207 protein-coding genes, 8 pseudogenes and 1 riboswitch (1 of these 216 only partly in view) are annotated in these 223,362 nt (G+C 72.0%); of the genes and pseudogenes, 105 read left to right on the forward strand and 110 right to left on the reverse strand.

Annotation, left to right across the window (positions count from 1 at the left end):
* The first annotated feature begins 411 nt into the window (after positions 1-411).
* The 4 genes from ACZ7P3_RS10185 (at position 412) to ACZ7P3_RS10200 (ending at position 4,377) form a co-directional block, all read left to right on the forward strand.
* On the forward strand, positions 412-996 hold the full coding sequence (locus ACZ7P3_RS10185; RefSeq protein WP_472080420.1) for an Rv1733c family protein: 585 nt from the start codon (positions 412-414) through the stop codon (positions 994-996).
* Between the two features lie 270 nt (positions 997-1,266).
* On the forward strand, positions 1,267-2,235 hold the full coding sequence (locus ACZ7P3_RS10190; protein ID WP_472080422.1) for an acetylxylan esterase: 969 nt from the start codon (positions 1,267-1,269) through the stop codon (positions 2,233-2,235).
* A gap of 101 nt (positions 2,236-2,336) precedes the next feature.
* The gene (locus tag ACZ7P3_RS10195) at positions 2,337-3,503 is read left to right on the forward strand and encodes a serine hydrolase domain-containing protein (protein WP_472080424.1); all 1,167 of its coding nucleotides are present in this window, start codon (positions 2,337-2,339) and stop codon (positions 3,501-3,503) included.
* Positions 3,504-3,633: 130 nt separating this feature from the next.
* On the forward strand, positions 3,634-4,377 hold the full coding sequence (locus ACZ7P3_RS10200; protein WP_472080426.1) for a GntR family transcriptional regulator: 744 nt from the start codon (positions 3,634-3,636) through the stop codon (positions 4,375-4,377).
* On the opposite strand, the gene ACZ7P3_RS10205 is transcribed toward ACZ7P3_RS10200, so the two are convergent.
* Positions 4,355-5,131 (reverse strand): class I SAM-dependent methyltransferase, encoded by a 777-nt coding sequence (locus tag ACZ7P3_RS10205; protein ID WP_472080428.1) that lies wholly within the window; start codon positions 5,129-5,131, stop codon positions 4,355-4,357. The genes ACZ7P3_RS10200 and ACZ7P3_RS10205 overlap by 23 nt on opposite strands.
* Before the next feature lie 4 nt (positions 5,132-5,135).
* A complete protein-coding gene (locus ACZ7P3_RS10210; protein WP_472080430.1) occupies positions 5,136-5,699 on the reverse strand; it encodes a PadR family transcriptional regulator in 564 nt (187 codons plus the stop codon).
* Between the two features lie 72 nt (positions 5,700-5,771).
* Between ACZ7P3_RS10210 and ACZ7P3_RS10215 the strand changes: the two genes are divergently transcribed.
* Positions 5,772-6,188 carry a nuclear transport factor 2 family protein gene (locus ACZ7P3_RS10215; protein ID WP_472080432.1) on the forward strand — a complete coding sequence of 139 codons (417 nt, stop codon included), beginning with the start codon at positions 5,772-5,774 and terminating at the stop codon, positions 6,186-6,188.
* Here the strand turns inward: ACZ7P3_RS10215 and ACZ7P3_RS10220 are convergent.
* The gene (locus ACZ7P3_RS10220; RefSeq protein WP_472080434.1) at positions 6,178-7,080 is read right to left on the reverse strand and encodes a hypothetical protein; all 903 of its coding nucleotides are present in this window, start codon (positions 7,078-7,080) and stop codon (positions 6,178-6,180) included. The genes ACZ7P3_RS10215 and ACZ7P3_RS10220 overlap by 11 nt on opposite strands.
* A gap of 52 nt (positions 7,081-7,132) precedes the next feature.
* Entirely contained in the window at positions 7,133-8,389 is a 1,257-nt protein-coding gene (locus ACZ7P3_RS10225) for a cytochrome P450 family protein (RefSeq protein WP_472081038.1), read from the reverse strand.
* 727 nt (positions 8,390-9,116) lie between these two features.
* Here ACZ7P3_RS10225 and rho point away from each other — a divergent pair.
* Both rho and ACZ7P3_RS10235 read left to right on the forward strand, forming a co-directional pair.
* Positions 9,117-10,265, forward strand: a complete 1,149-nt coding sequence (rho, locus tag ACZ7P3_RS10230) for a transcription termination factor Rho (RefSeq protein WP_472080436.1) — start codon at positions 9,117-9,119, stop codon at positions 10,263-10,265.
* A 101-nt stretch (positions 10,266-10,366) separates the two neighbouring features.
* Positions 10,367-11,200 (forward strand): annotated as a pseudogene (locus tag ACZ7P3_RS10235) (D-alanyl-D-alanine carboxypeptidase family protein); the annotation flags it as partial.
* 83 nt (positions 11,201-11,283) lie between these two features.
* On the opposite strand, the gene ACZ7P3_RS10240 reads toward ACZ7P3_RS10235, so the two are convergent.
* From ACZ7P3_RS10240 to ACZ7P3_RS10250, 3 genes are all read right to left on the reverse strand, one after another.
* A complete protein-coding gene (locus ACZ7P3_RS10240; RefSeq protein ID WP_472080438.1) occupies positions 11,284-12,651 on the reverse strand; it encodes a glycosyltransferase family 87 protein in 1,368 nt (455 codons plus the stop codon).
* Entirely contained in the window at positions 12,648-14,042 is a 1,395-nt protein-coding gene (gene mptB / locus ACZ7P3_RS10245; protein WP_472080440.1) for a polyprenol phosphomannose-dependent alpha 1,6 mannosyltransferase MptB, read from the reverse strand. The genes ACZ7P3_RS10240 and mptB overlap by 4 nt, the downstream gene beginning before the upstream one ends.
* Positions 14,043-14,346: 304 nt before the next feature.
* Positions 14,347-15,276: a glutaminase gene (locus ACZ7P3_RS10250; RefSeq protein ID WP_472080442.1), complete on the reverse strand. Its 930-nt coding sequence runs from the start codon at positions 15,274-15,276 to the stop codon at positions 14,347-14,349.
* A 296-nt stretch (positions 15,277-15,572) separates the two neighbouring features.
* Between ACZ7P3_RS10250 and ACZ7P3_RS10255 the strand changes: the two genes are divergently transcribed.
* The gene (locus ACZ7P3_RS10255) at positions 15,573-17,285 is read left to right on the forward strand and encodes a right-handed parallel beta-helix repeat-containing protein (RefSeq protein ID WP_472080444.1); all 1,713 of its coding nucleotides are present in this window, start codon (positions 15,573-15,575) and stop codon (positions 17,283-17,285) included.
* Here ACZ7P3_RS10255 and galE read toward each other — a convergent pair.
* The 14 genes and pseudogenes from galE to ACZ7P3_RS10325 form a co-directional block, all read right to left on the reverse strand.
* On the reverse strand, positions 17,180-18,295 hold the full coding sequence (galE, locus tag ACZ7P3_RS10260) for a UDP-glucose 4-epimerase GalE (RefSeq protein WP_472080446.1): 1,116 nt from the start codon (positions 18,293-18,295) through the stop codon (positions 17,180-17,182). The genes ACZ7P3_RS10255 and galE overlap by 106 nt on opposite strands.
* 33 nt (positions 18,296-18,328) lie before the next feature.
* Positions 18,329-20,194 carry a glycosyltransferase gene (locus tag ACZ7P3_RS10265; protein WP_472080448.1) on the reverse strand — a complete coding sequence of 622 codons (1,866 nt, stop codon included), beginning with the start codon at positions 20,192-20,194 and terminating at the stop codon, positions 18,329-18,331.
* Positions 20,191-21,219, reverse strand: coding sequence for a UDP-glucuronic acid decarboxylase family protein (locus tag ACZ7P3_RS10270; RefSeq protein ID WP_472080450.1), 1,029 nt, complete (start codon positions 21,217-21,219; stop codon positions 20,191-20,193). The genes ACZ7P3_RS10265 and ACZ7P3_RS10270 overlap by 4 nt, the downstream gene beginning before the upstream one ends.
* A 397-nt stretch (positions 21,220-21,616) precedes the next feature.
* Positions 21,617-23,029, reverse strand: coding sequence for an aspartate ammonia-lyase (aspA, locus tag ACZ7P3_RS10275; protein ID WP_472080452.1), 1,413 nt, complete (start codon positions 23,027-23,029; stop codon positions 21,617-21,619).
* A 116-nt stretch (positions 23,030-23,145) separates the two neighbouring features.
* Positions 23,146-24,162, reverse strand: a complete 1,017-nt coding sequence (locus ACZ7P3_RS10280; RefSeq protein WP_472081039.1) for an asparaginase — start codon at positions 24,160-24,162, stop codon at positions 23,146-23,148.
* 32 nt (positions 24,163-24,194) lie between these two features.
* Complete coding sequence (locus tag ACZ7P3_RS10285) at positions 24,195-25,637, reverse strand: amino acid permease (RefSeq protein WP_472080454.1); 1,443 nt, start codon at positions 25,635-25,637, stop codon at positions 24,195-24,197.
* Positions 25,634-26,311 carry a FadR/GntR family transcriptional regulator gene (locus ACZ7P3_RS10290; protein ID WP_472081040.1) on the reverse strand — a complete coding sequence of 226 codons (678 nt, stop codon included), beginning with the start codon at positions 26,309-26,311 and terminating at the stop codon, positions 25,634-25,636. The genes ACZ7P3_RS10285 and ACZ7P3_RS10290 overlap by 4 nt, the downstream gene beginning before the upstream one ends.
* Positions 26,312-26,481: 170 nt before the next feature.
* The gene (locus ACZ7P3_RS10295) at positions 26,482-27,318 is read right to left on the reverse strand and encodes an undecaprenyl-diphosphate phosphatase (RefSeq protein ID WP_472080456.1); all 837 of its coding nucleotides are present in this window, start codon (positions 27,316-27,318) and stop codon (positions 26,482-26,484) included.
* Positions 27,319-27,393: 75 nt separating this feature from the next.
* Positions 27,394-27,768, reverse strand: coding sequence for a fluoride efflux transporter CrcB (gene crcB, locus ACZ7P3_RS10300; RefSeq protein ID WP_472080458.1), 375 nt, complete (start codon positions 27,766-27,768; stop codon positions 27,394-27,396).
* Positions 27,765-28,145: a DUF190 domain-containing protein gene (locus ACZ7P3_RS10305; protein WP_472080460.1), complete on the reverse strand. Its 381-nt coding sequence runs from the start codon at positions 28,143-28,145 to the stop codon at positions 27,765-27,767. Before ACZ7P3_RS10305 ends, crcB (ACZ7P3_RS10300) begins: the two co-directional genes overlap by 4 nt.
* Positions 28,142-28,603 carry a fluoride efflux transporter CrcB gene (gene crcB / locus ACZ7P3_RS10310; RefSeq protein ID WP_472080462.1) on the reverse strand — a complete coding sequence of 154 codons (462 nt, stop codon included), beginning with the start codon at positions 28,601-28,603 and terminating at the stop codon, positions 28,142-28,144. Before crcB (ACZ7P3_RS10310) ends, ACZ7P3_RS10305 begins: the two co-directional genes overlap by 4 nt.
* A gap of 464 nt (positions 28,604-29,067) precedes the next feature.
* On the reverse strand, positions 29,068-29,358 hold the full coding sequence (locus tag ACZ7P3_RS10315) for a helix-turn-helix domain-containing protein (RefSeq protein WP_472080464.1): 291 nt from the start codon (positions 29,356-29,358) through the stop codon (positions 29,068-29,070).
* Between the two features lie 181 nt (positions 29,359-29,539).
* Positions 29,540-31,102 carry a glycosyl hydrolase 53 family protein gene (locus ACZ7P3_RS10320; protein WP_472080466.1) on the reverse strand — a complete coding sequence of 521 codons (1,563 nt, stop codon included), beginning with the start codon at positions 31,100-31,102 and terminating at the stop codon, positions 29,540-29,542.
* Positions 31,103-31,138: 36 nt separating this feature from the next.
* A pseudogene (locus ACZ7P3_RS10325) lies at positions 31,139-31,906 on the reverse strand (beta-galactosidase trimerization domain-containing protein); the annotation flags it as partial.
* Here ACZ7P3_RS10325 and ACZ7P3_RS10330 point away from each other — a divergent pair.
* The 6 genes and pseudogenes from ACZ7P3_RS10330 to ACZ7P3_RS10355 form a co-directional block, all read left to right on the forward strand.
* A pseudogene (locus ACZ7P3_RS10330) lies at positions 31,898-32,620 on the forward strand (type 2 periplasmic-binding domain-containing protein); the annotation flags it as partial. The pseudogenes ACZ7P3_RS10325 and ACZ7P3_RS10330 sit on opposite strands and share 9 nt — an antisense overlap.
* A 104-nt stretch (positions 32,621-32,724) precedes the next feature.
* Positions 32,725-33,594: a carbohydrate ABC transporter permease gene (locus ACZ7P3_RS10335; protein WP_472081041.1), complete on the forward strand. Its 870-nt coding sequence runs from the start codon at positions 32,725-32,727 to the stop codon at positions 33,592-33,594.
* Entirely contained in the window at positions 33,591-34,496 is a 906-nt protein-coding gene (locus tag ACZ7P3_RS10340; RefSeq protein ID WP_472080468.1) for a carbohydrate ABC transporter permease, read from the forward strand. Before ACZ7P3_RS10335 ends, ACZ7P3_RS10340 begins: the two co-directional genes overlap by 4 nt.
* On the forward strand, positions 34,493-35,524 hold the full coding sequence (locus ACZ7P3_RS10345) for a LacI family DNA-binding transcriptional regulator (RefSeq protein ID WP_472080470.1): 1,032 nt from the start codon (positions 34,493-34,495) through the stop codon (positions 35,522-35,524). The genes ACZ7P3_RS10340 and ACZ7P3_RS10345 overlap by 4 nt, the downstream gene beginning before the upstream one ends.
* 236 nt (positions 35,525-35,760) lie before the next feature.
* Positions 35,761-36,111 (forward strand): VOC family protein, encoded by a 351-nt coding sequence (locus ACZ7P3_RS10350; RefSeq protein WP_472080472.1) that lies wholly within the window; start codon positions 35,761-35,763, stop codon positions 36,109-36,111.
* Positions 36,112-36,184: 73 nt separating this feature from the next.
* On the forward strand, positions 36,185-36,583 hold the full coding sequence (locus tag ACZ7P3_RS10355; RefSeq protein ID WP_472080473.1) for a MarR family winged helix-turn-helix transcriptional regulator: 399 nt from the start codon (positions 36,185-36,187) through the stop codon (positions 36,581-36,583).
* Here ACZ7P3_RS10355 and pqqB read toward each other — a convergent pair.
* From pqqB to ACZ7P3_RS10375, 4 genes are all read right to left on the reverse strand, one after another.
* Positions 36,580-37,476, reverse strand: a complete 897-nt coding sequence (gene pqqB / locus ACZ7P3_RS10360; protein WP_472080474.1) for a pyrroloquinoline quinone biosynthesis protein PqqB — start codon at positions 37,474-37,476, stop codon at positions 36,580-36,582. The genes ACZ7P3_RS10355 and pqqB overlap by 4 nt on opposite strands.
* 110 nt (positions 37,477-37,586) lie before the next feature.
* A complete protein-coding gene (locus ACZ7P3_RS10365; RefSeq protein WP_472080475.1) occupies positions 37,587-38,699 on the reverse strand; it encodes a hypothetical protein in 1,113 nt (370 codons plus the stop codon).
* A gap of 109 nt (positions 38,700-38,808) precedes the next feature.
* Positions 38,809-39,210 (reverse strand): SseB family protein, encoded by a 402-nt coding sequence (locus tag ACZ7P3_RS10370; protein WP_472080476.1) that lies wholly within the window; start codon positions 39,208-39,210, stop codon positions 38,809-38,811.
* Between the two features lie 477 nt (positions 39,211-39,687).
* Positions 39,688-40,656: a pyridoxal-phosphate dependent enzyme gene (locus ACZ7P3_RS10375; RefSeq protein WP_472080477.1), complete on the reverse strand. Its 969-nt coding sequence runs from the start codon at positions 40,654-40,656 to the stop codon at positions 39,688-39,690.
* Positions 40,657-40,811: 155 nt separating this feature from the next.
* Here ACZ7P3_RS10375 and ACZ7P3_RS10380 point away from each other — a divergent pair, with 155 nt between their 5' ends.
* The gene (locus tag ACZ7P3_RS10380; RefSeq protein ID WP_472081042.1) at positions 40,812-41,510 is read left to right on the forward strand and encodes a helix-turn-helix transcriptional regulator; all 699 of its coding nucleotides are present in this window, start codon (positions 40,812-40,814) and stop codon (positions 41,508-41,510) included.
* A gap of 152 nt (positions 41,511-41,662) precedes the next feature.
* Here ACZ7P3_RS10380 and ACZ7P3_RS10385 read toward each other — a convergent pair whose 3' ends face one another.
* Positions 41,663-42,280: a phosphotransferase-like protein gene (locus tag ACZ7P3_RS10385; RefSeq protein ID WP_472080478.1), complete on the reverse strand. Its 618-nt coding sequence runs from the start codon at positions 42,278-42,280 to the stop codon at positions 41,663-41,665.
* Positions 42,281-42,513: 233 nt separating this feature from the next.
* Between ACZ7P3_RS10385 and ACZ7P3_RS10390 the strand changes: the two genes are divergently transcribed.
* From ACZ7P3_RS10390 to ACZ7P3_RS10410, 5 genes are all read left to right on the forward strand, one after another.
* The gene (locus tag ACZ7P3_RS10390; RefSeq protein WP_472080479.1) at positions 42,514-43,278 is read left to right on the forward strand and encodes an NPP1 family protein; all 765 of its coding nucleotides are present in this window, start codon (positions 42,514-42,516) and stop codon (positions 43,276-43,278) included.
* 440 nt (positions 43,279-43,718) lie between these two features.
* Positions 43,719-44,219, forward strand: a complete 501-nt coding sequence (locus ACZ7P3_RS10395) for a winged helix-turn-helix transcriptional regulator (RefSeq protein ID WP_472080481.1) — start codon at positions 43,719-43,721, stop codon at positions 44,217-44,219.
* 90 nt (positions 44,220-44,309) lie between these two features.
* On the forward strand, positions 44,310-44,816 hold the full coding sequence (locus ACZ7P3_RS10400; RefSeq protein ID WP_472080482.1) for an SRPBCC family protein: 507 nt from the start codon (positions 44,310-44,312) through the stop codon (positions 44,814-44,816).
* Positions 44,816-45,874 carry an LLM class flavin-dependent oxidoreductase gene (locus tag ACZ7P3_RS10405; protein ID WP_472081043.1) on the forward strand — a complete coding sequence of 353 codons (1,059 nt, stop codon included), beginning with the start codon at positions 44,816-44,818 and terminating at the stop codon, positions 45,872-45,874. Before ACZ7P3_RS10400 ends, ACZ7P3_RS10405 begins: the two co-directional genes overlap by 1 nt.
* 472 nt (positions 45,875-46,346) lie before the next feature.
* Positions 46,347-47,237: a glycoside hydrolase family 19 protein gene (locus ACZ7P3_RS10410; protein WP_472080483.1), complete on the forward strand. Its 891-nt coding sequence runs from the start codon at positions 46,347-46,349 to the stop codon at positions 47,235-47,237.
* Positions 47,238-47,344: 107 nt separating this feature from the next.
* On the opposite strand, the gene ACZ7P3_RS10415 is transcribed toward ACZ7P3_RS10410, so the two are convergent.
* A complete protein-coding gene (locus tag ACZ7P3_RS10415) occupies positions 47,345-48,328 on the reverse strand; it encodes an aldo/keto reductase (RefSeq protein WP_472080484.1) in 984 nt (327 codons plus the stop codon).
* Positions 48,329-48,428: 100 nt separating this feature from the next.
* Here ACZ7P3_RS10415 and ACZ7P3_RS10420 point away from each other — a divergent pair, with 100 nt between their 5' ends.
* Together ACZ7P3_RS10420 and ACZ7P3_RS10425 are read left to right on the forward strand one after the other, a co-directional pair.
* Positions 48,429-49,016, forward strand: a complete 588-nt coding sequence (locus ACZ7P3_RS10420) for a TetR/AcrR family transcriptional regulator (protein ID WP_472080485.1) — start codon at positions 48,429-48,431, stop codon at positions 49,014-49,016.
* A gap of 330 nt (positions 49,017-49,346) precedes the next feature.
* Positions 49,347-49,697 carry a hypothetical protein gene (locus ACZ7P3_RS10425; protein ID WP_472080486.1) on the forward strand — a complete coding sequence of 117 codons (351 nt, stop codon included), beginning with the start codon at positions 49,347-49,349 and terminating at the stop codon, positions 49,695-49,697.
* 191 nt (positions 49,698-49,888) lie between these two features.
* On the opposite strand, the gene ACZ7P3_RS10430 is transcribed toward ACZ7P3_RS10425, so the two are convergent.
* Positions 49,889-51,388, reverse strand: coding sequence for a sensor histidine kinase (locus ACZ7P3_RS10430; RefSeq protein ID WP_472080487.1), 1,500 nt, complete (start codon positions 51,386-51,388; stop codon positions 49,889-49,891).
* A 231-nt stretch (positions 51,389-51,619) separates the two neighbouring features.
* Between ACZ7P3_RS10430 and ACZ7P3_RS10435 the strand changes: the two genes are divergently transcribed.
* On the forward strand, positions 51,620-52,273 hold the full coding sequence (locus ACZ7P3_RS10435) for a response regulator (RefSeq protein WP_472080488.1): 654 nt from the start codon (positions 51,620-51,622) through the stop codon (positions 52,271-52,273).
* 30 nt (positions 52,274-52,303) lie between these two features.
* Here ACZ7P3_RS10435 and ACZ7P3_RS10440 read toward each other — a convergent pair whose 3' ends face one another.
* Together ACZ7P3_RS10440 and ACZ7P3_RS10445 are read right to left on the reverse strand one after the other, a co-directional pair.
* Positions 52,304-52,723 (reverse strand): response regulator transcription factor, encoded by a 420-nt coding sequence (locus ACZ7P3_RS10440; RefSeq protein ID WP_472080489.1) that lies wholly within the window; start codon positions 52,721-52,723, stop codon positions 52,304-52,306.
* 76 nt (positions 52,724-52,799) lie between these two features.
* Entirely contained in the window at positions 52,800-53,438 is a 639-nt protein-coding gene (locus ACZ7P3_RS10445; RefSeq protein WP_472080490.1) for an oxidoreductase C-terminal domain-containing protein, read from the reverse strand.
* Positions 53,439-53,624: 186 nt separating this feature from the next.
* On the opposite strand from ACZ7P3_RS10445, the gene ACZ7P3_RS10450 reads away from it, so the two are divergent.
* Positions 53,625-54,083 (forward strand): Crp/Fnr family transcriptional regulator, encoded by a 459-nt coding sequence (locus tag ACZ7P3_RS10450; RefSeq protein ID WP_472080492.1) that lies wholly within the window; start codon positions 53,625-53,627, stop codon positions 54,081-54,083.
* A 37-nt stretch (positions 54,084-54,120) separates the two neighbouring features.
* Here ACZ7P3_RS10450 and ACZ7P3_RS10455 read toward each other — a convergent pair whose 3' ends face one another.
* Together ACZ7P3_RS10455 and ACZ7P3_RS10460 are read right to left on the reverse strand one after the other, a co-directional pair.
* Positions 54,121-55,839: a sensor histidine kinase gene (locus ACZ7P3_RS10455; RefSeq protein ID WP_472081044.1), complete on the reverse strand. Its 1,719-nt coding sequence runs from the start codon at positions 55,837-55,839 to the stop codon at positions 54,121-54,123.
* Between the two features lie 133 nt (positions 55,840-55,972).
* Positions 55,973-56,653, reverse strand: coding sequence for a helix-turn-helix domain-containing protein (locus ACZ7P3_RS10460; protein ID WP_472080494.1), 681 nt, complete (start codon positions 56,651-56,653; stop codon positions 55,973-55,975).
* 454 nt (positions 56,654-57,107) lie between these two features.
* On the opposite strand from ACZ7P3_RS10460, the gene ACZ7P3_RS10465 reads away from it, so the two are divergent.
* Positions 57,108-57,449: an STAS domain-containing protein gene (locus tag ACZ7P3_RS10465; RefSeq protein ID WP_472080495.1), complete on the forward strand. Its 342-nt coding sequence runs from the start codon at positions 57,108-57,110 to the stop codon at positions 57,447-57,449.
* A gap of 116 nt (positions 57,450-57,565) precedes the next feature.
* Here the strand turns inward: ACZ7P3_RS10465 and ACZ7P3_RS10470 are convergent, their stop codons facing one another.
* On the reverse strand, positions 57,566-59,983 hold the full coding sequence (locus ACZ7P3_RS10470; protein WP_472080497.1) for a phosphoketolase family protein: 2,418 nt from the start codon (positions 59,981-59,983) through the stop codon (positions 57,566-57,568).
* Between the two features lie 223 nt (positions 59,984-60,206).
* On the reverse strand, positions 60,207-61,112 hold the full coding sequence (locus ACZ7P3_RS10475; RefSeq protein ID WP_472080498.1) for a universal stress protein: 906 nt from the start codon (positions 61,110-61,112) through the stop codon (positions 60,207-60,209).
* 347 nt (positions 61,113-61,459) lie between these two features.
* On the opposite strand from ACZ7P3_RS10475, the gene ACZ7P3_RS10480 reads away from it, so the two are divergent.
* The gene (locus tag ACZ7P3_RS10480; RefSeq protein ID WP_472080499.1) at positions 61,460-62,161 is read left to right on the forward strand and encodes a response regulator; all 702 of its coding nucleotides are present in this window, start codon (positions 61,460-61,462) and stop codon (positions 62,159-62,161) included.
* 154 nt (positions 62,162-62,315) lie between these two features.
* Here the strand turns inward: ACZ7P3_RS10480 and ACZ7P3_RS10485 are convergent, their stop codons facing one another.
* The 4 genes from ACZ7P3_RS10485 to ACZ7P3_RS10500 form a co-directional block, all read right to left on the reverse strand.
* Entirely contained in the window at positions 62,316-63,422 is a 1,107-nt protein-coding gene (locus tag ACZ7P3_RS10485; protein ID WP_472081045.1) for a hypothetical protein, read from the reverse strand.
* Between the two features lie 172 nt (positions 63,423-63,594).
* Positions 63,595-64,377 (reverse strand): maleylpyruvate isomerase family mycothiol-dependent enzyme, encoded by a 783-nt coding sequence (locus ACZ7P3_RS10490; RefSeq protein ID WP_472080500.1) that lies wholly within the window; start codon positions 64,375-64,377, stop codon positions 63,595-63,597.
* Positions 64,378-64,397: 20 nt separating this feature from the next.
* A riboswitch (ZMP/ZTP riboswitch) is annotated at positions 64,398-64,489 on the reverse strand.
* A 555-nt stretch (positions 64,490-65,044) separates the two neighbouring features.
* Positions 65,045-65,893 (reverse strand): NAD(P)H-binding protein, encoded by an 849-nt coding sequence (locus tag ACZ7P3_RS10495; RefSeq protein ID WP_472080501.1) that lies wholly within the window; start codon positions 65,891-65,893, stop codon positions 65,045-65,047.
* Entirely contained in the window at positions 65,890-66,315 is a 426-nt protein-coding gene (locus ACZ7P3_RS10500; RefSeq protein WP_472080502.1) for a nuclear transport factor 2 family protein, read from the reverse strand. The genes ACZ7P3_RS10495 and ACZ7P3_RS10500 overlap by 4 nt, the downstream gene beginning before the upstream one ends.
* An 86-nt stretch (positions 66,316-66,401) precedes the next feature.
* Between ACZ7P3_RS10500 and ACZ7P3_RS10505 the strand changes: the two genes are divergently transcribed.
* The gene (locus ACZ7P3_RS10505; RefSeq protein ID WP_472080503.1) at positions 66,402-67,010 is read left to right on the forward strand and encodes a TetR/AcrR family transcriptional regulator; all 609 of its coding nucleotides are present in this window, start codon (positions 66,402-66,404) and stop codon (positions 67,008-67,010) included.
* A 348-nt stretch (positions 67,011-67,358) separates the two neighbouring features.
* Here ACZ7P3_RS10505 and ACZ7P3_RS10510 read toward each other — a convergent pair whose 3' ends face one another.
* Positions 67,359-68,519: a S1 family peptidase gene (locus ACZ7P3_RS10510; RefSeq protein WP_472080504.1), complete on the reverse strand. Its 1,161-nt coding sequence runs from the start codon at positions 68,517-68,519 to the stop codon at positions 67,359-67,361.
* Positions 68,520-68,806: 287 nt separating this feature from the next.
* Entirely contained in the window at positions 68,807-69,322 is a 516-nt protein-coding gene (locus ACZ7P3_RS10515; RefSeq protein ID WP_472080505.1) for a MarR family winged helix-turn-helix transcriptional regulator, read from the reverse strand.
* A 121-nt stretch (positions 69,323-69,443) separates the two neighbouring features.
* On the opposite strand from ACZ7P3_RS10515, the gene ACZ7P3_RS10520 reads away from it, so the two are divergent.
* From ACZ7P3_RS10520 to ACZ7P3_RS10530, 3 genes are all read left to right on the forward strand, one after another.
* Complete coding sequence (locus tag ACZ7P3_RS10520; protein ID WP_472080506.1) at positions 69,444-70,400, forward strand: alpha/beta fold hydrolase; 957 nt, start codon at positions 69,444-69,446, stop codon at positions 70,398-70,400.
* 83 nt (positions 70,401-70,483) lie between these two features.
* Positions 70,484-71,473, forward strand: a complete 990-nt coding sequence (locus ACZ7P3_RS10525; protein ID WP_472080507.1) for an NAD-dependent epimerase/dehydratase family protein — start codon at positions 70,484-70,486, stop codon at positions 71,471-71,473.
* A 179-nt stretch (positions 71,474-71,652) separates the two neighbouring features.
* Positions 71,653-72,498 (forward strand): hypothetical protein, encoded by an 846-nt coding sequence (locus ACZ7P3_RS10530; protein WP_472080508.1) that lies wholly within the window; start codon positions 71,653-71,655, stop codon positions 72,496-72,498.
* A 22-nt stretch (positions 72,499-72,520) separates the two neighbouring features.
* Here the strand turns inward: ACZ7P3_RS10530 and ACZ7P3_RS10535 are convergent, their stop codons facing one another.
* Positions 72,521-72,961, reverse strand: a complete 441-nt coding sequence (locus ACZ7P3_RS10535) for a hypothetical protein (RefSeq protein ID WP_472080509.1) — start codon at positions 72,959-72,961, stop codon at positions 72,521-72,523.
* Positions 72,962-73,303: 342 nt separating this feature from the next.
* Between ACZ7P3_RS10535 and ACZ7P3_RS10540 the strand changes: the two genes are divergently transcribed.
* Positions 73,304-74,557, forward strand: coding sequence for an FUSC family protein (locus ACZ7P3_RS10540; protein ID WP_472080510.1), 1,254 nt, complete (start codon positions 73,304-73,306; stop codon positions 74,555-74,557).
* Here the strand turns inward: ACZ7P3_RS10540 and ACZ7P3_RS10545 are convergent.
* Positions 74,529-75,326 (reverse strand): carbon-nitrogen family hydrolase, encoded by a 798-nt coding sequence (locus ACZ7P3_RS10545; protein ID WP_472080511.1) that lies wholly within the window; start codon positions 75,324-75,326, stop codon positions 74,529-74,531. The genes ACZ7P3_RS10540 and ACZ7P3_RS10545 overlap by 29 nt on opposite strands.
* Before the next feature lie 317 nt (positions 75,327-75,643).
* Between ACZ7P3_RS10545 and ACZ7P3_RS10550 the strand changes: the two genes are divergently transcribed.
* From ACZ7P3_RS10550 to ACZ7P3_RS10565, 4 genes and pseudogenes are all read left to right on the forward strand, one after another.
* Positions 75,644-77,113 carry a multicopper oxidase family protein gene (locus ACZ7P3_RS10550; RefSeq protein WP_472080512.1) on the forward strand — a complete coding sequence of 490 codons (1,470 nt, stop codon included), beginning with the start codon at positions 75,644-75,646 and terminating at the stop codon, positions 77,111-77,113.
* 91 nt (positions 77,114-77,204) lie between these two features.
* Positions 77,205-78,239 (forward strand): Gfo/Idh/MocA family protein, encoded by a 1,035-nt coding sequence (locus ACZ7P3_RS10555; protein WP_472080513.1) that lies wholly within the window; start codon positions 77,205-77,207, stop codon positions 78,237-78,239.
* The gene (locus ACZ7P3_RS10560) at positions 78,236-78,421 is read left to right on the forward strand and encodes a hypothetical protein (RefSeq protein ID WP_472080514.1); all 186 of its coding nucleotides are present in this window, start codon (positions 78,236-78,238) and stop codon (positions 78,419-78,421) included. The genes ACZ7P3_RS10555 and ACZ7P3_RS10560 overlap by 4 nt, the downstream gene beginning before the upstream one ends.
* A 79-nt stretch (positions 78,422-78,500) precedes the next feature.
* Positions 78,501-78,719: pseudogene (locus ACZ7P3_RS10565) on the forward strand (TetR/AcrR family transcriptional regulator); the annotation flags it as partial.
* Positions 78,720-78,885: 166 nt separating this feature from the next.
* On the opposite strand, the gene ACZ7P3_RS10570 reads toward ACZ7P3_RS10565, so the two are convergent.
* From ACZ7P3_RS10570 to ACZ7P3_RS10580, 3 genes are all read right to left on the reverse strand, one after another.
* Complete coding sequence (locus ACZ7P3_RS10570) at positions 78,886-79,494, reverse strand: DJ-1/PfpI family protein (protein ID WP_472080515.1); 609 nt, start codon at positions 79,492-79,494, stop codon at positions 78,886-78,888.
* 736 nt (positions 79,495-80,230) lie between these two features.
* Complete coding sequence (locus ACZ7P3_RS10575; RefSeq protein ID WP_472080516.1) at positions 80,231-81,034, reverse strand: IclR family transcriptional regulator domain-containing protein; 804 nt, start codon at positions 81,032-81,034, stop codon at positions 80,231-80,233.
* A gap of 94 nt (positions 81,035-81,128) precedes the next feature.
* Positions 81,129-82,079, reverse strand: coding sequence for a quinone oxidoreductase family protein (locus tag ACZ7P3_RS10580; RefSeq protein ID WP_472080517.1), 951 nt, complete (start codon positions 82,077-82,079; stop codon positions 81,129-81,131).
* 1,354 nt (positions 82,080-83,433) lie between these two features.
* Between ACZ7P3_RS10580 and ACZ7P3_RS10585 the strand changes: the two genes are divergently transcribed.
* A complete protein-coding gene (locus ACZ7P3_RS10585; protein WP_472080518.1) occupies positions 83,434-84,696 on the forward strand; it encodes a hypothetical protein in 1,263 nt (420 codons plus the stop codon).
* 122 nt (positions 84,697-84,818) lie between these two features.
* On the opposite strand, the gene ACZ7P3_RS10590 is transcribed toward ACZ7P3_RS10585, so the two are convergent.
* The 3 genes from ACZ7P3_RS10590 to ACZ7P3_RS10600 all read right to left on the reverse strand — a co-directional run bounded on the left by ACZ7P3_RS10590 (position 84,819) and on the right by ACZ7P3_RS10600 (position 87,838).
* Complete coding sequence (locus tag ACZ7P3_RS10590; protein WP_472080519.1) at positions 84,819-85,010, reverse strand: hypothetical protein; 192 nt, start codon at positions 85,008-85,010, stop codon at positions 84,819-84,821.
* Between the two features lie 148 nt (positions 85,011-85,158).
* Positions 85,159-86,844 carry a tetratricopeptide repeat protein gene (locus tag ACZ7P3_RS10595; protein ID WP_472080520.1) on the reverse strand — a complete coding sequence of 562 codons (1,686 nt, stop codon included), beginning with the start codon at positions 86,842-86,844 and terminating at the stop codon, positions 85,159-85,161.
* A gap of 181 nt (positions 86,845-87,025) precedes the next feature.
* Positions 87,026-87,838, reverse strand: a complete 813-nt coding sequence (locus tag ACZ7P3_RS10600) for a TetR/AcrR family transcriptional regulator (protein WP_472080521.1) — start codon at positions 87,836-87,838, stop codon at positions 87,026-87,028.
* 391 nt (positions 87,839-88,229) lie between these two features.
* On the opposite strand from ACZ7P3_RS10600, the gene ACZ7P3_RS10605 reads away from it, so the two are divergent.
* Complete coding sequence (locus ACZ7P3_RS10605) at positions 88,230-89,942, forward strand: MFS transporter (protein ID WP_472080522.1); 1,713 nt, start codon at positions 88,230-88,232, stop codon at positions 89,940-89,942.
* A 345-nt stretch (positions 89,943-90,287) separates the two neighbouring features.
* Here the strand turns inward: ACZ7P3_RS10605 and ACZ7P3_RS10610 are convergent, their stop codons facing one another.
* From ACZ7P3_RS10610 to ACZ7P3_RS10635, 6 genes are all read right to left on the reverse strand, one after another.
* A complete protein-coding gene (locus ACZ7P3_RS10610) occupies positions 90,288-91,157 on the reverse strand; it encodes a carbohydrate ABC transporter permease (RefSeq protein WP_472080523.1) in 870 nt (289 codons plus the stop codon).
* On the reverse strand, positions 91,154-92,113 hold the full coding sequence (locus ACZ7P3_RS10615; RefSeq protein ID WP_472080524.1) for a carbohydrate ABC transporter permease: 960 nt from the start codon (positions 92,111-92,113) through the stop codon (positions 91,154-91,156). The genes ACZ7P3_RS10610 and ACZ7P3_RS10615 overlap by 4 nt, the downstream gene beginning before the upstream one ends.
* Complete coding sequence (locus tag ACZ7P3_RS10620) at positions 92,107-93,591, reverse strand: ABC transporter substrate-binding protein (RefSeq protein WP_472080525.1); 1,485 nt, start codon at positions 93,589-93,591, stop codon at positions 92,107-92,109. The genes ACZ7P3_RS10615 and ACZ7P3_RS10620 overlap by 7 nt, the downstream gene beginning before the upstream one ends.
* On the reverse strand, positions 93,588-94,568 hold the full coding sequence (locus tag ACZ7P3_RS10625) for a GNAT family N-acetyltransferase (protein ID WP_472080526.1): 981 nt from the start codon (positions 94,566-94,568) through the stop codon (positions 93,588-93,590). The genes ACZ7P3_RS10620 and ACZ7P3_RS10625 overlap by 4 nt, the downstream gene beginning before the upstream one ends.
* A 266-nt stretch (positions 94,569-94,834) precedes the next feature.
* Positions 94,835-96,157: an exo-beta-N-acetylmuramidase NamZ family protein gene (locus tag ACZ7P3_RS10630; RefSeq protein WP_472080527.1), complete on the reverse strand. Its 1,323-nt coding sequence runs from the start codon at positions 96,155-96,157 to the stop codon at positions 94,835-94,837.
* A gap of 387 nt (positions 96,158-96,544) precedes the next feature.
* The gene (locus ACZ7P3_RS10635) at positions 96,545-97,579 is read right to left on the reverse strand and encodes a PucR family transcriptional regulator (protein WP_472080528.1); all 1,035 of its coding nucleotides are present in this window, start codon (positions 97,577-97,579) and stop codon (positions 96,545-96,547) included.
* Positions 97,580-97,697: 118 nt separating this feature from the next.
* Here ACZ7P3_RS10635 and ACZ7P3_RS10640 point away from each other — a divergent pair, with 118 nt between their 5' ends.
* Complete coding sequence (locus tag ACZ7P3_RS10640) at positions 97,698-98,594, forward strand: alpha/beta hydrolase (protein WP_472080529.1); 897 nt, start codon at positions 97,698-97,700, stop codon at positions 98,592-98,594.
* A 207-nt stretch (positions 98,595-98,801) separates the two neighbouring features.
* Positions 98,802-100,886 carry an NAD-dependent DNA ligase LigA gene (gene ligA, locus ACZ7P3_RS10645; RefSeq protein ID WP_472080530.1) on the forward strand — a complete coding sequence of 695 codons (2,085 nt, stop codon included), beginning with the start codon at positions 98,802-98,804 and terminating at the stop codon, positions 100,884-100,886.
* A 179-nt stretch (positions 100,887-101,065) separates the two neighbouring features.
* Here the strand turns inward: ligA and ACZ7P3_RS10650 are convergent, their stop codons facing one another.
* Entirely contained in the window at positions 101,066-101,728 is a 663-nt protein-coding gene (locus ACZ7P3_RS10650; protein WP_472080531.1) for a VC0807 family protein, read from the reverse strand.
* Between the two features lie 239 nt (positions 101,729-101,967).
* Positions 101,968-102,393: a hypothetical protein gene (locus ACZ7P3_RS10655; RefSeq protein WP_472080532.1), complete on the reverse strand. Its 426-nt coding sequence runs from the start codon at positions 102,391-102,393 to the stop codon at positions 101,968-101,970.
* A gap of 177 nt (positions 102,394-102,570) precedes the next feature.
* Here ACZ7P3_RS10655 and ACZ7P3_RS10660 point away from each other — a divergent pair, with 177 nt between their 5' ends.
* Together ACZ7P3_RS10660 and ACZ7P3_RS10665 are read left to right on the forward strand one after the other, a co-directional pair.
* Positions 102,571-102,927 carry a hypothetical protein gene (locus tag ACZ7P3_RS10660; RefSeq protein ID WP_472080533.1) on the forward strand — a complete coding sequence of 119 codons (357 nt, stop codon included), beginning with the start codon at positions 102,571-102,573 and terminating at the stop codon, positions 102,925-102,927.
* Positions 102,927-103,550 carry a hypothetical protein gene (locus ACZ7P3_RS10665; RefSeq protein WP_472080534.1) on the forward strand — a complete coding sequence of 208 codons (624 nt, stop codon included), beginning with the start codon at positions 102,927-102,929 and terminating at the stop codon, positions 103,548-103,550. Before ACZ7P3_RS10660 ends, ACZ7P3_RS10665 begins: the two co-directional genes overlap by 1 nt.
* A 222-nt stretch (positions 103,551-103,772) precedes the next feature.
* Here ACZ7P3_RS10665 and ACZ7P3_RS10670 read toward each other — a convergent pair whose 3' ends face one another.
* From ACZ7P3_RS10670 to lnt, 6 genes are all read right to left on the reverse strand, one after another.
* Positions 103,773-104,621 (reverse strand): class I SAM-dependent methyltransferase, encoded by an 849-nt coding sequence (locus ACZ7P3_RS10670; RefSeq protein ID WP_472080535.1) that lies wholly within the window; start codon positions 104,619-104,621, stop codon positions 103,773-103,775.
* Between the two features lie 123 nt (positions 104,622-104,744).
* Entirely contained in the window at positions 104,745-105,908 is a 1,164-nt protein-coding gene (locus tag ACZ7P3_RS10675; RefSeq protein WP_472080536.1) for a M48 family metalloprotease, read from the reverse strand.
* A gap of 70 nt (positions 105,909-105,978) precedes the next feature.
* Positions 105,979-106,917 carry a hypothetical protein gene (locus ACZ7P3_RS10680; protein WP_472080537.1) on the reverse strand — a complete coding sequence of 313 codons (939 nt, stop codon included), beginning with the start codon at positions 106,915-106,917 and terminating at the stop codon, positions 105,979-105,981.
* Between the two features lie 246 nt (positions 106,918-107,163).
* The gene (locus ACZ7P3_RS10685) at positions 107,164-108,657 is read right to left on the reverse strand and encodes a S1 RNA-binding domain-containing protein (RefSeq protein WP_472080538.1); all 1,494 of its coding nucleotides are present in this window, start codon (positions 108,655-108,657) and stop codon (positions 107,164-107,166) included.
* Positions 108,658-108,775: 118 nt separating this feature from the next.
* Positions 108,776-109,255: an NUDIX hydrolase gene (locus ACZ7P3_RS10690; protein ID WP_472080539.1), complete on the reverse strand. Its 480-nt coding sequence runs from the start codon at positions 109,253-109,255 to the stop codon at positions 108,776-108,778.
* A gap of 89 nt (positions 109,256-109,344) precedes the next feature.
* A complete protein-coding gene (gene lnt / locus ACZ7P3_RS10695; RefSeq protein WP_472080540.1) occupies positions 109,345-110,955 on the reverse strand; it encodes an apolipoprotein N-acyltransferase in 1,611 nt (536 codons plus the stop codon).
* Between the two features lie 305 nt (positions 110,956-111,260).
* Here lnt and ACZ7P3_RS10700 point away from each other — a divergent pair, with 305 nt between their 5' ends.
* Positions 111,261-112,223 carry an O-antigen ligase family protein gene (locus tag ACZ7P3_RS10700; RefSeq protein ID WP_472080541.1) on the forward strand — a complete coding sequence of 321 codons (963 nt, stop codon included), beginning with the start codon at positions 111,261-111,263 and terminating at the stop codon, positions 112,221-112,223.
* A gap of 265 nt (positions 112,224-112,488) precedes the next feature.
* On the opposite strand, the gene ACZ7P3_RS10705 is transcribed toward ACZ7P3_RS10700, so the two are convergent.
* Together ACZ7P3_RS10705 and ACZ7P3_RS10710 are read right to left on the reverse strand one after the other, a co-directional pair.
* Entirely contained in the window at positions 112,489-113,034 is a 546-nt protein-coding gene (locus ACZ7P3_RS10705; RefSeq protein ID WP_472080542.1) for a hypothetical protein, read from the reverse strand.
* A 118-nt stretch (positions 113,035-113,152) separates the two neighbouring features.
* Positions 113,153-113,950, reverse strand: coding sequence for a glutamate racemase (locus tag ACZ7P3_RS10710; RefSeq protein ID WP_472080543.1), 798 nt, complete (start codon positions 113,948-113,950; stop codon positions 113,153-113,155).
* Between the two features lie 57 nt (positions 113,951-114,007).
* Between ACZ7P3_RS10710 and ACZ7P3_RS10715 the strand changes: the two genes are divergently transcribed.
* Positions 114,008-115,183 (forward strand): glycosyltransferase, encoded by a 1,176-nt coding sequence (locus tag ACZ7P3_RS10715; RefSeq protein ID WP_472080544.1) that lies wholly within the window; start codon positions 114,008-114,010, stop codon positions 115,181-115,183.
* 6 nt (positions 115,184-115,189) lie between these two features.
* Here the strand turns inward: ACZ7P3_RS10715 and ACZ7P3_RS10720 are convergent, their stop codons facing one another.
* Positions 115,190-116,527, reverse strand: a complete 1,338-nt coding sequence (locus ACZ7P3_RS10720) for a TerD family protein (protein WP_472081046.1) — start codon at positions 116,525-116,527, stop codon at positions 115,190-115,192.
* 297 nt (positions 116,528-116,824) lie between these two features.
* On the opposite strand from ACZ7P3_RS10720, the gene ACZ7P3_RS10725 reads away from it, so the two are divergent.
* From ACZ7P3_RS10725 to ACZ7P3_RS10735, 3 genes are all read left to right on the forward strand, one after another.
* Positions 116,825-117,262: a DUF6643 family protein gene (locus ACZ7P3_RS10725; protein WP_472080545.1), complete on the forward strand. Its 438-nt coding sequence runs from the start codon at positions 116,825-116,827 to the stop codon at positions 117,260-117,262.
* A gap of 799 nt (positions 117,263-118,061) precedes the next feature.
* A complete protein-coding gene (locus ACZ7P3_RS10730; RefSeq protein ID WP_472080546.1) occupies positions 118,062-118,667 on the forward strand; it encodes an Rv1733c family protein in 606 nt (201 codons plus the stop codon).
* A gap of 112 nt (positions 118,668-118,779) precedes the next feature.
* The gene (locus tag ACZ7P3_RS10735; RefSeq protein WP_472080547.1) at positions 118,780-121,218 is read left to right on the forward strand and encodes a right-handed parallel beta-helix repeat-containing protein; all 2,439 of its coding nucleotides are present in this window, start codon (positions 118,780-118,782) and stop codon (positions 121,216-121,218) included.
* Positions 121,219-121,375: 157 nt separating this feature from the next.
* Here ACZ7P3_RS10735 and ACZ7P3_RS10740 read toward each other — a convergent pair whose 3' ends face one another.
* Positions 121,376-123,862 carry a hypothetical protein gene (locus tag ACZ7P3_RS10740; RefSeq protein WP_472080548.1) on the reverse strand — a complete coding sequence of 829 codons (2,487 nt, stop codon included), beginning with the start codon at positions 123,860-123,862 and terminating at the stop codon, positions 121,376-121,378.
* 306 nt (positions 123,863-124,168) lie between these two features.
* Between ACZ7P3_RS10740 and ACZ7P3_RS10745 the strand changes: the two genes are divergently transcribed.
* Entirely contained in the window at positions 124,169-124,999 is an 831-nt protein-coding gene (locus tag ACZ7P3_RS10745) for a DeoR/GlpR family DNA-binding transcription regulator (RefSeq protein ID WP_472080549.1), read from the forward strand.
* Between the two features lie 71 nt (positions 125,000-125,070).
* The gene (locus tag ACZ7P3_RS10750) at positions 125,071-125,535 is read left to right on the forward strand and encodes an SRPBCC family protein (RefSeq protein ID WP_472080550.1); all 465 of its coding nucleotides are present in this window, start codon (positions 125,071-125,073) and stop codon (positions 125,533-125,535) included.
* Positions 125,536-125,562: 27 nt separating this feature from the next.
* Here ACZ7P3_RS10750 and cds1 read toward each other — a convergent pair whose 3' ends face one another.
* Positions 125,563-126,687 (reverse strand): L-cysteine desulfhydrase Cds1, encoded by a 1,125-nt coding sequence (cds1, locus tag ACZ7P3_RS10755; RefSeq protein ID WP_472080551.1) that lies wholly within the window; start codon positions 126,685-126,687, stop codon positions 125,563-125,565.
* A gap of 423 nt (positions 126,688-127,110) precedes the next feature.
* Between cds1 and ACZ7P3_RS10760 the strand changes: the two genes are divergently transcribed.
* A complete protein-coding gene (locus ACZ7P3_RS10760; protein ID WP_472080552.1) occupies positions 127,111-127,434 on the forward strand; it encodes a hypothetical protein in 324 nt (107 codons plus the stop codon).
* A 205-nt stretch (positions 127,435-127,639) separates the two neighbouring features.
* Positions 127,640-128,227 (forward strand): ATP-binding protein, encoded by a 588-nt coding sequence (locus ACZ7P3_RS10765; RefSeq protein WP_472080553.1) that lies wholly within the window; start codon positions 127,640-127,642, stop codon positions 128,225-128,227.
* A 48-nt stretch (positions 128,228-128,275) separates the two neighbouring features.
* Here ACZ7P3_RS10765 and ACZ7P3_RS10770 read toward each other — a convergent pair whose 3' ends face one another.
* Genes ACZ7P3_RS10770 through ACZ7P3_RS10780 form a run of 3 tightly spaced genes read right to left on the reverse strand, consistent with a single transcriptional unit; the run spans position 128,276 to position 131,870 of the window.
* Complete coding sequence (locus tag ACZ7P3_RS10770) at positions 128,276-130,837, reverse strand: ABC transporter permease (RefSeq protein WP_472080554.1); 2,562 nt, start codon at positions 130,835-130,837, stop codon at positions 128,276-128,278.
* On the reverse strand, positions 130,834-131,583 hold the full coding sequence (locus tag ACZ7P3_RS10775) for an ABC transporter ATP-binding protein (protein ID WP_472080555.1): 750 nt from the start codon (positions 131,581-131,583) through the stop codon (positions 130,834-130,836). Before ACZ7P3_RS10775 ends, ACZ7P3_RS10770 begins: the two co-directional genes overlap by 4 nt.
* The gene (locus ACZ7P3_RS10780) at positions 131,580-131,870 is read right to left on the reverse strand and encodes an SHOCT domain-containing protein (protein ID WP_472080556.1); all 291 of its coding nucleotides are present in this window, start codon (positions 131,868-131,870) and stop codon (positions 131,580-131,582) included. The genes ACZ7P3_RS10775 and ACZ7P3_RS10780 overlap by 4 nt, the downstream gene beginning before the upstream one ends.
* Before the next feature lie 269 nt (positions 131,871-132,139).
* Between ACZ7P3_RS10780 and ACZ7P3_RS10785 the strand changes: the two genes are divergently transcribed.
* The 6 genes from ACZ7P3_RS10785 to ACZ7P3_RS10810 all read left to right on the forward strand — a co-directional run bounded on the left by ACZ7P3_RS10785 (position 132,140) and on the right by ACZ7P3_RS10810 (position 135,517).
* Positions 132,140-132,718 (forward strand): TetR/AcrR family transcriptional regulator, encoded by a 579-nt coding sequence (locus tag ACZ7P3_RS10785; RefSeq protein ID WP_472080557.1) that lies wholly within the window; start codon positions 132,140-132,142, stop codon positions 132,716-132,718.
* Positions 132,719-132,735: 17 nt separating this feature from the next.
* Complete coding sequence (locus ACZ7P3_RS10790) at positions 132,736-133,125, forward strand: (R)-mandelonitrile lyase (protein ID WP_472080558.1); 390 nt, start codon at positions 132,736-132,738, stop codon at positions 133,123-133,125.
* Between the two features lie 14 nt (positions 133,126-133,139).
* Complete coding sequence (locus ACZ7P3_RS10795) at positions 133,140-133,724, forward strand: DUF4865 family protein (protein ID WP_472080559.1); 585 nt, start codon at positions 133,140-133,142, stop codon at positions 133,722-133,724.
* Positions 133,721-134,629 (forward strand): phosphotriesterase family protein, encoded by a 909-nt coding sequence (locus ACZ7P3_RS10800; protein WP_472080560.1) that lies wholly within the window; start codon positions 133,721-133,723, stop codon positions 134,627-134,629. The genes ACZ7P3_RS10795 and ACZ7P3_RS10800 overlap by 4 nt, the downstream gene beginning before the upstream one ends.
* 120 nt (positions 134,630-134,749) lie before the next feature.
* The gene (locus tag ACZ7P3_RS10805; RefSeq protein ID WP_472080561.1) at positions 134,750-134,977 is read left to right on the forward strand and encodes a DUF1272 domain-containing protein; all 228 of its coding nucleotides are present in this window, start codon (positions 134,750-134,752) and stop codon (positions 134,975-134,977) included.
* Positions 134,978-134,986: 9 nt separating this feature from the next.
* Positions 134,987-135,517 (forward strand): SMI1/KNR4 family protein, encoded by a 531-nt coding sequence (locus ACZ7P3_RS10810; protein WP_472080562.1) that lies wholly within the window; start codon positions 134,987-134,989, stop codon positions 135,515-135,517.
* Between the two features lie 156 nt (positions 135,518-135,673).
* On the opposite strand, the gene ACZ7P3_RS10815 is transcribed toward ACZ7P3_RS10810, so the two are convergent.
* Together ACZ7P3_RS10815 and ACZ7P3_RS10820 are read right to left on the reverse strand one after the other, a co-directional pair.
* Complete coding sequence (locus ACZ7P3_RS10815; protein ID WP_472080563.1) at positions 135,674-136,912, reverse strand: ROK family protein; 1,239 nt, start codon at positions 136,910-136,912, stop codon at positions 135,674-135,676.
* A 186-nt stretch (positions 136,913-137,098) separates the two neighbouring features.
* Complete coding sequence (locus tag ACZ7P3_RS10820) at positions 137,099-137,821, reverse strand: alpha-ketoglutarate-dependent dioxygenase AlkB family protein (RefSeq protein WP_472080564.1); 723 nt, start codon at positions 137,819-137,821, stop codon at positions 137,099-137,101.
* A gap of 78 nt (positions 137,822-137,899) precedes the next feature.
* Between ACZ7P3_RS10820 and ACZ7P3_RS10825 the strand changes: the two genes are divergently transcribed.
* The gene (locus ACZ7P3_RS10825) at positions 137,900-139,036 is read left to right on the forward strand and encodes a methyltransferase (RefSeq protein ID WP_472081047.1); all 1,137 of its coding nucleotides are present in this window, start codon (positions 137,900-137,902) and stop codon (positions 139,034-139,036) included.
* Here the strand turns inward: ACZ7P3_RS10825 and ACZ7P3_RS10830 are convergent.
* Together ACZ7P3_RS10830 and ACZ7P3_RS10835 are read right to left on the reverse strand one after the other, a co-directional pair.
* Positions 139,033-139,899 (reverse strand): class II fructose-bisphosphate aldolase, encoded by an 867-nt coding sequence (locus ACZ7P3_RS10830; RefSeq protein ID WP_472080565.1) that lies wholly within the window; start codon positions 139,897-139,899, stop codon positions 139,033-139,035. The two genes, ACZ7P3_RS10825 and ACZ7P3_RS10830, sit on opposite strands and share 4 nt — an antisense overlap.
* Positions 139,900-139,925: 26 nt before the next feature.
* Positions 139,926-140,807: an SIS domain-containing protein gene (locus ACZ7P3_RS10835; RefSeq protein ID WP_472080566.1), complete on the reverse strand. Its 882-nt coding sequence runs from the start codon at positions 140,805-140,807 to the stop codon at positions 139,926-139,928.
* 122 nt (positions 140,808-140,929) lie between these two features.
* Here ACZ7P3_RS10835 and ACZ7P3_RS10840 point away from each other — a divergent pair, with 122 nt between their 5' ends.
* A complete protein-coding gene (locus tag ACZ7P3_RS10840) occupies positions 140,930-141,709 on the forward strand; it encodes a DeoR/GlpR family DNA-binding transcription regulator (protein ID WP_472080567.1) in 780 nt (259 codons plus the stop codon).
* A gap of 2 nt (positions 141,710-141,711) precedes the next feature.
* On the opposite strand, the gene ACZ7P3_RS10845 is transcribed toward ACZ7P3_RS10840, so the two are convergent.
* On the reverse strand, positions 141,712-142,107 hold the full coding sequence (locus ACZ7P3_RS10845; protein ID WP_472080568.1) for a luciferase domain-containing protein: 396 nt from the start codon (positions 142,105-142,107) through the stop codon (positions 141,712-141,714).
* A gap of 274 nt (positions 142,108-142,381) precedes the next feature.
* The gene (locus ACZ7P3_RS10850) at positions 142,382-142,888 is read right to left on the reverse strand and encodes a DUF899 family protein (RefSeq protein WP_472080569.1); all 507 of its coding nucleotides are present in this window, start codon (positions 142,886-142,888) and stop codon (positions 142,382-142,384) included.
* Positions 142,889-143,035: 147 nt separating this feature from the next.
* On the opposite strand from ACZ7P3_RS10850, the gene ACZ7P3_RS10855 reads away from it, so the two are divergent.
* The 3 genes from ACZ7P3_RS10855 (at position 143,036) to ACZ7P3_RS10865 (ending at position 145,911) form a co-directional block, all read left to right on the forward strand.
* Positions 143,036-144,202: an MFS transporter gene (locus tag ACZ7P3_RS10855; protein ID WP_472080570.1), complete on the forward strand. Its 1,167-nt coding sequence runs from the start codon at positions 143,036-143,038 to the stop codon at positions 144,200-144,202.
* A 172-nt stretch (positions 144,203-144,374) separates the two neighbouring features.
* Positions 144,375-145,106: an SDR family oxidoreductase gene (locus tag ACZ7P3_RS10860; RefSeq protein WP_472080571.1), complete on the forward strand. Its 732-nt coding sequence runs from the start codon at positions 144,375-144,377 to the stop codon at positions 145,104-145,106.
* A 64-nt stretch (positions 145,107-145,170) separates the two neighbouring features.
* On the forward strand, positions 145,171-145,911 hold the full coding sequence (locus ACZ7P3_RS10865) for a maleylpyruvate isomerase family mycothiol-dependent enzyme (protein WP_472080572.1): 741 nt from the start codon (positions 145,171-145,173) through the stop codon (positions 145,909-145,911).
* 11 nt (positions 145,912-145,922) lie between these two features.
* Here ACZ7P3_RS10865 and ACZ7P3_RS10870 read toward each other — a convergent pair whose 3' ends face one another.
* Positions 145,923-146,321, reverse strand: coding sequence for a MarR family winged helix-turn-helix transcriptional regulator (locus tag ACZ7P3_RS10870; protein WP_472080573.1), 399 nt, complete (start codon positions 146,319-146,321; stop codon positions 145,923-145,925).
* A gap of 85 nt (positions 146,322-146,406) precedes the next feature.
* Here ACZ7P3_RS10870 and ACZ7P3_RS10875 point away from each other — a divergent pair, with 85 nt between their 5' ends.
* Positions 146,407-147,897, forward strand: a complete 1,491-nt coding sequence (locus ACZ7P3_RS10875; RefSeq protein ID WP_472080574.1) for an MFS transporter — start codon at positions 146,407-146,409, stop codon at positions 147,895-147,897.
* Positions 147,898-147,975: 78 nt separating this feature from the next.
* Positions 147,976-148,260, forward strand: a complete 285-nt coding sequence (locus ACZ7P3_RS10880; RefSeq protein WP_472080575.1) for a DUF6332 family protein — start codon at positions 147,976-147,978, stop codon at positions 148,258-148,260.
* Here the strand turns inward: ACZ7P3_RS10880 and ACZ7P3_RS10885 are convergent.
* The 3 genes from ACZ7P3_RS10885 to ACZ7P3_RS10895 all read right to left on the reverse strand — a co-directional run bounded on the left by ACZ7P3_RS10885 (position 148,221) and on the right by ACZ7P3_RS10895 (position 150,845).
* On the reverse strand, positions 148,221-148,886 hold the full coding sequence (locus tag ACZ7P3_RS10885; protein WP_472080576.1) for a response regulator transcription factor: 666 nt from the start codon (positions 148,884-148,886) through the stop codon (positions 148,221-148,223). The two genes, ACZ7P3_RS10880 and ACZ7P3_RS10885, sit on opposite strands and share 40 nt — an antisense overlap.
* Positions 148,883-150,103 carry a sensor histidine kinase gene (locus ACZ7P3_RS10890; RefSeq protein WP_472080577.1) on the reverse strand — a complete coding sequence of 407 codons (1,221 nt, stop codon included), beginning with the start codon at positions 150,101-150,103 and terminating at the stop codon, positions 148,883-148,885. Before ACZ7P3_RS10890 ends, ACZ7P3_RS10885 begins: the two co-directional genes overlap by 4 nt.
* A gap of 91 nt (positions 150,104-150,194) precedes the next feature.
* Positions 150,195-150,845, reverse strand: coding sequence for a TetR/AcrR family transcriptional regulator (locus tag ACZ7P3_RS10895; RefSeq protein WP_472080578.1), 651 nt, complete (start codon positions 150,843-150,845; stop codon positions 150,195-150,197).
* Between the two features lie 182 nt (positions 150,846-151,027).
* On the opposite strand from ACZ7P3_RS10895, the gene ACZ7P3_RS10900 reads away from it, so the two are divergent.
* Entirely contained in the window at positions 151,028-152,065 is a 1,038-nt protein-coding gene (locus tag ACZ7P3_RS10900; protein ID WP_472080579.1) for a medium chain dehydrogenase/reductase family protein, read from the forward strand.
* A gap of 33 nt (positions 152,066-152,098) precedes the next feature.
* On the opposite strand, the gene ACZ7P3_RS10905 is transcribed toward ACZ7P3_RS10900, so the two are convergent.
* On the reverse strand, positions 152,099-152,821 hold the full coding sequence (locus ACZ7P3_RS10905) for a TetR/AcrR family transcriptional regulator (RefSeq protein ID WP_472080580.1): 723 nt from the start codon (positions 152,819-152,821) through the stop codon (positions 152,099-152,101).
* A 146-nt stretch (positions 152,822-152,967) separates the two neighbouring features.
* On the opposite strand from ACZ7P3_RS10905, the gene ACZ7P3_RS10910 reads away from it, so the two are divergent.
* On the forward strand, positions 152,968-153,423 hold the full coding sequence (locus tag ACZ7P3_RS10910; RefSeq protein WP_472080581.1) for a nitroreductase/quinone reductase family protein: 456 nt from the start codon (positions 152,968-152,970) through the stop codon (positions 153,421-153,423).
* Here the strand turns inward: ACZ7P3_RS10910 and ACZ7P3_RS10915 are convergent.
* On the reverse strand, positions 153,413-154,654 hold the full coding sequence (locus ACZ7P3_RS10915; protein WP_472080582.1) for a geranylgeranyl reductase family protein: 1,242 nt from the start codon (positions 154,652-154,654) through the stop codon (positions 153,413-153,415). The genes ACZ7P3_RS10910 and ACZ7P3_RS10915 overlap by 11 nt on opposite strands.
* Positions 154,655-154,786: 132 nt before the next feature.
* On the opposite strand from ACZ7P3_RS10915, the gene ACZ7P3_RS10920 reads away from it, so the two are divergent.
* The 5 genes and pseudogenes from ACZ7P3_RS10920 to ACZ7P3_RS10940 all read left to right on the forward strand — a co-directional run bounded on the left by ACZ7P3_RS10920 (position 154,787) and on the right by ACZ7P3_RS10940 (position 158,213).
* Positions 154,787-156,142 carry a M20/M25/M40 family metallo-hydrolase gene (locus ACZ7P3_RS10920; RefSeq protein ID WP_472080583.1) on the forward strand — a complete coding sequence of 452 codons (1,356 nt, stop codon included), beginning with the start codon at positions 154,787-154,789 and terminating at the stop codon, positions 156,140-156,142.
* A 42-nt stretch (positions 156,143-156,184) separates the two neighbouring features.
* Positions 156,185-156,490 (forward strand): annotated as a pseudogene (locus ACZ7P3_RS10925) (MBL fold metallo-hydrolase); the annotation flags it as partial.
* Between the two features lie 96 nt (positions 156,491-156,586).
* Positions 156,587-157,258, forward strand: coding sequence for a nitrile hydratase subunit beta (gene nthB / locus ACZ7P3_RS10930; RefSeq protein WP_472080584.1), 672 nt, complete (start codon positions 156,587-156,589; stop codon positions 157,256-157,258).
* Positions 157,255-157,854, forward strand: coding sequence for a nitrile hydratase subunit alpha (nthA, locus tag ACZ7P3_RS10935; RefSeq protein WP_472080585.1), 600 nt, complete (start codon positions 157,255-157,257; stop codon positions 157,852-157,854). Before nthB ends, nthA begins: the two co-directional genes overlap by 4 nt.
* Positions 157,851-158,213, forward strand: coding sequence for a nitrile hydratase accessory protein (locus tag ACZ7P3_RS10940; RefSeq protein ID WP_472080586.1), 363 nt, complete (start codon positions 157,851-157,853; stop codon positions 158,211-158,213). The genes nthA and ACZ7P3_RS10940 overlap by 4 nt, the downstream gene beginning before the upstream one ends.
* Positions 158,214-158,406: 193 nt before the next feature.
* Here ACZ7P3_RS10940 and ACZ7P3_RS10945 read toward each other — a convergent pair whose 3' ends face one another.
* Both ACZ7P3_RS10945 and ACZ7P3_RS10950 read right to left on the reverse strand, forming a co-directional pair.
* The gene (locus ACZ7P3_RS10945; protein ID WP_472080587.1) at positions 158,407-159,462 is read right to left on the reverse strand and encodes an NUDIX hydrolase; all 1,056 of its coding nucleotides are present in this window, start codon (positions 159,460-159,462) and stop codon (positions 158,407-158,409) included.
* 134 nt (positions 159,463-159,596) lie between these two features.
* On the reverse strand, positions 159,597-159,788 hold the full coding sequence (locus ACZ7P3_RS10950) for a hypothetical protein (protein WP_472080588.1): 192 nt from the start codon (positions 159,786-159,788) through the stop codon (positions 159,597-159,599).
* Positions 159,789-160,001: 213 nt separating this feature from the next.
* Between ACZ7P3_RS10950 and ACZ7P3_RS10955 the strand changes: the two genes are divergently transcribed.
* Positions 160,002-160,355, forward strand: coding sequence for a hypothetical protein (locus tag ACZ7P3_RS10955; RefSeq protein WP_472080589.1), 354 nt, complete (start codon positions 160,002-160,004; stop codon positions 160,353-160,355).
* A gap of 253 nt (positions 160,356-160,608) precedes the next feature.
* Complete coding sequence (locus ACZ7P3_RS10960; RefSeq protein WP_472080590.1) at positions 160,609-162,597, forward strand: NPCBM/NEW2 domain-containing protein; 1,989 nt, start codon at positions 160,609-160,611, stop codon at positions 162,595-162,597.
* Positions 162,598-162,676: 79 nt separating this feature from the next.
* Here ACZ7P3_RS10960 and ACZ7P3_RS10965 read toward each other — a convergent pair whose 3' ends face one another.
* Positions 162,677-163,630 carry an ROK family protein gene (locus ACZ7P3_RS10965; RefSeq protein WP_472080591.1) on the reverse strand — a complete coding sequence of 318 codons (954 nt, stop codon included), beginning with the start codon at positions 163,628-163,630 and terminating at the stop codon, positions 162,677-162,679.
* A gap of 210 nt (positions 163,631-163,840) precedes the next feature.
* Here ACZ7P3_RS10965 and ACZ7P3_RS10970 point away from each other — a divergent pair, with 210 nt between their 5' ends.
* Entirely contained in the window at positions 163,841-164,890 is a 1,050-nt protein-coding gene (locus ACZ7P3_RS10970; RefSeq protein WP_472080592.1) for a LacI family DNA-binding transcriptional regulator, read from the forward strand.
* A gap of 130 nt (positions 164,891-165,020) precedes the next feature.
* On the opposite strand, the gene ACZ7P3_RS10975 is transcribed toward ACZ7P3_RS10970, so the two are convergent.
* The 5 genes from ACZ7P3_RS10975 to ACZ7P3_RS10995 form a co-directional block, all read right to left on the reverse strand.
* Complete coding sequence (locus tag ACZ7P3_RS10975; RefSeq protein ID WP_472080593.1) at positions 165,021-166,340, reverse strand: DUF6986 family protein; 1,320 nt, start codon at positions 166,338-166,340, stop codon at positions 165,021-165,023.
* Between the two features lie 390 nt (positions 166,341-166,730).
* Positions 166,731-167,693, reverse strand: a complete 963-nt coding sequence (locus tag ACZ7P3_RS10980) for an electron transfer flavoprotein subunit alpha/FixB family protein (protein ID WP_472080594.1) — start codon at positions 167,691-167,693, stop codon at positions 166,731-166,733.
* A 53-nt stretch (positions 167,694-167,746) separates the two neighbouring features.
* Positions 167,747-168,541, reverse strand: coding sequence for an electron transfer flavoprotein subunit beta/FixA family protein (locus tag ACZ7P3_RS10985; protein ID WP_472080595.1), 795 nt, complete (start codon positions 168,539-168,541; stop codon positions 167,747-167,749).
* 218 nt (positions 168,542-168,759) lie between these two features.
* Positions 168,760-169,269: a flavin reductase family protein gene (locus ACZ7P3_RS10990; RefSeq protein WP_472080596.1), complete on the reverse strand. Its 510-nt coding sequence runs from the start codon at positions 169,267-169,269 to the stop codon at positions 168,760-168,762.
* 208 nt (positions 169,270-169,477) lie between these two features.
* Complete coding sequence (locus ACZ7P3_RS10995) at positions 169,478-169,891, reverse strand: TlpA family protein disulfide reductase (protein WP_472081048.1); 414 nt, start codon at positions 169,889-169,891, stop codon at positions 169,478-169,480.
* 75 nt (positions 169,892-169,966) lie between these two features.
* Here ACZ7P3_RS10995 and ACZ7P3_RS11000 point away from each other — a divergent pair, with 75 nt between their 5' ends.
* Positions 169,967-170,383: a DUF4395 domain-containing protein gene (locus tag ACZ7P3_RS11000; protein WP_472080597.1), complete on the forward strand. Its 417-nt coding sequence runs from the start codon at positions 169,967-169,969 to the stop codon at positions 170,381-170,383.
* Positions 170,384-170,571: 188 nt separating this feature from the next.
* Positions 170,572-171,300 carry a lysophospholipid acyltransferase family protein gene (locus ACZ7P3_RS11005; RefSeq protein ID WP_472080598.1) on the forward strand — a complete coding sequence of 243 codons (729 nt, stop codon included), beginning with the start codon at positions 170,572-170,574 and terminating at the stop codon, positions 171,298-171,300.
* Between the two features lie 206 nt (positions 171,301-171,506).
* Here ACZ7P3_RS11005 and ACZ7P3_RS11010 read toward each other — a convergent pair whose 3' ends face one another.
* From ACZ7P3_RS11010 to ACZ7P3_RS11025, 4 genes are all read right to left on the reverse strand, one after another.
* Complete coding sequence (locus ACZ7P3_RS11010) at positions 171,507-172,103, reverse strand: transglutaminase domain-containing protein (protein WP_472080599.1); 597 nt, start codon at positions 172,101-172,103, stop codon at positions 171,507-171,509.
* Between the two features lie 96 nt (positions 172,104-172,199).
* Positions 172,200-173,270 (reverse strand): threonine aldolase family protein, encoded by a 1,071-nt coding sequence (locus tag ACZ7P3_RS11015; RefSeq protein WP_472080600.1) that lies wholly within the window; start codon positions 173,268-173,270, stop codon positions 172,200-172,202.
* A complete protein-coding gene (locus ACZ7P3_RS11020; protein WP_472080601.1) occupies positions 173,267-174,016 on the reverse strand; it encodes an SDR family NAD(P)-dependent oxidoreductase in 750 nt (249 codons plus the stop codon). Before ACZ7P3_RS11020 ends, ACZ7P3_RS11015 begins: the two co-directional genes overlap by 4 nt.
* A gap of 38 nt (positions 174,017-174,054) precedes the next feature.
* Positions 174,055-175,452, reverse strand: coding sequence for a DUF6421 family protein (locus tag ACZ7P3_RS11025; RefSeq protein WP_472080602.1), 1,398 nt, complete (start codon positions 175,450-175,452; stop codon positions 174,055-174,057).
* Between the two features lie 411 nt (positions 175,453-175,863).
* Here ACZ7P3_RS11025 and ACZ7P3_RS11030 point away from each other — a divergent pair, with 411 nt between their 5' ends.
* On the forward strand, positions 175,864-176,547 hold the full coding sequence (locus ACZ7P3_RS11030) for a glycerophosphodiester phosphodiesterase (protein WP_472080603.1): 684 nt from the start codon (positions 175,864-175,866) through the stop codon (positions 176,545-176,547).
* A gap of 27 nt (positions 176,548-176,574) precedes the next feature.
* On the opposite strand, the gene ACZ7P3_RS11035 is transcribed toward ACZ7P3_RS11030, so the two are convergent.
* Entirely contained in the window at positions 176,575-177,114 is a 540-nt protein-coding gene (locus ACZ7P3_RS11035) for a GNAT family N-acetyltransferase (protein ID WP_472080604.1), read from the reverse strand.
* Positions 177,115-177,183: 69 nt separating this feature from the next.
* Here ACZ7P3_RS11035 and ACZ7P3_RS11040 point away from each other — a divergent pair, with 69 nt between their 5' ends.
* The 3 genes from ACZ7P3_RS11040 to ACZ7P3_RS11050 all read left to right on the forward strand — a co-directional run bounded on the left by ACZ7P3_RS11040 (position 177,184) and on the right by ACZ7P3_RS11050 (position 179,799).
* Positions 177,184-177,576, forward strand: coding sequence for a VOC family protein (locus ACZ7P3_RS11040; protein ID WP_472080605.1), 393 nt, complete (start codon positions 177,184-177,186; stop codon positions 177,574-177,576).
* Between the two features lie 253 nt (positions 177,577-177,829).
* Positions 177,830-178,594, forward strand: coding sequence for a VOC family protein (locus ACZ7P3_RS11045; RefSeq protein WP_472080606.1), 765 nt, complete (start codon positions 177,830-177,832; stop codon positions 178,592-178,594).
* 152 nt (positions 178,595-178,746) lie between these two features.
* On the forward strand, positions 178,747-179,799 hold the full coding sequence (locus ACZ7P3_RS11050; protein WP_472080607.1) for an aldo/keto reductase: 1,053 nt from the start codon (positions 178,747-178,749) through the stop codon (positions 179,797-179,799).
* A gap of 394 nt (positions 179,800-180,193) precedes the next feature.
* On the opposite strand, the gene ACZ7P3_RS11055 is transcribed toward ACZ7P3_RS11050, so the two are convergent.
* Entirely contained in the window at positions 180,194-180,757 is a 564-nt protein-coding gene (locus ACZ7P3_RS11055) for a MarR family winged helix-turn-helix transcriptional regulator (protein ID WP_472080608.1), read from the reverse strand.
* A 188-nt stretch (positions 180,758-180,945) separates the two neighbouring features.
* Positions 180,946-182,610, reverse strand: a complete 1,665-nt coding sequence (locus ACZ7P3_RS11060) for an FUSC family protein (protein ID WP_472080609.1) — start codon at positions 182,608-182,610, stop codon at positions 180,946-180,948.
* A 165-nt stretch (positions 182,611-182,775) separates the two neighbouring features.
* Between ACZ7P3_RS11060 and ACZ7P3_RS11065 the strand changes: the two genes are divergently transcribed.
* The 4 genes from ACZ7P3_RS11065 to ACZ7P3_RS11080 all read left to right on the forward strand — a co-directional run bounded on the left by ACZ7P3_RS11065 (position 182,776) and on the right by ACZ7P3_RS11080 (position 186,266).
* A complete protein-coding gene (locus ACZ7P3_RS11065) occupies positions 182,776-183,330 on the forward strand; it encodes a DUF5134 domain-containing protein (protein WP_472080610.1) in 555 nt (184 codons plus the stop codon).
* Positions 183,331-183,525: 195 nt separating this feature from the next.
* Positions 183,526-184,461 (forward strand): M56 family metallopeptidase, encoded by a 936-nt coding sequence (locus tag ACZ7P3_RS11070; protein WP_472080611.1) that lies wholly within the window; start codon positions 183,526-183,528, stop codon positions 184,459-184,461.
* A gap of 104 nt (positions 184,462-184,565) precedes the next feature.
* Complete coding sequence (locus tag ACZ7P3_RS11075; protein ID WP_472080612.1) at positions 184,566-185,240, forward strand: phosphatase PAP2 family protein; 675 nt, start codon at positions 184,566-184,568, stop codon at positions 185,238-185,240.
* Positions 185,241-185,600: 360 nt separating this feature from the next.
* A complete protein-coding gene (locus ACZ7P3_RS11080; RefSeq protein ID WP_472080613.1) occupies positions 185,601-186,266 on the forward strand; it encodes a TetR/AcrR family transcriptional regulator in 666 nt (221 codons plus the stop codon).
* Between the two features lie 217 nt (positions 186,267-186,483).
* Here ACZ7P3_RS11080 and ACZ7P3_RS11085 read toward each other — a convergent pair whose 3' ends face one another.
* Positions 186,484-186,999: a DUF6214 family protein gene (locus tag ACZ7P3_RS11085; protein WP_472080614.1), complete on the reverse strand. Its 516-nt coding sequence runs from the start codon at positions 186,997-186,999 to the stop codon at positions 186,484-186,486.
* 218 nt (positions 187,000-187,217) lie between these two features.
* On the opposite strand from ACZ7P3_RS11085, the gene ACZ7P3_RS11090 reads away from it, so the two are divergent.
* Both ACZ7P3_RS11090 and ACZ7P3_RS11095 read left to right on the forward strand, forming a co-directional pair.
* Positions 187,218-188,558 (forward strand): FAD-dependent oxidoreductase, encoded by a 1,341-nt coding sequence (locus ACZ7P3_RS11090; protein WP_472080615.1) that lies wholly within the window; start codon positions 187,218-187,220, stop codon positions 188,556-188,558.
* A 124-nt stretch (positions 188,559-188,682) separates the two neighbouring features.
* Positions 188,683-190,053, forward strand: coding sequence for a nucleobase:cation symporter-2 family protein (locus tag ACZ7P3_RS11095; RefSeq protein WP_472080616.1), 1,371 nt, complete (start codon positions 188,683-188,685; stop codon positions 190,051-190,053).
* On the opposite strand, the gene ACZ7P3_RS11100 is transcribed toward ACZ7P3_RS11095, so the two are convergent.
* Positions 189,991-190,353 carry an ArsR/SmtB family transcription factor gene (locus ACZ7P3_RS11100; RefSeq protein WP_472080617.1) on the reverse strand — a complete coding sequence of 121 codons (363 nt, stop codon included), beginning with the start codon at positions 190,351-190,353 and terminating at the stop codon, positions 189,991-189,993. The genes ACZ7P3_RS11095 and ACZ7P3_RS11100 overlap by 63 nt on opposite strands.
* Before the next feature lie 127 nt (positions 190,354-190,480).
* Between ACZ7P3_RS11100 and ACZ7P3_RS11105 the strand changes: the two genes are divergently transcribed.
* A complete protein-coding gene (locus ACZ7P3_RS11105; RefSeq protein WP_472080618.1) occupies positions 190,481-191,560 on the forward strand; it encodes an NADH:flavin oxidoreductase/NADH oxidase in 1,080 nt (359 codons plus the stop codon).
* 280 nt (positions 191,561-191,840) lie between these two features.
* On the opposite strand, the gene ACZ7P3_RS11110 is transcribed toward ACZ7P3_RS11105, so the two are convergent.
* Positions 191,841-192,590: a PaaX family transcriptional regulator C-terminal domain-containing protein gene (locus ACZ7P3_RS11110; RefSeq protein WP_472080619.1), complete on the reverse strand. Its 750-nt coding sequence runs from the start codon at positions 192,588-192,590 to the stop codon at positions 191,841-191,843.
* A 71-nt stretch (positions 192,591-192,661) separates the two neighbouring features.
* Between ACZ7P3_RS11110 and ACZ7P3_RS11115 the strand changes: the two genes are divergently transcribed.
* Positions 192,662-194,323, forward strand: a complete 1,662-nt coding sequence (locus tag ACZ7P3_RS11115; protein ID WP_472080620.1) for an acyl-CoA dehydrogenase family protein — start codon at positions 192,662-192,664, stop codon at positions 194,321-194,323.
* A 144-nt stretch (positions 194,324-194,467) separates the two neighbouring features.
* Positions 194,468-196,450 carry a HEAT repeat domain-containing protein gene (locus ACZ7P3_RS11120; protein WP_472080621.1) on the forward strand — a complete coding sequence of 661 codons (1,983 nt, stop codon included), beginning with the start codon at positions 194,468-194,470 and terminating at the stop codon, positions 196,448-196,450.
* 15 nt (positions 196,451-196,465) lie between these two features.
* On the opposite strand, the gene ACZ7P3_RS11125 is transcribed toward ACZ7P3_RS11120, so the two are convergent.
* Positions 196,466-197,044 carry an Rv1733c family protein gene (locus ACZ7P3_RS11125; RefSeq protein WP_472080622.1) on the reverse strand — a complete coding sequence of 193 codons (579 nt, stop codon included), beginning with the start codon at positions 197,042-197,044 and terminating at the stop codon, positions 196,466-196,468.
* 278 nt (positions 197,045-197,322) lie between these two features.
* Between ACZ7P3_RS11125 and ACZ7P3_RS11130 the strand changes: the two genes are divergently transcribed.
* The 4 genes from ACZ7P3_RS11130 to ACZ7P3_RS11145 all read left to right on the forward strand — a co-directional run bounded on the left by ACZ7P3_RS11130 (position 197,323) and on the right by ACZ7P3_RS11145 (position 201,481).
* On the forward strand, positions 197,323-198,408 hold the full coding sequence (locus tag ACZ7P3_RS11130; protein ID WP_472080623.1) for a WD40/YVTN/BNR-like repeat-containing protein: 1,086 nt from the start codon (positions 197,323-197,325) through the stop codon (positions 198,406-198,408).
* A gap of 340 nt (positions 198,409-198,748) precedes the next feature.
* Entirely contained in the window at positions 198,749-199,426 is a 678-nt protein-coding gene (locus ACZ7P3_RS11135; RefSeq protein ID WP_472080624.1) for a uracil-DNA glycosylase, read from the forward strand.
* Positions 199,423-200,388: an N-acetylglucosamine kinase gene (locus ACZ7P3_RS11140; RefSeq protein ID WP_472080625.1), complete on the forward strand. Its 966-nt coding sequence runs from the start codon at positions 199,423-199,425 to the stop codon at positions 200,386-200,388. Before ACZ7P3_RS11135 ends, ACZ7P3_RS11140 begins: the two co-directional genes overlap by 4 nt.
* Before the next feature lie 169 nt (positions 200,389-200,557).
* Positions 200,558-201,481, forward strand: a complete 924-nt coding sequence (locus tag ACZ7P3_RS11145) for a sirohydrochlorin chelatase (protein WP_472080626.1) — start codon at positions 200,558-200,560, stop codon at positions 201,479-201,481.
* Positions 201,482-201,833: 352 nt separating this feature from the next.
* Here the strand turns inward: ACZ7P3_RS11145 and ACZ7P3_RS11150 are convergent, their stop codons facing one another.
* Together ACZ7P3_RS11150 and ACZ7P3_RS11155 are read right to left on the reverse strand one after the other, a co-directional pair.
* Complete coding sequence (locus ACZ7P3_RS11150; RefSeq protein ID WP_472080627.1) at positions 201,834-202,865, reverse strand: lactonase family protein; 1,032 nt, start codon at positions 202,863-202,865, stop codon at positions 201,834-201,836.
* A gap of 98 nt (positions 202,866-202,963) precedes the next feature.
* Positions 202,964-203,604 (reverse strand): annotated as a pseudogene (locus tag ACZ7P3_RS11155) (FUSC family protein); the annotation flags it as partial.
* Positions 203,605-203,891: 287 nt separating this feature from the next.
* On the opposite strand from ACZ7P3_RS11155, the gene ACZ7P3_RS11160 reads away from it, so the two are divergent.
* Complete coding sequence (locus ACZ7P3_RS11160; protein WP_472080628.1) at positions 203,892-204,497, forward strand: tyrosine-type recombinase/integrase; 606 nt, start codon at positions 203,892-203,894, stop codon at positions 204,495-204,497.
* A gap of 49 nt (positions 204,498-204,546) precedes the next feature.
* Here ACZ7P3_RS11160 and ACZ7P3_RS11165 read toward each other — a convergent pair whose 3' ends face one another.
* Entirely contained in the window at positions 204,547-206,046 is a 1,500-nt protein-coding gene (locus ACZ7P3_RS11165; protein WP_472080629.1) for an FUSC family protein, read from the reverse strand.
* 703 nt (positions 206,047-206,749) lie between these two features.
* Between ACZ7P3_RS11165 and ACZ7P3_RS11170 the strand changes: the two genes are divergently transcribed.
* The gene (locus ACZ7P3_RS11170) at positions 206,750-206,917 is read left to right on the forward strand and encodes a hypothetical protein (RefSeq protein WP_472080630.1); all 168 of its coding nucleotides are present in this window, start codon (positions 206,750-206,752) and stop codon (positions 206,915-206,917) included.
* An 88-nt stretch (positions 206,918-207,005) separates the two neighbouring features.
* Here the strand turns inward: ACZ7P3_RS11170 and ACZ7P3_RS11175 are convergent, their stop codons facing one another.
* The 3 genes from ACZ7P3_RS11175 to ACZ7P3_RS11185 all read right to left on the reverse strand — a co-directional run bounded on the left by ACZ7P3_RS11175 (position 207,006) and on the right by ACZ7P3_RS11185 (position 209,742).
* A complete protein-coding gene (locus ACZ7P3_RS11175) occupies positions 207,006-207,815 on the reverse strand; it encodes a transposase family protein (RefSeq protein WP_472080631.1) in 810 nt (269 codons plus the stop codon).
* Between the two features lie 137 nt (positions 207,816-207,952).
* Positions 207,953-209,479 (reverse strand): MFS transporter, encoded by a 1,527-nt coding sequence (locus ACZ7P3_RS11180; RefSeq protein ID WP_472080632.1) that lies wholly within the window; start codon positions 209,477-209,479, stop codon positions 207,953-207,955.
* Positions 209,479-209,742: a hypothetical protein gene (locus ACZ7P3_RS11185; protein WP_472080633.1), complete on the reverse strand. Its 264-nt coding sequence runs from the start codon at positions 209,740-209,742 to the stop codon at positions 209,479-209,481. The genes ACZ7P3_RS11180 and ACZ7P3_RS11185 overlap by 1 nt, the downstream gene beginning before the upstream one ends.
* Positions 209,743-209,828: 86 nt before the next feature.
* Between ACZ7P3_RS11185 and ACZ7P3_RS11190 the strand changes: the two genes are divergently transcribed.
* Positions 209,829-210,272, forward strand: a complete 444-nt coding sequence (locus tag ACZ7P3_RS11190) for a MarR family winged helix-turn-helix transcriptional regulator (protein ID WP_472080634.1) — start codon at positions 209,829-209,831, stop codon at positions 210,270-210,272.
* Between the two features lie 551 nt (positions 210,273-210,823).
* On the opposite strand, the gene ACZ7P3_RS11195 is transcribed toward ACZ7P3_RS11190, so the two are convergent.
* Complete coding sequence (locus ACZ7P3_RS11195; RefSeq protein ID WP_472080635.1) at positions 210,824-211,111, reverse strand: hypothetical protein; 288 nt, start codon at positions 211,109-211,111, stop codon at positions 210,824-210,826.
* A gap of 89 nt (positions 211,112-211,200) precedes the next feature.
* On the opposite strand from ACZ7P3_RS11195, the gene ACZ7P3_RS11200 reads away from it, so the two are divergent.
* The 4 genes and pseudogenes from ACZ7P3_RS11200 to ACZ7P3_RS11215 all read left to right on the forward strand — a co-directional run bounded on the left by ACZ7P3_RS11200 (position 211,201) and on the right by ACZ7P3_RS11215 (position 213,884).
* Complete coding sequence (locus ACZ7P3_RS11200) at positions 211,201-211,458, forward strand: transposase (protein WP_472081049.1); 258 nt, start codon at positions 211,201-211,203, stop codon at positions 211,456-211,458.
* A gap of 222 nt (positions 211,459-211,680) precedes the next feature.
* On the forward strand, positions 211,681-212,874 hold the full coding sequence (locus ACZ7P3_RS11205) for a cytochrome P450 family protein (RefSeq protein ID WP_472081050.1): 1,194 nt from the start codon (positions 211,681-211,683) through the stop codon (positions 212,872-212,874).
* Positions 212,875-213,023: 149 nt separating this feature from the next.
* Positions 213,024-213,436, forward strand: a pseudogene (locus ACZ7P3_RS11210) (WD40/YVTN/BNR-like repeat-containing protein); the annotation flags it as partial.
* Positions 213,351-213,884, forward strand: coding sequence for a CbrC family protein (locus tag ACZ7P3_RS11215; RefSeq protein ID WP_472080636.1), 534 nt, complete (start codon positions 213,351-213,353; stop codon positions 213,882-213,884). The pseudogene ACZ7P3_RS11210 and the gene ACZ7P3_RS11215, both read left to right, overlap by 86 nt.
* Before the next feature lie 95 nt (positions 213,885-213,979).
* On the opposite strand, the pseudogene ACZ7P3_RS11220 reads toward ACZ7P3_RS11215, so the two are convergent.
* A pseudogene (locus tag ACZ7P3_RS11220) lies at positions 213,980-214,273 on the reverse strand (FUSC family protein); the annotation flags it as partial.
* Between the two features lie 300 nt (positions 214,274-214,573).
* Between ACZ7P3_RS11220 and ACZ7P3_RS11225 the strand changes: the two are divergent.
* From ACZ7P3_RS11225 to ACZ7P3_RS11235, 3 genes are all read left to right on the forward strand, one after another.
* Positions 214,574-215,050 carry an Lrp/AsnC family transcriptional regulator gene (locus ACZ7P3_RS11225; protein ID WP_472080637.1) on the forward strand — a complete coding sequence of 159 codons (477 nt, stop codon included), beginning with the start codon at positions 214,574-214,576 and terminating at the stop codon, positions 215,048-215,050.
* Between the two features lie 20 nt (positions 215,051-215,070).
* Positions 215,071-215,766, forward strand: a complete 696-nt coding sequence (locus ACZ7P3_RS11230; protein WP_472080638.1) for an HAD family hydrolase — start codon at positions 215,071-215,073, stop codon at positions 215,764-215,766.
* Between the two features lie 321 nt (positions 215,767-216,087).
* Positions 216,088-217,590, forward strand: coding sequence for an MFS transporter (locus tag ACZ7P3_RS11235; RefSeq protein ID WP_472080639.1), 1,503 nt, complete (start codon positions 216,088-216,090; stop codon positions 217,588-217,590).
* A gap of 15 nt (positions 217,591-217,605) precedes the next feature.
* Here ACZ7P3_RS11235 and ACZ7P3_RS11240 read toward each other — a convergent pair whose 3' ends face one another.
* Positions 217,606-218,412, reverse strand: a complete 807-nt coding sequence (locus ACZ7P3_RS11240; protein WP_472080640.1) for a LysR family substrate-binding domain-containing protein — start codon at positions 218,410-218,412, stop codon at positions 217,606-217,608.
* A 58-nt stretch (positions 218,413-218,470) separates the two neighbouring features.
* Between ACZ7P3_RS11240 and ACZ7P3_RS11245 the strand changes: the two genes are divergently transcribed.
* From ACZ7P3_RS11245 to ACZ7P3_RS11255, 3 genes are all read left to right on the forward strand, one after another.
* Positions 218,471-218,875 carry a DUF5997 family protein gene (locus ACZ7P3_RS11245; protein ID WP_472080641.1) on the forward strand — a complete coding sequence of 135 codons (405 nt, stop codon included), beginning with the start codon at positions 218,471-218,473 and terminating at the stop codon, positions 218,873-218,875.
* 444 nt (positions 218,876-219,319) lie between these two features.
* Entirely contained in the window at positions 219,320-220,174 is an 855-nt protein-coding gene (locus ACZ7P3_RS11250; RefSeq protein ID WP_472080642.1) for a DUF4132 domain-containing protein, read from the forward strand.
* On the forward strand, positions 220,171-223,362 hold the 5' portion of the coding sequence (locus ACZ7P3_RS11255) for a hypothetical protein (RefSeq protein ID WP_472080643.1). It continues 1,809 nt past the right edge of the window; only the first 3,192 of its 5,001 coding nucleotides appear in the window; its start codon is at positions 220,171-220,173; its stop codon lies off the right edge, out of view. The genes ACZ7P3_RS11250 and ACZ7P3_RS11255 overlap by 4 nt, the downstream gene beginning before the upstream one ends.

The following is a 223,362-nucleotide window of genomic DNA, read 5'->3' on the forward strand; positions in this document are numbered from 1 at the left end:
CATCGGGCCGGCTCCGGACAACGGCACCTCATCGGGCCGGCTCCGGACAACGGCACCTCATCGGGCCGGCTCCGGACAACGGCACCTCATCGGGCCGGCTCCGGACAACGGCACCTCATCGGGCCGCTGATTCCGGCATGGTCCGCCGGTGTGCGGACCGGACCCCGCGTCTGCGACAGGTGCCGCCGGACGGCTCCTGGGCGCGCGGGTCGCGCACACGGCCGCTCGCGCGACCCCGGGGCGCGTGCCGTCCGCCGTGCTCCAGGTGGGCCGGAAGTCGCGGTCGACGGCGTGAGCGGAGGTGCACCGTACGGGGTACGAGACGGATGTGGACGCTCGTGTACAGCGGGGGCGGACGGCCGGACCCGGCTCGCCCGGTCCTCCGGCTCCGCCGGCGGCGAGGAGGTGGACATGCGTACCCAGGTGCGGGGCTGGCGCTGGCGGCGCAATCCGCTGCGGCGCCGGTCGGACATCGTGGAGGCATGGGCGGTACTGATCGTCGCCGTCCTGCTGTTCGTGGTCGCCCCCCTGGCCGGAGTGGCGGCCGGTCTGCACGCCCATGACCAGGCGCGCTCGCTCGCTGCGGTACAGCGGGCCGAGCGGCACCGGGTGCGTGCCGTGGTGCTTCCCGGCACGTCCGACCACCAGCCCACGGTGCAGGGCGACCGTGAGCACCCCTACCGCGCCCTGGTGCGCTGGACCGAGCCGGGCAAGGGGCCGCACACCGGGACGGCGCGCGTTCCCGCGGGGAGCCGGGCCGGTGACATGGTGACCGTGTGGTTCGATTCCCAGGGCCGCGGTGTCGCGCCGCCGCCGGACGACATCGCCGTCTGGCAGCACACGGTGACGGTCGGCGTGTGCGCGGCGGGCGGAGCGGCGGCCGTGGTCCTTCTCGGCCACGCCGTGGAACGCCGGATCGCGCTGCGCCACCGGATGGCGGAGTGGGAGCGGGAATGGGCGCGCACGGGCCCCAGGTGGACCCAGCCGAGGACCTGACCGGCGCGTGGCCCGGCCGTGGCACCTCAGGGCCCCGGGGGTTCCGCATGACCCGGCCGTGCGATCTCGGGATCCCAAGGATCCCGCGCACCCCGGCCACGGACTCCCGTGAATCTCCGGGATCTCCGGGATCTCCGGGATCTCCGGGATCTCCGGTGATCCCTGCACCTCGTGGGCCCGGCAAGCGCTTGCGCCCGTCCCCTGGTCGGTCACCGGCAGCCCCCGTACGGTGAGAGGTTCCGCAGGCTCCCCCCACCGAGGCGGTTGCTGATGGCCCTGTTCGACCTTCCCCTTGAGGAACTCCGCGAGTACCGCAGCGCGTCCACCGCACCCGAGGACTTCGACGCCTTCTGGGGCAAGACCCTGACCGAGGCGCGCGAGCACGACCTGGACGCCCGCTTCGATCCGGTGGACACGGGACTGTCCACGGTGCGGGTGTACGACGTGACGTTCGCCGGGTTCGGCGGTCACCCGGTCCGGGGCTGGCTGCGGCTGCCGGCCGGCGCCACCGAGCCGCTCCCGCTGGTGGTGGAGTTCATCGGCTACGGCGGCGGGCGCGGCCTCGCACACGAGAAGCTGCTGTGGGCGTCGACGGGCCGGGCGCACTTCGTGATGGACACGCGCGGGCAGGGCAGCGTCTGGGGCGGCGGGGGCGGCACCGCGGACCCGGTGGGCGCCGCCCCCGCCTACCCCGGGTACATGACGCGGGGCATCGACGCGCCCGAGAACTACTACTACCGCCGTGTGTTCACGGACGCCGTGCGCGCGGTGGAGGCGGCCCGTGCGCACCCGCTCACGGACGCGGCCCGGACCGCGGTGATCGGTGAGAGCCAGGGCGGCGGCATCACGCTCGCCGTGGGCGGGCTGGTCCCGGATCTGGCCGCGGTCGCCCCGGACGTGCCGTTCCTGTGCGACTACCCGCGCGCGACCACGGTGACGGACCGTCATCCGTACCGGGAGATAGGCCTGTTCCTGAAGACGCACCGCGGCGCCGCAGCCGACGCGTTGCACACTCTCTCCTACTTCGACGGGGTGCATTTCGCGGCCCTGGGCCGGGCCCCGGCGCTCTTCTCTGCGGGGCTGGAGGACCAGACCTGCCCTCCGTCGACCGTCTTCGCGGCCTTCAACGCCTGGGCGCACGAGGACAAGGCGATCGAGGTGTACGACTTCAACGACCACGAGGGCGGCGGCCCCTTCCAGGAGGCGCACAAGCTGCGCTGGCTGCGGTCGTACGCCTGAGGATGCCGCCCGCCTCTTCCCACCAGTCCGACCAGTCGGTACGTTCAGGGCACCCAGGCCGCAGCGCCGCGGCCCGGGCTCCAGGCGACGACGGAGGTCCGATGTCCGCGCACGAGGCACAGGTTCACGGCCACTGCGACGCGCGTTTCAGCGCGGTGCGGGAGGCGTTCGTGGCGAACTTCCGGGAGCGGGGCGAGCTGGGCGCCTCGGTGGCGGTCACCGTCGACGGCGAGACGGTGGTGGACCTGTGGGGCGGCTGGGCGGATGCGGACCGCACCAGGCCGTGGGAACGGGACACCCTGGTCAACGTGTGGTCGACCACCAAGGGCCCGGTGGCGCTGTGCGCGCACCTCCTCGCCGACCGCGGCCTGCTCGACCTCGACCGCCCGGTGGCCGCGTACTGGCCGGAATTCGCGGCAGCGGGCAAGGAGGAGGTGCTCGTCCGGCATCTGCTGTCGCACCGCGCAGGACTGCCCGGCCTGCGGGAGCCGCACACGCTCGCGCAGCTCTACGACTGGGAGCTGACGACCGCGCGGCTGGCCGCGACCGAGCCGTGGTGGGAGCCGGGCACGCAGTCCGGGTACCACGCGCTGACGTACGGGTTCCTGGTCGGTGAGGTGGTACGGCGCGTCTCGGGGCTGCGGCCCGGAGCGTTCCTGGAGCGGGAGGTGACCGGGCCGCTCGGCATCGACTTCACCATCGGCCTTCCGGAGAAGGAATCCGGCCGCGCGGCCGAACTGGTGCACCCACGGACCTCGGGCACCGGCGAACAGGCCGCGGTTTTCCGTCAGTTGTCACCGGCCGCGCTCGCCGCGCTGGCGAATCCGCCGGTGGGCGCGGCCGAGGCGAACACGCCCGAGTGGCGGGCGGCGGAGATCCCGGCGGCCAACGGGCACGGCACCGCGCGGGCGGTGGCCGCGCTGTACGGAGTCTTCGCCGGGCGCGGCTCCTACGGCGGCCGGCGGATCCTGTCGCCGCAGGCGGCGGAACGGGTGCGCGAGGGGCAGGGCCGCTGCCGCGATCTGGTGCTGGCCGCGGGTTTCGACAGCGAGACGGAGATCGGGCTCGGCCTGTGGCTCAGTGGCCCCAACGGTTTCTACGGTCCCAATCCGATGGCTTTCGGACACGACGGGTTCGGCGGTTCCTGTGGGCTCGCCGATCCCGAGGCGGGCGTCTCGCTGGGCTATGCGATGAACCTGATGGGGCCGCGCATCGCGGGTGATCCACGCAGGACGGCACTGGTGGACGCCCTCTACAGCGCCTTGTGACGGCCCGGTCGCGCGGGTGGGTTTCGGCCGAACCGGCAGGCCGCTCTTCCCTCGTGGTTTAGACCAATGCTAGATGTGGTCGCGCAATGAGCCCGCACGGCTACGTCTTGTCACCAACAGGAGGCGCGGCATGGTCCGCACCACCCCGCACGATCCCCCGCAGAGCGACGGCCGCACCCGGTACTGGCAGGTCGCGTCGCTGCTGCTCGACGAACTGCGCGACGGCACCATCCCGCCCGGTGAACGGCTGCCGGGCGAGCGGCACCTGGCCAGGCACTTCGGGGTGAGCCGGGAGACCGTCCGGCAGGCGCTGGAGGTGCTCCGCCGCAGCGGACTGGTCGCCACCGACCGGCGGGGCAGCCATGCCACGCTGGACGGCCGTCCGGTCGAGGATCCGGTGTCCCAGACCTTCCCGGTCGGCGCCCGGCCGGCGGACCCGTGCGCGGTGGACAGGGCTACGGTGACCTGGGAGGCGCCGTCGCCGGAGCACGCCGAGGCCCTGGGTCTGGCCCCGCACCGGCCGACGCTGGTGCACCGCTACCGGTCGGCCACGCCGGACGGGCGGGCCCTGCGCACGGCGGTGACGTCGTTCTCGGCCGTGGCACTGGCCGAGGTCGCGGAGCTGGCCCGCTACCGCGACCGGGCCGACGGGGCCACTCCCGCGCAGCTGCGCCGGGCCTACGACTGGATGCGCCAGGCCGGTCTGACCCTGCACCACCGGGACGCCATCACCCAGTTCGGCGACGCAGCCTCGGTCCGGGTGACCCGGCGGGTGCACGACCAGTACGCCCGCCCGCTGGAGATCACCGACCTGCTGGTGAACGCCGAACGGGACGCACTGGTCTACGAGTTCACGCTGCCGGCGGCAGGGTAGCGTCGTCCGTTCTGCGCGCCACGAGCAGCCTGGCCCGGGGACTGCCGTCGCCGCGCCGCCCGAACTCGGGCAGGGTCTGCAGATCGGCCGTGAACCCGGCGCGCGTCAGCTCCTGCAGCACCCGGTCGAGCCGAAAGGCCCGGTAGTACATGACGAACGGCGGCCGCCACACGGCGTTGCGCACCCGCATCACCGCGTCGAAGCCGAGCAGCATCCAGTACGCAAGGCTCGACGGCCGGGGCGGCGCGAGGACCGGGAAGGCGAACCGGCCGCCCGGCCGCAGCACCGAGTGCACCTGGGTGAACAGTCCGGGCAGTTCCCGGGGCAGGAAGTGACCGAACGCCCCGAAGCTGACCACCAGATCGAACGCCTCCGTGAACGGCAGGGCCCGTGCGTCGCCGCGCACCCAGGCGACGCCCGGGCCGTCGGCCCCCGCCGGATGCCGCTCGCCCGGCGCCGTCGCCCGGCGCCGGGCGACATCGAGCATGCCGGCGCTGAAGTCGAGGCCGGTGACGCTCCGGCGGCACAGCCCGGCCAGGACCCCGGCCCCGGCGCCGGTGCCGCAGCACAGGTCGAGGCCGTCCTCGAACGGGCCCAGCGGTCCGAGCGCCTTCGCCACGGCCTCCAGCACGGCGTCCGGCGTCCGGAAGGGCGTGTGGTCGAACTTCGGGGCCAGCAGGTCGTATCCGCGCTCGACGGAGGACAGCGCCTGCACGGCGAGTTCGCGCACGGTGGGGCCTTCGGGGCTGAACATCCCGTCAGCCTAGGGGGGTGCGCTGCTTCAGGACCCCGAGAACGCGCTCGCACCAGCGCAGGTTCTCCTCCTCGAAGCCGATCCCGGCCATGAGGGTGAGGTACGGGCCGATCCGGTCGGCCGTGCGCAGATACTCCTCCTCGGTCCGGCCGTCGAGCAGCCGCTCGCGCACCCGCTCGTAGCGGTCGAGTTTGCCGCGTGCCCAGCCGCTGCGCTCCTCGATCAGCGCCCGGATCACCTCCGGGTCGCCGCCGTCCATGGCCTGGATCTTGATGAGGAGTTCGTCGCGGACGGCGGTGGGCCGCCTCGGCGGCTGGGCGGCGAAGGCGGCCAGCTGGTTCCGGCCGGCCCCGGTGAGGGTGAACATCCGCTTGGTGGGCCGGCGTTCCTGCTGCACCGTCCGGGCCTCGACCAGCCCGTCCTGCGCCAGGCGCTCCAGTTCCCGGTAGAGCTGCTGGGGCGTGGCGGGCCAGAAGTTCGCGAGCGAGATGTCGAACACCTTCGACAGCTCGTAGCCCGAGGCCTCGCCCTCCAGCAGGGCGGCCAGGACGGCGTACTTGAGCGACATGTGGACACGCTAACAGCAGCTGACTACTGTCATCCGCACCTATTCAATTAATTGACTATGCGAGGTGATCGGATGCGTGCGTTCCGTGAGGCGGTCGAGGCGGGCGACCTGGACGCCGTCGAGGCACTGCTGGCCGAGGACGTCGTGTTCACCAGCCCGGTCGTCTTCAAGCCCTATCCGGGCAAGGCGATCACCGCGGCGATCCTGCGTGCGGTCTCCCAGGTCTTCGAGGACTTCCGCTACGAGCGGGAGCTCACCGGCCCCGACGGCCGCGACCACGCGCTCGTCTTCCGTGCGCGCGTGGGCGACCGGGAACTGACCGGCTGCGACTTCCTGCGGGTGAACGAGGCGGGCCTGATCGACGAGTTCACGGTGATGGTGCGCCCGCTCTCGGGCGCCCAGGCACTGGCGGAGGCGATGGGCACCCGGTTCGACCGGATCGCCGCGGACGCGCAGGCCCGGGCGGCGAGGGCGGACGTCAGCCCTTGAGCTGCTCCAGCGTGGACCTGGTGTCCGTCTTCAGCCAGTCGGACACCTCGGAGAGCCCGGGCGGGTTCTTGTCCTGGCTGTACGAGGTGAGATAGGCGCTGTAGCTCATCGTGTACGTCACCCAGCCGTCGCGTACGGCGAGCGTGGCATAGCGGGAGCCGCTGGAGGAGGAGCCGCTGGACGTGTCCTGGCTGACCAGGTAGGCCTCGTCGCCGATGCCCTTGACCGGCTTGACGTCGTAACCGGAGTGACTGTCGCCGTAGTTCTTCCAGGTGGCGGTGAACTCGGGGCCCGGGTCGGTCTTCTTGTGCAGGTCCAACTGCATGGAGAGATAGGCGTCCCCGTACGAGGACCCCGTCTTCTTCAGGCTCAGACTGCAGTAGCTCTCGCCCAGCGCCTTGTCCTTGAGGGAGGTGTGCGAAGGCGAGGAGTCGCCCGCGGGGTACTCGTCCTTGAACGACGAGTAGTCCGCGCCCGAGCACATGTTGGAGGGCGCCTCGTACCCGCGCAGGTCGGCACTGTCCCCCTTGCCGCCGAGCAGGAACACCCCGCCGGCCCACACTCCGGAGGCCACGACCGCGCCGACGACGGCCCACAGAACGGCCCGACCGGCACCGCCACCGCCGCCTGAGGGCGGCGGGACCGGCACGGGACCGTACGGCTGCGGCTGCACGTAGGGGTTCCCCGGCTGGGGCTGGCCCGGCTGGCCCGGCTGGCCCGGCTGGCCCGGAAGAGGCTGGGCGGGCAGACTCACCTGCGTGGGCTGCGCGTAGAAGTTCCCCGGCGGGGGAGACTGCGGGTTCGGGTAGGGGTAGGCCGTCGGCTGCGGCGGGACCGGTGGTTGCTGCGCGGGCTGGTCGGCCGGCTGCTGAGGCTGCGGTGGCGTGGACATGTCGTGACGATAGTGCACGGTTGGCGGTCAAGTCCTCCGACGTCCGGGATCGTTATGGTATGGGGACGGCTGATACGGAACCATGACACTGGGCCCGGTCGCCCACGGTCACGGGAAGCGCCCGGACGCTGTTGCCGACAAAACTGGCGTGCCGGGACAGCTCGCCCTCGGGCACCGCGAGGTCCAGTCGCGGGAAGCGGGTGAACAGCCGCTCCAGGGCGACCGTCGCCTCCAGCCGGGCCAGCGGGGCGCCCAGGCAGAAGTGGGCGCCGTGTCCGAGGGAGAGGTGCCGTACGGCATGGGCGCGGGCGGGCCGGGTGACGTCGAAACGGTCGGCGTCCGGGCCGTGCGCGGCCGGGTCGCGGCCGGCCGCGGAGTATCCGGCGAGGACGGCCGTGCCGGCGGGTATGAGCGTGCCGTCCACGGTCAGGTCCCGGACCGGGTAGCGGAAGGGGAAGTAGCTGACCGGCGCGTCCCAGCGCAGGGTCTCCTCGACCACGTCGGCCCAGCTCGCCTTCCCCGCGCGCACCAGCTCCAGCTGGCCGCGATGGCCGCACAGGGCGCGCACGGCGTTGGTGATGAGGTTCAGCGTGGTCTCGTGGCCGGCGATGATCATCAGGACCAGGGTGCCGATGAGCTCCTGAGGGTCGAGCCGGTCGCCGTCCTCGTCGCGGGCTGCGATCAGGGCGCTGGTGAGGTCGTCGCCGGGGCGCTCGGCCTTCGCGTCGGCGATCGCGGCTAGGACGGCGACCAGCTCCCGGTTGGCGGCTACCGCCGCGTCCGGTTCGATGTCGGTGGCCACGACCTGGTTGGACAGATGGTGCAGCCGGTCGCGGAACTCGGTGTCGACACCGAGGAGTTCGCTGATGACGCCCATGGGCAGGGGCAGCGCGAAGTGCTCCCGCAGATCGGCGACGCCGCCTCCCGCCTCCACCGCCCGTGCCAGGCCGTCGAGCAGCGAGGCCGTCAGCTCCTCGACCCTGGGCCGGAGTTCCTCGACCCGCCGGGGTGTGAACGCCCGGCTCACCAGCGACCGCAGCCTGCGGTGATCATCCCCGTCGGCGGTGGTCATGCCCCGCACGGTGGCGAAGGTGAGCAACGGCCAGCCGGCGCCCGTGCGGCCGTCCTGCAATGCCCTGAAGTGCCGGGCGTCCTTGGCCACGTCGGGGTGCTGGAGGAACTCCCTGAGTGCCTCGTGTCCGAGTACGGCCATCCCCTCGATACCGCCCGGCAGTTCGACGGGCGCCACGGCGCCGCGGGCCAGCAGCCGGGCGTTGTCGGCGTGCGGGCAACCGCCGGCGGGGTCCATGCGGTGCGGTGCAGTGACGGGGGTGGGCTCCACCGGGTTCTCCTGACGGCCGTAGGACGGGAACGAGCCGATCGTAGGCTCCGGCAGGCGTCCGCCGGAGCGGTCCCGCGCGCCAACTCATGTCCGGGACAGCCTTTTCCCGCGGATTCCGGGCCACCGGCGCCTCGGCCGCGTCACCGACCCGCGGATCCGGGCTCCCCGGCTCCCCGGCCCCTCGGCCCCTCCGCCCCTCGGCCGCGCCAACGGCCCGCGGACACCGGCACACCGGCACCTCGGCCGTGTGAGCGGTCCTCTCCCTGGGCCCGCGTCGGCCGACCGGACGCGCAGCCCCCTTCGTGCCGGAGGCCGCCCGGTGCCCCGGGGACGCCGGCCCGCGCGCCCAGGGGCTTGCCTGCTTCCCTTCCCGGCACGGGAACAGGTCGCGCACAGGACGTGTTGACCTGAATCGCAGCGCCACCGTTGCACCGAGTGGTACCGTGCTGTGAGCACGCTGCCGCCGCATCGAGTGGTACCGTGCGGCCAGCACCTGAGTACGCCCCTTCGTGGGCGCCGGTGCCGGTTCCTCCTCTCCGCGCTGATCCGTCCGCCTCTCCGGCGCAGGCGCGTCAGTTTCTCAGCACCACCTCCGACCGAGGTGTCGTTTCCGCCGCCCGGAGGCCTTGCGCCCTCCCGTCCTGCGGCTCCCCTCCCCCCTTCCCCATGTCTTCCGTCCGTGAAAGGACCGCCCATGACCACCACACTCGAACCCCCTCACGTACAGCAGCAGGGCCCGGCCGCCCGGACCGTCACCGGTGTCCTCGACATCGACGCGCACGGGAAGGGGCACCTGCGCGCCCCGGACTGCCTGCGCTCCCCCGCCGACCCCCAGGTCTCCCCGGCGCTGATCCGCCGTCACGGCCTGCGCAGGGGAGACCTCGTCGAGGGCGTCCGCGGGACACAGCAGGCCCTGACCGAGGTCACTCGGGTCGACGGGCGGGCCCCGGACGGGCTCCGGGGCCGCCGCCACTTCCGGGACCTCACCCCGCTCCACCCGCACCGGCGGATCCGTCTGGAACACCCGTCGTCCGGCCTGGCCGGACGCGTCGCCGACCTGTTCGCGCCGGTCGGCAAGGGCCAGCGCGGGCTGATCGTGGCCCCGCCGAAAAGCGGCAAGACCGTGCTGCTCCAGCAGCTCGCCGCCGCCGTGGCCGGCAACCACCCCGAATGCCGGCTGATCGTCCTTCTGCTGGACGAGCGTCCCGAGGAGGTCACCGAGATGCGCCGCTCGGTGCGCGGCGAGGTGTACGCCTCCACCTTCGACCGGGCGCCCAAGGAGCACATCGCGCTCGCGGACCTGGTCGTCGAGCGGGCCAAGCGGCTGGTCGAGGCCGGCGAGGACGTCGTCATCCTGCTGGACTCCCTGACCCGGCTGTGCCGGGCCCACAACAACGCCTCGGCCGCCGGCGGACGCACACTGAGCGGCGGTGTCGACGCGGGTGCGCTGCTCGGCCCCAAGCGGTTCTTCGGCGCGGCCCGCCAGGCCGAGGAGGGCGGCTCGCTCACCATCCTCGCCACCGTCCTGGTGGACACCGGCTCCCGTGCCGACGGCTACTACTTCGAGGAGCTGAAGAGCACGGGCAACATGGAGCTGCGGCTGGACCGGGAACTCGCCGCCCGCCGCCTCTTCCCGGCCGTGGACGTCGACCCGACGGGCACCCGCCGCGAGGAACTCCTGCTCACCCCGGCCGAATTGGCGGCCACCCGGGGCCTGCGCCGGGCTCTGCGCTCCCGGGAGGGCGGACCTGCCGCCCTGGAGACGCTGCTGGAGCGGCTGCGGGACACCCCCGACAACGCCACGTTCCTGCGCCGTGTCCAGCCGACGCTGCCGACGGCCTGAAGGGCGCCGTACCGCCGCGCGGTGCGGCATCCGGGTTGCTCCTGTAGGCCGTCCGGCCCGGGCAGCGAGCCGCTCACCCCATTCCTTCCTAGGTTGATCATATGATCACCGGATTCTCTCGTCGGGCGGCCGCAACGGCCTGTTCCCTGTGTGTGGCGGGCGCGCTGGCGCTCGCGCCGGCCGCCGCGGCGACCGGACACCGTGCGGGGGATCCCGCACCACCCGCGCCGCGGGCCGCGGTGCCGCAGCCGTCCCTGCTCTATCGCTCCGGCACACGGGTGCGACCGCATCGCGGTGCGCCCGAGGTGCCGAACGTCTCCGCACTGTCCTGGCTGGTCGCCGACGCCGACAGCGGCGAGGTGCTGGCCGCGGCCGACGCGCACCGCCCGCTGCCGCCCGCCAGCACCCTGAAGACGCTGTTCGCCCTCACCGTGCTGCCCTCCCTGCCCGCGGCCAAGCAGCACACCGTCCGCTACGAGGAACTGGCCGACGTCGGCGAGGGCAGCAGCCTGGTCGGCGTCGAGGAGGGCCACACCTACCAGGTGTCCGATCTGTGGCGCGGGGTGTTCCTCAGCTCCGGCAACGACGCCGTGCACGTGCTCGCCTCGCTGGGCGGCGGCTGGCACGCCACGGCCACCCGGATGCAGGCCAAGGCCCGCTCGCTCGGCGCCCTGGACACCCATGTCGTCTCTCCCGACGGCTACGACACCCCCGGCCAGGTGTCCTCGGCGTACGACCTGGCGGTCTTCGGCCGGGAGGGACTGCGCAACCCGGACTTCGCGCGGTACTGCTCCACGGCCTCGGCACAGTTCCCCGGTGACGGGTCGTCGTTCCGGATCGAGAACACCAACCGGCTGCTGACCGGCGAGGACGGCGTGATCCCGTACCCGGGGCTGATCGGCGTCAAGAACGGCTACACCAGCAACGCGGGCAACACCCTGGTCGCCGCGGCACGCCGCGGCGAGCGCACCCTCGTGGTGACGGTGATGAACCCTCAGGAGGGCGGCGGGCTCGCCGTCTACGAGGAGGCCCGCCAGCTGCTCGACTGGGGGTTCGACGCGACCGGGCTGGTCGATCCGGTGGGCTCCCTGGACGGGCTGCGCACCGGCTCGAAGTCCACGTCGGCCGCCGCACCCGTCGCGGCGGCCTCCTCCCCGGTGCAGGACGACGGCTCCGACTGGGCGCAGACCGCCGCGGTCACGGGACTCGCCGTACTCGGCGCGAGCGCCGTGTCGCTGGCGCTGCGGGCCAAGGGCGGCCGGGCCTCGGGCGGCTGACCGGCGGGCAGGGCCAGCAGCAGGCCCAGGGTGATCCAGGTGTAGATGTTGCTGCCCAGGAAGCCGTCGATGCCGGAGGCGTCCTCGAACCAGATCCACACCACGCTGGTGCACAGCACCGCGTACAGGGCGCCCGCGATCCGCGGGTGCCCGGCGCGCGCCAGCACCACGAAGGACGGCAGCAGCCACACCAGGTGGTGCACCCAGGTGATCGGGCTGACCAGGCAGGCCGTCGCCCCGGTGAGCGCGAAGGCCGCCGTCCAGTCGCCGGCCGCCACCGCACGGCGGGTCCGCACCGCCCACAGGCACAGCACCAGCAGCACCGCGCCGGCCCACAGCGCACGGTCCGGCTCGCCCAGCCGGGCCAGGACGCCCTGCAGCGACTGGTTCGAGACATAGTCGAGGCGGCCGACCCGGCCGGTGTCCCACAGCGCCTCGGTCCAGTAGAAGCGGGACGCGCGCGGATCCGCACAGGCGGCCAGCCCGGTCGCCGCGACGGCCACGGCGGTCGCCACCCCGGCCGCCCGCCGGCGTCCGGCGAGCAGCAGCAGGCCGATGAAGAGAGCGGGTGTGAGCTTCACCGCGGCGGCGAGTCCGATGCCGACGCCCGCCCAGCGGCCCCTTCCGGTCGTCAGCAGCCGGCAGTCGCCGAGGACCAGGGCGAGCAGTACCAGGTTCACCTGGCCGAAGCTGAAGGTGTCCCGCAGCGGTTCGAACAGCGCGAGCGCACACAGCGCCAGCGACCAGTGGAACCAGCCGTGGCGCTGCCCGCCGGGCTTGGCCAGGATCCGCAGCACCACCGTGAGCGCGGCCAGGTTCACCAGCAGGGAGGCCACGATCGCGGTGGTCCGTCCCATCGCGGCCAGGGGCAGCATGGCGAGCGCGGCGAACGGCGGATAGGTGAAGCCGTACGCCGTCCCCGGCACCCGGTAGTCGTAGATCCGGCCGCCGTGGTGCACCCAGGTGTGCACCGTGCCGTAGTAGACGCGCAGGTCGAAGAAGTCGCGCAGCAACGGCACGGTCGCCGTGAACACGGTCACCGCGGCGGCCAGCGCCAGGACGAGCAGGGCACGGCCGCGGTCCGTGCGCGGCAGCTGAAGGCCGGTCATGCCGCACGTCCCGTCGCCGGAGCCTGGGCCGCGAGGTGCGCCTGCCACAGGACGACCACACCGAGCACCCCGCCGGAGACCGCGAGGACCAGCTGGCCGAGGTCGGCCGGGCCACCGCTCGGCAGTACGGCGAGCGCCAGGACTCCGGCCAGGGCGGCCACCCGGTGCCGCACCGAAGTGCTGGGCGCGGCGGCCGCGATGAGGAACAGGCCCCACAGCACGTACCAGGGGCGGATCGCCGGACCGAAGACGGCCACCACCAACAGGCTCAGGCCGAGGGCGTACACCGGTCGCGGGCGCAGCCGGAGCCATATCAGCAGCACCGCGACGGCGGTGACACCGAGGCCGAGCAGGTGCCAGGCCGGTACGGCCAGCGGGGCCAGATTGCTGCCGAGGTGGTCGAGCAGGGCACCGGTGGCGCGGCCCAGCAGGCTGGTCAGTGCCCAGTTGTGCGGGGAGACGGGCGTGTCCAGTGCACGGATCCAGCCGTACCCCGTTCCGGCCAGGGTGGTCGCGACGACCGTGGTCGCGGCGGAGGCGACAGCCGTCGTCACGGTGGCCCGCAGCGGGTGCCGGCCGGTGCGGACCTGCAGGGCCACGACCGCGAGCAGGCCGAGCACGGCGGGCGCCTTGACCAGGGCGGCCAGCGTGACCAGCACCGCCCCGAGGACGGGCCAGCGGCCACGCGCGGCGACCAGGCCGAGCCCCAGCAGACCGAGCATGATCGCGTCGTTGTGGGCGCCCGCGACCAGGTGCAGCAGGACGAGCGGGTTGAGCGCCCCGAGCCACAGCGCGGCGGCCGGGTCGGCGCCGCTGTGCCGGGCCAGACGGGGCAGCGCCACCGCCATGAGGGCCACGCCGAGCAGCGCGACCAGGCGCATGCCGATGAGACCGGCGGGCAGTTGGCCGCGGGTGAGGCCCGACAGCACGGAGGCCAGGGCGAGGAAGGCGGGGCCGTACGGGGCCGCCGTGTGCTGCCACACCGGGGCCACCTCGTCGGCGAGCGGGCCGCCCAGTTGGGCGGGACCGTGGGTGTACACGTCCATGTGGGCGTCGACCATGGCGCCCTGGGCGAGGTAGCTGTAGACGTCCCGGCTGAACAGCGGGGGCGCGAGCAGCAGCGGGGTCGCCCAGACGGCCAGGACCAGCAGCAGGGCACGCGGGGTCGGCGGATGCGGACCGCGCACCAGACGGCCGAGCAGCACCCAGGCCGCTATCAGCAGCACCACTCCGAAGTAGACCCCGACCAGCCCCAGCGCGGCTTGCGCGGATGCCGGGGCGAGGAGGTCCTGCACGGGAAGGGCACCGGCCGTCTCACCGCCCAGCGCGAGGAAGGCGGTACCGGCCAGGCCCAGCACCTGGCAGCGGCGGAGATCGACGGGAAAAGCCATGGCCAACACTGGGTCAGCGTGGCAACGCCGGGTGGCCGGAAAGCGACGCGAAGCCCTCCGGGTGGGGGCCGATGTGTGACTGGTACGTGGTGCGGCAGTTCGCACACTGCGAGTACGCGATGTCGGCGGCGTCGGCGCTACGGGCGGTGGCGGCGGTGCCGGTGGTCCGCCGACTGCGGGTCCGCGGTGCCGGTGGTTGGCGCGCTGCTGGTCCGCGGTGCCGATGGTTCGCCGACTGCGGGTCCGCGGTGCCGGTGGTTGGCGCGCTGCTGGTCCGCGGTGCCGGTGGTCCGCGCGCTGCGGGTCAGAACACCGAAAGGCCCGTCAGGGTCGTGAATCTGTCGAGTGCCGCCACGCCCGCGACCGAGTTGCCGCGCTCGTCCAGCCCCGGGCTCCAGACGCACAGGGTGCAGCGTCCCGGGACGACGGCGATGATGCCGCCGCCGACGCCGCTCTTGCCCGGCAGGCCGACGCGGTAGGCGAAGTCGCCGGCCGCGTCGTACGTGCCGCAGGTCAGCATCACCGCGTTGACCTGTTTGGCCTGGCTGCGGGTGAGCAGCCGGGTGCCGTCGGCGCGGATCCCGTGCCGGGCCAGGAAGGAGGTGGCGAGGGCCAGGTCGGCGCAGGATGCCTCGATGGAGCACTGCCGGAAGTACTGGTCGAGCAGGACCGGCACGGAGTTGTCGATGTTGCCGTAGGACGCCATGAAATGGGCGAGGGCGGCGTTGCGGTCGCCGTGTGCGGTCTCGGAGGCGGCGACCTCCTCGTCGAAGTCCAGCGACGGGTTGCCGCTCTCGGCCCGGAGGAAGGCCAGCAGCTCCCCGGCCGCGTCCCCGGTACGGGTCTGGAGGCGGTCGGTGACCACGAGCGCGCCGGCGTTGATGAAGGGATTCCGCGGGATGCCGTTCTCGTACTCCAACTGCACCAGCGAGTTGAACGGGTTGCCGGAGGGCTCGCGCCCCACGTACTCCCACAGTTCGTCGCCCTCGCGGGCCAGGTCCAGGGCGAGCGTGAACACCTTGGTGATGGACTGCGCGGAGAAGGGGTGCCGCCACTCCCCCACCCCGTACACCGTGCCGTCCAGCTCGGCCACGGCCATGCCGAAGCTGCGGGGATCACGGGCCGCGAGCGCCGGGATGTAGTCGGCGGACCGGCCGCGCCCAGGGGTGCGATCGATCTCCGACGCGATGCGGTCAAGAACGGGCTGGAACTGCGAGGACATGATCGTCATCATGCCGCACTCCTGTCGTCGGGGCGCCCGAGGGTCAGCGTTCCATCGTCCCTCGCTCGTCTTCCGCCCGTCTCTCCATCGTCCTTCCGTCGTCCTGCCATCGTCCTTCCGTCGTCCTTGCGTCCATCGCCCTACCTCGTCCTCCCGTCGCCCTTCCCGCGTCGTTCCCGGCAGCGGCAGGACGCCAATCAGGCATGTCTTGAACCGAACTCCGCGTGCTGGGCCGCGGAGCACGGGTCCGCGCGTCAGGGTGACTCCCGGACCGGAGCCTGTCCGGTCACCGGGAGACAGGAGCGACCGTGCGCCGGCGGAGCGTCTACCGGGTGGGCCTGTGCGCAGCGGTGCTGGTGCTGGTGCTGGCCGGATGCGGCATGCCCACCCCGCTGGTTCCCGTGCTGGAGAGTTCACGGGCCGGACGGACGTTCTATCTGAGTCCCGACGGCGACGACGGGGGCGACGGCCGGACCCCGCGGACCGCCTGGCGGACCCTGCGGCGCGCGGACACCGTACGGCTGCGACCGGGCGACCGTCTGCTGCTGAAGGGCGGCGCGCGCTTTCCCGGCACCCTCACCGTCGGCCCGGGCGACGCCGGGAACGCCCGCAAGCCGGTGGTGATCGACTCCTACGGACCGGGCCGCGCCGTGATCGCGGCAGCCGGCACCCGCGGCATCGCGGTGTACGACACGAGCGGGATCCTGATCCGCAACCTGATCCTCGTGGGTGACGCCCACTCCTACCGGTCGCAGGACGGCATCGGCTTCGTCAGCGACCTGCCCGGGACGCGGAAACTGCCGTACGTCCGGGTCACGGACGTCGACGTGTCGGGCTTCCGCAACGGCATCCGGCTGCACGGCGACGGGGGCTCCGGCTTCCGGGACGTGGTGATCGACGACTGCGCCGTGCACGGCAACAAGGACGCGGGGTTCGTGTCGGACGGCCCCGCCTTCGACGCGGACGCGCCGGCGTACGCGCACGAGCAGGTGACCGTCTCGCGGGTGAGGTCGTTCCGGAACGACGGTGACCCGCGGGCGGCCGACCGCAACACCGGCAGCGGCATCGTCCTCGGCAGCGTCCGCCACGGTGTCGTGGAGGGATCCGTCGCCCACGGCAACGGAGCGCTGTCCTCGGCGGACGCCGTGGAGGGCCCGGAGGGCATCTGGACGTACGACTCGACGCGGATCGTCCTCCAGCGCAACGCCGCCTACGACAACCACACCGGGTCCCGGGCGGACGGCGGCGGCTTCGACCTGGACAACAACGTGTCCTATTCGCTGCTGCAGTACAACCTGGCCTACGGCAACGACGGCGCGGGCTTCCTGGCGTTCTCCGCCGCTGCGAACAAGGCCCACACGGACAACACGATCCGCTACAACATCAGCCGGGACGACGCCCGCAAGCTCCAGGACTACGGCGGCATCGTGGTGATCGGCTCGCAGGTCAGCAACCTCGCGATCTACCAGAACACGGTGCTGGCCGGGGCGAACGGCACCGTCCTGGCCCCCGCGCTGCGGCTGCGGCCCCGCCTCGGCGCGGTCTCGGTGCGCAACAACGTGTTCGTCACCGACGGCTCCCCCGTGGTGGCGGGCCAGACCGCCTTCGACACCTCGCAGGTGGAGATGCAGGGCAACGACTACCACAGCCCCAGGAGTCCGGTCATGTGGTGGGGAGAGCGCCGGTACTCCGATCTGGCCGCCTGGCGGCGCGAGACGGGCCAGGAGATGCAGGGGGCGCGGGCCACCGGAAGCGGCGCGGACCCGTGCCTGGCCGAGGTCCCGCGACCGGTGAGCACCCCCGGCCCGCGCGGCACGGACCCGACGCCGGGCGCACTGGCCTCCCGGTGCGCCCGGCGGCTGGCCGGGGTGGCGGTGGACCTGCGGGCCATGGGTGTCGACCCCGGTCCGGTGGACTACGTCGGGACACCGCTGACCGGATCCCCGGTGCCGGGTGCCGTGCAGGCCGCACCGGATTCTCCCGTCGCGGGGCCGCCGACGCGAGGAGTCCGGTGGGAGTAGCCGTCGGGATGGAGTTCCTGGAACCGCCAGGCGTCACGGCACATGGCCCCCAGGTCCCGTGTGGTGGTCCAGTCCCAGGCCGCGGCCGCCTTGCCCGGGTCGGCGACGAGGGCGGCGACGTCGCCCGCTCTGCGGCCGACGACCCGGTAGGGCACCGGGCGGCCGCTGGCCTCGCCGAAGGCGGCGACGAGCTGCAGCACCGAGGTGCCGGTGCCGGTGCCGAGGTTGAACACCCGCATGCCGGTGGCGTCGTCCAGGTGCGCTACGGCCACCCGGTGTCCCTCGGCGACGTCCATGACATGGATGTAGTCCCGCACTCCGGTGCCGTCGGGCGTCGGGTAGTCGTCGCCGAAGACGCTCAGCCGTTCGCGACGGCCCACGGCGACCTGCGCGACGTAGGGCATGAGGTTGCCCGGGACACCGCGCGGGTCCTCGCCGAGCAGACCGCTCGGGTGGGCTCCGACCGGGTTGAAGTAGCGCAGGGCGAGCACCTTCATCGGTGCGAGCCGCTCGCAGACGTCCTCCAGGATCCGCTCGCACATCAGCTTGGTGCGGGCGTAGGGGTTGGTGGGCGCCACCGGGCTCCGCTCGGTCAGCGGCACCGTCCTGGCGTCGCCGTAGACGGAGCAGGACGAGGAGAACACCAGGCGGTGGACCCGGTGCTCGTGCATGACCGACAGCAGGGCGCAGGTGCCGCCGACGTTCGTGTCGTAGTACTCGACCGGCAGGGCCACCGACTCCCCGACCGCCTTGTGCGCCGCGAAGTGGATGACGGCATTCACCGGATGGGCGGCGAACACCTCGGTCAGGGCCGCGCGGTCGCGCACATCGGCCCGGTAGGCGGCGGCGAGCGGCCGTCCCGCGATCTTGGCGATGCGGTCCAGGGCCCGGGGAGAGCTGTTGACGTGGTTGTCCACGACGACGACTTCGTAGCCGTGGTCGAGCAGTTCGACGCAGGTGTGGCTGCCGATGAAACCCGCGCCGCCGGTCACCAGGACCGTCTCGGGCATGGGGATACCTCGTTCCGTCTAGGGGGACGGGCGTCAGCCCGCGATGAAACCGCGCACATAGGCGGGGAACAGCAGCAGCGCCCAGGCCAGCGGGAGGAGCGTGACGAGCCCGGTGGCCAGGGGCAGGGCGGCGGTGCGCAGGGCCCGGTGGACACCGACGCCCGCGGACCGGGCGGTCTCGCGGATGTGCAGGGCACCCACCGCGAGCGTCACCAGACCGTAGGAGAGGGAGCCCAGGAGGCAGAGGAACACATAGCCGACGGCGGGTCCGGTCAGCTCCCCGATGACGGCCGCGCCGGACAGAACGGCCGTGATCAGGAGGTAGGGGAGCATCAGGCGCAGCGGCAGCGGCTCCATGCCGTCACGGGTCTTGGGCGTCACCTTGAAGACGACCTTCTTCGGCCGCAGTCGCTGCACCAGTGCGGCCGTGGCGCCCCAGGCCACGTACGGCCAGCGGGTCAGTCCGAACAGCCAGCCCTCCCAGCTCAGCAGGGGCGCGTCGGCGGGCCGCAGCAGTCCGCGCCGCCGCAGCAGCAGCGTGAGCAGCACCAGGAAGCACGACATGGACCAGAAGTGCACCAGGAACGCGGCGTAGTTGACGTTGATCCACGGGACGCCGGTGATCGCGGCCACCGGGGGCAGCAGCAGTCCGCCGGTCGTGGTCAGGGCCAGCAGCGGATAGTACGAGAGGGCGAACGCGAACCGCAGCCTGAGCCGGCCGGGCATCCGCCGCAGATGCCTCGGGAGCATGCCGAGCAGCATCGCCACGAGACTCCGCGACCACTGGAACTCCTGCGTCACCATCGCGGCGAAGGTGAGCGGGCCGTCGCCGTGCGCCTCGGCGTCGATGGCGAACGCGCCGTGCCAGCCGGCCGAGTTCAGCAGGAAGGTGGTCGAGAAGTCCTCGGCCAGCTCGGGTCCGAGTCCGCCGATGTCCCGCAGGGCGCGGGTCCGCACGGCGTAGTGGGAGCCGATGCACAGCGGCGCCAGACCGTCGGTGTGGCCGAGCTGCATCGGCCCGTGAAAGGTGGCCTCGCGGTGCAGCCGTCCGCGGGCCGACCATGAGCCGGGCGCGTTGGCGTCGCAGACGCTGGGGGCGGCCACGTATCCGACCGCCGGATCGGCGAACGGCCGGACCATCTCGCTCAGATAGCCGGGCCGGGGCACGTGGTCGACGTCGAGCTGGGCCACCACGTCGTAGTCGCGGTATCCCCAGTGGTCGTAGAAGTGCGCGAGGTTGCCCTCCTTGCACCGGGTGCGACGGGGCCAGGCGTCCCGGTGGTAGGCGGCGACTCCGCGCCGGCAGGACACGTGCACGCCCCGGGCCGCACACCAGTCCAGGATCTCCTGGTCCGGGTCCTCGTCGCACAGCCAGACGTCGTACGGGTGCGGGAAGTCCTGGCGCAGCATCGCGCCGAGGGTGGTGCGCGCGACCTCGGGGGGCTCGGAGGGAGCCCGGGTCACCACGAACGCCGTGCGCAGCCGGGGGACTTCGACGGCGGGATCGAGGGTGCGCAGGCGCAGCACCGCGACCACGAAGTACATCGGCAGGAGGGACAGATACAGCAGCAGTGCGCTGTTCACCGCGAAACCGGTCCAGCCGACCCGGTGCTCCGGACGTGTCCACCACTGCCAGAACCACACGAGGGCGGCCAGCCAGCACAGCGCGAGCACCGCCACCGTGACCCGGTCCGCGGTGCGCAGCCGGGGGATCCAGGCCTGGGGCGCCGGTACGAGCGATCTGCGCGGACGGCCGAAGACGGGACCGTCGGCCGGCGTGTCGACGACGTTGCCCGACGACAGGGTCCACAGGTGGGTTCTCAGCGCCGCGTCGATGTCCCGCCCCGGCCCCGGGTCGGGGGCGGTGTCCGCCGCGAGGCGGGGATCCGTCTGGGTCACGACGGGACGGGGGTCGCACCGGGCAGCCGTGGCCGGGCGGCGACCGTGCCGTCCTGCTGGCCGCCCCGGATCGCGGCGAGCGCGGTCGCGACGTCCCGGGGCCGGCCCGCGAACCAACGCACCGTGCGGCGCAGTCCGTCCTCGATGTCCACCTCGGGGACCCAGCCGAGACGTTCCGCCGCCCGGGCGATCTCCGGTCGCCGGCGGGCGGGGTCGTCGACGGGCAGCGGATGGAACTCGACCTCGGCCCCGGACCCCGTCAGGCCGAGGACGAGGTCGGCCAGCTGAAGTACCGTCAGTTCGACGGGATTTCCGAGATTCACCGGTCCCGGTTCGTCACGGTCCAGCATGGTGATGATTCCGCGCACCAGGTCGTCCACATAGCAGAAACTGCGGGTCTGCTTTCCGTCGCCGTAGACGGTCAGGGGCTCACCGGCGAGGGCCTGGACCACGAAACTGGAGACGACCCGCCCGTCGTGCGGACGCATGCGCGGACCATAGGTATTGAAGATCCGGACGATTCCGGTGTTCGTTCCGCAATGCGTCCGGTGGGCCTGTGTCAGTGCCTCGGCGAACCTCTTCGCCTCGTCGTAGACGCTGCGCGGTCCGATCGGATTCACATGCCCCCAGTACGTCTCGTCCTGAGGATGCACCTCGGGGTCCCCGTACACCTCGCTCGTGGAGGCGAGCACGAAACGGGCGCCGTGCCGGGCGGCGAGGCGGAGCGCGTTCTCCGTGCCGTGGCTGCCCACGGCGAGCGTCTCCAGCGGGCGCCGGAGATAGTCGGGCGGCGAGGCGGGGCTGGCCAGATGGGCCACCGCATCCACCGAGCCCCGCACATCGGCCGACCGGCAGACGTCCCCGCGGATGAGTTCGAAGGCCGGATTCCCGAGAAAGGCGGAGATGTTCGCAGGATCGCCGGTGGAGAAGTCGTCCAGACACACGACCTCGTCACCGCGCCGTAGGAGGGCTTCGCAGAGGTGCGAGCCGAGAAATCCGCCGCCACCTGTCACGGCCACACGCATGGATTCTCCTGGATTCGCCGAAGGATTCCGTCGCTCCGACCGGCACCGGGCGGGGAGGTCCGTTTGCCAGGGCAGGAGACGGCCTTTGCCGAGGCCGCGAATTCACCCTATGTGCGCTAGTAGCACTGTCCGGAGAAATGGCGAGTCGGGCTGCGCCGATCAGCGGGTAGGGCCCGCCGGGGAAAACGTGTGGTGCGGTCCCGCCACAGCCGGGATGCGCCGGGTGCGGGCGCCTGCGCAGGGTTTCATCCCTGGGTATGACGGCACCCGCGTGTCGGCGGGTGTGACGGCAACCGGCTTCGGCGGGATTGCAGCACCCGCTTCGGCGGGATTGACGGCACCCGCGGGCCGGCCCGGCCGGGAGCGCCGGACCGGGCGGCACGCGGGTGGCGTTCCGTCAGATCGCGGGCGCCGCCTTGCTGCCCGCGAGCACCTCCGGACGGAGCAGGTCCGTCAGCCGCTCGGCGGGCAGCAGACCCTTCTCCAGGACCAGTTCGGCCACGCCCCGGCCGGTGGCGAGGGCCTCCTTGGCGATGTCGGTGGCCGCGGTGTACCCGATGTGCGGGTTGAGCGCGGTGACCAGGCCGATGGAGTTCTCCACGGTGGCGCGCAGCCGCTCGGTGTTGGGGGTGATGCCGTTCACGCACCGTTCGGCGAGGGTGAGGCAGGCACTCTGCAGGTGGGTGATGCTCTCCGACAGGGAGTGCAGGATGATCGGCTCGAAGGCGTTGAGCTGGAGCTGTCCGGCCTCGGCCGCCATGGTGATGGCGACGTCGTTGCCGATCACCTCGAAGGCGACCTGGTTGACGACCTCGGGGATCACCGGGTTGACCTTGCCCGGCATGATCGACGAACCGGCCTGCACCGGCGGCAGGTTGATCTCGCCGAGGCCCGCACGCGGTCCGGAGGAGAGCAGCCGCAGGTCGTTGCAGCTCTTGGAGAGCTTGACCGCGATCCGCTTGAGCACGCCGGACATCTGGACGAAGGCGCCGCAGTCCTGGGTGGCCTCGACGAGGTTGGCCGCCGTGACGAGGGGCAGCCCGGTGATCGCGGCGAGGTGCCGGCGGGCGGCCTCGGCGTATCCGGCCGGCGCATTGAGACCGGTGCCGATGGCCGTGGCGCCCAGGTTGATCTCGTGGATCAGCTCGACGGCCTCGGCAAGGCGGAGGCGGTCCTCGTCCAGCATCACGGCGAACGTGGAGAACTCCTGGCCGAGGGTCATCGGGACCGCGTCCTGGAGCTGGGTGCGGCCCATCTTCAGCACGTCGCGGAACTCGACGGCCTTGCGGGCGAAGGCGTCCTGGAGGACGGCCATCGCCTTGAGCAGACCGCGCACCGCGAACACCGTCGCGACCTTGACGGCGGTCGGGTAGACGTCGTTGGTGGACTGGCCGAGGTTGACGTCCTCGTTGGGGTGCAGGTGCGCGTACTGCCCCTTGGCGTGCCCGAGCAGTTCCAGCGCGCGGTTGGCCACGACCTCGTTGGCGTTCATGTTGGTGGACGTGCCGGCGCCGCCCTGGATGACGTCCACGACGAACTGGTCGTGCAGCTTGCCGGCGCGTATCTCCCGGCAGGCGGCGACGATCGCGTCCGCCTTCTCCGGCTCCAGCAGGCCGAGTTCCGCATTGGCGAGGGCGGCAGCCTCCTTGACGGCGGCCAGGGCGTCGATCAGATGCGGGTAGGCGGAGATCGGGGTGCCGGTGATGGGGAAGTTCTCGGTCGCGCGCAGGGTGTGGACACCCCAGTACGCGTCGGCCGGTACGTCGCGGTCACCGAGCAGGTCGTGCTCGCTACGGGTGGGCGCGGTCATGAACGTACAGTCCTCTTTCTGAGGTACGGAGGTGAAAGGGCCCTTGGAAGGGGCGCGGGGAACTGCGCGATCGGCCACGACGGACCCGCAGGTCCACGACGGCCGATCCGCCGGGGCTATGCGCAGGTGGTGAACGGAACCGGGTCCAGCGCGCGTACCGGCCGCACGCACCCCACCGGCTCCCCTCCCCCGAGCAGCGGCTCACCGGCGAACTGCGTGAGCAGCTCCGGGTCGACGCCCGCGCGCGCGAGCGCGGCCGCGGCGACCGGAACGCGCGCACGATTCGCGCCGTCGGCGATCTTGACGGCGATGGCGCGGCCGTCGGGCAGCGCGGCCACCTGGACGCCTTCGAAGCCGTCCTTGGCGAGCAGGCCGGGGACGGCCCGCATCAGCGCCGCCACGTCGCGCCGAGTGCCGGAGGCCATCTCGGCGTGTTCGCGCATGGCGTCGGCCACCCGGGCCTCGGGCGTGCCCGGCGCGGCGGTGGTGATGCGGGCGGCGGCGCGGGCGAGGCCGTGCAGGGAGATGGAGAACAACGGCGCGCCGCAGCCGTCGACCGTCACCCGGGCGACCCGCTGCCCTGTCAGGTCCTCGACGATCTCGGCGATGGCCTGCTGGAGCGGGTGCGCCGGGTCCAGGTACTCCGCCAGGGACCAGTTGTTGAGCCGGGCGGTCCACAGCATCGCCGCGTGCTTGCCGGAACAGTTCTGGGCGAGGCGGGAGGGCAGCCGGCCCTCGCGCACCCAGGCGTCCCGCACGACCGGGTCGTACGGCATGTCGGGGACGTTGCGCAGGTCGTCCTCGCCGAGCCCGGCCAGTTCGAGGATCCGCCGGGTGCCGGCGAGGTGGCGCTCCTCGCCGGAGTGGCTCGCGGCGGCCAGCGAGAGCAGCTCGCCGTCGAGCGGCAGCCCGGCCCGCAGCATCGCCACGGCCTGGACGGGCTTGAGGGCCGAGCGCGGGTAGAACGCGGCCTCGATGTCGCCGAGCTGGAACTGGACCTGACCGTCGGCGCCGAGGACGACGACGGAGCCGTAGTGGATGCCCTCCACGACCCCGCCGCGGATGAGATGGGCGACGGGGGTGTGGAGGGGCTCGCGGACGAGGGGTGCGGCCGAGGGGGAACTGCTGTACATCACTGCCTGCTTGTCGGGGAGCGCTGCGCGGGTCACGCGCCGGCTCCGGTGGTGGACTGGCGCGCTATTCGGCCGCGGATGGCGTACCAGCCCGCGACCAGCGCTGCGACGATCAGCGGCAGGCACAACACGGTGGTGCGTGCGGCGCCGCCGTCGGCGTACATGAGGACCAGGACGCAGGCGAGGAACGCCAGCGTCACGGCTTCGGTCCAGGGGGAGCCCGGCAGCCGGTAGGCGGGCCGGGCCAGTTCGCCCTTCCGGGTCTTCTGCCAGAAGAGCAGGTGACAGATCATGATCATGCCCCAGGTGGCGAGGATGCCGATCGCCGCGAAGTTCAGGACGATCTCGAAGGCGTCCGCCGGGACGACGTAGTTCAGACCGACACCGAGGACACAGATACCGCTGGTGAGCAGGATTCCGCCGTACGGGACCTGGCTGCGGCTCATCCGCGCGGTGAACTTCGGGGCCGAGCCGCTCACCGCCATGGAGCGCAGGATGCGGCCGGTGGAGTACAGGCCGGAGTTCAGCGAGGACATGGCCGCGGTCAGCACGACCAGGTTCATCACGTCGCCGGCCGCGGGGACGCCGGCATGGGACAGGACGGTCACGAAGGGGCTCTCGCCGGCCTTGTACGTGTTCCAGGGCAGGAGCATCGAGAGCAGGACGACCGAGCCGACGTAGAACAGGCCCACGCGCCACATGATCGAGTTGATCGCCTTCGGCATGATCTTCTCGGGGTTCTCGGTCTCCCCCGCCGCGACGCCGACCAGTTCGACGGAGGCGTAGGCGAAGACGACGCCCTGGATGATCAGCAGCATGGGCAGCAGGCCGTTCGGGAAGATGCCGCCGTGGTCGGTGATCAGGGACGGGCCGGGGTGGTGGCCGTCGACGGGGTGCTGGGTGACCAGCAGGAAGATGCCGATGCACATGAAGATCACCAGCGCGCTGACCTTGACGATCGCGAACCAGAACTCCAGTTCGCCGAAGATCTTCACGGAGATCAGGTTCACGGTGAGGACGACGGCCAGGGCGATCAGGGCGATCACCCATTGCGGGACGTCGGAGAACATGCCCCAGTAGTGCGTGTAGGTGGCCACCGCCGTGATGTCGGCGATGCCGGTGGTGGCCCAGTTCAGGAAGTACATCCAGCCGGCGGTGTAGGCGCCCTTCTCACCGAGGAACTCCCGGGCGTACGACACGAAGGCACCGGAGGAGGGGCGGTAGAGGACGAGTTCGCCGAGCGCGCGGACGACGAGGAAGGCGAAGACACCGCAGACGGCGTACGCGATGAACAGGGAGGGTCCGGCGTCGGCGAGCCGGCCGCCCGCCCCGAGGAAGAGCCCGGTGCCGATGGCACCCCCGATGGCGATCATGTTGACGTGCCGGTGCTTCAGCGACTTGCTGTACCCGGCGTCCCCGGCGTCCACATGACCGGAAGAGGTGCGCGTCCCGTCCTTGAGGTGCTGCTCGCTCACGCCTCGGGTCCGCCTTCCGTGGGGAGGTCCGCGCGCGCGGGGCGCACGATGTCGGTGAGGGTCGTCTCGACGCGGTCGAGGTGGTGGCTCATGGCCTCGACCGCATCGTGCTCGGACCCGTCGATCAGCGCTTCGACGATGGCGCGGTGCTCGCGGTTGGACTGCTCACGGCGCCCGCCCAGCTCGTTGAGGAAGGCCGACTGACGCGCCAGTGCGTCGCGGATCTCCTCGATGACCCGGCGGAAGACCGGGTTCTGGGCGGCCTCGGCCACGGCGAGGTGGAAGAGGGTGTCCATCGCGACCCAGGCGGTGGTGTCCGTCTCCCGTTCCATCCGGTCCAGCAGGTGGGCCAGGTGGTCCAGGTTCTCCGGGGTGCGGCGCACCGCCGCGTATCCCGCCACCGGGATCTCGACGTGCCGGCGCACCTCGAGCAGATCGCTGGCCGCGTAGTCGCCGAAGGTGGGGTCCTCGACGGCGCTGGCCACGACGAAGGTGCCCTTTCCGGTCCGGGAGACCGTCAGACCCATCGTCTGCAGCGCGCGCAGCGCCTCGCGAAGCACGGGCCGGGACACCTCGAGGGTGCGGCACAGCTCGGCCTCGGAGGGGAGCTTGTCGCCGATCGCGTACTCGCCGCGTTCTATGGCGCCGCGGAGGTGGCCGAGGACCGCTTCCATGGCGCTGACGCGCCGCGGTGCCGGGCCACCTGTCTGGCTGTCTGACAGGTTCACGAGTGCGATCCTGCGGGTTGCATCAGGGAACTGTCAAGGCATCGCGCAGGGAAACGGCCACGGGGTGCGGCGCCCGACTGCGGGCGTCCGCACCCCGTGGGTGGTCCGAGGTTCGCTCAGCTGCCGAGCGTACCGGTGGCGAGCAGACCGATCAGGCCCACGCCGATGACGATCCGGTAGATCACGAAGGCGTTGAAGGAGTGCTTGGCGACGAACTTCAGCAGCCAGGCGATGGAGGCATAGGCGACCACGAAGGACACGGCGGTCCCGACGGCCAGCGGCGCGGCGCCCACGCCCGCACCGAGGGCGTCCTTCAGCTCGTAGATGCCCGCGCCGGTCAGGGCCGGGATGCCGAGGAAGAAGGACAGGCGGGTGGCGGCGACGCGGTCCAGGTCCAGGACCAGCGCGGTGGACATGGTGGCGCCCGAGCGGGAGAAGCCGGGGAAGAGCAGGGCGAGGATCTGGGAGCAGCCGACCAGCATCGCGTCCTTGAAGGAGGTGTCGTCCTCACCGCGCTTGTGCCGGCCCATCTGGTCCGCCGCCCACATCACGCCGGAGCCGACGATCAGCGAGCCGGCCACCACCCAGAGCGAGGCGAGCGGGCCGTCGATCAAAGGCTTGGCCGCCAGGCCCACCAGGACGATCGGAATGGTCGCGTAGATCACCCACCAGGCGAACTTGTAGTCGTGGTGGTAGCGCTCCTCGCGGTTGGTCACACCACGGAACCAGGCGGTCATGATCCGCTTGATGTCCTTGAAGAAGTACACGAGCACGGCGGCGATCGCGCCGACCTGGATGACGGCGGAGAACCCGACGACGGACTTGTCGTCGACGGGAATGTGCATGAGCCCCTCGGCGATCTTGAGGTGGCCGGTGGAGGACACGGGGAGAAACTCGGTCACCCCCTCGACCACTCCGAGGACGACCGCTTGACCGACGGTGATGGCGCTCATGGGATCCAGTTCTGAGGAAAGTTGGTCGACAGTGCTGTAGACAGTACTTGGTGTGCCCGGCGGTACGCCACGCACCTAGGCCCACAGGGCTCCGGCCAGGGACACCCCGGCGAAGGCCGCTCCGAGTCCCGCCGCCGCGTTCGCGACGACGTTGGCGGCAGCGTAGAGCCCGGCCCCTGCCTCGGTCAGCCGCAGGGTCTCGTAGGAGAAGGTCGAGTACGTCGTCAGGGCGCCGCACAGACCGGTGCCCAGCAGCAGCTGCAGGTGCGGGCCCGCGGCGCCGGCCGAGGCGGCGCCGGTCAGCAGGCCCAGGATCAGACAGCCGAGGACGTTCACCACGAACGTACCCCAGGGGAAGAGGGAGTCGTGGCGGGCCTGGACGGACCGGTCGGCGAGATAGCGCAAGGGTGCGCCGACCACGGCCCCCACGACGACCAGCAGCCAGTTCACAACGACCTCTTACCCTTCGGGTCCGCTTCGTCCGGGCCTGATGCGCGGCCCACGTACCGCACGACCTCGCACTCCTCCAGGGTCACGAGGCCTTCGCCGACGAGGTCGTCCAGCTGCGGCAGGAACGCCCGGATCCGCTCCTCGGTGTCCACGACGACGACCGCCACGGGCAGGTCCTCGCTCAGCGACAGCAGCCGGGAGGTGTGGATGCGGGAGGAGGCGCCGAAGCCCTCGATGCCCCGGAAGACGCCGGCCCCGGCGAGCCCGGCCGCGTGTGCGCGGTGCACGATCTCGGAGTACAGGGGTTTGTGGTGCCAGGTGTCGTCCTCGCCGATGAGGACGGTCAGCCGCAGGGCCCGGCCGGTGAGTGCTGTCATCGTCGCCTCCGGGTGAGCACCGGGCGGGCGGCGGCCGAGGCAAGCCACACCGCCGCGAGGGCCGCGAGGAGGGTCGCGGCGAGGTAGGCCAGCCCGGTGCGGGGGTGGCCGGCGTCGACCAGGTTGCGGATGTCGACGGCGTAGGTGGAGAAGGTGGTGAAACCGCCGAGCACCCCGGTGCCGAAGAAGGGGCGGACGAGGCGGTGGGCCGCCCACACATCGGTGATCAGCACCATGAACACGCCGATCACGGCGCAGCCGGTCACGTTGGTCCAGAAGGTCGCCCAGGGGAAGCCGCCCGCCGGGGTGGGCCAGGCCAGCGCGAGCGCATACCGGGCCGTCGCCCCCAGGGCGCCGCCCAGGGCGACCACCGCGACGACGGGGGCCTGGGTTCGCCACTCGGGCCGCCGCGGTGGCCCGGGACGGACGCGGACGCTCTCGGCTTCCGGGGCTGTCATGCGGGTACGTCTCCTGTCCGGGCCTGCCCCGACGGGTGATCACGGCCGGGCACCAGGGTACCGCCGTGTCACCTGCGCCGGGATGCGTGCAGCCCGTGACGCCCGGCCGGCCGGGAGTCCCCCGAGCGAGCCCCGTCGGGAGGGTGCGGGCCGGTGAGGCGACGGCAGGGGGGTGGGGAGACGGCGGCAGGTGCGGCAACCGCAGCCGGCGGCTCGGCAGCATCGAGTACGGCGGCGGCAGCTGGTGCGGAGGCGCAACCGGAGAGGCCGCAACTGGTGCGGTGGCACAGCCAGGAAGGCCGCAGCCGGCACGGAAGCGCGTAACCGGAGAAGCCGCAGCTGGTGCGGTGGCACAGCCAGGAAGGCCGCAGCCGGCACGGAAGCGCGCAACCGGAGAAGCCGCAGCTGGTGCGGTGGCACAGCCAGGAAGGCCGCAGCCGGCACGGAGGCGGGCGTGCCGGCTTTCACCAGCCCTTCTCGAACATGCGGGCCACCTCGGCGATGCGGATCTCGTCGCGCCGGTAGTGGGTGCGGCAGCGGATCCGCCGGGTGCGCAGCAGACCGAGGCGGCTGAGGAAGTCGAGGTGGGCCGCGGCCGTCCGGCGGGAGACGCCCAGCTTGGCGGCGACCGCCCGCGCGGTGACGCCTCTCTCGGCGGGGTCACCGTGGCAGCGCCCTGCCGGGAAGTGCACGGCCGGGTCCTTGAGCCAGTCCAGGATGGTCTGCCGCATCCGGCCCGAGGGAGTCCTCATCATCTGTCCCGCCTCCGTCCCCGGCCTCCTCTTCGCTGTTCCCACTCTCGCGCAGCCGACGCCGTTCCGTACCGCACTCCGGCGCCCTTGTCCGGTACCTGACGTCCGCCCCCGCGGGACCCGTTCACGAAAACGGGGAAGGGCCCCGGCCGTCCCCTTACGGCCGGGCCCCGTCAGGAGTGGTTCAGCGGTGGCCGAACCACGTCATGGAAGAGAGCGCCCGGTCGTCGTAGCCGAACAGGGCCTGGTTCTCCCAGCCGTTGCCGGAGGAGGCGTCGGCCGGGTCCCAGCCGTTGCCGGCGACGGCGGTCCAGGTCGCCTCCCAGTAGAAGACGCCGAGGCCGCGGCCGTTCGGGACGGCCTCGACGATGCTCGCCACGTCGTTCATCCACTTGGCCTGCCCGGCCACGGTCGCGGGGTATCCGGAGACCAGCTCACCGGTGGTGTCGATCTGGTCGGCGAGCGAGTCGTCGCTGTCCAGCCGGAAGGGGTAGGCCGTCTCTGCGACGAACACCGGCCTTCCGTAGCGGGCGGCCGCGTCGTCCAGGGTGGTCTGGAAGCCGGAGAGCGGGCCGTGCCAGTAGCCGTAGTACGACAGGCCGATCGCATCGAACTTGACTCCGTTCGCGACCGCCTTGTCGAACCACCACTCCGTGCCGGCCTCGTCCCCGCCCTTGGCCAGGTGCAGCGCCACCAGCGTTGACGGGTTGACCGCCTTGACGGCGTCGTAGCCCGAGTTGATCAACCCCGCGAGCTGTCCCCAGTTGTCCGTCGATCCCTCCGGCCACAGCATGCCGCCGTTGATCTCGTTGCCCACCTGGACCATGTCGGCGGTGGTGCCCTGGGCCTTGAGCGCGTTCAGCACGTCGAAGGTGTGGTGGTACACGTCCGTCTTGAGGGCGCTGTACGAGTGGCCCTCCCAGGCGGCCGGCTCGGCCTGCCGGCCGGGGTCGGCCCAGGTGTCCGAGTAGTGGAAGTCGACCAGCAGCTTCATGCCCCGCGCCTTGACGCGCCTGGCCATGGTGAGGACATGCGCCTTGTCGTTGAAGCCGTCGGCCGGACTCACCCAGACCTTCAGGCGCGCGTAGTTCATGCCGTACGACTTCAGGACGGCGAGCGCGTCGCCGGTGCTGCCGGAACTCGTCCTGTAGACACCGCCCTTGGCCTCGCTCTTGGCGAGGGAGGAGACATCGGCGCCATGGATGGATGTACCGACGGTGCCGGACGTGAAGGTCAGGTCGTCAACATTGATCCAGTTGCCGGCATGCGCGTCACTGTTGATGCTGACCGTGCACTGGTTGTTGGTCACGTTGACCGGGGTGACGATACGGATCCACCCACTGGACGAGATCGGCAGATCCGTGCGCTGCTCGGGGCTCCCGCAGTTCTTGAGCGCCATGTAGGCGGCGTTCTGTCCGCCGCTGGACCGCACCCAGGCGGTGAGGGTGTAGTTCCCGTTGGCCAGTCCCGACAGGTACTGGTACGTCTCCACCTTGTAGGCGGCGGAAGAGTAGTGGGCGAGGCGGTGACTCCCGCCGTGGCCGCCGGACTCGGTGTACGAGGCGCCGGTGTCGCCGTACTCCGACCAGCCGGTGGGCTTCGCCGCGCCGGAACCGTCCGACTCGAAGCCGCCGTTGGTCAGGGTGACCGCGGCCCGGGCGCTCGGGGCGGGCAGGGCGGTGAGGGCGAGCCCGGCCGCGAGCGGCAGCAGCAAAACCCTGATGGTGCGTCCGGGGTGGAGCTTCATCGTCCGTCGTCCCTTCGACGTGGCTGGGGAGCCGGTTCAGCCGTCGAGTCGTACGACCCGCACGGCCCCCGCCGGGACCGCGAGGCGGCCCGCGGCGCGTTCGCCCGTCAGCAGCTCGGTGCCGGGCGCGTCCAGCGGCACCTTGGTGTCGCCGGTGGTGTGGTTGATCGCGAAGAGGTAGGTCCCCGACTCGCCGCTGCGGCGCACGACCTCCACATCGCGGGGCAGGTCGGGGCGCGGCGCGATCCGGGCGTCGTCGGCGGCCCAGCCGATGAGCAGGTCCAGGCCGTGGGCGTCGAGGCGGGTGGAGACGTACCAGGCGGTGCCCTCGCCGAGCCGGTGCCGGGTGAGCGCCGGGTGGCCCGCGGTGAGGCCGTCGGCGTACGTCCACACGGTGTCGGCGCCGTGCGGCACCACGAACTCCGTCCACACCTCGCCGGTCAGCTCGGAGCCGTCGGGACCGGCCAGGCGCACCTGCTCGTCCTTCAGCAGCGGTGAGAACTCCTCCACGGTGAGGCCGAGGACATCGCGCAGTGCGCCCGGGCAGGAGCCCTCGTGGACGGCGTCGTGCTCGTCGACGATGCCGGAGAAGTACGACACGACGAGTGTGCCGCCGTTGTCGACGTACTCCCTGAGGTTGTTCCCGGCCGCCTCGGTCATCAGGTAGAGGGCCGGTACGACGACCAGGGGATAGGCCGACAAGTCGGCTTCCGGGTGGGCGAAGTCGACGGTGAGGTGACGGTCGTAGAGGGCTTCGTAGAAGGCGTCGGCGCGCTCGCGCGGGTCGTGGTCCTCGCTGGGCCGTTCGCGGGCCTCGCCCAGCAGGCCGGCGCCCGGTGGTGGACCACCTCGGGCGACAAGTGGAAGGTCGCCGTCAACGACGCCGCCACCCGCAAGGTCGCCGAGTTCTGGGGCAGTCTGGTCAAGGAGGGTGTCATCGACAACCAGCCGATGTACCAGCCGGCCTGGAACAAGGCGCTCGACACCGGCAAGGAGATCGCCTGGGTCAGCGCGGTCTGGGCGCCGGGCACGCTCACCACCGCCGCGCCGGACACCAAGGGCAAGTGGGCCATGGCCCCGCTCCCCCAGTGGTCGCTCGACCAGGACGTCACCGGCAGCTGGGGCGGCTCCTCCACCGCGGTCACCACCGACTCCCCGCACCGGGCCGCCGCCGCGAAGTTCGCCGCCTGGCTGAACACCGACCGCGACGCCCTGAACGCGCTGGCGAAGGAGGGCGGCATCTACCCGGCCTCCACCTCGGCCCAGCTCAGCGGCGCCTTCGCCACCCCGCCGGCGTTCTTCTCCAACCAGCCGGACTTCTACACCAGGGCCGCCGCCATCGCGAAGACCACCGCGCCCTCCGCGTGTGGCCCGAACGTGAACGTCGCCTACGCGACCTTCAACGACGCGTTCGGCGCCGCCGCCAGGAACAAGTCGGACTTCGGCGCGGCCCTGGACAGGATGCAGGACGACACGGTCGCCGACCTGGAGAAGCAGGGCTTCGGGGTCTCCCGGTGACCGGCCCCGCACGCCGGACGGCGCAGGCGGTCGAGGGGGCGCCGTACGCCCATCCGTCTCCCGGGACCGCGCTCCGGCGAGCGCGCGGCGCGCCCTATGTCTTCCTGCTGCCCGCCACGGTCCTCTTCGCCCTGTTCTTCGCGCTGCCGATCGGTTACGCGCTCTGGCTCAGCTTCCGCAAGGTGCACGTCTTCGGCCTCGGCCTGGGGGCGCACGCCCGCAGCGAGGTCTGGGCCGGCTTCGAGAACTACACCGAGGCCTTCCACGACAGCGAGTTCCTGGACGGCGGGCTGCGTGTCCTCGGCTACGGGTGCATCGTCGTCCCGGTGATGCTCGGCCTCGCGCTGCTGTTCGCTCTGATGCTGGACTCCGAGAGGGTGCGGCTCGCCCCGTTCACCCGCCTCGCGATCTTCCTGCCGTACGCCGTCCCGGGCGTGGTGGCCGCGCTGATGTGGGGCTTTCTGTACCTCCCGGACGTCAGCCCGTTCTACTTCGTGCTCGACCGGCTGGGTCTGCCACAGCCGGACCTGCTGGACGGCGGTCCGCTGTACCTCGCCCTGGCGAACATCGCGGTCTGGGGCGGCACCGGCTTCAACATGATCGTCATCCACACCTCGCTCAGGTCGGTCCCGGCCGAGGTGTACGAGGCGGCGAAGCTGGACGGCGCCACCCCGCTGCAGATCGCGCTGCGGATCAAGATCCCGATGGTGGCGCCCTCGCTGGTGCTGACCTTCTTCTTCTCGATCATCGCAACGCTCCAGGTGTTCAACGAGCCGACCACCCTCAAGCCGCTGACGAACTCCGTGAACACGAGCTGGAGTCCGCTGATGAAGGTGTACCAGGACGCCTTCCACCGGGGCGACATCCACGCGGCCGCCGCCGAGGCGACCCTGATCGCGCTGGCCACCCTGGTGCTGTCCTTCGGGTTCCTGCGCGCCGCGAACCGTCGTCACCGGCAGGAGGAGGCCCGATGAGTTCACTCGCCGTCCGCAAGGCCGCTCCGGCCGCGGGCACCGCTGCGGGTACGGCCCAGGGCCCGCCGCCACGCCGCCGCACCGCCCTGGTGCCGACGCTCACGCTGCTGTCCGGCGCGCTCTACACGCTGCTGCCGGTGGCCTGGGTGGTGATCGCGTCCACCAAGTCCGGGCACGAGCTGTTCTCCACCTTCACCTTCCTGCCCGGCACCGGTTTCACAGGCAACATCAGGGACCTGGACGCCTACCGCGGCGGCATCTACTGGACCTGGATGGGCAACTCCGCGCTGTACGCCGGTCTCGGCGCGCTGCTGTCGACCGCAGTCTCGGCGTTCAGCGGCTACGCGCTCGCGACCTACCGCTTCCGTGGCCGCGAGACGATGTTCAACGTCCTGCTCGCGGGGGTCCTGATGCCCCCGGTGATCCTCGCCGTCCCGCAGTACCTGCTGCTGGCGAAGGCCGGCCTCACGGACTCCTACCTGTCCGTGCTGCTGCCGCAGATCCTCTCCCCCTACGGCGTCTATCTGTCCCGCGTCTACGCGGCGGCCGCCGTCCCCGCCGACGTGGTGGAGGCCGGGCGGATGGACGGGGCGAGCGAGTGGCGGATCTTCACCCGGATCGCGCTGCCGATGATGGTCCCCGGCATGGTCACGGTGTTCCTGTTCCAGTTCGTGGCCGTGTGGAACAACTTCCTGCTGCCGTACATCATGCTCAGCGACGACGAGCGGTTCCCGCTCACGCTGGGTCTGTACACACTGCTGGAGCAGGGCTCCAACACTCCGGCGCTGTACACGCTGGTGATCACGGGCGCGTTCCTCGCGGTCCTCCCGCTGGTCGCGCTGTTCCTGGTCATCCAGCGCTTCTGGAGTCTGGATCTGCTGTCCGGGGCCGTAAAGTCATGACCATGAGCAATGCGGGGGGCCGGCGCAGAGCGCCGACGATCCACGACGTGGCGCGCGAGGCAGGGGTCTCACGGGGCACCGTCTCGCGCGTGCTCAACGGCGGTCACTACGTCAGCCCCGCCGCACAGGAGGCGGTCGACGCCGCCATCCGCAGGACCGGGTACGTCGTGAACCGGCACGCACGCTCGCTGATCACCGGACGCTCGGACTCGGTCGGCTTCCTGCTGACCGAGCCGCAGGAGCGGTTCTTCGAGGACCCCAACTTCAATGTGCTGCTGCGTGGTTGCACGCAGGCACTGGCCGCGCAAGACATCCCGCTGCTGCTGATGCTGGCGGGTACGAAGGACGAACGGCGGCGCATCACGCGGTACATCACCGCCGGGCACGTCGACGGCGTGCTGCTGGTCTCCAGCCACTCCGGCGATCCGGTCGCCGAGGAGCTGCGGGAGGCGGGCGTGCCGCTGGTGGCCTGCGGCAAACCGATCGGCCTCGGCTCCAAGGTCGGCTATGTGGCGGCCGACGACCGCGACGGCGCCCGGGACATGGTCCGGCACCTGCTCTCGCTCGGCCGCCGCCGGATCGGTGTGGTCACCGGCCCGCTGGACACGCCGGGCGGGGTGGAGCGGCTCGCCGGGTACAAGGAGGTGCTCGCCGGGGCGGGTGTCGAGGTGGACGAGCGGCTGATCGTCTCCGGCGACTACAGCCGGGCCAGCGGGGAGACGGGCGCGGAGCGGCTGCTCGCCCGGGCCCCGGACATGGACGCCGTGTTCGTCGCCTCCGACCTGATGGCGCAGGGCGTGCTGACGGCCCTGCACCGGGCGGGCAGGCGGGTGCCGGACGACATCGCCGTCGGCGGCTTCGACGACTCCCCCGCGGCGACCGCCGCCACCCCGGCCCTCACCACCGTCCGGCAGCCGTGGGACCGGATCAGCGCCGAGATGGTGCGGGTGCTGCTCGCGCAGATCGGCGGCGAGGACCCGGCCGCGGTGATCCTGCCGACGGAACTGGTGCGCCGCGACTCGACGTGAGCGCAGGCTGCCGACGGCTGTCGGGGCAGGTCGCCCGTGCACCGGGTCCGGCCGGCCCCGTCCCGCAGGCGAGGAGCACCGCCCGGGCCCGGTCGCGCAGGCCGGGCCCTGCGCTCGCGCCCGGGGAGGCCGCAACCGGTCAGGATCGGAGAAGCGGTGGCGGGCTCCCCGGCCCTAGCGTGATGTGTACCGGCGGGAAGGCCCGTCGGACCGCGCAACGTGAAGGAGTGAGTCGCATGACCGCCGGCCTGCAGACGATCATCTACCCCGTGAAGGACGCGAAGGCGGCCAAGGCTCTGTTCACCGCCCTGCTGGGCGTCGAGCCGTACGCCGACGAGCCGTACTACATCGGTTTCAAGGCAGCCGGACAGGATGTCGGGCTCGACCCGAACGGGCACGCGCAGGGCCTGACCGGACCGGTGCCGTTCTGGCACGTCACCGATCTTCGGGACCGGCTCGCGGCCCTGGTCGAGGCGGGTGCGGAGGTGCTCCAGGACGTGCGGGACGTCGGCAACGGAAGGCTGGTCGCCTCCGTGAAGGACCCCGACGGCAACCTGATCGGCCTTCTCCAGGACCCGGCCGTCTGAGCTCCGGGCACCCGCTTGCGCCCGCACTAGTTGCACACTCAACGATTGGCTGAATCGGTGCTACGGTGCGGGTATGGCAGTCAAGACGGCCGACACCCGGCTCGAGGAGCGCTGGCGGGACATCCTCTCGGTGCACGCGCACACGATGTGCGAGATCGACCGGGTCCTGCACCCGCACGGACTGGGCGCCAGCGATTTCGAGGTGCTGGACCTCCTGGCGACCGAGTCGCCCGCGCAGGGCGACCAGTGCCGGGTGCAGAACCTGGTGGGACGGGTCCATCTCAGCCAGAGCGCACTCTCCCGGCTGATCGGCCGCCTGGAGAAGGAGGGCCTGGTCGAGCGCTCGGTGTGTGCGGAGGACCGGCGTGGCGTGTGGGTCGCGCTCACGCACAAGGGCCGCGAGCTGTACACCGAGGTACTGCCCCTGCAACGGGCGGTGCTGGAGCGCATGCTGGCCGAACGGGCCGGCTAGAGGACCAGCTCCGTCCCGTCCGGCAGGACCTCCACCCCCTGCTCGGCCACCCGCGCGCGGGCCGGTGAGGCCGGATCGAGCAGCGGATTGGTGTTGTTGAGGTGGGTGTAGATCCGGCGCGGCCCGGGATGGCGGGCCAGGGCCGCCAGTGACCCACGGCGGCCGAGGACCGGCAGATGCCCCATCGCGGCCTGACCGGCACCGGTCCGCACCGCCGTGCCCATCTCGTCGGCGGCGAAGAAAGTGCCGTCCAGCAGCACACAGTCGGCCTCCGTGCACAGGTCCTCCAGGACGGGACTCCAGGCTCCGACGCAGGGCGCGTACACCAGCACTCCCCCGCTGGCCAGGTCCTCCACGCGGTACGCCGTCACCCACGCGGCCTCGGGTGACGGTGCCGGCGCCGGTACGTACTTCGGGATCTTGGTGCCCACGGGGTGGGCCGTGACGACCAGGCCGCCGGCCAGCACGAAGCCGCCGGCTGCCAGGCTGTCGGCCCACTCCCAGGACGCGTAGCGATCCAGTGCGGCGCGTGCGGGGGCGAGCACGGCACGGACGGGCGGGGCCGCGTAGACCTTCAGGCCCGCCGCCCCGCGCAGCTCGGTGAGTCCCGTGACGTGGTCGGCCTCCGCGTCGGTGAGCAGCACGCCGCGCAGCGGGGTGTCCCGGGCTCCTGGGCCGGGCCACAGGGCGCGGGTGGCGGTGAGCTGGGCACGCAGATCGGGCGAGGCGTTGAGCAGCCACCAGTCGCGCCCGTTGCCGGTGACGGCGGCGCACTCCTGGGTACGGGACGGCAGTTCGCCGTCCCGGGCGGCCGCGCACAGCGCGCAGGCGCAGTTCCACTGCGGGAAGCCGCCTCCGGCGGCGGTGCCCAGCAGGACGACCCTCACGATCATCGGCTCCTTCGCGCGCACCGGATCTTCGCCCGGACCTTCCGCCCGGACTTCTCGCCCGGACTTCTCGCCCGGCCCTTCCGCTGGGATCTTCCCGCCGGAAGGCGGAGTGACTACTCGGAGACGGGGGGCAGTTCCGGCCGTCCTGCGCCGGGCCGCCGGTCCTCCGGGCGGTCCGGCGGGATGGGCCCGCCGGAGAAGTCGCGCGGTCCGGTCCACAGACCGGGCACCGCGTCGCAGCGGCGGCACAGCTCGTAGGCGATCGACTCGTAGTTGACCCGCCAGCCCTGGAAGTGCGGCCAGGCCTCCTTCGGGGTCCGCTCCGCCCGGAAGCCGGCCGCCCCCAGCATGGCCACCGCCTCGTCGAACTCGGCGAAGGCCAGCAGGATCGGACTGCCCGGCGACGGGTCCGGGTCGAAGGGGATGCGCAGGGCTCGGGCGATGTCCCGCAGGGCGGTGAACCCGGCGCGCAGCACGAGACGGGCCTCCGGCGGGGCGAGCCGCGGGTCGAGCGCCAGCTGCAGGGCGGCCGCGTCCATGACGGCGATGAGCCCGACCAGCCAGCTGCGGTGCGGGCGCGGCGAGCGGAAGGTCAGCAGGATCGGATAGGTGGAGTGGCTCTCGCCCATGTCCGAGGCGAGACGTTCCCAGGCGCGGTACAGCGCGGGCAGTGCGGTCTCGGTGTCGACCAGCCACTGCCGGGCGAGGATCTCCGGGCCCCAGGCGGGCTCGCCGGCCCGGGCCTGCAGCAGGGTGACCTCCAGTTCACGGCGGTTGTAGGCGCCGTAGAGGGTGGGCAGGTAGGCGATCTGCAGGGCGATCAGGACCGGGCCGGTGGCGGCGGCAAGGAAGTCGAGCACCGACAGGTTCAGCCGGGCGCCACTGGCGAAGCCGAGCGTGAAGAGGCTGGAGCCCGCCTCGCGGAAGGCGGTGGCCCAGGACAGCGGGGACACCGCGTACAGCAGCAGGCCGAAGCCGAGCAGGGCCCCGCCGAGCCAGCTGGCGAGCATACCGATCAGCATCAGCGGTGCGAGCCAGGTCTGGGCCCGGTCGATGGCGTCGTATCCGCCGCGCGGGGCGGTGAGCCGCAGGAGCCTGCGCAGCAGCCACCACAGGCGGAACACCAGCGAGGAGTAGAGGCCGCGGGGCACCACGAGGGTGCGGAGGATGCTGGTCAGGACCAGCACCAGTACCAGTCCGCCTGCTACGCCGGAGATCCATTGCATGGGGACATCTTGTCGCCCATGGGGGTGGGACTTCCGGTTCGTGGACGGCTGCCGGTGCGCGTTTCGGTCTCCCGCGCGGTCCCCCGCGCCTCCTCGGGTGGGCTGCGGCTCACCGCGCCAGCAGCGTGCGGACCCCCTGGGACGTGAGCGTCAGGCCGTGGGAGGAGTTGCCGTCTATCGCCAGTGAGAGGTCGTCGTCGGGCCACTGCGAGGCCAGGGCGCCGAGCGGCACCAGGCGGTAGCGGGAGACGAACGGGAGCAGCTCGGCCATCGTCCCTTCCGAGGTGAACACGGGGACGACCGCGTCGCCGTCGGCCTGTTCGAGGATGGGCAGGGCGACCGTCGAGGCACCGGCGCCTTCCCCGTCCACCGCGTCGTCCGGCACCGGGACGAGCACATCGCTGTGGGCGAGGGTGTCCAGGGCCGTCTGGTCCTCGGCGTTCACGGCCAGCGCGTCGAGCGCCTGCTGGGCCGGCGTCGGAAGGTGGTCGTCGTATGCGGGTGTCTCCATGGCAGATCCCCAGGTAGCGGCGGTCGTACGGCTGCACGCGCGGGCAGGCGCCCGGCGCACTCTCGCCTCGCGTACCCCTTGCGGTCCAGGGCATGCGTGTCCGGCTCGCACCCGGCGCAGGCCGGATCCGGGGGGCTGACCGGGGGATCAGCCGAAGGCTGGGGCCGGCCGCACCTGGTCGCGGAGGAGCGGACCGACGGCGTGCTCCACCGGGGAAGGCCGGGAGGGCCGTGCGCCTCCAGCCGGACCGGGCAGCCCGGTGGATCCGCGCCCGCGAAGGACGCGCGGCCGGTATGTGACCGGCGTGCGCCTTTCCTTTCCCTTCCCACGATCCCGTCCCGTCCTTTCCCTTCCCTTCCTTTCGCGCGGTCCCGACGCCCCTTTCGCGCGGTCCCGACGCCCCTTCCCCACGGTCCCGGCGGCCCTTCCCCGCGATCCGGGTGGCCCTTCCCCACGGTCCCGGCGGCCCGGGGGAATTCAGCCCTTGAGCAGCTCGGCGAACCGCTCCGCGCTCACGTTGCCGCCGGACAGGATGACGCCGACCCGGCGCGGGAGCGGATCGACCCGGTGGGCCACCAGAGCGGCCAGGGCGCTGGCGCCGCTCGGTTCCACCACCGTCTTCAGACGCTCGAAGGCGAACCGCATCGCGTCCCGGATCTGGTCGTCGCTGACCAGCGAAATACCGTCCACCAGCAGCCTGTTGAGGGAGAAGGTGAGTTCGCCGGGAATGTCGGCCGCCTGGCCGTCCGCGATGGTGCGCGGGACCGGGATGGCGACCCGGTGGCCCGCCTCCAGGGACCGCTTGGTGTCGTCACCGGCCTCCGGTTCGACGCCGATGACACGGATGCCCGGCACCAGCCCCTTGGCGGCTACCGCGCTGCCCGCGATCAGGCCGCCGCCCCCGACGGGCACGACCAGGGCGTCCAACTCGCCCGCTTCCTCGATGAGTTCCAGGGCGGCCGTGCCCTGTCCCGCGATGATGTGCGGGTGCTCGTACGGAGGCACGAGGACGAGACCCCGGTCGGCGGCGAGCGCCTCGCCGATCGCCACCCGGTCGCCGGTGTAGCGGTCGTAGGTGACGATCTCCGCGCCATAGCCGGCGGTGGCCTCGAGCTTGGAGCGCGGGGTGTCCTCGGGCATCAGGATCACGGCAGTGGTGCCGAATTCGCGGGCGGCGAGGGCGATGGCCTGTGCATGGTTGCCGGAGGAGTACGCCGCGACACCCTTGGCCAGCTGCTCGGCGGACAGCCGGGACAGGGCGTGGTAGGCGCCGCGGAACTTGAACGCGCCCATGCGCTGCAGGTTCTCGCACTTGATGTGGACCTCGGCGCCGACGAGTTCGTCGAGGGTGCGCGAGCGCAGGACGGGAGTGCGGTGGGCGACGCCCTTGATGCGCTGCGCGGCCTCCTGGACGTCCTGGAGCGTCACGGGCTGGCTGTGGGGCATGTACGTACTCCGTTCTGGGCACGGCAGGCCCCGCGCGGGAGGTCTGCCTGCCGCGGGACCGCCGGGTACCCCTGGAATCCGGGAACTTCCTTAGAATCATTGTCTATCATGTGGACGAAGAGTCCAGAGTGCCTGCCGAGAGCGGAGACGAGCGGATGACGGACGCGCGGGCGACGGCTGCACGGGCCCGGACCGACGGGGCCGGCGACGAGCAGGACGCGGTGATCGCCGCTCTCACACCGGTGATCGACGGGATCGCCGCCACCTTCGGATCCTGCTGCGAGGTGGTGATCCACGACTTCCGCCGCCCGGAGAACTCCGTCGTGGCCCTCGCCGGGTCGGTGACCGGGCGAGGGGTCGGCGGATCGATGAGCGAGATCGGCATGAAGCTCCTGGCGCGCGGCGACGAGGCGCGCGACGAGCTGAACTACCTCACGCGCACGCAGGACGGAAAGCTGCTCAAATCCTCCACGATGCCGCTGCGCGATTCCACCGGCGCGGTGTTCGGCGCCCTGTGCGTCAATCTCGACGTCACCGCGATCAGCCAAGTGCACGCACTGGTGGGTGAGCTGGCCGGTGTCGCCGGAGCCCCGGCGGGCCTGCCGACCACCACGTTCGGCGACGACATCGGTGCGGTCGTCGACGCCATCGTGGACGCCCGTCAGCTCAGCAGCACCAAGACCTGGGCGCACCTCGGCCGCGCCGAGCGGCTGGACCTGTTCCGCGATCTGGACCGGCGTGGTGTGTTCGCCGTACGCGGCGCGGTCCAGCAGGTCGCCGTGCGGCTCGGCATCTCACGAGCCTCGGCCTACAACTACCTGGCGGCCGCCCGGAACACCGACGGCACCGGCTGAACGGGGACCGTCCGGAGAGGCCGGTGTCAGCGGGTACGCACGAGGCGTGTCCTTCGGGAACCGCACGACGGTGCGCGGCACACCCGCGCAGGACCGGCCCGGCAGAACCGGCCCGGCAGAACCGGGCCGGCAGGGGCGCGCGGCCGACGGGGTCAGTCCCGCTCCCGGAAGGTCTGCCGAAGCTCCGCGAAGGCGGTGGGCCGTGACCGGTCCGCCAGGAAGTCCCGGATACGCAGGGCGCACTCCCGCGGGGACAGCAGGCTGGTGTCCACGTCGAGGTCGTGCGGCCCGTGGGAGTGCACCTGGTCGAACTGCAGGGCGGCAAGACCCGGTTGCCGGTCGCCGCGCTCCCGCTCACGGCGTTCGAGTTCGGACAGGGGGCAGCGGACGGCGACCAGGACCGTGTCGTCGGGCACGAGCAGATCGAGCAGGTCCAGCAGTCGCCAGCGGCGGCTGAGCGGATGGTCCACGACGATGTTGTTGCCGGCGGCGGCCATGCCGGCGACCGCGCGGTGGAAGCCCTTGGCGGTGCGGTCGATCTCCGCCTGGAGGTCCTCGTCGGCGATGGAGTGGTCGCAGCGCATGGCGTGAAAGGCGTCGACGGGCATGTGGAACCAGATGCCGTCGAGCAGGTCGAGGAGCGCCCGGGCGATGCTGGACTTGCCGGAGCTGGAGGTGCCGTTGAGCAGGATGACCGTGCCTCCGGCGGCGGTGTCGGGGATCCGCGTATGCTCCGGGTCGGCCGTTGCCGGGCGCGTCTCGGTCGCCATGTCATGGTCCTTTCGTTCACCAGGCTCCTGACTCGGTACAGGCTCCACGATCATCGCATGGCGCACGTCGAGTGAACTCCCGCCACCGCGGTCGCACCGTCCGCAGGCGGCTGGGCAGGGGGTGCGGAGCAGCTGCCGTCGCTACACCGGCACCAGACGCCCCCGGCCGCTTAATTCACCTCTTGACGAAAGTGGGCCGGGCCTCTACGTTCGCCCACGAGTGAGGAGTTGACATGCGCAAGGTGTTGTCCACCGCCCAACTGGGCGCCGTCCTCGGTGCGTTGGCCCTCGTCGTGGCGCTGCCGGCCCAGGCTCACGCCTCCGTCCTGCAGTTGCTGCCGCAGAACGCCGACGGTCTGGAGCAGACCTTCTCCCCCGCCTACGACTACGACGGCGACGGCTGCTACGCCACCGCCGCCATCGGAGCCGACGGGACCCTCAACCCCGGTCTGAAACTCGGCGGCGACGTCAACGGGCACTGCCACGACTACGCCCAGCTGGCCAACGCCAACACCTACTCACGGGAGAAGTGCAACAACGGCTGGTGCGCGGTGATGTACGCCAGCTACTTCGAGAAGGACCAGGCCACCCTGGGCCCGGCGGCCATCGGCCACACCCACGACTGGGAGCACGTCGTGGTGTGGATCAACAACAACGAGGTCCAGTACGTCTCGGTGTCCCAGCACACCGGCTACCAGGTGGCCGGCCGTTCCTCGGTCCGCTTCGACGGTACGCACCCGAAGATCGTCTACCACAAGGACGGGGCGTCCACCCACGACTTCCGCTTCGCCAACACCAACGACGAGCCTCCGGAGAACGCGACCGGCGGGTGGTTCTACCCGCGCCTCGTGGGCTGGAACGGCTACCCGGCCGGCTATCGCGACAAGCTCATGAACGCCGACTTCGGCGCCGCCACCATCAAGATCAAGGACGGCGACTTCGCGTACGCCCTCGCGCACTCGATGCCCTCCGGCATCCCCTTCGATCCGAACGCCTGACGCGCGGACGGGCGGGCGTTCACCGCACACGAAGGCCCGCCTGCCCGGCACGCCTCTTCGGCGCGCCTGCCCGGCAGGCGGGCGCGGGCGCGGGCAGGATGAACGGCCTCCCACCGGGCGTTCCCAGATTCCGTACACCCGGCCCAGATCGCGGTAGATCCAGTCGACTCGCTCGCCGTCCACGATCAGCCATGCGCCGCCGTCCACCCATGCCCCCAGCCGCCGTCGCTGCCACTGCCGCTGTCGCCGTCGCTGCCGCTGCCGCTGCCGCTGCCGCTGCCGCTGCCGCTGCCGCTGCCGCTGTCGCTGTCGCTGTCGCTGTCGCTGTCGGCGGACGCTGATCGTCATCGCAGTGCAGTGCAATGCAATGCAATGCAGTGCAGTGCAGTGCTGATATTCACCAGCTGGGTTTCTTCCCGAAACTCTCTATCATCGGGAACATGAAACGGACGACGTTCGCCAACTGGCCGTGCTCCATCGCGCGAGCCCTTGACCTGCTGGGTGACCACTGGACGCCTCTCGTCGTACGGGAGGCGTTCTACGGCATCCGCCGCTTCGACGAGTTCCAGCAGGAGCTGGGCATCGCGCGCAACACCCTGACCGACCGGCTGCGCCGCCTGGTGGACGAGGGCGTGCTGGAGAAGCGGCTCTACGAGAACGAGCCGCCTCGCTACGACTACGTCCTCACGGAGAAGGGCCGCGACCTGTTCACCGTGCTGGCCGCGATGTCCCGGTGGGGCGACCGCTGGCTGGCGGGCGAGGAAGGCGTCCCGGTGGTGTTCCACCACGACGCGTGCGACCACGACACCACTGCCGAGGTGGTGTGTTCCGCCTGCCGCAGACCCCTGGTGGCACAGGAGACCTCGATGCGGATGGGCCCCGGGTACCCGGAACGGCTCAAGCGCCGGCCGGATGTGCGGCGCCGGTTCGGCACGGACTGATCACGACCTCGGCACACCGCCCCTTGACAGGTAAGTCTTACGACGCAACTCTGACGGTCACATCCCTGGACGGCAAGGAGGCCGACGGACGTGGAGTGGACGGGCGCGCGTTACGCGGACAGACCCACGGTCGAGGTACGGACCTGGATCGAAGCCCCGCCGGAGCGGGTGTGGTCGCTGGTGAGCGACATCGCCCTGATGCCGGCCATGAGTGAGGAACTCCAGTCGGTCGAATGGCTCGACGGTGCCGAGGGGCCGACCGTGGGCGCCAGGTTCGTCGGCCACAGCAGACACCAGTCGTTCGGAGAGTGGTCGACCACCTCGCATGTGATCGAGTACGAGCCCGGACTGGTTTTCGCCTGGGCGGTGGAGGACCCCGCCCTGCCCGCCGCGATCTGGCGTTTCCGCCTTCGGCCCCAGGACGGCGGGACGGAGCTGTCGCAGTGGATGCAGCTGGGCCCGGGCCGCTCCGGGCTCTCCGTCGCGATCGACAGCATGCCGGAGAAAGAGCAGAAAATCGTGTTCGTACGGCTGCGCGAGTTCGAGCGGAACATCGCCTCGACCCTTGCGCAGATCAAGAAGCGGGCGGAGGCATGATGCGCACGGCCACCACGGTCGAGGCCTCGGGTGACGGGAACTGGGCCCAGCAGGCGGACTTCGTCGTCGAGGCGGAAAAAGTGGGCCTGGACATCTGCTGGGTCGCCGAGGCATGGGGCTCCGACGCTCCCTCCGCGCTGGGCTACTACGCCGCGCTCACGGACCGGATGCTGCTGGGATCCGCTGTCATGCAGCTGGGCACGCGCACCCCGGCCGCCGTCGCACAGACCGCCATCACGCTGTCCAACCTGTCCGGCGGGCGCTTCCTGCTCGGCCTGGGCGCCTCGGGCCCGCAAGTGATCGAGGGGCTGCACGGGGTCGCCTTCGCCCGGCCGCTGCGGCGTATGCGGGAAACCGTCGAGATCGTCCAGCGACTGCTCGACGGCGGCAAACTCTCCTATTCCGGCGCGGAGTTCACCATCCCACGGCCCGGCAGCGAAGCAGTACCGATGCGGCTCTCCGCGCGGGCCGAGCACCAGGTCCCCGTCTATCTGGCCGCGTTGTCCCCTGCCATGCTGCGGCTGACCGGTGAAGTCGCCGACGGCTGGCTCGGCACCAGTTTCGTACCCGAGGGTGCCGGCGAGGCCTACTTCGCCCACCTCGACGACGGCCTGGCGCGCAGCGGCCGGACGCGTGCCGCCCTGGACGTCTGCCAGGGCGCCGAGGTCGCCTTCGCCCCCGACGAGGACGCACTCGCCGCGATGATCGCCGGGCGCAAGAAGGAACTGGCCTTCAGCCTGGGCGGCATGGGATCCGCGTCGACCAACTTCTACAACAACGCGTACAGCCGTCAGGGCTGGGCCGAGGTCGCCGCCGAGGTCCGCGAGCGGTGGCAGGCCGGTGACCGGGACGGCGCGGCGGCCCTGGTGACCGACGAGATGGTGCTGGGCACCACGCTGATCGGTACGGAGACCATGGTGCGCGAGCGGCTCCGGGTGTGGCGCGAGGCCGGCGTCGACACCGTACGCCTCTACCCGGCCGGGGAGACCCTGGAGGCCCGTCTCACCACCCTGGCCAGGGCGATCGAACTGGTGCGGGACACCGACGGCGCATCCTGAACCGGGACTTCACTCCGGCACCGGCCCAGCGCCGGTGCCGGACCGGTGCGGATACCGGCCCGATATGGATACCGGCCCGGCACGGATAGCGACCCGATATGGATACCGGCCCGGCACGGATAGCGACCCGATATGGATTCCGGCCCGATGCGAATGCCGGACCGGTGCAGAAACCGACCCGATGCGGATTCCGGCTCTACGCGGGTGCCGCCGCGGCCGTCTCGGCTGCCGCGGCCCCCTGCCGTTCGTGGTGAAAAGTCCAGCGGCGTGACCGGTGGGGCCGCGGCGGCCCCTGCCAACGTTGTCAGATCCGACTGGTCTACACCCTTGACTGGTACATACCAAAGCGGTTGAGTGTGGCTCCACACCCCCACCGCATCTGCCCGGACCCCGTGCCCGACACCGTCGGAACGTGCGTGCAAGACGCCGCCCTGCGTCCGGTGCAGCCTGACTCCGCAAAGGAGTTGACCCCGTGTCGAAGCGCCGCCTCTCCGCATTCCTGGCCGCGATCGTGGTCGGTACCGCCGCACCGGTGCTGCTGCCGGCCGCAGGAGCTTCCGCCGCGGCCTGCTCGAGCTACCCGAGCTGGACGGCCGGCAAGTCCTACGTCACCGGCGACATCGTCCGGTACACCGACGGCAAGGCCTACATCGCAGAGCACGACAACCCGGGCTACGACCCGACCATCAGCACCTGGTACTGGGATCCCTACGGCTGCGACGGCGGCTCCACCGACCCCTCGGGCAGCTTCGTCGTGAATGAAGCGCAGTTCAACCAGATGTTCCCGAACCGGAATCCCTTCTACACCTACACCGGACTCGTGGCCGCGCTGAGCGCCTACCCGGGATTCACCAACACCGGCAGCGACACCGTCAAGAAGCAGGAGGCCGCGGCCTTCCTCGCCAACGTCAGCCACGAGACCGGCGGGCTGGTGTACGTGGTGGAACAGAACACGGCCAACTACCCGCACTACTGCGACTGGAGCCAGCCCTACGGCTGCCCGGCCGGCCAGTCCGCGTACTACGGCCGCGGCCCCCTCCAGATCAGCTGGAACTTCAACTACAAGGCGGCGGGCGACGCGCTCGGCATCGATCTGCTCAACAACCCCAATCTCGTGCAGACCGATCCATCCGTCGCCTGGAAGACGGGGCTCTGGTACTGGAACACGCAGTCCGGACCCGGCACGATGACGCCCCACAACGCGATGGTCAACGGCGTCGGATTCGGCCAGACGATCCGCAGCATCAACGGCTCCCTGGAGTGCGACGGCAAGAACCCCGCACAGGTGCAGAGCCGGGTCGATGCCTACCAGCGCTTCGTACAGATCCTGGGCACCTCGGCGGGCAACAACCTCTACTGCTGATCAACACCTGTCGAACGGCCCGGCACCGGCTCCTGCCGCGGCGGGCGCCCGGGCCGTCTCGACCCCGATGCCGGAACCGGCTCCGGTGACCACGGCCCGGCGGGCGCTCAGCCGTTGAGCATCCCCATGAACTCGGGTGCGTAGCGGTCACCGGTCACCACACCGTGGGGAGCGACCGCCTCGATCGCCGCGATGTCCTCGGCGGTGAGGTTCACCCCGGTCGCGGCGGCGTTCTCCTCCAGGTAACGGCGGCGCTTGGTGCCGGGGATGGCGACCGCGCCCTGGTGCTGGACCCAGGCGAGGGCCAGCTGGGAGGGCGTGACCTCCTTGGCCGAGGCGATGCGGCGGACCTCGCGGACGACGTCGAGGTTGCGGTCGAAGTTCTCACCCTGGAAGCGCGGGTCGGTGCGGCGCCAGTCGTCCTCGGCGAAGTCCTGGGGGCTGGTGATGGCGCCGGACAGGAAGCCGCGCCCCAGCGGGGAGTACGCGACCAGGCCGATCCCCAGTTCCCGCAGGGTGTCGAGCACACCGTTGTGCTCGATGTCGCGCTCGAAGAGCGAGTACTCGGTCTGCACCGCAGTGAGCGGGTGCACGGCGTGGGCACGCCGGATCGTCGGGGCGGACGCCTCACACACACCGATGTGGCGGACCTTGCCCTCGGCGACCAGTTCGGCCAGCGCGCCGACGCTCTCCTCGACCGGCACCTCGGGGTCGATGCGGTGCAGGTAATAGAGGTCGACGTGATCGGTGCCAAGGTGCCGCAGGGAGCGTTCGAGCGCCCGGCGCACATACTCCGGCCGGCCGTTGAGGCCGAGCGGGCGGCCGTCGTCGGTGATCTCGACACCCGTCTTGGTGGCGAGGACGGCGGCATCCCGGCGCCCGGCCAGCGCCTTGCCGACGAGCTGCTCGTTGACGAACGGGCCGTAGCTCTCGGCGGTGTCCAGCAGGGTGACGCCCAGCTCCAGCGCGCGGTCGACGGTGGCCAGTGACTCGGTCTCGTCGGTGGCGCCGTAGAAGGCGCTCATGCCCATGCAGCCGAGGCCCTGGGTGCCGACGATCAGGCCCTGGCTGCCCAGTGCGCGGTGTTCCATGAGGGTTGCTCCATTCCATAACTAACTGGATAGATACATACCGTAGACCCGGCGGCCACCAGTGTCAATAACTAGATAGTTACTTGCTAGGGTGACGGACATGACACGCGACTCCAGCGCCACCAAGGCCCGGCTGCTCGACGCCGCCTTCAGCGAATTCGCCGCCTACGGCATCGCCGGGGCCCGGGTGGACCGGATCGCCGAGACCGCGGGCGTGAACAAGCGGCTGATCTACGTCTACTTCGGCAACAAGGAACAGCTGTTCGACGAGGTGCTGCAGCGGGCCCTGACGGCGGGTGCCGAATCGGTGCCGTTCGACGTCGAGGACCTGCCGGGGTACGCGGGCGCGATCTTCGACCACCTCGTCGCCCGGCCGGACCTCATGCGCCTGCGTCTGTGGAAGCTCCTGGAGCGCCCCTCCGCCACCGGCCTCGAACCGGACGCCTACAGCCGCAAGGCCGCCGAAGTGGCCTCCGCCCAGCAGCACGGCCGTCTCTCTCCGGAAATCGAGCCGGGCGACCTGCTGGCCATGGTCCTCTCCGTGGCCCAGGCGTGGTTCTGGGCCACCGAGGGCGCCGGCGAGGAGGGGGCGTGGCCGTCCTGGTCGGCCGAGCGGCTGGCCCTCCACCGCGCGGCCGTCGTCGAGGCCGCCCGCCGGATCAGCGAGCCGAGGGCCACGAGCGAGTAGCAGCGCCACCGGCGCGAGCCCGGGCACGTGACGGATCCGTCGCACGGTCCGCCCGGCTCACCCTCCCGCGTGCCGCGAAGGACGAGGGGGATTACCGCTGGCCGGTAGAGCGGTTTCCGGCTTCCAGGGTTGTCCCCGCCCTCTCTCGGAGGCAGCGTTGAAACCACGGAAAAGGTATCAAAAGGGACATTCGTAAGGCAGAGGTCCGTGCGTCATCCGCATCTGCCCTGCCCGTCCAAAGCGCATACCAGGTCCACAGCCTGACGGCCCCTCTTCCGTGCGCGTCCTCTTCGACGCGCTCCCGGTTTCGATCCACTCAGGAGATTGATCATGCGTATTGCCAAATGGCCTCTGGCTGCTCTTGCGGGTCTCGTCCTGGCACTGGGAGGTGCCGCCACGTCGGCTGTCGCCGCGCCGATGAGCGCTGGTCATCACCATGACCACCACCATGGTTACGACGTCAGTTACGTCGACTTCCGACACGATCACGGCGGCTGGGGCCACGACCATGGCGGTTGGGGTTACGACCACGACAACCGGGGTTACGACCACGGCGGCGGATACGGCCATGGCGGCGGTTACGGCGGCGGCCACGGCGGAGGCGGTTACGGCGGCGGTCACGGCGGGGGCGGCCACGGCGGGGGCGGCCACGGCGGCGGCGGGGGCGGCCACGGACGGTAGTCCCGTCGCCGAAGGGGCCGGCCTGCAGCCGGCCCCTTCCCGCGTCCTCCCGCCCCGCCCGGTCCCTCGGACGCAGCGGCATCACAGCTGCGGCCGGAGCGCAGCCGAGGGCGTTGCCTCGGCCGGTGATGATCACTAAGGTCGGCCGGGTGACTGCCGGGTCGGCCATGGGCCACGTACGAGTGAACGGCCTAGTCGCGTTCCGCGCGGTCGGCCGGCGCGAACGGCAGCTCCGCGCTCAGGGTGGTCCCTGCGGTGGGCGGGCTGTCGAGGAACATCGTGCCGTCGAGTGCTTCCACACGGTCTTTGAGGCCGACGAGACCGGTGCCGGCGGCGAAGTCGGCGCCGCCGATGCCGTCGTCCTGCACGCGGACGCGCAGCACCTCGGAGTCGGCGCCCACGGTGATGGTGACGGCCGAGGCCCGGGCGTGTTTCACCGCGTTCGTCACCGCCTCGGAGACGACGTAGTACGCGCTGACCTCGACCCGCTCCGGCAGCCGTTCCCGGACGTCCACGTCGAGGTCGACCGGGATGGCCGAGCGGCGGGCGAGTGCCTTGAGCGCGGGAGCGAGGCCGCCCTGGGCCAGGATCGCGGGGTGGATGCCGCGCGCCACCTCACGCAGTTCGTCGAAGGCGTCCGTGAGCCCGTCCGCGACCTGGTGCAGCTCCGTCCGGAGTTCGTAGAGATTCGGCGGTACCGTCATCTGCGCGTTGTGGAGCAGGATGAGGAGCGAGACGAGCCGCTGCTGGACGCCGTCGTGCAGATCACGCTCGATGCGGCGGCGCGCCCCGTCGGCGGCGGTGACGATGCGGGCCCGTGAGGCGGTCAGCTCCGCATGGGCCTTGGCGTTCTCGATGGCGATGGCGACGAGATCGGTGAATGCGGCGATCTGCGACTCGGTGTTCGCCGGGAAGGGCTCGTCGCTCTTCTTCGACGCGACGATCGCCCCCCACAGGTGCCCGGCCACGACGACCGGGCAGCCGACCGACGAGCGGGCCGCCGCCGGACGCATGTCCCTGGCGACCGGCCCGGCGGCACTCTCGATGTCTTCGATCCGGACCGGATCGCGGGTCTGCCGGATCCCGTGGGCGACACCGGCCTCGTCGAGGGCGGGCGCGCCGGCCGCCGCCGGCTCCGGCCGGCCCCGGCGGCTCCAGGCGGCCACACCGCGCAGGGTGCCGTGTGTCTCGTAGTGGTCGATGCGGACCAGATCGGCGCCGCAGAGGAGGCCCACCTCGCGCATGGCGGCCTCGAACACCTGGGACGGGCGGGACGACCGTGCGACGAGGGTGGCGACCTCGCGCAGCGCGGACTGCTCCCGCGACAGCCGCGCCGACACCAGAGCCGTGCGCCGCAGCCGGGCCGCCAGCTGTCCGACGACCACCGCCGTGAGGAGGAAGGTGGCCAGGGCGACGGCGGTCTGCGAGTCGGCGATCTCGAACCCGCGCGGCCTGGCGAACAGATACACGTACGCCGCGACGCTCAGGACGGATGCGACGACAGCGAGTGCGGTCCCCCACGCCACGGCCACGAACAGGACCACGAGCAGGTAGAGCGCCATGAGATGCAGGGGCAGAACGTACCGCTCGAGGACGTCCAGAAGGGCCGTCACCGCGGCCACCATCGCCGTGGCGGCGAGCAGTCCCGTCAGCCGGCGGCGGCTCAGCACGTTCACCCGGCGATGCGTCATGGCGTCGCTTCCCATTGCCCGACTCGCCTGAGCTTTCGGTATGTCGACGGTTGTTCGTCCATCAAGTGTGACATCGAACTGGAACGTCATACCGCTGAGCCGCGGCCGGGCCCCTCGGCTGCTGTCGACTCGGCGCTGATGCCCGTGAGAACCTGCTGGTGGGCAGGCACGCCCCCGCCATGGGCCGGCTGGCCTGCCGACCATGCCGCTAGGGACGGCGGAAGGCGCGGTATGACGCAGTTGCGGGTGGTTCTGGCAGAGGACGACGTCCTGCTGCGCCAGGGCCTGGCCAGCCTGCTCGAGCGGTCCGAGGTGGCCGTCGTGGGGCAGGTCGGGGACGGCAACGCGCTGCTGCAGCTCGCCAGGGAGACCGTGCCCGACCTGGTCGTGGTCGACATCCGCATGCCGCCGACCAACACCACGGAGGGGCTGGAGGCGGCCCGTGTCATCCGTCATGAGCTGCCCGACGTAGGCATCCTGGTGCTGTCCGCGCACGTCGAGGTCGAGCACGCCATGGAGCTGTTGGCGGGCGGTCGGCGGATCGGGTACCTGCTCAAGAGCCGGATCGCCGACATGGACGAGTTCCTGGAGGCGGTCCGGAGGATCGCCAAGGGGGGATCCGTCGTGGACCCCGCGCTGATCGAGGAACTGGTGTCCGTGCGACGGCGCGAGGATCCGCTCGACGTGCTGAGCGAGCGCGAGCGCGAAGTCCTGGCCCTGATGGCGGAGGGCAGGTCCAACGTCGGTATCGCACGCCGGCTGTGGGTCACCGAGGGCACCGTCGAGAAGCACGTGCACAGCATCCTCGGCAAGCTGGGCCTGTCCGAGACCGACGACGACCACCGCCGCGTACGAGCTGTCCTGACCTATCTGCAGGCCCCCTGATCCCTCTCTGCGCGCCCCCTGGCCCCGGGCCTACCGATCGTGCTCCGGCGGTGCGGGCGGTTCTCGGCCTTCGCCTGTCCGGCTGCCGCATCCGTCGTCGAGCAGGGTGCGGATCGCCGCGGCGGACAGGCAGTTCTTGGACAGGAACCCGACCGCCGAGGCCGCCGCGACCAGGTGCGCGCACTCCAGCTCCGCGCGCGCGGAGATCAGGATGGTCCGGGGCGGCTCGGCGGTGGCGTCCCGATGGAGACGGTGCGCGAGTTCGATGCCGTTCTCCGCCCCGAGTTCGATGTCCACCAGGACGACGTCCGGCCGTAGCTCCGCGACCCGCTCGGCCGCTTCGGCACCTGTTGACGCGACCCCCACCACACTGACGCCCTCCCGCTCCAGCAGGCAGCGGGCGGCGGCCAGGAAGTGGAGGCAGTCATCGACGATGAGGCAGCGCACCACTGGATCAGCGTCGCACACGGTGACGCGGACGGACATTGCAGCTGACCGCCATATCGCGGTACGTCAGCAGGGGGGATCAGTTCACGGCTGCCGGGCGGAGCGCGGTCCCGGCCGTGACGGCCGTCCACGGCGTACGTTCGACGACCAGGCCGCGCAGCGCGCGTACTTGGCGCGGGGCGTTCCAGCCGAGTGCGCCGACCACCCGCCCGTGGTGGCCGTAGACGGCGGCGAAGCGGCCTTCCGACGGGGCACCGTCGGCGATCCGCAGCTCCGCGCCGGGCGGGAAGACGCCGTAGGCCTGGATCCTGGTGTCGTACTGGTCCGTCCAGAAGTAGGGCACGGGAGCGAACGGGGTGGCGTCGCCGAGCAGGTTGCCGGCCGCGGCCATGGCCTGTTCGGCCGCGTTCGTCCGGTGCTCCAGTCGCATACGGGTGCCGAAGTGCGGGTTGTGCCAGGAGGCGACGTCACCGGCGGCGTAGACACCGAGGGCGGCCCGGCACTGCGCGTCGCACACCACCCCGTCCTCCAGGCGCACCCCCGACCCTGCCAGCCAGCCAGTCGCGGGCGTGCAGCCGAGGCCGAGGAAGACGACCTCGGCCGGCAGCGTGGTGCCGTCACCGAGTTCCACCGCGGTCACCCGCCCGCCGGTGCCGTGCAGCCGGCGTACCGCCACCCCGCAGCGCAGGCGGGGACCCTCTTCGGGTGTCTCACCCACACTTTCAGTTGCATCACTCATCTATATTGTCCGTCTATATGGACGAGCGATGCATCTGGTTCCGTCGTGACCCGGATCCGCCTCGGGCGGGGCCGAAAGGTCCCCGGAGCGGGTCCGGGCGGCCCGTGGTGCCGGGACCCCCGCAGGCCCACGCTGGGATCGGACACCACGAAGGGAGCCGGTGCGATGACCTCCGCCACCACCATGAAGGCGGCACTCCCCGCCGAGCACCGTGAACAGCTGATACGCGTCGCCCGCGAGGTCTCCTTCGAGACCGGCACCCGCCTGTTCGAGGAGGGGCGGCGCGCCGACCGTTTCTGGATCGTGCGCACCGGGAGCGTCGCCCTCGACCTGCATGTGCCCGGCCGCCGCCCGGCCGTCATCGAATCGCTCGGTCACGGAGAACTGATCGGCTGGTCCTGGCACTTCCCTCCGTACCTCTGGCACCTGGGCGCGGAGGCGACGAGTCCGGTGCGGGCCTGGGAGTTCGACGCCGACGCGGTCCGGGCGATGTGCGCCGACGACCCCGAGTTCGGCCGGACGATCGCGGTCTGGGTCGGGCGCGTGGTCGCCCAGCGGCTGCACGCCTCCCGGGTCAGACTGCTCGACCTGTACGCCCCCTACGGCAGCGGCGGGCCGACCTGACCAGCCGGTCCTGAGCACGGGAGAGCCGCTGTGTTCCCTACTTCTCCGGCAACGGGACCCGCCACTCCAGCAGCGCGCCGCCGCCTTCCGGGCCGGACACGTCGAGGCGGCCGCCCAGCTGTTCCGCCCGCTCGGCCATGTTGCGCAGACCGCTGCGACGGCCACCGGGCCGGATGCCCACGCCGTTGTCCCGGACGGTGAGGGACACCTCGTGACCGTCGGTCGTGAGCACCACCTGGGCGCGGTCGGCGTGGGCGTGCCGGGCTACGTTGGTGAGGGCCTCGGAGAGGACGGCGGCCACGTGGTCGGCGATCTCGCGCGGCACGTCCGTGTCCACCAGGCCCTCCATACGCACACTGGGTGCGAAGCCCAGCACCGGTGCCGCCTCCCCGGCGACACGGACCACCCTGGCCCGCAGACCGCTCCCGGCGGCGCCCTCGCGGGCCCGCAGCCCGAAGATCGTCGACCTGATGATCTTGATGGTCTCGTCCAGGTCGTCGACGGCCCGCAGCACCCGCTCGGCGGCCTCCGGGTGCTCGATGAAGCGGACCCCGCTCTGCAGCGTCATCCCGGTGGCGAAGAGCCGCTGAATCGCCAGGTCGTGCAGGTCACGGGCGATCCGGTCCCGGTCCTGGAGCACCGCGATCTGCTCGGCGTCCTGCCGGCGTTCGGCCAGCTCCATCGCGATCGCGGCCTGCGCGGCGAAGCCCCGCACCATCTCGGTCTCCTTCTCCGAGAACACCGGCCGGCCGATCTCGCGGGCCAGCAGGACCACACCCCGGGGGCCGCCCTCCCCCGCGCCGATGGGTACGGCGACGGCGGGGCCCAGTCCGCCGAAGCGCGGGGGTTCCGGGGAGATCCGTTCGTCGTGGGTGACGTCGTCGCTCACGACCGGGGCCACACGGGAGTACGCCAGCCCCATCAGGCTGTCGTGCAGGGGCAGCACCAGCCCCCGGTGCGCCTCGGCGTCCACTCCGACGGCGATCTCCACGCTGAGCGAGGCGGTCTCCGCCATGGGCATCGCGACCGCCGCCAGGGCCGAACTCGTGTTCTCCCGGGCACGTTCGGCGATCAGGCCCAGGGCTTCGGAGCGTTCACTGCCGGACATCAGGCTGTGCGTGATCTCCGCGTTCGCCCGCAGCCAGCGCTCGCGCAGCCGCGAGTCCTCGTACAGGCGTGCGTTGTCGATCGCCACACCGGCCGCCACGGCCAGCGTGGACAGCACCGACTCGTCCTCCTCGTCGAAGTTCGCGCCGCCGCGCTTCTCGGTCAGGTACAGGTTCCCGAAGACCTGGTCGCGGATCCGGATCGGGACACCCAGGAAGCTGTTCATCGGCGGGTGGTTCGGCGGGAAGCCGTACGAGGCCGGGTGCTCTGAGATCTTCGCGAGCCGGAGCGGCTCCGGGTGACGGATCAGCTCACCGAGGATGCCGTGGCCTTCCGGAAAGGGGCCGATCCCGGCGATCTCCTCCCCGGTGACGCCGACCGTGTGGAACGCCGACAGCCGTGTGCCGTCCGGCCCGATGACGCCCAGCGCGGCGTACTCGGCGTCCACGAGCACCGCGGCCGCGTCCACGATGGAGTGCAGCACCTGCTCCAGGTCCAGCTCCCGGCCGACGGCGAGCACCGCCTCCAGCAGGCTGTGCACCCGGTCCTGGGTGCCCCGGGCCGCGTCGATCCGGGCCTGCAGCTCCTCCAGCAGCTCATCGAGTTTCAGCTGCGGCAGTCGTAGGCGCGGCTCGTCGGGGCTCGTCAGGATTCACCACCACGTTCCTCCAGGTCCCCTGGACGGGTGGACCCGGACCGGTCAAGTCCTTCCCACGGTATCCGCCCCCGGCAGGACCCGGCACGGAATCCGGTCAGCGCCGTACGCCCCCGGCGTCCCCGCCTCACACGGTGATGCGCCGGCCGGTGACGGCGAAGGGATCGATGCGCACCCACACCTCGCGGACGCCCCCTGCCCAGGGCCCGGTGTGCGCACGCTCCCTCAGCCGGAGCTGCTCCTCGGGGTCCGTGACCTCGCGTGCGGGTCCGCGGACCAGGACGCTCCAGCCCTGGCTGAACGCGTCGTCGATGCAGTCGACCTCGAACGCCACATGGGTGCCGGCGGCCAGGGAGGGCGTCGCACCGTGTGCGGTCCGGAAGACGATCGCGCCGTCCAGGACGCTGTAGTTGACGGGCACGATCACCGGACCGGAGGCCGTGGTGACGGCGAGCCGCCCCACCCCGTGCGTCGCCAGCAGGGCTCTGCACTCGCCGGGGCGCAGCCTCGTGAACTCCGGTGCGTGTCCCGCGTGCCCGGCCCAGGTTCCCGGAGGCAGCTCGACGGCGCCGCCGGTGAGTTCGGTGACGGTGGTCTCCAGCGCCTGGGCCAGTTTGATCAGTGCGGCCGTGCCCGGCGCGGCACCGGGATGTTCCTCCAGGTAGGCGAGGTAGCCGTCCGCCATCCCGGCGCGCACGGCCGTCTCCCGCCGCGTCAGGCCGAGTTTCGCCCGCCGGGCGGCGATCCGGCGGCCCAGGTCACCCAGGGGGGTCTCCACCGCCACATCCGCGAGCACGTGCGTCGCCACGTTCGGCCCGGTCCGCCCCGTCACAGGCGACGGCTTCCGCGTCGTCGCGCCGGGTGCAGCCCGCGCCGCCGCGCCCGACGGAGCCGGCGTCGCTTTGCTGGACGACGTCCGTTCGGTCGTGCTCGACGGCGTCGGTTCCGTCATGCTCGGCGGCGTCCGTTCCGTCATGCCCGATGGCATCTGTTCGGTCATGTTCGCTCAGGCCTCTCCCGTCGGGCCGCGGGCGACGGCTACACGCGCCGACGTCGGCGGCCGGCCTCCGGCATGGTGCGGGACCGTCTCGTACGTTCATCCTGTGCGGTGCGCGAGAGGCATCGCTCGGGCCGTTCGGCCCTCGCGGCCGACCGGACGGCGCTCATCGGTGGGTAATCGCGCTCAGATGTTGCCCTGGCGGCCTCGGTCCTGGGCCGATCGGCCCTTCCGCGCGCCCCCGAGGCCCCGCTTTGATCGTGCCATGTCCGAGAACCACACGCGCGTGGATCTGTACCCTGCGGACCCCGCGGCCGAGGGCGCAACGGTCGTGGCCCTGCACGGGGAGATCGATCTGCTGGCCGCAGAGACACTGGTGGATCGGCTCGACGCGCTCACCGCCCAGCCGCAGCACGACCTGGTACTCGACCTGCGGCAGGTCGTCTTCATCGACTGCGCCGGGCTGGGCGTCCTGTGCCGGACACGGAACCGGACACTCGCCCGGCGGGGCCGGCTGCGGCTGGTGGCCGACAGCGTGGACTTCCTGCGGCTGCTGCGCACCACCGGCCTGTGGGGCGTCTTCGACGTACAGGCACGGCTGCCATAGCCCCGCCCGGGAGCCGGCAAGTCCACCCCGGAGCCGGGCCTCCTGCCCAGGGGCCCGGGCCCCTGAGGAGAACCGGGTCCCAGCCCCGGAGCAGGGTCCCTGTCCGGAAGCCGGGTTCAGCCGCTCCAGCTCCACTCGGCGACCTCCGGCAGGTCGGTGCCGTGTGCGCGGATCCAGGCATGGTGGCGGGTGCGGGCGTCGGCCATGGCCTGGCGTACGGTGGCCGCGGCCACGGCGAGGCCCGGGACACGGTCGATCACGTCCATGACGAGCCGATAGCGGTCCAGGTCGTTGCGCACGACCATGTCGAACGGCGTGGTCGTGGTGCCGGACTCCTTGTAGCCGCGCACGTGCAGGTTCGCGTGTCCGGTGCGGCGGTAGGCGAGGCGGTGGATCAGCCACGGGTAGCCGTGGTAGGCGAAGATCACCGGCTTGTCGGCGGGGAACAGTCCGTCGTACTCGAAGTCGCTCATCCCGTGCGGATGGTCCTCGTGCGGCATCAGCCGGGTCATGTCCACCACGTTGACCACGCGCACCGCCAGCTCGGGCAGGTGGCGGCGCAGCAGCTGCGCCGCGGCCAGCACCTCCTGTGTGGGTACGTCACCCGCGCAGGCCAGGACGACGTCCGGTTCGCCGCCGTTCTCGGTGCCGGCCCAGTCCCAGATCCCGGCGCCGCGGGCGCAGTGGGCGTCGGCCTGCTCCAGGGAGAGCCAGTCGAAGCAGGGCTGCTTGCCGGCGACGATCACATTGACGTGGTCGCGGCTGCGCAGGGCGTGATCGGCGATGGAGAGGAGGGTGTTGGTGTCCGGCGGGAGGAAGACGCGCACGACCTCGGGGCTCTTGTTGAGGACGTGGTCGACGAAGCCGGGGTCCTGGTGCGAGAAGCCGTTGTGGTCCTGGCGCCACACGTGCGAGGTGAGCAGGTAGTTCAGGGAGGCGACGGGCGCGCGCCAGGGCAGCTCCCTCGATGTCTTCAGCCACTTGATGTGCTGGTTGGCCATGGAGTCGACGATGTGCACGAACGCCTCGTAGCAGGAGAACAGTCCGTGCCGGCCGGTCAGCAGATAGCCCTCCAGCCAGCCCTGGCAGAGGTGCTCGGAGAGGATCTCCATCACCCGGCCGTGCCGGTCCAGGTGTTCGTCGACGGGGAGCGTCTCGGCCTGCCAGGCCTTTCCGCTGGCGTCGAAGACGGCCTGGAGCCGGTTCGAGGCGGTCTCGTCCGGGCCGACGAGACGGAAGTCCCGACGCTCCGCGGTGTTCCGCATGACCTGTTCGAGCAGGGTGCCCAGGACCCGGGTGGGCTCGTGCAGGCTCGCGCCGGGTTTGTCGACGGGTACGGCGATGCCGTCGAGGGCCGGCAGGGGCAGCTCGCGGACGAGGAGGCCGCCGTTGGCGTACGGGGTCGCGCCGAGCCGCTGCGTTCCCTCGGGGACGCAGGCCAGGACGTCCGGGCTCGGCCGTCCGTCGGTGCCGAACAGCTCCTCGGGCCGGTAGGAGCGCAGCCACTCCTCCAACTGCCGCAGATGCGCCGGATTTTCCCGGACTCCGGCCAGCGGCACCTGGTGGGCGCGCCAGGTGCCCGCGACCGGTACGCCGTCGACCTCGGCGGGGCCGGTCCAGCCCTTGGGTGTGCGCAGCACGATCACGGGCCAGTGCACGCGCCCTTCGGCACCCTCCTGGCGTGCACGGTGCTGCAGCCGGGCGATGCTGTCCAGTGCCTCGTCGAAGGCTGCGGCCAGGGCACGGTGCACCATGGCCGGGTCGTCGCCGCAGACGTGGAGCGGTTCGTGGCCGTAGCCGCGCAGCAGCGCGTCGAGTTCGGACTCGGGGAGCCGGGCCAGGACGGTCGGGTTGGCGATCTTGTAGCCGTTGAGGTGCAGGATCGGCAGCACGGCCCCGTCGTGCACCGGGTCGAGGAACTTGTTGGAGTGCCAGGAGGCGGCCAGCGGACCCGTCTCCGCCTCGCCGTCGCCGATGACACAGGCCACCAGGAGATCGGGGTGGTCGAGGGCGGCGCCGTAGGCATGCGCGAGCGAGTAGCCGAGTTCGCCGCCCTCGTGGATCGAGCCCGGGGTCTCGGGGGCCACGTGGCTGGGCACCCCGCCGGGGAAGGAGAACTGCCGGAACAGGCGCTCCATGCCGGGCGCGTCCCGTGACACGTCCGGGTAGGTCTCGCTGTAGCTCCCCTCCAGCCAGGAGTTGGCGAGCACCGACGGACCGCCGTGCCCGGGACCCCAGACGCACAACGCGTCGAGCCCGCGCGCCTTGATGACCCGGTTGAGGTGGGTGTACACGAGGTTCAGGCCGGGCGAGGTGCCCCAGTGGCCGAGCAGCCGGGGCTTGATGTGCGCGGGCTTCAGGGGCTCGCTCAGCAGCGGGTTGGCCATGAGGTAGATCTGGCCGGCCGCGAGGTAGTTGGCGGCGCGCCAGTGCGCGTCCAGGGTGCGCAGTTCCTCGTCGGTGAGCGCGGTGGCGTCCGGGTGGACCGGATGGACCGGGTGGGCCGGGTGGGCCGGGTGGGCCGGGTGGGACATGGGGACTCCGGAAGTCGTCGGCGATGGGTGGCAACGTCGTCGGTCGTTGGCAAGTTTGCGATGAATGTCGGGAAAGTTCCCTCATCGCGACCCCGGGCATGCCGCGTGGTTCGCCCCCGGCGGACACGGCCGGCCTGGCCGGAGTCCGAAGCGGCCTGGCGGGAGTCCGGAGCAGCCGGGCCGGAGTCCGCAGCGGCATTGCGGGAGTCCGGAGCGGGCCGAGTCAGCCGTGGGCGACCACCGCGACCGGGGCGTTGACGTGATGCAGTGCGGCGTGGGTGACATGGCCGATGTGGGCGCCGAGCGGGCTGGAGCGGACGCGCCGGCCGACGACGGCCAGGGACGCGTCACAGGAGGCGCTCACGAGGATCTGCGCCGCACTGCCGCACCGGCTCGCCTCGATCACGTCGACACCGGGGAACTTCTGCCGCCATCTGCGCAGCACCTCGCTCAGGACGGCGGCCTGTCTCCGTGCGAGCGAGCCGGCGAGTTCGGCGTCACCGGGGCAGCGGTGGAAGGAAGTGGTCGGCTCCGTCCAGCCGTGTACGACGCGCAGCGCCGCGCTGCGACGCTCAGCGGCGTCGAAGGCGAACTCCAGCAGCGTGTCGTCGGCATCGCCGGTGTCGAGGCCGAGGACGACGGGCCGGAAGGGCGTCGCGGCCGAGGGCACACCGGAACGATCCATCACGTGCTCGTCCGCGGCCTGCTCGTCCGCCCTGACCAGCACCACCGGTTGTCCGGCGTGGGCGACGACGGACAGGCCGACCGAGCCGACCACGAACCCGCCGATCCCGCCGAGGCACCGCGATCCGAGCACCAGCAGTTCGGCCGCGTTCGCCGCCCGGCACAGTACGTCGGCCGGATTCCCCGTGCGCTCCACGGTGACGACCTCGACACCGGGGTGGCGCAGCCGGATGCCTTCGGTGGACTCGCCCGGATCCGGGTCGGTCCAGTGCCGGAGGGTCTCCGGGCCCGGCAGCGGGGCCTGGGCCATCGGCCCGGGCACCGGCTCCCACACATGGACGATCTTCAGCGGCAGGCCCCGCAGCCGGGCCTCACGGGCCGCCCATTCGGCGGCGGCCCGGCTCTGGGACGAGCCGTCGAAGCCTACGGTGACGGTCCGGGTCATGGACTCCACCTCCCGGGTCGGGAACCCACTTCCAACGTGCTGGTCCGGCGCCGACGGGAGCAGGGGCCGTTCGTCCCCGTCCGGGACCGACCGACCCGGGTGTGCGCGGGCAGCGGCCCGCCCGCGATCATCGTCCGTGCGGACGCGCCCGGGCCCCGGGGCCGCGCGGTTCCTGGTCGGGAGAGCGTCGCGCGGGCAGCCCGCGTCCGACGGCTGGAGTTCGCTCTCGCGCGCCGCGACCATGGGGTGAGTAGGGCCGGTCGGCCCTAGTGCGCACGGCGCCGACGGGTGATGATCAGCGTCGTGGACAGCCCGGAGCCTGTCCCTGCCGGGAACGAGAGGTCGTCATGACCGCGACACGCATCTTCACGGAGCAGAACCCGATCCGCGTGTTCCTGCTGGACGACCACGAGGTCGTGCGCCGCGGACTGACCGACCTGCTGGACGCCGAACCGGACATCTCCGTGGTCGGCGAGGCGGGCACCGCCGAGCACGCTCTGGCCCGCGGCCCCGCGCTGCGCCCGGACGTCGCCGTCCTCGACGTCCGGCTGCCCGACGGGAACGGCATCTCGGTCTGCCGGGAACTGCGCAGCCGGATGCCGGATCTGGCATGTCTGATGCTGACCTCGTTCGACGACGAGGACGCTCTGCTGGACGCGATCATGGCCGGGGCGTCCGGGTACGTCCTGAAGCAGATCAAGGGGTCCGACCTGGTGTCGGCGGTCCGCACCGTCGCCTCGGGCCAGTCGATGCTGGACCCCGCGACGACGGCCCGCCTCATGCGGTCCCTGCGGGCCGACCCTGCCGCGGCGCCCTCACTACCGCCCGAACTGGCGGGCCTGTCACCGCGCGAACGGGACATCCTCGCCCTGATCGGCGACGGCCTGACCAATCGTGAGATCGGCAACAAGCTGTACCTGTCCGAGAAGACCGTCAAGAACCACATCTCACGGCTGCTGGCCAAGCTGGGGGTGCAGCGCCGGGTCCAGGCCGCGGTCCTCGCCTCCCACCTCGAACAGCACGCCTCCGAGGAGAGCCCCGCGCGCTGAGGGCTGCCGCGGAGGCCTGTACGGAGTCGTCGACCGGACCAAGGGAGGACATGCCGGGCGGGTGCGCATCCCCCGCTTGGTCTAGTCGGTGGACGCTGCGCATGTTCGACACTTCGGGAGGTACGAGAGTCGGCGCCGTTCGATTGCCAGTCGACTAGAAGATGTCGGCCGATCCGTCCTGCGTGAGTTTCTCGAGGATCGCGCGCATCCACGGGGCGCGAACGGCCGGTAGCCGGACCAAGGTGTGCTGGAACGTTCCCCGGTCGGCCCGGAACAGGTAGTTGGGGCGCGGCGGGAGCGGGTCGTCGCGGAGGACGTCTTGCGGTATGCCGCCCGACGCGGGAACCGGCAAGTACGGCTGGGGAGAGACCAGCCACAGCCACACCCCCAGCGGCAGGGGCACCGGGTATGCCGATGCAGCCGGGCCGGCGGGGGCCCAAGTCTGACCCGTCCGGGGATGGACCGGTACGAGGAGGATGCCAACGCCCGCGTCGGGGGAGGGTTCTCCTGGTCCAGCCAGGACGGCGCGCCGCGTCGGCAGGCCAGCGGGCAGCAGGGTGTCGAGCGCGCGTTGGAACACGTCCGCGGTGAGACCGTTGGGGACCTTTACCGGCTGTCCTTCGGAGGCCACCAGCAGGTGGGCGAGAGCCTGGCCGGCTGCCGCCTCCCATTGCGGACTCCACGACCAGTAGTGGCTCGGCCCAAACCGTCCTCCCCATGAGGCAATCGGCTCGAAGGGGGGCGTGCTCTCCCCCCTCTCTGCCAGCTCCGCCCAGGAGAACGGCGCAGCGTGGACACCGTCGACGAGTACGCGGCGCACGGCGTCCGAGCTGAGCCGCACTGCCTGCCAGAGCGAGCAATCGTCGACCCTGGTCGCCACGGGCAGGTCGCACGCTTCGCAGGCCATGTTGGGCCCGTCGGCCCCGTCGAGGCCACAGCAGGCACCGCCGCGCTTCTCGGGCATGAGCCGGGTTCCGCGGATATCGCCGGGCGCGATGACGATCGCCCCGGGCGTGCTGTCGGACAGGGCGTAGACCGGCGCGTAGATGCCGCGCGCCTCCGCCTCGCCCGGATCAATCTCGTCCCACATCCGCCACGGCCCTCTCCAGGGGTCCGGGTCCACTGCAAACGTCCCTGACTCCATGAGCACCGGAAGCTGGACCCCATTCCCGTACTTCTGACGGGCGTGGGCCGGAAGGGAGACCTGGGACAAGGGGACGGTCAGCCCGGCATCGCACCGCACACAAACGAAAACGAACAAAAGCCCCCTCCGTATGGGAAACAGCTGCATCGTCGCAGCTCGGCGGCAGCCCGCCAACGTGTTTTCTCATCCGTCATGGACGGTCAACTCAGCGTGGGCGAATGCCAGCCGCCGTCCCTGAGGAAGCCACGCGGCTTGGTCCGGAAAAGGGCGGCGGTGAGTGCGGCCCGCTTCAGGTGACGCCGTCTTCGCCGGCGCGGCCCCAGCCCGGGGACGGCGGCTGCGGCCAGGCCGGCCGACGCGGCAGAGTTGACGTCGGCCGGTCGGACACCAGCCCGGCGGCGGACGTCCGGCCGCTGAGCCAGCCGAGCAGTGCGTGGCCGGGGCCGGCGATCGCCGGACCGCCCGGGCAGACCTCCCAGGACCGTCCGAGATCGACCGCTTCGACCGAGGAAACGGCGAAGCCCTGGGCCTTGAGTGCGGCGAGCGTGTCATCGAGTGCCCAGCAGACGTACGCGGCCGGCCAGTCCGCGGTGCGATAGCCGAGGTCCAGGTCCAGGTGGTGCGTCTCCAGTTCACGCAGACACCGTCGCAGGGTGTACCAGGCGGGGTGCCGCCAGCCTGCCAGGGCGGTGACCATGCTCTCCCAGGCGGTCGCAGGCATGTCCCGGGCCTCCGACACGAACCGCGCCAGGCGGCAACGCACTTCGGCGACCAGGTCGGCGGCGGGCAGCCCGGCGGTCTCCTCGACCGCCCGGGCCAGGGCCGCCGCGTCCCTGCGCGGCCCCGGCTCGGCGCCCGTACGGGCCAGGCGCAGCAGCCACACGTAGGCGTCGGCGCTGTGGGCCACATGGGCCAGCACATGGCCCCGTGTCCAGTGCTCCAGCCGTGAGGGGGCTCGCAGTCCATCGTCGGTCCGGCCCGCTGCGGCCCGGGTGAGCCGGTTGCCCGAGCGGACGACGTCGTCGATCAGGTCATGGATGCCTGCCCTACTCATCGCGGCGGGACTGGTCATGCGCACTCCTGAGCCTCGCGGTGAATCGCCCAGGCGCGCGGCACGGACCCATGACGGCCGAGCCGCTCCCCGGTGGTGGTCCACCCTCGACGCCAGTCACGGCCCTCGGCCACCCTAAGAGATGGCAACCGCCGCCGACAGGCTGCAGGCTGCACCTCAAGGACCCCTTCGCTCACGGGCCTTGCTGCGCGGCGACTTCCACCCTCGCGACCGGGCCGGGGAAGGGCCCGTCCTGTCCGAACCGGATCCACCGACGCCGCGGCGGGTCCAAGAGCTCGCCGAGTCCGGTCCCCGGCATCCCGCCCGCCACCGCCGGCCGAGACAGGGCCGCCGCCGCAGGCGGTCGCGCCGAGGGCCAGGGCGGTGAACCGGCCCGCAGGCGGGGCGCGTTGAACGCCCGCAGCAGGGACATCATGCCTGTGCCGACCGGGATCTGCTGCGCCGTTCCCGGAAGCGCGTGGCGGGTTACGACGGCTTCACCGAGGACCGAGCCCCCGGCCGACGTCCGAGCCCCCGCGGACGGCCGTACCACCGTGGACGGCCGTACCACCGTGGACGGCCGCGCCACCATGGAACGCCGAGCCGCCATGGAACGCCGAGCCACCAGGGACGGCCGCGCAGCGATTGCGCAGGGGCTCGTACCAGACCTGCCGACCCTCCGGTCACCTCAGCCGCTGCGTCGCATCTCTCTTTCAAGGACGGTGCGGAAGGTGTGCGCAGGCCGACCGGTGAGGCGCTGGACGGTGTCGGTGATCCGGTCCTCGGCCCCTTCGGCGATGGCACGGTCCATGCCGGCCAGCATGGCGGCGAACTCGGGCGGCATCAGCGCCGTGAGGCGGTCGCGCATGCCCTCGAAGGACAGACCGCGGTGGACGACAGGCCGGCCGGTGACCTCCGTGACGATGGCGGCGATGTCGTCGTAACTGAGTGCCTCCGGTCCCGTGAGGACGAGATCGGTGTCGGGGGCGCAGTCATCGGTCAGGGCGTGGGCGGCGACGGCGGCGATGTCGTCGGCGTCGACGAAGCCGACCCGGCCGGTCCCGGTGGCGGTCCGGATGGTGCCGTCCTCGCGGATGTCCCGGGCGTGCGCGTGCTCGCCGGTGAAGTTCTGCATGAACCAGGAGGGGCGCAGCACCGCCCACTGGTCGAACAGACCTGGCAGGGCCTGGTGCACCTTGCCCACCGCCGGGCCGCCCGCGGGAACCGCCGAGGAGCTGAGGAGCACTGCGCGGTGCGCGCCTGCGGCGCGGGCCTGCCGGAGGAAGGGCAGCATGATCGGCGCCGGGTCGAAGTCGCCGAGGGGCGGGACGAGGTAGACGCGGTCGACCCCGTCGAGGGCGGCGGCGTGGGTGGCGGGGTCGTGCCAGTCGAAGCGCACCGCCTCCGCGCCGGGGACCGGGGTGGCGTGCCGGCCGGCGGCTCTGACGCGGTGGCCGGCCGCCGTCAGCCGCGCGGTGGTGCGGCTGCCGGTGGTGCCGGTGGCGCCGATGACCAGAGTGGTGCCGGTGCTGGTCATCGGCTGCTCCCGGCGAAGTCGGTGCCGGACTCGAGGACGGCGAGGGGATTCCAGTAGTCGCGGTAGGAGGTGATGTGCCCGTCGTGGACGGTCACGACGGCGATGTAGGTCATGTCGAAGGGGCTGTCGGTCTTCACCAGGCGGCCGACGCCGCGCATCTCGACCACGATGGTCTCCGGATCGGTGGTCCGGTGGATCCGCAGGTCGGGGAAGTCGTGCAGATCGATGTGGTCGGGGTAGGGGCGCATGTAAGCGGCGATGGCCTCCTTGCCCTCCAGGCGCCCGGGCCGGCCCTGGGGGGCGAAGGGGAACTCCATGACGCCGTCATCGGCCCACAGGGCGACCCACGCGGGAATGTTCTTGTCCAGGAGAAGTCGCAGGCTGTGGCGGTACAGATCCTCGGGGGAGGTCGGTGCGGACATGGGTGTCCTCCATCTCGTAATATCCGGACCAAGGGTCCGCTTTGACGATACGGACCCGGGGTCCGCTTTGCAAACGAAGGAACCACATGACCGAGCGCAAGCCCCGCAGGGACGCTGCCCGTAACCGGGAGGCCGTCCTCGCGGCCGCCGACGCCCTGTTCGCCCGCCGCGAGAGCCCCGACGACGTCACCATGGCCGATGTCGCGGCCGCGGCCGGCGTCGGCAAGGGAACGCTCTTCCGCGCCTTCGGCGATCGCGCCGGGCTGCTGCGTGCGCTGTACGAGGCGCGTCTCGAACCGATCAGAGAGGCCATCGCGGCCGGCCCCCCGCCCCTGGGGCCCGCCACCCCAGCGCATCAGCGCGTACCCGCTCTCCTCGACGCCGTCCTGTGCTTCAAGCTCGACAACCGCCGTCTCGCGCTCGCCCTGGAGGAGGGCGGGAGCAGCAGCCCTTACCAGGCGGAGCACTACGAGAGGTGGCACGAGCTGCTCCGAGCCGTGCTGGAGCAGCTCCCCGGCTCGGCCGACAGCGGCTTCACCGCCCATGCGCTGCTCGCCGCCACCCGGGCCGACCTCGTCGAGTACCTGGCGGAACGTGAGCGCGTGCCGCGCGAACGGATGCGGGCACAACTGGCGGACTTCACCAGGAGGGTTCTGGGCCCGCCCGCACCGCAGGAAGGGGTCGCCGAGGGCTGATCGGAGAGCGGGGACGAGCGCGCGCCCTGACCCGTCGCCGCCGGCCGGACCGCCGTACCCCTCCCCACGGGGGCCGCTCGGCTGCACACATCAGCGGCTTCCCGACCGCCCGCTGGACGGCCGACCTCGACCCTGGAGCCGGACTTCGGCCGCACCCTCGGCACGAACAGCGGCACGGTCTTCGGCATCGACGGCATGTCCACCGCGAACGGCGCCCTGGACGCGCCGTTCACGAACAACGGCACCGACCACCGCGCGCGGCGGTCCCCGTGCACGGATCGCCGCCCTTGCGCGAGGGGGTTCCGCCCTGCCGTCGGCCGGCGGAACCCCCTTCGAGCGGTCGGACGGTCAGGCGGTCTGCAGGGTCAGGCCGTAGCGGTCGAGGATCTCGTTGACCGGCTGGAACCAGGTCTCGCCGCCACCGGTGCAGTCGCCCCAGCCGCCGGAGGTGACACCTTGCGCCTGGTCGCCGCTGATGAAGGAGCCGCCGGAGTCGCCGGGTTCGGCACAGACGCTGGTCTTCGTCAGCTCGTACACCGCGCCCTGACTGTAGTTGACGGTCTCGTCGAGAGCCTCCACCGTGCCGCAGTGCCAGTGCGAGGTCGATCCCGACCGGCAGACGGAGGAGCCGGGGGGTGCGACGGCCGAGCCCCGCACCAGCTGGTCGGACACCGTGCCCCAGCCGAGCACGACCGGCACCGTCCACCAGCCGCTGCCCACGCTCACCCAGGCGTAGTCGTCGCCCGGGAACGAGGATCCCTGGAAATCGCCCACGTAGGAGCCGTCCCAGCCGTACACGGCGGCGTACGGCCCGCCGCAGTGCCCGGCGGTGACGAACCCGCCGTACACCGAGAAGCCGATGGAGCAGCGGACGTTGCCCGTGTAGTAGGGGTCGCCGCCGACCGTGCCCGCGGCGAGGGTGGCCGGCGCCTTCGCGACCGTCTCGACGGTGACCTGGCCCGCCCGGCGGGCAGCGGCCAGGAACCGCTGGACATCGTTGTCGCCGGCCTTGCCCCGGACCACGTCGACGACGATCGCGCCGACCGCCGGATCGACATGCCAGCTGCTCACGCCCGCGGGTGCGGAGAGCCGGTCGATGTGTGCCTTGGCCGCATCGAGCTCGCGGGCGCTGTGCCGGACGGTGCGGACCGTGGCACCGGCGGCCCGGAGCGCCTGGCGGGTGGCCGCGGAGGCGCCCGGGGTGACGGCCACGGTCAGCCGCCCGCTCTTCGCGTCGAACCAGGAGCCGCCGTACGCGTCCCCGGCGGCCTTGCGGGCCTTGGGGTCGAGTTCCGTGGCCGCCCGCTCGGCCTTGAGACGCGCCTCGGCCTGAGCCTTCGTCAGGCCGAAGTCGTGCTGCATGGCGGAGAGGAGTCCGTCGGAGGCGGGTGCGGGAGCCGTGGGGGCGGCGGAGTCGCTCGCCGATGCGGGGAGCGTGCCGGCGGCGGTCAGACCGCCGAGCGTCAGCAGTGCGGCCAGGCCGGTGTGCAGAAGTCTCCTGCGTCTCATGGAAGTTGCCCTTCGTCGTTCCAGCTGAGTGGGGGTGGAACAGCCGAGACATGAGAGCGCTCTCATCCGTGCGGGGCAGAGCCTAGCCGCCCTCGCAAGTCAGGTCCATGCCAATAGGGGCCCCATGTGAACCCGCCAAGGGTCTCGTGCCACCCCACCCCCACGACCGGCCTCCACCGCCGACGCCGGCCCGGCCCCCTGCCCTCGCCCCCTCAATCCCCCGCCCCTCAACCCCTCACGGTCACCCGGTCATGGGCTCCCGAGCAGCCGGTCGATCCGACGACAGGTCAGACGGACCCCGACGAGTCGCCGGTCGCGGGTCCGGCACTTGCACCGAGGGAGAGATCGGTGAGGGTGCGGAGGGTGTCGGCCAGCTGCGGGACCAGGCCCTCGGGGATGTGGTCGAGGACCCGGCTCCGCGCGATGGCGACATGTGCGCCCTGCGCGGCGGCGACGCGATCGGCACCGGCAGCGGTGAGCAGGGTGTCGTTTCCGCGGCCGTCGACTCCGTGCCGCTCCTTGGCGGTCAGCCCCTGGGCGCTCAGGGCCTGGACGACGCGCGTGATGCGGGAGGGGCTCAGTCCGGTCGCGGCGGCCAGTTCCGACATCCGCATGCGGCGCTCCGGCGTCCGGCTGAGCGTGAGCAGGACGGCGAACTCCGTCATCGACATCCCGGTCGCCCTGCTCATGTCGTCCTCCAGCACCCGAGGCAGGGCGTGGACGAGGCGGCCCAGGGACTGCCAGAGCAGCATCTCGTCCGGAGTGAGGGCGGGGCCTTCGCGCGCGGTGGGGCTGTCGTTCACGCATCCATCCTGTCCGACTTTATTTGACGAGGCAAGCAAATGCGAGTACTACTTGCCCAGGCAAGCATTTCCTTGCCCAGGCAAGCACCCATCGTCGTCTCCACCCACACCCGGAGGCCTCATGACCACCGCCGCCCAGCGGCCGCCGACCCCGCCCGCCCCCGGCACCCCCGCCGGTCCGGAGGGCTTCACGCACCAGTACGCCGTCGTCAACGGAGTACGCCTGCACTATGTGATCGGCGGCCGGGGCCCGGCCGTACTGCTGATCCACGGCTGGCCGTTCACCTGGATCGAATGGCGACCGCTCCTGGCACCCCTGGCGGCCCACGGTTTCACCGTGATCGCGCCCGACCTGCGCGGATCGGGCAACTCCGGGAAACCGCCGGGCCGGTACACCAAGCGCGTGGAGGCCGAGGACCTCCACCGGCTCGCCGAGTTCCTCGGACTCCGGCACGTGCAGGTCGTCGGCACCGACATCGGCACGATGGTCGCCCACGCCTACGCCCAGACCCACCCCGGACGGATACGGCGGCTGGTCCTGACCGAGGCGTTCCTGCCCGGCTTCGGCCTCGAGGAACACATGAATCCCGCGACGGGCGGCTCATGGCACTTCGGCTTCCACGCCCAGGTCGAACTCGCCACCCTGCTCACCGCCGGCAAGGAGGAGCAATACCTCGGCCCCTTCTGGTCGTTGATGAGCGCCGGCGGCCTCACCGCCGCCGACCACGCCGAACTCCTGGACTCCTACCGCGCCCCGGACGGCATGCGCGGCGGCTTCGAGCACTACGCCACCCTGGCCGAGGACGGCCGCATCGCACGCGCCGCCCCGAAGGTCACCGTGCCCGTACTGGTCCTCAACGGCGAGCACGGCCTGCCGCAGCACGTCCTGCTGGACGGAGCCCGCCGGGCGGCCGCCGACGTGAGCGCCGACATCGTGCCCGGCGCCGCCCACACCATCGCGTCCGACAATCCGATCTGGCTGGCCCGGCGGCTCGCCCGGTTCTTCGAGAACGGCTCCGCCACCGACAGACCTCCCGGCGACAGGCCCCTCGGCGACAGGGCCGCCACCGCCGGCTGACCCGGCTCACGGCCGCACCCGTCTCCCCCTCGGCCCGGCGCCGCCGGTGCCCGTGCCCGTGCCCACCCCGCAGGAGTACCACCATGAAGATCCTCGTGACCGGCGCCACCGGCTACGCCGGCTCCCATGTCTCGCCGGCCCTGTCCCGTGCGGGACACACCGTCCTCGGCCTGACCCGCGACACCGCCTCCGCCGCCGCCCGTGCCCTGACCCGGGCGGACGTCACGCCCGTGCGGGGGGACTTCGCCGAGCCCGACAGCTGGCGCGGCCATCTCGACGGCGTCGATGCCGTCGTCCACCTCCTCATGGAGATGAGCGACCCCTACCGCGCCGACCAGCACCTGTTCGCCGAGCTGCTGGCCGCCCGGGAGAGCGACGGCCGCCGACGGCACCTGGTGTTCACCACCGGCATCTCCTCCTACGGCCGCACCGGTCATGCCCTGATGGACGAGAACACCCCCGGAGACCCGCACAGCCCCCTCGGCTTCCGCTTCCAGCTGGAGAGGGAACTCGCCGCCACGGGTCTGCACCACACCGTCGTACGCCCCGGCTTCCTGTACGGAGGACCCGCCACCACCTCGATGATGGGCCAGTGGTTCGCCGCGGCGGAGGAGGGACGTCCCGTCTTCTACGGTGACACCGCCAAGCGATGGAGCTGGGTCCACGTCGACGACCTCGCCGAGCTGTACGTCCGCATCCTCGACCGCCCCGCCGCCGTCGACGGCGAGGTCTTCGTCGCCGCGGACGAACAGCGGCTGCGCGCCGTCGACGTACAGGACGCCGCCGTACGCGCCGCCGGCTTCCACAGTGACATCGAGCTTGCGGGCGCGGAGGCCGGCGGGATGCTGCACATGGCCGCCGACCAGGACGAACTCGTCACCAGCGCCAAGGCCCGACGCCTGCTGGGCTGGACCCCACGCCATGCCTCCCCCACCGATTCCATCGCGTCCCACTACCGGGCCTGGCGTGCCGCCCGGCCCACCTCCGGGGGAGAGGATTCCGCCCGCCCGATCGGTCGAACCGTCACCGGTCCCGCAAGCGATGGAGCCGTTACCGGTCCCGCAATCGACTGAGCCGTCACCGGTCCCGCAACCGATCGGAGTGGTCGAGCACCGTCGGAGGTCGAGCACCGTCCAGGGTCCGGTATGCCCGGTGCCCGAGTACACCCGTGCGCCGCTGGTGTCGACATCCCGAAACGGAGAGGTCCGGACATGATGGAGGGACAAGGGTGTCCTGTGAGGAGGAGTGCGGCATGGCCGGGTCGGGCTCGGGCGATTCCGAGGGCGTGGCAGGCGGCAAGGCGCGGTTCGACGACATCTACGACCGGTCGGACCCGCGCGCCTACTTCAGACGGCTGGCTCCTCTCGACTACGAGATCCCGCACCAGGCGCAGCCGGTCTTCCGGCAGGTGGCCGCCGAACGTGCCGCGCTCGACGACGGCCGTCCGGACAGACCGGCGGTGCTGGACCTGTGCTGTTCCTACGGGATCAACGCCGCCCTGCTCAACCACGACGTGACACTGGCGCAGATGTACGAGCGGTACACCTCTCGAACCGCCTCCGCCATGTCGACGGTGGAACTCACGGCATGGGACAAGGAGTTCTACGCCGAACGGCGCCGCCCGGACGCGCTGCCGGTGATCGGCCTGGACATCGCCGCACACGCCGTGCACTACGCGCTGGCAGTGGGACTCCTCGACGCCGCCTTCACCGACGACCTGGAGCGGGGAGCGCCCGGCCCCCGGCTGGCCCGGGCGCTTGCCGACGTCGGCCTCGTCACGCTCACCGGCGGCGGCAGCTACCTCACGGCTCGGACCTTCGAGGCACTGCTGAACTGCGCCCGACGACCGGTGTGGGTCAGCACGTTCGTGCTGCGCACCGTGTCGTACGACCCGATCGAGCGGACGCTGGCCGCGCACGGCCTGCACACCACCGTCGACGCTTCCCGCACCTACCCCCAGCGGCTCTTCACCGACGAACGGGAACGGCAGTACGCGATCGAGGCGGTACGGTCACTGGGCGGCGATCCGGCCGGTCATGAGGAGGCCGGACGTTTCCACAGCGTGCACTACGAGTCCCGCCCTCGTGGAACGAGGTAGCCGGAGCGAGGAAGTGAGCCGGTCAGGACGCACCGACGGTTGACCCGGGTGCCTGGAACAGCGTCAACTGGTCCCCGATCCAGGGGTCGGACGCCGCCAACTGGTCTGCGATCCAGGGGCCGAACGTCGTCCATTGGTCCGCGATCCAGGTGTCGACACGGCCACTGCCGGTGCGTCGCTCGCCGGCGTAGGACCGAGCGGGGTGGTCGCTTCCGTATCCGCGGTGGTCCCTGCCGTCGATGCGGTGGTGGAAGCGGTAGTCGTGGCGGATGTCGTCACGGCCGGGGTGTCCGGCATGGGCGGTGGCGGCCTTCGCCTCTTCGGCCACGGTCGTCCGGGCGGGGATGTGCCCGTTCATCTGCGGGGTGGCCGCGGCCGCGGTGCCGCCGACGGCGAAGAGAGCGCCTCCGACGAGTGCGGCGGAAGCGCCCAGGGTCGCCATGTGACGCATGAACTTCTTCATGATCATTCCTCCTTGCCCGGCACCCGTCTGCGATTGCGAACGGTGTAACCAGCCGAGCGTTCAGCGCCCCTCAAGCTACGCACCCATAGCCTAGTTGAACAATAAACTACATGCGTGAAACGAATCACCCGAATGCGGCGGAACAACTGCGGACGCGACCACGCGAGCACCCTCCGACGATGTCCCCGCCACGCGCGGACGACGCTCGACGCTCTCGCCGACCCCGCACAATCGCCCGCAGCCCACTCACCGCGCGATCGGCGACAGCAGGCCGGGGCGCCGTGTCGGAGTTCACGCCACCCGACGCGGTGAACCGGGGCGAAAAATGCCATTCTCGAAGTCGTGCAAGATTCAACCATCCCGTCGGGATCCACTCCGCCCACCACGGCGGGGCCGGCACGGCGGCCGGCCGACCGGCTGGGCACCAAGCGGACCGGGCGCGTGGTGCACGGCGCCAAGACCGTGGCCGCGGCCCTCCTCACCTGGGGCATCGCGGCCCCCTGGTCCCCCGAGGGCCGGCCCTACCTCGCCGTCGCCACCGCCTTCCTCATGGTCAACGCCTCCACGGTGTACCGATCCGTGACAACGGCGGCACGCAGCGTCGGCGCGAAAGTGGCCGGGCTGCTCCTCGCTCTCGGAACCGTCCGTCTGCTGGGGCCGACCGCCGCCGCCGTGGCCGTCATCGCACTCATCGCGGTCCTGGCAGGCCCTCGCCGCGGCACCGATGGCCGTCTCCAGATCGCCTCCACCGCGGTCATCGCCCTGACGGCCACCGCAAGCGATCCCATGTCCGGCCTGGTGTCTCCCGTACTGCAGACGCTGACCGGCGCCGTCGTGGGCATCGCCGTCAACGCGCTCGTCCTGCCGCCGCTCTATCTGGACGAATCCGATTCCGCGGTCCGCGACCTCGCTCACGCCATGGGAACGCTGTTGCGCGACATGGGCGCCGGCCTCGCCCAGCGGCAGCTCACGTCCAAGGCCCACAGCTGGCTGCACCGGGCACGCAGCCTGGAGCAGCGCCTGGCACGGGCGGAGGAACAGGTGCGGAACGCCGACGAGAGCCTGCGCTGGAACACACGGTGCGTGGTGTACGGGCGCCGCAAGGAGTTGAGCCACGGGGAAGCGTTCAAGGCTCTGCGCGGGGTCTCCCTCGGGGTCCGCGGAATCGCCCGGACCCTGGCCGACAACGCCCATGACCACCATGCCGACCACCACCTGGGGCACCAGTTCCTCACCCGGTACGCCGAAACCCTCCACCTGGCCGGGGAAGCCGTTCAGGAATTCGCAGGAACACACGCCACGACCGCCTCTTCGGAGGTGACCCCCCGCGAGCAACTGCGCGAAGCGACCGACCGGGCGCTGGCCTGGCACAGCACCATGACCGACCTGATCGGCCACGGCACTCTGTCCAAGCCGGGCGCATGGCATGTCTACGGCTCGCTCATGACCGACATGGAACGGCTCCTGGCCGACCTGGACCGCAAGAGCACGCCGAGTCACGTGACCACGGAGCCTGCCCCGGCCTCGGCTCGGCACGACGGCTCGACGACCAGAACCGCCGGAAGCCTCACCCTCCCCCGGGAGCCTCGACGCTGAGGACGCGGTCGCGCAGGACCGGGAGTTCCGAGCGGATCCGGGCGACTTCCGTCATCTCGAAGTCCACCGTCACCGTCTCCTGCGCGGTGCGGGCCTCGCCCAGTACGGTCCCCCAGGGGTCGATGACCGTGCTGTGTCCGCCCTGCTGCATCCCGCCATGCGTGCCCGTCGCGCAACAGGCCAGGAGGAAGACCTGTTCCTCCAGGGCTCTCGTGCGGGTGAGGAGCTGCCAGTGGCTCAGCCGGGCCGCAGGCCAAGCGGCCGGCACCACGATCAGCTCGGCCCCCGCGTTGAGCAGGCCCCGGAAGAGTTCGGGAAAGCGAAGGTCGTAGCAGACGGCGAGGCCGATCACACCGAGTTCGGTGGGCACAGTGACGATGTCACGGCCGCCTCCCATCAGGGTCGCCTCACCGCTGTCGAAGCCGTATCGGTGGATCTTGCGGTAGCGACCGCGCAGCTCGCCGGCCCGGTCGAAGAGGAGAGCGGTGTTGTACAGGGTCCCGTCCTCGTCCCGCTCGACGATCGATCCGGCGTGGAGCCATACCCCCGCCTCACGGGCAGCGGCGGACATGACCTCGGCGGTGGGACCGTCGACGCCTTCGGCGTCCTGGTCCCAGCGGTCGTAGGACCAGGCGCCGGCCGTCCACAGTTCCGGCAGGACCACCAGATCGTCGCCCGACCGGCCGCGGACCAGCGAAGCCGCCCTGCGCCGACGCTCCTCGGCGGAGTCCGACGCGTCCACGGACAGCTGGATCAGCGAGGCACGCATGGCCGTCACCTCCGGGACCGCCACTGCGCGGTCCAAGGGAACCTGTCCTACGAGCGTAGGGAGCCCCATGCCCATCGCGCACGTCCTGCCCGAGGGCAGCCCCCAATGGCGCGACCTGTCCGAGGGCAGCCCCAATGGCGCGGCGTGTGCGAGGGCAGCCCCGATCGGGCGTCCCGTCCGAGGACAGCTCCCACCTCCGCCATCAAGGTGACGCCCCTGCATATCTTCGGGTCGCAGCCGATTTCACCCGGTATGTCGATGCATGATGGCGGCCACGGCCGCCCGGCCTTCACGTCTACCGTGCATGGGGATCAGTTTTGTCCGCATCCGCCCATCGGACCCGGACCGTCATCGGTTCCGGCCTCAGCGCGCTCGCCCTGGCGACGGGGTGCAGCGGGCACACCGGGACCAGCGCACTGGGCCGTCCGGAAGGACCGGCCATCGCCCCGTCGACCGTGTCCCCGTCCCCGGCCCTCACCGCGCGGGCAACGGAGGATCTGCGCGACCCCCCGCAGATCGTGAGCAGGAACGGGCTGCTCAGGACCAGGATCGTGGTCGAACGCAAGAAGGTGCGCCTGGCAGGCCGGGATCTGTGGGCCTTGACGTACAACGGGATGTACATGCCGCCCACGTTGCGACTGCGGCCCGGGGACCGGATGGAGATCTCCTTCGAGAACAAGCTCGACAAGCAGACGAATCTGCACGTGCACGGTATGCACGTCTCTCCCGTCGGGAATTCGGACAACATTTTCCTCAAGATCGAGCCGGGGAAGACGTTCACCTACGCGTACCGCTTCCCCAAGAGCCTGGAGCCTGGGACGTACTGGTACCACCCGCACCCGCACACGCTCTCCGCCGCCCAGACCGCCGGCGGCATGGCCGGCCTGATCGTGGTGGACGGCCTCGACGCATATCTGCCCGCGCCGCTCCGGGGGATCACGGAGCACGTCGTCGCGCTCAAGGACTTCCAACTCGTCGGCGACCAGATCAAGACCACGGATCTCAAGATGGGTGCACCCACGACACGCACCGTCAACGGGCAGCTCGACCCGCGGATCCGGATCAGGCCCGGCGAGACCCAGCTGTGGCACCTGGCGAACATCGGCGCCAACATCTTCTACAAAGTGGCGCTGCCGGGCACCAAGTTCCACGTCATCGCCCAGGACGGCTACCCGGTGAACAAGGTCTACTCCGTCGACTCCCTGGTCATTCCGGCCGGTGCCCGCTACGACGTGCTCGTCCAGGGTCCGCAGGCCGGCGCGTCGGAGCTGCAGACCCTGCCGTACGACACGGGCAAGGCCGGGAACCAGTTCCCCCGGGCGACACTGGCGACGGTCCGGTCCGACGGCCGGCCCACGCGGCCCGCGACCTTGCCCACGGACTTCGCCCCGGTGGACGACCTCGCGAAGGAGACCGTCGCGGGACGCAAGACGGTCACCTTCACGGAGAACAAGGCGGGCACGCTTTTCTACATCAACCACAAGCAGTTCGACCACAGCCGCGTCGACTTCCGGGCCCGGCTCAACACCGTGGAAGAGTGGACGATCAAGAACGACAGCGACGAGGTCCACTCGTTCCACGTGCACACCAACGACTTCCAGGTGATGAGCATCAACGGCAAGCCGCAGACCGACTACGGCTTGCAGGACACCGTCGACGTCCCTCCCCGCGGAAACATGGTCATCCGCATCCGGTTCCTCGACTATCCGGGCAGGACGGTCCTGCACTGCCACATCCTCAACCATGAGGACGCGGGGATGATGGCGGTACTCCAGATCGACAAGTGACCGCCACAACGACCGTACGACGTGCGCCGCGGTGCCCTGCCCCGGTGGCCCGGCGAGGTCTCCGCGACCGCCCTCCGGCACACTGATCGCCATGTCCAAGAGCCTCAGGATCGGGCTGCTCGGAGCAGCCGCCATCGCACCGAGCGCACTGATCAAGCCCGCGCGGCAGACGGCCCGCGTCACGGTGACCGCTGTCGCGGCTCGCGACCGCAGCCGCGCCGACACGTTCGCGCGCAAGCACGGCGTCCCCGTCGTGCACAGCAGTTACGACGCGCTGCTCGCCGACCCGCAGGTGGACGCAGTCTATGTGCCACTGCCCAACGGGCTGCACGCGGAATGGACCTTGAAGGCCCTCGAAGCCGGCAAGCACGTACTGTGCGAGAAGCCTTTCACCGCCAACCGCGCCGAGGCCGAACGCGTCGCGGACGCCGCCGACGCAGCCTTCGCCCGCAGTGGCCTGGTGGTGATGGAGGCCTTCCATTACCGCCACCATCCGCTGGCCGCACGGATGCGGGAGATCGTGGAAAGCGGCGAACTCGGCGAGCTGCACCGCATCGAGGCCGACATGTGTTTCCCGCTGCCACGGTTCAGCGACATCCGGTACGACTACGCGCTGGCGGGAGGCGCGACCATGGACGCCGGCTGCTACGCCGTGCACGTCGCCCGTCTTCTCGGCGCGGGTGATCCGGCGGTGACGGCGGCACGCATGACGACACTGCGCAGGGACCGGCGCATCGACCGGGCGATGAGCGCTGAACTCACCTTCCCGGGCGGGGCGACCGGACATGTCCGCGCGTCCATGTGGTCGCGGCACGTGCTGTCGATCCGGGCACGTGCGGTCGGGACGGCCGGCGCACTCGACGTGACCAACTTCGTGGCGCCCCAGCTCTATCACCGGTTGACGATACGCGCGCCGCACGCGGAAGGAGGGCACACCGTACGACGGGAGCGCGTGCCCCGGAACCCGTCGAGCTACGCCTGCCAGCTGTCGGCATTCGCTGCGGCGGTGCTGGACGGCGGCCCGGTCATCACCTCGGCCAGGGACGCCGTGGCGACGATGGGTGTCCTCGACGAGATCTACCGCGCCTGCGGACTACCGCTGCGCGGCGCAACCGAGGACCGATGAGCAGCGGGCAACCCGGCTTCGGCGCCGCGACGGGTACCGGTTGCGTGACCGGGGACCGCGCCCGTCCGGCCGACGGCGGATTCACCGGCACCCTCCTCCAGTGGTACCCGGCCCGATACCTGCCCGCTCTCGCGCCGATCCGCACCATCGACGTGAAGCCAGGTCCTGATCACCTCTGGTGACCGGGACCTGGCTTGTTCGGTGCGTGGAACGGCGGGGTGATGCTGGCCGAGATGCCCGTCGGACAGCCGCGAGTGCGTTCCGGAGCTCGGCGAGGCGGGGGCGTGGCAGTTCGCCGGCACGACGGTGATGATGACCGGGGCCGTCTGGACCCACTCCCGGCCGTCCGAGGCGATGCTCGCCGCCCATGCGGCCGACCCGGAGCTGGCGGCACTGCGCCTGGACTTCACCGCCGCGCTCCGCGACAACCTGCGGACCCTGCTCGCCGGGGTGCTCAGCCTCGCCGACAAGGACAAGTGACCAGCAGAGTTCTGCTGCGGTCGGGGAACTGGACGTTCTACTGCTGCGGCCAGGGAACTCGCCGTTCTATTGCCGCCAGGGAACCGGCCGCACTGCTGCCGCCAGGGAACTGGCCGCTCTGCTGCCCCTGGGGAAGTTCACGTTCTGCTGCCGTCAGGGGCGGGCGTCAGCGCAGTGCAATCTCGCCCGCGTGGACGGCATGCAGGGCGCGCTCGACCGTCTCCCGGTTCTCGCCGACCGGAGCCACGTAGCCGATGACGTCGCGCGCGGCCTCCTCCCCCAGCGTCCGTGTGATCACCCACGTGGCGAGATACTGGGACGCCAGGCAGCCGCCCGCGGTGGCGATGTTCCCCTCGGCGTGGAACGGCGCGTCCAGCACGGTGACGTCGCGGGCTTCGACGAAGGGCCGGCTCGTCATGTCCGTGCAGGCCGGCATGCCGTCCAGCAGTCCCAGCCGGGCGAGCACCAACGCGCCGGAGCACTGCGAACCGATCAGCTGTCGCGCAGGGTCGAGCCGCAGCCTGGAGATCAGCCGGTCGTCGGCGACCACGTCACGTGCCTTCACACCGCTGCCGATCAGCACGACCTCGGCCTCGGTCACGAACTCCATCGGGCGCTGCCCGGTCACCTCGACGCCGTTCATCGACGTGACCACCGGCGTCGGCGTCGTGATGAAGGCTTCCAGGCCGTCCTTGCGGCACCGGTTGATCAGTGCGGAAGCGATGAAGCTGTCGAGCTCGTTGAACCCGTCGAAGGTGACCACGGCTACCTGCATCACAGCTCCTTCGCGTGCGGCATCGGATCTGCAGTCTCCCCTGGAGCGCCGCTCGGCGGCGAGGGCCAATCAGCCGCTGGTGGCATGCCCGCCGACGGTCCCCGACGATCCGCACCTCGGCCTCCGAGCCCGAGCCGGCTCCTGGACCGGGCCCCGATGCGCACTACCGCTCGAACACGCGCCGGGACGAGCCGACTCGGCGCCGCCCGCGATCGTCACGGTGTTCCCCGTCCCGGCCGTCCGGACCTGATGGAGGTCCGGGCGGGGATTGGTGGGGACCGGCCGGGGGGCTCGTGGCGCGCCACGGCCCGCCGCTCGCGCCTAGGCCCAGCTCGGCGACGGCCCGTTGGGCTCTCCGTACGGCACCGGCCGACCGGTGAGGGCGTCCAGAAGAACACGGTCACCGAGCTGCTTCCGCAGCTGCACCTTCGACGCGTGGCGCTGTCCCCGGTCCGCTCCTTCGACGTGGAGAGGTGGTTCGGGGTTCGCTCACGGCCTCTCGTGTCGCCTGCTGCACAGCACGGTTGCTCGCTTCGGTCATGTGGCGGGGCGTGGTGCCGTCGTCGTGGGTGACCGTCGCGCCCGCCGTGCGCACCGTGCCCACCAGTGCTTCGCCGCGGTCAGGCCGGTGTCAGCAGCACGGCGAGGGCATATCAGCAGCGGAGCGGGTGCGCAGTGGTCCCGTATGCAGTCCTCGCGGGTGGTGCGAGGTGACGCGGATCGCGACAGCGGGTGGTCAGTCGGCCGGCCAGGCCCCGCCGAGCTGGCTGAGCCTGGCGGCCGCCGTGATGGTGGCATAGATGTAGTGCTGGGGAGCTTCCGGCATGATGTCCATGGGCTTGAGCATCAGGACCGCGCCCCAGATCGCGCCGTCCCAGATGACCGGTGCGGCGACGGAGTTCCACTTCGCCATGCACTCCTGGTGTCCGAGGGCGTACCCCTGGTCGCGGATGTCGGCAAGGGAGGCGAGCAGTTCGTCGCCGTCGCGGATGACTCCGGGCCCGGCTTCCTCCGGGACCGGATCGGCGGCCACCCGCTGCTGGATCTGTTCGGGCAGGTAGGCGAGGATCGTCCGGCCCGAGGCGCCGGTGCGCAGCGACCGCGTGACGGAAAGGACTTCGCGCGGCGTCATCCCGAGCTCGACGAGGTCGGAGTCCCCGACCGCCATGTCCAGGCACTGACGGCCCGCTATGCCGAACGGGGCCCTCATGTACAGGAAGACCAGGCCGCTGTCGGTCGCCTTGCGCAGGCCTTGCAGGACGTGCGTGGCCTCGCTGCCGGAGAGGTTGTCCTCGGCGAGCGCGTGGAGCCCCAGGTCGGCGACCGTGCTGCCGAGCTGGTACAGGCCTCGGTCGATGCGCACGAAGGTGCTGTTGTAGGTTCCGGCGGTGAGCATGCGGCCGGTGGTGGAGTCGTCGAGATCGGCTGCCTTGGCGATCTCGGACAACCGGTGGGCACCGGGGCCCAGAGTGATGAACGCCTGCTGCACCCGCATGAAGCGGTCGGCGTAACCGGTCCCGGTTCCACGCTGTCCACTCATCAGCCGTACCCCCTTCATCGTGCCCGCGCCCCTCCTCCCGGAGCACGGTGGTACGCGGCCGTGGCGCCACCGCATACGGTACGGCACAAGATTATTACTCGGAGGTATCGAGGCTGAACTTGCCCATGCCGGTACGGCTGTTGAGGATGTGGTGCACCTTGGCCGCGTCGGCGAGCGGGTGGGTCCCGCCGGTCACGATCTTGAGCGTGCCGTGGGCGACGGCATCGAAGAGCTGCCTCATGGACGCGGCCAGCGGAAGCGTCCGGTCGGTGTACAGGTGCGGGAGCCAGAAGCCGGCGACGGTGACGGACTTCTGGAGCAGGGTGTGCACCGGGACGTCGGCGAGCTGCCCGCCGGCGAAGCCGTACACGACGAGCCTGCCGCGCGGGCCGACCGCTTCGAGGGTCTGCCGCAGGGTCTTGCCTCCGGTCATCTCCAACGCGGCGTGAACGGGCCCTCGGGCCGCGTCCAGGATCCGCTCCGTCAGGCCGTCCTCGTCGGAGGAGTCCACGGCCGCAGTCGCCCCCAGCTCCAAGGCCAGCCGACGCTTCTCGGCCGTGCCGGCGAGAGCGACGACCCGGGCACCCGCCCGGTGCGCCAGCTGGACGGCCAGCGAACCGACGCCACCGGCCGCGGCGGGAATGACGACGGTCTGCCCCTTGATGATCTGGGCGACCGTGAAGAGGAGGTGGTACGCGCTGTTGCCCTGCAGAGCCAGAGGTACCGCCTGCTCGTCGGTGATCTCGTCGGGGATCTCCCACTGCAGCCTGCGGTGAACGGCCACCTTCTGCGCGTAGCCGCCGCCCTGGGTCAGTGCCACGACACGCTTGCCGTCCGCGGTGGTACCGACGACCTCGTTGCCGGGAATGTACGGGAGCTCGACCGGCGCGAGGTAGGTATTTCCGCGAACATGGACATCCGCATAGTTAACACCCGCCAGCCGCACATCCAGCAGGTTTTGTCCGCGCCCGGGCTCGGGGTCGGGAATGTCTTCCAGTCGCAGCACCTCGGGGCCGCCGAATTCCCTCATGACAATGGCGCGCACAGTACTCCTATCACCGTGGTCCGAATGTGTACCACGACAGGCTAGGCCATCCGCACAACGACCCTGACCTGGGCACCTTGCCTCATACATCTTTCTCACGAGGTGAGAAAGAGCCGCCCATTTCTCACTCGGTGAGAAGATTCAATTTCGAACTTCTCGCGAGGTGAGAAGGGAAAACCGCGGGTTGCTTTTGCCCTTTCGGGCAGACATAGTGATGCCGCCTCGCTCTGCCGGACACTCCCACCGCGGCAAAGACCGCCACGGGGGCTGCCGGCAGTACGGGAGGAGGGCACGACTCACCGGCCCGGGCCAGAACCCGGCGGGAACCGAGGGATGGACCTCGCGGCCGGAACGTGAGTGCTCCAAGAGGCGTACGGGGACAGGTGGAGGACACCGAATGAACGACCAAGAGCCGCAGTTGCTGCCGGACCGAGCCGCCACGGGGCCGACCGGCTCTTCCATGTCCGGGGTGAAGAGAACTCTCGGCGCGTGACGGCCGACCAGCGCCCCACAGCACCGGCCGGCACGGCCTGCCGGCCTGGTGCTCGACAAGGTTCCTGAGCCGGGCCCGCGCCACCACACCACTTCCGGCACGCCGCACTCGGCGTTCCCCGTTGGCGCAGGCAAGCGGCCAGCGCAAGCGGCTCGGCATGAGGAACCGCACCATCGGAGACTGAACCAACCCGAACCTTGGGTGCTCTTGCGGCGTGCAGCGACAGGCCGCGCACAGGGCAGTCCACCCGTGTCCGCCCTCGCGGGCACGGGCTGTTGCCCCCTGCGCCGGAGCTCCCAGCACCTCACGCAGGAGGCTGCTGTGCCCTCTTCCCTTCCCTCCACCATTCCCTCCACCATTCCCTCCATCAGCCCCTCCACCTTCCTCTCCCCCCTTCCCTCCCTCCTTCCGTCTGACCGCCGCTGCTCGCGGTGCCGGACGCGGACCGCAGGCGTACCGGCGGCCACGCCGGTGTCGCGCCGGCCGTCCCGGCCCTGAGTCAGGGGGTGGCCACAGTGACTTCTTCCGCTCTCCGGCACACGACGGCACCAGCGGTGGCGACCGCATGCCGACGGCCTTCGGGTCTTGACGTACTGACGGCACCAGGGGCACCCCGGACGGATCCGCGCACACCCCCTCAGACCGCGGCACCCGGAACGCGCCACAGGCCGTGGCCCGGCACCCCTCTTCCAGGCGGGCCCGTGCCCGCCACTTCACCTGCCGCAAGGGCCCCTTCCGGCCCGGCAACGGCTGAGACCAACTGGCCGGGACACGCGCGCATCTGGTCCTCGTAGTCGGTCAATGCCCGGCCGCACGGCCGCCCGTCGCCCTGACACATCTTTCGTTCTGGAGCCCGTTCACATGGCCCTCGCCTCCGCCGTATCCGTCGTCGCTCCCTGGCTCGAAACCGCCGCCGGCACTGTGGCGATCGTCGCCCCCTCCGCCGGCCCCGCCCATGCCGAGGCCTTCGCCCGGCGGGGCTGGCGGACCGTGACCGTGGAACCGGATGCCCGGCGCGGACCGCCGGCGCATGGGACCGGCGCCTGCTCGGACCGGGTGCAGCATCGTGGATCCCTGCGGCAGACCGTCAAAGCGCTACGGGGGCTGGGCGTGTCGGCCGTCGTCGCCGGGAGCGCGGCGGGCGTCGAGTTGGCGGAGCGGATCGCCTGGCACCTGGGCCTGCCCCAGGGCGATCCCGAGACATCGCGGCTGCGCTACGACCGTGGCGTGCAGGCGGCCGCTCTGGCGCGGGCCGGGATACCGGCACCGCGCAGCATCCGCAGCGCGCAGCTGAGCGAGGTCCTGGCCTGGGCCGAGACCTGCCCCCTGCCCGGGTACGTGCTGGCTCCTGCCGCGGCCGGGGTACCGGTCGAGCCCGTGGCCTGCCACGGACCGGGGCGGATCAACACCGCCTGGCCCGCCGTGCGGCGAGCGGCCGCGCGGTACTCCGACGATGCGTGCCTGGTCCTCACCGAGGCGCTGCCCACCCGCCAGTTCGTCGTCAACAGCGTCAGCCGTCCCGGTACGGACAGACAACCGGACCATGTCATCACCGACGTGTGGGCCGAGACGCGCGCCGACGGCCGGACGCTCGACCGCACCGACCTGTTGCCCCGTCACGAACCGCTGACGCGCGTCCTGTCGGCGTACATGCTGCGCGTGCTCGACGCCCTGGGCGTGATGTGCGGTCCGGTCACCGCTCGCGTCGCCTACGAAGAGGGGCGGGGCCCGCTCCTCGTGTCGGCGCTCGCGGTGCCGGGGATCTCGTTGGCCGACGAGGCACTGCGCACGGCGACCGGCTACGACCGTGTGACGGACGTGCTCGACCCGTGGATCCCGCCGCCCGTTCAGTCCGTCCAGGTCCCGGCCGGTCATCGGGTCGTCCGGGTGCATCTGCAGCGGAGCGTTGGCAACGCTGTCGATCCGGGTCTCGGGCGCGTCCTGGGCCGGCTGCCCACGGTGGTCGCGGTCAACGCGGACCTCCTGGGACACACCCCGGTCGCGGATGCCGCCCGCTGCGCAGAGGTCGTTCTCAGCAGCGACGAGCCGGAGGCCGTCGAGGCGGACCATCGCATCATCCGGGCCATGGAGTCCGAGCGCGTCCGGCGCGGAAATCGCCGCTGAGCGGGGGGCGGCGCATCCCTGGGCCGGGCCGTCGAGCGCCGGCGGTGGCCCGCTCCTCCTTCCCGACGGCCCCGCAACGGGGCGGCCCGCGAGGGGGCGCCCCCAAGGGGCCACGGCGCCGGTCAGACGGGGCTGTTGCGTGCGCAGACGGAGCTGTTTCGTGCGCGGTCCAGATAGCCGGCCAGCTCTCGCCAGTCGTCCGCCGGGGCGCCGGGGTCTCCGGACATGGCAGCCGGATCGTCATGCCAGGCAGCCCTGACACCGGCGGAAATACCGGCGTCGCCACCCGTGAGCAACGCGCTCAGCTCATCCATGCGGGCCACCAGCCGGCGGACCTTCTCATCAGCGGGAGGCGTGCCGGCCGCACGGAGCCGTTCGGCGGAAGGCCGCGGTGGAAGGTACGAATTCCCGTGCCGTCAGCGGGAGGAGACCGTGCAGGTCGCCTGCCCGCCTGCCGGCGGTTCAGCGTTCCGTGGTGCAGCAACCGCCGTCGGCGTCCGGGACCGCTTCGAGGCGGCAGAAGCAGGACGCCCCGATCGGCACGTCCGCCGACGCGACGGCGATCTTCAGCTGCTGGGCCACGATCTGTGCCTCTCCGGTCTTGCCCAGCCGGACCAGGCACTCGTGCAGCCCGTGCAGGGACCAGACGTTGGCGGGGTGCTGCAATGCGCGCGGAAGGGTGTCGTCGAGTCCCAGGTCGGCCCGGTAGACCGCCTCGGCCTCCGCGACGCGCCCTCGTTCCAGGAGCAGGGCGCCGTACGCGTGCCGGGTGGGCTGCATCCATCCCCACGGCTCGTCGTAGGGAAGGCCGTCGTCCAGGGCGATCGAGCGTTCGAGCGCGGCGAAGGCGGTGTCATGGTCGCCCTTGCGGTACGCGAGTTCGCCGTCGAGCATCGCCGACGCGACCGCCAGGATGTCGGCACAGGTGTTGTTGAACAGCATGCGGGTCGGGGGCACCCGGGCGACCGCCTCGCCGAACAGCCGGCGTTCGGCCTCGGCCTCGGCGACACGGCCCGCGGCCGAGAACGCGACGCCCCGGGCGTAGTGCAGCATCGCCGTGCTCACGCTGTAGAGGTCCGAGTCGGCGGGCATGGGCAGCCGCAGGATGTCGCTCCAGCGGCCGAAGCGGACCAGTACGTGGACCCGCATCGCGAGGAAGCCTTCCAGCCAGTCGGCCATGGGCGGGCTCTGCACGCGCAGCAGTTCCTCGGGGATCGACGCCTCCAGCCGGGCAGCGGTCTCCAGAGCGGTCCGGAACCGGCCGAGGAACATCGCGCCGTAGATCTTGAAATGGTAGTTGTGCGACCGGTACAGCGTGTAGAAGTTCATCGCCCCGGCCCGTGCGTGGAACTTCTCGTCGGCGACGATCGCCCGGTCGTTGTCCGACACCACGCGGCGGTAGTCGCCGCAGAGCACCTCGATGTGTGAAGGCATGTGCTGCAGGTGGCCGGCGTCGGGCACCAGGCCGCGCAGCCGGTCGGCGACGGGCAGGGCCGCCTCGGGCGTCGGGGACATCTCCATCAGGTGGATGTACATGTGCAGGACGCCGAGGTGCCCGGCTCCGGCGTCCGTCGCGACCGCCCGGTCGAGGACGGCCTTGGCCTCCAGCGTGCGGGCGCCTTCGGCCGGTCCACCCGTCCACAGGTTCCACAGCTGCCAGGGGGTGAGGTTCATGAGCGCGTCGGCGTACAGCGTGGTGATGTCGAGGTCGTTCGGGGCGAGTTCGTGGACGGCGCGCATGCTGTCGGCGTACGGAGCGTTCCACACGGAGCAGTCCTCGACGGCCTCCGCCTGCGGATAGCGGGCGCGCAGCGCGCCGATCAGGGCCCGTTCGACGGGCGTGCCGCCGGCCTCCGCCTTCTCGTGGGCCAGTTCTACGGCGGCATGGGTGCGTTCGACGGTGCGTGCGAGGTCCTGCTCGTCGAAGAACTCCCACGGCTTGTTGTAGTTGGGGCCGAGCGCGTAGGCGATGCCCCAGTGGGCCATGGCGCAGCCCGGGTCGGCAGCGGCGGCGGCCTCGAAGCAGGAGACGGCTTCCTCGTGGTTGAACGCGTACGTCCAGACCAGTCCGCGGTCGAACCACAGTTGTGCCTCGGCGGAGGAGGTCGTCACGGGGCGGCTGTACGTGCCGAGATCGTAATAGTCCATGGAACTTCCCTGACCACCCGGCCGCCGAGGCGCCGGAAACCGACCGCATGGATGTCACAGAGCGCGCACTGCGCAGCATAGTGACCCGAGTCGTGACTTGGTCGGCAGTTCGTGGGTGGTGGGCGGGTCCGGAGTCCGAAGGCCGGCGGCGCCGAGGGAGGCGTACCGGCGGCGGCGTCGGTCAGGTGGTGTCCGGAACACCGCCGGCGTCCGGGCTCGCGTCGGCCGCCGCGCCCGGCAGGTAGCTCGCCAGGCCGCGCAGGATGATCTCCAGGCCGATGTCGAACCTCTCGTCCGAGGAGTCGGTCACCATCAGCCCGGCCAGGGCGCGCAGATGGGGAAAGTCACCTGCGGGCAGGGACGCGAAGTAGTTCTGCATCTCGTCCGCCATCTCGCGCCAGTCGGGGCGGGCCAGGGAGGACCCGTCACCGCCCTGCTGGGCGGCCCGGTCCTGCCACATGCCCTCCTCCAGGACGAACCCGTCGATGTAGGTGGAGATGAGGTCGCCGGCCTCCGCCGCGATCCGGTCGGGCAGCCCTGCGGTACGGAAGACGGCGAGCAACGCCTCCACGTGCGGCAGCAGTTCGGCGGTGAAGGGGACGTGGGCCATGGAGATCCTGGCCATGTCCCGGTGGGACAGCAGGCGCTGCCGCCCTGAGCGGGCGAAGTCCCGTACCTGCTCCTGCCACCGCTCCCGGTCGGGTTCGGGAATCGTGAAGCCGTCGAAGAGCCGGGTGTACATCAGCTCCAAGAGGTCGTCCTTGGAGCTGACGTGGGCGTAGAGGGCGGAGACCGTGACCCCCAGTTCGGCCGCCACCTGGCGCATCGACAGTCCGTCGAGCCCCTGGCGGTCCAGCACGGTGAAGGCGGCCTCGACGACCCGTTCGCGCGACAGCGGTGTGCGCGCGGGGGCGACACGGGCGCGAGCGGGGCGCTCACGCTCCCAGGGGGAGGGCGGAGGGGGTACGGGGGTGTCGGCGGCCGCGTCGGTCATGAGGACAGTCTAGGCGTCGGGAGAACAGTGTTCTCTTCGGCGAGCGGCGTTCACTCCCGCGGCGTCATCCCCTCGCTGCCATCCCCTCGCCGTCACCACTGTCACCACCACTCTCACCACCATCACCTCCCCCACGCATCGCGGCACGTCCGCACCCCCGCACCCCATGAACGCGATATATCTTGTCCGCGCGACAGGATTGCGCTATATCTTAATGAACACCGTTCTCCCGGTGAGCACTGTTCTGTTAAGGTGAACAGCGTTCGATGGCGCGTTCGGCAGTCCATCCGTGTCTCCCCGGGCCGTAGCTGCAAGCCGGGCAGTCACTTCCATCCGTCCCACCGCGCCCGCGGGTCACCACCGCGGCGCGGCCCTTTTCCGAGGAGTTCCGATGTCCACCACCGGTGTCGCGTCCACCGAGACGCCCACCGACTCGCCAGCGCCCTACCGGTGGCGCTGGGCTGCGCTCTTCGTGATCCTCGCGGCCGAGGTGATGGATCTCCTCGACGCCGTCGTCACGAACATCGCCGGCCCCTCCATGCGGGCCGACCTCGGCGGCGGAGCCTCCACGCTCCAGTGGCTCGCCGCCGCATACACCCTCTCGATGGCCGTCGGTCTCGTCACCGGGGGGCGGCTCGGGGACATCCACGGGCGCCGCCGGATGTTCCTGGTGGGGGCCGCCGGCTTCACTCTGGGGTCGCTGCTGTGCGCGATCTCCGTGTCGCCCGAGATGCTGATCGCCGCACGCGTCGTCCAGGGACTGTTCGGCGCGGTGATGCTGCCGCAGGGCCTCGGCATGATCAAGGAGATGTTCCCGCCGAAGGAGTCGCAGAAGGCCTTCGGCATGTTCGGCCCGGTCATGGGACTGTCCGCGGTGTGCGGGCCGATCCTGGCGGGCTGGCTCGTGGACGCCGACTACTTCGGCACCGGCTGGCGGATGATCTTCCTGATCAACCTGCCGCTGGGTGCCGCGGCATTCCTCGGAGCGGTGCGCTACCTGCCGAGGGGCCGGTCCGCCGACAAGCCGCGGCTCGACATTCCCGGCATGCTCCTGGTCTCGCTGGGCGCGCTGCTCATCATCTTCCCGCTGGTCCAGGGCCGCGAGTACGACTGGCCGGTGTGGACGTTCGTCATGATGGCCGCCTCGGTGGTCGTCTTCGTCGCCTTCGGCAGCTACGAGTCGCGCCGCAGCAAGGCCGGCCGTGACCCGCTCGTCGTCCCGAGCCTCTTCCGCAAGCGTGGGTTCAGCGGCGGCATGACCCTCGGGCTGGTCTTCTTCTCGACCATGCAGGGCTTCATGCTGGTCTTCAACCTCTACACCCAGATCGGCCTCGGCTATTCGCCGCTCAAGGCGGGCTTGGTCATGGTCCCCTGGTCGGGCGGCATGATCGTCGGCTTCGGGATCGCTCAGGGTGTCGCCCGGTTCGGACGGGCCGTACTGCAGGCGGGCGCGCTGGTCATGGCGGTCGGCGTGTTCGGAGTGTGGCTGACCCTCGACCAGGTGGGAAGCGGCGTCGGCCCCTGGCAGCTCCTGCCGTCCCTGCTCGTCACCGGCATCGGGATGGGCCTGCTCATGGCGCCGTTCTTCGACATCGTGCTCGCCAGTGTCGAGCAGCACGAGACGGGTTCGGCGTCGGGCACGATGACCGCGGTGCAGCAGCTCGGCGGCGCCTTCGGCGTGGCCATCCTCGGCACCGTGTTCTTCGGCCTGCTGGGCGGCGGCATCGCCACCGCCGTCGACCACCGCGCGGACGGTCTGCGGGGGCAGCTGGCCGCCGCGCACGTCGCACCCGCCGCCCAGGAGCGCGTCGTGGCGGACCTGCGCAGCTGCGCCTCGGACCGCGCCGTCGCCAAGGATCCGGCCGCGACCCCGGCGTCCTGCGCGCGCCTGGAGAAGGACACCCGGTCCGCCGTGACCTCGCCCCAGGCCGGCGCCCGGATACCCGAGGTGCTGACGGCCACCGCGTCGTCGGCCTTCCGAAGCGGTTTCGGCTCGGTGATGAAGACAGTGCTGTGGATCGTCGACGGCATGCTCGCCCTGACCTTCCTGCTCGCGTTCCTCCTGCCGCGCCACGCGCGCCCCGAGGAGTCCGCCGGGCACTGAGCCCTGCCGCACCATCAGCGGCGTACGGGACGGCCGGGCACCCCTCTCCAGGGGTGCCCGGCCGTCCCGTACGCGCTGAGCGGCCAGGACACGGTCGGACGAGCGAACGGGCCGGTGGCCGCTCCTTTCCCAGCGGGCCACGTGCCCATGCCGGTTGAGTACGCGTGCTCAGGCAAGCCGCCCGGATCCGCTCGTAGCGTCCGGCTTCCGATCTCCGGACCGCGGGGCCTCCCGACCGCCGGACCTCGCCGATGAGCAGGAACCTGTCGCAGAGGTCCGTGCCGCCGTCGCGGTCACCCAGGGCGAGGAGCGCCGCCGCCCTCGTGCCGGTCGCGGGTTCGCCCTTCACTTGAGGCCGCTGAGCATGACGCCTCGGATGTAGTGCTTCTGCAGCAGCAGGAAGAGGGTCAGGACCGGCAGGATGCTCAGGACGAGGCCGGCCATGACGATGGGCATCGTGCGGGTCGGGTCGACGTAGTCCTGCAGGAGCTGGATGCCGACGGGCAGGGTCATCACGTCCGGGTCGGCGGTCGAGACGAGCAGCGCCCAGATGTACTCGTTCCAGGCGTCGACGAAGGTCAGCAGCCCGAGCGTCACCAGGACCGGCTTGGTCTGCGGCACCACGATCCGCCACCACACGGCGAACTCGCCGGCGCCGTCGATGCGCGCGGCCTCCAGGACCTCGTCCGGGATCGACACCATGAACTGGCGCATCAGGAAGATCCCGAAGCCGTTGACGAGGAACGGCATGGCGAGCGCCGCGATGCTGACGGTCAGGCCCGCACCGCCGCGCCCGAAGAGGTCGTTGCCGCCCGCCAGCGGCCAGTGCACCAGGATGAGGAAGTGCGGGATGAAGAAGAGGAACGGGGGGAACATCATCGTCGCCAGCACCAGCCGGAAGATGAAGTTCCGGCCGGGGAAGCGGAGTTTGGCGAGCGCGTAGCCGGCGAGCGACGACGTGAGCAGCACCGAACCGGTGATCAGGGCGGTGGCGATGACGCTGTTGCGGAAGAGCACCGGCAGATCGAGCTGGTCGATCGCCGCCCGGTAGTTGGACAGGTCGAACGCCTCGGGCAGGAACCGGTACGGCAGTGTGCCGGACTCGCCGGGCCCCTTGAAGGACGTCATCACCATGTCGAGGAACGGCACCACCGTGAGCAGGGCGCCGGTCACGACCACCAGATACGAGAGCCACGGGAAACGGTGGCGCTTCATGCGTCCTCCCCCTTGCGCCGGAAGATCCACAGCTGCACCAGCGTGACCACCAGGACCACGACGAACAGCACGAAGGCGGCGGCGCTCGCAGTGCCCCAGTCGCCGTACGAGAAGGCCTGCCGGTACATCTCCAGCGCGGCCACATCGGTCGCATCGCCCGGTCCGCCCTTGGTCATCACGATGATCAGCGCGAACGACTGCAGTCCGGTGAGGAACTGGGTGATGCACACGAACAGCAGGGACGGCCGCAGCAGCGGCAGCGTGATCCTCCAGAAGACGGTGCCGGGCCCGGCGCCGTCGAGCGCGGCGGCCTCGTAGTACGACTCGGGAACGGACTTCAGTCCGGCGGTCAGGATGAGGATCGCCGAGCCGACCGAGGCCCAGGCCTGTACGACCACGACCGAGGGCAGCGCGGTGTCGGGATCCTGCAGGAACGCCACCGAGCCGAGCCCGAGGGCGTTCAGCACGCCGTTGACGAGGCCGCCCGGCTCGTACATGTACTTCCACACGTTGCCGACGGCGACGACGGTCGTGACGATCGGCAGGAAGTACAGCGTGCGCCACAGCCCCTGGAACCGCAGCTTGTCGATGCAGGTGGCGACGAGCACGGAGCCGGCGAGCGCGAGGGCCACGGTGCCCAGGGCGAACAGCAGCGTGTTGGTGAGGATCGGCGCCAGGAACGTCGATCCGTCCGCGAAGAGGCCGGTGAAGTTGTCCAGTCCGACCGGGCGGATGTCGCCGAGGTCGAACCCGGCCCAGCGGGACATGGACAGCAGCAGGGCGAAGCAGAGCGGCAGGATCAGGAAGACCGCGAAGAACAGCAGCGTCGGGGCCAGGAAGAGGTAGGCGACCACGGCCTGACGGCGCCGGGTCCGACCGCGGCCGTCGACGGCGGGCCCGGCGGACCGCGGTCCGTGCACCCGCTCGGCCGTCTCCGGTGCCAGGGTGTTCACCATGAGCGGGCCACCTCCTGATCGACCTGACGGCGGGTGGTGCGCAGTGCCTCGTCGACCGACTGCTGACCGGTCCACAACGCCTCGATGTTCTTGCGCAGCAGCGACTTGGCCTGCTGCGCGCCCGGTACGTTCGGTTCCGGCACCGCATACGCCAGCGCGTCCAGGAACGGGCGCAGGTTCGGATCGCCGCCCTTGCTCAGGAGCGCCCGCATGTCGTCGGAACGGCCGGTCAGCGAGCCGACCGACACCTGCAGGGCGCTCATCCGGGTCGCTGTCGCGCCCTTCTCGGCGCCCTTCGCCCTCACCTTCTCGGTGTTGAGCCAGCGCAGGAACTCCCAGGCCTCGCGCGGGTGTTCACTGGCCGCGTTGACCCCCAGCATGAATCCGGTGGAGAGCGTGGCGCGCCCGTCGTCCGCCTCGGGGACGGGCACGGGCGCGACGCCCACATCGCGGTAGTCCCTGCCCATCAGCTCCTTCAGACTTCCGGTCCACCAGCCGGCGCTCACCACCATGGCCACCTGCCCGGACGGGAACGCCTTGTAGACGTTGACGCCGGGGGCGCTCGCACCTCTGGCGACGAGGCGGTGCTCCAGATCGAACACGGCCCGGCCGGCCGGCGAGTCGATGGCGGTGCTCCTGCCGTCCGCGGAGACAAACGTTCCGCCGGCTGCGTTCAGCAGGGCGAGCGTCTGGCCGACGGTGGTGGAGTCGTCGTAGGTGGACAGTCCGAACCCCTGGACCAGCGTGTTGCCGTACCGGTCCCGCCTTGCGGTGCGGTAGGCGGTCTCCTCCAGCTCCCGCCAGGTGCGCGGCGGGCCGTCGATGCCGGCCTCGCGCAGCAGCCGTTTGTTGTAGTAGAGGGCGTACGTCTGCACCTCGGTGGGATAGCCGTAGACCTTGCCCCCCACCGACGAGGAGCCGACCGCGGCCTCGCCGTAGCCGCGCCTGATCTCCTCGGCGTGCTCGGACGGAGCGGGCCGCAGGACGCCGGACCGCACGAGCTGGCCGTTCCACAGGCAGTACGGGTGGAGGATGTCGGCGCCCTGGCCCGCGGCCTGCCGGACCATGAACGTGGTCAGCAGGTCCGTGAACTCGACGGCCTTCGTCCGCACCTTGACCCGGTCGTGCGTGGCGTTCCACTCGTCGACCGGGCCCTGCAGTGCCTCCTTGAGTTCCCCGCTCGCATAGTGGGACAGCAGGGTGAGGACGATCGGGTCCCCGGCCCGCCCGGTGCCCTGGTGCGGCGCGGCGCATCCGGAGGCGAGCAGCGCCGAGGGAAGCGCGAGCACGAAGTGGCGGCGGCCCAGGCCGAGGGCGGGGCGGGACGGCTGACCGGGGCTCAGCCCGGCGGCGGGGCTGTACGGCTGACCGGAGCTCAGGCCGGTGGTGCGGCGAGCGGGCTGGCTGGGGCTCGGGCCGATGGGCCGGCGAGACGGCCGGCCCGGGCTCGGGCCGCCGGCGCGGTGGGCGGGTGTCATCGGGCGGCCTCCCGCCGCATCACGCGGAACACCCGGGTCGTGGTGAAACCGGTCGTGCGGTACAGATGGCCCGCCGGGGACCGCTCGCCGGTCCACAGGAACCACGCCGAGTGCGCACCGCGCGCCCGCATCCGCTCCAGGACCAGGTGGAGCAGGACCCTGCCGAGTCCGGTGCCGCGCATCTCCTCCAGCACACCGAACGGGCCGAACCGCTCGTCCGCCGACTCGTACGCGCCGTGCATCGCCCAGCCGGCCATGCGGCCCGAGGGGTCCTGGACGACGACGATCCGGTCGAGGGGCGTGCCCGCGGCCGGGCACTCCCGGATCACGCGCGCCCAGTCGGGGTTGAAGTGGTTCCCGGCGAGCGCGACGAGTGTCACCAGGTCGTCGTCGGACGGAGTGGCGAACCGGTAGCCCTGCGCCGTCAGTTCGTCGATGCGGAGAGCGACGTCCTCCGGCAGCCGGTAGCCCACCAGGCTCCGGTCCATCGCCGCCGCCTCGTACAGGGTGCGAAAGCCCAGGGACTCCAGGAGCCCGGCCGCTTCCGGGTACGTCTCGGCGTCCAGGCCGGGGAGGATGTAGTTCGGGGTGTACGAGGAGAAGTCGACCCGGGTGCGGCCGTGGCGGTGGAGCCAGTCGAGGGCGTCGGTCAGCAGCCTGCGGCCGAGGCCGTGCCCGCGGGCGGCCGGGGCGACGAAGAAGAACGGGATCCAGCCCTGCTCCGGCTCCAGGTCGGTGCCGGTCAACGGCGTCAGACGGCGCACCGCGTAGGCGGCACCGATGACACGGTCGCCGTCGACGGCGACCCGGAGCCCCTCGGGATCGAAGTTGGCGTCGAGCAGCACCAGGGAGCGGAAGCGGTCCGGGGTGATGGGGTCGGCCGGCGCACTCCTGCGCCACGCCTCCACCAACCGCGGGCCGTCGCCCGCGCGAAAGCCACGCGTCCCGGCCCGGGATTTCGTCGTGCGATCGGTCATCGACGGGGGTTGTCCTTCCATACGCAGGTCGCGGACGGCCTCCGACGTCGCCCGCAGCGCTGTCTCGGTCCACTCGGAGACGATCGGCCCGACGGTCCCGGCCGGGTCGGCCCGGAGCTGCTCCGCGAACCGCTGCTCGGCGGGGGCAGGGCGGCCCGGTCGGCGCGCATGCGCAACAGGGCCTCCGTGGGCGGCTGTTGGATCTGCACGGACGTCCGCTCCTTTCAACGGCAGAGCAGCGGGTCGCGGCGGCGGGGCAGACGGTCTCAGGGGTAGAGCAGCACGTCGCCGGCCGCCCACCGGCCGGGCGGTGCCGGCGGATCGCACAGCGGCAACGGGTCGGCGCCCGCGTCGACGGCACGGCGCAGCCGGTCGGACCCCCACAGCAGGTCGATGAAGTGGCTGTGGCCGGTGCCTTCCGCGCCGCCGTCCGCGGGGCGCCAGGCGAAGTCGTCCGGGTACAGCCGCCGCAGCGTGGCGAGCATCGCGACGGCGGTACGCACGGGAGCGAACGCCGCTCGGTCGGTGATGTGGAGCTGGACCCCCCGCAGCGGCCGTCCGGCGTGCTTGTGGAAGGTCGGTACGTACCGCAGATCACGGAAGTGCACTCCCGGCAGGGCGAGCTCGGCGAGCGAGGGCGCGAACCGCGCGTCGATGTACGGGGCCCCGACGATCTCGAAGGGCTGCGTGGTACCTCGGCCCTCCGAGAGGTTCGTCCCTTCGAACAGACAGGTGCCGGGGTAGACGGTGGCCGTGGCGGGCGTCGGGATGTTCGGAGAGGGCGCGACCCAGGGCAGGCCGGTGCTCTGTGCGTCCATCGCACGCCGCCAGCCGACAGCCTCGATCACCGTCAGGTCAGCCGCCCGGCCGGCGAGTTGGGGCACGGCCGAGGCGTTGAAATGCCGGGCGAGTTCACCGCAGGTGAGACCGTGCCGGACGGGAATCGCGGCGCGCCCCACGAAACTGGCCCACGCCGGGTCGAGCAGCGGGCCCTCGCTGACGAGTCCGCCGACGGGATTCGGCCGGTCGGCGACCACGAACCGTACGCCCGTACGCGCCACCGAGACCATCAGGTCGAACATGGTCCACACATAGGTGTAGAACCTGGCCCCGATGTCCTGCAGGTCGTACACCAGGGCGTCCACGCCACTGCCGAGCAACAGCTTGTCGAGGCGCTCGCCACTGCACCGGTAGGTGTCATGGACCGGCAGGCCGGAGCTGGGGTCCCGCAGGCCGACGGGTGAATCCAGCAGCCCGACGGTGGGGTCCTGCGGGCCGATGGCGGGATCCGGTGGACCGGCGGCGGGAGCCGGCAGCCCGGCAGTGGGAGCGGGCAGCCCGGCAGTGGGATCTGCCTGAGTGGCCTCGCTCTCGCCGGCCTGGCCGGTTCCGTGCAGGCCGTGCTCGGGTCCGAACAGGGCGACCAGCCGCGCGCCGGCCTCCAGCAGCGCGGGCGCGGCCGGGCGCAGGTCGGGCAGGACGCCGGTGTGGTTGGTCACCAGCCCGAGCCGGCCGGGCCCGGCGAGTGCGGGCGACGCGTGCAGGCGTGCGATCCCGGTCGTCACCGCGACGCGGTCGTCCGTGCTCATCCATTGCCCCCGTCTGCCGGTGACATCTCGAAGCGGCGCTCGGAAAAGTACGTTGTGGGCGTTCTTGGAATTCGGGAATGGTTTATCACAGTTCGCACACAGGGAGGCCCCGGGATCCCTTGCGGCGTCCGGGGCGTCCCACCTGTGCGCTCACGGCGCGGGGCAGGCCGGCGCCGGGGGCGGTTGCTTCAGCCGCCTCAGCGCACGACCTTGATTAGGACAGGACCTGTCCTTTGGCTCGACCATGGCGGAGGTGGCGATGGCCGACCGGCAACATGACGGCCGGGACACCACGGCTGCGGTGGCTGCCGGCCGGCGAGCGGCGACGGCCTCGGGCTTGAGCAGACCACCGGGTTCGGGTGGCCGGGCCGGCGAGGTGGATCGTCCTCAGTCGTCGAGCAGCCGCCAGCTGGTGAGGGCGATCTTCGCCCTCACCAGCCCTGTGGGTTCGGTGATGTCGATGCCCAGGGTCCTGCCGATCTGTTCGAGGCGGCGGGCGACGCTGCTGTGGTGCAGGTGGAGAAGGTCGGCGGCCCGTCGTTGGGAGCCCGTGGTGCAGTAGGCGTCCAGAGTCTCCAGATCGTGCGGACTGTCGGCGATTCGGGCGATCGCGATCACGTCGGCGTTGACGCGCGCGGCGCTCTGGGGCACTTGGGCGAGCAGCGCCAGCGCCCCCAGGCCGTCGTAGTGGACGACCGGCCGGCGTGAGGTGGTGAAGCGGAGGGCGGTGCGGGCTTCCCGCCAGGAGCGGTCGGGACTTTCGGCGGCGCCGATGCCTGCGCACACGCCTGCCGGAAACCGTGCCGGGTCCACGGTGGTGGCCAGGATGACGCCCACGTCGGCGAGCGACGCCGCCTTCACCGGGCGGGCCGGGCAGATCAGGCCGCCGATCTGGTCGAGCGGACGCCGGGACCGTACGGCGACGACGCGGACGGGCGGCTCGGCAGGGAAACCCAGGAGCCGCAGCGCCCGGGCCCGGGCCGCCTCGTCGCTGTCGGAGCTGATCACCAGTTCGACGAGGCCGGGGTCGGCCATGGTGGTGCGGGCCGGGCCGTAGCGTTCCACGACGGCTGCGGCGGCGATGGCGAGCCGGTCCAGCAGGGCCTCGTCGAGCGGGCCGGACGGGCCGGGGCGTTCCAGCCACACCGTACCGATCTCCTCCTCGTCGAGCGTGACCGGCACGGTGGTGGACGCGGGCGACGTCGGGGCGGGCGCCTCCCTGCCGTCGGGCGCCATGCGGATCGCCCGTCCCGTGTCGTGGAGCCGAATCCCGGCCACGCACTCGGCGAGGCCCGCCGAGGCCCGGGCGAGCGCCGGGAGGTCCACCCGTCGCCGCATCAGGGTGTCGTAGAACATCACGACGCGGATGGCGCCTTCGGCCTGGGAATCCAGGTGCGACAGCCGTGCGGCGAGTGCCTCCATCACAGCAGGATAGGGCCCCCATGGCCGCAGGCCGGGGCGCCGGTCGGTGCGTGATCCGGCAGGGATGCCCGGCAGTTGGCGGATGATGTCGGGAGCGATGTCCGTGAGGATGACGGACATGGATCCCGAACTCGAAGCCTTCATACCGCTGTTCCCCCGCTCCGACCTGTCCGACCCGGCCACCGCGCGCAGGAGCCTCGCGGAGCTGGCAGCCGCGGCGCCGGCACCGGACACCTCCGGCATGGAGATCGAGGACCGCACGGTGTCCGCCGATCCGGATGTCGCGGTGCGGATCTACCGCCCGCACCAGGCTCAGGGCGCCGTCATCTGGCTGCACGGCGGCGGATTCGTCATGGGTGACCTGAACACCGAGCACCCATGGGCCGCCCGGATCGCGGACAACTCCGGCGCTGTGGTGATCTCGGTGGGCTACCGCCTGGCGCCCGAGCACCGGTATCCGGCCGCCCTGGACGACGTCTGCACCGTGCTGAGCTGGGCTGCCGAGAACGCAGCCGAACTCGGCCTCGATCCTGACCGGATCGCGGTCGGCGGGCACAGTGCCGGCGCGGGGCTCGCGGCAGCGGTGGCGCTGCGGGCGCGCGACCAGCAGGGGCCGCCGATCCGCTTCCAGTTGCTCAACCAGCCCGAGCTGGACGACCGTCAGGAGACCTGGTCCGCACGTCACTTCACCGACACGCCGTGGATGACGCGGGACAAGATCGCCGCCTCGTGGCGGCACTACCTGGGCTCCACGCCTGCCTCACCGCACGCGGCCCCGGCGCGGGCCGCCGATCTGTCCGGCCTGCCGCCCGCCTACATCGCCACCGCGGAGTTCTGTCCCAACCGCGACGAGGGCATCGGCTACGCGCTGCGCCTGCTCCAGGCCGGCGTGCCGGTCGAGCTGCACCAGTGGCCGGGCACCTTCCACGGGTCGCAGGCGATCCTGTCCGCCGAGGTGTCCCAGCGGCAGATCGCCGAACTCGCCGCGGCGCTGCGCCGCGCGCTGGCCGAGTGACACGGCCGCAGCCGGCCGACGCCGTGCCACCCGGCACCGGATGAAAGACCACCACAGGAAGGGCATCTCAATGACGGACCGGTCCACGGCTTGCGGCGTCTCTTGTTCCGGCACCCTGCGCGAGGTGAGAACGGGCAGCGCGGGCGGGTGATCCCTGCCGGGGTCGCGCGAGGCCCATTGTCAGTGGTGGGCGGCAAGATGCAGGGCATGACGACTTCTGCAGCAGTGATCGTGGACGCCGCCGGCTACGCGCGGGCGGTCGAGGATGCCGTGGGTGCGGCGGCGGCCTACTACGCGGGCGGCACCTCGCCACTGGACGACGACGCCTACGACCTGTTGGTGCGCCGGATCGCCGTGTGGGAGGCCGAGCACCCGGACGAGGTGCTGTCCGCATCCCCCACCGGGAAGGTCGCCGGTGGCGCGGTCGAGGGCGATGTGCCGCACACGGTGCCGATGCTCAGCCTGGACAATGTGTTCTCCGCGGAGGAGTTCACCGCGTGGACGGCGTCGTTGGCCCGCCGTATCGGGCGTGAGGTCACGCGGTTCAGCGTGGGGCCGAAGCTGGACGGCCTGGCGATCGCCGCCCGTTACAGCAACGGCCGCCTGACCCGGCTGGTCACCCGCGGGGACGGGACGGCCGGAGAGGACGTCTCCCACGCGATCGGCACCATAGAAGGGCTGCCCGGGACACTGGCCGAGCCGGTCACCGTAGAGGTGCGCGGTGAAGTCCTCATGACGACGGCACAGTTCGAGCACGCCAACGAGGTGCGCACGGCACACGGCGGACTGCCGTTCGCGAATCCCCGCAACGCGGCCGCCGGCACACTGCGGGCCAAGGAGCGCGCCTACACGGTCCCGATGACGTTCTTCGGCTACGGCCTCATGCCCGTGCCCGACACCGACCCGGCCCTTGCCGAGCGGCTGGACACAACCGCGCACAGCGACCTGATGCGTCTGGCCGCCGAGTTCGGCGTCTGCACCAGCGCCCGGAGCGCCGTCCCGGACGTGGTCGCCCAGAACCCCGAGGAGGTCCTGGACCGGGTGAAGGAGATCGCGGCCGCACGTGCGGAGCTGCCGTTCGGCATCGACGGCATCGTCATCAAGGCCGACCTCGCCGCCGACCAGCAGGCCGCAGGATCCGGCTCCCGCGCGCCACGGTGGGCGATCGCCTACAAGCTGCCGGCCGTGGAGAAGATCACCCGGCTGCTGGAGGTGGAGTGGAACGTCGGCCGCACCGGGATCATCGCCCCGCGCGCCGTCCTCGAACCGGTCGTGATCGACGGCTCCACCATCACCTACGCCACCCTGCACAACCCGGCCGACATCACCCGTCGCGGCCTGCGCCTGGGCGACCACGTCATGGTCCACCGCGCCGGAGACGTCATCCCCCGCATCGAGGCCCCGGTCAGCCACCTGCGCACGGGCGACGAAAAGCCCATCGCGTTCCCCGAGCAGTGCCCCCGCTGCGGGTCCGGCATCGACACGAGCGAGGAGCGCTGGCGGTGCGTGCAGGGCCGCAACTGCCACCTGGTCGCCTCGCTCGCCTACGCCGTGGGCCGCGACCAGCTCGACATCGAGGGCCTGGGCACCACCCGCATCGTGCAGCTCGTCGACGCGGGCCTGGTGACCGATCTCGCCGACCTGTTCACCCTGCGGCGCGACCAGCTGCTCGGCCTGGACCGGATGGGCGACACCAGCACCGAGAACCTGCTCGCCGCGATCACGAGGGCCAAGGAGCAGCCACTGGCGCGTGTGCTCTGCGCACTCGGCGTCCGCGGCACAGGGCGCTCCATGTCCCGGCGCATCGCCCGCCACTTCGCCACCATGGACAACGTCCGCGCCGCCGACACCGAAGCGATGCAGCAGGTCGAGGGCATCGGAGCGGAGAAGGCCCCCTCGATCGTCGCGGAACTCGCCGAACTCGCCCCGCTCATCGACAGACTCGCCGCCACCGGAGTCAACATGACCGAGCCCGGCGCCACCCCTCCCCCGGCCGAGGCCTCAGGCCCCGACGCTGCTGCCGCTGCTCCGACGGAGGCAGGCCCCCTGGCGGGGATGACGGTGGTCGTCACCGGCGCGATGACGGGGGCGCTGGAGAAGCTCTCCCGCAACGAGATGAACGAGCTCATCGAGCGGGCCGGCGGGCGCTCCTCGTCCAGCGTCTCCAAGAAGACGAGCCTCGTTGTCGCGGGCGAGGGCGCGGGTTCCAAGCGTGCCAAGGCCGAGCAACTCGGCATCCGTCTCGCCACCCCGGACGAGTTCGCCACCCAGGTCGCCGGACTCCTCGCCTGAAGCCTCCGCCCGTGTTCTGAAGCCTCCGCCCGTGATGCGGCGCGGCGGTCCTGACGGCCGCGCCTGTCCCCCGCCCCCTGTCGTCCTGTGGGAAGGGCTGTCCGCTGCACCCTGGGCGCCGACGCTGCACCTGCACGGTTCCGACGGCCGACCGGTGGCGCACCCCCGAGCGGCCATCGTCAGGCGGCCGCCGCGGTCTCGCTGTGGATGGCGGCGATCCGGCTCGGCTTCCGCCCGTAACGCCGGCTGAAGATCTCCAGGGACACGAACAGCACCACGTACTGAAGCGTGGTCACCAACATCACCGAATCGATGGGCAACGTGTACGCGAGCACCACCCGCACCCCCGAGTCCAGCAGCAGACCCACCCCCCAGACCAGCGTCAGCAGCCGCATCACATGACGGAAAGTCGGCGACGCCTCCCAGTTGCGCTCCACCTGCGCCCGCTTGTCCCCCCGCACCACCGACGACAGGATCCGGTAGATGACCGGCTGACCACGCAGCGTCACCAGGAAGATCAGCCCGACGACCCCCGTCATCCAGCCGTCCTTGGCGAACATGAACCGCGCACTGCCCGTCAGCGCCGACAGCGCCGCACCCAAAACCACCATGCTCAGCACCAGAACACCCAGCATCCCCACCCGCCGCTCCCGCACCACCGTCAGCAACCCCTCCACCAACGGCGGCACAGCACTCGCCAGCACCGCCCACCACAGACCCACCCCCGCCGCCCGCAGCCCGTAGAACACGGCCAGCGGCGCGACAACATTCAGCCCCAGACTCTGCAGCAACAGCCCGTTCGACGACCCGACCCGCTCGTTCACCATGCCCGTACCGCTCATGTGCCTTCACCCTCGTCCGTGTCCGATCCCGACACCCCCGAAGCTACGGAGCCACGCGAACGCGGACCATGCACCCAGCCACCGGGATCAGTGGGCCCAGACCCACCCCCGCACGGGGTCTGCCGCCCCTGGGGTGCCCCGAGCCCGGGCAGGTCCGTCCCGAGGAGACTTCCGTGTCCGGGCAGGCCGGAGCCGGCTCCCGGGACGGATCACGTGGACCGGGGATCAGGCGGGTCACATCAGGTCTTGCAGAAGCCGAGGCCCTTCAGCGCCTCGTTGATCTGCCGGCCCTGCGGGTCGCTGGTCGTGACGTCCTTGTAGGTGAAGCGCTGGGCGGCGACGTGGTCGAGCCGGGCGCCACCACCGTTGATCGCGCTGCACTGGTTGCGGGCGGCGTCGATCGCCTTGTCCTCGTACTTCACGACGCCGGGGTTGGCCGCGGCCAGGGCACGGAGAAGCTCGGCGCGCTTGGCGCCGGTCGGCTCGGGCGGGATACCGGCCGCCTTCTCGGCGTTCTGGTCGGTGCTCGGCTTCACAGTGGCCTTCGGCGTTCCGGTCCTGCGCTCGTCGCTGCCTGGTCCGTCGGCGTGTCCGGGGCCGGAGCAGGCCGTGAGCGCAAGGGCGGCGGCCGCGAAGAGAGCGGCCGCCGTGACTCTGGTGTTCATGTTCCCCCTAGGACAGATACCTGATGGGACATCATGCCGTCCGTGATGGCCCGGTGAAGAATGATCCCCACCACAGCCCCGCACGTACGAGGCCGTCCGGGCCATGCCGTCTGCACCGCCTGTGCTCAGCTGCCCCGCGGAACGTTAGGTTGAGAACACCGGGCACGGGGAGGGTGAGTGACAGACCGACAGGAACTGGCGTACCGGGCGGAGTCGGATCCGGACTGGAACACGGCCGCGGCCGGCACTGCGCGGGTCAGCCTGCATCCGGACGAGACGGCTCCCGAGGTGATCGTGGTCAGCGGGCCGTGCCCGCGCTGCCGGCACGAGACCGTGCACTCGGAGCCTCTCATCGCGTACGCCAACGCGCTCACCGGTTCCGGCCTGCTCGGCCGCCTGCTGCGCCGGCGGGCCGCCGAACCGGGCTCGCGGGAGGTCGAGGTCATCTGCGGCTGCCCCACCGACCATCCCGAGGCCGGTGAGCACAAGGGATGCGGTGCCTCCTGGGTGCTGCACGTCGAGTGGGGCGTGTGATGACGGTCCGCGTCACGGCCGGCACCCCCAGTACGCCGTCCAGCCGGTTACGGGCCGACGAGTCCCGTCGGCTGCTGGACGGCGAACTCGCCCGGGTCCGCGCTCAGGCCGAGAACTGGCGCAACGGCCTCGCGGCGCTCCTCGGCCTGCTGACCGTGGTCGGGGTCGTCAAGGGACCCGGCACCGTGCAGGGGCTGTCCGACGGGGCGCGCGTCGCGGTGGGGCTGCTTCTGCTGGGTGGTCTGCTGCTCGCCGCGGGCGGCGCCTTCTTCGCCATGCGAGCCGCGTTCGGGCTGCCGCGGCGACGGCTGGCCGAGGCCTCGCTGGAGGAACTGCTCACCAGGGAGCGGCTCACCGTACGCCGGGCCGTACGGGACCTGCGGCGCGCGATCGCTGCGGGGTTCCTGGCGCTGGCCGTGGTCACCGCGGGGGTCGGTCTGACCTGGTACGGGCCGCGGCCCGGGAAACCCGGGGTGCGGGTCGTGGAGACCGACGGGAGCGTGCTGTGCGGCACGCTCGCCGGGGTCGACGGGAAGGAGCTGCGATTGCGGATCGACGGGGTGGAGCGGCGGATGCCGGTGCAGCGGGTCGGGTCGGCCGAGTCGGTGGAGAGCTGTCCCTAGGAGCCGATGACACGCTCTTGTGGTCCGTTGCCGGTGGGCGTGTCCGGTGCGGTTGTTCGATCATGCGCACGAGCTCCTGCACGCATTTCGGGCGTCCGGCCATGCGTACGGACCCCTGCACGCACTTCTGGCGTCCGGCCATGCCTACGGACCTCTGCACGCATTTCAGGCATCCAGCCACGTCTGCGGACTCTTGCGCGCATTTCAGGCATCCGAAGGGTTTCACAGCCGCCGGACGCGCAGCACGCTGGTCAGCATCGGGAGGGTGAACTCGCCGTCGGCGGTCTCCGGCCGGCTCGCGAGATAGGCACGGGTCCGGCCCAGCGCGGCCTCCCGTTCCTGGTCCGGCATGACCAGCATTCCGGCTTTCGTCGCGAGGGTCGCGACCAGGGAGTCGGCGGTCCGGCGCTGTCCGTGCGGGAACTCCGCTTGTTCCGGCGAGTCGAACCGGGCGTCCCCGCCCGTCTGGGGAAGGTGCATGCCGGCCGTCTCGGCGCGCCAGCCGGTGGGCACGTCGCGCGGGCCGATGGCCGCGCTCCCGCCGACGCGTGCGAGCCCGGCCACCCAGCCGGCCCGGTCGTCGAAGACGTTCCACAGGCCCGCCAGGACCCCGCCGGGTGCGAGGACCCTGGCGATCTCGGGTCCCGCGACGTCCATGTCGAACCAGTGCATGGCGTTGCCGGACAGCACGGCGTCGACGGACGCGTCCGGGAGCGGTATCGCCTCGGCGCTGCCCGGCAGGGCGCGCACGGCCGGGAGGCCGCGGCGCAGCTCGGCCAGCATCGCCGGGTCGGGCTCGACGGCCACGACGTCGACGCCCAGTGCGACCAGCGTGCCGGTGAGCTTGCCGGTCCCGGCGCCGAGGTCGAGTACCCGCGGGCCGGGCGCGGGTACGAGTGCCCAGCGCACCGCGTCCTGCGCGTAGTCCGGGCGGTGCTCGGCGTAGGCTCCCGCCGCCGTGCCGAACGACGAGCTGTGAAGCAGCCGTTCGTGCTTCCGCAACGTCTGCCCGGTGAGCGCGGGACGGGCGCCGTCCTGGGGTTGCCCCGTGCCGTCCTCGGTCCGCCTCATTGCAGCTCCTGTTGTCAGAGGGCTGTGCCGGGTGTACAGACCACGGGTGGCCGGCCAGGGTTGCGTGCCGGTGCACAGTACGACACGCCCCCGGCTGCGCATCACAGGATCACGTGACCACTTCTAGGGGTTGGTGAGGTTGGCTGTCCAGCGAGGGTCGGGGGCGACGCCCTGTCGGTGCAGATCGAGGACGACCGGGGCGGTGTGCTCCCAGAGGATGTTCACGATGTCGTGGATCGTCGTGCCCAACTGAAGTGCGGGCTCCGCGCCTTGCTCGAGGCGGTCCCTCAGGCACGCGCGCACGAACTCGCGCCGGCTCGCGGTCGGCGGATGCGTCGGGGAAGCGGGGCGCGGATCGTCCCGGCCCGTCATCAGCAGGGGCAGCGCCCGCTCGAGAACCTCGCACGCGGAGAAGAACAGTTCGATGCCCGCGTGGGCGAGCGGCACACCGTGCTCCTCGGCCGTCGCCCGTACGCACAGGGTCCAGCCGAGCATGTCGGCCGTGTCCTCCTGCTCCCACCTCCAGACGGCCTCGGTGACGTCCCCCTCGGCCGTCCCCAGCAGTCGCCGGGGGGCATTCCGGCCGGCCAGGTGTCCGGCCAGGACATGCCCGTATTCGTGGCCGAGGACGAACAGTTCCATCCCGTCCTCGAGGATGCGGGCCAGCTTGCGGAGGTGGCGCGGGAGGAAGTGCAGGGGCGCCGCGCCCGGCTCGCCCTGAAGGAGGTAGGCGAGCACGACCTCGCGGAAGCGGCGGACGGCCTCCGGGGAGTGCTGGAGGTGGCGGCTCACGTCGTCGAGGTCCAGAGAGAACGCGACCTTGTCGCCTTCTGTCTCCTCGCCGGGTATCGCCAGGGCCACGGCCTTGCTGAACCGGTCGGTGAAGCCGAGGAGTTCGTCCTCGAAGACGACCACGTCCGTCTGTGAGCCGGGGGTGCGCAACGTCACGGCATTGATGTCACCCGTGGCCAGGAAGCCCAGCACGGGCCGGGTGAAGGGGATGGAGAGGTGCTTCTCCAGCCTGTCCGCGAGCGTGTGGATGATCCAGTGGTTCCCCGGATGCTCCTCGGGTCCGAGGGGCGGCCAGTGCTCCTGGGAAGTGATCGACATCTTTGCGAGACGTTGCTGTTCCTCCGGGGACAGGCCGGGGCGCATCCTCCTCTGTGTCTCGAGCCGGGCCTCCCGCCAGCTCTCCTCCGTGGGTCGCCCCTGCAGACCGCGTGCCTCGGCGACCTGTGCCTGCAGTTCCCACAGATAGGCCCGCGCCCCGTCCGCCTCTGTCGTCATCCGCCGTCCCCGTTCCTCGGTTTCCCTCAGTCTGGTGGCGGTCGGACAACCGTGTCTCCGGATCAGGCTCTCATGACGCCTTTTCGATGATCGTCCGGGCGTTCTCGGCGGCCCTCTCGGATGCGGCGCGCAGTTCGGCGAGATCGGCCTTGTGCTTGCTGATGACGTTCTTCTGAGCGCGGACTTCGACGGCGTGGGCGGTGCGGACGTAGCCGGTGTCGATCTTGCACTGGGCATCGGCGGCAGCCGTCTTCTTCTCCTTGCCCGACGGCCCCTGCGTTCGGTACCAGGCGGAGTCGACGGCCGCCTCGTCCGGGTCGGCGTAGCTGTAGCCCTTCTCCTTCATGCAGGACGACCAGGAGCGAGTGGCCTTCTTCCAGACCGGATCCTTCCGCGCCGCTTTGTTGGACTGGTACCAGAGCTGGAGGGCCAGCGAGTCATAACCGCTGACCTTCAGGCCGTTGACCTTGGTCGTACGGGGCTCGGCGCCGTAGATCCTGCGTGTCGCCTGCCCCAGGCAACCGCCCTCGGGGATGCGGTGCCCGTGGACGGAGTGGCTGTCGCCGGAACGGAACGTGCCGGTGAGGGCGGTGTACTGGTCGGCGGGCCACTCCTGGGACTGGGAGGACTCCTTCGAGTTCCGCTTGTGATAGCCGTGTTCGGACGCCTGCTGGGGATCGTCGACCCCGTAAGGGCTGTCGTCACCCAGGGCGCTGCTGCCCACGAGTGTTCCCTGGCGTACCGGGTAGGTCGACTCGACGGCTTTGGTGTCGAGCGCGGCGAAACCCGTGAATCCGAGCCGGACCATGCACTGCTTCGCGAGGATCCACTGACCCTTGTTGACGGCCCGTCCCCCGTCCGACGACGGGTCCGGGATGTAGGCGTACAGAGGCAACGCCGCCATGGTGTTGAGGCGGTGGGTCTCGTCGGCGTCGTCGTCATGGCCGGCGAACTGGCATGCCGACAGGGCCAACAGGCCGGCGAGAGCGGGAAGGAGGACTTTGCGCACTTGATCATCCGATCAGGACTCGACCACGGGCGCCGTGACGGAACTCACAGTTCCGGCACAAGAAATGCACGGCTCGGGCACAGGAGTCTCGCGGCCGGCCTCTTCCCCTCCGGCCCGGCGGATGCCGGCGCCGGGCCGGCGAGTCCCGGTGGATCGACGCGTCGGTCCCTGCCGGAGGACCTGGTCAGCCTCCCGAACGGTCTGTCAGGTCCGCCGCAGAGCCGGCCGGTGGGAGAGCGGGGCCCGTCAGGTCCGTCCACGAGCCTGCAGGTGAGAGAGCGCGATGCGGTGTCGGGCGAGGTCGACGTCGAGGATCTTCACCACGAGCGGGTCGCCGACCCGGACCACGTCCCCGGGCTCGGCAACGCCTTCCTCGGACAACTCGGTGCGGTGTACGAGTCCTTCGAGGCCGCGCTCTCGGGCTTCGATGCGGACGAACGCGCCGAACGGAACAAGCCTGGTCACGACGCCGGTCACGACCTGGCCGACCCGTTCCGTGAACGCCCGCATCGGGTTCTCCTGCAATGCCTTCAGCGACAGCGGCACCCGCTCGCGCACCATGTCGACGTCGAGGATCTCGGCCGAGATCTCCTGCCCGACGGTGACGACGTCGGACGGGTGGTCGATGTGTCTCCAGGACAGCTCGGGAATGTTGATCATCGCGGTGAAGCCGCCGATGTCCACGAACGTGACACCGAAGTCGGCGATCACCGAGACCGTACCCGTGACGATCTGTCCTCGGCGGAGGGTCTTCAGGAAGGCCCAGTCCCGGTCGCCGGGGGTCGGGTCCGTCCGCCATCTGGCCCGCAGGACGCCGTCATCGTCCGGGATGACGGCGGTGAACAAGGGGTGGCGTGCGTCGACGTCCAGAGACAGGGCGGTGGCGGCCCGAGCACCCGCCACGTGTGCCGCCAGTGCCCGGTACTCGCTCTCGAGGGCGATCGTGCTGGTGATCGTCCCGTTGCCGTCCTCCCAGACCAGTTCAACCGGGCCTTCGTCGGGGAACGTGGCGAGAACTGCCTCGACGTCGGCGGACAGGTCCGGCCAGACGGTCAGCTTCGCACGAGGGGTGAGCCTGGCGCGTACCGCGTCGAGGGTGTGCTCCGTGAGGCGGTGCCAGCGGGAGGCGTTGTCGACGTAGCCCTCCTCCAGCACGGCTGCCTGCCGCATGGCGACGGACCAGCTCACACGGGCCCAGAATTCGTCGTCGGCGGGCCGTTGTACGCCTGCCTCGTCGAGGCCGGCGTCGTAGGGCGAGGCCTGCAGGCGTTCCGGGAAGAGCCCGAGTTCCCGAGTGCGGGCAACGGCGCTCTCACAGGGCCGGTCGCTGCTGACATAGACGTACTGGTCCCACCCGACGTGTACGGCGAACCTGTCTTCGACTTCCAGACGGCACCAGGCGCCGTTGTCGCGGAGCATGACCCGAACCAGCTCCAGAGCGACGGGGACGGAGACCTCCGCGCCGTCGTGGAACCCGTTGAGATCGGGTGGGAAGAGGCCGGCCAGACCGTGGCCCTCGATCGCCGGCTCCAGGCCGAAATGGGCAAGTCCGGCGATCTGCGGCTCGCGGACGGCCAGGTGGCCGATGCCCGTGGCCGCGGCGAAGGCGGCGACCGCTTCCAGATAGGCCGACTCCACCGGCCCGTGGTCGCTGGTCGATTCCTCGGCACCGGTGTAACTGCCGTGCTCGTCGCGGTCGGCAGGGTCGTACTTGGTGATCCGGTGGACGAAAGGCGGCACGCTGCTCCCCGTGGACGGTGACGATGCCCGCTCGGCGAACGGCCTCGTGATCGGGAGCGTAGCCGCGACGGTCCGGACGCGGGGTGGGCGGAGATCGCGCACGATCTCCGCGCATGCGTCAGCCGGCGTCCGCCGGGTCGAACCATGTGGGCGCCTCGGACATGGCCTGCTTGATCCGGAACCGCCCGAACTCGTTCAGATCGGGCAGGGCGTCCACCGTGAACCAGCCCACCTCCAGCGACTCGTCGTCGTTGACCCGGGCCTCGCCGCCCACGGCTCGGCAGCGGAAGGTGATGTCCATGTACTGGCAGATGTCGCCGTTGCCGTAGGTGACCGGTTCCAGAGCCTGGACGAGGACGACCCGCTCGGGGACGCAGTGCACCGCCGTCTCCTCGAAGACCTCCCGCACGGCGCAGGCCGCGGGCTGCTCGCCCGGCTCCGGGATGCCGCCGATCACCGACCACTTCCGGGTGTCGGACCGCCGTCCCAGGAGCACTCTGCCCTCGTCGTCGAAGACGATCGCGGTGACCCCCGGGAGCCACAGCAGCTGGCGGCCCGCGGAGGCCCGGAGCGTGCGGATGAAATCAGGAGTAGCCATGGACCGACCCTAACGGGCCGGTCCGCCGCCTCCGCGGCCGTTCGGGGGACGTACGGCGCTCGTACGGCGCGTGTACGGCGGACGTACCGCTACGCGCCACCGGCGCGCCGGCGCCGCATCCCGGATCCGATCGCCCAGCCCAGCCCGCCCGCGGCGACCAGCACCAGGGCGATCTCCGGCAGGATGCCCATCCGGGTGGCGGGCGTCCGGGAGGTGCGCAGCGGCACCTTCTGGACGAGGTAGGCGGGCACGAACATGCCGGTCTTCTGGGTGATCTTCCCGTCCGGCATGATGACCGCGCTGACGCCACTGGTCACGGGTACGGTCACGGTCCGGCTGTGCTCGACGGCGCGGACGCGGGACATGGCGAGCTGCTGGTAGGTCATCTCGCTGCGGTCGAAGGTGGCGTTGTTGCTGGGCACGGAGATCATCTCCGCGCCGTGCGTCACGGTGTCCCGCACGGCCCAGTCGAAGGCGGCCTCGTAGCAGGTGGCGAGGCCGACCTTGGCGCCGTCGATGTCGAACACACCCGGCTTGCCGCCCCGGCTGAAGTCCTGGCGGACCATGCCGGTCCAGTTCTTGTTGATCGCGCCGACGAGCCCGCGCAGCGGGAGGTACTCGCCGAACGGCTGCACCTGCCGCTTGTCGTAGGTCTGGGTCGGCCCCTTGGCCGGGTCCCACAGGATCTGCTCGTTGAGCAGCCGGCCGTCCTTCTCGACGACCCCGCCCACCGAGATGGGTACCCCGACGGCCTTGGCGGCCTCGTCGATGACCGCGGCCGCGTCGGGGTTGGTGAAGGGGTCGATGTCGGAGGAGTTCTCCGGCCACAGCACGAAGTCGGGCTTCGGGGCCTTGCCCGCCTTGATGTCGGCGGCGAGCTTGAGCGTCTCGCGCACGTGGTGGTCGAGCACGGCCCGCCGCTGGGCGCTGAACTCCAGCCCGGAGCGCGGCACGTTGCCCTGGATGACCGCGACCGTCGCGGAGCCGTCCTCGGCCTTGTCGCTCACCAGCGGCCGGGCCGCGACCGCGCCCGCCACCGGAACGGCCACGCTCAGCAGCGCGGCTGCCGCGGCCCCGCGCCGGACGGCCCGGGTGCGGCGCCCCTCGGCGACCAGGCGTCCGGCCTCGTACAGACCGAATCCGCACAGGACGACCGCGAAACCGAGCACCGGGGTGCCGCCCACCGCGGCGAGCGGCAGGAAGACACCGTCCGCCTGGCCGAAGGCGATCTTGCCCCAGGGGAAGCCGCGGAAGGGCACGCGCGCGCGAACCGCTTCTCCGGCGATCCAGAGGGCGGCCGCCCACACCGGCCAGGCCGGCAGCTTGGACACCGCGGCGATGCCCACGCCGACGAGAGCGACGAAGACCGCCTCGATGGCGACCAGCGCGAGCCAGGGCCCGGGGCCGACCTCCACTCCGGTCCACACGAGCAGCGGCAGCAGGAAACCCAGCCCGAAGAGGTAGCCGAGGCCGAGCGCCGCCTTCCAGCCGCGGCCGCGCAGCACCCAGGCGAAGCCGGCGAAGGCGGGCAGGGCCAGCCACCACAGGGTGCGCGGCGGGAAGCTGACGTAGAGCAGCACTCCGCACAGCGCGGAGGCGACGGCCGGGACCGGGCGCCGCAGCCGGCTGCCGCGCCCGGTCGGCACGGAGGACGGCTGGAGCCGATCGGACTGGTCCACAGAAGGTGCGGTGACGGTCACCCGGGGAGTGTACGGCGGTTGACGTTGCGGCCGACAGCGCGGGCCGACGGGCCCCGGCCGGCCCTGCCCGTCCCGGGATCACGACCTTCCTGCGCAACTCGTGCACAAACCGGTCATCAGCCGTTACGGTGTGGCCCAGCCTCAGTGGTGCGGCCGGTCCCGGTGCGCACGGCCGGGGCCTGCCACAGGTCGGGGGACCGGGGTACGAGGGGCAACGGGTGGGGTCGACGGGGACGAGGTCCGCGGCCGGTGCGTACGGCGCGGACGCCTACAGCGTCAGGCGAAACGTTTCTGATGGGGCGGGCATGCTCCTGCTGGGGGCATGCGCCGCCTGGTCACTGATCACGGCGGCGGCCCATGACGGGCGGCCCGAGGGCGTCCTGCTCGCCGTGCTCGCCGTGGCCGCCGGCTATGCCGCGGGCCGGATCTCCGGGTCGCTGCTCCCGGTGGCCGCCCCCTGCGCCGGCGCGGCGGCCGGGCTGGTGCTGGCCGTGGTGGTGCCCGACCTCACGCTCGGTCCCCGGTACGCCGCCCCGCTCGGACATGCCGGTGCCACGGCCGCCCTGCTGGCGCTGGCCACCGGCGCGGCCTGCTGCGCCGCCTGGGCCGCGCGCGGACCGGTGCCGCGGCTCGGCCTGCGGCTGCTCGCCGCCGGGATCGTGCTGACCGGGGCCGCCCTGGGGTCGGTCGCCGGCTGTGCGGTCAGTGCCGTCGTACTTCTGTGCTCACTGGCCGCGGGCTCGATGCCGCACCGGGGCGCCGGCGTCCTGGGGCTGGCCCTCGCAGCGGCCCTGGTGGCGGGAACGATCTGGGCGCTCGCCGCCGGCGTCCTGCCCGCAGGGCTCACCCAGGCGCTCCAGGGCCGGCTCACCGAGCACCGGATGCAGCTGTGGCAGGACGCGCTGCGGCTGGCCCACCGGGACACGGGCCTGGGTGTCGGCCCCGGCCGCTTCGGTGAACTGAGCGCTGCGCCCCTGGGAGAGCTGCCCGACGCCCGACCGCACTCGGCGCCGCTCCAGCAGGCGGCCGAGCAGGGGCTGGTCGGAGTGCTCCTGCTGGCCGCCGCGTTCGGCTGGGCCCTCTACGCCCTGTGGCGCACCCCTCGCTCCACGCCTGTCGCGCTGACCGCGGGCGCGGCTCTGACCGCGCTGGCCGTGATCGCGGCGGCCGGCGACGCGCTGAGCTTCACCGCGGTCACGGCGGGCGCAGGGCTGCTGGCGGGGTGGGCGACGGCAAGGCCGTGGGCGGGCGTGGACGCGGAGCCCTGAGACCGGGTGCGCACAGGGGCGTACGCGGACGGGCGTCGAGCACGCGGGCAGCGGTACACCGACGTTCGCACACGGACGTTCACACATGGACGTTCGCACACGGGGCCGCGCACGTGCTTCGACGGGCAGCACGGGCAGCGCCGCGATCACCACTGCGGGCACCGCGAGCACCGCGGGCATCACGGGCACCACGTCCAACCAACGGCCGGCCCTCTACGCCGTGGAGGTGTGGCCTCTCTGGCGCACGCGGCCGGGGCCTGCGGTCTCAGCCGGTCGTGCCCGGTGTGATCGTCCGGAGCCTGGACCTGATCGCCACGACCGCCGACTCGGCGTTGTCCACGGTGATCGTGAAGGTGTGGCCGTCCCACAGGCGCAGCACGACGCCCTCGCCGCGCCGTACGACGACCGCGGTGCCCTTCTCCGGGCGCCAGCGGTAGCCCCAGCCGCCCCAGTGACACGGAGTGACATGCGGGTCGAAGTCGGCTCCGGCGACATCGGAGAGGGGGATGCGGCGGCGCGGCACACCGATGTGGCCGCAGCGCACCTCGAGGGACTCCTTGTCGAGCTTGAGATCGACGTGCACGAAGGCGAGCGTGCCGAACAGGACCAGCAGGCCGGCCGCGATGCAGCCCACGACGGACATCACCAGCGGGGCGATGCCCGAGGTCCAGGCCGACTCCACGGCCAGCTCGATGCCGAGCGCCATGCAGGCGGCGCCCACCAGCGCCAGCAGCCACTGGACCCGGTTGGTGGCGCGGCCGGTCCAGACGTCGGGGTGCGAGGCGTCCTCGGCGTGGCGGTGCTCCCTCATGTTTATGAGGTTACTCAGGTTTCGCTGCGCGGGTACCCGCTCGCGGAGGGTGACTGCTCCGGGCGGCGCAGCCGGGACGCGCGGCCCGCGCTCGTGACCGCCGGGCCGGCGGACCGGGTCAGCGGACCGGGCCGACCGCCCGGTCGACGGCCTGGAGGAAGAGCCCCTCGTCGTAGGCGAGGGCCGTGGAGGGGAGATGCGCCTCGCGTCCGCTGAGCAGAACGGTGAGGGTGGTGTCGCGGGTGGCCTGCGGTGCCGGTTCCGCGCCGATCCGGCGCAGCGCCTGAGCGGCCACCGCCCCCGCGGAACCGTGGAGCATGAGCGGCGGACGGCCCGGCCGCTGGACGGCGTCCCGGATGCGCTCGGCGACCAGCTCGTAGTTGGTGCAGCCGAGGACGAGGCTGGTCACGTCCTCGGGCGTGCGAGCGGCGGCCGCCGCGACGGCGGCGGCGACGGCGGCGTCGTCCGCGTGGTGCACCGCGTCCGCGAGCCCGGGGCACGGCACCTCGGTGACGGCGACACCGTCGGCGAACTGGTCGATCAGACCGCGCTGGTATGCGCTGCCCGTGGTGGCGGGGGTCGCCCAGATCGCCACGTGACCGCCGCCCGCCGCGGCCGGCTTGATCGCCGGGACGGTACCGATGATCGGCAGATGCGGTTCGAAACGCGCCCGCATCGCCGGCAGGGAGTGCACGGACGCGGTGTTGCAGGCGACGATCAGGGCTTCGGGCCCGTGGGCCGCGGCGGCCTCGGCCACGGCGATGGCACGCCGGGTGATGTCCTCGGGAGTGCGCGGCCCCCAGGGCATCCCGTCCGGGTCCCACGAGAGCACGAGATCGGCGTCGGGCCGCAGCCGGCGTACCGCGGCGGCTGCGGGGAGGAGGCCGAGTCCGGAGTCCATGAGCGCGATCTTCACCCGGCCACGATAGTCGATGGCCCCTTGCGGGCCGGTCGGGTGGGGCAGACTGCGCCCGTGAGCGCGATCGTGTGGACCGCCGTCGTATCCCTCGCCGCCTGGTGCTGGCTGCTGCTGTGCCAGGGCTTCTTCTGGCGCACGGACGTCCGGCTGCCCCCGCGCCGGGATCCCGGGCAGTGGCCGTCGGTCTGTGTCGTGGTCCCGGCCCGCGACGAGGCCGCGGTGCTGTCCACGAGCCTGCCGTCGCTGCTCGCGCAGGACTATCCGGGGCGGGCGGAGGTCTTCCTGGTGGACGACGGGAGCACGGACGGCACCGGGGCACTGGCCCGTGAGCTGTCCGCGCGGCACGGCGGGCTGCCGCTCACGGTGACCTCCCCCGGTGAGCCGCCCGCGGGCTGGACGGGCAAGCTGTGGGCGGTACGGCACGGCATCGGGCTCGCACGCGCGCGTGAGCCCGCATACCTGCTCCTGACGGACGCGGACATCGCGCACGCTCCGGACAGCCTGCGGGAGCTGGTGGCGGCGGCCCGTACCGGGGGCTTCGACGTGGTGTCGCAGATGGCCCGGCTGCGGGTGGCGAGCCCCTGGGAGCGGCTCGTGGTCCCGGCGTTCGTCTACTTCTTCGCACAGCTGTATCCCTTCCGCCGGATCGGCCGCAAGGGATCGCGGACCGCGGCGGCGGCCGGCGGCTGTGTCCTGCTGCGCGCGGACATGGCCGAGCGGGCGGGGATCCCGGACGCGATCCGGCACGCCGTGATCGACGACGTCGCCCTGGCCCGCGCGGTGAAGGGCGCCGGCGGTCACGTCTGGCTGGGGCTGGCCGACCGGGTGGACAGCGTGCGCCCCTATCCGCGGCTGCACGACCTGTGGCGGATGGTCTCGCGCAGCGCGTACGCGCAGCTGCGGCACAACCCGCTGCTGCTGCTCGGCACGGTCGCCGGGCTCGCCCTGGTCTACCTGGTGCCGCCCGCGGCCGTGGTGACCGGCGCGGTCACCGGCAGTGCGGCGACGGCGGCCGCCGGTGCGTCGGCGTGGGCGGTGATGGCGGGGACGTACCTGCCGATGCTCCGCTACTACGGGCAGCCGCCGTGGCTCGCTCCGCTGCTGCCGTTCACCGCACTCCTCTACCTGCTCATGACGGTCGACTCCGCGGTGCAGCACTACCGGGGGCGGGGTGCGGCCTGGAAGGGCCGCACCTACGCGCGTCCGGGCGCCGTCCCCGACGAGGGCTGACCGCGGTCATTTGCGGCCGGGTGTCCAGTTCATCCCCCATCCGTAGGCGCGGTCTATGGTCCGCTGCGGGCTCACCCCGCGCTCCGGTACCAGGTACTGCGCCTCGCGACGGACGACGAGGTCGCCGTTCGTGTGGGTGATCAGGGCGAGCGCACACACCGTGGAGGGGACCGTGCACTCGTCGAGCGAGAAGTCGATCGCGGCGCCGTGCTGGGGCTGGAGGGTGACCGTGGCGTGCAGGTCGGCGAAGGAGGCGGCGCCCTCGTAGATGGTGACGAAGACGAGAATGCGCCGGAAGTCCTGTTTGTGGTCGAGGTTGACGGTGAGGTTCTCGCCGGCGGCCACGGCCCCGGTGCGGTCGTCGCCGTCGAGGTGGATGTACGGCGGACGGTTCAGGGACCCGAAGGCGTTGCCGAGGGCCTGTACGACGCCCTTGCGGCCGTCGGAGAGTTCGTAGAGCGCGCACAGGTCGAGGTCGAGGTCCCCCTGTCCGGTGCCCCATCGGCCGCGCCGGCCCGGGAACTGCTTGCGCACCTGCCAGTTGAGGTTGACCCGCATGGCGCCCGAGGTGCCGCCCTGCTTGGCCAGGGAGACGGAGGGGGCCGCCTTGGTGAGGGTGACCTTGGAGAGGCGCACGGGTGCGGCCGCAGCCGCCGCCGGGGGCGGCGGCAGGGGGACGGGAGCGGTGGTCGGCGGCGGCATGGTCACCGCGGGCGGGACCGGTGGCGCGGCGGCGGACGCGGACGAGGCGGCGGACGGGCGCGGCGGCGCGGGGGGCTGCGGTGCGATGGGCTGGGGCGCGGCGGGCTGCGGCGGGGCGTGCTGCGGTTCGTCGACGGTGATGCCGAAGTCCGTCGCCAGGCCTTCGAGTCCGCTGCTGTAGCCCTGGCCCACGGCGCGGAACTTCCAGCCGCCCTGGCGCCGGTAGAACTCGCCGAGCACGAAGGCCGTCTCCACGCTCGCGCCGGTGCTGTCGAAGCGGGCGACCACACCGCCGCCGCCCACGTCGGCCACTTCGATGTACAGGTCCGGCACCTGTCCGAAGGTCCCGCCGTCCGCGGAGGCGGCGAGGACGATCCGCTCGATCCCGCTCTCCACGCGCGCGAGGTCCACGAGCAGGGTGTCGGCGACGCGCCCGCCGGTGCTGCGCTTGCCCTCGTGGCGGACCGCTCCGGAGGCGTGCGCGGGCTGGTTGTAGAAGACGAAGTCCCCGTCCGAGCGTACTTTTCCGGCCGCGAGCAGCAGCGCCGAGGCGTCCGCGTCGGGCACACCGGGTCCGGAGCGCCACCCCAATTCGACGCGCAGGGCCGTGGCCGGCACCGGCGCATTCGATCCCTTCGGCATTGACATGTACGCCCCCATCGCGTGTCGGCATCCCGGATGTCCCCCGGGCTCCCCGGATCATCTCTACCCGCCCAACCCATTCCCGGGGACAGCGAACTCCCATCACCGGCACAGGAACACCGCCGGTCAACGGCCGGTAACCCGCCAGAAGCTCGGCATTTACACGATCCAAACGACGGTTGGCGTCCACTTTTGCCAAGTTCGCTCGGATTGGGGATCCCGCGTCACTGCGGACACGGAAAACAACCCTCTTATCGGTCTCCCCAACCAGCACATCGTGGGCTTAACTTATGTGCCATGACCTCCCCCCGCTCCACCTATGGAGGCGGCTACTACTCCGCCTCCTTCCCGGACACCCCGATCTACGACTCGCTCGTGGCCGAACGGGGCACCCCGCAGATCGCCCCGATCCGGGTCCCCGCCGCGTACGACATCGGCAGCAGCCTGCCCGCGCTGCCGTCGGCACTGCCCGCCCTCCCGGCGGCCCCGTCCCCGCAGCTTCCCGCCTACGGCTACCCGCAGGCCCAGTACCCCGCCCCGCTGCAGCAGGCGCCCACGGCGTACATCCCGCAGCAGGCGAGCGCCCCGCGCGGCTATCCCGGCCCGCACGCCCCGCAGCAGCCGCGCCCGATGGCTGCCGGTACGGGGTACGAGGCCATGCGCCCCGCGGCGCCGCGGCCCGCGCCGACTCCCTACCAGGACCCGTACAACAACCAGCAGTACCGCGGCTACTGACCGGCGCGCCCCCGCTGTCGGTGCCGGCCGGCACCGTGGCGTCACGGGGAACGCACAGCTGCACTCGCACCACATCGACCCGGTCGAGGCGTTCCGGGGCCTTGTGCCCCGGAAGGCCGCGGTCGAGCTCCGAAGCCGGTCCGACGACCGGCGCTGTGCGCTGATCGACGACGGGGGGAGAGGTCGTCACGCAGCGCGAGCAGCTGCGCCTCGCGCAGGCCGCCGCCGAGTCGATGCCCGGCGGCGGTTTCCGTCTGCACCGCCGGGCGAGACCGTGGACTTCACCGGCCGCCGGCCCCTGCCGCCCACCGCCGTCGCTCTGCACACGCCGGCACGCCACTTCCGCGCGCGCCGGCGGGTCGCTCTGCACACGCGCCGGCACTCCAGCTCCGCGCACACCACCACGTCGCTCCGCGCGCGCCCGAACGTCACCTCCGCGCACACCGGCACGTCGCTCTGCAGACGCCGGCACGCCACCTGTCTGTCACACTCCCGCACGCCGTCTCTGCAGACACCCACACCCCACTGCGCGGTCGGCGGAAGGCCGCTGCCCGGCCGGGACCTCGTGCCGCTGTCGCCCGGCAGCGTCCGGGCCGGGAACCGATGAGGGTGCGCGAGCAGCGGCACGTCGTCGTCCGAACGGTGCGGCGGGCGGGGAACCCTGCGCCGGGTCCCGGTCGTTGGGACGGCATGAGAATTGTGTGAGAGGCCCGCGGAGTGATCTCGCTCTCTCTCCCGGCCGGAGCCGGAGGTGAGCGAGTCCGCCGGGTGCTGTCACGGAGCGGAAGGGGGTGGGGACGTGCGAGCGATCTGCGGCCTGTGGCGCTGGCGGCACAATCCGCTGCGCCGCGCGACCGATCTGGCCGAGGCCTGGGTGGCCCTCGTGACCCTGGTACTGATCACCGTGGCCGCCCCCGCGATCGGTTCCCTGGCCGGCATCCGCGCCCAGGACTCCCTGCAGCGCTCCGTCCGGGATCAGCACCACTCCCGCCACCTCGTCACGGCGACCGTGGTCCGCGCTCTGGGCGGCGCCCCGCCGGAGACCGACCCCGACACCAGCCCCGTGCACAAGGCCCGCAGCCGCGTCCTCGCGGACTGGGCCGGGCCGGACGGCACCCGGCGGCACGGACCGGTCCTGGCGGACCTCAAGTCCCCGCACCGGGGCGACCACTTCAGGCTCTGGACGGATCCGCACGGCCGAATAACGACCCGCCCGCTGGACTCCCTCACGGCGACGACGCACGCGGTGCTCGCCGGGTTCGGCGCAGCACTGGTGACCGCGGGCCTGGTCGACAGCGGCCGCCGCCTGATCGTCTGGCGCATGGTCCGCCGCCGGTACGCACGCTGGGACCAGGCCTGGGACCGTGCGGGCCCGGACTGGGGCAAGGCGGGCACCGGCAGCTGACGGCCTTCCTGCTCTGGTCAACCCACCACCCGCGCGCACGCTACGGTGGACCGGCCGACTCGCACTCGGCAGCAAAAACCCGCGTACTACGAGGTGGGGGCACGGCAACGCCATGGCACAGGGCACGGTCCAGGTGACGCACACCGGTACATCGCGGTGGCGGCGCCGCACGGGTGAGTACGCCTCGCTCGCCGCCGCCCTGGAGGCCGCCGCCGACGGTGACGTCCTCACCATCGCCCCCGGCACCTATCGGGAGAACCTCGTCGTCCAGCGGTCGGTGACGCTGCGTGGGCCCGAGGGCTCGCCCGGCTCGGTGCGGATCGCGCCCGTGGACGGGGTACCGCTGACCGTACGGGCCTCGGCCGTGGTGCAGGACCTGCATGTGGAGGGCCAGGACGCGGCGGCTCCCGCGCTGCTGGTCGAGGACGGCACCCCCGAGCTGATGGACGTGCGGATCGTCACGCGGTCCGCCTCGGGCATCGAGGTGCGGGGCGGGGCGCGTCCGACCGTGCGGCGCTGCACCGTCGACAACCCGGCCGGTATCGGAATCGCGGTCCTCGACGGCGCCGGCGGGGTGTTCGAGGAGTGCGAGGTCGTCGCGGCCGGCCAGGCGGGCGTGGCGGTGCGCGGTGGCGGCCGTCCCCGCCTGGAGCGGTGCCGGGTGCACCACGCCTCCGGCACCGGACTGACCGTGACCGGGGAGAACTCCGCGCTGGAGGCGTTCGGTTGCGAGGTGTACGAGGTCCGCGGTTCCGGGGTGCAGGTCACCCAGCGGGCCACCGCGCACCTGACCGACTGCGATGTGCACCGCACCACCGCCGACGGCGTCACGCTCGACACGGACGCGGTGCTCACGCTCGCCGACTGCCGCATCCACGACATCCCGGAGAACGCGGTCGACCTGCGCTCCCGCTCCGTGCTCACCCTGACACGGACGACGGTCCGTCAGTTCGGCCGCAACGGCCTGTCCGTGTGGGACCCGGGCACCCGGGTGGACGCGAACCAGTGCGAGATCTTCGACAGCACCGGCGACTACCCGGCGGTGTGGGTGAGCGACGGCGCCACCGTGGTCCTCGACTCCTGCCGGGTGCACGACGTGCCGGACGCGCTGTTCGTCCTGGACCGCGGCTCGCGCGCGGACGTGGTGGACAGCGACCTGTCCCAGGTGCGCAACACTGCCGTGTCGGTGAGCGACGGCGCGACCGCCCAGCTCGACGACTGCCGGATCCGGGAGGCGGCCACCGGCGCCTGGTTCCGCGACCACGGCAGCGGCGGCACGCTCAGCAACTGCACCCTGGACGGCACCCAGACCGGCGTGATCGTCACCAAGGGGGCCGACCCGACCATCGAGCGGTGCACCGTCGACTCCCCCGCCGAGGCGGGCTTCTACGTGTCCGCGGGCGGCCGGGGCAGCTTCCTGAACTGCCGGGTGAGCGGCAGCGCCGGCTACGGCTTCCATGTGATCGACGGCTGCCGTACGACACTGCGGAAGTGCCGTACGGAGCGGTGTGCGCGCGGGGGTTACGAGTTCGCCGACGCGGGACCGGACGAGGGGTCCGGGACGGGACCGGTCGTGGAGGACTGCACCAGCGACGAGAGCGCGAGCCTGCGGTCGCCGGCGGTCCGCGAGACCGCCGCGCAGACCACGTCCCCCTCTCCCGGGCTGCTCGGTGCGATCCCCGGACAGCGCACCACGGAGCAGGAGCCGCTGGTCGCCGCCTCCGAGCCGGACAAGCCGGCCCGGACGTCGAAGGCCGTGCTCGGTGAACTGGACGCGCTGGTGGGCCTGGAGAGCGTCAAGCGCGAGGTGCGGGCGCTGACCGACATGATCGAGGTGGGCCGGCGCCGCCTGCAGGCGGGGCTGAAGGCGGCCTCGGTCAAGCGGCATCTGGTCTTCACGGGCTCCCCCGGCACGGGCAAGACGACGGTCGCCCGGCTGTACGGCGAGATCCTCGCCTCGCTCGGCGTGCTGGAGAAGGGCCACCTCGTAGAGGTGTCCCGGGTCGATCTGGTCGGCGAGCACATCGGCTCCACCGCGATCCGCACTCAGGAGGCCTTCGAACGGGCCCGGGGCGGCGTGCTGTTCATCGACGAGGCGTACGCGCTGTCCCCGGAGGACGCCGGTCGGGACTTCGGCAAGGAGGCCATCGACACGCTGGTGAAGCTGATGGAGGACCACCGGGACGCGGTGGTGGTGATCGTCGCCGGTTACACGGCCGAGATGGAGCGCTTCCTTTCGGTCAACCCGGGTGTGGCCTCCCGCTTCTCACGGACGATCACCTTCAGCGACTACGGCCCGGAAGAGCTGCTGCGGATCGTGGAACAGCAGGCGGACGAGCACGAGTACCGGCTGGCGGCGGGCGCTTCGGAGGCGCTGCTGACGTACTTCACGGCGATCCCGAAGGGCCCCGCGTTCGGAAACGGCCGCACGGCACGGCAGACCTTCGAGGCGATGGTGGAACGGCACGCGAGCCGTGTCGCCCAGCTGGAGGACCCCACCACCGACGACCTGACCCTGCTCTACGCACAGGACCTGCCGGAGCTGCCCTGAGGGCTCCGTCCCGGCTGCCCCGGCGGCTGTCGTGGCGGAGCACGGCGGGGAGATCTTCGGCGGCCCGAACCAGGTACCCACCAGTCGCAACGCCACCGTGCGGCATCCGGGCGGCGTCGTTCTGAAGCAGTACGCCGAGCACACGGCGTGGAGCGCCTCACCCGGGCGTCCCCGGTTGCGGACGCTGCCCCGGCACCTCCGTGTGCAGACGCGCCAGCAGGTGGGCCCTCTCCTGTGCGAAGGCCGGGTCCGCCTGGTAGTCGGAGTGGGCGAGGATCGGGGCCGGCAGGGGGTGTTCGGGGGTGCGGCCGTAGGCCAGTGGATCCCTCAGGGGCTGGCGGTCCACGTCCGGACCGCAGTCGTCGGGAAGACGGATCGCACCGCCGATGGGGTCGGTGGCACGGTAGAGGTTGCGCCAGCAGGCGACGTCACGGTGCAGTGCGGCCAGCGCGTGGGGCCCGAAGTGCGCGGGGAACCACCGGCCGTACAGCCGCTCCAGGGGTGAGCCGTAGGTGAGCAGAGCGACCCGTTTGCGGGCGGACGGGGTCAGCTGCCAGGCCGCGGCTGCGGCCAGCACGCTGCCCTGGGAGTGACCGGAGAGGACCAGGCGGCCGCCGGTGCCGCGGGTCCAGGTCGCCGCCCGCCAGGTCAGGTCCGGCACGGCGCGCTCGGCGTAGCAGGGCGGGGCGAAGGGGTGGGCGGCGCGCGGCCAGAACGTGCCGACGTCCCACAGGATGCCGATGGTGCGCCGGGCGGAGGCGTCCTTGTAGGCGCGCCGGCCCCAGGTGACCAGGAGCAGGAAGCCGAACCCGACCAGCCAGGAGCCGAGCGTCTGCGAGGTCTGCGCCGCGATCCGGACGATGTCGTAGGACCCCCGGGCCACTGCCTCCGGGGTCTCTGCGCTCACCAGGGCGCCGGCCAGCGCGGCGGTGCCGAGCAGCAGGGTGGCCGTGGAGAGCACGGCCACGGCCAGGGGTGCCCGGTCGGTGAGGGTGGCCATGGCCCGCGCGTGGGCGATGCTGCTGGTGCGGGACGGATCCTCGGGCTCGCCCGGATGCTCCCGGCGTACGCGGTCGCGTTCGGCGCGGGCGAGCCGGGCGGTGCGCCGGGCCAGCAGGGCGGCCAGGACGAGCAGCGCCACGAGGGCGGGCGGGATGGTGGATGCCTGCCAGGTCAGCAGCACCGGTGGTCCGTCGAGCAGGGCCCGGGTGCCGTCCAGCCAGTCGGCGACCCGCTGTGCGACTCCGCCGGAGATCACGCCGCCCAGGGCGCAGGCGAGCAGCGCGACCGCAGGCCCGCCGAGGCCGCGCAGCGCGGCGCGCGGGTCGGGGTGCCGCCGGTACAGGGCGTGGGCGACGGCGGCGAGGAGGACGACGAGCAGGCCCTGGGCCAGCATGAGGCTGCCGAAGGCCGCATCACCGGGCAGCCGTCCGGCGGACCGCCAGCCGGGCCGTGACCAGCCCGCGTACAGCAGGCTGAGCAGCAGCAGTCCGAGGGCGCCGAGTGGCAGGCCGCGCACGAGGTGACCGTCGAGGGCCTCGTCGAGGCGGTTCTCGCACCGGCCCCGGCGGCAGACCACGCCCACCGCGGCCGCGGCGCAGCCGAGCACGGCCGCGGCCAGGAGCCAGCTGAGGGCGTCCAGCGTCCCGGAACCGCCGGAGCGATGGTCGAAGCGTGCCGCGGGTGCGGCGACGGCGGCGGCGACGGTCAGCAGCCCCGCCGCGGTGTGGGCCGCGCGCAACCGGGCCACCAGGCGCCGCCCGTACCAGAAGCCGGGGCGGGCCAGGGCGCTGTCGTCGGTCTCCGGCTCGGGGGCGCGGGACATCGGCTGATGGGACTCGTACGCACTCCAGGTGCGGTGCGAGAGGTACCAGAGCAGGACGGTGAGCGCGGTCGGGACGAGGGCCGCGAGTGCCAGCCTGCGGCCGGGCAGGCTCCACCATCCGTCGCCGGACGCGGTGGGCGAGAGGAAGCGGAGCCAGGAATGGCGCCGGGCGCAGTCGGCGACGCCCGCGCACTGCCAGGCCACCAGGTCCAGTGCGACCTCGCAGGCGGCGGCCACCAGCAATACGGTCAGGGTGAGGGCGGCCAGCCGCACGAGGAGGCCGTAGAGCCGGACGGTGCGTCGGGCGCCGGGGGCGGTGGGGCGCATCCAGTGGGCGAGGTTGACCACCATGAAGGGCAGTAACAGCAGCCACAGGGCGCGTGAGCCGTCGCCGGAGGTGAGGTTGCACCAGACGTACGCCTCCCGCACCGGCTCGCTCCGGGCTCCCGCATCGGCTGCACTGTCCCCCGCAGCGGCCGCACTGTGCCCCGCAGCGACCGCACCGGCCGCACTGTGCCCCGCAGCGACCGCACCGGCCGCACTGTGCCCCGCGGCCTCCGCGCCCCCCGGGCCGTCCGCGCCCCCCGTGTCTCCCGCGCCCCCGCCGCTCCCCGCGTCCTCGGCGTGATCGGCGCGCCGGAAGATCGCGGCGGTGTCGTCGCCGGTGATCCGGACCGTTCGCGGGTCGCCGAGCATCTTCTCCGGTGTGGCGCCGCCGACTCCGTGCACCAGGAGTTCCAGCTCGGTCTGCGCCCATGTGTGCCGCGCGGCGGGAGCGTCCGTGTCCCGCCCGGCGATGCGTTCCTGTGCACGTTCCACTGTTCTCGCACTTCCCCCGTGCCGCGCTCCAAGGTCTGTGTCCGTGCGCCGACCAGGATCTCCGTTTCGGAGGCGGCATACACTTCTCGTCACGGAATCTCCCCGATCCGGGTGACAGCGGACGGGAGGCCTGATGCCCCGAGGCGCCCGACTGGCATGTGCGCGTCGTGACGGGCAGTGGCGCGACCGATGCCGACCCGTGGAAAGATGGGACGCCCACACCTTCCGACGGCGGATGGAACGTCCAGGTCGGAGCCGGTGCGGCGAGTGTGTCGGACGGATTGCGGCGAAAGGACCGGAGCGTACGTGAGTGAGAATCAGAACCTCCTCGCGGAGCAGCGCCGCGCCCTGATCGTGGACGAGGTCCGGCGCCGGGGCGGTGTGCGCGTCAACGAACTGACCCGCAAGCTCGGGGTGTCCGACATGACCGTGCGCCGGGACCTGGACGCGCTCGCCCGCCAGGGCGTGCTGGAGAAGGTGCACGGCGGTGCGGTCCCGGTGGTCGAGGCGAGCACGCACGAGCCGGGCTTCGAGGCCAAGTCGGGTCTGGAGCTGAGCGCCAAGGAAGACATCGCACGTACTGCCGCCCGGCTGGTCGCGCCGGGCACGGCGATCGCCCTGTCCGGCGGTACGACGACCTACGCGCTCGCGCAGCACCTGCTGGAGGTGCCCGATCTGACCGTGGTGACGAACTCGGTGCGGGTCGCCGACGTCTTCCACGCGGCACAGCGCACGTCGGGACAGCGGCAGGGCGCGGCCACGGTGGTGCTGACCGGCGGGGTGCGCACCCCGTCCGACTCCCTGGTGGGCCCGGTCGCCGACCAGGCGATCGCCGCCCTGCACTTCGATCTGCTCTTCCTCGGCGTGCACGGCATATCGGTCGAGGCCGGCCTGTCCACGCCGAACCTCGCGGAGGCCGAGACCAACCGGCGCCTCGTGCAGTCGGCCCGCCGGGTCGTGGTCGTCGCCGACCACACCAAGTGGGGGACGGTGGGCCTGAGTTCGTTCGCCGCGCTGGAGCAGGTGGACACGCTGGTCACGGACGCGGGCCTGCCCACCGAGGCGCGGTCGGAGATCGCCGAACATCTGCACCGGCTGGTGGTGGCGGGCGAACCGGACGAGGACGACGACATCTGACGGCGCGTCAGTTAGGGTGGCGGTTCAACGCGCCGCTCCGCCAGGGGACTTCACAAGGGGGTTTCGCCGCCATGGCTCACCGTCTGCGTCCGGTGGGGATCGACTTCACCGAGACCGCCCCCGTACGGCTGGTCTTCACCGGGGACCTCGCCGCCGCACCCGACGCGGTCTTCCACGCGCTCGCCGAGGACGTGTCCGGCTGGCCGCAGTGGTTCTCGTCGGTGGCGTCGGTCCAACCGACCGAGGGCGGGCGCCAGGTACGGCTGCGGGGCGGCACCCGCTTCACGGAGTCGGTGCTGGCGGCGAAGGCGCCCGAGGTGTACGCCTACCGGGTCGACGTGACGAACGCTCCGGGCGCCCGCGCCTGGATCGAGGAGTGGCGGCTGGTCCCGGCCGGCGGCGGAACCCGGGTCCGCATGACCTTCGCCCTCGACGGCACGGCCGCCTTCCGGCTCGGGTGGCGCCTGGCCCGTCCGGGCGTGGGACATGCCGTCCGGCGGGCGATCGGCGCGCTGGACCGGCGCCTTGCCGGTTAGCGCGCCTGCGGACCCGGACCGTACGGCTCAGCCCGGCCAGACGCCCGTCGCCAGCAGGGACTCGATCGCCGCCGTGTAGGGGGCGATGTCCAGGCCCTGCTCCTCCAGCCAGGTGTCCGAGTAGTACTTGTCGAGGTAGCGGTCCCCCGGGTCGCACAGCAGGGTGACCACGCTGCCCGTGCGGCCCTCGGCCACCATCTCGGAGACGATCTTCAGCGCGCTCCACAGGCCGGTGCCCGTCGAGCCGCCCGCCTTGCGGCCGATGGCCCGTTCCAGAGCGCGTACGGCGGCCACGCTGGCCGCGTCCGGGACCTTCATCATCCGGTCGATCGCACCGGGCACGAAGCTGGGCTCCATGCGCGGCCGGCCGATGCCCTCGATACGGGATCCGCAGTCGCAGGTGACGTCCGGATCGCCGGTGGTCCAGCCCTCGAAGAAGCAGGAGTTGTCCGGGTCGGCGACGCAGACGCGGGTGTCGTACTGCATGTAGTGGACGTAGCGCGCGAGGGTCGCCGAGGTGCCGCCCGTGCCGGCCGTCGCGACGATCCAGGCGGGCTCCGGGAACCGCTCCAACTCCAGCTGGCGGAAGATGGATTCGGCGATGTTGTTGTTCCCGCGCCAGTCGGTGGCCCGCTCGGCGTAGGTGAACTGGTCCATGTAGTGGCCGCCGGTCTCCACCGCGAGGCGGGCGGATTCCTCGTACATCTTCCGGGAGTCGTCCACGAAGTGGCACCGGCCGCCGTGGAACTCGATCAGCCGGCACTTCTCGGCACTCGTCGTGCGCGGCATGACCGCGATGAAGGGCACGCCGATCAGCTTGGCGAAGTAGGCCTCGGAGACGGCGGTCGAGCCGCTGGACGCCTCGATCACCGGGCGGCCGGGGCGGATCCAGCCATTGCACAGACCGTAGAGGAACAGGGAGCGGGCGAGCCGGTGCTTGAGGCTGCCGGTCGGGTGCGTCGACTCGTCCTTCAGATACAGGTCGATGCGCCACTGCTCGGGCAACGGAAAGCGCAGCAGGTGCGTGTCCGCCGAGCGGTTCGCGTCGGCCTGGACCTTGCGGACGGCCTCTTTCAGCCAGTCGCGGTAGGCGGCGTCGCTGCGGTCGACGTCGAGGGTGGCGCCGGTCCGGGTCTGTGGGGTGGTGCTCACGGCGGGGCTCCTTACGCTGGGCGCCGACGGCGCCTCGCGCGGCCGGCACCTCGATCATAAGCACCTTCCAGACCGCTTCCCACCTGCATAAACGCATCTTTGAGCCAACCAAAGACAGGCTGAGGCACAGCCGTGCGGGGCGCTCGGGGGCGCATTGGCGCGAGTGCTCCGGGCGCCCGGCGCATGCGGCGCGCGTGTACTGGTGCTCCCCGCCGCATCGGGGCAGACTGCACCGGACGGGACGATCGTCCCGAACAGGGACGCACACCGGATCACCAGAGCCGGTACGGCCCTCGGCGGCACGACCGGAAGCCGGTACGAACGGAAGCCGGTACGGCCCTCGGCGGCACGACCGGACACGGGCAGGACCCCGACCCTTGCGGTCCGGGGTCCGGCGAGCGACGCGCAAGGGGGCGGCAAGGGATGGCGGAGCCGGAGTTCACGGCCACGGGCGTGCGGATAGGCAAGCGGCTGCGTTCGCTCACCCGCGCCGGGCAGGTCCGGATCAGCGACGGCAGGCTGGAGCTGCTCACCAGCTACGGCAGTGAGATCGACAGCGCGCCGGTGCAGGCGGTCCGCGCCTCCAAGCCCTGGTTCGCGCCGGACGACCGGGCGCTGGCCGACCTGAACGGCAACCGGTACCTGCTGCGGCTGGGCGAGCACGACCCCGCTCCGGGCGAGCCGGGTCCGCCCGCGGCGCGGCGGTTCGTCGAGGCGGTGCGCCGGGCGGCCGGACGCGGCGGCTGAGCCGCACCCGGTCGCGGCGAGTTGCGGGAGCGCATCCGCTGCGTCACGCTGTTCTCACGTCACTCTGGGTTTACCGGCGATAACGCTGCGAACCAGCCCGCCGGCCATGACAGCAGGCGGACGTTTGGACGCAAGCTCCCTGCTGGATCCGTTGTTCTCCGTGTTCTTCCGGTTCCTCCGGACCTCACATCGGGGAGTCGCAGCCGTGATCAGTCACCCAAGCAGGCACTGCACGGTGGAGCTCCAAGCCCTGCCGTCGCGGATCGGACAGGTCCGCAGAATCGTATCTGCACAGTTGCGTTACTGGCATATGGACCCGTTGATAGACCGGGCCGCGCTCTGCGTGACCGAGCTGCTCAGCAACGTCCACCGGCACGCCCGGCCCGACAAGTCCTGCACCGTCGAGCTGGAACTGCTGGTCGACCGGCTCACGGTCTCCGTGCGTGACCACGATCCGCGCCTTCCGGTGCTCGCCGACACCGCGGACGCCACGGAGGCCGCCCCGCTGGCCACCTGTGGGCGGGGCCTGGCGATGGTGGCCGCGATGAGCGAGAGCTGGGGCGCGCGCCCGGACGGCGACGACGGCAAGGTCGTGTGGTTCACGCTGCCCGCGCCGTCCGTGGCACACCGGCAGCCCGCCCACGTGCCCCGCCGGAGCGCCGGACAGCAGCCCGCGCCCCGGGTCACCGCGGTGGAGCAGGCCCCCGTCGCCGCCCCGGCGCCGGAACCCGTCGCGGTGGCCCGGGTCTCCGCGACGGCGCCCGTTCCCGCCCGGTCGGCCGTTCCCGGCTGACCGGGCGGCGGCCACCCCTGTCGCACGGCTCCGTACGACGGCGACGGATCACTCCGCGCCGATGGCCCGCAGGACGTCCAGACGGGCCGCGCGGCGGGCCGGACGCAGGCCCGCGACGGCGCCGGCCACGATGCCCACCAGGGCGACCACGGCGAGCCGGGCGGGCGCGGGGGCGAAGGCGAACGCGGTGTCGCTCGCGCCGTCCGAGGCCTTGACCAGCGCCCAGCCGAGGAAGACACCGAGGCCGAGGCCGCCGGCCGTGCCGAAGGCGGCGACCAGCACCGACTCCCAGCGGACCATCGCCCGCAGCTGGGCCCTGGTCTGGCCGACGGCCCGCAGCAGGCCGAGCTCCCGGGTGCGTTCATGGACCGCCAGGGTCAGTGTGTTGGCGATGCCGAGCAGGGCGATGACGACCGCGAGGGCGAGCAGCGCGTAGACGAGCGTCAGCATCATGTCGATGCCGCCCGCCGAGGACCGCGCGTACTCGTCGCGGGTCTGCACCTCCGGACCGCCGTACCGGGCGGCCACCGTCTTCACCGCCGCCTTGCCCGCGTCCGCACGGACACCGTGCTTGAAGGTGACGGCGATCAGCCGGTCGGAGTCCTGGGTGCGATGCGGGGCCCAGGCCGCGCGGGTGACGACGTAGTCCCCGGCGAGTTCGGACCGGCCGTAGACGGCACGGACGGTGAAGTTCTCCGTCCGCCCGTCGGTGAAGGTGAGCCGGGCGGTGTCGCCGGTGTGCAGCCCCCGGCGGTCGGCCTCCGCGCGGGTGAGCGCAAGGCCGTCGGTGCCTAGGTCGCGCAGGGAGCCGGTGACCGTGCCGAGGTCGAAGGTCCGGGCGAGGGCGGCCGGATCGGTCACGGTCAGTGCCCGGCCCTTGCCGTCCACTTGGGCGACCCCGCGGCCGAGCCCCACCGCGGTGTCCACCTCGGGCAGCCGCTGCAGGGCCGGGGCGAGCCGGGGGCTGAGCCCGCTGCCGCCCGCGCCGAAGGAAGGGGCGCTGACCGCGACGTCGCCCGCGAAGGACCGCGCCACCGTCCGGTCCATCGTGGCCTTCAGGGATGCGCCGAACACGGTGAACAGCGACACCACGGCCACACCGATCATCAACGCGCTCGCCGTCGCGGCCGTCCGCTTCGGGCTGCGCAGGGCGTTGCGCCGGGCGAGGGCACCGGTCACCCCGCGCAGCCGGTCCAGGGGTGCACCGAGCAGCCGTACGGCCGTGGTGGCGGCGACCGGGCCGAGGACGACGAAGGACGCGAGGGCGAGCAGCGCGCCGAGGCCCGTGAGCCACACGGAGTGGGTCACCCAGACGCCGGTGAGGGCGGCGGCCGGCGCCGAGGCGGCGAGGACCGTGCCGGCGGCCGCGCGGACGCGGGAAGCTCCCGACTGGTCGACGGCCGTCTCGCGCAGCGCGGCCAGCGGCGCGGTGCGGCCGGCGCGCACGGCGGGCAGCAGCGCCGAGCCCAGGCAGACCACGACGCCCACCGCGAGCGGCAGGGCCATCGACGACCACTTGATCACCTGGTCGCCGTCGGGGAAGGGGAAGCCGATCGCCCGGAAGAGCGCCTGGAGTCCGGCGGCGATGCCGACCCCGCCGGCGAGTCCCGCGCCGGAGGCGGTGACGGCGACGGCGCAGGCCTCGGTGAGGGCGGCGGCGGTCACCTGGCGGCGGGCGGCGCCGAGGGCGCGCAGCAGGGCGTTCTCCCGGGTGCGCTGGGCGACCACGATCGCGAAGGTGTTGTGGATGGAGAAGGTGGCGACGAGCAGGGCGACCCCGGAGAAGACGAGCAGAAAGGTGGTGAAGAGGGTCAGGAACTGGCTGGAGATCATGTCGTCGTTCTCCTGCGCCGACTGCTGACCGGTGATGGCTTCGACGCCCTCGGGCAGTACGGGAGTCAGGCGCCCGACCAGTTCGCGCTGGCTCACTCCGGGTCCGGCCCGCACCTGGATGCTCGCCGCCCGGCCGGGACGCGCGGTGAGGTACTTCTCGGCGTCGTCGAGGGTCATGCCCGTGAAGGTCACCTGGGCCATGCCGTCCTGGCCGCCGAAGGTGGCGAGACCGACCACGGTCACTTCGACCGGGTCGGGAGTGCGCAGGGTGGTGGTGTCACCGATCTTCAGGCCGCCCTTCTTCGCCGCTCCGCGGTTCACCACCACCTCGCCGGACTTCGCGGGGGCGCGGCCCTCGGCGAGCCGGTACGGGTTGAGCTTCGGGTCGCCGATCCAGTTGCCGGCGAGGGTCGGCGGGCCCTGGCCGCCGACGGGTGTGCCGTCGGAGCCGACGAGTTGACCCGCGCCCTGGATGTTCGGGGCGGCGGCCGCGACGCCGGGGACCCGCTCGATGGTCCGCAGCAGCGACAGGTCGACGGGCCGCCGTACGCCCTGGGCCTCGCCGGGCGTGGTGATGGCGTCGGCGCCGCGCACGACGGCGTCCGTTCCGCCGGTGGCCTCGCCGAACATGCTGCCGAAGCTCGCGCGCAGCGTGTCGCCCATGACCAGGGTGCCGGCCAGGAAGGCGACGCCGAGGAACACGGCGAGGAACGTGCCCGCGAAGCGCCGCCGGTGCGTGCGCAGCGAGGTGAGGCCGAGCCGCAGCGAGGTGTTCATGACCGCACCTCGAAGGCCTTCATACGGTCCAGGACCCGGTCCGCGGTCGGCGACTCCATCCGGTCGACCAGCCGCCCGTCGGCGAGGAAGAGGACCTCGTCGGCGTGGGCGGCGGCGACCGGGTCGTGGGTGACCATGACGACCGTGCGTTCCATCTGCCGTACGGCGCGGCCGAGCAGGCCGAGGACCTCGCCGCCGGACCGGGAGTCGAGGTTGCCGGTCGGCTCGTCGGCGAAGACGACGTCGGGGCGCCCCGCGAACGCCCGCGCCACGGCGACGCGTTGCTGCTGCCCGCCGGACAGCTCGGAGGGCCGGTGGTGCAGCCGGTCGCGCAGCCCGACGACATCGACGAGCGTGTCGATCCACTCCTGGTCGCCCCGCCGTCCGGCGAGGTCCAGGGGCAGGGTGATGTTCTCGGCGACGGTCAGGGTCGGTACCAGGTTGAACGCCTGGAAGACGAAGCCGACCCGGTCGCGGCGCAGCAGGGTCAGCCGGCGGTCGTCCAGCGCGCCCAGCTCGATGTCGCCGATGTGGGCGGTGCCCGAGGTGAGCGTGTCGAGGCCGGCCGCGCAGTGCATCAGGGTGGACTTGCCGGAGCCCGAGGGGCCCATGATCGCGGTGAAGCGGCCGGCCGGGAAGCCGACGTCCACACCGTCCAGGGCGCGTACGGCGGTGTCGCCGCCGCCGTACACCTTCACCGCGCCCGCCACACGGGCCGCCGTTCGCAGTGCCGTCGTCGTGGTCATGCGGCACCGCGCTTGCCGGTGCGGCCGAACTGCTCCTCCAGGACGGAGAGCCGGCGCCAGTACTCGTCCTCGTCGATCTCGCCGGCCGCGAAGCGTCGGCCGAGGACCGCGAGCGGCGAGTCGCCGGCCGGCCGCGCGGCGTCCACGGCCCGCCAGGGGCCGCCGCGGCCGCGGCCGAGGGTGCGGCGCAGGAGGGTGACGGCGCCGATCACGACGACCGCCCAGATCAACGGGAAGAACAGGATCCACGGGCCGGGTCCGCCGTCCCAGTTCGCCAGGGTCTGCATGGCGGCTTCAACTCCCTTGTCGGCAGGGTCTTCGGGTGATGCCACGAGGCTCCCTCCGGCAGGGGGTCCGGGTCGTCGTGCGGCCGGCGGCAGTGCGCGTACCTCCACGGGAGTACGCCGGACCGGCGCGGCTGCTCCCGGCGGACCGGCGATCCGGCGATCCGGCGATCCGGCGGAGGGGATCTGCCGGAGTGACGGCCGGGCGACCTGGCGGACCGGTGACCCGACGGACTGGCGGACTGGCGGACTGGCGGACTGTAACTACTAGTATGTACAGTGATCCCATGAGCACCTCGGAACGGCTGATCGAATCCACCCGCGAGCTGCTGTGGGAGCGCGGCTACGTGGGTACGAGCCCGAAGGCGATCCTGGAGCGCGCGGAGGCCGGCCAGGGCAGCATGTACCACCACTTCAGGGGCAAGCCGGATCTGGCCCTCGCGGCGATCCGGCGGACCGCCGAGGAACTGCGGGCCACTGCCGAGGGTGTGCTCGGCGGCCCGGGCACACCCTACGAGCGCATCGAGGCGTACCTGCTGCGCGAGCGCGAGGTGCTGCGCGGGTGTCCGATCGGCCGGCTGACCATGGATCCGGAAGTGATCGCGAGCGACGAGCTGCGCGCGCCGGTGGACGAGACGATCGCGTGGATCCGCGGCCGGATCGCCCGGATCGTCGACGAGGGCAAGCAGCAGGGACAGTTCGCGCCCGGCCTGGACGGCGAGGAGATCGGTGCGGCCGTCCTCGCGACCGTCCAGGGCGGGTACGTCCTCGCGCGCGCCTGTGGCTCCCCCGCCGCCTTCGACGCCGGCGTCCGCGGTCTGCTCTCCCTGCTCGCGCCCCGAACTCCCTGACTGGAGAACCGATTTCCGTGCACATCACCAGACGACGCCCCGAAAGCCTGCGCGGTCCGGCGGAGCACTTCACCGGCCCGGTGTGGCTGGACGAGATCGCCGCCCCCGCCGCGCCGTCCCGGCTGCGCGTGTTCAACGTCCACTTCGCGCCCGGCGCCCACACCGCCTGGCACCGGCATCCGCACGGCCAGGTGCTGCACGTCCTGGAGGGCGAGGGGCTGGTGCGGAGCGAGGGCGGCAACGTGCAGGAGGTCCGCGCGGGCGACACGGTGTGGATCGGGCCGGGCGAGCGGCACTGGCACGGTGCCGCGCCGCGCACCTTCATGACCCACCTCGCGGTCGTGGAGGCCGCCGAGGACGGCACCACCACCGACTGGCACGAGCACGTCGACGACTATCCGGCCTGAGGAAGGACCCCGAAGTGCATGCCATGCAGTACGAGCTGACGCTCCCCGCCGACTACGACATGGGCATCATCCGCGGCCGGGTCTCCCGCGTCGGGCACCTGCTCGACGACTGGGACGGGCTCGGCCTCAAGGCGTATCTGCTGCGCGAGCGTGCCGTGCACGGCTCGCCGGTCAACCAGTACGCGCCGTTCTACCTCTGGAACACCGTGGAGGGCATGAACGCCTTCCTGTGGGGAGGCCCCTTCCAGGGGCTGGTCGACGACTTCGGGCGGCCCACGGTGCGGCAGTGGACGGGTCTGGCGTACGAGGAGGGCGGTGCCGCCGGCTCCCCCGCGACGGTCGCCGTCCGGCGCCGGCAACCGGTTCCGGAGGGCGTCGAGCAGGCAGCCGTCATGGAGGACGCGGCGCGCGAGGCCGCACGGCTGGCCGCCGAGGACGGTGCCGTGCTCGCGGCGGCGGCCGTGGACCCGCACCGCTGGGAACTGGTGCACTTCTCCCTCTGGGAGCACGACACGCCCAAGGCCGAGGGGGACGTCTTCCAGGTGCTGCACCTGTCGGCACCGGGCCTGGGCGGGCTCCCCCGAGGGCGGCAGTGGTGAGCCACGTCCGTACGGTCCTCGGTGATCTCGGCCCCGAGGAGCTGGGCGTGTGCGACGCGCACGACCATCTCTTCCTGAGCAGCCCGCAGTTGCCGGGTCGGGAACTGAACGACGTGTCCGCCGCGCGGTCCGAGCTGGTGGCGTTCCGGGCGGCGGGCGGAGGGGCCGTCGTGCAGTGGACGCCGTACGGCATGGGCCGGCGGGCGGCGGAGCTGCCGGGACTGTCCCGGACCACGGGTGTGCACCTGGTCTGTGCGACGGGACTGCACCAGGCGGCCCACTACGACCCGGAGGTGCTGGAAGGGCTGCGCGGCAGGCTGGCCGAGGTGTTCGTCTCCGAGCTGACCGAGGGCATCGGCACCTCGGGGGTGCGGGCCGGTCTGATCAAGGTGGCGGGCGGCTTCCACGGCCTGGACGCGCACGCCCGCTGGACCATGGCCGCGGCGGCCGAGGCCCACCATGCCACCGGTGCGCCGATCGGGGTCCACCTGGAGCTGGGGACCGGCGCACTGGACGTACTGGACCTGCTGTGCGGCGCGTTGGGCGTGCCCGGACACCGGGTGATCCTCGGACACCTCAACCGCTCCCCCGACCCGGTGGTGCAGCGGCAGGCCGCCGCCTCGGGCTGCTGGCTGGCCTTCGACGGGCCGTCGCGTGCGCACCACGCAACCGACTGGCGGATGCCGGAGGCGGTGCGGGAGCTGGCCGAGGCCGGGTACGGGGACCGGCTGCTGCTCGGCGGGGACACGGTGGTCGCCGGGGCGCGGTCGGTGGACGGCGGGCCCGGGATGCCGTACCTGCTGCGCCGGTTGCGGCCGAGGCTCGCGGCGGCGGTGGGTGCGGAGCTGGTGGACCGCATCCTCATGGAGCATCCGGGGCGGGCGTTCGCCGTCGGCCGGCCGTGACGGGGGCATGGCCCGATCGTGCGGATCTCTGTCCCTGGGGCGGGTTTCGGCCCGGGCCGCAATCCGGAGGATGGATGCCGGAACCCCATCGGACCCCCTTCCCGAGGAGATGAGCCCGCGATGGCCCTGGAGATGCGCGACCGCTGCGAGCGCTGTGCGAGAGCCGAGCTGCCGGCGGACGGCCCGGCCCGGATCTGTTCCTACGAGTGCACGTTCTGTGTGGCGTGCGGCGAGGAAACGGGGCAGATCTGTCCCAACTGCGGCGGGGAGCTGGTCGCCCGGCCCCGTCGGGCGGACGGGGGCCCGCAGGCCGGGCCGGCCGCCGGCGATGTCGGTCCCCGTGGCTGATCTGCGCTCATGACCTCCCTGCACGATGAACGCAGTTTTCCCGCCGCGCTCGCCGCGGCCCTGGCCCATGAGTTCGAGTACGACGACGGCCACGGGGTCGACTTCGAACCGTTCGAGGAGTTCGTCAGCGCCGAGGAGACGACCGACTGGCTCCGGTCGTGGACCGGCAACAAGGAGGTGAGCGGCGACGTCTTCCGGGTGTTCGGCATGGACGGCACCGGCGGGTACGCGGCTTTCTGGCTGGTCCGCCCCGGCCGGGAGCTCGCGGACCAGCCCGTCGTCTTCCTCGGCTCCGAGGGCGAGACCGGTGTCGTCGCCCGCGATCTGCCGGACCTTCTGTGGATCCTGGCCGACGGGGCAGGCCCGCTGGAGGCGATCGACCGCTACGACCTGGGCCTCACGTCGCGCCCGAACGCGGAACTGACGGCGGTGGCCGAGCGGTTCGCGCCCGGGCGCAGACGGACGGCCATGACGCTGGTGGGGCTGGCCCGCGAGGAGTTCCCCGGCTTCGAGGACATGATCACGGGCCTCTGCCGCTGAGGAGGGCGCCCGAGGGCTCGGGCCGTTCGACCGGTTCAGCGGCGTAGGCCCGTTCAGTTCCGTACGACCGGTTCGGTGCTGTGGGGCCGGTTCAGTGCCGTGGCCGGTTCCGGGCGGTCCGCGTGGGGGCCTTCCGGGCTGTCCCGGTGGGAGCCGTCACCGGAGTGCGCCCAGCGGGTCGTCCAGCACCGGCTGCCACGCCAACTCGGCCGCGCCGACCAGGCTGTTGTGGTCCAGCGTGCAGGGCAGGATCGGGACGCCGCCGCTCTGGCCCCACAGGCTGCGGTCGGCGACGACCGCGCGCAGCCGCTCGGGGTCGGCGTCCAGGAGGGTGCGGTGCAGGCCGCCGAGGATGATGCGGTCGGGATTGAGGATGTTGACCAGACCGGCGAGGCCGAGCCCCAGACGGTCGATCAGGGCCTCGGCCGCGGTACGGACGGCCGGGTCGGCGTACTGGGTGCGCAGCAGGTCGTCGGCCTGCTGGAGCAGGGAGAGCTCGGGGCCCGGCGCGCGGCCCGCCTCGATGAGCAGGGCCAGCGGGTCGGCCTCGACGTCCAGGCAGCCCCGGCTGCCGCAGTGACAGGGGCGGCCCTCCGGGTTGACGGTGAGGTGGCCGACCTCCAGGGCCAGGCCCGAACTGCCGGTGTGCAGACGGCCGTCGAGGACCAGGGCACCGCCGACGCCCCGGTGCCCGGTGGCCACGCACAGCAGGTCCCGGGCGCCCCGGCCGGCTCCGTGCCGGTGTTCGGCGAGCGCGGCGAGGTTGACGTCGTTGCCCGCGAAGGCGGGTCCGGTCAGACCGGCGGCGCGCACGCACTCCGCGAAGATCCGGCGGACCGGTGCGCCCACCGGCCAGGCCAGGTGGACGGGGTTGAGGGCCAGGCCCTCGGGTTCGGCGACGGCGGACGGTACGGCCAGCCCGGCGCCCACACAGCGGCGACCCGTCGCAGCGAGGAGTCCGAGTCCCGCCTCGACCACGGAGCCCAGCACCTTCGCCGGGTCGGCGTCGACGGCCTCGCAGCCGGGCGTGGTCGCCACGATCCGCCCGCCGAGGCCGACCAGGGCCGCCCGGAATCCGTCGGCGTGGACCTGTGCGGCGAGCGCCACCGGACCGTCCTCGGCGACCTCCAGCCGGTGCGAGGGACGCCCCTGGGAACCGGCCGCCGCGCCCGGCCGGGCGTCGACCCGGATCAGCCCGAGCGCCTCCAGTTCGGCCGCGACCGCCCCGGCCGTCGCCCGGGTGACCCCGAGTTCGGCGGTGAGCACGGCCCGGGTCGGTGCCCGCCCGGTGTGCACGAGCTCCAGCGCGGGTCCGAGCGCACCGCGCCCCCGGTCCAGCCGCGCCCTCGAGGTGGTCCCTTCCCCCGCCGTCCGGGGGTCCGCCTTGCCGCTCATGAGGGTGAGTCTCCCATGATCCGCAGTCGTGGTGGCCGGCGGCGTGACGGCCGGTGCCACGGCGGCTGGTGCCGTGGTGGCCGGTGTTATGACAGCCGGTGCCACGAGGGCCGGTGCCATGACAGCTGGTGCCATGACAGCTGGTTCCCTTACGGCTGGTGCCGTGGTGGCCGGTGCCGTGGTGGTCTAGAGCCCGCTCACCCGCAGGGTGATGTTCAGCCGCCCGCCCAGTCCGAGCCCGGGCGGCGCCGTACCGGGGTGGACGCGGGGTACGCCGTGGTGGGCGAGCCGGGAGGGCCCGCCGAAGACGAACAGGTCGCCGCTGCGCAGCTCCACGTCCGTGTACGGCTTCGTGCGGGTCCGGGTGTTGCCGAAGCGGAAGACGCAGGTGTCGCCGAGGCTCAGCGACACCACCGGAGCGCCGGACCTCTCGTCGCCGTCGCGGTGCATGCCCATGCGGGCGTCGCCGTCGTAGTAGTTGATCAGCGCGATGTCGTACGGGTCCGCCGGGGCCGCCTGCGGGCCGAGCGCGTCGGCCACCGCGCTGCGGGCCAGCTCGTCCAGCCAGGCCGGGAAGGGTTTGACGGGGGCGCCGTCGCCGTCGACGACGGTGCGGGCGTAGGCGTAGGGGTACCAGTGCCGGCCGGGGCACCCGGGATTGTCCCGTACGCCCCGCCCGCAGTTCGGGCACCTGGGTACGGGACCCCAGTGCCAGCCGAGGCAGACCTGCCGGGCGGTCATCGTGCCGCCGCCGGGAGTGCGGACCGTGCGCAGCCCGGCCGGGGGCCGCGCCCAGGTGCGGCAGGCGCCCAGGAGCGCACGCTGCCGCTCGGCGTCCAGCCAGTGCGGGACGTGCACGGCGCCCGGTGCGACCTCGGCACGCTCCCTCGGAAACAGCTCCACGTCCATGCGCCCATCCTGCCCGAGGCCCTGCCGGACCGGCCCTGAGCTGCGGCTCGGCTAGCCTGGAGCACGATGAACGACCGTATGACGACGCCGTGGGGCGAGTTCGAGCTGTCCCGTTTCCCCGAGGATCCCCGCGACCGGCTGCGCGCCTGGGACGCCTCCGACGCATATCTGCTGCGGCACCTGGCCGAGGAGCAGGTGCCACTGACGGGCACGGTGGTGGTGGCCGGGGACCGCTGGGGCGCGCTGGTGACGGCGCTCGCGCAGTACCGGCCGACGCAGATCACCGACTCCTTCCTGAGCCAGGAGGCGACCCGGGCGAACCTGGCGCGGGCCGGGGTCGAGCCGGGTGCCGTGGGCCTCCTCACCACCCAGGACCCACCGCCGCAGCGGGTGGACGTGCTGCTCGTGCGGGTGCCGAAGAGCCTGGCGCTGCTGGAGGACCAGCTGCTGCGCCTGGCCCCTGCCGTACACGCGGGCACGGTGGTCGTGGGCGCCGGGATGGTGAAGGAGATCCACACCTCGACGCTCCGGTTGTTCGAGCGGATCCTCGGGCCGACCCGTACCTCGCTGGCACGGCAGAAGGCCCGGCTGATCTTCTGCACCCCGGATCCGTCGCTGGACCGGCCGGCGAACCCGTGGCCGTACAGCTATGCCCTGCCGGACGGCGTCGGTGCGGTCTCCGGGCACACGGTCGTCAACCACGCGGGCGTCTTCTGTGCCGACCGGCTCGACATCGGCACCCGGTTCTTCCTCGAACACCTGCCGGCCGGGACGGCCGGCGGGCGGGTGGTGGACCTCGGCTGCGGCAACGGCGTGGTCGGTACGGCGGTGGCGCTGGCCGATCCGACGGCCGAAGTGCTGTTCGTGGACGAGTCGTTCCAGGCCGTGGCGTCGGCCGAGGCCACGTACAAGGCGAACGGGGTGCCCGGGCACGCCGAGTTCCGGGTCGGGGACGGGCTGGCGGGGGTGGCGCCCGGCAGCGTGGACCTCGTCCTGAACAACCCGCCCTTCCACTCCCACCAGGCGACGACCGACGCGACCGCAGGGCGGATGTTCGCCGGGGCGAAGCGCGCGCTGCGCCCCGGCGGCGAACTGTGGGTGATCGGCAACCGGCACCTGGGCTACCACATCACGCTCAAGCGGCTGTTCGGCAACAGCGCTCTGGTGGCGAGCGACCCGAAGTTCGTGGTGCTGAAGGCGGTCAAGAAGGGTTAGCGCACCGCGTGCGCACCGCCGAGGACGCCGATGATGCGGGCCACCTCGCGGGCCATCGCCTCCCTGCCCACGCTGAGGTACTTGCGCGAGTCGACCGCCTCCGGGTGGGCGGCGAGGAAGCCCCGGATCGCGCCGGTCATGGCCACATTGAGGGCGGTACCGACGTTGACCTTGGCGATGCCGCCCGCGACCGCCGCGACCAGGCCGTCGTCCGGTACGCCCGAGGACCCGTGCAGGACCAGCGGGACGGACAGTACGGCGGACAGCCGCTTGAGGAGGCCGTGGTCGAGGGCGGCGGTGCGCGTGGTCATGGCGTGCACACTGCCCACGGCCACGGCCAGGGCGTCGGCTTCGGTGCCGGCGACGAAGTCGTGTGCCTGGTCCGGATCGGTGCGGGCGCCGGGCGCATGGGCGTCCAGCGCGGGCCGGCCGTCCTTGCCGCCGACCTGCCCCAGCTCGGCCTCTATCCACAGCCCTTGGGCGTGCGCCCAGTCGGCGGCGGCGCGGGTCGCGGCGAGGTTCTCGGCGTAGGGCAGGCGGGCGGCGTCGTACATCACCGAGCTGAACCCGGCATCGGGTGCCTGGCGCAGCAGGTCGTCGCTCTGCACATGGTCGAGGTGCAGGGCGACGGGCACCGCGGCGCGTTCGGCGGCGGCCACGGCGGCGCGGGCGAGCGGCAGGAGCCGTCCGTAGCGGAACTTGACGGCGTTCTCGCTGACTTGGAGGACGACGGGCGCCCCGGTGGTCTCGGCGCCCGCGATGACGGCCTCGACGTGTTCCAGGGTGATGATGTTGAAGGCGGCGACGGCAGAGCGGGTTTCCGCTGCGCGGGTGACCAGCTCGCCGGTGGTCGCAAGGGGCACGGCTTGGTTCCCTTCCGGAGCGCGGGTCAGGGGGTGAGGATCACCGAGCGGGTGAGGTGGCGCGGCCGGTCCGGGTCGAGGCCCCGGCGGGCCGCGACGGCGACCGCGAGGCGCTGGACGCGGACGAGTTCGGCGAGCGGGTCGAGCGTGCCCCCGATCCACGAGCCGCCGGTGGCGCGCACCTGCTCGGCCAGACCGGCGGGCGCCGCACCGAGCATCCAGGTCGCCGTGCCCTCGGTGGTGACGCTGATCGGCCCGTGCCGGTACTCCATCGCCGGGTAGGCCTCGGTCCAGGACAGAGAGGCCTCCCGCATCTTCAGCCCGGCCTCGCTCGCGAGCCCGACGGTCCAGCCGCGCCCCAGGAACGTGAACTGGGTGCAGTCCACCAGTCCTTCGGGCAGAGGAGTGGCGAGGGCCTTGCGGGCGTCGGCGACGACGGCGTCGCCGTGCAGGCCGAGGCGGGCACGCAGGAGGGTGAGCGCGGTGGTCGCGAACCGGGTCTGGACGACGGAACGTTCGTCGGCGAAGTCCAGCACGACGAGGTCGTCGGCGGTCTTCATCACGGGCGTGGCCGGGTCGGCGGTGAGGGCCGTGGTCCGCGTGCTGCCCCTCAACTGCCCGAGCAGTTCGAGCACTTCGGTGGTGGTGCCGGATCGGGTGAGGGCGACGACCCGGTCGTAGGGCCGTCCGCGCGGGAACTCGGAGGCGGCGAACGCGTCCGTCTCGCCCTGCCCGGCGGCCTCGCGCAGTACGGCGGCCGCCTGTGCCATGAAGTACGACGTCCCGCACCCGACGATCGCGACCCGCTCCCCCGGGGCCGGCAGTGCGTCGCCGTACCGCCCCGCCTCCTCGGCCGCCCGTATCCAGCACTCGGGCTGGCTGTTCAGCTCGTCCTCGACATGGCTCATGCCACACCCTCCCCTTGCTGATTGTTCTTGCAAGATATAGCGAGCTTTCGAGCACAATCAAGCATTCGAGCGAGAGTAAGGTGCGCTAGGGTCGCCGGGAAGACGGAGAACGGAGGCCGCGGATGTCCCGGGACGCCCGCTGGAAGGCGCTGCTCGAACTGCTCGTCGAGCGCGGCCGGCTGGAGGTCGAGGAGGCCGCGGCCGAACTGGAGGTGTCGGCGGCGACGATCCGCCGGGACTTCGACCAGCTCGCCGAGCAGCAGATGCTGGTGCGCACCCGGGGCGGAGCGGTCGTGCACGGGGTGTCGTACGAGCTGCCGCTGCGCTACAAGACCGCCCGCCGCGCCTCCGAGAAGCAGCGGATCGCCACAGCGGTGGCCGGTCTCGTGGCGCCGGGCGAGGCGGTGGGGCTGACCGGCGGCACGACCACCACGGAGGTGGCCCGCGCCCTGGCCGTCCGTGGCGACCTGAGTACCGGCTCACCCGCGCTGACCATCGTCACCAATGCGCTCAACATCGCCAACGAGCTGGCGGTGCGGCCCCAGTTCAAGATCGTGGTGACCGGCGGGGTCGCGCGCCCGCAGTCGTACGAGCTGATCGGGCCGCTCGCGGACGGAGTGCTCAGCCAGATCACGCTCGATGTGGCCGTCCTCGGCGTGGTCGCCTTCGACGTCACGCACGGCGCGGCGGCGCACGACGAGGCGGAGGCCGCGATCAACCGGCTGCTGTGCGAGCGCGCCGAGCGGGTCGTCGTGGCCGCGGACTCCAGCAAGCTGGGCCAGCGGGCGTTCGCCCGCATCTGCGCCGCGGAGCTGGTGGACACGCTCGTCACGGACACGGCGGTGGGACAGGACACCGTGCGCCGCTTCGAGGAGGCGGGCATCCGGGTCCTCGCGGTGTGAGGTCAGAAGCCGCTGCGGTCGGCCTTCACGAAGCCCGCCCCGCGCTGGTCGTTGCAGCCGGTCACCTCCCGGCCGACCGGGTCGGGCCAGGCATGCTGGGCCTGGAGCGCCACGCTCACCAGGGTCAGCAGCAGGTCGACGTCGCTCGCGGCGTCGAGGCGGAGGGTGACCCAGGGCGAGCCGGGGACGATCCGGATCACGCCCGAGCTCTCCAGATCCTTGGCGAACCGCCGGATGGCCCGGTCGGTCAGCCGTAGATCGACATCCCGGTCCGAGTGGAAGTGGGCGATCTCGCCCCGGGCCGAACTCACGGCCTGCCCCAGACCACAGCTCGGTACCACCTGTGTCAGGTCCGGCCAGGTCGACAGTTGCGCCAGCGCGCGCAGGGCCAACGTCATGGGCCCATCATGGCCCGATCACCCGCCGGCAACCAGCTCGTGAGCAAGCATTAACCGACCTGTTTCCTGGACCGGTCCTGACGCCTCCCGGCGCACGCGCACCCCGAACAGGCTTGAAACGACAGGTCGTTGGCCCCTGCAGGCCCGGCGAACACAGAAAGTCTCCGACTCCCAAAGGGGCATAAAGGGCGCATTGCACCTATCGAATTCCGTATGACAAACACCCTCACGCGTGACAAACCAGAGCGCCTGTTCCCATGCGTTCCCGAAGGGCTCACACGGGCCGGTCACCGGGGTCCGGGTGGATCCGGGACAGCCACTCCCGCGCCGGCTCTGCGTCGTCGCCGTACGCGTCGCGCCAGTTCCACCATTCATACGGCGCGGTCCGGGGATACCCCTCGGGCGAGTCCTCCCAGATCTCCTGGCGCCCGAGCGCGGTCATGTCGAGACAGCTCCAGGTGCTCCCCATCGCCTCGTCACCGCGGGAGTCGATGAGGTAGGTGCGGAACACCTTCCGGCCGTCGCGGATGAACGCGTTCGTACCATGCCACTCGTCCACGCCGAAGTCGGTGTCGGAGTCGGAGTCGGAGTCGCCGGTGATCGTGCACCAGGGCATCGTCCAGCCCATCCGCGCCTTCACCCGCCCGCACGCGCGCCCACCCACGCCCCCGCCGGCCGGCCACCCAGCCACCCAGCCACCCAGCCACCCAGCCACCCAGCCACCCAGCCACCCAGCCACCCAGCCGGGAGGATCGCGGCCGGCACCTGTACGGGTACACATCCTTCTCACCGCATTTCGGCCCGTTCGAGCTGCATCTCCGCGCACCGCCGCCGCGTCGCGCGCCCCCAGCCCTCCCTTGCCCGGATCCGGCAGCCCACCTAGCCTGAGTTTGTGCCGCTAATAAACAAATCCCGATCGCACAAGGTCGTGCCGGGTGCCGGACTCACCCGTCTCCGGTTCGCGATCACCGTCTTCTTCGCCCTGGACGGGTTCATCTTCGCGGGCTGGGTCGTACGCATCCCCGACATCAAGCAGCAGACCCACGCCTCCGCGAGCGGGCTCGGGCTCGCGCTGCTCGGGGTCTCCGCCGGAGCCGTCGTCACCATGACCCTCACCGGACGCCTCTGCAGCCGGTACGGCAACCATCCGGTCACCGTGGTCTGCGCGGCCCTGCTCTCCCTCAGCGTCGCCCTGCCGCCGCTCACCCACTCCGCTGCCGCCCTCGGCGCCGTACTCACCCTCTTCGGCGCCGCTTACGGCGGGCTCAACGTGGCTTTCAACAGCGCCGCCGTCGACCTGGTCGCCGCACTGCGCAGGCCGGTCATGCCCAGCTTCCACGCGGCCTTCAGCCTGGGCGGGATGACCGGCGCGGGCCTCGGCGGGCTGGTGGCCGGGTTCCTCTCCCCCACACGCCACCTGCTCGGCATCACACTGACCGGACTCGTGGTGACCGCCGTCGCCGGGCGTTGCCTGCTGCGGCACGAGGCTCCGGCCGCACCGGCCCGGCACCGGCCCGAGCCGGGGAGCGGCGCACGACGGGCGGGCGGACGGACTCGCGGGCTGGTCGTCGTCTTCGGGCTGATCGCGCTGTGCACCGCCTACGGCGAGGGGGCCATGGCCGACTGGGGCGCCCTCCATCTCCGGCAGGACCTGGCGGCCTCCTCGGGTACGGCCGCCGCCGGGTACGCATGTTTCGCGCTCGCGATGACCGTCGGCCGCATGAGCGGGACGGCGCTGCTGGAGCGCCTCGGGCGCACCCGCACCGTGATGGCCGGCGGCACCACCGCGGCGGCCGGCATGCTGGTCGGCTCGCTCGCGCCCTCCGTGTGGGCGGCACTGATCGGCTTCGCGGTCACCGGAGTCGGGCTGGCCAACCTCTTCCCGGTCGCGGTGGAGCGGGCCGGCGCACTGGCGGGTCCGTCCGGTGTCGCCGTCGCCTCCACCCTGGGCTACGGCGGCATGCTGCTCGGACCGCCCGCGATCGGCTTCATGGCCGACTGGCTGTCCCTGTCCACCGCCCTCACCAGCGTCGCCGCGCTGGCCGCCGTCGCCGCACTCATCGGCCTGACCACAGGGCGGGTGATGAGTGTCTGACGTAGTGCCAGAATCGGTGGCCGACCTCGCACAGGGCACAAGGGTGCCCCTCACCAGGGCGGCCCAGTCCGTGCCGACCGGCGCTGTCGGCGCCCACCGGTCCGCATGCGCCGCGCGCCGAGCCGTCGCAGTCTTGAGACATGACCCATCGGTGTGCGACGAAAGGTGACCGATGAAGTTCGCAGTCATCGGCGGTACCGGCCTGATCGGATCACAGGTCGTGAAGAAGCTGAACGCGGCCGGACACGAGGCCGTGCCGCACTCCATGTCCACAGGTGTCGACGTGATCAGCGGCCAGGGGGTGGAGGAAGCGGTGGCCGGTGTCGACACGATCGTCAATCTGACGAATTCCCCGACCTTCGACGACGCGTCCACGGCGTTCTTCCAGACGTCGATGGACAACCTCCTCGCCGCCGGCCACAAGGGCGGCGCCGGGCACGCCGTCATCCTCTCGATCGTCGGCACGGACCGGGTGCCCGACCTCGTCTACTACCGGGCCAAAGCCCTCCAGGAGGACATCCTCAAGGCCGGACCGATCCCGTACTCGATCGTGCGCGCCACCCAGTTCATGGAGTTCATGGACGCGGTCCTGTCGTGGACCACCGAGGGCGACACCGTCCGCCTGCCCACGACCCCGATCCAGCCGATCGCCGCCCGGGACGTCTCCGACGCCGTCGCCGAGGTCGCCGCCGGTACCCCCTTGAACGGCACCCTCGACGTCGGCGGGCCCGACGTCTTCCCCCTGGACGAACTCGGCCGGATCACCCTGGACATCCGTCCCGACGGCCGCACGGTCGTCACCGACGACACGGCCGGCATGTTCGCCGTCGTCGACGGCGACGTCCTCACCACCAAGGGCGACGCCCGCATCGCCCCCACCCACTACACCGACTGGCTCTCCTGAGGCCACTGCGGCGACGCGGACATCACATGCCGTGGACCGCGCTCCATACGGCACACTCAGCCCCATGGAGACTGCCGAATTCCTTCAGACCCTGGACCGGGAGGGCCGTTTGCTCGCCGCGGCCGCCGCGGAGGCCGGGGCCGACGCCAAGGTGCCGGCCTGCCCGCAGTGGCAGGTCGGGGACCTGCTGCGGCACACGGGCGCGGTGCACCGGTGGGCCGCCGGCCTGGTCGCCGAGGCGCGCACCGCCCCTCACCCGCTCGACGACGCCCCGGAGCTGGACGGAGCCGAGCCGGTGGCCTGGTACCGGGAGAGCCACCGCCTGCTGGTCGACACGCTGGCCGCCGCACCCGCCGACGTGGGGTGCTGGACCTTCCATCCGGCGCCCTGCCCCTCCCCGCTGGGGTTCTGGACCAGGCGCCAGGCGCACGAGACCACCGTCCACCGTTACGACGCCGAGGCCGCGCGGGGCGGGACGCCCTCCCGGATCGCCCCGGACTTCGCGGCGGACGGCATCGACGAACTGCTGCGCGGGTTCCACGCCCGCTCCAGGAGCCGGGTCCGCACGGAGCGGCCGCGGGTGCTGCGGGTGCGCGCGGTGGACGGGGGTACGGACGCGGTGTGGACCGTACGGCTGTCGGCTGAGCCGCCCGTGGCCTCGCGGGACGGGTCGGGCGAGGCCGACGCGGAACTGGCGGGCCCGGCGGACCGGTTGTACCTGGCGCTGTGGAACCGGGTGCCGGTCCCGACCGTGACGGGTGACCGGTCCCTCGCGGCACTGTGGCAGGAGAAGTCGGGGATCTGACGGACGGATCGTCAGTCGGTCTCGGCCAGCATCCGCGCCAGCACCGCGCGCTGCACCGGCTGCACCTCGCCGTGCAGCGCGCGCCCCTTCACCGTGAGCGCCACACGCACACCCCGGCGGTCCTCGGGACACATGGCCCGCTCTACGAGGCCGTCCTTCTCCAGGCGGCCGATGAGCCGGGACAGCGCACTCTGGCTGAGATGGACCCGCTCCGAGATCTCCTGGACACGGTAGGCGCAGCCGCCGTCCGTCACCGCGCCCTCGGCAAGCAGGTCGAGCACTTCGAAGTCGCTGGCGCACAGGCCGTGTCCGTGCAGGACCCGGTCCAGCTCGCACTGGGTGCGGGCATGCAGGGCCAGGATGTCCCGCCACTGCTCCACGAGCGCCTGCTCGGCCTTGTTCGCCGCCATGAGCGCACCGTAGCAGAGAAACCGAATTGTTGCATCGTAATTAATTGCACTTGCATTCGATGCATGCGCATGTAGTGTCGTCGCCATGCCCTCTCCGCTCACCACCCCTGCGGCACCGTCCCCGACGGTTCGCTGGACTCCCCGGTTGTGGGGCACCCTCCTGGTGCTGTGCGCCGCGATGTTCCTGGACGCACTCGACGTGTCGATGGTCGGCGTCGCGCTGCCGTCCATCGGTTCCGATCTCCATCTGTCCACGTCGACGCTGCAATGGATCGTCAGCGGCTACATCCTGGGATACGGCGGCCTGCTCCTGCTCGGCGGCCGCACCGCGGACCTGCTCGGCCGGCGTCAGGTGTTCCTGGTGGCCCTCGGCGTCTTCGCGCTCGCCTCACTGCTCGGCGGGCTCGTGGACTCGGGTCCGCTGCTGATCGCCAGCCGCTTCATCAAGGGCCTGAGCGCGGCCTTCACCGCCCCCGCGGGCCTGTCCATCATCACCACCACGTTCCCGGAGGGCCCGCTGCGCAACCGCGCGCTCTCCATCTACACCACCTGCGCCGCCACCGGATTCTCGATGGGCCTGGTTCTCTCCGGGCTGCTCACCGAGGCCAGTTGGCGCCTGACCATGCTGCTGCCCGCGCCCATCGCGCTCATCGCACTCGCCGCCGGCCTCAAGCTGCTGCCGCGCAGTGCCCGCGAGAAGAACCACGGCGGCTACGACATCCCCGGCGCCGTCCTCGGGACCGCATCGATGCTGCTGCTGGTCTTCACCGTCGTCCAGGCGCCCGAGGCCGGCTGGGCCTCGGCCCGCACCCTGCTCTCCTTCCTGGCCGTCGCCGTCCTGCTGACCGCCTTCGTGCAGGTCGAGCGGCGCTCGCCGAGTCCGCTGATCCGGCTCGGAGTGCTGCGCTCGGGCAGCCAGGTCCGCGCCCAGCTCGGCGCCGTGGCCTTCTTCGGCTCGTACGTCGGCTTCCAGTTCCTGACGACCCTGTACATGCAGTCCCTGCTCGGCTGGTCGGCGCTGCACACGGCGCTCGCCTTCCTGCCGGCCGGCGCGCTGGTGGCGGTGTCGTCCACCAAGGTCGGTGCGATCGTCGACCGGTTCGGCACCCCGCGGCTGATCGCGGCCGGCTTCGCGCTGATGGCCGTCGGGTACGCATTGTTCCTGCGCGTCGACCTCGACCCGGTGTACGCGGCCGTCGTCCTGCCCTCGATGCTGCTGATCGGCGCGGCCTGCGCCCTGGTCTTCCCCTCGCTCAACATCCAGGCCACCAACGGGGTCGAGGACCACGAGCAGGGCATGGTCTCCGGGCTGCTGAACACGTCGGTGCAGGTGGGAGGGGCGATCTTCCTGGCCGTCGTGACGGCCGTGGTCACCGCGGGCGCTCCGGCGCACGCCACTGCGCAGGCCGTCCTGGACAGTTACCGGCCGGGCTTCCTGGTGGTCATGGGCATCGCCCTGGCCGGCCTGCTGATCACCCTCACCGGACTGCGCGGCCGGGGCCCTCGGCCCTCCGTCGTGGTCGCCAGGTCCACCGTGAAGGAGGCGGAAGCGGAGCGCGTGGCGGTCCGCGACTGAGAAGGGGGAACGCCTCCACGGTTGCGCCCGGCGGGTGTTGGATTGCCCCGCCGGGCGCACTCCTGTGAGACTGACGCCATGCATGCCTACGGGGGACGGCGCACGAAGGCCGAACAGGACGCGGCCACGGTGGAGACCGGCTACGCACTGGCCAGCGCGGCCTTCGCGGCGGCCGTCCTGTTCGGGGCGGTGGCCGGTCCGGCACTGCTCTTCCCGCTGCCGCAGCTGCTGTCGACGGCACTGCTGGGGCTCGGCCTCGCCCTGGCGCCGGTGGTCTTCGTGGCCCGGGTCGTGAGCGTGCTGGTGCGTTTCCGGCGGACGGGTCAGCCGAGCCAGCCCGGTCGTACCAACCCCGACTCGTAGGCCAGGACGACGAGTTGAGCGCGGTCCCGGGCGCCCAGCTTCACCATCGTGCGGCTCACATGGGTCTTGGCCGTGAGCGGGCTGACCACCAGCCGGCGGGCGATCTCCTCGTTGGACAGGCCGATGCCGACCAGCGCCATCACCTCCCGTTCCCGCTCGGTGAGCCGGCCGAGGGCGTCGGCGGCCGCCGGCTCCTTGGAGCGGGCCGCGAACTCGGCGATCAGCCGGCGGGTGACGCCCGGGGACAGCAGGGCGTCACCCTCGACCACCGCCCGCACGGCGCGTACGAGTTCGGCCGGTTCGGTGTCCTTCACCAGGAACCCGGAGGCGCCCGAACGGATCGCCTCGAAGACGTACTCGTCGACTTCGAAGGTGGTCAGCATCACCACCTTCACGCCCTTCAGTTCCGGGTCCCCGGTGATGCGCCGGGTCGCGGCCAGTCCGTCCAGCAGGGGCATGCGGATGTCCATCAGGACGACGTCGGGCCGCAGTTCGCGCACCCGGCGCAGGGCCTCCTCGCCGTCCGCCGCCTCCCCGGCCACCTCGATGTCCGGCTGGGCGTCGAGCAGCGCCTTGAAACCGGCCCGCACGAGCGACTGGTCGTCGGCGAGCAGCACCCGGATCACTGGTCCTCCCTGGTCTGCAAGGGCAGTACGGCGAGCACCCGGAAGCCGCCGTCGGGGCGCGGGCCCGCCTCGATGGTGCCACCCAGCGCGGCCGCCCGTTCCCGCATGCCTGCCAGTCCGTTGCCGCTGCCGCCGGCGTCCGCTCCGGTCGCGGGCCCGTCGTCGTCGATCCGCACCCGCAGTGCGGTGCCGTCGTGGTCGAACCGCACGCGCGCGTGCCGCGATCCGGAGTGCCGCACGACGTTGGTCAGGGCCTCCTGCACGATGCGGAAGGCCGCCAGGTCGGCACCGGGCGACAGATGCGGGGGCGTGCCCTCGACGTCGACGCTCAGGCCGGCGGCGTCCGCCTGTCCGACCAGTTCCGGCAGCCGGTCCAGACCGGGTGCGGGCGCGCGTGGGGCGGCCCCCGGCGCGCGCAGGGTGTCGAGGACCTGGCGTACCTCGCCGAGGGCCTCCTTGCTGGCGGCCTTGATGGTGGTGAGCGCCGCGCGCGCCTGCTCGGGGTCGCTGTCCAGCAGCGCGAGGCCCGCGCCCGCCTGCACGTTGATGACGGAGATGCTGTGCGCGAGCACGTCGTGCAGCTCACGGGCGATCCGCAGCCGCTCCTCGTCCGCACGCCGCTGGGCGGCCTGAGCCCGGTCCGCGCGCTCCCGCGCCCACTGCTCGCGCCGTGTCCGGGCCAGTTCACAGACCGCGACGATGGCCAGCACCCAGGTGGCGACGACGATCTCCTGACCCACGGTCGCCGCCGTGTCGCCCTGGGGCGGAAGGCGGCGGTAGAGCCACAGCGCGACCAGGACGTGCCCCGCCCACAGCAGACCGAGAGCCGCCCAGGCGGCCCGCCGGTGCCCGGAGACGACGGCGCTGAAGCAGCCGACCGCGACGGCCAGGAGGACGGGTCCGTAGGGGTAGCCCGCGCCCAGGTAGACCAGGGCCGCGATCGCCGTGCCGAAGGCGACGGCCACCGGGTGGCGGTGCCGCCACAGCAGCAGGAGCGAGGCCACGAGCAGCAGCACGCGCGCGTACCCGTCGAGGTGTTCGCGGTGGGGCTGCGCGTGCGCGGCGAAGTTCGAGCCGACGAGCACGAACGCGGTGAGGACCACGGTGGAGCGCCAGGGCAGGCGGTCGGGGTGCCGCTCCGGGTCCGCGGAGCGGTTCCACCACGGGGGCCCGTACCGCCACCAGTGCGCGGGACCGCGCTCGCGCTGAGCTTCCATGCCCGCCACGCTAGACGCCCACGGGCCACGGGGGCGTCAGCCGGGCGAGGTGATCACGGATACTCCCCGGGGAGTACGCGGGCCCGTGCGCTCAGCGCCCGTGCGCCAGTCCCTCCACCTCGGCGGTGAAGAACAGCTCCGGGTCGAAGCCCATGCCCGTGAAGTGACCGGCGAGTTCCAGCGAGAGGAGTCCGTGCAGCCGGGTCCAGAAGGTCAGGGCCCGGCGCAGCGCGGACGGCGGGGCGGGGTGGTCGCCGGCCCATCGGCGGTGGTCGGCGAGGTGGGCCTCGAGTGCGTCGGGCGAGGCGGAGCCGGGCTCCTGGGCCGCACAGACGTCGAGCAGGGCGGCCATGATCTCCTGGGCGATCGCGGTGATGTCGTCCGGCGCCCGGTAGCCGGGCACCGGGGTGCCGTAGACGAGGAAGTAGCGCTGGGGATCCTCCAGCGCCCAGCCGCGCAGCGCCCGGGCCAGTGCGGGCAGGTCCGCGCCGGTGCCGGCCGCGGCACGGAAGGTGTCCGCCAGGCTGCGGTAGGCGTCCCGTACCAGCTCGGTGATCAGGTCGTCCCGGCCGCCGAAGTACCGGTAGAGCGCCGGTCCGCTCATGCCCAGTTCCTTGGCGATGGCGTTGAGGGACAGCCCCGACGCACCCGCGGTGGCGATCTGCCCCCAGGCCTTCGCCTTGATCTCCGCCCGCACCTGACTGCGGTACCGCTCCCGGGGACTCGCTGCGCCTGCCGTCATCGTCCTCACGCTCCTCGCCATCGGAGTTTCAAGCTATCACCACCAAGAGAGGGCGTAACAGAACTCCTCGCGAGAGCTTGACACCAAAGGCAATCACCATCATTTTAGTTATAGCTTCTAACGCAAGCGAAGTGCTCTATCCACCCGGTGCACCAGCACCTCTCTCCGACCTGGAGGTCGTCATGGAAAGCAAGGAACTCGTCGAGGTCGTCCTGCCGGGCACGGTCGAGCCGGAGGAGCTGCAGCTGCGGCACCGGGAGATCCCGCAGCCGGGCGCCGGACAGATCGTGGTACGGATGGAGGCCACCGGGGTGTCCTTCGCCGAGCAGCAGATGCGCCGGGGCCGCTACTACGACCAGCCGCCGTTCCCGTTCGTGCCGGGCTACGACCTGGTCGGAACGGTCCTCACGGCCGGCGCGGGCGTCGCTCCCGAACTCGTCGGCAGGCGAGTGGCGGCGCTGGTCAAGGTCGGCGGCTGGGCCAGCCATGTGGTGCTCTGCGCGGCCGATGCGGTGGAGGTGCCGGCCGGGATAGGCGCCGCCGAGGCGGAGACTCTGGTGGTCAACGGGATCACCGCCTGGCAGATGCTGCACCGCACGGCGCGAGTGCGCAGCGGCGGGACGATCCTGGTGCACGGCGCCAACGGCGGCGTGGGCACGGTTCTGGTCCAGCTCGCGCGTGCGGCGGGCCTGAAGGTGATCGGCACGGCGTCCGCGCGTCACCACGAGGCCCTGCGCGACCTGGGCGCCATCCCCGTCGACTACCGCACCGAGAACGTCCCGGCCCGGGTCCGGGAACTCACCCCCGGCGGGGTCGACGCCGTCTTCGACCACCTCGGCGGGCGCAGTGTCACCGACTCCTGGCACCTGCTCGCCCCCGGCGGGACCCTCGTCTCCTACGGCAGCGCCACCACCCGGGACGACTCGGGCTCCAAACAGTGGCCCGTCCTGAAGATCCTCGGCCGGGTGTGGTGGTGGAACGCGCTGCCCAACGGCCGGCACGCGTACTTCTTCAACGTCTGGGCGGGACGCGCCCTGAACAAGGACCGCTTCCGGACCCGGCTGCGCACCGACCTCACCCAGGTCTTCCATGCCCTGGAGCGCGGCGAGGTCACCGCGCGGATCGCCGCCCGGCTGCCGCTCAGCGAGGTCGCGCAGGCGATGCGGCTGGCCGAGTCCGGCACGGTGGCCGGGAAGGTCGTCCTGGTTCCCGAGGCGTAGGTGCGGCCGGGAGCGGTGCCCGGCCCCCGGGCGTCAGGGGCGGGTGAGCCCCACGCCCTGGGCGAGCCGGGCGGCCGCATGCCGGAAGAACGTCTCCCGGTCCTCCACGACCCGGTGGAACTGCCCGAAGAGCTCGAAACCGACCAGCCCGAACAGCTGGGCCCAGGCCGCCACCAGCGCCACCGCCGCCTCGGGAGGCAGGTCGGGCGCGAACTCCGCGACCATGCGCTCGCCCTCGGGCCGCAGTTCGGCGGGGAGGGGCGGGCCGGCGAGGCCGGGGCCCCGATGGGCGTCGCGGACGATGCCGATGAGGAGCAGGCCGACGCGGGAGGCCGCCCGCACGGTGGTCTGGGGGGCGGAGTAGCCGGGCACCGGCGAGCCGTAGATCAGCGCGTACTCGTGCGGATGGGCGAGCGCCCAGCCCCGCACCGCCTCGCACACGGCCGTCCAGCGCGGCACGAAGCCCGCGTCGGCCGCTTCACCGTCGACCGCTTCAGCGTCGGCCACCTCGGCATGGGCCGCCTCCGCCGCCTCACCGAGCGAGTCGTAGGCATCGATGATCAGCGCGGTCAGCAGGTCGTCGCGGCTGGGGAAGTACCGGTAGAGCGCGGAGGAGACCATGCCCAGTTCACGGGCGACGGCCCGCAGGGACAGCTTGGCGGCACCCTCCGCGGCGAGCTGTCTGCGGGCCTCGTCCTTGATGGCGGCGGTGACTTCGATCCTGGCCCGCGCGCGGGCACCCTGTGCGGTCCTCATGCCAGCAGTGTGCCACGCGGGCAGAGCGGTGCACACAAACGAGAGCGGCGCCTAAATAAGAGAGCAGTGCTCTTGCCATGGAGCACCCGTCTCCCCCACACTGAAGTCGAACGAGAGCACTGCTCTCCCGAACAGTGGGGGTCACCATGTCGTCGTCTTCGCCGTACTACGTCAAGAGCAGCCCGATGACCGTGCGCGTGAACGGGATCGTCGGCTGGCTCAGCAGGCATGGCATCAGCTTCGCGGGCAGCGCCGAGCTGTCCGTGCGCGGCCGCACGAGCGGCAGGATGCAGCGCGTGCCGGTCAACCCGCACACGTGCGGGGGCGAGCAGTACCTCGTCTCGGCGCGCGGCCACTCCCAGTGGGTGCGCAACATGCGGGCCGCGCGCGCCGGGGAGCTGCGGGTGGGCAGGAAGCTGCGTGTGTTCACCGCGGTGGAGCTTCCCGACGGGGAGAAGCTCCCGATCCTGCGGACCTATCTGGAGCGGTGGGGCGGACAGGTCAAGCCGTACTTCGCCGGCGTCACGGCCGACTCCTCCGACGAGGAGATCCTCGCGATCGCCCCCGACCACCCGGTCTTCCGGATCACCGTCACGAACTGACGGCGTCCTCCGCCGGTGCGGCCGGCCCCCGGTCCATCGCGGCCAGGGCACGCTGGGCGATCGGGCGGGAGCGGATCAGCTCGCCCAGGGACGTCGAGCCCTGCGTGATGTCCTTGAACGCCCGCCAGGCGGGACGGAAGCCGGTCAGGGCCGCGTGGAAGATGCCGGGCCGGCGCTCGAACAAGGCCAGCATGCGCTTGCCGACACTCATCTCGACGCCGAGCCCCGCCTTGATCGCGAACGCGTAGTTCAGTGCCTGGCGCCGGGCGTCGACGGCGTCGTGCGCCTCGGCGATCCGGACCGCCCACTCGCCCGCCAGCCGGCCCGAGCGCAGCGCGAAGGAGATGCCCTCACGGGTCCACGGCTCCAGCAGCCCGGCCGCGTCCCCGCAGACCAGCACGCGGCCGCGGGACAGCGGCGAGTCGTCGGCGCGGCATCGGGTCAGATGCCCGGAGGAGATGGCCGGTTCGAACCCGGCCAGGCCCAGCCGGGCGATGAAGTCCTCCAAGTAGCGCTTGGTGGCCGCACCTTCGCCACGCGCCGAGATGACACCGACCGTCAGCGTGTCGCCCTTCGGGAAGACCCAGCCGTAACTGCCCGGCATGGGGCCCCAGTCGATCAGGACCCGGCCCTTCCAGTCCTCGGCGACCGTGTCCGGGACCGGGATCTCCGCCTCCAGGCCGAGGTCGACCTGGTCCAGCTTCACCCCGACGTGCGCCCCTATCCGGCTCGCGCTCCCGTCGGCGCCGACGACCGCGCGGGCCAGCACCGTCTCCCCGCCCTGCAGAACCACGGCGACCGTGCGCCGGTCCGGGACCGCGGAGCCGTGCTGCTCGACCCGCTGCACCGCGACGCCCGTACGCAGCTCGGCGCCTGCCTTCTGCGCGTGCTCGACCAGCTGCTGGTCGAACTCGGGCCGGTTGATGAGCCCGAACAGCATCTGGCGGGAACGGCGGGTGCGGGTGAAGCGCCCGTTGTTCGAGAAGGTGATCGCGTGCACACGGTCCCGGAAGGGCAGTTCGAAGCCGGGCGGCAGCGCATCGCGCGAGGGGCCGATGATGCCGCCGCCGCAGGTCTTGTAGCGGGGCAGCTCGGATTTCTCCAGCAGCAGCACGCGCCGCCCCGCGACCGCCGCCGCGTAGGCCGCCGATGCCCCTGCGGGTCCCGCGCCCACCACGACGACGTCCCACACCCGCTGCACGTCGTCCGCCGAAGAGTTCTCGCCGCTCACGATGGTCTACTGCTCCGATCAAGCCGTTGCCGCACCTGTCCCCCGCATCCTACGGCGGCCGTCGCCGCAGGCAGCTGTGGGAGGATCGGTCTATCTCAGCAGTTCAACGTCGCACCTACGAGGAGCGTGCCCATGCCGTCGAATCCGGTCGCCGAGACCGTCGCCTCCCTCATGCCCCGGGCGAAGGCGGAGCTGACCGAACTGGTCGCCTTCAAGTCGGTGGCGGACTTCGCGCAGTTCCCCAAGAGCGAGAGCGAGGGTGCCGCGCGCTGGGTCGCCGACGCGCTGCGCACCGAGGGGTTCCAGGACGTGGCCGTGCTGGACACCCCGGACGGCACGCAGTCGGTGTACGGCCTGCTGCCGGGTCCCGAGGGTGCGAAAACGGTTCTCCTCTACGCGCACTACGACGTGCAGCCGCCCCTCGACGAGGCCGGCTGGGCCACCCCGCCGTTCGAGCTGACCGAGCGGGACGGCCGGTGGTACGGCCGCGGCACCGCCGACTGCAAGGGCGGCCTGATCATGCACCTGCTCGCGCTGCGCGCGCTGAAGGCGAACGGCGGCGTCCCCGTCCACGTCAAGGTCATCGTCGAGGGCTCCGAGGAGCAGGGCACCGGCGGCCTGGAGCGGTACGCCGAGCAGCACCCGGAGCTGCTGAAGGCCGACACCATCGTCATCGGCGACGCGGGCAACTTCCGCGTGGGCCTGCCGACCGTGACCACCACGCTGCGCGGCATGACGCTGGTCCGGATCCAGATGGACACCCTCGCCGGCAACCTGCACTCGGGCCAGTTCGGCGGCGCCGCCCCGGACGCACTGGCCGCGCTGATCCGCGTCCTGGACTCGCTGCGTGCCGAGGACGGCTCGACCACGGTCGACGGCCTCGACGCCACCGCGCGGTGGGACGGTCTGGAGTACACCGAGGAGCAGTTCCGCAAGGACGCCAGGGTGCTGGACGGGGTCGAGCTGATCGGTGACGGCTCGGTGGCCGACCGCATCTGGGCCCGCCCGGCGGTGACGGTCCTCGGCATCGACTGCCCGCCGGTGCTGGGCGCGACCCCGTCGGTGCAGTCGAGCGCCCGCGCCCTGGTCAGCCTGCGCGTGCCGCCGGGCGTGGACGCGGCCGAGGCGAGCAAGCTGCTCCAGGCCCATGTCGAGGCGCGCACCCCGTGGGGCGCCCGGGTGCGGACCGAGCAGATCGGCCAGGGCCAGGCCTTCCGTGCCGACACCTCCAGCCCGGCCTACCAGGCGATGGCCGACGCGATGACCGTCGCCTACCCGGGCGAGAGCATGCAGTACGCCGGCCAGGGCGGCTCCATCCCGCTGTGCAACACCCTCGCCGGTCTCTACCCGCAGGCGGAGATCCTGCTGATCGGCCTGAGCGAGCCGGAGGCGCAGATCCACGCGGTCAACGAGAGCGTGTCTCCCGAGGAGCTGGAGCGGCTCTCGGTCGCCGAGGCGCTGTTCCTGCGCAACTACGCGGCGGGCTGAACCCTTCTGCCACGGCAGAGGGCCCTCGCCCGCGCTCAGGTTGATGTGCTCGGCTTCGGCGGCGGTGCGCGGGTGGTCCACGTCCCCGGGCACACCGACGGCAGCATCGCCCTGTTCCTCCCCGACGAGGGGGTGCTGTTCACGGGCGGCACGGTGACGGCCTCACCGGCCGACGGGGCGGTGTGGCCGGGCGTGTTCAACCTCGACCGGCGGCAACTCCTCGGTTCTCTCCACCGGTTGGCGTCCCTCGACGCGGACATGGCGTGTTTCGGGCACGGCGGCCCGGTGACGTGCAGGGCTTCGGCGGCACTGCGGAAGGCGGCGGACAGCCGTCCTCGCGCCGGCTGACCAGGGCGCCCCTCCGCAAGCCGCGACGCCGAGAGCACCCTTCACTACAATTTCAGTGACCATGTCCGCCATTGCGCACACCTGAGAGATTATGCGATGGATGGTATCGCCGACATGGGGGGAACACGGGGGTGGGGTCGCGTTCGTCCGCCGAGGCGCGATGAGCCCGTCTTCGAGGAGCCCTGGCAGGGCAAGGCCTTCGCGCTTGCGATTCTCTCCAGCCGCGTCGCGTGCGGCGGCGTCAACACGGACGCCTTCCGGCACGCGCTGGAGCGCCTGGACCGGGCCGCCTATCTGGACGACGGCTACTACGGGCGCTGGGTCAACGCCGGAGAGCTTCTGCTCACCGACAGCGCCGTCCTGGCGCCGGGAGCGGTCGACGCCCGCGCCCGCAACCTGCGCGGTGAGCACATCGGGGAACCGCCGTACCCGCAGCCCGCCCTGCCCGATTACACACCTGCCGCGGAGGGCTCACTGCGCACCGTGGACGCCCCGCCGGCCTTCGCCGTCGGCCAGCGCGTGCGCGCCAAGGACATGTCGCCCCCCGGGCACACGCGGCTTCCCGGGTATGTGCGGGGCCATGCGGGTGTCGTCCAGCTCATCCAGCCCGCCGCGGTGCTGCCGGACACCAACGCGCACTTCCTGGGCGAGAACCCGCAGCACGTCTACTCGGTGCGGTTCGACTCGCACGAGCTGTGGGGCGCCGACGCCGAACCCTTCGCGCTCACAGCGGAGTTGTACGAGTGCTACCTGGAGACGACCTCATGACCACCACCGGCGGAAGGGGCGAGAGGATTCCCCCGGCCCTGCGCACCGAGGCGCTCGAGCAACTGCTCACCGAACGGGGCCTGATCGACCTGAAGGTGATGGACGGCATCATCACCACCTACGAGACCAGCCTGGGCCCGCTCAACGGGGCCAAGGTCGTCGCCAGGGCGTGGACCGACCCGGAGTACCGGCGGCGGCTGCTCCAGGACGGCACCGCCGCCATCAAGGAGCTGGGCTTCTCGGGGCAGCAGGGCGAGCACATCGTCGTCGTGGAGAACACCGCGACCGTCCACAACGTAGTGGTCTGCACGCTGTGCTCGTGCTACCCGTGGCCGGTGCTCGGCCTGCCGCCGAGCTGGTACAAGGACCCCGCCTACCGTGCGCGGATCGTCAGGGAACCGCGTACGGTGCTGGCCGAGATGGGGCTCGAACTCCCCGAGGACGTGCGGATCGTCGTCCGCGACTCCACCAGCGAGGTGCGCTGGCTGGTGCTGCCCGAGCGTCCGGCCGGCACCGGGCAGCTGTCCGAGGAGGAGCTCGTGGCGCTGGTGACGAGGGACGCGATGGTGGGCGTGGCGAAGGTGCGGGCCCCATGAGCGCGCCGCTGGAGATCGAGGGGCCGGCCGCGCCGCCCCGTTCCAACGGCGAGCTGGTGTTCGCCGAGCCGTGGGAGAGCCGTGCCTTCGGCATGGCCGTCAGTCTTTACGAGGCGGGCACGTTCACCTGGCCGCAGTTCCAGGCAGCGCTGGTCGCCCGGATCGCCGGGTGGGAGAGCGCGCCGGCCCGGGAGGAGCCCTACGACTACTACCGGCTCTGGCTGGGTGCTCTGGAGGACGTGCTCGTCGGCCTGGGCACGGTGTCCGTGGAGGAGGTCGCCGCACGCGCCGAGACGCTGGCGCAGCGGCCCGCGGGCCACGACCACCGTCACGATCACGACCGTCCACCCGCGCACTGATCCGCGGCGCCGTCGACGGCCCCGACCCGGCCCCGGTACCCTCGCGCGCCGGGAACGGTGCGGTTCCCCGCCGGCCCCACGGAAACGGTGTGCTCCCCACCGGCTCACGGAATCGACGCGGCCCCCGCCGGCCCCACGTAAACGGTGCGGTTCCCGGCCGGACCCGCGGACGCGGCGGGGAACCGCGGGGCCGTCAGGCGGCCTGGCCGGCGACCGGGACGCCGGCTTCCAGATAGAGGGCGGCCCCCCGCTCGCGGGCCCGCAGCGCCCAGCGCAGCCGTTCGTAGCGGACCGGTGGCAGCATCGCGGCCGCCTCCTGCTCGGTGGCGAAACGCCAGCCACGCAGCTCCGGCCCCGGCAGCACCACCCGGGACGCCTCGGCGGAGTCCAGCCGGCCGCCGTCGAAGAGCAGGCGCAGTCCGCCGTAGCCGGGCGGCGCGGGCCGCTCCCAGTCCACGACGAGCAGCCGCGGCACCTCCCGCAGCCGTATGCCGGTCTCCTCGGCGACCTCGCGCATACCGGCGCGGGCGGGAGCCTCACCCCGCTCGACCACACCGCCCGGGAACTCCCAGCCGGGCTTGTAGGTGGGGTCGACGAGCAGCACCCGGTCGTCCTCGTCGAAGAGCAGTACCCCGGCCGCCAGGGTCTCGGCGGTGGGCTCGGGCGTCTGCACGATGGCGCAGAGCGCCACGGAGCCGCTGCCGACGGCGTCGGCGATGCGGACGGCGCTCTGGCGCGGGGTCAGGGCGCTGGTGTCGACCGGGTGGGCGTCGGCGGCGAGCCAGGAGGCGAGGGCGGCCCGGTAGGGCTCGATGTGGTCGAGGGACCACTGCCGTACCCGTATCTCCCCGTCGGGCAGGTCCGGCGGTATCTCCCGTTCGGCGATCCGCTCGCGCAGTATCGTTTCGGCCGGGGCGAGGAGCAGATGTCGTACGGGTATCCGGCGGGCGGCAAGACCGCCGAAGATCTCGTCGCGGTACTCCTGGCGCAGCAGGGTCATGGGGACCACCAGGGTCCCGCCCAGCTCGGCGAGCATCGCGGCGGCCGTGTCGATCACGAGCCGGCGCCAGATCGGCAGGTCCTGGAGGTCGCCGACCTCGGCGAGGCGCTTGGGCGGCAGCAGGTGCGTGAGTGCTCCGCCGATGACCTCGGGGTCGAAGAGCGTGCTGTGCGGGATCAGCTCGATCAGTTCCCGTGCGGTGGTGGTCTTCCCCGCACCGAACGCGCCGTTGATCCAGACGACGGTCACGGACTCCCCCTCTTCTGTTGGCCCCCTGTGGCTTGCCCGCTCCACCCTGCCACGGAAACCACATTCGGTTGAGGGTGCGCACACGAGAGCGCCGGTGCCCCCTGGGGCGGGGCACCGGCGCTCGGCGCCACGGGCTACTCCTGCCCGGACGCCCTCTCGTGCAGGGCCGGGGTGTCCTGACCGCCCTGGTGGTCGACGGCGTCGAGCCTGCCGGCGGCGTTGAGGTCACGGGGCTGGGCGTGGTCCGCGGGGTGCGGCGGGGTGACGGCGGCCACCACGAATCCGGTGGCGAGGGTCGCGAGGGCGAGCATGCTGCGCTTCTTCATGCCGTGTTGAACTGCCCAGCCCTCCAGGAGTCACGCGGACCACGGCGATCGGGCCGTTCGGGCGGGCGGTTCCCGGGTGCGGGCGGCCGACGGTTCCCGGGGCCGCGCGACCGGCCGGGGCGAAACCCCGTGGTCGCGGTGATCACGGCGGCGGTATCGTCCGTCTCCCGGTCCGCGGACAGCCGGCGGACCACGGACAGGAGAACGGCGGCCATGACCAGCACCCGCCCGACGACGACCCTCTGGCGCCCCACCGGCCCCGTGGAGCTGGACCTCGTCCGGGAGCTGGACTTCAGGGCATGGCCGCCACGGCTGCCCGAGCAGCCGATCTTCTACCCGGTCCTCAACGAGGACTACGCGATCAGGATCGCCCGGGACTGGAACGTCAAGCACGACGGCGCCGGCTTCGTGACGCGTTTCGAGGTCGACACGGAGTTCCTCGGCCGCTATCCCGTCCGGCAGGCGGGCGGGGAGACGATCCTCGAACTGTGGGTTCCCGCCGAGGAGCTGGACGAGTTCAACACCCGGATCGTCGGCCGGATCGAGGTTGTGCACGTGTTCCGCTGAGACCGCGGGAGGCCGGGTGAATCAACATAATCGAACACCCAGCCTCTTTGACACCCGCAAGGTCCGGCGCCGCCAAGGGGTGTGACGGCACGTCGAACAATGCAGACGCACCTCTTCCAACAGAGTCCGACACGTCCTACCGTAAACGCGCACCGATGACGCGTACATGCCGTCATCCCACCTTTCGCGAGTCGGAGGAACGTCAACGATGCGTCACCCTCACACCCGCACAACCCGCACAACCCGCCGAAGAATGGTCGGAGCGCTCACCGCGGGGCTGCTGTGCATGGCGGGCCTCGCGGTCCCCGCCGTCGCCGCCCCCGCCCAGGCCCCCGTCGCCGCCCCGTCCCTGGCCGACGGCCTCGCCCTCACCCCGCCCATGGGCTTCAACAACTGGAACTCCACACACTGCGGGGCCGACTTCAACGAGGCCATGGTCAAGGGGATCGCGGACCTCTTCGTGAACAAGGGCCTCAAGGACGCCGGCTACCAGTACGTGAACCTCGACGACTGCTGGGCCCTGCCGAACCGGGACGCGAACGGCAAGCTGGTGCCGGATCCCGCCCGCTTCCCGAACGGCATCAAGGCGGTCGCCGACTATGTGCACGCCAAGGGCCTCAAGCTCGGCATCTACACCAGCGCCGGCATCAAGACCTGCAACAGCGCCGGCTTCCCGGGCGCGCTCGGCCACGAGTACAGCGACGCACAGCAGTTCGCCGACTGGGGTGTGGACTACGTCAAGTACGACAACTGCAACAACCTCGGCGTCGACGCCGAGCTGCGCTACCGGACCATGCGGGACGCGCTGAAGGCGACCGGCCGGCCCATCGTCTACAGCATCTGCGAATGGGGCGAGAACAAGCCCTGGCAATGGGCGGCGGACGACGGCCACCTGTGGCGGACCACCGGTGACATCAGCGACAGCTGGGGCTCGATGGTGTCGATCCTCAAGCAGAACCTCCCGCTCGCCCCCTACGCGGGCCCCGGCCACTGGAACGACCCCGACATGCTGGAGGTCGGCAACGGCGGGATGACGGACACCGAGTACCGCTCGCACTTCTCCCTCTGGTCGGTCATGGCCGCGCCGCTGCTCATCGGCACCGACCTGCGCAAGGCCTCCCCGGCGACCTTCGACATCCTGGACAACAAGGAGGTCATCGCCGTCGACCAGGACCCGCTGGGCAAGCAGGGCACCGTCGTGTCCGCCGCGGACGGGCGCTGGGTGCTCGCCAAGGAGATGAAGGACGGCAGTCGCGCGCTCGCCCTGTTCAACGAGTCCGGCTCCCCCCGGCGCATCGCCACCACCGCCGGTGCCGTCGGCCTGCCCGACGCCCCCGCCTACACCCTGCGCGACCTGTGGCAGCACCGCAGCTACAACACCGCGGGCACCATCGCCGCGACCGTCCCGGCCCACGGCACGGTCCTGCTGCGCGTCTCGGCCGGCCCGGACTGGGCCACCCGACCGCCCGCCGTGGAACTCGGCCTGGACGGGAGCCCGCTGGTGGAGTCCGGCACCCCGGCCACGCTGACCAGCACCGTCACCGACCTGGGCCGGACGCCCGCACGCCGGGTGTCCGTGTCGCTGACCGGTCCGGCCGGATGGACCCTGCGGCCCGCTTCGGCAACCACGGCCGCGGCCCTCCCCACGGGCGGCACCCTGCGCACCCGCTGGACGGTGACCGCCCCGTCCGGGACACCGACGGGGTCGTACGACCTCTCGCTCAGGGCGAGTTACCGCTCGCCCACCGGAGAAGGGGTCACCGCCACCCTGCCGCTGACCGCGTCCGTCGTGCTGCCGCCGCCCGGCGGGACGTCGTACCTCAGCGATCTGCCGTGGCTGTCGGCGACCGGCGGCTGGGGACCCGTCGAGCGCGACACCAGCAACGGGGAGAGCGCCGCGGGCGACGGCCACCCGATCAGCCTGGGCGGCGTGGTGTACGCCAAGGGGCTCGGCGTCCATGCGGACAGCGAGGTCTCCTTCTACGCCGGCAAGGCCTGTGAGAAGGTCACGGCCGATGTCGGCGTCGACGACGAGAAGGGCACCAAGGGCACCGTCGCCTTCGAGATCTGGGCGGACGGCACCAAGGCCGCATCGACCGGTGTGCTGACCAACGATCAGCCCGCCCAGCCGCTCACCGCCGACGTCAGCGGCGCCCAGGTGGTCCGCCTCGTCGTCACCGACGGCGGCGACGGCATCGACTCGGACCACGCGGACTGGGCGGACGCCCGGCTCAGTTGCTGAAACGATTCTGAGAGGTTCGGGCGCCCGCGTGCGCCCGCCGGCAGGCACGGGTGACGCACATGGAGGGTGTGCGCGTCGCTCAGACCCCCGCGGCGGTCGCGTCCGGCCTCCGGGCCAGCGCGGCCGCGGCGGCGCCGACCAGGCCCGCGTCCGTGCCCATCTGCGCGGGCGTGACCGTCAGCCGCTGCACGAAGGACAGCGTCGCGTAGTCGGCGAGCGCCTTGCGCAGGGGCGTGAGGAGGATGTCGCCTGCCTTGCCGACGCCCCCGCCGATCACCGCGATGTCGATCTCCACCAGGGTCGCGGTGGCCGCGATCCCCGCGGCCAGGGCCTGCGCCGCCCGCTCGAAGGAGGCCACGGCGACCGGATCGCCCTCCCTGGCCGCGGCGGCCACCGCGGCGGCGGAGGTGTCACCGTCGGGACCCGGCCGCCATCCCTGCTCCAGGGCGCGGCGGGCGATGTTGGGGCCGCTGGCGATGCGCTCGACACAGCCGCGGGAGCCGCACGGGCACGGGTCGCCGTCGAGGTCCACGCTGATGTGCCCGATGTGCCCGGCGTTCCCGGTCGGGCCGGGGTGCAGCTGCCCGTTGAGGACCAGGCCGCCGCCGACACCGGTCGAGACCACCATGCACAGCGCGTTGTCGTGGCCGCGGGCGGCGCCCTGCCAGTGCTCGGCCGCCGTGATCGCCACGCCGTCGCCGATCAGCTCGACCGGCAGGCCGCCGGTGGCCGCGCGCACCCGCTCGACCAGCGGGAAGTCCCGCCAGCCCGGAACGTTCACGGGGCTGACGGTGCCCGCCGAGGCGTCCACCGGGCCCGCGCTGCCGATACCTATCGAGCCGGCGCGTCCCCACAGGGGCGAGCCCGCGAGGTCGCCGAGCACCCCCTCGACGGCCCGCATGACCGTTTCACCGTCGTGCTGCGCGGGCGTCGCGCGCTGGGCGCGCGCCTGGATCCGTCCGTGGCCGTCCACCAGCGCGCCGGCGATCTTGGTGCCGCCGATGTCCAGGGCCGCCACGAGGTCGGTGTGCATCAGTGTCAGATCTCCCCGTTGAACCTTGAGAACAAGAAAAAAGCAGGCCGGTCGAGCGGTGGGGGCGCAGGCCGGAGACAGCGCTGGACAGTCTCTCGCGCATCTGACAACGTTGTCCAGGCTCTATGCTCGACGCCACATCCTCATATGGATCCATGCACCGACGCACCCCCCGTGGAAAAGTCGGACGACAGGACAGGACAGCGCATCGTGCCCGAGACCACCCGCCGCGCAGACCGCCTCGCCGGGACCCGCTACGGCAACCGTCCCACGATGAAGGACGTGGCCGCGCGCGCCGGTGTCGGTCTCAAGACGGTCTCCCGAGTGGTCAACGGCGAACCCGGTGTCACCCCGGACACCGAGCGCCGCGTCCAGGAGGCCATCGACGCGCTCGGCTTCCGCCGCAACGACAGTGCGCGCGTCCTGCGCAAGGGCCGCACCGCCAGCATCGGCCTGGTCCTGGAGGACCTCGCCGACCCCTTCTACGGCCCGCTGAGCCGCGCGGTCGAGGAAGTGGCCCGCGCCCACGGCGCCTTGCTGATCAACGGCTCCAGCGCCGAGGACCCGGAGCGGGAGCAGGAGCTGGCGCTGGCGCTGTGCGCACGGCGGGTGGACGGTCTCGTGGTGATCCCGGCCGGGGACGACCACCGCTATCTGGAGCCGGAGATCAGGGCGGGCGTGGCGACCGTGTTCGTGGACCGCCCGGCCGGACGGATCGACGCCGACGTCGTCCTGTCCGACAACTACGGCGGCGCCCGCGACGGCGTCGCCCATCTGATCGCGCACGGCCACCGCCGCATCGGCTTCATCGGCGACATGCCCCGCATCCACACCGCGGCCGAGCGGCTGCGCGGCTACCGGGCCGCCATGGAGGACGCGGGGATACCCGTCGAGGAGCAGTGGATGTCCCTCGGCCAGACGGATCCGGTGCGGGTGCGCCGGGCCGCCGAGGAGATGCTCGCGGGCCCCTCCCCCGTCACCGCGATCTTCACGGGCAACAACCGGGTGACGGTCACCGTGATCCGCGTCCTGGCCGAGCAGTCCCGCCCGGTCGCCCTCGTCGGCTTCGACGACATCGAGCTGGCCGATCTGCTCCGGCCGGGTGTCACGGTCGTCGCCCAGGACGCGGCCGCCCTCGGCCGGACCGCCGCCGAGCGCCTCTTCCGCCAGCTCGACGGCAGCCTCGTCGCACCGGAGCGCATCGAGCTGCCGACCCGCCTGATCACCCGCGGCTCCGGCGAACTGCCGCCCGCCGGCTGAGCCTTCATGGCCGGCCGCGCCCCGGACGAACCGGGCGTCGCGCGGCCGTGCGCATCGAGCCGCGCACATCGAGGACCGCGCACATCGAGCCGGCGGACGGGGTCAGGTCCTGCCCGGGGCGACGGCTCCGCTACTTGGCCGAGGCCGTCAGGTCGCCGCGCCGGGGGGCGGCGAAGCCCTCCAGATCGGCGCGGGTCAGGCCGGAGAACCGGGCGACCTCGGCGATGTCGAGGGCGCCGCAGTCCAGGCCGCGCAGCAGGTAGCCGCTGAGCGCCTTGGCGGTGGCGGGCTCGTCCATGACGTCGCCGCCCGCCCGGTTGGCGTACCGGGCGAGCCGGCCCGCCGCCTGTTCGAAGCCCTCGCGGTAGAAGGCGAAGACGGCCGCGTAGCGGGTCGGGATGTGGCCGGGGTGCATGTCCCAGCCCTGGTAGTAGGCGCGGGAGAGGGCGCGACGGGTCAGGCCGTAGTGCAGCCGCCAGGCGTCGTGGACCTTCTCGGTCGGGCCGACGGGCAGGACGTTGGTGGAGCCGTCCGAGACGCGTACCCCGGTGCCCGCGGCGGCGACCTGCATGACGGCCTTGGCATGGTCCGCGGCCGGGTGGTCGCTGGCCTGGTAGGCGGCGGAGACGCCGAGGCAGGCGCTGTAGTCGAAGGTGCCGTAGTGCAGTCCGGTGGCACGGCCCTCGGCGGCCTGGATCATGCGGGCGACGGTCGCGGTGCCGTCGGTGGCGAGGATGGACTGGCTGGTCTCGATCTGGATCTCGAAGCCGAGGCGCCCGGCCTCCAGGCCGTGGACCTTCTCGAAGGCCTCCAGGAGGCGCGCGAACGCGGTGACCTGCTCGGCGTACGTCACCTTGGGCAGCGTCAGCACCAGCCCCTCGGGCAGGCCGCCGGCCTCGACGAGGCCGGTGAGGAAGACGTCGAGGGTGCGGATGCCCCGGTCGCGTACCGCGGCCTCCATGCACTTCATGCGGATGCCCATGTACGGGGCCGCCGTGCCGTTCTTGTAGGCCTCGGCGATCAGACGGGCGGCACGGGCGGCCGTCTCGTCCTCCTCGGCGTCGGGACGGGGGCCGTAGCCGTCCTCGAAGTCGACGCGCAGGTCTTCGACGGGCTCGCGCTCCAGCTTGGCGCGGACGCGGGAGTGGACGGGCTCGGCCAGCTCGTCGGAGAGGCCGAGGACGGCCGCGAAGGAGGCCGCGTCCGGGGCGTGTTCGTCGAGGGCCGCGAGGGCCTGGTCGCCCCAGCTGCGGATGGTGTCGGCGGCGAACACGTCACCGGGGACGTAGACGGTGTGCACGGGCTGGCGGGTGCCGGGGTCGCCGGGGTAGCGGCGCTCCAGCTCCGCGTCGACCGGCGCGAGGGAGGCGCTGATCTCCTCGCTGACGGCGCCCGCGAGGCTCGTCGCCACCTTCTGCTGCCGGCCCTGCTCCTGCTGGCCCTGCCCCATCCCACACCCTCCGATTTTCCGCTCTGCGGAATCAACAATCCGTAGAATGAAGTTATCCGGGGACCATCGGGATGGTCAACACCACTTCCCCATGCTGCCACCTCGCCCTCTCGCCATGTTCACGCCCCAGCCCATGCACCCCGGTCGCGTCCTCCGCGGTCAGGACACCCCATGGGCGCGCCCCATACGGATTCCCCCGACTGCGTCCGGCGTCTCCGACACTGTTCCGGTATATCCGGTGCTCGTCCGGCATTCCCACCGAAGGAGCCCCGCTACCGAACCGACGCCGAGTAGCCAGGCGCGGCTCGGCCCGGCCCGGCCCGGGACGAGTCGAGGCCCCCGTGACCTCTGCGGTCACGGGGGCCTCGTACGGTCCGGATCTGCCGGCGATCAACCCTTGCGGGTCTTGATCTCCTCGGTCAGCTGCGGGACGACGTCGAAGAGGTCGCCGACCACGCCGTAGTCGACCAGGTCGAAGATCGGGGCCTCCGAGTCCTTGTTGACGGCCACGATCGTCTTCGAGGTCTGCATACCGGCACGGTGCTGGATCGCGCCGGAGATGCCGTTGGCGATGTACAGCTGCGGGGAGACCGACTTGCCGGTCTGGCCGACCTGGTTGGTGTGCGGGTACCAGCCGGCGTCCACCGCGGCGCGCGAGGCGCCGACGGCCGCGCCGAGCGAGTCGGCGAGCGCCTCGATGATCGAGAAGTTCTCCGCGCCGTTCACACCGCGGCCGCCGGAGACCACGATCGCGGCCTCGGTCAGCTCCGGGCGGCCGGTCGACTCACGCGGCGTACGGCCGGTGATCTTCGTGCCGGTGGCCTTCTCGGAGAAGGAGACGGACAGGGCCTCGACCGCACCGGCGGCCGGCGCGGCCTCGACGGCGGCCGAGTTCGGCTTGACCGTGATGACCGGGGTGCCCTTGATGACCCGGGACTTGGTGGTGAAGGACGCGGCGAACACCGACTGGGTGGCCACCGGGCCCTCGTCGCCGGACTCCAGGTCGACGGCGTCGGTGATGACGCCGGAGCCGATGCGCAGCGCCAGGCGGGCGGCGATCTCCTTGCCCTCGGCGGAGGACGGGACCAGCACGGCGGCCGGGGAGACGGCCTCGTAGGCGGCCTGCAGCGCGTCCACCTTCGGCACGACCAGGTAGTCGGCGTACTCGGACGCGTCGTGGGTGAGGACCTTCACCGCGCCGTGCTCGGCGAGCGCGGCGGCGGTGTCGGCGGCGCCGTTGCCCAGCGCGACGGCTACGGGCTCGCCGATGCGGCGGGCCAGCGTCAGCAGCTCCAGGGTGGGCTTGCGGACGGCACCGTCCACGTGGTCGACGTAGACGAGGACTTCAGCCATGGGATTGCTCTCCTGCGTAACGAAGTTGAGGGGCGGTCAGCGGGGGCGAGCCCTTAGATGAACTTCTGGCTCGCGAGGAACTCAGCGAGCTGCTTGCCGCCCTCGCCCTCGTCCTTGACGATGGTGCCGGCCGTGCGGGCCGGACGCTCGGTCACGGTCTCGACCTTGGTGAAAGCGCCGTCGAGACCGACCTCCTCGGCCTCGATGTCCAGGTCGGACAGGTCCCAGGACTCCACCGGCTTCTTCTTGGCCGCCATGATGCCCTTGAAGGACGGGTAACGCGCCTCGCCCGACTGGTCGGTGACGGAGACGACGGCCGGGAGCTGGGCCTCCAGCTGCTCCGAGGCGGCGTCGCCGTCGCGGCGGCCCTTGACCGTGCCGTCCTCGACGGAGACCTCGGACAGCAGGGTGACCTGCGGGACGCCCAGGCGCTCGGCGACCAGCGCCGGCACGACACCCATGGTGCCGTCGGTGGAGGCCATGCCGGAGACGACCAGGTCAAAACCGGCCTTCTCGATCGCCTTGGCCAGCACCAGGGAGGTGCCGATGGCGTCGGTGCCGTGCAGGTCGTCGTCCTCGACGTGGATGGCCTTGTCGGCACCCATGGACAGGGCCTTGCGGAGCGCGTCCTTGGCGTCCTCGGGACCGATGGTCAGGACGGTGACCTCGGCGTCGCCGTCACCGTCGTAGTTCTCCGAAATCTGCAGCGCCTGCTCGACCGCGTACTCGTCCAGCTCGGAGAGCAGACCGTCCACGTCGTCGCGGTCGACGGTCAGGTCATCGGCGAAGTGCCGGTCGCCAGTGGCGTCGGGCACGTACTTCACAGTGACAACGATCCTCAAGCTCACGCCGGCTCTCCTACTGCATCGTCATTTCCGGGCTGCCTCTTGGAGGCAGCATAGGCGCCTCAAGCGGCCGATCCCGGTCGGGGCGTCGGCGCGCTCCGACCGAAATATTACTCGTCAGTACACCCAGTTCATGCCCGCTAAGCAAGCGCTTTGAACTGTGACCTTCGCAACGCAGCGTAACCGGAACTCGACGGCTTCGCAGGCGGGGCGGGGCGTGATCAATCCCGCAGGCCGTTGAAGCGGCCCTGGTGGTAGACGAGAGGGCGCCCGGCGCCCGTGGAGTCCCCGAGGACCAGCTCGGCGACCACGATCCGGTGGTCGCCGGCCGGCACGCGGCCGACGATCCGGCAGACGAGCCAGGCCTGCACGCCGTCCAGGACGGGTACGCCTTCCGGGCCCTCCCACCAGGCGGTGGGCGCGCCGAAGCGGTCGGCGCCGCTGCGGGCGAAGGTGGCGGCCAGATCGCTCTGGTGCTCGCCGAGTATGTGGATGCCGACGTGGTCGGTCCCGGCGACGGCCGGCCAGCTGGAAGCGCCCGTGCCGATGCCGAAGGAGACGAGCGGGGGCGTTGCGGACACCGAGGTGAGGGAGGTCGCGGTGAAGCCGACCGGGCCGTCGGCGCCGCGCGCGGTGATCACCGCGACACCGGCGGCATGCCGGCGGAAGGCGGAGCGCAGCAGGTCGGGAGAGGCGAGCTGGAAGGTGCCGAGGTCGGGCGTGGCCGTCATGCCATTGTCCTTCTGCGAGGGGGGACGAGCGGATCCGTGGCTGCTCAACAGTCCGGACAGCGCGCGCTCGCGGTGCGGGCCAGATCGACGTGGACCCGCGCGAAGAGAAGGAGTTCGGTCGGCATACGGTCAGGCTGACGATAGGTGGCGTGCCCAGTCAAGTTCGTTCCGGGATCTGGGAGATGGCTCACCGTGCCCCGGGAGGTCCTCACACCGCCTCTCCCAGCGCCGCGATCACATCGGCCTTGCGCGGCTGTCCGGTGGCGCGCCGCACCACCCGGCCGCCCGCGTCGAGGACCAGCACGGTGGGCGTCTTGAGGATCTCCAGCTCGCGCACGAGCTCCAGACGGTCCTCGGCGTCGATCTCGACGTGGGTCACGCCGGGCACCATCCGGGCCACTTCGCCGAGGATGCGCCGGGTGGCCCGGCAGGGTGCGCAGAAGGCGCTGGAGAACTGCACCAGCGTGGCCCGCTCCCCCAGTTCGCCGCCCAGCTCGGCCGCCCCGAGCCGCTTGCCCTCGTCCCGCCCGCGCACGCGCACGCTCCCGCTCCGCCGCTTGTGCAGCACTCCGAAGGCGCTCGCCACGGCGAGCACCGAAACGCACACCACCAGTCCGGTCATCACCTGCACAAGCTTTCATGAGACTGCAAAGATTCCCGCCTCCCGAAGGAACCTGCGCCGCGGAATGCTTCCTTCATGGACATCGACGCGAGGGGGCCGCGCTGCGCGGCGGCCGTGACGGCGGCCGTGCTGGCGGCGGCCCTCACCACACAGAGCGCCTGGGTGCTGGCCTGGCAGACCCTGGCGTTCGCGCTGGGCGCGGCCGGCGGGGTGGGCCGCTCACCCTACGGCCTGCTGTTCCGGAGGTTCGTGCGGCCGCGGCTCGGGCCGCCGACGGACTTCGAGGCCCCCGAACCGCCGCGGTTCGCGCAGGCGGTGGGGCTGGTGTTCGCCGCGCTCGGGCTCGTCGGGTTCACGCTGGGTCCGGCCTGGCTGGGACTCGCGGCGACCGGGGCGGCACTCGCGGCCGCTTTCCTCAATGCCGCGTTCGGATACTGCCTGGGATGCGAGGTGTTCCTGCTCCTGAAGCGGCTCACGGTGCGTGCGCAGTAAAGGCGGCTTGAAGCAGCGAGGTGGGGGACTAGGCCGACGTGACGAGGATCTCGCCGCCGCGAGGCACCAGGACTGGCTACCCGTTCGTTCTTCGGGCACGATCTGCGAGACGCCGTAAACCTACGGCTGCGTAACTTTCCCGCCGGGATCCCCTTTCCCGAGCAGAGCAGAAAGGGTCCACCCCGCCCATGGCAGAGCTGGTCTACCGTCCCGTCATCGGTCTCGCCAAGACGCTTTTCAAGGCCTGGGACCTGAAGATCGACTGTCAGGGGTCGGAGAACATCCCGCACTCGGGCGGCGCGGTGCTGGTGAGCAATCACATCAGCTATCTGGACTTCGTCTTCAACGGCCTGGCGGCCCTGCCGCAGAAGCGTCTGGTGCGCTTCATGGCCAAGGAGTCGGTCTTCCGGCACAAGGTGTCCGGGCCGCTGATGCGCGGGATGAAGCACATCCCGGTGGACCGCAAGCAGGGTGACGCGGCGTACGCGCACGCCCTGGACTCGCTGCGCTCCGGCGAGGTCATCGGGGTGTTCCCGGAGGCCACGATCTCGCAGTCGTTCACGCTGAAGAGCTTCAAGTCGGGCGCGGCCCGCCTCGCCCAGGAGGCGGGCGTCCCGCTCGTCCCGATGGCGGTGTGGGGCACGCAGCGGCTGTGGACCAAGGGCCACCCGCGCAACTTCAAGCGCAGCCACACCCCGATCACCATCCGGGTCGGCGAGCCGGTCGAGGCCCCGCGCGACCAGTACGCGGGGGCCATCAGCCGCCGCCTGCGCGAGCGTGTCCAGGAGCTGCTGGAAGCGGCGCAGCGCGCCTACCCCATGCGCCCCCGGAGCACGGAGGAGTCCTGGTGGCTGCCGGCCCACCTCGGGGGTACGGCGCCGACGGTGGAGCAGCTGAAGGCGGCCGAGGCGCACTGACGCCCGCCGACCCCCCGGGGCACTGACGCCCGGCGGAGGCCCGGCGCACTGACGCCCGCCGACGGCCCGGCGCACGGCGGCCGGTGGGGCTCACGCCGCCATGGAAGAGCCACGGCGGCTCCTGGCGGGCACCCGGAAGCGGGCGCCGGGCCTGAACTCCGCCAGTGGCCCCGGACACGGTGAGGATGAACGTCGTCCGCCTCGCCTCACAGGGTGCCGGGGAGCGTGCGCCACAGGTGCGGCCGGTCCCGGGCGCCCTGCAGTGCGCCGAGGACGGCCGGATGCGGTTCGGCGTACAGGACCGGATGGTCCGCCTCGTCGGACTCGGGATCGGGGATCCAGGCCAGCCGCTCGCCGTCCAGGGAGAACTGCGCGTCGATGCCCGGCGCGTTGCCGCGAGGATCCTGCCGGTGCCAGGCTCCGTGGAAGCGCACGGCGACGAGACCGTGCACGGCATGAGCGCTGCCGCCGCCGTCGTACCTCAGCCGCTGATAGCACAGGGCCGTGGGGATGTCCTCGGCCCGCAGCAGCGCGGCCAGTGCGTGGGCCTTGGCGTGACAGATGCCCGTGCGCCGCTCCAGGACGTCGGAGGCGCGCCAGGTGACGCGCGGATCGCCCGCGTCGGCGGAGTGCGGGATGGCGTCGCGCACGAATTCATATGCGGCCCGCGCATAGGCATACGAGTCCGCGACCCCCTGCGCAAGGCCGGCGGCCGTCTCCCGCACCAGGGGATGATGATGGTCGATGGCCTCGTCGGCCGCCAAGTAAGCGGACAGATCAGTGGTGTTCTGGATCAGCTCCATGCCCGCAGAGCATAGGAATGCGATCACCCGAGCGTCAATGACTTTTCAGGTGACCGCATATCTATGCACACTGTTCTTCTAGTGCCCACTCAGGGGCTAGCGCGCCATCTCCTCCTTGAGCGCCGCAACGAACGAGTCGACGTCCTCCTCGGTCGTGTCGAAGGAGCACATCCAGCGCACGACACCCGCGGTCTCGTCCCAGAAGTAGAACCGGAACCGCTTCTGCAGGCGCTCGCTCACGTCGTTCGGGAGTTTCGCGAAGACGCCGTTGGCCTGCACCGGGTAGAGGATCTCCACGCCGTGCACCGCGCGCACACCCTCGGCCAGCCGCTGCGCCATCTCGTTGGCGTGGCGGGCGTTGCGCAGCCACAGGTCCTTGGCGAGCAGGGCCTCCAGCTGCACCGACACGAAGCGCATCTTCGAGGCCAGCTGCATCGACAGCTTCCGCAGGTGCTTCATCTGCCGCACCGCGTCCTGGTTGATGACGACGACCGCCTCGCCGAACAGCGCGCCGTTCTTCGTCCCGCCGAGCGAGAGGATGTCGACGCCGACCGCGTTGGTGAACGTCCGCATCGGCACGTCCAGGGAGGCGGCGGCGTTGGCTATCCGGGAGCCGTCCAGGTGCACCCTCATGCCGTGCGCGTGGGCGTGCTCGCAGATCGCGCGGATCTCCTCGGGCGTGTACAGCGTACCCAGCTCGGTGCTCTGGGTGATCGAGACGACCTGCGGCATCGCACGGTGCTCGTCCTCGAAGCCCCAGGCCTGCCGGTCGATCAGCTCGGGCGTGAGCTTGCCGTCGGGCGTGGGCACGGTGAGCAGTTTGAGGCCGCCCATGCGCTCGGGGGCGCCGCCCTCGTCGACGTTGATGTGCGCGCTCTCGGCGCAGATCACCGCGCCCCAGCGGTCGGTGACCGCCTGGAGGGCGACGACGTTCGCGCCGGTGCCGTTGAAGACCGGGAAGGCCTCCGCGGTGGCCCCGAAGTGGCTGCGGACGATCCCCTGGAGGTTCTCCGTGTAGTCGTCCTCGCCGTAAGCCACCTGGTGGCCGCCGTTGGCCAGGGCCAGGGCGGCCATCACCTCCGGATGCGCCCCGGCGTAGTTGTCACTGGCGAAACCGCGGACCTGCGGGTCGTGATGGCGACGGGCGTCGGTCCTGGGAGGGTTCACGGCTTCTCGGTCAGCCACAGACGGTTTCCGTTCACTTCGGCGGCGGACTTGCTCCAGACGCCCTCGACGGCCTCGGCCAGGTCCTTGACGTCCGTGAAGCCCGCGAACTTCGCGTTGGGGCGTTCGGCGCGCATCGCGTCGTGCACCAGCGCCTTGACCACCAGGATCGTAGCCGCGGACGTCAGTTCCTCGCCGCCCCCCGCCTTGCGGAAGAAGTCGGCCATGGCCAGCGTCCACGCCTCGGCGGCGGCCTTGGCCGCCGAGTAGGCGGCGTTGCCGGCGGTCGGCTTCGAGGCACCGGCCGCGCTGATCAGGATGTAGCGGCCCCGGTCGCTGCGCTGCAGCGCCTCGTGGAAGGCGAGGGAGGTGTGCTGCACGGTCTTGACGAGCAGCAGCTCCAGGAAGTCCCAGTCGTCGAGGCTGGTCTTCGTGAAGGTCTCGCTGCCGCGCCAGCCGCCGACCAGGTGCACGAGGCCGTCGACACGTCCGAAGTCCTTCTCGACGTGGGCGGCCCAGTCCCGGGTGGACTGCAGATCGAGCAGGTCCACCGTGTCGCCGGTGACGGAGGCGCCACCGGAGGCGTACCGGGCCGCGTCCACGGCCTCCGAAAGGCGCTGCGGGTCGTTGTCCGCCCCGACGACGGTCGCCCCGGCTTCGGCCAGGCGCAGCAGCGCCGCCCGCCCGGCGGGTCCGCCTGCGCCGGCCACCGCGATCACCGCACCGCTGAGAGCCCCGTTGCCCACCATGTTCTTCCCCTTTTGAGCAGTGTTCTGGAGGCGGTCGCTCACGCGGCGACCCGCTCGGCGCTGTCCGCCGTGATGCCCTTGGTGGAGGCGATCACATTCTTCAGCTTCTTGGACAGGGCCTCATAGAACATGCTCAGCGGAAACTCGTCCGGAAGCACGTCGTCCACAAGCTTGCGCGGCGGCAGGGTCAGGTCCAGGGCGTCGGGGCCCTTGGCCCACTTGGAGCCCGGGTGCGGGGCGAGGTACGTGGCGACCAGCTCGTAGCCGGCGAACCAGTGCACGAGCTTGGGACGGTCGATGCCGTCCTTGTACAGCTTCTCGATCTCGGCGCACAGCTGGTTGGTGACCTGCGGGGCGCGCTCCCAGTCTATGGCGAGCTTGTTGTCGGTCCAGCGGATCACGTCGTGCTTGTGCAGGTAGGCGAAGAGCAGCTGGCCGCCGACGCCGTCGTAGTTGCGCACGCGGTCGCCGGTGACCGGGAAGCGGAACATGCGGTCGAAGAGCACCGCGTACTGCACGTCACGGGCCTGCGGGACGCCGTCCGCCTGGAGCTTGACGGCCTCCTTGAAGGCGGTGAGGTCGCAGCGCAGCTCCTCCAGGCCGTACATCCAGAACGGCTGGCGCTGCTTGATCATGAACGGGTCGAACGGCAGGTCGCCGTGGCTGTGGGTGCGGTCGTGGACCATGTCCCAGAGCACGAAGGCCTCTTCGCAGCGCTTCTGGTCGTGGACCATCGCGGCGACGTCCTCGGGCAGCTCGAGGCCCAGGATGCCGACGGCAGCGTCGGTGACCCGGCGGAAGCGGGCGGCCTCGCGGTCGCAGAAGATGCCACCCCAGGAGAATCGTTCCGGCGCCTCGCGCACGGCGATCGTCTCCGGGAAGAGGACGGCCGAGTTGGTGTCGTAGCCGGACGTGAAGTCCTCGAAGGTGATGCCGCAGAACAGCGGGTTGTCGTAGCGGGTGCGCTCCAGCTCGGCCAGCCAGTCCGGCCAGACCATGCGCAGCACGACCGCCTCCAGGTTGCGGTCCAGGTTGCCGTTCTGCGTGTACATCGGGAAGACGACCAGGTGCTGCAGGCCGTGCGCGCGGTTCGCGGCGGGCTGGAAGGCGAGCAGCGAGTCCAGGAAGTCCGGCACCTGGAAGCCGCCCTCGGCCCAGCGGTGCAGGTCCTTCACGACGGCCTCGTGGTAGGCGGCGTCGTGCGGGAGCAGCGCGGAGAGCTGCTCGACCGCCTCGACGACACGGCCCACGGCCGCCTCGGCATCGGCCCGGTCCGGGGCGCCCTCGGCGTCGAGGTCGATCGACCCGTCCTTGGACTGCCATGGCCGGATCTGCTCCACGGCATCCTTGAGCACGGGCCAGGCCGGGTGCTCAATCACCCTGGTCAGCGAAGGAACCTGTCCCTCGGTACCCGCCTGCACAAGAATTTCCGTCATGTCCCATCCTCCACGCGAGAACCTCTCGTAAGGACACCGTATGCATACCCTGTTTCTCCCAGCAAGAGTCAGCTCGGGAAATTATTCTGCCGAACCGCATGAACACCGCTGTTTTTCCTGCGACAAACCGTGACGCCGGTCACTTTCACCGTTCGGGGTGGGAGAGTTCACACGGAGCTCCGGGACCGATCGGATCCGGCCGGTCAATGCCGGGAGGACTCGCCCACGCCCGGGTGACGCCAGGGGCGGATACGAGCCAGGTACCGCGCGCCCCGCGCCCCGATCCCCCTGCGCAGATGCGGGTTCATCGTGGGACCAGGCCATTAGGCTGCGACCCTGCCGCGTGGACAGTGACGTCCGGCGTCCCGTCCGCGCGTCGCCGAGCCGCCGTCGACGGAAGCGAGTCGAACCTTGAACTTCCTTACCATCGGTCACCGCGGGGTCATGGGTGTCGAGCCCGAGAACACCCTCCGTTCGTTCGTCGCCGCCCAGCAGGCCGGCCTCGACCTGATCGAACTCGATCTGCACCTGAGCAAGGACGGCGCACTGGTCGTCATGCACGACGCGGAGGTGGACCGCACGACCGACGGCACCGGCCCGATCGCCGAGAAGACCCTTGCGGAGCTGCGCGCCCTGGACGCGGGCCGCGGGGAGCGGGTGCCGGTCTTCGAGGAGGTCCTGGACGCGGTCAGGACGCCGCTGCAGGCCGAGATCAAGGATGTGGCGGCGGCCCGGGCGCTGGCCGAGGTCATGCACCGGCGGGACCTGGTCTCCCGGGTGGAGGTGTCCTCGTTCCATGACGAGGCGGTCGCCGAGATCGCCCGGCTGGTGCCCGGCGTGCGCACCGCGCTGATCGCGGGCCGCTACGGCACCGACGTGGTGGAGCGCGCCACCGCGGTCAGGGCCGCGACGCTCTGCCTCGACATCCGCCGGCTGACCCTGGAGATCGCCGAACGCGCCCGCGCGGCCGATCTGAAGGTCATCGGGTGGGTGGTCAACACCCAGGACCACCTGCGGCTCGTGCGCGCCCTCCAGCTGGACGGCGCGACGACCGACTACCCGGAGATCAAGCGCACCGGCCGCTTCACCGCGTGACCCGGCGCGCGCTCTCCCGCATGAACGTCACACCAGCGGCTTGACCAGCAGCTCGAACTGCAGGTCGTCGCGCTGCGGAACGCCGAAGCGCTCGTCGCCGTACGGGAACGGCGTCATCCTTCCCGTACGGCGGTAGCCACGGCGCTCGTACCAGGCGATCAGGTCGTCGCGCACCGAGATCACGGTCATGTGCATCTCGGTGACGCCCCAGGCCGCACGGGCCCGGCGCTCGGCCTCCGCGAGGACGACCTTGCCCAGACCCGCGCCCTGCAGGCCGGGACTGACCGCGAACATCCCGAAGTAGGCGTGGCTGCCCCGGTGTTCGAGCTGACAGCAGGCGACTATCCGGCCGTCCTGCTCGGCCGTCAGCAGCCGGCTGTCGGCCGACTTGATGACCTGCAGGACGCCCTCCGGATCGGTCCGCTGGCCGTCCAGGATGTCCGCCTCGGTGGTCCATCCGGCCCGGCTGGCATCGCCCCGGTAGGCCGACTCGATCAGCGCGACCAGCGCATCGACGTCGGCGTCCGTGGCGTCTTTGAACGTCGGTCCGGTGGTGGCGGTGTCCATGGAGCGGTCTCCGATCTCGGGCGCGGCTGGGCCAGGTCGAGGGTAACCCTGCCACTAGGCTCCCGATGCATGGTGCATGTACTCAGCAGCCGGACACTGCTGCGTCCCGTCGACCCCGAGCGCTCCCGGACCTTCTACGGGGAGCAGCTGGGCCTGGCCGTCTACCGTGAGTTCGGCACGGGCCCGGAGCGCGGAACCGTCTACTTCCTCGGCGGCGGCTTCCTGGAGGTCTCCGGCCGCGCGCAGACGCCCGCCTCCCCCTCGGTGCAGCTGTGGCTGCAGGTCGAGGACGTGGCCGGCGCTCACGAGGAACTGCTCGCCAAGGGGATCGAGATCCTGCGGCCTCCGGTGCAGGAGCCGTGGGGGCTGATCGAGATGTGGATCGCCGACCCGGACGGTACCCGAATCGTGCTGGTGGAGATCCCGTCGGACCATCCGCTGCGGTACCGGCCGGGCATCTAGGGCCGGCTGCGGGTTCCAGGGACCGGTGCACGCCGTGGGCAGGTGGCCGCCCGCGGCGGGCCGGCCGCCGGCACCGCTGGGCGACGGCACGGACTCGGTCCGCCGCGGCTCCCGGGCCACAGACAGGCGCTTGGCCAGGGGAACCCGGTCCCGGATGGCCGGTCCGGGCGGCCGGGGCTAGCGTGCGAGGAAGGATCCCCGCTCACGCCCGGAGGTCCCTTGCCGTGTGCGACCGAGCCCGGAGGGAACCCTCATGAAGTTCGACAAGCCGGTGATCGGCGGCCCGTGCTGGACCGAGCTGGGGACCAGCGATCTGGAGGGGGCGAAGCGGTTCTACACCGAGCTCTTCGGCTGGCGGCCGGAGACGGATCCGCGGCAGGAGGCGGGCGGCTACACGGTGGCACATCTGGGGGACGCTGCGGTCGCCGCGCTCAGCCCGCTCTATCAGGAGTCCCAGCCGGTCGCCTGGAACGTGTCCTTCGCGGTGGCGGACGCGGACGCGACGGTACGGCAGGTGGAAGAGGCGGGCGGCACGGTGGTCCTCGGCCCGATGGACGTCTTCGACGTGGGCCGTTTCGCGGTGGCCCTCGACCCGACGGGCGCGGCGTTCCAGCTGTGGCAGGCCCGGGCCTTCCCCGGCGCCGGGCTGTTCAACGCGCCCGGCACGCTCGGCTGGGTGGAGCTGGCGACCCGCGCCCCCGACCGGGCCCGGGACTTCTACACCACGGTCTTCGGCTGGAGCGTCAACGCCTCCCCGTGGTACACGCAGTGGGGCATCGGCGGGGAGGACTTCGGCGGGATGGCCGACATGGGCGACCGGTTCCCGCCCGACGTGCCGGCGCACTGGCTGCCGTACTTCGCGGTGGCGGACGTGGACGCGACGGCGCAGGTCGCAGAAGAGGCGGGCGGCTCGGCCGTCATGGCACCCACGGACGTTCCGGACGGCCCGCGCATCGCGGTGCTGCGGGACCCGCAGGGAGCCGCGTTCGGTGTGCACCGGGCAGATCAGGAAGGCTGACGGGGGCTTGCCTTCGAGCGGGCTCCAGCTCCTAGCGTCGTGCACAGGGCCCCGGGACCCTGCTCCGCATCCATCTGCACCTGTCTGTACATGTCTGCAGCTGTCTGTACCTGTCTGCAGCTGCCTCCACCTGCTTGGAAAGGGAAACACGCGTGCGTTACACGCTTTTCGGACGGACCGGTCTGCGCGTCAGCGAACTGGCCCTCGGCGCGATGACCGTCGGCGAGGACTGGGGGTGGGGCGTGGACAAGGAGGCCGGCGCCCGGATCGTCGACGCCTATGCCGACGCGGGCGGCAACTTCATCGACACCGCGAACAACTACACGGAGGGCAGTTCGGAGCGGATCCTAGGAGAACTGCTGACCGGGCGGCGCGACTCCTTCGTCCTGGCCAGCAAGTACACCTGCGGCACGCGCGACGGGGACGTCAACGCGGCGGGCAACCACCGCAAGAACCTGGTGCAGTCGGTCGAGGCGAGCCTTGAGCGGCTGCGCACGGACCGGCTCGACGTCCTGTGGGTGCACGCCCGCGACAACTTCACCCCGGTCGAGGAGGTGATGCGGGCCCTGGACGACCTGGTGCGCTCCGGAAAGGTGCTCTACGTCGGGGTCTCGGACTGGCCGGCGTGGGAGATCGCACAGGCCAACACCCTGGCGGAGCTGCGCGGTTGGACCTGCTTCGCGGGTTCGCAGCTGCGCTACAGCCTGCTGGAGCGCACCCCGGAGCGCGAACTCCTGCCGCAGGCACGCGCCTTCGACCTGGCGGTGTTCGCCTGGGCGCCCCTGGCGGCGGGCAAGCTCACCGGGAAGTACCGGCGCGGGGAGACGGGCCGGCTCTCGACCACCGGGGCAGGGACGGAGGCCTGGGAGGAGGAGATCATCGACACCGTGGTCGAGATCGCCGAGCAGGGCGGCTGGAGCCCGGCACAAGTGGCCCTCGCCTGGCTGCGCAGCCGCCCGGGGAACGTCGTACCGATCGTCGCGGCCACCAAGGAGGCACAACTGACCGACAATCTGGGGAGCGTCGACGTCCGGCTCGACGCCGACGCGGTGGCGCGCCTGGACGAGGTGAGCGCGGTCCCGCTGGGCTTCCCGCACGACTTCCTGCGCGAGCCGCCCATCACCCGCAACGTCTACGGCGACCTCTGGCAGCGGATCGAGGACCGCCGCTCCACGCACCGCCGCACGGCGCACGACGTGCTCTAGATGTACCCGGTCATGACTTTGGTGACAGTCGGCTGAAGCCGGAGCTGTCCGCCGCAGTGCTTTGGAGCCGTTCCCCGCCGGGCCCCTGCCGCAATCGCGGGCCCGGCCGCACTCGCCCGCTGCTCCGAGGGCGCGGTCTCACCACCGGCCGCGGTGTCATCGCTCGCCGGCCCCCTGGCCCTTCGACTCCCTCACTCCCGGACCCCGGGGCTCGGCTCTCCCACGCCCGGCTGCACCGGACTCGGCGACTCCCCCACGCCCGGCTGCCCCACGCGCGGCTCTCCCACGCCAGGCCGCACCACACTCGGCTGCACCACGCCCGGCTGCGCTCATCCGCGCTGATGACGCGCCGTCGGCCGGCAGCCGCTGCGGTCCGCCCGGCAGGGCCGGGCCCTCAGGTGCGCAGCACACCCGTGCGGCCCTCCAGGCGGCTGAGCAGGTCGCCGAGGAGTGCGGCCAGTTCTCCCTGGCCCTCGGGGGCGAGGGCGGACAGAACGGCCGTCTCGTAGGCGAGCTGCTCCGGGAGGATGCCGTCGACGAGGTCGCGGCCGGCATCGGTGAGGCGGACGTGGGCCACCCGCCGGTCCCGGGCGTCGCCGCGGCGCTCCACCAGCCCGCGTTCGGTCAGCAGTTTGAGCCGCTTGGTGACGGCTGCCCCGGAGGAGAAGGTCTCCCGGACCAGCTCTCCCGGGGTGAGCTCGTGGCCGGTGCGGCGCAACGCGCCGAGCAGGTCGAACTCCGGACGGCTGAGGCCGGCGCGGCGCAGCGGAGCGTCCTCGGCCTGCTGGAGGAGGGCGGCACAGCGGTTGATGCGGCCGATGACCTCCATGGGGCCGGTGTCCAGTTCGGGGTGGACGGTCCGCCACTGCCGGACGACTGCGGAGACGGTGTCCGCCTGCTCCGTGTGCTCGGCGTGCTCGGCGTGCTCGGCGTGCTCGGCGTGCTCCGCCCGCTCCATGTGCTCCGCGTGCTCCGTGTATTCGGGGTGTTCGGCGTGCGTCGAGTGTTCCGGGCGCGTCGGGTGCTCCGCATCACCGCCGTTTCCCGGGAGCCCGCCCGGCGCCGCACTCCCGTTCCCCGGCCGCCCGTTCCCCGGCCGCCCGTTCGCCGCGTCGCCCCGGGCTTCCGGCCGTCCGTTCGTCGCCGTCATGGCCGTATGCCCTCCGTCGTCCTGCCCGTGTCCAGCTCCAGGGGGGCGAGCCCCTGGCGTCGTACCGTCGCGGCGAGCGTACGGTGTCCCGCCTGCTCGGCGAGCACGACCCGCTCCTCGGGCAGGGCGCGCTGCCACCATTCGCCCAAGGCGGCGTCGGCCGTGGTGCGCAGCTCGACCAGGGCTGCGGCGAGGGAGCGGCGGGCGGTCTCCAGCGCGCGGGGTGCCGGCTGCGGCTCGGCGAGCAGGCGCGCGGCCTGTGTACGGGCGCGCTCCACCGCGGTCAGCGCATGTTCGATGCGGCCGCCCGCGCGCCGGTTGGTGACGGCAACGGCCGCGACGAAGCCGACCAGCGCGCCGACGAGGGTGTCCACCACCCGCTCGGTGATCAGCCGGCCGGGATCCTGGGCGCGGGCGAACTCCGTGATGAGCAGGGCCATCGGCGTGACGCACACGCTGCCGAGCCAGTAGTTGCGGCCGATCAGCGCCTCCGCGCCGAAGTTGAAGGCGAGGCAGCTCAGCACCAGGAGGGCCGGGTGGAGGTGGGCGAGCGGGGCGACGGCGGCGAAGACCAGGACACCGACGAGGTTGCCGACGACGCGCTGAACGCCCCGGCTCCAGGTCAGGGTGACGTTCGTCTGGTAGAGGGAGGCCGCGGTGACCAGGGCCCAGTACGGCCGGCCGACGCCGAGCGCGAGAGAGGCGTACCCGGCCAGGGCACAGCCGATCGCGGTACGGGCGGCGATGGGGGCGAGCGGGGCGAGGCGGTGCCGCAACGGGCTGCGGGGGAAGGCGAGTTCGATGTCCACGCCGAGCAGTTCGTCGGCCGCGTCGCCGGGGGCCCCGGCCTGCGGGATCCCGCCGGTGCCGCGCAGCTCGCGGGCCCAGGCGCGCAGCCGCTCGGGGTCGGTGTCGGCGGGGGCGGCGAGGGCGACCTCGGCGCGCACGAGCAGCCGTTCGAGGGCCCGCCGGGTGCGGTCGGGGCGGGCACCGGCGGCAAGCAGCGACTGCCAGGCGGCATGGACGGCGGCTGCCGCGGCGGCGCGGGCCCGGGCCTCGCCCCCGCCGGTGCCGCGTGTGCCGGCGTACGCGGCGGCGGCGTTCAGGGCCTGGGCCGTGGCGCGGCGCTCGGGGCCGTGGGGGCGCAGCAGCCCGGGGGCCATGCCGATCAGCCAGGCCCAGGCGCCCGCCCCCAGGGCCAGTGCGACGTGGCCGGGAACCTGGCCGAGGCTCTGTGGCGCGAACAGGGAGGCGGAGCTGATGAAGGTGAGCACCACGTTCCCCGGCGGACCGGTGCGGGTGGCGTCGCACACCGCCTTCTGCACGGCCGCCATGAGCGCACCGACGGTGACCAGCACGACGGGGTCGCCGGTGAGCGACGCCGCGACCAGCGCGACGGCCAGACCGCCGGACATGCCGAGCACGACCCAGGCCAGGGCTCGGGCCCGGGCGGCGTAGGGCCGGTGATGGCCGTAGAGCGCACACAGGGATCCGGCCATCGTGTACATGGCGAGATCGAGGCGGCCGAGCGCCAGCAGGGTCAGGTTGGGCGGGGCGACCGCGGCGACCGCGCTCAGTGCGGGCTTGAACCAGATGTCGGACGGCCGCCCCAGGCGGAGCGGACCGGCGAGGGGAAAACGGTGGGGGGTGGCACTGCTCATAGCATCAATTTAGCATGTGTTTTACTTGTGAAAGGATTGCGGGAACTCCTTCCTCACCTGCTGCGACCCGGTGAGTGCTCCCCGTGTACACCCTTGCGCTCGCGTGCGCCCCGCATGCCGTGGGCATCGCATCTGTCGACCCACCGTCGAGCTGGGGAGGTGCGCGTGCACGGACCGACGTCGCCGGCCTGGCTGCTGGTCGCGCTGTGCGCGGCCACCGCGGCCTACTGTCTGCTGCGGATGCGCAGCGGGATCGAGGAGCAGCGGCGGGCCGCGGGCGGCGAGGCGCTGATGGGCTTCGGCATGGCCGTGATGGCCGTGCCCGCCACGGCCTTCACCCCGCCGGGGTGGGCATGGCCCCTGTACGCGGCCGTGTTCGGCGCGGCGGCGCTGCGCGCACTGTGGGCCGCACGCAGCAGCCCGCACCATCTGCACCATCTGGTGGGCACGGGGGCGATGGTCTACATGTCCCTCGCCATGACGGCCTCCCCCGCCGCCCCTCACCACCACTCGCACTCCGGTGTCGGAGTCCCCCTCGTGACAGGTGCGCTCCTGCTCTACTTCAGCGGCTATGTCCTGGTGTCCGGAGCCCGTCTGGTGCCCGCGGTCGCCACCGCGGACGGGACGGTGGCGGCGCGCTGGGGCGACCGTCCCGAACTGGCGCGGGCGTGCCGGCTGTCGATGGGGATAGGGATGGTCGCGATGCTGCTGACGATGTGAGCGGCCGGGCCTTCCCGGGGAGAGCGCAAGCACCGATCCCACCGTGGACACGAACACAACGCCCACCGCGAACATGCGCACAACGCCCACCGCGAACACAAGCACAACGCCCGCCGGAGGCACGAGCGTTGCCTGCGTCACTTCGGCACCGGGGACCGTACCCGTGAGCGGCTCGGCGCTCATAGGGTGCTGCCCATGATGGTCCCCGTGGCACTGTTGCTGCTCGGCGCCCTGACCGCCGTGGCGGCCCCGCGCCTGCTCGCCCGGGCCGACTGGCGGGACCGTGAGCCGGTGGTCGCCCTGTGGGTGTGGCAATGCGTGGTGGCAGCCGTGCTGTTGTGCTGCGCCCTGTCGATGACGCTCAGCGCGGCCGCGGCCTGGCAGGCGGTGCGCGGGCACCTGTTCGGTACGGCCCCGCGCGCGGTCGTGGACGCCTACACCCTAGGCGCGGCGGGACCGTGGGCGGCGACGACCGCGGTGGCGCTCGCCTGCGGCGGACTGTGGAGCGTGGCGATGCTGGCCCGTGAGGTCCTGCAGGCCGGCGCGCGACGCCGCCGCCGGCGGGCCGAACTGCTCGTGCGCGCACCTCTGTTGCCGGGCGAGGAGTCCGCGGGCGGGCGGCTCGTCCTGCTGGAGGGGGAGCGTCCGGACGCCTGGTGGCTGCCCGGTGCGGCACCCCGGCTCGTCGTCACGACAGCCGCGCTGCGCCGGCTGAAGGGGCGGCAGCTGGACGCCGTGCTCGCCCACGAACAGGGGCACGCACGGGCCCGGCACGACTGGCTGCTGCACTGCTCGGCCGCGCTGGCGAGCGGATTCCCCCAGGTGCCGGTGTTCGCCGCGTTCCGCGACGAGATGCACCGGCTGGTCGAACTGTCCGCCGACGACATGGCGTCCCGCCGCTTCGGCCGGCTGACCACCGCGCTGGCGCTGGTGGAACTCAACGAGGACCGGGGCGTGTTCGGCCCCGCTCCCACCCCGCAGGCCCATGTCCCGCAGCGCGTGCACCGGCTGCTCGCTCCTCCGGACCGGCTGACCGCGATGCGCCGCCTGCGGCTGACGGCGGCAGCCGTTCTGGTGCCGGTGGTCCCGGTGCTGGTCGCGCTCGTACCGGGACTGCGCGCGCTCGGCTGAGCCGCGCGCCCGACTCAGCCGCGCGCCCGACTCAGCCGCGGGCTCGGCCGAGCCGCGGGCCCCGAAGCTGGCCTGCCGCCCCACGCGTCGGCGAAGATCGCAGCATGATCCGCCCGCCCCGCCCGCCGGAGTACCGTCCGGCGGTCCTCGCCACCGCCGTCCTGACCGTGCTCTGCGTACCGCTGCTGACCCTGGTGGCGATCGAGTGGCACCCCCTGGTGGGCCTGGACACGGGCATCGCCCGCACCACCCACCGTTGGGCGGTCGACGAACACGGCCTCACCCATGTCTTCCGGATCCTCACGGACTGGGTCTGGGACCCGCTGACCATGCGCCTGGTCGCCGCGGCGGCCGCGGTGTGGCTGGTGTGGCGCCGCGCGGCATGGTGGACGGCCCTGTGGCTGGCCGTGACCTGTGCGGTGGCGGCGGGGCTGCAGCGAGCACTGAAGGCGGCCGTCGACCGTCCGCGCCCGGTCTGGCGGGACCCCGTCGACTCCGCGCACTATGCAGCCTTCCCCTCCGGCCACGCGATGACGGCCACGGTGGTGTGCGGGCTCCTGCTGTGGCTGCTGCACCACTTCGGCGCGAGGCGCACCCTGTGGCGTGCGGCCCTCGCCGTGGCCGTGGTCTCGGTGGCCGGGGTCGGCCTGACCCGGGTGTGGCTGGGCGTGCACTGGCCCTCGGACGTGGTGGGAGGGTGGCTGCTCGGGGCGCTGGTGGTGGCACTGGCGGTGCTGGCGTACCAGAGGCCGTGGGGCGGCCGGACGCACTCCCGCTGACCGACGGTCCCGGTCGGCCCGCCACTTGATCGAATGCGGTGATCGGCCGGCTTCCCCGGGGTGAGCGCCGTTCAGCAGAGGCAGCAGCGGTGCCGCGCCCGGCCCCGGCCGGTGCGCGCTCGGGCCGAGCGAGCCGCTGTCTCTCGCGTGCCTGCCCGGCCGGACACCGCACCCGCTGCGATCCCCGGCATCCGGTGTGCGGTGGGTGCCGGTGGCGCGGCCGGTGCCGTGCACCGTCCGTCTGAGACGATCCCCCGCGTCGCCCCAGACGGACGGCAGCTCTGAACAGGCCCCGCGCACAGCGGTGCCTCCTGCGTTGAGTATAGTTGGCTGGCAGCCAGTCAACGCAGGAGTTACAGGATGTCCCCGCGCAGCGCCTCGGTCAATGAAGAGTTGCGGCGACGTTCCCGCGAGCGGCTGCTGCAGGCCGCGGTCGAACTGGTCGACGAGCACGGGTTCGAGGCCACCACGCTGGCCGACATCGCGGACCGGGCGGGTTCGGCACGCGGACTGGTGTCGTACTACTTCCCCGGCAAGCGCCAGCTGGTGCAGTCCGCCGTGCACCGGCTGATGCACCGGACGCTGGAAGAGGCGCTGGAGCGGGAGCCGCACACGGAGGACGGCCGGGAGCGGCTGGCCCGCACCATCGACGCGATCCTCGGCCTCGCCCACGACCGGCCGGTGCTCATGCGCCAGCACATGGCGGGCATCCTGCAGGCCGAGGGTTTCCTGCAGTGCCCGGAGCAGCGGCGCCTGTCGGAGCTGCTGAGCGACACGGTCGCCCGGTACGGTTCCGAGGACGTGGCGGCCGACTACCCCCTGTTGCGGGCCCTGCTGATGGGAGCGGTGTACGCGGTGCTGGTGCCGGGGGTGCCGATGCCCGTACCGGCGCTGCGGGCCGAGCTGTTCAAGCGGTACGGGCTCGACTGGGAGCTGGGCACACCACCGGGGTGCGGCACGGACTCCGGAGCGGGGCGGGAGCAGGATCTGTCACGGTTCTTCGCGACGGAGGAGCGCGACGAGTAGCGCAGACCCGGCCCGCGGTCGCCCCGCCACCCTGCACCGACACCCCGCCACCCTGCACCAACACCCTGCCGCCCCGCGCCGGCGCCTTACCGCCTTCCGTCGCCGTCTCACACCCTTCCGTCGTCTTACCGCCTTCCGCCGGCGCCTGACCACCTGTCACCAGCGCCGTCGCCTTTCGCCGGCGCCCCACCACCTTGCGCCGACGCCCTGAGCCCTCTCACCGCCTGGCATGGCGGGGTGCCAGGAACCCGGCGTCCCGCGCCTGCGCGATCAGCCAGAGGGAGCGCCGGCGACTGTGCCCGGTCGCGCACATCACGGCGAGGACCGGATCGATGCCCTCCTCCTGGGCCGCACGGTATTCCCGGGCGGCCAGCCGGCATCCCTCGATGCCCCGTGGCCAGGCGGGGCGGGCGCGCCGCCCTCCCGCGTACCCGACGTCCCGCTGTGCCTGCTCGCCCGCGCACTCCCCCGCGCCGTCGCCGCAGCCCTCGTACGCCCCCTCGGCCGCCACCCCGCACGCCTCCAGCAGCGGATCCTCGATCCAGTCGGCGAGCACCGTCAGGTCGGCGAGGGACAGGGCGGGCTGCGCCTTGACGTCCTCGATGGACACATAGCCGCCGGTCACCACAGCCATGGCGTCGACGCGCGCACCGTCGGGGAAGGCCAGGCGGACGTGGACCCAGGACGTCACGCCCCCGTGCCCCTGCACCTTCCAGGCGGGCCGCACGGACACCGTGCCGTCCTGAACACGCCGATCGGAAAGATTAAGAAAGGATGCTTCTAGCACACACGCAACGTAACCTCATGATCACACTCCATTCGGGCGGACACGCGTCCGGGTCACCCCGCCGGCCCCTGCCGATGCCGGCCGGGCGGTGCCATGCTGGAGCCGTCCGCACACCTTCCTCGTTCCAGTCCGTCGAGCCAGTCCGTCGAGCAAGGAGTACCGCCGTGCTGCGTGTCGCCGTCGTCGGCTCCGGGCCGAGCGGGTGCTACACCGCCCAGACCCTGGTCCAGCTGGATCCCGAGGTACGTGTGGACGTACTGGACCGGCTGCCGTGCCCCTACGGCCTGGTGCGCTACGGCGTCGCTCCCGACCACGAGAAGATCAAGTCCCTGCAGGGCAGCCTGCGCACGGTGCTGGAGCACGACCGGGTGCGCTTCCTCGGCGGGGTCCGGGTGGGCGGACCCGGCGGGCTGCCGGTGGAGCGGCTGCGCACGCTGTACCACGCGGTCGTGTACTGCGTGGGCGCCGCCGCCGACCGCCATCTCGGGATCCCCGGCGAGGAGTTGCCGGGCAGCTGGTCGGCGACCGAGTTCGTGTCCTGGTACAGCGCGCATCCGGACGCGGCCGACGCGGGGTTCGTGCGCGATGTCCGCTCGGCGGTGGTCATCGGCGTGGGCAATGTGGCCGTGGACGTCTCCCGGATGCTGGTGCGGGGTGCCGGGGAGCTGCGCCCGACGGACATGCCGCAGGCGGCGCTGGACACACTGGCGGCCAGCGGGGTCGCCGAGGTCCACATGGTCGGCCGGCGCGGCCCCTCGCAGGCCCGGTTCACCACCAAGGAGCTGCGCGAGCTGGGCGGTCTGCCCGACACCGAAGTGAGGGTCGATCCGGGCGAGCTGGCGCTCGATCCCGGCTACACCGACCCCTCCGCGCTGCCCGCCGTGCAGCGCCGCAACGTGGAGGCGCTGCGCGGCTGGGCGGCCGAACCGTCCCGGCGCACAGCCCGCAGGATACGGCTGCGGTTCTTCCTGCGGCCCGTGGAACTGCTTGCGGAGGGCGGCCGGGTGGGTGCGGTGCGCTTCGAGCGGACGGCACCGGACGGACACGGCGGAGTGACGGGCACCGGACGGTACGAGGACGTGCCGGCCCAGTTGGTGCTGCGCTCGGTGGGCTATCGCGGAGTGCCGCCGGCCGGGCTGCCGTTCGACGCGGCGAGCGGCACCGTGCCGCACCGGGAGGGCCGCGTCCTGCGGGACGGCGTCACGGCGCCGGGCGAGTACGTCGCCGGATGGATCAAACGCGGTCCGACCGGAGTCATCGGCACCAACCGGCCGTGCGCCAAGGAGACCGCGCTCTCCCTGCTCGCCGATGCGCCGGCACTCGGGCGCGCGGAGGTGCCCGAGGATCCGCTCGCGGCACTGCGGTCGGCGGGCATCGATCCGGTGCCGTGGACGGGCTGGCTGGCGATCGAACATGCCGAGGCCGAGCTGGGCGCACGGCTGGGGCGGGGCGTGGTCAAACTGGCCGACTGGGACACGCTGCTCGGGGCGGCGCGGTCCGCGTAGCGGGGTCGACGGCCCTCCGGGGGGCATGACACACACCGGCAACAGCAACGAAATCAACAAACTGTTCAAGGCCCTTACGGTCTCGTCCTGTTCGGATGCCCCGACCCGCCGCTCTGGAGTGCCCATGGCCACGACCTCGGACGTTCATCCCGTCGACGAGATACCGCCGGTACGGCAGCTGGCCGCCTTCGGCCTGCAGCATGTGCTCGCGATGTACGCGGGCGCCGTCGCGGTGCCGCTGATCGTGGGCGGCGCGATGAAGCTGTCGCCTGCCGACCTGGCGTATCTGATCACCGCCGATCTGCTGGTGTGCGGGATCGCCACACTGATCCAGTGCGTCGGGTTCTGGCGGTTCGGCGTCCGGCTGCCGATCATGCAGGGCTGCACCTTCGCGGCCGTCTCACCGATGGTGCTCATCGGGACGACGGGCGGGGGGCTGCCCGCGATCTACGGCTCGGTGATCGTCGCGGGGCTCGCGATCATGCTGCTCGCACCGGTCTTCGGCCGGCTGCTGCGCTTCTTCCCGCCGCTGGTCACCGGCACCGTGATCCTGATCATCGGCCTCTCACTGCTGCCGGTGGCGGGCAACTGGGCCGTCGGCGGCGTCGGCGCGAAGGACTTCGGGGAGCCGAAGAACCTGGCGCTGGCGGGCTTCGTGCTGGCGGTCGTCCTCGGTGTGCAGCGGTTCGCGCCGGCGCTCTTCGGCCGGATCGCCGTACTGATCGGCATCGCGGTGGGTCTGGCCGTCTCCGTGCCCTTCGGGTTCACGGACTTCAGCGGGGTCGGGAGCGCGGACTGGGTGGGCATCAGCACGCCGTTCCACTTCGGGGCTCCGGCGTTCAGGGCGTCCGCGATCGTGTCCATGCTGGTGGTCGCCCTGGTCACGATGACCGAGACGACGGGTGACCTCATCGCGGTCGGCGAGATGACCGGGCGCAGGGTCGAGCCGCGCTCGCTGGCCGACGGACTGCGCGCGGACGGCCTGTCGACCGTCCTCGGCGGGGTGTTCAACACGTTCCCGTACACGGCCTACGCGCAGAACGTGGGCCTGGTCGGGATGACCCGGGTGCGCAGCCGCTGGGTGGTCGCGGCGGCCGGCTGCCTCCTCGTGCTGCTCGGTCTGCTGCCCAAGCTGGGCGCGGTGGTGGCGGCGATCCCGGCGCCGGTGCTCGGCGGTGCCGGCCTGGTGATGTTCGGGACGGTCGCGGCGAGCGGGCTGCGCACCCTGGCCCGGGTCGACTTCAGCGGCAACGGCAATCTGACGGTGGTGGCCGTTTCGGTGGCCGTCGGCATGCTGCCGGTGGGTGTGCCCACGGCCTACGCGAAGTTCCCCGACTGGTTCCAGACGGTGATGAACAGCGGCATCAGCGCGGGCTGCGTGACCGCGGTCGCGCTGAACCTGCTCTTCAACCACCTTCCCGCACGGGCCGGTTCAGCCCCGGTCGCCGATCCGGAGGGCCTGTCGGCCGGCGGCGGCGAGGAGGCTGTCCAGTAGCCCCGGGAAGAGGTCGTCCAGGTCGTCCCTGCGCAGGTCGTTCATCTTGGCCGTGCCCTGGTAGACCTGCCGGATGACCCCGCTCTCGCGCAGCACCCGGAAGTGGTGCGTGGTGGTGGACTTGGTCACCGGCAGGTCGAAGTGGGAGCAGGACAACTCGGCTTCCACAGATGCCAGTTCGCGCACGATCCGCAGCCGCATCGGATCGGAGAGCGCGTGCAGCACGGCCTCCAGCCGGATCTCGTCCCGGTCCGGATGGGGAAGTTCGCGCCCGGCGGCGGCGCTGGTCACGTCGGTCACGGCGGCACCCCTTCGGCACGGAAATCGACTCCTGCATTGTACGAGACGCTTCGTAGTTTGACACTCATCGTAGTACGAGGGTTATCGTACGAGCCGACCACCGGTCCCGTGACGAATGGAGTCCGTCGTGAGCGCGCTCTTCGAGCCCATCACCCTGCGCGAAGTGACCATCCCGAACCGGGTGTGGATGTCCCCGATGTGCCAGTACTCGGCCGAACCGGAGGGCCCGCAGACCGGCGCCCCGCACGACTGGCACTTCGCGCACTACGCGGCCCGGGCGGCCGGCGGCACCGGCCTGATCGTCGTCGAGGCCACCGCGGTCTCCCCCGAGGGCCGGATCACCCCCTACGACCTCGGCCTGTGGAACGACACACAGGTGGAGGCCTTCCGCCGGATCACCCACTTCCTCACCGCCCAGGGCACGGTGCCGGCGATCCAGCTGGCACACGGCGGCCGCAAGGCGTCGACCGACCGGCCCTGGAAGGGCGGTGCCCCGGTCGGCCCGGACGCGTACGGCTGGCAGCCGCTCGCCCCCAGCCCGGTGCCCTTCGACGAACGCCACCCCGTCCCCGACGAACTGAGCACGGATCAGATACGCACAGTGGTGGACCAGTTCGCCCGGGCCGCCCGCCGCGCCCTGGCCGCAGGTTTCGAGGTCGTGGAGATCCACGGCGCCCACGGCTACCTCATCAACGAGTTCCTCTCGCCGCACTCCAACCACCGCACCGACGCCTACGGCGGCTCGTACGAGAACCGCACCCGCTTCCCCCTCGAGGTGGTCGACGCCGTACGGGCGGTGTGGCCCGACGACAAGCCGGTCTTCTTCCGCACCTCGGCGACCGACTGGCTCGAACAGGGCGGCTGGACCGCGGACGACACGGTCCGCTTCGCCGGAGATCTGCACGCGCACGGCATCGACCTCCTCGACGTCTCCACCGGCGGCAACGTCTCCGACGCCACCATCCCGACCGGGCCCGGGTACCAAGTCCCGTTCGCCGCCCGGGTGAAGGCCGAGACAGCGCTGCCCGTGGGCACGGTGGGCCTGATCACCGAGGCCGGGCACGCCCAGAAACTCGTGGAGAACGGGGAGGCCGACGCGGTCCTGCTGGGCCGCGAGCTGCTGCGCAACCCCTCCTGGGCCCGCCATGCGGCACGGGAGCTGGGCGCCGAGGTCCACGTGCCGGACCAGTACCACCGGTCCGTCTGAGACACCGGACCAGTACCACCCCTCCGTCTGAGACACCTGCCCTGCCGCCTGCGGCTCGTACGGGGCCATCGTCCGCAGTGGACGACGGCCTACGGGCGCCGGGACACGTCGCAGCCGGGACGGCCCGCGGACGGAAGGGCGAGCGGGTGCAGCGTGGCGCAGGGTGTGCGGACTCTTCGGTCTCTTCGGTCGTCTGTTCGGCCTGTTCGGGGTGTGCGGGGTGTTCGGCCTGTTCGGCGTGTGCGGGGTGCCGTCGCCTCCTGCCGATCGCTCGCGGCCGTCATTCCGGATGCCCCACGGAGGCGGCCAGTTCCCGCCGGTATCCGGCGTAGGCGGTGCGCAGGGTCTCACCCGGCCAGTCGGCGGGCAGCAGGCCGGGCGGCAGCACGGGGTCGGTGAGCAAGTGGCGTACGGCCGCGGCGAAGGCGGTGAGCCGGTCGGCCGGCCGACGGGCGGCTGCCGCCCGGGCGAGCAGGCCCCGCGCGGTGTCCGCCCAGGCGTCCAGCGGCCACAGCAGGGCGACCAGGTCCCGCGGGGAACCGTCGGGACGCGCGGTGTACGACAGCGCCACGCGCGCAAGGTCGCCGGGCAGGGAGCGGGCGAGGTTGGCGGGGCGCAGCCACACGCCCTCGCGGAGTTCGGCCAGGCGCAGGGCGGTCAGCCGGATGCGCAGCTCGGCGCGTTCGGCGGGTCCGCGGCCGGTCGCCGTGATCACCACCATCTCCCATTCGCCGCCCCACGCGCGCGTGCGCGGATGCAGCGCGTCGTCCTGGCGGCGCTGGCGGGCGAGCAGCCGGTCGCTGAGCCGGTAGACGGCGTCCGTGCGCCTGAGGTCTCCCGCCGCCACCATCCGGCTCAGCGCGGCCCGGAGCGTGGAGCCGCCGACACCGAACGGCTCCACCAGCCGGACCAGGTCCTTCACCGGCAGCTCGGGCGGATGCACACCGAGCAGCAGGCTCAGCACGACCGACCGCGCGGACAGGGGCCGCAGTCCTGCTCCGTCCGGCTCGGCCGACACGTTCATGCGCATGGGCACGTACTGTACGTGCGCCTTGTTGTTGCAGCATTGCTACGGCCGCAGGACGAGTGCAACATGGCCGTATGGTCTCGATTCCCGCACAGTCGCCGCCGCAGTCCGCCACCCACGACGTGACCAACCAGGCCCCGCCCCTGGCCCCGTACGACGCCTCCGAGGACCGTGCCCTGCTGGAAGGTCTGCGCCGCGAGGGTGCCGGCTGGGCCGAGGACGGCATCCGGCGACTGGGGCTGCGCGCGGGCAGCGAGGAAGCCCAGGAGTGGGGCGAGCAGGCGAACCGGCACGAGCCGGAGCTGCGCACCCATGACCGCTACGGCCACCGGATCGACGAGGTCGACTTCCACCCCAGCTGGCACCACCTGATGCGGACGGCGGTCACCGAGGGCCTGGCCGGCACGCCGTGGGCGGACGACCGGCCCGGCGCCCATGTGGCCCGCACCGCCGGCGGGCTGGTGTGGGGCCACACCGAGGCCGGGCACGGCTGCCCGACGTCGATGACGTACGCCGCGGTGCCCGCGCTGCGCGCCCAGCCGGAACTGGCCAAGGTCTACGAACCGCTGCTCACCAGCCGTGTCTACGACCCCGGGCTGCGGGTGCCCACCGAGAAGCCCGGCCTGCTCGCCGGGATGGGCATGACCGAGAAGCAGGGCGGCTCCGACGTCCGGACCAACACCACCACGGCCACGCCCACCGACGAGCCCGGCGTGTACACGCTGCGCGGGCACAAGTGGTTCACGTCGGCACCCATGTGCGACGTCTTCCTGGTGCTGGCGCAGGCACCGCAGGGCCTGTCCTGCTTCCTGGTGCCGCGGATCCTGCCGGACGGCAGCCGCAACACCTTCCGCATCCAGCGCCTGAAGGACAAGCTCGGCAACCGGTCCAACGCCTCCTCCGAGCCGGAGTTCGACCACACGGTGGCATGGCTGGTCGGGCCGGAGGGCCGCGGGGTCAAGACGATCATCGAGATGGTCAACTGCACGCGTCTGGACTGCGTGATGGCCTCGGCGACGCTGATGCGCAGGACGCTCGTCGAGGCGGGGCACCACGCGCGCCACCGCAGCGCGTTCGGCGCCCGCCTGATCGACCAGCCGCTGATGCGCAACGTCCTGGCCGATCTGGCGCTGGAGTCGGAGGCGGCGACGACGCTCACGCTGCGGCTGGCCGGGGCGGCGGACCGTGCGGTGCGCGGGGACGCCGGGGAGCGCGCCTTCCGGCGGATCGCCACCGCCGTCGGCAAGTACTGGATCACCAAGCGGGGCCCGGCGTTCACCGCGGAGGCCCTGGAATGCCTGGGCGGCAACGGATACGTGGAGGACTCCGGCATGCCCCGGCACTACCGGGAGGCTCCCCTGCTGTCCATCTGGGAGGGCTCGGGGAACGTCAACGCGCTCGACGTGCTGCGCGCCCTGGTCCGGGAGCCGGACACCGCCGAGGCCTTCTTCGCCGAACTCGCCCTCGCGCGCGGGGCGGACGCCCGCCTGGACGCGGCCGTGGCCTCGCTCGGGCGGCAACTGGCCGAAACCGATCAGGCGGGCGCCCGCCGGCTGGTCGAGCGGATGGCCCTCGTGCTGCAGGCCTCGCTGCTCGTCCGGCACGCCCCGCACCCGGTCGCGGACGCCTTCTGCGCGACCCGGCTGGGCGGCGACTGGGGCCACGCGTTCGGCACCCTGCCCGCCGGAGCCGGCCTCGACGCGATCCTGGAGCGGGCCCTGCCCGACCGGAACTGACCCCTGCCCGGGCGCCCGGTCGGGCCACCGCTCCGTGGCCGGTGACAGCCGACGGATCGCACACAGTCAGCGTGCGGTTCCGCACCGTTGTCAGTGCCGTGGTGCACACTCGCGATCAGGTGGCACTGGCCTGGGGAGGACAACGTGTTCACGGGGATCGACGAGGTCGACTGGGCCTCGCTGCAGCACGCGCACGGCAGCGCGGAGGACGTGCCCGGATGGCTGCGCTCACTGGCCTCCGCGGACGCCGCGGAGCGGCAGACCGCGCTCGACGGCCTGTACGGCGCGGTGCACCACGAGGGGAACGTGTACGACGCGACGCTGGCCTGCGTTCCCTTCCTGTGCTCGCTCGCGGCCCGCGAGCCGGTGCCGGACCGGGCCGGCATCGTGGAACTGCTGGTCAGCATAGGGGCGGAGAGCGGCGACGCACGCGCGCGTGACGCGGTGCGCGCACACTCCGAGGTGTTCGTGCCCCTCCTCGGGGATCCGGACGCGCGGGTGCGCCGTACGGCCGCCGGGGCGGTCGTACGGTTCCTCCACGGCTCCGCGCGCGTCCTGGACCTGCTGCGGCAGCGGTTTCAGGCCGAGCGGGACGACCGGGTGCTGCTCGCGCTCACCCAGGCCCTCGGCCTGTTCGCACGCCTCCACCCAACGCACACCGCCGCTCTGGACGTCCTGACGGCGCAGAGCGGCCCGCCCCACGGACCGGGACTGCGGCTGGCCGCGCTCGGCCAGCTCGCGCTCGCCGCGCCCGACCGGCTCCCCGCCGACCTGGTACCGACCGCCGTCCGGCTGCTGCGGGACAGGTCCGCGCACCGCGCCCAAGTCCCGGACCACACCGGGACGGACACCCTCGTGCGACGGATCCGGCGGCTGCGCCCCTCGGACGAGGAGGGTGCCCAGCTGCTGCGCACCCTGCACACCGCGCTCGGCGACCGGACCGACGACCGGACCGCGCTGCTCACCGGACAGTTGACCAGTCCGGACCCGATGGACCGGTGCAACGCGGTGTGGATGTCGGCGACGCTGTTCCGCGGCTGGCGCACCGACTGCGCAGGACCCGTGTCCCTGCTGGGCGTCCAACTGGGCACCGACGACGAGCGATTACGGGACTCGGCGGTCTCGGTCCTGGCGGAGCTGTCCGGCCTGGCCGCGCCCGCCGCGGACGGCCTCCATGCCCTGGTCACCGCCAGGCCCGACCTGTGGACGCACCGCTGGGAGCGCGGCTCACCCACCGTGGGCGGCCCGCTCAAGGCCCTGGCCAGGAGCGGCGATCCACGTGCGGTCCCGTTCCTGGCCCAGGTACTGGCGGGCCCGGTCGTGCCCGTCGGTCTGGGGTACGAGATCGCCCGACTGGGCCCGGCCGCGGCTCCCCTCGCCCCCGCGCTGCGGCACCGGCTGGGCCGGATCCCGCTGGACGCCCCTGCCGCCGACACCCTGGCCGCACCTCTGCTGTCCGCGCTCAGGGCCATCGGTGACCGGGATGCGGCACCGGAGGTCCTGCGCCTGCTGTCGGGCGCGCCCGACGGGCTCGGGGCGCGCGGCGCACTCGCCGCACGGGCCATCGGGACCCTGGACGCCCTCGGGGCAGCCGCTCAGGCGGCACCGCTTCTGCGGGCACTGCTGCACACCCGGTACGCGCCCGCCGCGGCGGGCGCGCTGTGGTCGGCGGACGGTGACGCCCCGGCCGTCCTGCCCGTCCTGCTGCGGGAGTTGACCCAGGGCGAGCCGGAGAGCCGCCGTCAGGCCGCCCGGCAGCTGGGCAGGCTGGGCCCGGCCGCCCGCCCGGCCCTGCCGGAGCTGCGCCGGGCGGCCGGCGCCGGACAGGTCGGACAGGTCGGACAGCGGACGTCGGCCGCGAGCGCGCTGTGGCGCATCGGCGGGGACCCGGACCCCGTGCTGCCGGTGTTCCGGGCCGCCTGGTCCGAGAGCCCCCTCGTGCGCGGCCCGATCGCCCGCTGCCTCGTCGCCATGGGCCCGGCAGCGGCACCGCTGCACGACCTGGTGACGGCGGAACTGGCCGCGCCGCGGCGCCACACGGCCCGCCAGGGTGGGTACGGCAGCGACGACATCCCGCGGGACGAGGCGCTGCTCGGATCCTGCAGGGAGGTGCTGGCGGGGCCGTAGGCGCGTGCCGGGGGCTCAGCCGGTCATCCGCCCCCACTGCGGCCCCAGCCGGGCCCATTCCGCGTCCCAGCGGTCCATCCGGCGCCGCTCCAGACGGCCGCGCAGCACGAGACCGCCGACGAAGGGGACGGTCGCGGCGCTCGCACCCACCAGACCGCCCGTCAAGGTCGCGCGGAAGGCGGCCTCGGAGGCGGTCGTGGGGCGGGTGACGAGGTGCCCGTGCGGGTCGGTCCAGACAGTGACCGGCGTTCCGGCCCTGCTGCCCGGGGCGACCCGGGCCTGGCCGGTGTGGGCGGAGCCGTCGGCCACGGTCCAGCGCACCTCGGCCCAGACCCGCTCCGCGCCGTCTTTGGCGGCGGGTTTTCCGGGGGCCCGTGCGACGACACGGGCGACGGCGGGGTGCCAGTCGGCGCGTTCCCTGGCCAGTCCGTGCTCCACCGACCGGGCGGCGGCAAGACCGGCCAGCACTCCGGCCACGGCGGTCAGCAGCCAGGCGGCCAGCACCACCCAGGCCTCCACCACGTCGGCCCGGCGCCTGAGCGGATTGCGCCGCCAGCGCCACAGCCACACCTTGGGACCACGGAACGCCTTCAAAGGCATCCTCCTCACGAGCGCACCGACAGGCCGGACCGACCTCCCATACGGGCCGGGCCGCCCCGTTGCTCACGACGAGCCGTCGTCTCGACGGTCGCACGAGACACCCCATTCGCGCAGGCGCATGCCGCAACGCACCCGGCCGAACTCCGCGACCGGCCGGCAGCGCCGCTGTGACCTGCGACAAGACGATTCCCGGGGGTGGCTGTCAGTGGCGGGGTGCAGACTGACCGGTATCTGACGACTACCTGGACAAAGACGTCCCGGAGGTGATCGGCATGGCCGAGGTCCTGCTCGCCGTGGGCACCCGCAAGGGCCTGTTCATCGGGCGACGGCGGCGTGACGCCTGGGAGTTCGACGACCGTCCGTATTTCAACGCACAGGCCGTCTACTCCGTGGCCATCGACAACAGGAGCGGCACACCGCGGCTGCTCGCGGGCGGCGACAGCGCGCACTGGGGCCCCTCGGTGTTCCACTCAGACGACCTGGGCCGCACCTGGACCGAACCGCCCCGGCCGGCCGTCAAGTTCCCCAAGGACACCGGCGCTTCGCTGGAGCGGGTCTGGCAGCTGCACCCGGCGGCCGCCGAGCCGGACGTGGTGTACGCGGGCACGGAACCGGCCGCGCTGTACCGCTCCGAGGACCGGGGCGAGAGCTTCGGTCTGGTGCGTCCCCTCTGGGAGCATCCGACCCGCTCCCGGTGGGTGCCGGGCGGCGGCGGCGAGGGCCTGCACACGGTGCTGACCGACGCGCGCGACCCCCGGGCGGTGACCGTGGCCGTCTCCACCGCCGGGGTGTTCCGCACCACGGACGGCGGGGCGAACTGGACGCCGTCCAACTCCGGTGTCTCCGCGGTGTTCCTTCCGGATCCGAACCCGGAGTTCGGCCAGTGCGTGCACAAGATCGCCAAGGATGCGGCCGACCCGGACCGGCTGTATCTGCAGAACCACTGGGGCGTGTACCGCAGCGACGACGCCGGCGTCCGCTGGAAGGACATCGGCGCGGGCCTGCCGTCGACGTTCGGTTTCACGGTGGCCGCCCATCCGCACCGCGGCGGCACGGCCTATGTCTTCCCGATCAACGCCGACGCCGACCGGGTGCCCGCCGAGCGGCGCTGCCGGGTCTTCCGCACGACCGACGCGGGCCGGAGCTGGGAGCCGCTGTCGAAGGGACTGCCGGCGGAGGACCATTACGGCACCGTGCTGCGCGACGCGCTCTGTACGGACGACCAGGACCCGTCCGGGGTCTATTTCGGCAACCGCAACGGCGAGGTGTTCGCCTCGGCCGACGACGGCGACAGCTGGGAGCAACTGGCCGCCCATCTGCCGGACGTGCTGTGCGTGCGGGCGGCGGTGATCGGCTGACGTGACCGTGCCGACGGGAGTCCGGCCGGAGCGAGGGGCCCGGCCGGGCATGCGGGGGCTCGGTCGGCGCGCAGGACGAGGCCGGGGCACGGAGATCAGCCGGCGCGAGGGCCTCCGGCCGGGGCGCGGAGATCAGCTGGTGCGAAGGGTCTGCCGGGGCAGGGAGATCAACCGGTGCGAAGGGTCTGGCCGGGCCACGGAGATCAGCCGATGCGAACGGTCTGGCCGGGGCAGGGACGCGGGCGGCAACGGTCGTCGGGGGCGACCGTCCGGTCAACCTCGGTCGGCCCGACGGCCGCAGCTTGATCGCCGACCGGTGTACGGCAGTAGGGTGACGCCCGTGGCACCACGACCCTTGCATGAAATCGTCGAACCGGGCTGGGCGAAGGCCCTGGAGCCCGTCGCCGGACAGATCGCCGCGATGGGCGACTTCCTGCGTACGGAGATCACCGCGGGACGCACCTACCTCCCGGCCGGCCCGAACGTCCTGCGCGCCTTCCAGCAGCCCTTCGACGAAGTGCGCGTGCTGATCGTCGGTCAGGACCCGTACCCGACTCCGGGGCACGCGGTCGGGCTGTCGTTCTCGGTCGCGCCCGAGGTGCGCCCGCTGCCGCCGAGCCTGATCAACATCTTCCGCGAGCTGAACACCGACCTGGGCCTGCCCCAGCCGTCCACCGGCGACCTCACCCCCTGGACGCAGCAGGGCGTCCTGCTCCTCAACAGGGCGCTGACCACGGCACCGCGCAGCCCGGCCGCCCACCGGGGCAAGGGCTGGGAGGAGGTCACCGAGCAGGCGATCCGGGCCCTGGCCGCGCGCGGCAAGCCGCTGGTGTCCATCCTGTGGGGCCGGGACGCCCGCAATCTGCGTCCGCTGCTGGGCAGTCTCCCGGCCGTGGAGTCCGCGCACCCCTCGCCCATGTCGGCCGACCGCGGCTTCTTCGGCTCGCGTCCGTTCAGCCGGGCGAACGAACTGCTGATCCAGCAGGGCGGACAGCCCGTGGACTGGCGCCTGCCGTGACCGTCCCCGGTTACCTCGCCGTGGACTCCGGAGGCTCCGGCCTCCGGGTCGCCGTCGGTGTTGCGGGCCGGGCGCCGTCGGCCCGTGGGGAGTCCGGGGAAGCGGTGCGCACCGGCGAGCGGGGGATCGATCCCGGCCATCTGATGGCTCAACTCGTCCCCCTGGCACGTGCGTTGACGGCGGAGGCCGGAGTGACCCGGCTGGACACGGCCGTTGTCGGTGCCGCCGGGTTCGCCTCCCTGGGGGACGCCCTGCGCGCCGAACTGCCGGGCGCGCTCGCCCGGGAGCTGGACGTGCGGACCGTGGCGCTCGCCGCCGACGCCGTCACCGCCTACGTCGGCGCCCTCGGGCCGCGGCCGGGCGCCGTGGTCGCCGCGGGCACCGGCCTGATCGCGATCGGCACCGACCTGACCAGGTGGCGGCGGGCGGACGGCTGGGGCCATCTGCTGGGCGACTGCGGCGGCGGCGCCTGGATCGGGCGGGCAGGCCTGGAGGCGGCGCTGCGCGCCCACGACGGCCGGGACGGCGGCTCCGGCCCGCTGCTCGCCTGCGCCGAGGAGCAGTTCGGTCCGGTGCGGGAGCTGCCCGGTCTGCTCTACCCGCGCACCGACCGCCCCGCCGTGCTGGCCTCCTTCGCACCCCGGGTGGCCGCCTGCGCCCCGCACGACCCGGTCGCCGCCGGGATCCTGCGCGCGGCGGCCCGGAACATGGCCGAGTCCGCGGCGGCCGTGTGCCCGGCGGCCGGGGAGCCGGAAGTGGCATTCACCGGCGGCCTCTTCAGGATGGGGGACCCGCTCCTTGTACCCCTGCGCGAGGAGTTGGCACGGCGGCTGCCGCACGCCCGGCAGGTTCCGGCCGAGGGGGATCCGCTGCACGGCTGCGTGCGGATCGCGACCGAGCTGTCAACGGGGTCACTCCCCCTTCCGGGTGAACCCCATCTGCTCTACGTGGTCATCACATAAGGGGATTGCCCCTTTCGCGGACCATGTGTCTGGTCATGCACCATGTGTCCGGCACGTGCCCCCAACACGTGCCAAAGGGGCGTAACTCATCAGACAAAAGCGGACGGAAACCGCTCACCTGCACCCTCCCCGAACAGAGGAGCCCAGGAAGCCAGTAACATGCGGCGCCATGAGCTCCCCCACTGGGCCCGCGTCCGGCCTGCCAGTACGAATGCCGCGACCCCGCCAGCCCGGACGGCACCGCCGACCGGAACCGCTGGTGGCTCCTGAGGACGCGCCCGCGCTCGTCCTCGCGGTGGCCGGCGCGCCCAGCGCCGCCTCGCGCAGCCTCGCCGAGGAGGTCGTGAGCATCGCCCGCTCCGAGCTGCCCGGCCTGGATGCCCGGATCGGTTACGTGGACGGGGACGACGCGGAGTTCCCGAGCCTGCGGCTGGTGCTGGCGCGCGCCGCCGAGTCGCGCGCCGCCCGTTACGAGCAGGCGGTCGCCGCCGGTCTCGAGGTCAAGGAGCCCGACGGCCCGGTCGCCGTCGTCGTCCCGCTGCTGGCCGGCCCGGACAGCGCCCTGCTGCGCCAGGTCCGGCAGTCCGTGATGGACAGCCGGGTCGCCGCCGAACTGACCGACGTCCTCGGGCCGCACCCGCTGCTCGCCGAGGCGCTGCACGTGCGTCTGTCAGAGGCGGGCCTGGCCCGCGCCGACCGCGCCCGCCTGTTCACCGTGGCCACCGCCGCGGACGGCATCATCCTGGCCTCCGTGGGCGGCGAGGAGGCCGTGCAGGCGGCCGGGATCACGGGCATGCTGCTCGCCGCGCGCCTGGCCGTGCCGGTGATGGCGGCGGCCCTGGACCAGGACGGCTCCATCTCCTCGGTCGCGGAGCAGCTGCGCTCCTCCGGCTCGCAGCAGCTGGCCCTCGCGCCGTACCTGATCGGCCCGGAGATCGACCCGGGGCTGCTCGTGGCAGCCGCCGAGGAGGCGGGCTGCGCCACGGCCGAGGCGCTCGGCGCCTACCCGGCGATCGGCAAGCTCGCCCTCGCCAAGTACACGACTGCGCTGGGTATCGCCCCGCATCTGGCGCAGGGCACGCCGGTCCGCTGACGCGGCACCGCACCGGACGGCACCGCACAGCACAGCACCACACCCGTACGACACAGGGCCCGCTCCAGTCACTGGAGCGGGCCCTGTCGGGTCCTGGGAGGCGCCGGGGTCGGCCCGGGGAGCTGCGTGCCCCGCGGCGCACGCGTGCGGCCCGTACGGCGTCACACCGGACCCTCGCCGCCGGTCCGGGCGCCCGCCACCGGTCCGGGTGGGCCGAACGGGCCGAGAGGCCGAGCGGGCCGAGAGGTCTGGTGGGCGGAGGGGCCGGGTGGGCTGGATGGGCCGAGCGCTGGGCAGGCCGGGGCCGCCCGAGCGCGGCGGGCGGGACGGCTGGGCGGGCGCCGGGCCCGGCTCAGCCGAAGACGACGCAGGCGGCCGCCGCGACCTCGACGGAGCCGTCGTAGCGGGGCAGGCCCGTCCTGTCGTCGACGGCGAACCAGGTCACGTCGCCGGAGCGTTCGTTGGCCGAGTAGAGGAAGCCGGCGTGCCCGGCCAGCGCGCGCGGCCAGTGCCCGCCGCACGGCACGGTGGCCATCAGCCGGAGCCCGGCCGCCTGGACCGCGAACACGGACAGGACGTCCTCGCCGCGGGTCGCGGTCCACACGAAGCGTCCGTCGGGAGAGACGACGATGCCCGACGGATAGGCGTCACCGGCCGGGGCGCCCGGCAGGACCGGAACCTCGGTCAGCGGCTTCAGGGAGCCTACGGCCGCGTCCCAGCGGCAGACGGTGACGGTCGGGGTGAGTTCGTTCACGACGTAGGCGTGCTCGCCGTCCGGGTGGAAGGCCAGATGGCGCGGGCCCGAGCCGGGGCGCAGCGCGATCTCCCGGTGCAGGACGGGGACGCCGCCCTGCAGGGTGCACACCCGGACCGAGTCGGTGCCGAGGTCGACGCTGAGAGCCCAGCGGCCGCTGGGGTCGGGCTGCACCTGATGGGCGTGCGGGCCGCGCTGGCGCCGGTCGTGCGGTCCGGAGCCGGTGTGCTGGAGCTGTCCCGAGGGCGCGGCCGCCAGGGTCCCGTCCGGGCGCAGCGGCACGGCGGTGACGCTGCCGGAGCCGTAGTTGGCGGTCAGGACGTGACCGGCGTACAGGCTGAGGTGTGTGGGTCCGCTGCCCTCCACGCGCACGGGCGGCCCGGCGGGTTCCGGCTTGTCGCCGCCGACGCGGAACGCGGCGACGGCGCCGTCGGCCGTCTCGCTGACCGCGTAGAGCATGTTCCCGTCGGGCGACAGGGCCAGGTAGGAGGGGTCGGGCAGGCTCCCGAGTCCGCCGGTGAGGATCAGCGCACCGCTTCCCGGGGCGACCTCCGCGACGACCAGCCCGGGGCCGCCCGCCGCTGTGAACGACCCGATGAACGCCCTGTGCCGCCGGCCGACTGCTGCCACCGCTGTCCCCTCTCCGTCGGAGCCAGTGCCGACGGTAGCAGTCGATCACCCAAGGTCTAGACCAAAAGGGTGACAGGGGCGTGGTGCGCCGGTGCCGGTCAGGCTCCCACCAGCGGCGATCCGGTCGGAGCCCGGAGGGGCTCGGCCAGGTCGGCGAGGGCTCGTTCCAGGCCGTGCAGATGAGCCAGGGCCGGCTCGGCAGGAGGTTCGGCGGGCAGGTGGACATGGTCCGAGCCTCCGTCGGTGAGCGCCTCGACCGCGGTCTTCACCCGCCAGCAGGCGGCGGCGAGGCGCGCGTCGTGGGAGGCCTCTGGGTCCGCGGTGACGGCGACCAGGCCGCGGACCTCGCGGGCGCAGTCGTCGAGGAGGACGAGGACCCGGCGTGCGCGCCGCTTGCGGCCGAGCATCGGGTTCAGCGGATGCACCAGCGGGGCGACCGAGAGCCGGACCCGGCCGAGCAGCTGCTCCAGCTCGGCCACGCGCGGCGCCGGGTCGGCGGTGGCCGAGCGAGGCGCGCGGCGGCCTGCGCGGTGCAGGCGTGCACACAGCGCAGGGCGCGCTGGATCCAGGCGTCGGTGGTGGCGTGCGTGGTGACGGGCAGCACGAACAGCACGGCCAGCACGGCACCGAGGGCGCCCACGCCGGTCTCGGTGAGCCGCAGGGCGAGCAGAGCGGGGCCGAGGACGCCGAGCAGGCCCTGGAGCAGCTCGGCGAGCAGGGTGACCCAGAGCATCATGAATGCTGTGGTGCAGCGGTTCTCGCAGGTGAAGAGGCTGCCAGCCGAGAGGGAGTCAGCAAACAGTCAACATCAGCATGTCACGCGCCGACGGCAGGAGCCGTCGCCACTTCGATCGCGCTTGAAGGCCGGTGCGCTATCCGTGACGTAGCGAAGCCATGTCACATCTCGACGGGTTCATCCCAGCTGCTGACGGTTCGCCTTCGCTGCGGTGGCACAACCTCCTCGACAACCAGCCCTACGCCCCAAGCTGCCTCGCCTGAGCCGACAGCTCGCATGGGCCGAATGAGGTGATCATTCCGACCTTCGAAGAGCTCAATGCCATCCGCGACGCGGCCGAGGACGACGGCCTCCGTCTTGTCATTGAGCTCATATCTGGGTGCGGCCATCGCAACGGAGAAGCTCATGCCGCAAACATCAAGTCGATTGTGACTGACGATGTCTATCGGATCAACGACCAGATCCACAGCGATAAGGTCCAGCCCGCACCGCTGAAGCACCGCAAGCGCGGAGAATTCCGCGAAGTGCCACTTCCCAGAAAGACCTACGACTTCTTCTCGTATTTTACTGATAAATACGGTACCGACAAGGACGGATATCTCCTTGTCAAGGGAAATGGCTCCGGCAGCCAGCACATACAGCATTATTTCTACGGGAAACAGACCCTGCGATGGCGATGGGACAGGTGTCTCGAACGGGCCGGTGTAGAGGTCAAGTACACGATGTACTCCTTCCGCCACCATTTCGCATCGAACTGCCTTACCCACGGCATTCCCATCACTGATGTCGCGGAGTGGATGGGACACAAATCAATCGAGGTCACCTACCGGATCTACCGGCACCTCGTGCCGGGCTCCATCACGAGAGCAGCCAGGATCCTCAACGAGCGGCTGTGAGCCGTCTGCCAGAGAGCGCCGGACCGTGGATCGACGCTCTTCCTCCCGTTCAGGAACGGACAAGTGGAGGGCGCGGAGGCAACCCAAGCGGCATCGCCAGCTCCGACAGAGCCTTCTCCAAGCCACGCAGATGCACGAGGGCCGACTCCGTCTCGTCCTGCTGGGGCAGCTCGCCGCTAGCGGACGCCACTCGTCTGCGCCCCAGGTCGCTGACAGTGAGTGCATCCACCGCTGCCTCGACCCGCCAGCAGGCATCGACCAGACGGGCGTCGTGCGACGCGACAGGATCGGCGGCAACGGACACCAGACCCCGCACTTCGCGGGCGCAGTCGTCGAGCAGCTCAATGACGCGGCGGGCACGGGATTTCCGAGCACGAAAGGGAGTCAAAGGGTGCATCAACGGAGCGAGTGCCATACGTACCCGGCCGAGCAGCAGTTCCAGTTCGGCGGCGTGCGGGCCAGGGTCGCCCTTCGGGTCTCCAGCGAGACGAGCGGTCGCTTCGGCGGTGGCCGCTTGGACGCAGTGCAGTGCCCGCTGGATCCAGGCATCGTTCGTGGCGTGCGTGGTGACCGGCAGGACGAGGGCCACGGCCAGCACGGCACATAGCGCGCCCACACCGGTCTCTGCAAGACGGAGCCCGAGCAGGCTGAGGTCCAGCACGCCCAGCAAGCCGTAAAGCAGGCTGGCCATAACCGTCACTGCCAGCATCATCCAGGAATACGAGACGGCGGCGGTGTAGAAGATGCCGAAGACACAGACGGCAACGAGGGCGGCCGTCGGCGCGGGCGCGCCATGCAGCGGGATGGCGACCAGCAGGCCGACGGCGATACCGATCACAGTTCCGAAGACCCGGCGGAAACCGCGGACCAGGGTTTCGCCGCGAGAAGCCGTGTTGACGAAGATCCACCAGACAGTACCGACGGCCCAGTACCAGCGCTCTTCGGAGAGCAGCTGCCCGACCAGAAGCGCGAGAGTCGAGGCAGCAGTGGCCTGGAAGGCTTGCCGGGTGGTGGGCCGCGCCAATCCGCTGCCGGGCAGGGCCGGCGGGGCTGCCGCAGGTGGGGTGTAACGCTCGATGGGCCAGAGCACGAAGCGCATGGCACCGGCCGCGAAGAGGGCAAGGCTTATGGCGGCGTACAGCTCGGGCAGCTGAACGGGAACCGCGTGCAGGAACTGCGGGATGAAGAAGTTCATGAACGCGAAGATCCCGAGCGCGTGGCCCCGCGGGCCCCAGCGGCGGGCATAGACCCCACAGAAGACGACGGCCAGGAACGCGGCGTCACGGGCCGGGGCGATGCCGTGCAGTGTGGTGGCAAGCGCCAGCACGGGGAATCCGGCGATAGGAAGCAGGGCGGTGGTGAGCCGTTGGCCAAGGACGGTCGCATCGGTGACCGTGAAGAGGGCGAGAAGTGCCGCGAGCCCTCCGGTGATCGATGCGGTGAGCGATAGCCCGCAGAGTTCGGAAACGGCGACGGCGGCGGCGACACCGATGACAGCACGGGTCGCGTTCCGCAGCCTCAAGCGCCCCGGGTCCGGAGCCACGAACATCCTTTTCACGGCGGTGCGCCGCCCCCCTCATGGTGGTACGCGTCCTGCCGCGGCGGTCGTCCCGGGTGGCGGACAACAAGCAGACACGACGAAGGCACCGCGGTCCGGGCCCGGCTTCGTCGCCGTCCGGCGCTCGCGGCGCCACAAGTACATGGATGGGACAAAGGTAACCACCGCCCTACCCATTGGCTCAACTGTCGCACCATTGACTGCACCAATGGCACAGCTGATCCGCCTCGATGTCGACCGCCGGGATGCCAATGGATCAGACTTCACCCCAGGCCCTGGGCAACACCTGACCTACCCCACCGGACTCTGGTAGCCACGCGCCACGCCCATCTGCGACCTCACGGCGACTTCCACCGCATCTCACCTGGCCGACTCCCCGACGACTGCGAAGACGCACCCGATTCCGGCTCACAGCGAGCCAATCTGCCCAACGCCCGTGAACCGACCGCCATGGACACCAAACCTGCTGGCGGATCGACCGTATATAGCAGCGAATCCCCGGTTATGGAAACCGGGGATGCTCCGGAACATAGGTGTCACCCGTGTGCGATACGTGGCAGTAGCGCACTGCGGAAGATGTTGACCGATACCCGCCTAAAGGACTCCGATGCTCGACGCCGCGAAGACCCCTCCTAATGGCATCCAGCCTTCGCCCAACCCTCCTCGAAGGACCCACCGAGTGGAGCCCGTCCTCATGGATACCAATGAGCTCGCAGCGATGCTGAACATGTCGGCAAGCTGGGTCTACCGGGAAGTGGCCAAATTTGGAAAAGGCTATGAACTCAGTAAAGGTCGAAATACGAAGGTTCTGCATAAAAGGACCGAGGTTCTTAAGTGGCTTGAGCAGCAGAAGATCCACTGAGGATTGGGACTCCCAGCCACACACCCACAGCCGTGCGGACGTACAGGGCGAGCGGATTTGTCGCCACCACATTGGAGCCTCGTCCAGCTCACCGCAGATGCGGGAGAGCCACTCCAATGCCGCCGCGGCGGGCAAGTTTGCGTCGCAGGTCGAGGCTCTCGTCGTGGGTCGGCGAGCCGATCCGCCTCGCGGAGAACGAGGTAGCGCATCCGACGCCTAGCCCGATGTCGGGCGTTGGGTACTGCTGCTGACCAGGCAGTTCGAGCGCCAGATGTTCCGGAATTACGCACGGGTTCCGCGCGGTTTGCGCACGGGTTCCGCGCGGTTTGCGCACGAGGCGTCGTTGCTGTTGCCGCCGCCGGACGAGGTGTTCGAGACGCCGGTCCTGTACGGCGGCGGTGGCGCGGTCGATCAGTGCCGCTGTCTCGGTCAACTGGCTCTTGGCATGCACTACCCAACAGGCCCGGGTCTGCTGGGGTCTGCTGCACGATCGGGTGGCATCTGAACTGGCTTGCCCTGAGGGGCGGGTGGGAAGGATGTCGCTGTACCCAAGCCCTATCCGGAAGAGTTCCGCCAGGACGTCGTGCGGGTCGCGAGGAACCGCGGCCCGGGTGTCACGGTCGAGCAGGTGGCCACCGAGGACACCGAGCACATGCTGCGGGGCATCCGTTATCCACTCACCGATCGCGATGAGCGACCGAGCCCCGGTCAGCACCGCCGAGACGGCTGCGCACAGCAGCGCGATGGCCGGATAGCGCAGTCCACGCGCATCGCGGGGATCGGCGACCAGGGTCAGGAAACATCGCAGGTCAACGACATCGCTTGAGGTGAGGGGATCACTCAGGGGGCCCAGTTGCTCCAGTGCGGAAGGGATGGGCGAGGATGTTCGGGCTGGCACGGTCTCGCTCGGTTCTCATGGGTCTCGACAACCACATGATCACCAGTACCGTGCCTGCTCTGCTTTGCGGGGTTCCTTGCTGCACAGCGGACATGACGGCACGTCACTCGCGAGACTGGCGAACGGACCGATCCTCATCACACAACGCCCCTGTCCGGTGGGGGCCCGCATGATGGACTCCGGCGCAGGTCGTCAGGCCTGGGGACTGCCCACGACGAGAGGTCGTCGCTGTCGGTCTGTTCCAGTAGCCGGGTCTCGTCGGCGGGCAGGCGCTCCGCGGGCGTGAGCCGGGTGGATCGGGCGGGCAGGAACCAGGCAACGGCGGCGGCGAGGACACAGAAGCCGGCGGAGATCCACAGCACCATGGTGTAGCCGGCCACCGTTGGTTGGCCGTTGCCATCGGCATGAGCGGCCAGGATGGTGGCGGTGAGCGCGCTGCCCAGGGAGAAGCCGGTGAAGCGGACCACCTGGTAGAAGCCCATGGCGCTCCCTGTCTCCCGGGCGGGGATCGCCTGCACGATCAAACCGGGAATCGCGGCGAAGGTGGTGCCCAGTCCCACTCCCAGGACACCTGTCATGACGAAGGCTTGCCACAGGGCGCCATGGAGGATGGCGAAGAATCCGCAGCCCAGCGCGGCCACAAGGCAGCCCAGCGTCAGCACCGCCCGGATCCCCACGCGTGTCACCAGGGTTGGCAGGGTGCGGGAGCTGATCAGCATGAAGAAGGACAGGGGGATGAGGACGAGGCCGGCCACGACTGACGATGCGGAGAATCCGAATCCGCCCGAGCGTGGGGACTGCACGAACTCCGTCACTCCCGAAAGCACCATGTACATCGCGACGCCGAGCACCATGGCGCAGGCATCGGCGGAAAGTACGGATGGATGGCGCAGCAGACGCAGCTGAACCAGCGGGTTCTCGGCGCGCAGCTGCTGCACGACCCAGACCGCGAAGAGCATCACCCCGGCGGCCAAGAGGCTGATGATCGCTGGCGAACCCCAACCCCACTGTGTCCCCTCTGCCACTGCCACCAGTGCGGTGACCAGCGCCAGTGCGAGCAGCACGGCGCCGACGCGGTCGAGCCGGTCAGGGGCACTGCGCCCCGCGCTCGACGGTACGACTGCGGCGACACAGATCAACGCGAGGCCGGACACGAACGCACCGAACCAGTACGCACCCGCCAATCCCCACGCCCCGGCGATCCACCCGCTGATCGGGTAACCGGCGCCGAGGCCGGCCCCCGCCGATACCGACAACAGTGCGATCATCGGCGCGACCTTGGCCTGAGGCAGTGCGTCCCGAGCGGTGGCCATCGCCAGCGGCGCCAGGCCGAGTCCGACGCCTTGCAGCCCGCGGCCGACGAGCAATATCCCCATATTGCCTGCCAGCGCAGCCACGACACCACCCGCCGTGACCACAGCCAAGCCACCGAGCAACGTCACTCGCCGTCGCGAGCCGTCGCCGAGCCGGCCCAGGACCGGGGAACTCCCCGCGCCGACCAGCAGCGCCACCGTCAGCGACCACTGGGCCGCGCTCAGCGACTCATGAAATTCGCGAGCGACAGTGGGGATCAGCGGAGCGCCGAACGAGCTGATGATGCTGGAGACCAGCGTGGCCAGCACCAGCACAGGCCCGATCAGCGTGCTGCGACGCCTCTCCGCCATCACCGTGCCCCTTCGGTCCGCCGCGTGCCAGTCAGCCGTTTGACGACCTCGACCGCGCCGATCATCGTCGCAAGCTCGGTGTCTGCAAGGCTGAGCAACGTGCGTCGGAGAAACTGTGTGATGTGCTCGCCGAACCCCGAGTAGTCGCTGACGACGTCATCAGCGACCGGAACGTCGGACGGCTGGAAGTAGCGCGCGATGTCGACCGCAACGGCGTCCGGCTGACCGATGATCCGCCGGGTCGGCACGTGACGTATGGCCATCAGACCTCCCTCCCAAGAAAATTACGTGCGGCTTGCACGCAACAACTCTACGCCCATTCCGTGCGGTTCGCACGTATCATTGCTGGATGGCGGATACAGGCTTGGCACGTGACCTGGGGCAAGCGCTGGGACAGCTGCTGCTGCGGCGCAACCGGAGCGCGCTCTACGACGCGATCCTCGACTCGGCGCCGACGGGTGTCGATCGTCAGACCTATCCGGTGCTCAGTGGGCTGGCCAGGCTAGGACCGCAATCTGCGGCGCGGCTCGCCGACGAGGTCGGTATCGACCGATCCGGCGCGAGTCGCTATGCCGACCGGCTCGTAAGCGCGGGCCTGATCGAGCGCAGTCCCGACCCCTGCGACGGCCGGGCCACCCTGCTCGCATTGACGCCCAAGGGCCGCGCCACGGTCACCAAGCTCCGCAACGCGCTGACCCAGCACCTCGCGGGCCGGATCGCGAACTGGCCCGATGGGCAGGCGCAGGCGCTGATCGACGGTATTCGCCTGCTCATCGACACTCCCCCGGACTGACGCCTCCGGCCGTCAGCGCCGGACAGCATCCTCCGTTTGGGAAGACGTGCGGGGTGGACCAATCCGACGTCCCACCTGCCCCGTGCCATGGCCTCGCTGCATAACCTCGCCATCAGCGTCTTCCGCCAAGACGGCCAGACCAACATCGCCGCCGCCTTCCGCCACGCCGGCCCCTACGAGCCCTCGGTCTCACATAACGAACCCGGACAGATCTCGATCACGCAATGACCCTGCCCATATGTCCGGGGGAATCGTCGGCGGGCTGCCTCAGGTATGGCGGTACTCCGGCTGCACGTGAAACAGCGGCTGCCACCGTTGTACCTGTTCAGACGGCATCCGCATCTAGTGCAGCGACGGGCTGCCCCTGGCGGTCGTACGCCTGCGGTCTGTCCGGCCAGCACAGACTCACTCCTTGCATGCAGACGAGTGGGCCCTCTCCACGGCAGGGCTCTGATCGGTGTCACGGCCAGTTGTTGGCTCTGAGGCCCCGTTGGTGGCCCAAAGCACTAGGACACCCGAAGCGGGAGGGCTAAGAGCAGGCCTTTGACCGGTCAACTCGGCCAAGTTGCAAGCGAGTTGCCGTCTCGTCGGCCGTCGGCTGCTTCACCATCCCAAGCAAGGGCCCACACGCCTTCGTCAACGGCGGCCGCGCCCTGCAACGGCTCTGGCTCACCGCCACTTCCCTCGGCTTGGGATTCCAGCCCCACACCTCCCTGCTCTACCTGTTCGCCCGCGTGGAAGGTGGCAGCGAGACCGGACTCGACGCCACCGAGACCGACGTTCTGCGCACTCGGTTCGTCCAGCACGATGGCCGTCGTCGGCAAGATCGTGACGATCACCGGCGACGGCCGTCCGGAGACCGGGCCCGGCATGTGCCGCTTCCCTCGTATAAAAGGGAAGCGAGGAGGAGGGGACAACCTCAACACCTATCTCACCGCCGGAATGCGCCGCTACATTCACCGACCGCGACTGGCTCACCGTCTACCAGCTACCGCCCTACGCACCCGACCTCCACCCGGTCGAAGGCATCTGGTCCGTCCTGCACCGCACCACCACCGCCAACCGGGTCTTCAGGACCCCAGCCGACTTAATCACCGCGATCCGGCACGGCCTCCGCCAACTCCAGTACCGACACGACGTCCTCGACGGCTGCCTCACCGGCACCAGACTCCTCGATTCACCGTGACGACATCACGCATTCAAGGTCAGTAGCAAGGAGAGTGGACAGTTGTGCGGGTGGGGGTGCGGGATTAGAGTAAACGGCCGTGCTCGGAGTGGTCGGCGGGGGCCGGTTAACCCGGGCCTGAGGGAAAGGAATTCCGTCTTGACCGAGACCGAGACCGAGAACGCCGCCGCCGCCGATCCCGCGATACCCGACAGAACCGAACGGCCCGACAGCCCCGGCGGGATCGAGTTACTCGCCTCGCTCAGCCCCGACTTCGACGCCGACCCGTACACCGCCTTCGCGCGGCTGCGCGAGCGCGGTCCGGTGCACCAGGTAGTGACGCCCGATAGGGGCGTGGTGTGGCTCGTGGTCGGGTACGAGGCCGCGCGCGAGGCCTTCACCGCCCCGCAGCTCAGCCGGGACTGGCATCGCGAGTGGCGGCAGACCGGCTGGAGCCCGCCGTACGCCCTGAACATGCTCGGCAACGCCAACATGCTGATGAGCGACCCGCCCCACCACACCCGGCTGCGGAAGCTGGTGGCGGGGGAGTTCACGGCCCGGCGGGTCGAGGGGATGCGGGGCCGCGTCCAGGAGATCACCGACGAGTTGCTGGACCGCATGACGGCGGACGGAGCGCGCCGCGCCGACCTCATCGAGGCGTTCGCCTCCCCGCTCCCCATGATCGTCATCTCCGAACTGCTCGGCGTCCCCGGCCTGGACCGCGCCTCCTTCCACGCCTGGTCCAATGAGACCCTCGCGCCCACCAGCCCCGAGGCGGAGAAGGAGGCGTACGAGCAGGTCATGCCGTATCTCACAGAGCTCATCGCCGCCAAGCGCGAGAGCCCCGGGGAGGACCTGCTCAGCGCCCTCGTCCACACGGTCGACGAGGGCGGCGACCGGCTCACCGAGGACGAGCTGGTCTCGTTGGCCTTCCTGCTGCTCGTCGCCGGGCACGAGACGACGGTCAACACGATCGGCAACGCGGTACGCGCGCTCCTCGCGCACCCCGAGCAGCTGGCGGCCGTACGGGCCGATCCGGCGGGGCTGGCGGTGGGGCTGGTGGAGGAGACGCTGCGCTACGACGGGCCGGTGGCGACCACCACGCCGCGCATCGCCCTGGAGGAGACCGAGGTCGGCGGCGTACGGGTGCCGCGCGGTGCCATCGTGCTGATCGCCATGGCCGGCGCGGACCACGACCCGGCGCGCTTCCCCGATCCGGAACGCTTCGACGTACGGCGTAGCGAGGCCCGGGGCCATCTCTCCTTCGGACACGGGATCCACTTCTGCCTGGGCGCCCCGCTCGCCCGCCTCGAGGGCGAGGTGGCGCTGCGCACGCTACTGGAGCGCTGCCCGGACCTGGCGGCGGACGGGGAGCCGGGGGAGTGGCTCCCGGGGATGCTGATCCGGGGGAGGCGGAGCCTGCCGGTGCGGTGGTGATACGCCCGCCGCGGGCGGGCTGACGGGCGGGTGAGCGGTCGCGGCACGCCGTTCGCGCAGGTCAGCGGGGACTGTCAGCGGCGGGGTCCGCACTGTCCGCAGCGCTGCGACAGAGGCGTCACGCACTGGACAGGAGAGAGGCGATCGTCATGACCGCGACCCTGCTGCTGGTGAGCACCAGGAAGGGGCTCTTCCTCGCCCACCGGCACGACAGGGCATGGGAGTTCGAGGAGTCGCCCTTCCCCGACCAGGCCGTGTTCGCCGAGACCATCCACGCGCGGCACTCGAGCGGGCCCCGGCTGCTCGCCTCCGGGGACAGCGCGCACTGGGGCCGAGCGTCTTCCACTCCGACGACCTCGGCGCCAGCTGGCAGGAGCCCGAGCGGCCCGCCGTGCGCTTCCCGGAGGGGACCGGGGTCTCGCTCGAGCGGGTGTGACAGCTGATCCCGGCGCCCGCCGAGGGGCCCGAGGTGGTGTATGCGGGGGCGGAGCCCACCGCGCTGTTCCGTTCTGCGGACGGGGGCGAGATCTTCGAGCTCGTACGCGGCCTGTGGGACCACCCGCTGCCACGACGCGGCCGCCTTCATCGGCGGGGTCAGCTACAGCGAGCTGGCAGCCCATCCCGGGGCCCTCGACCAACTGAGGCAGGACCTGCGCATCGACGGCCGGCACGACGCCGCCCAACTCGAGCAGTTCCTCACCCACCTTGGCGAAGGTGTCACCGCGATGCTGTTCCGCTGCCCCGTCTGCGACACCTATCTCACCTACGCCGACGCCTCATTACGGCCACTGAGCTCGGCAGCTCGCGAGATCGAACTGATCATCCCTTCAGAAGAACCGCACCCAACGCACTTAGCCTCCGGGAGAAGCTCCATGTCTGCTGTTGAAGCCATTGAGCAGCCTGAGTGGCCCGGCCGGGGGCTCGCAGAGGCTGAAGAGGCACCTCACCCGACCGGATGGCCCAGGACCCTGGCCGGGCGTGGTCATTGCACACGAGGTACTCGGCGTTGACGACGTCATGCTCCGCTAAGCCGAGCGCCTGGCCGGCGCTGGGTACTTCACGCTGATGCCCGACCTGTTCACCGAGGGCGGCGCACGGCGCTGCCGAGGAACGCCAGGTCCCGGGCGACCGGGTGATCGTGCAGCTCGGCGGCCACGGCGAGCACGGGCAGGCCGACGGCGGGCAGCAGCGCGGTGGTGACCGCCTGCCCCCGCACGGTGGCGTCGGCGACGGTGAACAGGGCGAGCAGGGCGGCGAGACCGCCGGTGACCGCACCCGGCAGGGAGTGCCCGGCGAGCCCGCACACCACGACCGCAAGCCCGATGCCGAGGACGGCCCGCGCGGCGAAGCACAAGCGCACCCACCCCGGGTCCGGCGCCGCGAACACTCTCTTCAGCACTGCTTCCCTCCCCTGGAGAACACCTGAGAACACCCGCGAACACCTCTGAACAGCTGTGAACACCTCTGAACACCTGTGAACACGTGGACCACCCACATACGAAAGGCGCCGCGGGGATCCGCAGCGCCATCGATGTGTCCATGAGAGCTTCACAGAGCTCGATGGCTCAGGTGTTGTCCTCATCACTGCGCCAATGGCCCATTGCCGGATCAACTCCTCCGCTCACCGGAAAGCCAACGGACCAGGTCGGGCGGCATCTCTGCACTTCGCTCCGCTGAGCCATTGGTACAGTCGTGCCTCATGACCGTGGACGAGCTCGACACCCGCATCCTGCGGCTGCTCCTGGAGCAGCCGCGCACGAGCGTGCGCGAGTACGCCCGGACCCTGGGCGTCGCCCGGGGCACGCTGCAGGCCCGTCTGGACCGCATGGAACGGGACGGCGTGATCACCGGTACGGGCCCCTCGCTCTCCCCCGCGGCGCTCGGCCACCCGGTGCTCGCGTTCGTGCACATCGAGGTCACCCAGGGCCACCTGGACGACGTCGGGGACGCGCTGGCCGCCGTGCCGGAGATCGTGGAGGCGTTCTCGATCACCGGCGGCGGGGATCTGCTGGCCCGGGTGGTGGGGCGGGACAACGCCCATCTGGAGGATGTGATCCAGAAACTGATCAGCCTGCCGGGAGTGGTGCGCACCCGTACCGAGGTGGCCCTGCGCGAGCGGGTGCCGCACCGGCTGCTGCCGCTGGTCGAGTCGCTCGGGCGGGCGGCCCGCGCCTGACCCTTGGCATCCTGGACCGCATGAGCACGCTCGGGACTCTTTCGGTCATCTTCGATCTCGACGGAACGCTGGTGGACAGCGAGCCGAACTACTACGAGGCGAGCCGGCGGACCCTGGCCGAACACGGCGTCCCGGACTTCACCTGGGCGGAACACGAGAGCTATGTCGGGATCAGCACCCTGGAGACGGTCGCGCTCTGGCAGGAGCGCTATGGCCTGCGTGCCCCGCTGGACGAGCTCCTCGCCGCGATGAACCGGCGCTATCTGGAACTGGCCCGCAGCGGCACGCCCGCGTATCCCGAGATGCGGAAGTTCGTGGAACTGCTGGCCGCCGAGGGGGTCCAGCTGGCGGTGGCCTCCGGCTCGTCCCGCGAAGCGATCGAGGCCGTCCTCGCCGGGACCGGCCTCGGCGCGTTCCTGCGCACGGCCGTCTCCGCCGACGAGGTGGCGCACGGCAAGCCCGCCCCCGACGTCTTCCTGGAGGCGGCCCGGCGGCTCGGCGCGGACCCCGCCGACTGCGTGGTCCTGGAGGACGCGGCCCCGGGCGCGGCCGCCGCACACGCGGCCGGAATGCGCTGCATCGCCGTCCCGTACGTGGCCGCCCAGGCGGACGCGCCGGGGTTCGCCACGGCGGCGCTGCTGCTGCGGGGCGGCCAGGCGGAGTTCACGGCACAGTCGGCGTACGCCTGGCTCACGGAAGCGGCCCGCTCGGCCTGATCGGCTCCCCCACCCGTGGGTACCGCTGCCCCTCACCCGCCTCTTCCCCATCCGCTGCGGTGCAGGCACGGAGCGGCCGCTACGACGCAGGCGCGGCGCAGGCGCAGACCGACCGCTGCTACGCAGGCGCGGACCGGCCGTCACGGCGCCGGCGCGGACCGGCCGCTGCTTCGGCGCAGGCGCGGACCGGCCGTCACGGCGCCGGTGCGGACCGGCCGCTGCCAGGGCGCAGGCGGGGACCGATGGTCTCGGCGGCGGCTACGACGCGCGCGGAAGCGCTCCTTGCGTGCGTTGAGCCTGGCGGCTGCTTAGCGTGACCCCATGACCACAGTCCAGGCCCGGCCCGCCCCCGACGACCGGCGGTGGAAGGCGCTCGCGGTCTGTCTGACAGCGGGCTTCATCTCGCTGCTCGACACCTCGATCGTGAACGTGGCACTGCCCTCGATGGAGCACGGACTGGGCGCCTCCGAGGCCTCCCAGTCATGGGTGGTGTCGGGGTACGCCCTCACCTTCGGGCTGGCCCTCGTGCCGGCGGGCCGGCTGGGCGACATGCGCGGGCGGCGCCAGGCCTTCCTGTTGGGGCTCGCCGTGTTCACGCTGGCCTCGGCCGCGTGCGGGCTCGCCCCCAGTGCCTCCTGGCTGGTGCTGTTCCGGCTGATCCAGGGCACAGCCGCGGGCATGGTCGCACCCCAGACCTCGGGGCTGATCCAGCAGATGTTCCAGGGCGCCGAGCGGGCCAAGGCCTTCGGCCTGCTCGGCAGCGTCATCGGGGTCTCGACCGCGGTGGGCCCGCTGGCGGGCGGCCTGCTGATCGACGCCGTCGGTACCGACGACGGCTGGCGCTGGGTGTTCTTCGTCAACCTGCCCATCGGGGTGGCCGCCCTCGTCGCGGGGCTGCGGCTGCTGCCCCGTTACCCGGCGTCCGCGGGCAGGCGGGAGGAGTTCGACCTGTTCGGGGTGCTGCTCCTCGGCTCGGCCGTGCTCGCGCTGATGCTGCCCCTGGTGCAGGAGCAGCAGTGGACCGGGCGGCTGAAGTGGGCGCTGATGCCGGTGGCCGCGCTGCTGCTGGCCGCGTTCTGGGTGTGGGAGCGCCGTCAGGGGCGGCTCGGCCGGGCGCCACTGGTCGACCTGGACCTGTTCTCCTTGCGGTCCTTCACGCTCGGCGCACTGATCAGCCTGACCTACTTCGCGGGCTTCACCACGGTGTTCTTCGTCTACGCGCTGTTCCTGCAGAACACGGTCGGCTACAGCGCACTGGCCGCGGGGCTCAGCGTCCTGCCCTTCGCGGCCGCCTCGGCGGTCGGCGCCGCCATCGGGGGCCGGCTGGTGGTGCGGTACGGACGCAAGATCGTCGTCATGGGGCTCAGCGGGGTGGCGGTGGGGCTGCTCGGGGCGGTCGTGGCGGTCCGGCTGGTGCCCTTGGAGAGCGTCGGGTGGGCCACGGCACTGCCGATGTTCATCGGGGGGATCGGCTCCGGCATCACGGTCTCCCCCAACACGACCCTCACCCTCACCCGCGTTCCCGTGCACCGTGCCGGTGCGGCCGGCGGCGTGCTGCAGACGGGGCAGCGCATCGGCTCGGCGGCCGGGATCGCGGTGGTGGGCGCGGTGTACTTCGCGCACCAGGCGAACCACGGACGCTCCGTCACGGCGATTCAGCTCGGGCTGCTCACCGCCGTGGGGATCATCATGATCGCGCTGCTACTGGCGGTCGCGGACCTGCGGGAGCGCCAGGTGCGTCCGGAGCAGGAGGCCGCGGGCGGGACGGTCCGGCGGGGTTCCGAGGAGGGCGGGGCGGAGGAAGCGGTCAAGCGCGGTGTCTGAGCGGTGCGTGAGGGGTCACGACCTGCGGCGCGGCTTGCCCCGCTTGGCCGGCTTGCCCGCGCCGCCCGATCCCGCGCGGCCCCGTGCGGTACGGCTCGCGGGCTTGCCGCCCGTCGACTTCGCGCCCGTCGAATTCGAGCCTGCGGGCTTCTGCCGGGAGCCCCCCTGCTCCGGACGCTTCTGCTTCTGCTCGGCCTCGCCCTTGGCCGCCGTACGCCCCCGCGTGCTGTTGACCGTGCGGCCGCGGACGATGCCGATGAAGTCCTCCACCAGGTCGGTGGTGGCCTCCTCGGGCCAGGACAGCGCGATGCTCGACTGGGGAGCGTCCACGACCGGGCGGTAGGTGAGGTCCCTGCGGTGGTACAGGCGGGCCAGGGACTGGGGGACGATCAGCAGGCCGACGCCGGCCGCCACCAGCTCGAGGGCGTCCGGTGTCGTCGCGGGGCGCTCGAAGGCGGGCTCGCCGGGCGGGGCGTCCCAGTCGAAGACGTCGTCCAGGGGGTGGAAGAGCACCTCCTCGGCGAGATCGGCCAGGTTCACCTCGTCCACCGCCGTGATCAGGTGGTCCTTGGGGACGACGACCACCGTGGTCTCGGTGTAGAGGGGGATCGCGCTGAAGACCGTGCGGTCGACCGGCAGCCGTACGAGCCCCGCGTCGGCCTCGCCCGCGCGCAGCATGTCCGGTACCTCGCCGGCGGGGACCTGGAGAAGGGTGAGCGGGATGCCGGGCAGGCGCTCGTTCCAGATCCGCGCCCACTTGGCGGGCGTCGCTCCGGGGACGTACGCGAGCCGGAACGACGGTGATTCCTGCGAGCCTGTCACCAGGCCAGGTTACCGGCCGTGGTCGGCCTTGCGGCACGCGGCCGATACCCTTGACCTCATGAGTTCGCAGCAGAGCACCCAGACGATGAAGCCCGCGACCGCGGCGAAGAAGCTGGGTGTGTACCTCCCCGCCACCCCCGCCGAGTTCCAGGAGGGCGTGGTCTCGCGCGCCGAGCTGAACGAACTGCAGGCCGATCCGCCCCAGTGGCTGCGCGAGCTGCGGCAGAACGGCCCGCACCCGCGCCCGGTGGTCGCCGCGAAGCTCGGTGTGTCGATCGCCGGCCTCGCGCGCGGCGGGATCACCGAGCCGCTGACCACCGAACAGGTCGAGGCGCTCAAGCAGGAGCAGCCCGAGTGGCTGGAGAAGGAGCGCGCCACCCAGGCGGAGGTCCGCAAGGAAGCGGTGCGGATCAAGAAGCTGCACCAGGAGCGGCAGGAGAGGGACGGCGCCGAGGGGCGCTGACGCCCATCCGCTCCACCGGTTCACCCGTCCGCCTCGGCGGCTCGCCCGGCCGCTTCCCCGGTCCAGCCGTCCGCCTCGGCGGCTCGGCCGACCGTTTCGCCGGTCCAGCCGTCCGATGCGGCGGTTCACCGCGCCCCTTCGCCGGTCCAGCCGTCCGATGCGGCAGTTCGCCCGGCCCCTTCGCCGGTCCGGCTGTCCATTTCGCCGGTTCGGCCGTTCCGCTTCGCTGATTCAGCCGTCCGATGCGGCGGTCAAGCCGTCCGATGCGGCCTGCCGGCCGTCGTCCGATGCAGCGGTGGAACCGTTCCGCTTCCGCCCCCGCTCGTCCGCAATCCACCGTGGCCGGTTCCGTCCGGAGGCGCGCGCCACGGGCGGCGGACGGCGTTGTCAGTGGCCTCCCCTAGAGTTCCCGTCACTTGATCACTGCGGTGCGGGGAGGCACGTATGGGGTGGGTGTCGGCCGGCGACTACCAGGTCGCGCTCGACGGCGGAAAGGTGGTCTGCCGCAACGCGGCCGGGCGGCGGCTGAAGTCCGTGCCCGCGAAGCTCACCGACGATCCGGCGGTCGTGGGCCTCAGGCAGCTCGCCGAGTGGCTGGAGCGGCACGAGCGGCGGTGCCTGGCCGACGTGGAGCGGTGGATGGTCCGCTCGCTGCCGGTGCCGCTCGCCGTCGTCACCCGCGTGTGGCCGGACCCCGCCTGGCAGGCCGCCCTGCGCGACCTCGTCGTCACCGGTGCCGACGGACGGGTCGCCGGCTTCCTGCGGGACGCCGGCCCCGAGCGCGGCCTCGGCCTGGTGGACCTCGACGGCGACACCGTCCGCACCGCTCCCGACCTCGTCCGCATCCCGCACCCGGTGCTCCTCGACGACCTTGAGGACCTGCGGGAGTTCGCCGTCGAGCTGGGCGTCGAGCAGCGCGCCCAGCAGCTCTTCCGCGAGGTCTGGCACCGCCCGGCCGCCCTCGACGCGGAGGCCACTCAGGTGGAGGAGTACGCGGGCGGCACGTACAAGGAACTGCGCTTCCTGCACGGCAGGGTCGTCCAGCTCGGCTACCGCGTGCGCGGCGGACACGCGGTGTGCTCCGTCCTGGAGGACGGCCGCACCGTCGAGGCCCGCGTCTGGGTCGGCGACTACGACGGCTGGGACGAGGCCGAGACCGGCGCGCTCGTGTGGGCCGACCCCGCGGGTCGCGCGCTGAAGCTCGGTCAGGTGGGGCCGGTGGCCTGGTCCGAGGGCATGCGCATGGCGGCCGCGCTGTACGCCGGACGGGACATCCAGGACGAGGAGCAGGCGGCATGACAGCCATCACCGGGTACGACGAGACCACCGCGGCCGCTCTGCTGGACGCCGGCGCCGTGCTGCCGCCGGGCAGCACCGCGCGCGAGGACGCCGACAGCCTCACCGTCCGCACCTACACCCATCCCGCCCTGGACGACCGGCCTGTGATCCGCCTGGTGCCGGGCACCCTCGGCCAGGCCGAGGACCTGGCGCTGGAGTTCCTGGGCCTCGCCCGCAGGCCGGAGGCGCCCGACGTCGGACAGGTACGCAAGGAGACCCTGGGCTTCCCGGCCTGGGCGCTGGTCAACGACCCGGCGAACGGGCACCACGCGCTCGCCCTCGTCAAGGACGTCGAACGGCTCGCCGGTCAGGCCAAGTCCCGGCCGGGCACGGCCAAGGAGGGCTTCGAGGCGCTCGGCGAACGGCTCGACCGGGCCGTGCCGCACTTCCTGCCGACCTTCTACGAGCAGGCCGCGCGGGTCTTCCTGCAGCACGAGAACACCACGTACGCCGCCGCCTTCTTCGGCAAGGCCCGGGAGGCCGAGCGGGTGCACGCGCTCGCCGTGGACGAGGAGCGGCAGCGGGCGGTGTTCCTGGAGTTCGCCTTCGCCGGAGCGCTGACCGTCAAGGCCCTGAAGGAGCACGTGAAGGACCTCGCCCGACGGCTCGACCCGGCCGCCGCGTGGGCGCAGTTCCGGCAGCTGACGGTGGAGCGCTGTGCGGCCGGAATGCCGCCGTACGCCTCGCTGCCGCAGGACGCGCGAGGGCTGATCAAGGCGGCGGGCCTGGACCGGAGCACCGAGGAATGCGCCCTGGTCGCCGATCTGATCGCCTCCCCCGCCGCCGTCCGGGCACCCGCGTCCTTCTGGAACGCCTACCGCACGGTGCTGCCCGTCCTCGCGGAGCGCCGGCCCGCCGTGCGCGCCCGCCTGCTGGAGATCATGCCGGCCGGGCTCGGCCGGGAGGTCGAGGACGACGAGTTCTGGCTGGCGCTGCTCGCGCAGTGCGGTGCCGAGCGGTTGCTGACCGACGCCGAGGCGGCCGAGGAGCACGACGTCGACCCCGCCGGCTGGCTGAGCCGCTGGGCCGCCTTCCGCAAGCACGGCGGGTCCTGGTCGCGGCGCTCACCGGCCACGCTGGCGCTCGTCGAGCGCATGGCCGGTCCGCTGCGGGCCGCCGGCCGGGCCGTGGACCTGTTCACCGGCCGCTGGCACGCCGGAGCCGACCTCGACCTGCTCGACCTGTGCGCGGCCGAGGGCATCCCGCTCACGGTGCCCGGCACCGAGGTGAAGGTGTTCCTGCCGCTCGCAGACTGGCTGAGGGACCCCCGGACCGGCCGCCGGGACCTGGCGGCCGTCGCGGCCGACCCGCGCCTGCGACGCCTGCTGCACGAGGCCGTCGACGCGGTCGGCACGGACAGGAGCGGCCCCGAACTGCTGAAGACCGTCGCCGCCCACCCCGTGCTCTCGGTCGTGCTGCGCGCGTGGCTGGACGAGGCCGCAGCGGACTTCACGCGCGCGAGGGGCCTGCCCGGTGCCCGCGCCGCCGTGAACCGGCTGCGCCCGTTCCGGTCGATCGCCTCCGAGGTCAACCCGGACGCCGTCGCCCGAGTGGCCGGACATTCGATGGCGCCGCTGCTCGGCCGTACCGTGCGCGCCGGAATCCTGGACGAGCTGGGCTGGCCCGCGCTCGACGAGGCGCTGGAGCTGCTCGACGCCGAGACCCGGAAGGGCGAGGACGACGCCCTGTCGGTCCACGAGGCCTGGCCCGCGCTGATCCTGGCCCGCCGGCACAAGGCCGTCGTGGTCGGACCGGACCGAGTGCTCCTCGACCACGACCTGCGCCTGCCCCAGGACTTGGACCGCTGGCAGCGTCCCCGGTTCCGCTACGCGGACGGCGAGCTGCTGGTGATGTGGCGGCAGGGCAGCAAGCAGCACGGCTACTGGTCGGCCCGCCCCGCCGACGTGTTCGAACTCGGCGGGGAGCAGCTCCCCTCGTACTGGTCCGGGAACGAGGGCGACGCCGCCTCGATCCCGCTGCCCGGTGGCGGCCGCGCCACCGGCGGCCGCACCCTGCACGCCGGGGACACGGTGCTGCCGCCCAGCCGTGCCGTGATCGGCGACGGCACCACACTGTGGCGCCAGGGCCGGCAGGGCCGGGAGACGGTGTGGCTGGAGTACGACCCGGCCACCGGCACGCACGGCCGCGCCTCGCTGCCCGCGCTGCTGCGCTCCGGCATCCGCGAGGACGCCTCGCTGCAGCCCGGCCGGTGCGAGGTGCTCCCCCTGCAACCGGGGCTCGAACACAGCCCGTTCGGCACCGACGGCACGGTGCTGGGCCGCTGGGTGCGCCTGGAGGGCCGGGGCGAGGAGGCACGCAGGACCGCGGGGACACCGGACGGGCGCACGGTCTCCATGCCGGCCTCGGACGACCGGGCGGACGCGGTGCCGCTCGGGGCGCTGCGGCTGCCCGGGGGCGCCGAGCCGGTCGCCGCTCAGATACACCGTCGGGTGGGTCTGTTCGACGCCGAGGACACCTCCCGGGACGGCGAGCTGGGCTCGGTGGCGCCGGGCGACCGGGGCAGCGAGTACGCCGCCGGGACACGGCTGATACCGCCCCTGCCGTTCTGGCACGCGCTGCGTCCCCGCGACGAGCAGGGCTCGGCCGTGCTGCGCGCCCTGTCCGAGGAGCAGGCGGCCGAGCTGCTGCGGGTCACGGCGCTGGCGCTGACCGGACGCCGGCAGGCGCTGGCCGACGCCGGATCGGACGAGGCCGCCCAGGCCGCCGTGCCGTCCGCCGACCATGTCGCCCTGGGAGCGGTCGCCATGACCCTGCCGGACTGCGCCGACGGGCGGCTGCTGACCGGTCTCGCCTCCCTGGTCCGCGTGGCGCTGCGCATCGCCGAATCGGCCACCGCCTTCGCGACCCCGCCCGAGGAGCGGCCGCGCGGGCCGCGCAGCGGTATCGAGGAGATGTTCGCCGATCACAGCCCCCGGCTCGGCGACGACCGCACCCTGTACGACGCCCTCTCCGGTGTCATCGGCCTGCACGGCTGGAGGCAGGGAGAGCAGTGGAGCGTGCTGCGCCAGATCCGGGCCGTGAACCACGTGCTGTCCGGCAGGCACGCCGAGGGCAAGCGACTGCCCGGCGGGGAACCGCTCGCCGCCCTCGCCGACGGGTGGCTCAGCGACGAGCACACCGTCCCCGCG

This window comes from Streptomyces sp. NPDC107581, assembly GCF_055657175.1.

Bases quoted from the DNA above. Each gene is read 5' to 3' on its own strand.
- ACZ7P3_RS10470 (WP_472080497.1), bottom strand. From the start codon at position 59,983: ATGTCCCACCCGGCCCACCCGGCCCACCCGGCCCACCCGGTCCATCCG.
- ACZ7P3_RS11215 (WP_472080636.1), top strand. From the start codon at position 213,351: ATGCGGGGGCGGAGCCCACCGCGCTGTTCCGTTCTGCGGACGGGGGCG.
- ACZ7P3_RS10860 (WP_472080571.1), top strand. From the start codon at position 144,375: ATGAAGTTCGCAGTCATCGGCGGTACCGGCCTGATCGGATCACAGGTC.
- ACZ7P3_RS10525 (WP_472080507.1), top strand. From the start codon at position 70,484: ATGAAGATCCTCGTGACCGGCGCCACCGGCTACGCCGGCTCCCATGTC.
- ACZ7P3_RS10905 (WP_472080580.1), bottom strand. From the start codon at position 152,821: ATGAGGACCGCACAGGGTGCCCGCGCGCGGGCCAGGATCGAAGTCACC.
- ACZ7P3_RS11245 (WP_472080641.1), top strand. From the start codon at position 218,471: ATGAGTTCGCAGCAGAGCACCCAGACGATGAAGCCCGCGACCGCGGCG.
- ACZ7P3_RS10610 (WP_472080523.1), bottom strand. From the start codon at position 91,157: ATGAAGCGCCACCGTTTCCCGTGGCTCTCGTATCTGGTGGTCGTGACC.
- ACZ7P3_RS10510 (WP_472080504.1), bottom strand. From the start codon at position 68,519: ATGAGACGCAGGAGACTTCTGCACACCGGCCTGGCCGCACTGCTGACG.
- ACZ7P3_RS10840 (WP_472080567.1), top strand. From the start codon at position 140,930: ATGTCCCGGGACGCCCGCTGGAAGGCGCTGCTCGAACTGCTCGTCGAG.
- ACZ7P3_RS10480 (WP_472080499.1), top strand. From the start codon at position 61,460: ATGACCGCGACACGCATCTTCACGGAGCAGAACCCGATCCGCGTGTTC.
- ACZ7P3_RS11170 (WP_472080630.1), top strand. From the start codon at position 206,750: ATGGATACCAATGAGCTCGCAGCGATGCTGAACATGTCGGCAAGCTGG.
- ACZ7P3_RS11110 (WP_472080619.1), bottom strand. From the start codon at position 192,590: ATGCGCATGAACGTGTCGGCCGAGCCGGACGGAGCAGGACTGCGGCCC.
- ACZ7P3_RS11070 (WP_472080611.1), top strand. From the start codon at position 183,526: ATGATGGTCCCCGTGGCACTGTTGCTGCTCGGCGCCCTGACCGCCGTG.
- ACZ7P3_RS11235 (WP_472080639.1), top strand. From the start codon at position 216,088: ATGACCACAGTCCAGGCCCGGCCCGCCCCCGACGACCGGCGGTGGAAG.
- ACZ7P3_RS10760 (WP_472080552.1), top strand. From the start codon at position 127,111: ATGGCGGAGCCGGAGTTCACGGCCACGGGCGTGCGGATAGGCAAGCGG.
- ACZ7P3_RS10895 (WP_472080578.1), bottom strand. From the start codon at position 150,845: ATGACGGCAGGCGCAGCGAGTCCCCGGGAGCGGTACCGCAGTCAGGTG.
- ACZ7P3_RS10250 (WP_472080442.1), bottom strand. From the start codon at position 15,276: ATGATGACGATCATGTCCTCGCAGTTCCAGCCCGTTCTTGACCGCATC.
- ACZ7P3_RS10870 (WP_472080573.1), bottom strand. From the start codon at position 146,321: ATGGCGGCGAACAAGGCCGAGCAGGCGCTCGTGGAGCAGTGGCGGGAC.
- ACZ7P3_RS10640 (WP_472080529.1), top strand. From the start codon at position 97,698: ATGGATCCCGAACTCGAAGCCTTCATACCGCTGTTCCCCCGCTCCGAC.
- nthA (WP_472080585.1), top strand. From the start codon at position 157,255: ATGACCACCACCGGCGGAAGGGGCGAGAGGATTCCCCCGGCCCTGCGC.
- ACZ7P3_RS10910 (WP_472080581.1), top strand. From the start codon at position 152,968: ATGTCGTCGTCTTCGCCGTACTACGTCAAGAGCAGCCCGATGACCGTG.
- ACZ7P3_RS10920 (WP_472080583.1), top strand. From the start codon at position 154,787: ATGCCGTCGAATCCGGTCGCCGAGACCGTCGCCTCCCTCATGCCCCGG.
- ACZ7P3_RS10520 (WP_472080506.1), top strand. From the start codon at position 69,444: ATGACCACCGCCGCCCAGCGGCCGCCGACCCCGCCCGCCCCCGGCACC.
- ACZ7P3_RS10475 (WP_472080498.1), bottom strand. From the start codon at position 61,112: ATGACCCGGACCGTCACCGTAGGCTTCGACGGCTCGTCCCAGAGCCGG.
- ACZ7P3_RS11025 (WP_472080602.1), bottom strand. From the start codon at position 175,452: ATGACGGAAATTCTTGTGCAGGCGGGTACCGAGGGACAGGTTCCTTCG.
- ACZ7P3_RS10450 (WP_472080492.1), top strand. From the start codon at position 53,625: ATGACCTCCGCCACCACCATGAAGGCGGCACTCCCCGCCGAGCACCGT.
- ACZ7P3_RS10630 (WP_472080527.1), bottom strand. From the start codon at position 96,157: ATGAGCACGGACGACCGCGTCGCGGTGACGACCGGGATCGCACGCCTG.
- ACZ7P3_RS10200 (WP_472080426.1), top strand. From the start codon at position 3,634: ATGGTCCGCACCACCCCGCACGATCCCCCGCAGAGCGACGGCCGCACC.
- ACZ7P3_RS10375 (WP_472080477.1), bottom strand. From the start codon at position 40,656: ATGCCCCACAGCCAGCCCGTGACGCTCCAGGACGTCCAGGAGGCCGCG.
- ACZ7P3_RS10620 (WP_472080525.1), bottom strand. From the start codon at position 93,591: ATGACACCCGCCCACCGCGCCGGCGGCCCGAGCCCGGGCCGGCCGTCT.
- ACZ7P3_RS10635 (WP_472080528.1), bottom strand. From the start codon at position 97,579: ATGGAGGCACTCGCCGCACGGCTGTCGCACCTGGATTCCCAGGCCGAA.
- ACZ7P3_RS10210 (WP_472080430.1), bottom strand. From the start codon at position 5,699: ATGTCGCTCAAGTACGCCGTCCTGGCCGCCCTGCTGGAGGGCGAGGCC.
- ACZ7P3_RS10490 (WP_472080500.1), bottom strand. From the start codon at position 64,377: ATGACCAGTCCCGCCGCGATGAGTAGGGCAGGCATCCATGACCTGATC.
- aspA (WP_472080452.1), bottom strand. From the start codon at position 23,029: ATGACCGCGCCCACCCGTAGCGAGCACGACCTGCTCGGTGACCGCGAC.
- ACZ7P3_RS11225 (WP_472080637.1), top strand. From the start codon at position 214,574: ATGACCGTGGACGAGCTCGACACCCGCATCCTGCGGCTGCTCCTGGAG.
- ACZ7P3_RS10605 (WP_472080522.1), top strand. From the start codon at position 88,230: ATGTCCACCACCGGTGTCGCGTCCACCGAGACGCCCACCGACTCGCCA.
- ACZ7P3_RS10775 (WP_472080555.1), bottom strand. From the start codon at position 131,583: ATGACCACGACGACGGCACTGCGAACGGCGGCCCGTGTGGCGGGCGCG.
- ACZ7P3_RS10995 (WP_472081048.1), bottom strand. From the start codon at position 169,891: ATGACCGGACTGGTGGTGTGCGTTTCGGTGCTCGCCGTGGCGAGCGCC.
- ACZ7P3_RS10595 (WP_472080520.1), bottom strand. From the start codon at position 86,844: ATGGACTATTACGATCTCGGCACGTACAGCCGCCCCGTGACGACCTCC.
- ACZ7P3_RS10355 (WP_472080473.1), top strand. From the start codon at position 36,185: ATGGCAGTCAAGACGGCCGACACCCGGCTCGAGGAGCGCTGGCGGGAC.
- ACZ7P3_RS10675 (WP_472080536.1), bottom strand. From the start codon at position 105,908: ATGACGACAGAGGCGGACGGGGCGCGGGCCTATCTGTGGGAACTGCAG.
- ACZ7P3_RS10290 (WP_472081040.1), bottom strand. From the start codon at position 26,311: ATGGAAGCGGTCCTCGGCCACCTCCGCGGCGCCATAGAACGCGGCGAG.
- ACZ7P3_RS10890 (WP_472080577.1), bottom strand. From the start codon at position 150,103: ATGGAAGCTCAGCGCGAGCGCGGTCCCGCGCACTGGTGGCGGTACGGG.
- ACZ7P3_RS10315 (WP_472080464.1), bottom strand. From the start codon at position 29,358: ATGATGAGGACTCCCTCGGGCCGGATGCGGCAGACCATCCTGGACTGG.
- ACZ7P3_RS10900 (WP_472080579.1), top strand. From the start codon at position 151,028: ATGGAAAGCAAGGAACTCGTCGAGGTCGTCCTGCCGGGCACGGTCGAG.
- ACZ7P3_RS10530 (WP_472080508.1), top strand. From the start codon at position 71,653: ATGGCCGGGTCGGGCTCGGGCGATTCCGAGGGCGTGGCAGGCGGCAAG.
- ACZ7P3_RS11190 (WP_472080634.1), top strand. From the start codon at position 209,829: ATGGCGGATACAGGCTTGGCACGTGACCTGGGGCAAGCGCTGGGACAG.
- ACZ7P3_RS10505 (WP_472080503.1), top strand. From the start codon at position 66,402: ATGACCGAGCGCAAGCCCCGCAGGGACGCTGCCCGTAACCGGGAGGCC.
- ACZ7P3_RS10845 (WP_472080568.1), bottom strand. From the start codon at position 142,107: ATGACGTTGGCCCTGCGCGCGCTGGCGCAACTGTCGACCTGGCCGGAC.
- ACZ7P3_RS10320 (WP_472080466.1), bottom strand. From the start codon at position 31,102: ATGAAGCTCCACCCCGGACGCACCATCAGGGTTTTGCTGCTGCCGCTC.
- ACZ7P3_RS11055 (WP_472080608.1), bottom strand. From the start codon at position 180,757: ATGGAGCGGGCGGAGCACGCCGAGCACGCCGAGCACGCCGAGCACGCC.
- ACZ7P3_RS10500 (WP_472080502.1), bottom strand. From the start codon at position 66,315: ATGTCCGCACCGACCTCCCCCGAGGATCTGTACCGCCACAGCCTGCGA.
- nthB (WP_472080584.1), top strand. From the start codon at position 156,587: ATGGATGGTATCGCCGACATGGGGGGAACACGGGGGTGGGGTCGCGTT.
- ACZ7P3_RS10220 (WP_472080434.1), bottom strand. From the start codon at position 7,080: ATGTCCACGCCACCGCAGCCTCAGCAGCCGGCCGACCAGCCCGCGCAG.
- ACZ7P3_RS10750 (WP_472080550.1), top strand. From the start codon at position 125,071: ATGGCTCACCGTCTGCGTCCGGTGGGGATCGACTTCACCGAGACCGCC.
- ACZ7P3_RS10370 (WP_472080476.1), bottom strand. From the start codon at position 39,210: ATGGAGACACCCGCATACGACGACCACCTTCCGACGCCGGCCCAGCAG.
- ACZ7P3_RS10545 (WP_472080511.1), bottom strand. From the start codon at position 75,326: ATGCGTGCCTCGCTGATCCAGCTGTCCGTGGACGCGTCGGACTCCGCC.
- ACZ7P3_RS10405 (WP_472081043.1), top strand. From the start codon at position 44,816: ATGCGCACGGCCACCACGGTCGAGGCCTCGGGTGACGGGAACTGGGCC.
- ACZ7P3_RS10225 (WP_472081038.1), bottom strand. From the start codon at position 8,389: ATGGACCCCGCCGGCGGTTGCCCGCACGCCGACAACGCCCGGCTGCTG.
- ACZ7P3_RS10340 (WP_472080468.1), top strand. From the start codon at position 33,591: ATGAGTTCACTCGCCGTCCGCAAGGCCGCTCCGGCCGCGGGCACCGCT.
- ACZ7P3_RS10390 (WP_472080479.1), top strand. From the start codon at position 42,514: ATGCGCAAGGTGTTGTCCACCGCCCAACTGGGCGCCGTCCTCGGTGCG.
- ACZ7P3_RS10295 (WP_472080456.1), bottom strand. From the start codon at position 27,318: ATGAGCGCCATCACCGTCGGTCAAGCGGTCGTCCTCGGAGTGGTCGAG.
- ACZ7P3_RS10185 (WP_472080420.1), top strand. From the start codon at position 412: ATGCGTACCCAGGTGCGGGGCTGGCGCTGGCGGCGCAATCCGCTGCGG.
- ACZ7P3_RS10655 (WP_472080532.1), bottom strand. From the start codon at position 102,393: ATGAACACCAGAGTCACGGCGGCCGCTCTCTTCGCGGCCGCCGCCCTT.
- ACZ7P3_RS10415 (WP_472080484.1), bottom strand. From the start codon at position 48,328: ATGGAACACCGCGCACTGGGCAGCCAGGGCCTGATCGTCGGCACCCAG.
- ACZ7P3_RS10955 (WP_472080589.1), top strand. From the start codon at position 160,002: ATGACCAGCACCCGCCCGACGACGACCCTCTGGCGCCCCACCGGCCCC.
- ACZ7P3_RS10825 (WP_472081047.1), top strand. From the start codon at position 137,900: ATGACGACGCCGTGGGGCGAGTTCGAGCTGTCCCGTTTCCCCGAGGAT.
- ACZ7P3_RS10195 (WP_472080424.1), top strand. From the start codon at position 2,337: ATGTCCGCGCACGAGGCACAGGTTCACGGCCACTGCGACGCGCGTTTC.
- ACZ7P3_RS11040 (WP_472080605.1), top strand. From the start codon at position 177,184: ATGGTGCATGTACTCAGCAGCCGGACACTGCTGCGTCCCGTCGACCCC.
- ACZ7P3_RS10625 (WP_472080526.1), bottom strand. From the start codon at position 94,568: ATGACCGATCGCACGACGAAATCCCGGGCCGGGACGCGTGGCTTTCGC.
- ACZ7P3_RS11145 (WP_472080626.1), top strand. From the start codon at position 200,558: ATGAGCTCCCCCACTGGGCCCGCGTCCGGCCTGCCAGTACGAATGCCG.
- ACZ7P3_RS10785 (WP_472080557.1), top strand. From the start codon at position 132,140: ATGTACAGTGATCCCATGAGCACCTCGGAACGGCTGATCGAATCCACC.
- ACZ7P3_RS10535 (WP_472080509.1), bottom strand. From the start codon at position 72,961: ATGAAGAAGTTCATGCGTCACATGGCGACCCTGGGCGCTTCCGCCGCA.
- ACZ7P3_RS11185 (WP_472080633.1), bottom strand. From the start codon at position 209,742: ATGGCCATACGTCACGTGCCGACCCGGCGGATCATCGGTCAGCCGGAC.
- ACZ7P3_RS10380 (WP_472081042.1), top strand. From the start codon at position 40,812: ATGACGGACGCGCGGGCGACGGCTGCACGGGCCCGGACCGACGGGGCC.
- ACZ7P3_RS11095 (WP_472080616.1), top strand. From the start codon at position 188,683: ATGGCCACGACCTCGGACGTTCATCCCGTCGACGAGATACCGCCGGTA.
- ACZ7P3_RS11035 (WP_472080604.1), bottom strand. From the start codon at position 177,114: ATGGACACCGCCACCACCGGACCGACGTTCAAAGACGCCACGGACGCC.
- ACZ7P3_RS10395 (WP_472080481.1), top strand. From the start codon at position 43,719: ATGAAACGGACGACGTTCGCCAACTGGCCGTGCTCCATCGCGCGAGCC.
- ACZ7P3_RS11045 (WP_472080606.1), top strand. From the start codon at position 177,830: ATGAAGTTCGACAAGCCGGTGATCGGCGGCCCGTGCTGGACCGAGCTG.
- ACZ7P3_RS10880 (WP_472080575.1), top strand. From the start codon at position 147,976: ATGCATGCCTACGGGGGACGGCGCACGAAGGCCGAACAGGACGCGGCC.
- ACZ7P3_RS10555 (WP_472080513.1), top strand. From the start codon at position 77,205: ATGTCCAAGAGCCTCAGGATCGGGCTGCTCGGAGCAGCCGCCATCGCA.
- rho (WP_472080436.1), top strand. From the start codon at position 9,117: ATGACCACCACACTCGAACCCCCTCACGTACAGCAGCAGGGCCCGGCC.
- ACZ7P3_RS10835 (WP_472080566.1), bottom strand. From the start codon at position 140,807: ATGAGCCATGTCGAGGACGAGCTGAACAGCCAGCCCGAGTGCTGGATA.
- ACZ7P3_RS10850 (WP_472080569.1), bottom strand. From the start codon at position 142,888: ATGTGTACCCGTACAGGTGCCGGCCGCGATCCTCCCGGCTGGGTGGCT.
- ACZ7P3_RS10215 (WP_472080432.1), top strand. From the start codon at position 5,772: ATGCGTGCGTTCCGTGAGGCGGTCGAGGCGGGCGACCTGGACGCCGTC.
- ACZ7P3_RS10810 (WP_472080562.1), top strand. From the start codon at position 134,987: ATGACCTCCCTGCACGATGAACGCAGTTTTCCCGCCGCGCTCGCCGCG.
- ACZ7P3_RS10770 (WP_472080554.1), bottom strand. From the start codon at position 130,837: ATGAACACCTCGCTGCGGCTCGGCCTCACCTCGCTGCGCACGCACCGG.
- ACZ7P3_RS10615 (WP_472080524.1), bottom strand. From the start codon at position 92,113: ATGGTGAACACCCTGGCACCGGAGACGGCCGAGCGGGTGCACGGACCG.
- ACZ7P3_RS11005 (WP_472080598.1), top strand. From the start codon at position 170,572: ATGGCAGAGCTGGTCTACCGTCCCGTCATCGGTCTCGCCAAGACGCTT.
- ACZ7P3_RS10735 (WP_472080547.1), top strand. From the start codon at position 118,780: ATGGCACAGGGCACGGTCCAGGTGACGCACACCGGTACATCGCGGTGG.
- ACZ7P3_RS11165 (WP_472080629.1), bottom strand. From the start codon at position 206,046: ATGTTCGTGGCTCCGGACCCGGGGCGCTTGAGGCTGCGGAACGCGACC.
- ACZ7P3_RS11230 (WP_472080638.1), top strand. From the start codon at position 215,071: ATGAGCACGCTCGGGACTCTTTCGGTCATCTTCGATCTCGACGGAACG.
- ACZ7P3_RS11115 (WP_472080620.1), top strand. From the start codon at position 192,662: ATGGTCTCGATTCCCGCACAGTCGCCGCCGCAGTCCGCCACCCACGAC.
- ACZ7P3_RS10940 (WP_472080586.1), top strand. From the start codon at position 157,851: ATGAGCGCGCCGCTGGAGATCGAGGGGCCGGCCGCGCCGCCCCGTTCC.
- ACZ7P3_RS10600 (WP_472080521.1), bottom strand. From the start codon at position 87,838: ATGACCGACGCGGCCGCCGACACCCCCGTACCCCCTCCGCCCTCCCCC.
- ACZ7P3_RS10280 (WP_472081039.1), bottom strand. From the start codon at position 24,162: ATGTACAGCAGTTCCCCCTCGGCCGCACCCCTCGTCCGCGAGCCCCTC.
- ACZ7P3_RS10385 (WP_472080478.1), bottom strand. From the start codon at position 42,280: ATGGCGACCGAGACGCGCCCGGCAACGGCCGACCCGGAGCATACGCGG.
- ACZ7P3_RS10950 (WP_472080588.1), bottom strand. From the start codon at position 159,788: ATGAAGAAGCGCAGCATGCTCGCCCTCGCGACCCTCGCCACCGGATTC.
- ACZ7P3_RS10190 (WP_472080422.1), top strand. From the start codon at position 1,267: ATGGCCCTGTTCGACCTTCCCCTTGAGGAACTCCGCGAGTACCGCAGC.
- ACZ7P3_RS10815 (WP_472080563.1), bottom strand. From the start codon at position 136,912: ATGAGCGGCAAGGCGGACCCCCGGACGGCGGGGGAAGGGACCACCTCG.
- ACZ7P3_RS10270 (WP_472080450.1), bottom strand. From the start codon at position 21,219: ATGCGTGTGGCCGTGACAGGTGGCGGCGGATTTCTCGGCTCGCACCTC.
- ACZ7P3_RS10365 (WP_472080475.1), bottom strand. From the start codon at position 38,699: ATGCAATGGATCTCCGGCGTAGCAGGCGGACTGGTACTGGTGCTGGTC.
- ACZ7P3_RS11180 (WP_472080632.1), bottom strand. From the start codon at position 209,479: ATGGCGGAGAGGCGTCGCAGCACGCTGATCGGGCCTGTGCTGGTGCTG.
- galE (WP_472080446.1), bottom strand. From the start codon at position 18,295: ATGCCCGAGACGGTCCTGGTGACCGGCGGCGCGGGTTTCATCGGCAGC.
- ACZ7P3_RS10590 (WP_472080519.1), bottom strand. From the start codon at position 85,010: ATGGATGAGCTGAGCGCGTTGCTCACGGGTGGCGACGCCGGTATTTCC.
- ACZ7P3_RS10805 (WP_472080561.1), top strand. From the start codon at position 134,750: ATGGCCCTGGAGATGCGCGACCGCTGCGAGCGCTGTGCGAGAGCCGAG.
- ACZ7P3_RS10980 (WP_472080594.1), bottom strand. From the start codon at position 167,693: ATGGCTGAAGTCCTCGTCTACGTCGACCACGTGGACGGTGCCGTCCGC.
- ACZ7P3_RS10305 (WP_472080460.1), bottom strand. From the start codon at position 28,145: ATGACAGCACTCACCGGCCGGGCCCTGCGGCTGACCGTCCTCATCGGC.
- ACZ7P3_RS10570 (WP_472080515.1), bottom strand. From the start codon at position 79,494: ATGCAGGTAGCCGTGGTCACCTTCGACGGGTTCAACGAGCTCGACAGC.
- ACZ7P3_RS10820 (WP_472080564.1), bottom strand. From the start codon at position 137,821: ATGGACGTGGAGCTGTTTCCGAGGGAGCGTGCCGAGGTCGCACCGGGC.
- ACZ7P3_RS10670 (WP_472080535.1), bottom strand. From the start codon at position 104,621: ATGAGGCGGACCGAGGACGGCACGGGGCAACCCCAGGACGGCGCCCGT.
- ACZ7P3_RS10205 (WP_472080428.1), bottom strand. From the start codon at position 5,131: ATGTTCAGCCCCGAAGGCCCCACCGTGCGCGAACTCGCCGTGCAGGCG.
- ACZ7P3_RS10960 (WP_472080590.1), top strand. From the start codon at position 160,609: ATGGTCGGAGCGCTCACCGCGGGGCTGCTGTGCATGGCGGGCCTCGCG.
- ACZ7P3_RS11010 (WP_472080599.1), bottom strand. From the start codon at position 172,103: ATGGAGCTGATCCAGAACACCACTGATCTGTCCGCTTACTTGGCGGCC.
- ACZ7P3_RS11060 (WP_472080609.1), bottom strand. From the start codon at position 182,610: ATGAGCAGTGCCACCCCCCACCGTTTTCCCCTCGCCGGTCCGCTCCGC.
- ligA (WP_472080530.1), top strand. From the start codon at position 98,802: ATGACGACTTCTGCAGCAGTGATCGTGGACGCCGCCGGCTACGCGCGG.
- ACZ7P3_RS10575 (WP_472080516.1), bottom strand. From the start codon at position 81,034: ATGAGTGGACAGCGTGGAACCGGGACCGGTTACGCCGACCGCTTCATG.
- ACZ7P3_RS11075 (WP_472080612.1), top strand. From the start codon at position 184,566: ATGATCCGCCCGCCCCGCCCGCCGGAGTACCGTCCGGCGGTCCTCGCC.
- ACZ7P3_RS11130 (WP_472080623.1), top strand. From the start codon at position 197,323: ATGGCCGAGGTCCTGCTCGCCGTGGGCACCCGCAAGGGCCTGTTCATC.
- crcB (WP_472080462.1), bottom strand. From the start codon at position 28,603: ATGACAGCCCCGGAAGCCGAGAGCGTCCGCGTCCGTCCCGGGCCACCG.
- ACZ7P3_RS10350 (WP_472080472.1), top strand. From the start codon at position 35,761: ATGACCGCCGGCCTGCAGACGATCATCTACCCCGTGAAGGACGCGAAG.
- ACZ7P3_RS11250 (WP_472080642.1), top strand. From the start codon at position 219,320: ATGGGGTGGGTGTCGGCCGGCGACTACCAGGTCGCGCTCGACGGCGGA.
- ACZ7P3_RS10875 (WP_472080574.1), top strand. From the start codon at position 146,407: ATGCCCTCTCCGCTCACCACCCCTGCGGCACCGTCCCCGACGGTTCGC.
- ACZ7P3_RS10720 (WP_472081046.1), bottom strand. From the start codon at position 116,527: ATGCCGAAGGGATCGAATGCGCCGGTGCCGGCCACGGCCCTGCGCGTC.
- ACZ7P3_RS11000 (WP_472080597.1), top strand. From the start codon at position 169,967: ATGGACATCGACGCGAGGGGGCCGCGCTGCGCGGCGGCCGTGACGGCG.
- ACZ7P3_RS10435 (WP_472080488.1), top strand. From the start codon at position 51,620: ATGACGCAGTTGCGGGTGGTTCTGGCAGAGGACGACGTCCTGCTGCGC.
- ACZ7P3_RS10690 (WP_472080539.1), bottom strand. From the start codon at position 109,255: ATGGCTACTCCTGATTTCATCCGCACGCTCCGGGCCTCCGCGGGCCGC.
- ACZ7P3_RS10560 (WP_472080514.1), top strand. From the start codon at position 78,236: ATGAGCAGCGGGCAACCCGGCTTCGGCGCCGCGACGGGTACCGGTTGC.
- ACZ7P3_RS10965 (WP_472080591.1), bottom strand. From the start codon at position 163,630: ATGCACACCGACCTCGTGGCGGCCCTGGACATCGGCGGCACCAAGATC.
- ACZ7P3_RS11080 (WP_472080613.1), top strand. From the start codon at position 185,601: ATGTCCCCGCGCAGCGCCTCGGTCAATGAAGAGTTGCGGCGACGTTCC.
- ACZ7P3_RS10705 (WP_472080542.1), bottom strand. From the start codon at position 113,034: ATGAGGGAGCACCGCCACGCCGAGGACGCCTCGCACCCCGACGTCTGG.
- ACZ7P3_RS10420 (WP_472080485.1), top strand. From the start codon at position 48,429: ATGACACGCGACTCCAGCGCCACCAAGGCCCGGCTGCTCGACGCCGCC.
- ACZ7P3_RS10430 (WP_472080487.1), bottom strand. From the start codon at position 51,388: ATGACGCATCGCCGGGTGAACGTGCTGAGCCGCCGCCGGCTGACGGGA.
- ACZ7P3_RS10975 (WP_472080593.1), bottom strand. From the start codon at position 166,340: ATGGGGCAGGGCCAGCAGGAGCAGGGCCGGCAGCAGAAGGTGGCGACG.
- ACZ7P3_RS10665 (WP_472080534.1), top strand. From the start codon at position 102,927: ATGACGGTCCGCGTCACGGCCGGCACCCCCAGTACGCCGTCCAGCCGG.
- ACZ7P3_RS10990 (WP_472080596.1), bottom strand. From the start codon at position 169,269: ATGACGGCCACGCCCGACCTCGGCACCTTCCAGCTCGCCTCTCCCGAC.
- ACZ7P3_RS10650 (WP_472080531.1), bottom strand. From the start codon at position 101,728: ATGAGCGGTACGGGCATGGTGAACGAGCGGGTCGGGTCGTCGAACGGG.
- ACZ7P3_RS10495 (WP_472080501.1), bottom strand. From the start codon at position 65,893: ATGACCAGCACCGGCACCACTCTGGTCATCGGCGCCACCGGCACCACC.
- ACZ7P3_RS10345 (WP_472080470.1), top strand. From the start codon at position 34,493: ATGACCATGAGCAATGCGGGGGGCCGGCGCAGAGCGCCGACGATCCAC.
- ACZ7P3_RS10585 (WP_472080518.1), top strand. From the start codon at position 83,434: ATGGCCCTCGCCTCCGCCGTATCCGTCGTCGCTCCCTGGCTCGAAACC.
- ACZ7P3_RS11020 (WP_472080601.1), bottom strand. From the start codon at position 174,016: ATGGTGGGCAACGGGGCTCTCAGCGGTGCGGTGATCGCGGTGGCCGGC.
- ACZ7P3_RS10425 (WP_472080486.1), top strand. From the start codon at position 49,347: ATGCGTATTGCCAAATGGCCTCTGGCTGCTCTTGCGGGTCTCGTCCTG.
- mptB (WP_472080440.1), bottom strand. From the start codon at position 14,042: ATGGCTTTTCCCGTCGATCTCCGCCGCTGCCAGGTGCTGGGCCTGGCC.
- ACZ7P3_RS10465 (WP_472080495.1), top strand. From the start codon at position 57,108: ATGTCCGAGAACCACACGCGCGTGGATCTGTACCCTGCGGACCCCGCG.
- ACZ7P3_RS10780 (WP_472080556.1), bottom strand. From the start codon at position 131,870: ATGCAGACCCTGGCGAACTGGGACGGCGGACCCGGCCCGTGGATCCTG.
- ACZ7P3_RS10240 (WP_472080438.1), bottom strand. From the start codon at position 12,651: ATGACCGGCCTTCAGCTGCCGCGCACGGACCGCGGCCGTGCCCTGCTC.
- ACZ7P3_RS10865 (WP_472080572.1), top strand. From the start codon at position 145,171: ATGGAGACTGCCGAATTCCTTCAGACCCTGGACCGGGAGGGCCGTTTG.
- ACZ7P3_RS10700 (WP_472080541.1), top strand. From the start codon at position 111,261: ATGCTCCTGCTGGGGGCATGCGCCGCCTGGTCACTGATCACGGCGGCG.
- ACZ7P3_RS10725 (WP_472080545.1), top strand. From the start codon at position 116,825: ATGACCTCCCCCCGCTCCACCTATGGAGGCGGCTACTACTCCGCCTCC.
- pqqB (WP_472080474.1), bottom strand. From the start codon at position 37,476: ATGATCGTGAGGGTCGTCCTGCTGGGCACCGCCGCCGGAGGCGGCTTC.